The 230,686-nt window shown below is 36.9% G+C and carries 207 protein-coding genes, 2 tRNA genes and 1 pseudogene (2 of these 210 cut by a window edge); 107 read left to right on the top strand and 103 right to left on the bottom strand.

Features of this window, described 5'->3' with window-relative positions; all coding sequences use genetic code 11:
• The 5 genes from rpoD to dnaG form a co-directional block, all read left to right on the top strand.
• Window positions 1–1,643: the 3' portion of an RNA polymerase sigma factor RpoD gene (gene rpoD, locus ACA100_RS08960; RefSeq protein ID WP_481077368.1), read on the top strand. Its footprint begins 241 nt before the window's first position; the window shows 1,643 of its 1,884 coding nt (coding positions 242–1,884); its start codon lies beyond the left edge, outside the window; it ends in the stop codon at window positions 1,641–1,643.
• 66 nt (window positions 1,644–1,709) lie between these two features.
• Window positions 1,710–2,687: a tRNA dihydrouridine(20/20a) synthase DusA gene (gene dusA, locus ACA100_RS08955; protein ID WP_481077367.1), complete on the top strand. Its 978-nt coding sequence runs from the start codon at window positions 1,710–1,712 to the stop codon at window positions 2,685–2,687.
• A 62-nt stretch (window positions 2,688–2,749) separates the two neighbouring features.
• Window positions 2,750–4,276, top strand: coding sequence for a YdgA family protein (locus ACA100_RS08950; protein ID WP_481077366.1), 1,527 nt, complete (start codon window positions 2,750–2,752; stop codon window positions 4,274–4,276).
• A gap of 103 nt (window positions 4,277–4,379) precedes the next feature.
• Complete coding sequence (locus ACA100_RS08945) at window positions 4,380–4,826, top strand: GatB/YqeY domain-containing protein (RefSeq protein ID WP_481077365.1); 447 nt, start codon at window positions 4,380–4,382, stop codon at window positions 4,824–4,826.
• Window positions 4,827–4,830: 4 nt separating this feature from the next.
• Window positions 4,831–6,570 carry a DNA primase gene (gene dnaG, locus ACA100_RS08940; protein WP_481077364.1) on the top strand — a complete coding sequence of 580 codons (1,740 nt, stop codon included), beginning with the start codon at window positions 4,831–4,833 and terminating at the stop codon, window positions 6,568–6,570.
• 34 nt (window positions 6,571–6,604) lie between these two features.
• Here dnaG and ACA100_RS08935 read toward each other — a convergent pair whose 3' ends face one another.
• Window positions 6,605–7,210, bottom strand: coding sequence for a DUF2726 domain-containing protein (locus ACA100_RS08935; RefSeq protein WP_481077363.1), 606 nt, complete (start codon window positions 7,208–7,210; stop codon window positions 6,605–6,607).
• Window positions 7,211–7,425: 215 nt separating this feature from the next.
• On the opposite strand from ACA100_RS08935, the gene ACA100_RS08930 reads away from it, so the two are divergent.
• The 7 genes from ACA100_RS08930 to ACA100_RS08900 all read left to right on the top strand — a co-directional run bounded on the left by ACA100_RS08930 (window position 7,426) and on the right by ACA100_RS08900 (window position 11,919).
• Window positions 7,426–7,749, top strand: coding sequence for a hypothetical protein (locus ACA100_RS08930; protein ID WP_481077362.1), 324 nt, complete (start codon window positions 7,426–7,428; stop codon window positions 7,747–7,749).
• A gap of 2 nt (window positions 7,750–7,751) precedes the next feature.
• The gene (locus ACA100_RS08925; RefSeq protein ID WP_481077361.1) at window positions 7,752–9,179 is read left to right on the top strand and encodes a phage/plasmid replication domain-containing protein; all 1,428 of its coding nucleotides are present in this window, start codon (window positions 7,752–7,754) and stop codon (window positions 9,177–9,179) included.
• Window positions 9,179–9,358, top strand: a complete 180-nt coding sequence (locus ACA100_RS08920; RefSeq protein WP_481077360.1) for a hypothetical protein — start codon at window positions 9,179–9,181, stop codon at window positions 9,356–9,358. Before ACA100_RS08925 ends, ACA100_RS08920 begins: the two co-directional genes overlap by 1 nt.
• A 12-nt stretch (window positions 9,359–9,370) precedes the next feature.
• Complete coding sequence (locus ACA100_RS08915) at window positions 9,371–9,508, top strand: major capsid protein (RefSeq protein ID WP_481077359.1); 138 nt, start codon at window positions 9,371–9,373, stop codon at window positions 9,506–9,508.
• Between the two features lie 70 nt (window positions 9,509–9,578).
• Window positions 9,579–10,661 (top strand): virulence factor TspB C-terminal domain-related protein, encoded by a 1,083-nt coding sequence (locus tag ACA100_RS08910; RefSeq protein ID WP_481077358.1) that lies wholly within the window; start codon window positions 9,579–9,581, stop codon window positions 10,659–10,661.
• The gene (locus ACA100_RS08905; protein WP_481077357.1) at window positions 10,661–10,942 is read left to right on the top strand and encodes a DUF2523 domain-containing protein; all 282 of its coding nucleotides are present in this window, start codon (window positions 10,661–10,663) and stop codon (window positions 10,940–10,942) included. Before ACA100_RS08910 ends, ACA100_RS08905 begins: the two co-directional genes overlap by 1 nt.
• Window positions 10,939–11,919 carry a zonular occludens toxin domain-containing protein gene (locus ACA100_RS08900; protein WP_481077356.1) on the top strand — a complete coding sequence of 327 codons (981 nt, stop codon included), beginning with the start codon at window positions 10,939–10,941 and terminating at the stop codon, window positions 11,917–11,919. The genes ACA100_RS08905 and ACA100_RS08900 overlap by 4 nt, the downstream gene beginning before the upstream one ends.
• A gap of 188 nt (window positions 11,920–12,107) precedes the next feature.
• Here the strand turns inward: ACA100_RS08900 and ACA100_RS08895 are convergent, their stop codons facing one another.
• The 5 genes from ACA100_RS08895 to ACA100_RS08875 form a co-directional block, all read right to left on the bottom strand.
• On the bottom strand, window positions 12,108–12,386 hold the full coding sequence (locus ACA100_RS08895) for a hypothetical protein (RefSeq protein WP_481077354.1): 279 nt from the start codon (window positions 12,384–12,386) through the stop codon (window positions 12,108–12,110).
• A 32-nt stretch (window positions 12,387–12,418) separates the two neighbouring features.
• The gene (locus ACA100_RS08890; protein ID WP_481077353.1) at window positions 12,419–12,652 is read right to left on the bottom strand and encodes a hypothetical protein; all 234 of its coding nucleotides are present in this window, start codon (window positions 12,650–12,652) and stop codon (window positions 12,419–12,421) included.
• Between the two features lie 656 nt (window positions 12,653–13,308).
• Window positions 13,309–13,581 (bottom strand): hypothetical protein, encoded by a 273-nt coding sequence (locus ACA100_RS08885; protein ID WP_481077352.1) that lies wholly within the window; start codon window positions 13,579–13,581, stop codon window positions 13,309–13,311.
• Between the two features lie 112 nt (window positions 13,582–13,693).
• On the bottom strand, window positions 13,694–13,945 hold the full coding sequence (locus tag ACA100_RS08880; protein WP_481077351.1) for a hypothetical protein: 252 nt from the start codon (window positions 13,943–13,945) through the stop codon (window positions 13,694–13,696).
• Window positions 13,946–13,973: 28 nt separating this feature from the next.
• Window positions 13,974–14,168, bottom strand: coding sequence for a hypothetical protein (locus ACA100_RS08875; RefSeq protein WP_481077350.1), 195 nt, complete (start codon window positions 14,166–14,168; stop codon window positions 13,974–13,976).
• Window positions 14,169–14,579: 411 nt separating this feature from the next.
• On the opposite strand from ACA100_RS08875, the gene ACA100_RS08870 reads away from it, so the two are divergent.
• The 4 genes from ACA100_RS08870 to ACA100_RS08855 all read left to right on the top strand — a co-directional run bounded on the left by ACA100_RS08870 (window position 14,580) and on the right by ACA100_RS08855 (window position 22,061).
• The gene (locus ACA100_RS08870; protein ID WP_481077349.1) at window positions 14,580–19,808 is read left to right on the top strand and encodes a RecQ family ATP-dependent DNA helicase; all 5,229 of its coding nucleotides are present in this window, start codon (window positions 14,580–14,582) and stop codon (window positions 19,806–19,808) included.
• 22 nt (window positions 19,809–19,830) lie between these two features.
• Window positions 19,831–20,676: a PhzF family phenazine biosynthesis protein gene (locus tag ACA100_RS08865; protein WP_481077348.1), complete on the top strand. Its 846-nt coding sequence runs from the start codon at window positions 19,831–19,833 to the stop codon at window positions 20,674–20,676.
• Between the two features lie 154 nt (window positions 20,677–20,830).
• A complete protein-coding gene (locus ACA100_RS08860) occupies window positions 20,831–21,091 on the top strand; it encodes a hypothetical protein (protein ID WP_481077347.1) in 261 nt (86 codons plus the stop codon).
• A gap of 52 nt (window positions 21,092–21,143) precedes the next feature.
• On the top strand, window positions 21,144–22,061 hold the full coding sequence (locus ACA100_RS08855) for a serine hydrolase domain-containing protein (protein WP_481077346.1): 918 nt from the start codon (window positions 21,144–21,146) through the stop codon (window positions 22,059–22,061).
• A 176-nt stretch (window positions 22,062–22,237) separates the two neighbouring features.
• On the opposite strand, the gene ilvD is transcribed toward ACA100_RS08855, so the two are convergent.
• On the bottom strand, window positions 22,238–24,088 hold the full coding sequence (gene ilvD / locus ACA100_RS08850; RefSeq protein WP_481077345.1) for a dihydroxy-acid dehydratase: 1,851 nt from the start codon (window positions 24,086–24,088) through the stop codon (window positions 22,238–22,240).
• 504 nt (window positions 24,089–24,592) lie between these two features.
• Here ilvD and ACA100_RS08845 point away from each other — a divergent pair.
• Both ACA100_RS08845 and ACA100_RS08840 read left to right on the top strand, forming a co-directional pair.
• Window positions 24,593–24,949, top strand: coding sequence for a DUF485 domain-containing protein (locus ACA100_RS08845; protein WP_481077344.1), 357 nt, complete (start codon window positions 24,593–24,595; stop codon window positions 24,947–24,949).
• The gene (locus tag ACA100_RS08840) at window positions 24,939–26,651 is read left to right on the top strand and encodes a cation acetate symporter (protein ID WP_481077343.1); all 1,713 of its coding nucleotides are present in this window, start codon (window positions 24,939–24,941) and stop codon (window positions 26,649–26,651) included. The genes ACA100_RS08845 and ACA100_RS08840 overlap by 11 nt, the downstream gene beginning before the upstream one ends.
• Before the next feature lie 212 nt (window positions 26,652–26,863).
• Here ACA100_RS08840 and ACA100_RS08835 read toward each other — a convergent pair whose 3' ends face one another.
• From ACA100_RS08835 to ACA100_RS08805, 7 genes are all read right to left on the bottom strand, one after another.
• A complete protein-coding gene (locus ACA100_RS08835) occupies window positions 26,864–27,706 on the bottom strand; it encodes a 23S rRNA (adenine(2030)-N(6))-methyltransferase RlmJ (RefSeq protein ID WP_481077342.1) in 843 nt (280 codons plus the stop codon).
• Window positions 27,707–27,709: 3 nt separating this feature from the next.
• A complete protein-coding gene (locus ACA100_RS08830; protein ID WP_481077341.1) occupies window positions 27,710–28,597 on the bottom strand; it encodes a DMT family transporter in 888 nt (295 codons plus the stop codon).
• Window position 28,598: 1 nt separating this feature from the next.
• A complete protein-coding gene (era, locus tag ACA100_RS08825; RefSeq protein ID WP_481077340.1) occupies window positions 28,599–29,495 on the bottom strand; it encodes a GTPase Era in 897 nt (298 codons plus the stop codon).
• On the bottom strand, window positions 29,492–30,166 hold the full coding sequence (gene rnc, locus ACA100_RS08820) for a ribonuclease III (RefSeq protein WP_481077339.1): 675 nt from the start codon (window positions 30,164–30,166) through the stop codon (window positions 29,492–29,494). The genes era and rnc overlap by 4 nt, the downstream gene beginning before the upstream one ends.
• 2 nt (window positions 30,167–30,168) lie before the next feature.
• Window positions 30,169–30,975 carry a signal peptidase I gene (gene lepB / locus ACA100_RS08815; protein ID WP_481077338.1) on the bottom strand — a complete coding sequence of 269 codons (807 nt, stop codon included), beginning with the start codon at window positions 30,973–30,975 and terminating at the stop codon, window positions 30,169–30,171.
• A gap of 13 nt (window positions 30,976–30,988) precedes the next feature.
• On the bottom strand, window positions 30,989–32,782 hold the full coding sequence (lepA, locus tag ACA100_RS08810; RefSeq protein ID WP_481077337.1) for a translation elongation factor 4: 1,794 nt from the start codon (window positions 32,780–32,782) through the stop codon (window positions 30,989–30,991).
• 82 nt (window positions 32,783–32,864) lie between these two features.
• Complete coding sequence (locus tag ACA100_RS08805) at window positions 32,865–34,208, bottom strand: hypothetical protein (RefSeq protein WP_481077336.1); 1,344 nt, start codon at window positions 34,206–34,208, stop codon at window positions 32,865–32,867.
• 274 nt (window positions 34,209–34,482) lie between these two features.
• Between ACA100_RS08805 and ACA100_RS08800 the strand changes: the two genes are divergently transcribed.
• Window positions 34,483–35,898, top strand: coding sequence for a sodium:proton antiporter (locus ACA100_RS08800; protein WP_481077335.1), 1,416 nt, complete (start codon window positions 34,483–34,485; stop codon window positions 35,896–35,898).
• Window positions 35,899–35,910: 12 nt separating this feature from the next.
• Here the strand turns inward: ACA100_RS08800 and ACA100_RS08795 are convergent, their stop codons facing one another.
• On the bottom strand, window positions 35,911–36,261 hold the full coding sequence (locus ACA100_RS08795; RefSeq protein ID WP_481077334.1) for a YraN family protein: 351 nt from the start codon (window positions 36,259–36,261) through the stop codon (window positions 35,911–35,913).
• A gap of 53 nt (window positions 36,262–36,314) precedes the next feature.
• Between ACA100_RS08795 and rsmI the strand changes: the two genes are divergently transcribed.
• The 5 genes from rsmI to ACA100_RS08770 are packed head-to-tail and all read left to right on the top strand — an operon-like array spanning window position 36,315 to window position 40,746.
• Window positions 36,315–37,157 (top strand): 16S rRNA (cytidine(1402)-2'-O)-methyltransferase, encoded by an 843-nt coding sequence (rsmI, locus tag ACA100_RS08790; protein WP_481077333.1) that lies wholly within the window; start codon window positions 36,315–36,317, stop codon window positions 37,155–37,157.
• A gap of 31 nt (window positions 37,158–37,188) precedes the next feature.
• On the top strand, window positions 37,189–38,439 hold the full coding sequence (locus ACA100_RS08785) for an MFS transporter (RefSeq protein ID WP_481077332.1): 1,251 nt from the start codon (window positions 37,189–37,191) through the stop codon (window positions 38,437–38,439).
• Complete coding sequence (locus ACA100_RS08780) at window positions 38,439–39,179, top strand: beta/alpha barrel domain-containing protein (protein ID WP_481077331.1); 741 nt, start codon at window positions 38,439–38,441, stop codon at window positions 39,177–39,179. Before ACA100_RS08785 ends, ACA100_RS08780 begins: the two co-directional genes overlap by 1 nt.
• A gap of 15 nt (window positions 39,180–39,194) precedes the next feature.
• Window positions 39,195–39,971: an inositol monophosphatase family protein gene (locus tag ACA100_RS08775; protein ID WP_481077330.1), complete on the top strand. Its 777-nt coding sequence runs from the start codon at window positions 39,195–39,197 to the stop codon at window positions 39,969–39,971.
• Window position 39,972: 1 nt separating this feature from the next.
• Window positions 39,973–40,746 carry a phosphodiester glycosidase family protein gene (locus ACA100_RS08770; protein WP_481077329.1) on the top strand — a complete coding sequence of 258 codons (774 nt, stop codon included), beginning with the start codon at window positions 39,973–39,975 and terminating at the stop codon, window positions 40,744–40,746.
• On the opposite strand, the gene ACA100_RS08765 is transcribed toward ACA100_RS08770, so the two are convergent.
• Both ACA100_RS08765 and ACA100_RS08760 read right to left on the bottom strand, forming a co-directional pair.
• Complete coding sequence (locus ACA100_RS08765) at window positions 40,727–42,052, bottom strand: ATP-binding protein (protein WP_481077328.1); 1,326 nt, start codon at window positions 42,050–42,052, stop codon at window positions 40,727–40,729. The genes ACA100_RS08770 and ACA100_RS08765 overlap by 20 nt on opposite strands.
• A gap of 6 nt (window positions 42,053–42,058) precedes the next feature.
• Window positions 42,059–42,745, bottom strand: a complete 687-nt coding sequence (locus ACA100_RS08760; RefSeq protein ID WP_481077327.1) for a response regulator — start codon at window positions 42,743–42,745, stop codon at window positions 42,059–42,061.
• 158 nt (window positions 42,746–42,903) lie between these two features.
• Between ACA100_RS08760 and ACA100_RS08755 the strand changes: the two genes are divergently transcribed.
• Window positions 42,904–43,386 (top strand): Spy/CpxP family protein refolding chaperone, encoded by a 483-nt coding sequence (locus ACA100_RS08755; protein ID WP_481077326.1) that lies wholly within the window; start codon window positions 42,904–42,906, stop codon window positions 43,384–43,386.
• Window positions 43,387–43,463: 77 nt separating this feature from the next.
• On the opposite strand, the gene ACA100_RS08750 is transcribed toward ACA100_RS08755, so the two are convergent.
• The gene (locus ACA100_RS08750) at window positions 43,464–44,672 is read right to left on the bottom strand and encodes a pyridoxal-phosphate-dependent aminotransferase family protein (RefSeq protein WP_481077325.1); all 1,209 of its coding nucleotides are present in this window, start codon (window positions 44,670–44,672) and stop codon (window positions 43,464–43,466) included.
• Between the two features lie 456 nt (window positions 44,673–45,128).
• Between ACA100_RS08750 and ACA100_RS08745 the strand changes: the two genes are divergently transcribed.
• The 4 genes from ACA100_RS08745 (at window position 45,129) to ACA100_RS08730 (ending at window position 48,290) form a co-directional block, all read left to right on the top strand.
• Entirely contained in the window at window positions 45,129–46,019 is an 891-nt protein-coding gene (locus ACA100_RS08745; RefSeq protein ID WP_481077324.1) for a glutamate/aspartate ABC transporter substrate-binding protein, read from the top strand.
• 81 nt (window positions 46,020–46,100) lie between these two features.
• Window positions 46,101–46,835: an amino acid ABC transporter permease gene (locus ACA100_RS08740; RefSeq protein ID WP_481077323.1), complete on the top strand. Its 735-nt coding sequence runs from the start codon at window positions 46,101–46,103 to the stop codon at window positions 46,833–46,835.
• Between the two features lies 1 nt (window position 46,836).
• On the top strand, window positions 46,837–47,562 hold the full coding sequence (locus tag ACA100_RS08735; RefSeq protein WP_481077322.1) for an ABC transporter permease subunit: 726 nt from the start codon (window positions 46,837–46,839) through the stop codon (window positions 47,560–47,562).
• Window positions 47,559–48,290, top strand: a complete 732-nt coding sequence (locus ACA100_RS08730; RefSeq protein WP_481077321.1) for an amino acid ABC transporter ATP-binding protein — start codon at window positions 47,559–47,561, stop codon at window positions 48,288–48,290. Before ACA100_RS08735 ends, ACA100_RS08730 begins: the two co-directional genes overlap by 4 nt.
• A gap of 73 nt (window positions 48,291–48,363) precedes the next feature.
• Here ACA100_RS08730 and ACA100_RS08725 read toward each other — a convergent pair whose 3' ends face one another.
• The 9 genes from ACA100_RS08725 to fur all read right to left on the bottom strand — a co-directional run bounded on the left by ACA100_RS08725 (window position 48,364) and on the right by fur (window position 58,621).
• Window positions 48,364–48,822, bottom strand: coding sequence for a GNAT family N-acetyltransferase (locus ACA100_RS08725; protein WP_481077320.1), 459 nt, complete (start codon window positions 48,820–48,822; stop codon window positions 48,364–48,366).
• Window positions 48,823–48,825: 3 nt separating this feature from the next.
• The gene (locus ACA100_RS08720; protein WP_481077319.1) at window positions 48,826–49,104 is read right to left on the bottom strand and encodes an STAS domain-containing protein; all 279 of its coding nucleotides are present in this window, start codon (window positions 49,102–49,104) and stop codon (window positions 48,826–48,828) included.
• A gap of 9 nt (window positions 49,105–49,113) precedes the next feature.
• Window positions 49,114–49,719: an MlaC/ttg2D family ABC transporter substrate-binding protein gene (locus ACA100_RS08715; protein WP_481077318.1), complete on the bottom strand. Its 606-nt coding sequence runs from the start codon at window positions 49,717–49,719 to the stop codon at window positions 49,114–49,116.
• Between the two features lie 35 nt (window positions 49,720–49,754).
• Complete coding sequence (gene murB / locus ACA100_RS08710; protein WP_481077317.1) at window positions 49,755–50,756, bottom strand: UDP-N-acetylmuramate dehydrogenase; 1,002 nt, start codon at window positions 50,754–50,756, stop codon at window positions 49,755–49,757.
• Between the two features lie 18 nt (window positions 50,757–50,774).
• Window positions 50,775–51,986, bottom strand: a complete 1,212-nt coding sequence (locus ACA100_RS08705; protein ID WP_481077316.1) for an SEL1-like repeat protein — start codon at window positions 51,984–51,986, stop codon at window positions 50,775–50,777.
• A gap of 1 nt (window position 51,987) precedes the next feature.
• Window positions 51,988–53,898: a SurA N-terminal domain-containing protein gene (locus tag ACA100_RS08700; RefSeq protein WP_481077315.1), complete on the bottom strand. Its 1,911-nt coding sequence runs from the start codon at window positions 53,896–53,898 to the stop codon at window positions 51,988–51,990.
• A gap of 86 nt (window positions 53,899–53,984) precedes the next feature.
• Window positions 53,985–56,600 (bottom strand): DUF349 domain-containing protein, encoded by a 2,616-nt coding sequence (locus ACA100_RS08695; RefSeq protein ID WP_481077314.1) that lies wholly within the window; start codon window positions 56,598–56,600, stop codon window positions 53,985–53,987.
• 1 nt (window position 56,601) lies between these two features.
• Window positions 56,602–58,203, bottom strand: a complete 1,602-nt coding sequence (locus ACA100_RS08690) for an ArnT family glycosyltransferase (protein WP_481077313.1) — start codon at window positions 58,201–58,203, stop codon at window positions 56,602–56,604.
• Between the two features lie 7 nt (window positions 58,204–58,210).
• Complete coding sequence (gene fur / locus ACA100_RS08685) at window positions 58,211–58,621, bottom strand: ferric iron uptake transcriptional regulator (protein ID WP_481077312.1); 411 nt, start codon at window positions 58,619–58,621, stop codon at window positions 58,211–58,213.
• Window positions 58,622–58,797: 176 nt separating this feature from the next.
• Here fur and ACA100_RS08680 point away from each other — a divergent pair, with 176 nt between their 5' ends.
• From ACA100_RS08680 to cobB, 8 genes are all read left to right on the top strand, one after another.
• Window positions 58,798–59,847, top strand: coding sequence for a class 1 fructose-bisphosphatase (locus tag ACA100_RS08680; protein ID WP_481077311.1), 1,050 nt, complete (start codon window positions 58,798–58,800; stop codon window positions 59,845–59,847).
• Window positions 59,848–59,954: 107 nt separating this feature from the next.
• Window positions 59,955–60,521: an elongation factor P gene (gene efp, locus ACA100_RS08675; protein ID WP_481077310.1), complete on the top strand. Its 567-nt coding sequence runs from the start codon at window positions 59,955–59,957 to the stop codon at window positions 60,519–60,521.
• A gap of 40 nt (window positions 60,522–60,561) precedes the next feature.
• A complete protein-coding gene (gene petA, locus ACA100_RS08670) occupies window positions 60,562–61,152 on the top strand; it encodes a ubiquinol-cytochrome c reductase iron-sulfur subunit (protein ID WP_481077309.1) in 591 nt (196 codons plus the stop codon).
• The gene (locus ACA100_RS08665; protein WP_481077308.1) at window positions 61,152–62,426 is read left to right on the top strand and encodes a cytochrome b; all 1,275 of its coding nucleotides are present in this window, start codon (window positions 61,152–61,154) and stop codon (window positions 62,424–62,426) included. Before petA ends, ACA100_RS08665 begins: the two co-directional genes overlap by 1 nt.
• Entirely contained in the window at window positions 62,423–63,256 is an 834-nt protein-coding gene (locus tag ACA100_RS08660; protein ID WP_481077307.1) for a cytochrome c1, read from the top strand. The genes ACA100_RS08665 and ACA100_RS08660 overlap by 4 nt, the downstream gene beginning before the upstream one ends.
• Before the next feature lie 73 nt (window positions 63,257–63,329).
• Window positions 63,330–63,926: a glutathione S-transferase N-terminal domain-containing protein gene (locus ACA100_RS08655; protein WP_481077306.1), complete on the top strand. Its 597-nt coding sequence runs from the start codon at window positions 63,330–63,332 to the stop codon at window positions 63,924–63,926.
• A gap of 3 nt (window positions 63,927–63,929) precedes the next feature.
• Complete coding sequence (locus ACA100_RS08650) at window positions 63,930–64,415, top strand: ClpXP protease specificity-enhancing factor (RefSeq protein WP_481077305.1); 486 nt, start codon at window positions 63,930–63,932, stop codon at window positions 64,413–64,415.
• Window positions 64,416–64,439: 24 nt separating this feature from the next.
• Window positions 64,440–65,156, top strand: a complete 717-nt coding sequence (gene cobB, locus ACA100_RS08645) for a Sir2 family NAD+-dependent deacetylase (RefSeq protein ID WP_481077304.1) — start codon at window positions 64,440–64,442, stop codon at window positions 65,154–65,156.
• A gap of 108 nt (window positions 65,157–65,264) precedes the next feature.
• Here the strand turns inward: cobB and ppa are convergent, their stop codons facing one another.
• A complete protein-coding gene (gene ppa / locus ACA100_RS08640; RefSeq protein ID WP_481077303.1) occupies window positions 65,265–65,801 on the bottom strand; it encodes an inorganic diphosphatase in 537 nt (178 codons plus the stop codon).
• A gap of 87 nt (window positions 65,802–65,888) precedes the next feature.
• Between ppa and ACA100_RS08635 the strand changes: the two genes are divergently transcribed.
• The 7 genes from ACA100_RS08635 (at window position 65,889) to epsC (ending at window position 70,645) form a co-directional block, all read left to right on the top strand.
• Window positions 65,889–66,515, top strand: a complete 627-nt coding sequence (locus tag ACA100_RS08635) for a thiamine diphosphokinase (protein WP_481077302.1) — start codon at window positions 65,889–65,891, stop codon at window positions 66,513–66,515.
• Between the two features lie 67 nt (window positions 66,516–66,582).
• Window positions 66,583–67,323, top strand: coding sequence for a molybdate ABC transporter substrate-binding protein (gene modA / locus ACA100_RS08630; RefSeq protein WP_481077301.1), 741 nt, complete (start codon window positions 66,583–66,585; stop codon window positions 67,321–67,323).
• Window positions 67,323–67,991 (top strand): molybdate ABC transporter permease subunit, encoded by a 669-nt coding sequence (gene modB, locus ACA100_RS08625; protein ID WP_481077300.1) that lies wholly within the window; start codon window positions 67,323–67,325, stop codon window positions 67,989–67,991. Before modA ends, modB begins: the two co-directional genes overlap by 1 nt.
• A 1-nt stretch (window position 67,992) precedes the next feature.
• A complete protein-coding gene (locus tag ACA100_RS08620; RefSeq protein ID WP_481077299.1) occupies window positions 67,993–68,664 on the top strand; it encodes an ATP-binding cassette domain-containing protein in 672 nt (223 codons plus the stop codon).
• A 64-nt stretch (window positions 68,665–68,728) separates the two neighbouring features.
• On the top strand, window positions 68,729–69,115 hold the full coding sequence (gene crcB, locus ACA100_RS08615) for a fluoride efflux transporter CrcB (protein WP_481077298.1): 387 nt from the start codon (window positions 68,729–68,731) through the stop codon (window positions 69,113–69,115).
• A gap of 20 nt (window positions 69,116–69,135) precedes the next feature.
• Window positions 69,136–69,900 carry an RNA methyltransferase gene (locus ACA100_RS08610; protein WP_481077297.1) on the top strand — a complete coding sequence of 255 codons (765 nt, stop codon included), beginning with the start codon at window positions 69,136–69,138 and terminating at the stop codon, window positions 69,898–69,900.
• On the top strand, window positions 69,893–70,645 hold the full coding sequence (gene epsC, locus ACA100_RS08605; protein ID WP_481077296.1) for a serine O-acetyltransferase EpsC: 753 nt from the start codon (window positions 69,893–69,895) through the stop codon (window positions 70,643–70,645). Before ACA100_RS08610 ends, epsC begins: the two co-directional genes overlap by 8 nt.
• A gap of 94 nt (window positions 70,646–70,739) precedes the next feature.
• Here the strand turns inward: epsC and ACA100_RS08600 are convergent, their stop codons facing one another.
• Complete coding sequence (locus ACA100_RS08600; RefSeq protein WP_481077295.1) at window positions 70,740–71,351, bottom strand: ZapG family protein; 612 nt, start codon at window positions 71,349–71,351, stop codon at window positions 70,740–70,742.
• 206 nt (window positions 71,352–71,557) lie between these two features.
• On the opposite strand from ACA100_RS08600, the gene trkA reads away from it, so the two are divergent.
• The gene (trkA, locus tag ACA100_RS08595) at window positions 71,558–72,946 is read left to right on the top strand and encodes a Trk system potassium transporter TrkA (RefSeq protein WP_481077294.1); all 1,389 of its coding nucleotides are present in this window, start codon (window positions 71,558–71,560) and stop codon (window positions 72,944–72,946) included.
• Window positions 72,947–72,967: 21 nt separating this feature from the next.
• A complete protein-coding gene (locus tag ACA100_RS08590) occupies window positions 72,968–74,176 on the top strand; it encodes an argininosuccinate synthase (protein WP_481077293.1) in 1,209 nt (402 codons plus the stop codon).
• Window positions 74,177–74,279: 103 nt separating this feature from the next.
• Here the strand turns inward: ACA100_RS08590 and ACA100_RS08585 are convergent, their stop codons facing one another.
• From ACA100_RS08585 to tgt, 5 genes are all read right to left on the bottom strand, one after another.
• Window positions 74,280–74,999 (bottom strand): hypothetical protein, encoded by a 720-nt coding sequence (locus ACA100_RS08585; protein ID WP_481077292.1) that lies wholly within the window; start codon window positions 74,997–74,999, stop codon window positions 74,280–74,282.
• A gap of 132 nt (window positions 75,000–75,131) precedes the next feature.
• Window positions 75,132–75,401: a hypothetical protein gene (locus ACA100_RS08580; RefSeq protein ID WP_481077291.1), complete on the bottom strand. Its 270-nt coding sequence runs from the start codon at window positions 75,399–75,401 to the stop codon at window positions 75,132–75,134.
• Window positions 75,402–75,930: 529 nt separating this feature from the next.
• Window positions 75,931–76,989, bottom strand: coding sequence for an LPS export ABC transporter permease LptG (lptG, locus tag ACA100_RS08575; RefSeq protein ID WP_481077290.1), 1,059 nt, complete (start codon window positions 76,987–76,989; stop codon window positions 75,931–75,933).
• Complete coding sequence (gene lptF / locus ACA100_RS08570; RefSeq protein WP_481077289.1) at window positions 76,989–78,053, bottom strand: LPS export ABC transporter permease LptF; 1,065 nt, start codon at window positions 78,051–78,053, stop codon at window positions 76,989–76,991. The genes lptG and lptF overlap by 1 nt, the downstream gene beginning before the upstream one ends.
• Before the next feature lie 3 nt (window positions 78,054–78,056).
• Window positions 78,057–79,166, bottom strand: a complete 1,110-nt coding sequence (gene tgt / locus ACA100_RS08565) for a tRNA guanosine(34) transglycosylase Tgt (RefSeq protein WP_481077288.1) — start codon at window positions 79,164–79,166, stop codon at window positions 78,057–78,059.
• Between the two features lie 113 nt (window positions 79,167–79,279).
• Between tgt and ACA100_RS08560 the strand changes: the two genes are divergently transcribed.
• Window positions 79,280–79,717: a DNA polymerase III subunit chi gene (locus ACA100_RS08560; protein ID WP_481077287.1), complete on the top strand. Its 438-nt coding sequence runs from the start codon at window positions 79,280–79,282 to the stop codon at window positions 79,715–79,717.
• 142 nt (window positions 79,718–79,859) lie between these two features.
• Here the strand turns inward: ACA100_RS08560 and ACA100_RS08555 are convergent, their stop codons facing one another.
• The 3 genes from ACA100_RS08555 to ACA100_RS08545 all read right to left on the bottom strand — a co-directional run bounded on the left by ACA100_RS08555 (window position 79,860) and on the right by ACA100_RS08545 (window position 83,927).
• Window positions 79,860–81,248, bottom strand: coding sequence for an NAD-dependent succinate-semialdehyde dehydrogenase (locus tag ACA100_RS08555; protein WP_481077286.1), 1,389 nt, complete (start codon window positions 81,246–81,248; stop codon window positions 79,860–79,862).
• A gap of 17 nt (window positions 81,249–81,265) precedes the next feature.
• A complete protein-coding gene (gene gabT / locus ACA100_RS08550) occupies window positions 81,266–82,558 on the bottom strand; it encodes a 4-aminobutyrate--2-oxoglutarate transaminase (protein WP_481077285.1) in 1,293 nt (430 codons plus the stop codon).
• Window positions 82,559–82,622: 64 nt separating this feature from the next.
• On the bottom strand, window positions 82,623–83,927 hold the full coding sequence (locus tag ACA100_RS08545; protein WP_481079122.1) for an aromatic amino acid transport family protein: 1,305 nt from the start codon (window positions 83,925–83,927) through the stop codon (window positions 82,623–82,625).
• 293 nt (window positions 83,928–84,220) lie between these two features.
• Here ACA100_RS08545 and ACA100_RS08540 point away from each other — a divergent pair, with 293 nt between their 5' ends.
• From ACA100_RS08540 to msrB, 3 genes are all read left to right on the top strand, one after another.
• Window positions 84,221–85,687, top strand: a complete 1,467-nt coding sequence (locus ACA100_RS08540) for a PucR family transcriptional regulator ligand-binding domain-containing protein (RefSeq protein ID WP_481077284.1) — start codon at window positions 84,221–84,223, stop codon at window positions 85,685–85,687.
• 81 nt (window positions 85,688–85,768) lie between these two features.
• The gene (locus ACA100_RS08535; protein ID WP_481077283.1) at window positions 85,769–86,146 is read left to right on the top strand and encodes a SirB2 family protein; all 378 of its coding nucleotides are present in this window, start codon (window positions 85,769–85,771) and stop codon (window positions 86,144–86,146) included.
• 14 nt (window positions 86,147–86,160) lie between these two features.
• Window positions 86,161–86,592, top strand: coding sequence for a peptide-methionine (R)-S-oxide reductase MsrB (gene msrB / locus ACA100_RS08530; protein WP_481077282.1), 432 nt, complete (start codon window positions 86,161–86,163; stop codon window positions 86,590–86,592).
• 420 nt (window positions 86,593–87,012) lie between these two features.
• On the opposite strand, the gene ACA100_RS08525 is transcribed toward msrB, so the two are convergent.
• From ACA100_RS08525 to ACA100_RS08510, 4 genes are read right to left on the bottom strand one after another with little or no spacing between them, the layout of a single operon-like run.
• The gene (locus ACA100_RS08525) at window positions 87,013–88,908 is read right to left on the bottom strand and encodes a M48 family metalloprotease (RefSeq protein ID WP_481077281.1); all 1,896 of its coding nucleotides are present in this window, start codon (window positions 88,906–88,908) and stop codon (window positions 87,013–87,015) included.
• A 47-nt stretch (window positions 88,909–88,955) separates the two neighbouring features.
• Window positions 88,956–89,666 carry a hypothetical protein gene (locus ACA100_RS08520; RefSeq protein ID WP_481077280.1) on the bottom strand — a complete coding sequence of 237 codons (711 nt, stop codon included), beginning with the start codon at window positions 89,664–89,666 and terminating at the stop codon, window positions 88,956–88,958.
• 2 nt (window positions 89,667–89,668) lie between these two features.
• The gene (locus ACA100_RS08515; protein ID WP_481077279.1) at window positions 89,669–90,877 is read right to left on the bottom strand and encodes a 3-deoxy-D-manno-octulosonic acid transferase; all 1,209 of its coding nucleotides are present in this window, start codon (window positions 90,875–90,877) and stop codon (window positions 89,669–89,671) included.
• Window positions 90,878–90,937: 60 nt separating this feature from the next.
• Window positions 90,938–91,702 (bottom strand): outer membrane protein assembly factor BamD, encoded by a 765-nt coding sequence (locus ACA100_RS08510; RefSeq protein ID WP_481077278.1) that lies wholly within the window; start codon window positions 91,700–91,702, stop codon window positions 90,938–90,940.
• 99 nt (window positions 91,703–91,801) lie between these two features.
• Between ACA100_RS08510 and rluD the strand changes: the two genes are divergently transcribed.
• The 6 genes from rluD (at window position 91,802) to ACA100_RS08480 (ending at window position 98,287) form a co-directional block, all read left to right on the top strand.
• Entirely contained in the window at window positions 91,802–92,734 is a 933-nt protein-coding gene (gene rluD / locus ACA100_RS08505; RefSeq protein ID WP_481077277.1) for a 23S rRNA pseudouridine(1911/1915/1917) synthase RluD, read from the top strand.
• A 2-nt stretch (window positions 92,735–92,736) separates the two neighbouring features.
• A complete protein-coding gene (gene pgeF / locus ACA100_RS08500) occupies window positions 92,737–93,504 on the top strand; it encodes a peptidoglycan editing factor PgeF (protein WP_481077276.1) in 768 nt (255 codons plus the stop codon).
• Between the two features lie 186 nt (window positions 93,505–93,690).
• Window positions 93,691–95,049 (top strand): tRNA (N6-isopentenyl adenosine(37)-C2)-methylthiotransferase MiaB, encoded by a 1,359-nt coding sequence (gene miaB, locus ACA100_RS08495; protein ID WP_481077275.1) that lies wholly within the window; start codon window positions 93,691–93,693, stop codon window positions 95,047–95,049.
• Between the two features lie 30 nt (window positions 95,050–95,079).
• The gene (locus ACA100_RS08490) at window positions 95,080–96,573 is read left to right on the top strand and encodes a leucyl aminopeptidase (protein WP_481077274.1); all 1,494 of its coding nucleotides are present in this window, start codon (window positions 95,080–95,082) and stop codon (window positions 96,571–96,573) included.
• Window positions 96,574–96,679: 106 nt separating this feature from the next.
• Window positions 96,680–97,675: a type I glyceraldehyde-3-phosphate dehydrogenase gene (gap, locus tag ACA100_RS08485; protein ID WP_481077273.1), complete on the top strand. Its 996-nt coding sequence runs from the start codon at window positions 96,680–96,682 to the stop codon at window positions 97,673–97,675.
• A gap of 192 nt (window positions 97,676–97,867) precedes the next feature.
• Window positions 97,868–98,287, top strand: a complete 420-nt coding sequence (locus ACA100_RS08480; RefSeq protein WP_481077272.1) for a universal stress protein — start codon at window positions 97,868–97,870, stop codon at window positions 98,285–98,287.
• Between the two features lie 54 nt (window positions 98,288–98,341).
• On the opposite strand, the gene ACA100_RS08475 is transcribed toward ACA100_RS08480, so the two are convergent.
• The 3 genes from ACA100_RS08475 to prfA form a co-directional block, all read right to left on the bottom strand.
• Entirely contained in the window at window positions 98,342–99,277 is a 936-nt protein-coding gene (locus ACA100_RS08475; protein WP_481077271.1) for a sigma-70 family RNA polymerase sigma factor, read from the bottom strand.
• Window positions 99,278–99,777: 500 nt separating this feature from the next.
• Entirely contained in the window at window positions 99,778–101,625 is a 1,848-nt protein-coding gene (locus tag ACA100_RS08470) for a bifunctional 2',3'-cyclic-nucleotide 2'-phosphodiesterase/3'-nucleotidase (RefSeq protein ID WP_481077270.1), read from the bottom strand.
• A gap of 75 nt (window positions 101,626–101,700) precedes the next feature.
• Window positions 101,701–102,789 carry a peptide chain release factor 1 gene (gene prfA / locus ACA100_RS08465; protein ID WP_481077269.1) on the bottom strand — a complete coding sequence of 363 codons (1,089 nt, stop codon included), beginning with the start codon at window positions 102,787–102,789 and terminating at the stop codon, window positions 101,701–101,703.
• Window positions 102,790–102,876: 87 nt separating this feature from the next.
• Here prfA and ACA100_RS08460 point away from each other — a divergent pair, with 87 nt between their 5' ends.
• The 3 genes from ACA100_RS08460 to ACA100_RS08450 are packed head-to-tail and all read left to right on the top strand — an operon-like array spanning window position 102,877 to window position 104,799.
• On the top strand, window positions 102,877–103,185 hold the full coding sequence (locus ACA100_RS08460) for an FtsB family cell division protein (protein ID WP_481077268.1): 309 nt from the start codon (window positions 102,877–102,879) through the stop codon (window positions 103,183–103,185).
• Window positions 103,169–104,170, top strand: coding sequence for a YeiH family protein (locus ACA100_RS08455; RefSeq protein WP_481077267.1), 1,002 nt, complete (start codon window positions 103,169–103,171; stop codon window positions 104,168–104,170). Before ACA100_RS08460 ends, ACA100_RS08455 begins: the two co-directional genes overlap by 17 nt.
• 17 nt (window positions 104,171–104,187) lie before the next feature.
• Window positions 104,188–104,799 (top strand): YiiX family permuted papain-like enzyme, encoded by a 612-nt coding sequence (locus ACA100_RS08450; protein WP_481077266.1) that lies wholly within the window; start codon window positions 104,188–104,190, stop codon window positions 104,797–104,799.
• A gap of 36 nt (window positions 104,800–104,835) precedes the next feature.
• Here the strand turns inward: ACA100_RS08450 and ACA100_RS08445 are convergent, their stop codons facing one another.
• The 4 genes from ACA100_RS08445 to ACA100_RS08430 form a co-directional block, all read right to left on the bottom strand.
• Window positions 104,836–105,066 (bottom strand): hypothetical protein, encoded by a 231-nt coding sequence (locus ACA100_RS08445; protein ID WP_481077265.1) that lies wholly within the window; start codon window positions 105,064–105,066, stop codon window positions 104,836–104,838.
• Window positions 105,067–105,087: 21 nt separating this feature from the next.
• Window positions 105,088–105,327 (bottom strand): hypothetical protein, encoded by a 240-nt coding sequence (locus tag ACA100_RS08440; RefSeq protein WP_481077264.1) that lies wholly within the window; start codon window positions 105,325–105,327, stop codon window positions 105,088–105,090.
• Between the two features lie 451 nt (window positions 105,328–105,778).
• Complete coding sequence (locus ACA100_RS08435; protein WP_481077263.1) at window positions 105,779–106,501, bottom strand: UTRA domain-containing protein; 723 nt, start codon at window positions 106,499–106,501, stop codon at window positions 105,779–105,781.
• A gap of 146 nt (window positions 106,502–106,647) precedes the next feature.
• Window positions 106,648–108,675, bottom strand: coding sequence for a urocanate hydratase (locus tag ACA100_RS08430; RefSeq protein WP_481077262.1), 2,028 nt, complete (start codon window positions 108,673–108,675; stop codon window positions 106,648–106,650).
• Window positions 108,676–109,070: 395 nt separating this feature from the next.
• Between ACA100_RS08430 and hutI the strand changes: the two genes are divergently transcribed.
• From hutI to ACA100_RS08405, 5 genes are all read left to right on the top strand, one after another.
• Window positions 109,071–110,303 carry an imidazolonepropionase gene (gene hutI, locus ACA100_RS08425; RefSeq protein WP_481077261.1) on the top strand — a complete coding sequence of 411 codons (1,233 nt, stop codon included), beginning with the start codon at window positions 109,071–109,073 and terminating at the stop codon, window positions 110,301–110,303.
• A gap of 31 nt (window positions 110,304–110,334) precedes the next feature.
• Window positions 110,335–111,297 carry a formimidoylglutamase gene (gene hutG / locus ACA100_RS08420; protein WP_481077260.1) on the top strand — a complete coding sequence of 321 codons (963 nt, stop codon included), beginning with the start codon at window positions 110,335–110,337 and terminating at the stop codon, window positions 111,295–111,297.
• Window positions 111,298–111,337: 40 nt separating this feature from the next.
• Window positions 111,338–112,876 carry a histidine ammonia-lyase gene (hutH, locus tag ACA100_RS08415; protein WP_481077259.1) on the top strand — a complete coding sequence of 513 codons (1,539 nt, stop codon included), beginning with the start codon at window positions 111,338–111,340 and terminating at the stop codon, window positions 112,874–112,876.
• Between the two features lie 131 nt (window positions 112,877–113,007).
• Window positions 113,008–113,589, top strand: coding sequence for a HutD/Ves family protein (locus ACA100_RS08410; RefSeq protein ID WP_481077258.1), 582 nt, complete (start codon window positions 113,008–113,010; stop codon window positions 113,587–113,589).
• Window positions 113,589–114,164, top strand: a complete 576-nt coding sequence (locus tag ACA100_RS08405) for a YceI family protein (protein ID WP_481077257.1) — start codon at window positions 113,589–113,591, stop codon at window positions 114,162–114,164. The genes ACA100_RS08410 and ACA100_RS08405 overlap by 1 nt, the downstream gene beginning before the upstream one ends.
• 44 nt (window positions 114,165–114,208) lie before the next feature.
• On the opposite strand, the gene truA is transcribed toward ACA100_RS08405, so the two are convergent.
• From truA to ACA100_RS08380, 5 genes are read right to left on the bottom strand one after another with little or no spacing between them, the layout of a single operon-like run.
• Window positions 114,209–114,988: a tRNA pseudouridine(38-40) synthase TruA gene (gene truA / locus ACA100_RS08400; protein WP_481077256.1), complete on the bottom strand. Its 780-nt coding sequence runs from the start codon at window positions 114,986–114,988 to the stop codon at window positions 114,209–114,211.
• Window positions 114,988–115,827 (bottom strand): MurR/RpiR family transcriptional regulator, encoded by an 840-nt coding sequence (locus tag ACA100_RS08395; RefSeq protein WP_481077255.1) that lies wholly within the window; start codon window positions 115,825–115,827, stop codon window positions 114,988–114,990. Before ACA100_RS08395 ends, truA begins: the two co-directional genes overlap by 1 nt.
• Window positions 115,824–116,801 (bottom strand): glucokinase, encoded by a 978-nt coding sequence (locus ACA100_RS08390; RefSeq protein WP_481077254.1) that lies wholly within the window; start codon window positions 116,799–116,801, stop codon window positions 115,824–115,826. Before ACA100_RS08390 ends, ACA100_RS08395 begins: the two co-directional genes overlap by 4 nt.
• Window positions 116,794–117,405: a ribosome biogenesis GTP-binding protein YihA/YsxC gene (yihA, locus tag ACA100_RS08385; protein WP_481077253.1), complete on the bottom strand. Its 612-nt coding sequence runs from the start codon at window positions 117,403–117,405 to the stop codon at window positions 116,794–116,796. The genes ACA100_RS08390 and yihA overlap by 8 nt, the downstream gene beginning before the upstream one ends.
• Window positions 117,398–117,793 (bottom strand): hypothetical protein, encoded by a 396-nt coding sequence (locus tag ACA100_RS08380; protein ID WP_481077252.1) that lies wholly within the window; start codon window positions 117,791–117,793, stop codon window positions 117,398–117,400. The genes yihA and ACA100_RS08380 overlap by 8 nt, the downstream gene beginning before the upstream one ends.
• 248 nt (window positions 117,794–118,041) lie before the next feature.
• On the opposite strand from ACA100_RS08380, the gene ACA100_RS08375 reads away from it, so the two are divergent.
• On the top strand, window positions 118,042–120,174 hold the full coding sequence (locus ACA100_RS08375) for a BCCT family transporter (protein ID WP_481077251.1): 2,133 nt from the start codon (window positions 118,042–118,044) through the stop codon (window positions 120,172–120,174).
• A 61-nt stretch (window positions 120,175–120,235) separates the two neighbouring features.
• On the opposite strand, the gene ACA100_RS08370 is transcribed toward ACA100_RS08375, so the two are convergent.
• The 8 genes from ACA100_RS08370 to ACA100_RS08335 form a co-directional block, all read right to left on the bottom strand.
• Window positions 120,236–121,162 carry a hypothetical protein gene (locus tag ACA100_RS08370; RefSeq protein WP_481077250.1) on the bottom strand — a complete coding sequence of 309 codons (927 nt, stop codon included), beginning with the start codon at window positions 121,160–121,162 and terminating at the stop codon, window positions 120,236–120,238.
• A 249-nt stretch (window positions 121,163–121,411) separates the two neighbouring features.
• Window positions 121,412–126,766 carry a DNA repair ATPase gene (locus ACA100_RS08365; protein WP_481077249.1) on the bottom strand — a complete coding sequence of 1,785 codons (5,355 nt, stop codon included), beginning with the start codon at window positions 126,764–126,766 and terminating at the stop codon, window positions 121,412–121,414.
• Between the two features lie 84 nt (window positions 126,767–126,850).
• Complete coding sequence (locus ACA100_RS08360) at window positions 126,851–128,911, bottom strand: hypothetical protein (protein ID WP_481077248.1); 2,061 nt, start codon at window positions 128,909–128,911, stop codon at window positions 126,851–126,853.
• Window positions 128,912–129,021: 110 nt separating this feature from the next.
• Window positions 129,022–129,663 carry a hypothetical protein gene (locus ACA100_RS08355; protein WP_481077247.1) on the bottom strand — a complete coding sequence of 214 codons (642 nt, stop codon included), beginning with the start codon at window positions 129,661–129,663 and terminating at the stop codon, window positions 129,022–129,024.
• Window positions 129,664–129,860: 197 nt separating this feature from the next.
• A complete protein-coding gene (locus tag ACA100_RS08350; protein WP_481077246.1) occupies window positions 129,861–130,322 on the bottom strand; it encodes a RidA family protein in 462 nt (153 codons plus the stop codon).
• 126 nt (window positions 130,323–130,448) lie between these two features.
• Entirely contained in the window at window positions 130,449–131,906 is a 1,458-nt protein-coding gene (locus ACA100_RS08345; protein WP_481077245.1) for a hypothetical protein, read from the bottom strand.
• 23 nt (window positions 131,907–131,929) lie between these two features.
• Window positions 131,930–133,819 carry a Na/Pi cotransporter family protein gene (locus ACA100_RS08340; protein WP_481077244.1) on the bottom strand — a complete coding sequence of 630 codons (1,890 nt, stop codon included), beginning with the start codon at window positions 133,817–133,819 and terminating at the stop codon, window positions 131,930–131,932.
• Between the two features lie 101 nt (window positions 133,820–133,920).
• On the bottom strand, window positions 133,921–135,078 hold the full coding sequence (locus ACA100_RS08335; protein WP_481077243.1) for a hypothetical protein: 1,158 nt from the start codon (window positions 135,076–135,078) through the stop codon (window positions 133,921–133,923).
• Between the two features lie 123 nt (window positions 135,079–135,201).
• Between ACA100_RS08335 and yccS the strand changes: the two genes are divergently transcribed.
• Window positions 135,202–137,328, top strand: coding sequence for a YccS family putative transporter (yccS, locus tag ACA100_RS08330; RefSeq protein ID WP_481077242.1), 2,127 nt, complete (start codon window positions 135,202–135,204; stop codon window positions 137,326–137,328).
• 30 nt (window positions 137,329–137,358) lie between these two features.
• Window positions 137,359–138,252: a tetratricopeptide repeat protein gene (locus tag ACA100_RS08325; RefSeq protein WP_481077241.1), complete on the top strand. Its 894-nt coding sequence runs from the start codon at window positions 137,359–137,361 to the stop codon at window positions 138,250–138,252.
• Window positions 138,253–138,254: 2 nt separating this feature from the next.
• Here ACA100_RS08325 and ACA100_RS08320 read toward each other — a convergent pair whose 3' ends face one another.
• Window positions 138,255–139,130, bottom strand: coding sequence for a LysR substrate-binding domain-containing protein (locus tag ACA100_RS08320; RefSeq protein WP_481077240.1), 876 nt, complete (start codon window positions 139,128–139,130; stop codon window positions 138,255–138,257).
• 162 nt (window positions 139,131–139,292) lie between these two features.
• On the opposite strand from ACA100_RS08320, the gene ACA100_RS08315 reads away from it, so the two are divergent.
• Window positions 139,293–141,293 carry a BCCT family transporter gene (locus ACA100_RS08315; RefSeq protein WP_481077239.1) on the top strand — a complete coding sequence of 667 codons (2,001 nt, stop codon included), beginning with the start codon at window positions 139,293–139,295 and terminating at the stop codon, window positions 141,291–141,293.
• 58 nt (window positions 141,294–141,351) lie between these two features.
• Here the strand turns inward: ACA100_RS08315 and ACA100_RS08310 are convergent, their stop codons facing one another.
• Window positions 141,352–144,936: an autotransporter outer membrane beta-barrel domain-containing protein gene (locus ACA100_RS08310; protein WP_481077238.1), complete on the bottom strand. Its 3,585-nt coding sequence runs from the start codon at window positions 144,934–144,936 to the stop codon at window positions 141,352–141,354.
• A gap of 432 nt (window positions 144,937–145,368) precedes the next feature.
• Between ACA100_RS08310 and ACA100_RS08305 the strand changes: the two genes are divergently transcribed.
• Window positions 145,369–146,316 carry a hypothetical protein gene (locus tag ACA100_RS08305; RefSeq protein ID WP_481077237.1) on the top strand — a complete coding sequence of 316 codons (948 nt, stop codon included), beginning with the start codon at window positions 145,369–145,371 and terminating at the stop codon, window positions 146,314–146,316.
• A gap of 67 nt (window positions 146,317–146,383) precedes the next feature.
• On the opposite strand, the gene fumC is transcribed toward ACA100_RS08305, so the two are convergent.
• On the bottom strand, window positions 146,384–147,778 hold the full coding sequence (gene fumC / locus ACA100_RS08300) for a class II fumarate hydratase (protein ID WP_481077236.1): 1,395 nt from the start codon (window positions 147,776–147,778) through the stop codon (window positions 146,384–146,386).
• A 197-nt stretch (window positions 147,779–147,975) separates the two neighbouring features.
• On the opposite strand from fumC, the gene ACA100_RS08295 reads away from it, so the two are divergent.
• The gene (locus ACA100_RS08295; protein ID WP_481077235.1) at window positions 147,976–151,377 is read left to right on the top strand and encodes an FAD-dependent oxidoreductase; all 3,402 of its coding nucleotides are present in this window, start codon (window positions 147,976–147,978) and stop codon (window positions 151,375–151,377) included.
• A 169-nt stretch (window positions 151,378–151,546) separates the two neighbouring features.
• On the opposite strand, the gene ACA100_RS08290 is transcribed toward ACA100_RS08295, so the two are convergent.
• The 3 genes from ACA100_RS08290 to ACA100_RS08280 all read right to left on the bottom strand — a co-directional run bounded on the left by ACA100_RS08290 (window position 151,547) and on the right by ACA100_RS08280 (window position 154,182).
• Entirely contained in the window at window positions 151,547–152,032 is a 486-nt protein-coding gene (locus tag ACA100_RS08290) for a YajQ family cyclic di-GMP-binding protein (protein ID WP_481077234.1), read from the bottom strand.
• A gap of 136 nt (window positions 152,033–152,168) precedes the next feature.
• Window positions 152,169–152,393 (bottom strand): HP1242/YdcH family protein, encoded by a 225-nt coding sequence (locus tag ACA100_RS08285; RefSeq protein WP_481077233.1) that lies wholly within the window; start codon window positions 152,391–152,393, stop codon window positions 152,169–152,171.
• Window positions 152,394–152,553: 160 nt separating this feature from the next.
• Window positions 152,554–154,182, bottom strand: coding sequence for a Na/Pi cotransporter family protein (locus tag ACA100_RS08280; protein WP_481077232.1), 1,629 nt, complete (start codon window positions 154,180–154,182; stop codon window positions 152,554–152,556).
• Between the two features lie 333 nt (window positions 154,183–154,515).
• Between ACA100_RS08280 and ACA100_RS08275 the strand changes: the two genes are divergently transcribed.
• From ACA100_RS08275 to ACA100_RS08255, 5 genes are all read left to right on the top strand, one after another.
• Window positions 154,516–155,010, top strand: coding sequence for a DUF8051 family protein (locus ACA100_RS08275; RefSeq protein WP_481077231.1), 495 nt, complete (start codon window positions 154,516–154,518; stop codon window positions 155,008–155,010).
• 13 nt (window positions 155,011–155,023) lie between these two features.
• On the top strand, window positions 155,024–155,719 hold the full coding sequence (locus tag ACA100_RS08270) for an ion channel (protein ID WP_481077230.1): 696 nt from the start codon (window positions 155,024–155,026) through the stop codon (window positions 155,717–155,719).
• Window positions 155,720–155,811: 92 nt separating this feature from the next.
• On the top strand, window positions 155,812–156,351 hold the full coding sequence (hslV, locus tag ACA100_RS08265; protein WP_481077229.1) for an ATP-dependent protease subunit HslV: 540 nt from the start codon (window positions 155,812–155,814) through the stop codon (window positions 156,349–156,351).
• Between the two features lie 9 nt (window positions 156,352–156,360).
• Entirely contained in the window at window positions 156,361–157,704 is a 1,344-nt protein-coding gene (gene hslU / locus ACA100_RS08260) for an ATP-dependent protease ATPase subunit HslU (protein ID WP_481077228.1), read from the top strand.
• 85 nt (window positions 157,705–157,789) lie between these two features.
• Window positions 157,790–159,150, top strand: a protein-coding gene (locus tag ACA100_RS08255; protein WP_481076906.1) for an IS3 family transposase whose coding sequence is annotated in 2 segments (ribosomal slippage) — window positions 157,790–158,270 and window positions 158,270–159,150 — 1,362 coding nt in all. Because the reading frame shifts where the segments join, the coding sequence is not laid out codon by codon here.
• 50 nt (window positions 159,151–159,200) lie between these two features.
• Here ACA100_RS08255 and ACA100_RS08250 read toward each other — a convergent pair.
• From ACA100_RS08250 to ACA100_RS08230, 5 genes are all read right to left on the bottom strand, one after another.
• Complete coding sequence (locus ACA100_RS08250) at window positions 159,201–160,802, bottom strand: DUF2326 domain-containing protein (RefSeq protein ID WP_481077227.1); 1,602 nt, start codon at window positions 160,800–160,802, stop codon at window positions 159,201–159,203.
• A complete protein-coding gene (locus ACA100_RS08245; protein WP_481077226.1) occupies window positions 160,795–161,016 on the bottom strand; it encodes an ABC-three component system middle component 7 in 222 nt (73 codons plus the stop codon). Before ACA100_RS08245 ends, ACA100_RS08250 begins: the two co-directional genes overlap by 8 nt.
• Entirely contained in the window at window positions 161,000–161,776 is a 777-nt protein-coding gene (locus ACA100_RS08240; RefSeq protein WP_481077225.1) for an ABC-three component system protein, read from the bottom strand. Before ACA100_RS08240 ends, ACA100_RS08245 begins: the two co-directional genes overlap by 17 nt.
• A 130-nt stretch (window positions 161,777–161,906) precedes the next feature.
• Window positions 161,907–163,430, bottom strand: a complete 1,524-nt coding sequence (locus ACA100_RS08235; RefSeq protein ID WP_481077224.1) for a cation:proton antiporter — start codon at window positions 163,428–163,430, stop codon at window positions 161,907–161,909.
• Window positions 163,431–163,547: 117 nt separating this feature from the next.
• Window positions 163,548–164,735 carry an MFS transporter gene (locus ACA100_RS08230; protein WP_481077223.1) on the bottom strand — a complete coding sequence of 396 codons (1,188 nt, stop codon included), beginning with the start codon at window positions 164,733–164,735 and terminating at the stop codon, window positions 163,548–163,550.
• A gap of 114 nt (window positions 164,736–164,849) precedes the next feature.
• Here ACA100_RS08230 and ACA100_RS08225 point away from each other — a divergent pair, with 114 nt between their 5' ends.
• Window positions 164,850–165,446, top strand: coding sequence for a TetR/AcrR family transcriptional regulator (locus ACA100_RS08225; RefSeq protein ID WP_481077222.1), 597 nt, complete (start codon window positions 164,850–164,852; stop codon window positions 165,444–165,446).
• Here the strand turns inward: ACA100_RS08225 and ACA100_RS08220 are convergent.
• The 5 genes from ACA100_RS08220 to ACA100_RS08200 form a co-directional block, all read right to left on the bottom strand.
• The gene (locus tag ACA100_RS08220; RefSeq protein WP_481077221.1) at window positions 165,436–166,113 is read right to left on the bottom strand and encodes an SMI1/KNR4 family protein; all 678 of its coding nucleotides are present in this window, start codon (window positions 166,111–166,113) and stop codon (window positions 165,436–165,438) included. The two genes, ACA100_RS08225 and ACA100_RS08220, sit on opposite strands and share 11 nt — an antisense overlap.
• Window positions 166,114–166,193: 80 nt before the next feature.
• Entirely contained in the window at window positions 166,194–167,354 is a 1,161-nt protein-coding gene (locus tag ACA100_RS08215; RefSeq protein ID WP_481077220.1) for an AAA family ATPase, read from the bottom strand.
• Window positions 167,336–168,220 carry an RNA ligase family protein gene (locus ACA100_RS08210; RefSeq protein ID WP_481077219.1) on the bottom strand — a complete coding sequence of 295 codons (885 nt, stop codon included), beginning with the start codon at window positions 168,218–168,220 and terminating at the stop codon, window positions 167,336–167,338. Before ACA100_RS08210 ends, ACA100_RS08215 begins: the two co-directional genes overlap by 19 nt.
• A 248-nt stretch (window positions 168,221–168,468) precedes the next feature.
• Window positions 168,469–169,233: a hypothetical protein gene (locus tag ACA100_RS08205; protein ID WP_481077218.1), complete on the bottom strand. Its 765-nt coding sequence runs from the start codon at window positions 169,231–169,233 to the stop codon at window positions 168,469–168,471.
• Window positions 169,226–170,764: a DUF3419 family protein gene (locus ACA100_RS08200; protein ID WP_481077217.1), complete on the bottom strand. Its 1,539-nt coding sequence runs from the start codon at window positions 170,762–170,764 to the stop codon at window positions 169,226–169,228. Before ACA100_RS08200 ends, ACA100_RS08205 begins: the two co-directional genes overlap by 8 nt.
• A 397-nt stretch (window positions 170,765–171,161) precedes the next feature.
• Between ACA100_RS08200 and ACA100_RS08195 the strand changes: the two genes are divergently transcribed.
• Complete coding sequence (locus tag ACA100_RS08195) at window positions 171,162–171,824, top strand: hypothetical protein (RefSeq protein WP_481077216.1); 663 nt, start codon at window positions 171,162–171,164, stop codon at window positions 171,822–171,824.
• A 58-nt stretch (window positions 171,825–171,882) separates the two neighbouring features.
• On the opposite strand, the gene hemB is transcribed toward ACA100_RS08195, so the two are convergent.
• From hemB to ACA100_RS08160, 7 genes are all read right to left on the bottom strand, one after another.
• On the bottom strand, window positions 171,883–172,887 hold the full coding sequence (gene hemB / locus ACA100_RS08190) for a porphobilinogen synthase (RefSeq protein ID WP_481077215.1): 1,005 nt from the start codon (window positions 172,885–172,887) through the stop codon (window positions 171,883–171,885).
• Window positions 172,888–172,896: 9 nt separating this feature from the next.
• Complete coding sequence (gene aroC / locus ACA100_RS08185) at window positions 172,897–173,964, bottom strand: chorismate synthase (protein ID WP_481077214.1); 1,068 nt, start codon at window positions 173,962–173,964, stop codon at window positions 172,897–172,899.
• Between the two features lie 25 nt (window positions 173,965–173,989).
• Window positions 173,990–174,424, bottom strand: a complete 435-nt coding sequence (locus ACA100_RS08180; protein ID WP_481077213.1) for a carboxymuconolactone decarboxylase family protein — start codon at window positions 174,422–174,424, stop codon at window positions 173,990–173,992.
• Between the two features lie 2 nt (window positions 174,425–174,426).
• On the bottom strand, window positions 174,427–175,707 hold the full coding sequence (locus tag ACA100_RS08175; protein WP_481077212.1) for a dicarboxylate/amino acid:cation symporter: 1,281 nt from the start codon (window positions 175,705–175,707) through the stop codon (window positions 174,427–174,429).
• Between the two features lie 96 nt (window positions 175,708–175,803).
• Window positions 175,804–177,039, bottom strand: a complete 1,236-nt coding sequence (locus tag ACA100_RS08170; RefSeq protein WP_481077211.1) for an aspartate kinase — start codon at window positions 177,037–177,039, stop codon at window positions 175,804–175,806.
• 111 nt (window positions 177,040–177,150) lie between these two features.
• On the bottom strand, window positions 177,151–177,873 hold the full coding sequence (locus ACA100_RS08165) for an SDR family NAD(P)-dependent oxidoreductase (RefSeq protein WP_481077210.1): 723 nt from the start codon (window positions 177,871–177,873) through the stop codon (window positions 177,151–177,153).
• 77 nt (window positions 177,874–177,950) lie between these two features.
• Complete coding sequence (locus ACA100_RS08160; protein ID WP_481077209.1) at window positions 177,951–178,172, bottom strand: hypothetical protein; 222 nt, start codon at window positions 178,170–178,172, stop codon at window positions 177,951–177,953.
• A gap of 149 nt (window positions 178,173–178,321) precedes the next feature.
• Here ACA100_RS08160 and ACA100_RS08155 point away from each other — a divergent pair, with 149 nt between their 5' ends.
• The 5 genes from ACA100_RS08155 (at window position 178,322) to ACA100_RS08135 (ending at window position 182,012) form a co-directional block, all read left to right on the top strand.
• Window positions 178,322–178,750 (top strand): NUDIX hydrolase, encoded by a 429-nt coding sequence (locus tag ACA100_RS08155; protein WP_481077208.1) that lies wholly within the window; start codon window positions 178,322–178,324, stop codon window positions 178,748–178,750.
• 78 nt (window positions 178,751–178,828) lie between these two features.
• A complete protein-coding gene (gene erpA, locus ACA100_RS08150) occupies window positions 178,829–179,164 on the top strand; it encodes an iron-sulfur cluster insertion protein ErpA (protein WP_481077207.1) in 336 nt (111 codons plus the stop codon).
• A 37-nt stretch (window positions 179,165–179,201) separates the two neighbouring features.
• Window positions 179,202–179,606 carry an NfeD family protein gene (locus ACA100_RS08145; RefSeq protein WP_481077206.1) on the top strand — a complete coding sequence of 135 codons (405 nt, stop codon included), beginning with the start codon at window positions 179,202–179,204 and terminating at the stop codon, window positions 179,604–179,606.
• A gap of 14 nt (window positions 179,607–179,620) precedes the next feature.
• Entirely contained in the window at window positions 179,621–180,673 is a 1,053-nt protein-coding gene (locus ACA100_RS08140) for a DUF2868 domain-containing protein (RefSeq protein ID WP_481077205.1), read from the top strand.
• Window positions 180,660–182,012, top strand: coding sequence for a GTPase/DUF3482 domain-containing protein (locus ACA100_RS08135; protein WP_481077204.1), 1,353 nt, complete (start codon window positions 180,660–180,662; stop codon window positions 182,010–182,012). The genes ACA100_RS08140 and ACA100_RS08135 overlap by 14 nt, the downstream gene beginning before the upstream one ends.
• 63 nt (window positions 182,013–182,075) lie before the next feature.
• On the opposite strand, the gene ACA100_RS08130 is transcribed toward ACA100_RS08135, so the two are convergent.
• Entirely contained in the window at window positions 182,076–184,205 is a 2,130-nt protein-coding gene (locus ACA100_RS08130) for a carboxy terminal-processing peptidase (RefSeq protein ID WP_481077203.1), read from the bottom strand.
• A gap of 32 nt (window positions 184,206–184,237) precedes the next feature.
• Window positions 184,238–185,308 (bottom strand): 3-phosphoserine/phosphohydroxythreonine transaminase, encoded by a 1,071-nt coding sequence (serC, locus tag ACA100_RS08125; protein ID WP_481077202.1) that lies wholly within the window; start codon window positions 185,306–185,308, stop codon window positions 184,238–184,240.
• 169 nt (window positions 185,309–185,477) lie between these two features.
• Between serC and clpP the strand changes: the two genes are divergently transcribed.
• From clpP to pgsA, 12 genes are all read left to right on the top strand, one after another.
• Window positions 185,478–186,086: an ATP-dependent Clp endopeptidase proteolytic subunit ClpP gene (clpP, locus tag ACA100_RS08120; RefSeq protein WP_481077201.1), complete on the top strand. Its 609-nt coding sequence runs from the start codon at window positions 185,478–185,480 to the stop codon at window positions 186,084–186,086.
• A 15-nt stretch (window positions 186,087–186,101) separates the two neighbouring features.
• On the top strand, window positions 186,102–187,391 hold the full coding sequence (gene clpX, locus ACA100_RS08115) for an ATP-dependent Clp protease ATP-binding subunit ClpX (protein ID WP_481077200.1): 1,290 nt from the start codon (window positions 186,102–186,104) through the stop codon (window positions 187,389–187,391).
• A 2-nt stretch (window positions 187,392–187,393) separates the two neighbouring features.
• The gene (gene rnt / locus ACA100_RS08110) at window positions 187,394–188,041 is read left to right on the top strand and encodes a ribonuclease T (RefSeq protein WP_481077199.1); all 648 of its coding nucleotides are present in this window, start codon (window positions 187,394–187,396) and stop codon (window positions 188,039–188,041) included.
• An 11-nt stretch (window positions 188,042–188,052) separates the two neighbouring features.
• Window positions 188,053–189,615, top strand: a complete 1,563-nt coding sequence (gshA, locus tag ACA100_RS08105; protein WP_481077198.1) for a glutamate--cysteine ligase — start codon at window positions 188,053–188,055, stop codon at window positions 189,613–189,615.
• 12 nt (window positions 189,616–189,627) lie between these two features.
• Window positions 189,628–190,620 (top strand): TerC family protein, encoded by a 993-nt coding sequence (locus tag ACA100_RS08100; protein WP_481077197.1) that lies wholly within the window; start codon window positions 189,628–189,630, stop codon window positions 190,618–190,620.
• 73 nt (window positions 190,621–190,693) lie between these two features.
• Window positions 190,694–192,001 (top strand): NCS2 family permease, encoded by a 1,308-nt coding sequence (locus ACA100_RS08095; RefSeq protein WP_481077196.1) that lies wholly within the window; start codon window positions 190,694–190,696, stop codon window positions 191,999–192,001.
• 145 nt (window positions 192,002–192,146) lie between these two features.
• Window positions 192,147–193,166: an efflux RND transporter periplasmic adaptor subunit gene (locus ACA100_RS08090; RefSeq protein ID WP_481077195.1), complete on the top strand. Its 1,020-nt coding sequence runs from the start codon at window positions 192,147–192,149 to the stop codon at window positions 193,164–193,166.
• Between the two features lie 15 nt (window positions 193,167–193,181).
• Window positions 193,182–196,241 carry an efflux RND transporter permease subunit gene (locus ACA100_RS08085; protein WP_481077194.1) on the top strand — a complete coding sequence of 1,020 codons (3,060 nt, stop codon included), beginning with the start codon at window positions 193,182–193,184 and terminating at the stop codon, window positions 196,239–196,241.
• A 147-nt stretch (window positions 196,242–196,388) separates the two neighbouring features.
• Window positions 196,389–198,038 carry a glutamine--tRNA ligase/YqeY domain fusion protein gene (locus ACA100_RS08080; RefSeq protein ID WP_481077193.1) on the top strand — a complete coding sequence of 550 codons (1,650 nt, stop codon included), beginning with the start codon at window positions 196,389–196,391 and terminating at the stop codon, window positions 198,036–198,038.
• 3 nt (window positions 198,039–198,041) lie between these two features.
• Window positions 198,042–198,770 (top strand): ABC transporter permease, encoded by a 729-nt coding sequence (locus tag ACA100_RS08075; protein WP_481077192.1) that lies wholly within the window; start codon window positions 198,042–198,044, stop codon window positions 198,768–198,770.
• Window positions 198,763–199,461 carry an ABC transporter permease gene (locus ACA100_RS08070; RefSeq protein WP_481077191.1) on the top strand — a complete coding sequence of 233 codons (699 nt, stop codon included), beginning with the start codon at window positions 198,763–198,765 and terminating at the stop codon, window positions 199,459–199,461. The genes ACA100_RS08075 and ACA100_RS08070 overlap by 8 nt, the downstream gene beginning before the upstream one ends.
• Window positions 199,462–199,531: 70 nt before the next feature.
• Window positions 199,532–200,113: a CDP-diacylglycerol--glycerol-3-phosphate 3-phosphatidyltransferase gene (gene pgsA / locus ACA100_RS08065; RefSeq protein WP_481077190.1), complete on the top strand. Its 582-nt coding sequence runs from the start codon at window positions 199,532–199,534 to the stop codon at window positions 200,111–200,113.
• A 23-nt stretch (window positions 200,114–200,136) separates the two neighbouring features.
• Here pgsA and ACA100_RS08060 read toward each other — a convergent pair whose 3' ends face one another.
• Together ACA100_RS08060 and ACA100_RS08055 are read right to left on the bottom strand one after the other, a co-directional pair.
• Complete coding sequence (locus tag ACA100_RS08060; RefSeq protein WP_481077189.1) at window positions 200,137–201,645, bottom strand: cysteine desulfurase family protein; 1,509 nt, start codon at window positions 201,643–201,645, stop codon at window positions 200,137–200,139.
• A gap of 2 nt (window positions 201,646–201,647) precedes the next feature.
• Window positions 201,648–202,403 carry a HesA/MoeB/ThiF family protein gene (locus ACA100_RS08055; RefSeq protein WP_481077188.1) on the bottom strand — a complete coding sequence of 252 codons (756 nt, stop codon included), beginning with the start codon at window positions 202,401–202,403 and terminating at the stop codon, window positions 201,648–201,650.
• Window positions 202,404–202,569: 166 nt separating this feature from the next.
• Here ACA100_RS08055 and ttcA point away from each other — a divergent pair, with 166 nt between their 5' ends.
• The 7 genes from ttcA (at window position 202,570) to ACA100_RS08020 (ending at window position 207,322) form a co-directional block, all read left to right on the top strand.
• The gene (gene ttcA / locus ACA100_RS08050; RefSeq protein ID WP_481079121.1) at window positions 202,570–203,403 is read left to right on the top strand and encodes a tRNA 2-thiocytidine(32) synthetase TtcA; all 834 of its coding nucleotides are present in this window, start codon (window positions 202,570–202,572) and stop codon (window positions 203,401–203,403) included.
• 43 nt (window positions 203,404–203,446) lie between these two features.
• On the top strand, window positions 203,447–204,412 hold the full coding sequence (locus ACA100_RS08045) for an NAD(P)H-quinone oxidoreductase (protein ID WP_481077187.1): 966 nt from the start codon (window positions 203,447–203,449) through the stop codon (window positions 204,410–204,412).
• Window positions 204,413–204,484: 72 nt separating this feature from the next.
• Window positions 204,485–204,561 (top strand) — tRNA-Val (locus tag ACA100_RS08040).
• Window positions 204,562–204,568: 7 nt separating this feature from the next.
• Window positions 204,569–204,645: transfer RNA gene (locus ACA100_RS08035), tRNA-Ile, on the top strand.
• Window positions 204,646–204,787: 142 nt separating this feature from the next.
• Window positions 204,788–205,471: a TIGR04211 family SH3 domain-containing protein gene (locus ACA100_RS08030; protein ID WP_481077186.1), complete on the top strand. Its 684-nt coding sequence runs from the start codon at window positions 204,788–204,790 to the stop codon at window positions 205,469–205,471.
• Window positions 205,472–205,495: 24 nt separating this feature from the next.
• The gene (gene speG / locus ACA100_RS08025; protein ID WP_481077185.1) at window positions 205,496–206,026 is read left to right on the top strand and encodes a spermidine N1-acetyltransferase; all 531 of its coding nucleotides are present in this window, start codon (window positions 205,496–205,498) and stop codon (window positions 206,024–206,026) included.
• Window positions 206,027–206,029: 3 nt separating this feature from the next.
• Complete coding sequence (locus ACA100_RS08020; RefSeq protein ID WP_481077184.1) at window positions 206,030–207,322, top strand: AmpG family muropeptide MFS transporter; 1,293 nt, start codon at window positions 206,030–206,032, stop codon at window positions 207,320–207,322.
• A 22-nt stretch (window positions 207,323–207,344) separates the two neighbouring features.
• Here the strand turns inward: ACA100_RS08020 and ACA100_RS08015 are convergent, their stop codons facing one another.
• Window positions 207,345–208,283 (bottom strand): tetratricopeptide repeat protein, encoded by a 939-nt coding sequence (locus ACA100_RS08015; RefSeq protein WP_481077183.1) that lies wholly within the window; start codon window positions 208,281–208,283, stop codon window positions 207,345–207,347.
• Window positions 208,284–208,373: 90 nt separating this feature from the next.
• A complete protein-coding gene (gene leuS / locus ACA100_RS08010) occupies window positions 208,374–210,956 on the bottom strand; it encodes a leucine--tRNA ligase (RefSeq protein WP_481077182.1) in 2,583 nt (860 codons plus the stop codon).
• Between the two features lie 271 nt (window positions 210,957–211,227).
• Between leuS and ACA100_RS08005 the strand changes: the two genes are divergently transcribed.
• Window positions 211,228–211,812 (top strand): HugZ family pyridoxamine 5'-phosphate oxidase, encoded by a 585-nt coding sequence (locus ACA100_RS08005; RefSeq protein WP_481077181.1) that lies wholly within the window; start codon window positions 211,228–211,230, stop codon window positions 211,810–211,812.
• A gap of 185 nt (window positions 211,813–211,997) precedes the next feature.
• A complete protein-coding gene (gene hutX, locus ACA100_RS08000; RefSeq protein ID WP_481077180.1) occupies window positions 211,998–212,510 on the top strand; it encodes a heme utilization cystosolic carrier protein HutX in 513 nt (170 codons plus the stop codon).
• A gap of 89 nt (window positions 212,511–212,599) precedes the next feature.
• On the opposite strand, the gene ACA100_RS07995 is transcribed toward hutX, so the two are convergent.
• The 4 genes and pseudogenes from ACA100_RS07995 to ACA100_RS07980 all read right to left on the bottom strand — a co-directional run bounded on the left by ACA100_RS07995 (window position 212,600) and on the right by ACA100_RS07980 (window position 216,349).
• Window positions 212,600–214,120 (bottom strand): spermine/spermidine synthase domain-containing protein, encoded by a 1,521-nt coding sequence (locus ACA100_RS07995; protein WP_481077179.1) that lies wholly within the window; start codon window positions 214,118–214,120, stop codon window positions 212,600–212,602.
• On the bottom strand, window positions 214,114–214,734 hold the full coding sequence (locus ACA100_RS07990) for a fused MFS/spermidine synthase (RefSeq protein WP_481077178.1): 621 nt from the start codon (window positions 214,732–214,734) through the stop codon (window positions 214,114–214,116). The genes ACA100_RS07995 and ACA100_RS07990 overlap by 7 nt, the downstream gene beginning before the upstream one ends.
• 206 nt (window positions 214,735–214,940) lie before the next feature.
• A pseudogene (locus ACA100_RS07985) lies at window positions 214,941–215,667 on the bottom strand (cobyric acid synthase); the annotation flags it as partial.
• A 1-nt stretch (window position 215,668) separates the two neighbouring features.
• Window positions 215,669–216,349, bottom strand: coding sequence for an HAD family hydrolase (locus tag ACA100_RS07980; protein WP_481077177.1), 681 nt, complete (start codon window positions 216,347–216,349; stop codon window positions 215,669–215,671).
• A 170-nt stretch (window positions 216,350–216,519) separates the two neighbouring features.
• Between ACA100_RS07980 and ACA100_RS07975 the strand changes: the two genes are divergently transcribed.
• Window positions 216,520–217,242 carry a pirin family protein gene (locus tag ACA100_RS07975; protein ID WP_481077176.1) on the top strand — a complete coding sequence of 241 codons (723 nt, stop codon included), beginning with the start codon at window positions 216,520–216,522 and terminating at the stop codon, window positions 217,240–217,242.
• Here ACA100_RS07975 and tsaA read toward each other — a convergent pair.
• From tsaA to ACA100_RS07940, 7 genes are all read right to left on the bottom strand, one after another.
• A complete protein-coding gene (gene tsaA, locus ACA100_RS07970) occupies window positions 217,219–217,893 on the bottom strand; it encodes a tRNA (N6-threonylcarbamoyladenosine(37)-N6)-methyltransferase TrmO (RefSeq protein ID WP_481077175.1) in 675 nt (224 codons plus the stop codon). The genes ACA100_RS07975 and tsaA overlap by 24 nt on opposite strands.
• The gene (gene ligA / locus ACA100_RS07965) at window positions 217,893–219,911 is read right to left on the bottom strand and encodes an NAD-dependent DNA ligase LigA (RefSeq protein ID WP_481077174.1); all 2,019 of its coding nucleotides are present in this window, start codon (window positions 219,909–219,911) and stop codon (window positions 217,893–217,895) included. Before ligA ends, tsaA begins: the two co-directional genes overlap by 1 nt.
• Before the next feature lie 96 nt (window positions 219,912–220,007).
• A complete protein-coding gene (locus tag ACA100_RS07960) occupies window positions 220,008–220,880 on the bottom strand; it encodes a cell division protein ZipA C-terminal FtsZ-binding domain-containing protein (RefSeq protein ID WP_481077173.1) in 873 nt (290 codons plus the stop codon).
• A gap of 91 nt (window positions 220,881–220,971) precedes the next feature.
• A complete protein-coding gene (locus ACA100_RS07955) occupies window positions 220,972–221,886 on the bottom strand; it encodes an RDD family protein (RefSeq protein ID WP_481077172.1) in 915 nt (304 codons plus the stop codon).
• A gap of 15 nt (window positions 221,887–221,901) precedes the next feature.
• The gene (locus ACA100_RS07950; protein ID WP_481077171.1) at window positions 221,902–222,534 is read right to left on the bottom strand and encodes a UbiX family flavin prenyltransferase; all 633 of its coding nucleotides are present in this window, start codon (window positions 222,532–222,534) and stop codon (window positions 221,902–221,904) included.
• Window positions 222,527–223,375 (bottom strand): Hsp33 family molecular chaperone HslO, encoded by an 849-nt coding sequence (gene hslO, locus ACA100_RS07945; RefSeq protein ID WP_481077170.1) that lies wholly within the window; start codon window positions 223,373–223,375, stop codon window positions 222,527–222,529. The genes ACA100_RS07950 and hslO overlap by 8 nt, the downstream gene beginning before the upstream one ends.
• A gap of 40 nt (window positions 223,376–223,415) precedes the next feature.
• On the bottom strand, window positions 223,416–224,981 hold the full coding sequence (locus tag ACA100_RS07940; protein ID WP_481077169.1) for a TerC family protein: 1,566 nt from the start codon (window positions 224,979–224,981) through the stop codon (window positions 223,416–223,418).
• A 116-nt stretch (window positions 224,982–225,097) separates the two neighbouring features.
• Between ACA100_RS07940 and mutS the strand changes: the two genes are divergently transcribed.
• From mutS to ACA100_RS07925, 3 genes are all read left to right on the top strand, one after another.
• A complete protein-coding gene (gene mutS / locus ACA100_RS07935; RefSeq protein ID WP_481077168.1) occupies window positions 225,098–227,668 on the top strand; it encodes a DNA mismatch repair protein MutS in 2,571 nt (856 codons plus the stop codon).
• Window positions 227,669–227,821: 153 nt separating this feature from the next.
• Window positions 227,822–228,997 carry a M20 aminoacylase family protein gene (locus ACA100_RS07930; protein WP_481077167.1) on the top strand — a complete coding sequence of 392 codons (1,176 nt, stop codon included), beginning with the start codon at window positions 227,822–227,824 and terminating at the stop codon, window positions 228,995–228,997.
• 88 nt (window positions 228,998–229,085) lie between these two features.
• Complete coding sequence (locus ACA100_RS07925) at window positions 229,086–229,337, top strand: glutaredoxin family protein (RefSeq protein ID WP_481077166.1); 252 nt, start codon at window positions 229,086–229,088, stop codon at window positions 229,335–229,337.
• Here the strand turns inward: ACA100_RS07925 and ACA100_RS07920 are convergent.
• Window positions 229,315–229,980 carry a 2'-5' RNA ligase family protein gene (locus tag ACA100_RS07920; protein ID WP_481077165.1) on the bottom strand — a complete coding sequence of 222 codons (666 nt, stop codon included), beginning with the start codon at window positions 229,978–229,980 and terminating at the stop codon, window positions 229,315–229,317. The two genes, ACA100_RS07925 and ACA100_RS07920, sit on opposite strands and share 23 nt — an antisense overlap.
• Window positions 229,981–230,686, bottom strand: the 3' portion of a protein-coding gene (locus ACA100_RS07915; RefSeq protein ID WP_481077164.1) for an MATE family efflux transporter. It continues 656 nt past the right edge of the window; 706 of the gene's 1,362 nt are visible here — the last part of the coding sequence; the start codon falls outside the window, past its right edge; its stop codon occupies window positions 229,981–229,983.

Here is a 230,686-nt window from a genome sequence, read left to right as displayed (position 1 = left end):
CTGATGATGATGCTGTAGATGAAGCGGCAGCAGTATTGGCTAACATTGATAGCAGCGAAATTGGTCGTACAACGGATCCAGTTCGTATGTATATGCGCGAAATGGGTACAGTGGATCTTTTATCACGCGATGAAGAAAAGTCTATTGCGATCCGTATCGAAGAAGGTTTAAACAGCGCTCTTTTACATTTAGCAAATTTCTATCCTGCAGTGGATTTATTAATTCAACGCTATGAAGAAACTTTAGGCACAGAACAGCGCTTAGCAGATATCGCGACTGGTTTTGTTGATGCTAGTTACTATTCTGAAATCGTTGAAGATAAAGACGATGAAGAATTAGAAATTGTTGATGATGAAGCGCCTGCTGATGACATCGAAGAAGATGAAGAGTCAGAAGGTGGCAGCGGTGCAGCCGCAGAAACAGGTCCAAATAAGGAATTATTCGCTGAAAAAATCGCTGAATTAAAGGCCATCATTGCTGAAATCGATGCTTTGCGTGCTAACAAGCGTAAAAAGAATGCTGAAGCTTTAATTGTAGAAGCTCAAGAGCGTTTAAAATCTAAGTTCATCGAATTTAGATTGGCACCAAAAATGCAAGAAGATATGGTGACTTTGTTGAAAGATACGATTGATCAAATTCGTCCGCTTGAGCGCAAAGCGATGAAAATTTGTATCGCAATCAGTAAAATGCCACGAGAAGATTTCATTAGAGGCTTCCCTGGTAATGAAACGAATAAGGAATGGTTTGAAGAAGTTTCTTCTGGTAAAGCTAAATATGCTAAAGCGTTAGCTGAAAATAAAGAAGAAATGTTCAAAATTCAAGATGCATTATTGCAAATTGAGAAAGCACAAGGCTTATCAATTTATGCAATCAAAGATATCAACCGTGAAATCTCCATCAATGAAGCGAAAGCGAAACGTGCTAAGCGTGAAATGATCGAAGCAAACTTACGTTTGGTAATCTCTATTGCGAAAAAATATACGAACCGTGGTTTGCAATTCTTAGATTTGATTCAAGAAGGTAACATTGGTTTGATGAAAGCCGTTGATAAATTTGAATATCGTCGTGGTTTCAAATTTTCTACCTATGCAACATGGTGGATTCGTCAAGCAATCACTCGTTCAATTGCGGATCAGGCACGTACAATCCGTATTCCTGTACATATGATTGAAACAATCAATAAATTGAATCGTATTTCTCGTCAAATGTTACAAGATATGGGACGTGAAGCAACGCCAGAAGAGTTAGCAGAAGCAATGGGCTTGCCTGAAGATCGTATCCGTAAAGTATTGAAGATCGCTAAAGAGCCGATTTCCATGGAAACCCCTGTAGGTGATGATGAAGATTCACACTTGGGTGATTTCATTGAAGATACTGGCATGGTTTCACCATTGGAAGCAGCAACAAGTGTTGGTTTAAGTGAAGCAACGCGTGAAGTATTGGAAAGCTTAACACCGCGTGAAGCTAAAGTATTGCGTATGCGTTTTGGTATCGATATGAATACAGATCATACTTTAGAAGAAGTTGGTAAACAATTTGATGTAACGCGTGAGCGTATTCGTCAGATCGAAGCAAAAGCATTGCGTAAATTGCGTCATCCAAACCGTTCTGAAAGCTTGCGTAGCTTCATGGATAACGAATAATTTTTATTTAAACCTTTATATAATAAAACCTCTTAATTAATTTAAGAGGTTTTAGTTTTTTATAGTATGAAAGAATATCATCGTTTTAGCGTAGCACCCATGTTGAATTGGACAGATCGCCACTGTCGTTATTTCTATCGTTTGATGACAAAGCAAAGCTTGTTATATACAGAAATGGTGACAACAGGCGCAATTTTACATGGTGATGAGAAGCATCATCTTTTTTTTAAGCCTGAAGAAAATCCTGTTGCGTTGCAATTAGGCGGATCTGATCCGTCGGATTTAAAGGCTTGTGCAAAAATTGCAGAAGATTATGGTTATACAGAAATCAATTTAAATTGTGGCTGTCCGTCTGATCGTGTTCAAAAAGGTCGATTTGGTGCTTGTCTAATGACAGAACCAGAATTAGTTGCGGAGTGTTTTGATGCAATGCAATCAGCAGTTTCTATCCCTGTCACGATTAAAAACCGTATTGGTATTGATCATCAGGATGATTATGAATTTTCTCATCATTTCATTGAAACCATCAGTAAAGCTGGTTGTGATACTTTTATTGTTCATGCTCGTAAAGCTTGGCTGTCTGGCTTATCACCCAAAGAAAATAGGGAAGTTCCACCATTAAATTATGAGCGTGTGTATGAACTAAAGAATAATTTCCCTCATTTGAATATTCTTTTAAACGGTGGCATTCAATCACCTGAAGAAGGTTTGGAAGTTGAACAGAATTTGGATGGCGTCATGTTGGGGCGCGCCGTTTATAATTCACCATTCATTTTGAATGATGTAGATCATCTCTATTTCAATGCGGATTCATCGGAGAAGTCCGCCTTTGATATTCTCACAGAACTGAAACCTTATGTGGAAGAAGAGTTAGCAAATGGCGTTCGTCTTCATCATATTGGCCGACATATTTTAGGCATATTTAATGGTATTCCTAAAAGTCGTCAATGGCGCCGTCATTTGAGCGAAAATATGTTTAAAGACGATGCAGGCTTTAATATTTTTGAAGATGCCGTAAAAAAAAGTTTCGATCGAATTCTTTAATCGTTGTTTAATATGCTACAATATGACGCAATTTTAACCGGGGAATTAACAGAGGAAAGTATATGAAAAAAACCATCTTAGCCGTTGTTTTACCATTAGTTATTTACGGATGTTCTGACAACAATGATGTACCAGTTGCAGAAAAATTCACAAGCTTTGAAAAAAGCTATTTAGCAGCAACAAACACAGTTGTTAACCAATCTTCAAATCTTAGCATGGGCACAATGACGTATGAAGCGCAATTGAACCAAGCCAATGATAAAGTTACATTAAAAGATACATTCAATTACACTGAAAACCAAAACAGCGTATTAATGCAATACAACATTACATCTGATGCGACTGTTGATCTTGCTAAATATAATGCTAAAGATGGTATCGCTAAAATTGTTGGTACAACTAACGGTAACGTTGTTGTGGAAATCCCTCAATCAGGTGATAAAGTTGTATTAGAAAATTTATTAGCAAATGCTAAGTACGAAGGCGAATTGAATGAGAAAAATAAAGCATTCGGTTATACAGCTAAAGTAGAAAATAACACAGTACCTGTATTAGTTTCTGATACTAAAGTTGCAGAGTTAACATTGACAGATTTAAACAGCAATGTTGCAATCAACTTCAATGATGATTACAGCGCGGTCAAATCTTTCAAATCTGGCTTTGAAGGTAAAGGCTTAAACTTAAAAGTTGTTGGCCCAATGGCTGAAGAAGTTCAAGCATCTGCTGATATTTCTAAATTAGTATCTTCATCGGAATATGTTGCAAGCCCATTGAAATATAGCTCAGTTGGTACAGTTGATAAGTTTGATATTAAATTCGATGCAGGTCGTGAATCTGGCAACGTAAAAATTTCAAGTCTTGAAGCAAAAACTTCATTAAAAGAAAGCAATGGTTTAATCTCTGCAAACGTTGGTTACAATGTTGGCGGAATCAGCGTTGTAAAAGATCAGTTGGCTGCAATTGATTTTGGTTCATTATTAGTATCAACAGACATCAAAGGCATTAAAGATATCAAAAACTGGAAAGAATTAATTGAAAAAGCGAATGCATTATCAACTCAAGATCCATCTGATATTGATAAAGCAGAAGCAGTTAATTTCTTGAAAGAAATCGCATCTATCTTAACGAAAGATACTCGTTTAGAATCTGTTGTTGAAAACAAATTAACCATTGGTGATGCTGTTAAATTAGATGTAACTTTCCAACCAAGTGAAGCATTAGTTTCTGCTTTACAGGCTGGCCCAGAAGCTGCTGAAAAAGAATTCAAAGGAAAAAGTCCAGTTGAATTAATCGACGCTTTCATCACTGAATTTAAATTCAAAGGTACTGTAACTGAAGGTTACTTAATTTCTCAATACGAAAAAATCTTAACTTTAGATGGCAAAGATGCATCCAAAGCAAAAGAAGAAGTTAAAGGCGGCATTCAAATGGTGATGATGTTGGTTGCAATGCAAACAGCTCCTTTGGGTGTTTCTCCTGTTCAATTTGAAGAAGGTACATTGTTTATCGATGTAGCATTCAAAGATGGCAAATGGAACATCAATGGTACAACATTAACAACTGCTGAAATTTTTGCTGCATTTCAGTAAATAGCATAACCTTTATGCAAAAGCCCTAAGTTTTTTAGGGCTTTTTTTATGAGAATTAATCTGAATCGTTCTATAATATGTGATTTGAAAAAGGAGTTGAACCATGAGCTTAAAAGAAACAATTTTAGAAGATATTAAAAACGCAATGCGTGAAAAGAATAAAGAGAAGCTTGCAACACTCCGTTTAATCAGCGCAGAAATTAAGCAAGTTGAAGTTGATCAACGCATCGAAATGGATGATGCAGCTGTGACAGCTGTATTGGTTCGCATGGTAAAACAGCGTAAAGAATCTATTGAGCAATTCTTGAAAGCAGAACGTACAGATTTAGTGGCACAAGAAGAAGCTGAATTAACAGTGATCATGCCATATTTGCCAGAGCAAATGAAACCTGAAGATATTGAAGCTGCAATCAGTCAAGCGATTGAATCAACGGGTGCAGTTGCAATGAAAGATATGGGTAAAGTGATGGGCGTGTTAAAGCCACAATTAGAAGGTAAAGCTGATATGGGCGAAGTCAGCAAATTATTGAAAGCGGCATTGAATAAGTAGTGCAATGAGTAAAGGTTTTATCCCCAATCATTTTATCGATGAAGTTTTAGGTCGCGTTGACATCATTGAAATCATTAATCAGCGTGTACCTTTGAAAAAAATGGGCAATAGCTTTAAAGCTTGTTGTCCTTTTCATCAAGAGAAAACCCCATCATTTATGGTCAACCAAAGCAAACAGTTATATCACTGCTTTGGTTGTGGGGCAAAAGGTAATGTCATTACTTTCTTAATGGAATACGAAAAGCTAGAGTTCGTAGAAACCATTGAGTTTTTAGCGCATCATGAAGGAATGGTGATTCCTTATGAGCGCAAAAGTAATGTTTCACCTGAAGCTGAACGGAAAACTCAAACAACCTTAACCGCTTTGAATGAAGCCAATCTCTTTTTTCAAAGAGAATTGAAAAAGCCAGATCATCAAAAAGCACGGGATTATCTCCAAAAGCGAGATTTAACGGCTGAAGATATCGAACGCTTCAATATTGGTTTTGCGCCAGATAGTTGGAATGCATTATTGACGACTTTAAAAAGCAAGGGCGCCAATGAGAAAATGCTCGAAGATGCGGGCTTAATCATACCTGCACAAAATAAGCCTAATCATTATTATGATCGATTCCGTGATCGCGTGATGTTTCCCATTCGCAATCGAAAAGGTGAAACTATTGCATTTGGCGGCAGAATTATTGGTGATGGTGAGCCTAAATATTTGAACTCGCCTGAAACATCGGTATTTCATAAAGGTAAAGAGCTTTATGGATTATATGAGTTGCGCCGTGATGTTCGCAATTACAATGAGATTTTAGTGGTTGAAGGTTATATGGATGTTGTGATGATGTCACATTTTGGTATTCAAAATGTTGTGGCAACATTAGGTACCGCAATGTCCAATACACAAGTTTCTAATCTTTTCCGTTATACACATTCCATTGTATTTTGTTTCGATGGTGACAATGCAGGACAAAGTGCTGCATACAAAGCTATGGAAAATGCTCTGCCAGTATTGCATTCTGAAAAAGAGATCAGATTCCTATTTTTACCTGATAATCATGATCCTGATAGTTATTTAAAAGCACATGGCAGGGAAGCATTCAATCAGCTAGTACAAAATGCATTACCATTATCCGAATATTTATTTAATCATTTTGAAAATAAATATCCTTTAGAAACAATCGAAGGTCGTTCGCAATTGTTATCTGATATGGGCTCTTTGATTAATTCAATGCCAGACATTCCGTTACGTGATTTGCTACGCGCTGAATTGGGCAAAAAGACAAATGTTTCGAGAAATATTCTCAATAAGCATGTAGAACAAGGACGTAGAGCTAATTCTCGTACACCGCAAAGCAACCAAAACCAAGGTAAAAACTTAGTTGAACGTGGTATTGTATTATTACTGAATAATTTACAATTGGTCCAAACTATTCATAATTATGAGTTTTTATTGGATAGTGAAGAAAAAGGCGCCAAAGTATTATATCAATTGATTACAACCATTTTGGATCATCCTGAGATTAAAACAACAGCACAATTATTGGGAAAATTCCAAGATAAACCATGGATTCAATATGTTGAATCATTAAGTATTTTGGATCATATGTTGGAAGAATCTTTGCATCAAACTGAATTTGAAGATGCTTTAAAACGGTTGGCACAAAGATCTGATCCACGTAAACAGGTCTTGGCCAAATTTGCAAAAGGCTTGGCATTAACCAGTGAAGAACTTAAGCTATTGAATAGCAAGAGTTAAGTATCTATTTAACTCTTCAAAGCTCAAGATTATGTTAAATTTTAAAAGTTGGTTCAACACGCTGATTTTTATTAGAATTTCTTGTTTTCTTTGGCTTTTGATTGGATAATAAAGGAATAATGACTGTATGAATATGTTCCTGGATATTATCCAAATTATGTTCAAAAATGGCATGATAAACTAAGCCTGCATATTCAACAGCTTGTTGCTTAATTTCATCACGTTCTTGATAGTTGCCTCGGAAATGTCCACCGCCGTGATATTCAATGGCAGCAATTGGCATATAATCAGAATTCACAATACAAAAATCTAGACGTTTTTGATTGATACGATTGAAAGAACTGCGATCAGAGTTTCTGAGAATTTCACCTAAACTGACTTGAGCAAAAACTTTGTATTGATTATTAGACTGAATCTGAATATTTTCAACTAGGGCTTCATAAACTTTAACTTCTTGCTTGTTAAGCAAACGGACAGCTTCAAAGTTAGTATTATTGAAAAGCTGGTGGCTTTTAAATTTATTACTCAAAAATATTTTGAGTAATGTAATACTGATGACAAATACAAAGACTAACACAATATATGGAAGAACTGGTTTGAAACCAGCAAAGATACTACTGATGATTAATTCTGAATTCATTTTGTTTCTACTAATAAGCCAATTTAAAGATAAGAATAGTATAGCATTTACTTGTGTAAAACTATTACCTTTGATTTCCACTTCTATATACTATGTATCTCAGTGATACCAATGTATTTGAGTTATTAACAGGTGTTTAATTTATTATAAATATGTTGCTTTGATCATGTTTATTTAACCTAGTCAAGTTTTGTTTAACTTGATGAGGTTTAAATATGAAAGCATTAGTTTTAGGCGTCGAACCAATTTGGGGTTTAAAAAAAGATAATTCCCCGTATCATTTTGCCAGTGTTTATTTAGCTAAAAGTAAAGAAGAAACTGTTACTGAGAAATTTAGTAGTTTTCAGTTCGGCACTTGTGTCGAAACTGTTTCTATTTTCTTTCAAAACAGACCTGAATTAGATGCATTCATCTCTTCAGTTAATGGCCATGAATTTCCTGCAACTTGTGAACTTTTAGAGGAAACTTTTCTACAGAGAGGTAGACCAGGGATTCGATTCGTTGGTTTAAAAGTTTTACCTAAAAAAGAGGCAGCGTAATCATGGCTTGCCCTGTTTCCAAGTTCGATCCAGTTGATAATTCAAAGTTCTCACTTTCATTAGTTGAGAATACTTTGAATGTCGACTGGTTGACTATTTATCAGGATCATCATGATAAAACAGGGCAGTTACGCAAAATTAATAATGGCATGTTATTAAATCTTGAAGATTTAGACTCATTTTCTGAAGATTTCAGTGATGATGAAAAAAATATTACAGAGCAAACACATTGGCATGATGGTACTGAGTATAAAGAGCTTTGGCGTTCTTATAAAAAATACCTTGTTGAAGGTTCACATTCAACTCGCTTAATGTTGTTTTGTGATGGTACTCGAGTTTTCTTGTCAGGAAACATCGGTCGTTTTGGTCGTAAAGATAATCTTTTTAATTTGTCATTTGCTGACACAATTAAAAAAGCCAATAAGATTCTTTCTAAGTTTGGTTTACCGCCGTTTACGTTCGGCAAAACAAATTGCTATCCATCTTTGAGAGATGGTCAAATCATTCGTTCTCGCTTATACGGAGCTGTAATTACACGTTGTGACGTCAATGTGAATTTTTCAACAGGTTCTCCTGAGAATGCCCAATATTTAGTTGACTATTTACAGACTCGCTCAGTATCTCATGTGAGTAAGTCTGTAAGTGGTCGTACGTCTGTCCAGTGGGGCAAGAAAGGTGGAAGACTGTTTACAAAAGCTTATGTTAAGCACGAAGAGTTGATGTCACATTGTAAAAAGAAAGATAGGGAATCCTTAGAAAAATCATTTGCTTATCAATATGCCAAAACTAATGGCGTTGTTCGTATTGAAACTGAAATAGATAGAAAAACTTTGGCGGATTCCGGATTAAGAGATTTGGAGCAAGTTACTATGACTAAATTAGCGAGATATGCAAAAGAGAAGATTGACCAGTTATTAGATTTTCCAGTTGAAAATGTTGAGTATTTCGACCCTTTACAAGTTTTTTCCGAGAAAAAACATATAAAAACCATAAGTATGTGGAAAGCTGGTTTGGATTTACAGGATCGTAGAATTATGTCTAAAACTACATTCTATCGACATCGCAATGAGATTTTAGAAATTAGTGGCATTGATATAGCTGAGCGTTTTATTGAAGGTGTTTCTATTGAAGCACGTTCATTAGTGAGTCGTTTTGATATCAAGCCTTTGACTTGTCCAGATGATTATGATTTGCATGTCAATTTGGATACTTTACCCGAGATGAATGTGATCAATTTACTTGAGCATCTTCCGACGCGTAAAGATATCACTGAAGCGACTCTTTCAGTTGTTCCAACTAAGGAATTCCTTCAGACAAATTTAGCAGAGCCAAATTATAAAATTATCGAAGAACGAAAGGCTGAAGAGAAACGACTATATGAAATGAGAAAACTTTATGAAATTCATAAAGAGAACAAAAGGATTAATTGATGACTTATGTATGTACACAAGTCGTTGAAGGGATTTGTCGTTCTTGGGAAGAGAACACAAATATTCTGAATGGATTGTCAGAAGGCATGGGTTCGGAAATTGGTTGGCAATTATTTCTTATGACGTTATCCGCTTGGATACTCAAAGAAATAGCCAAATTTATTTTAAATCGTAGGTAGGAGTTTTTTGTTATGAGTGAAGGTATTGTTACTTCGGTGAAAACCGCAATTGAAGCTGGTTCCGCAGATATTCAGACGATCGGTGGTTACATTATTGTAATGGCAGCAGGTGTGATGGTCATTAAATGGATTAAAGCACAGTTTTTCTAATATTTGCCGTTGTTTGGGGGACTTCGTGTCCCTTTTTTTTTAGGAAATTTATAATGAATATGGAATTTATATGGTTAATTTATATCGGTTTTGTATTGCCATTCTTTTTGCTTCCTTGAGCTCTGCTGTTGCTTTAGAAAATTGTCGTGTTGAATTAGTACCTGATAAGAATATTGATTTTATTGAGTATTTTACGATTCATGGTGCTGGTAATACTCATAAATCTTGTTCACAATATCCTGATACTTATTGTTTTGTTGTTGCAGAGGTTATTGACAAAGGTTCTTATGCTAGAGTTGGATTAATTCAGGGTTGGAAATCAACAATTGAAGCAGGTGTTGTTACTCATTGGCGTGATGTTTATTATCCTGTTGTTGAAAAAGAAATCTGTATTGATCCAAAGCCGGATTTGACAGATTGGAATAATTGCAAGTCAGGCAAAGATCATGGTTTCTCTTGGATCACTATCGGTGATGTTACTGGTGAAGGTGAATCACGTTATAAGCAAGAATTTTGGGCATGTGATGATCCTGATATTTGGCTTACTTATAATCATCCCCCTGAAGAGAAGCCGACTGAACCTACAGACCCTACCGACCCGACTGATCCAACGGATCCAAAACCAACTGATCCTGAAGATGGTGGCGAAGGTGGAGAAGGTGGAGATACGGGTTCGGGCAATGGTGAAGATGGTGGATCTGAAGGTGGTAGTGACAATGGATCAAATAATGGAGGTTCAGAGAACGGCAATGGTTTGACACAAGGTCAAGTTGAAGAAGCTGTCAAGGGTGCATTGGATTCTAAAGGCCAAGAAGTTGAAGGTAAATTAAATAAGTGGTGGCTCGGTAAACAGTCAGAGATGGAGAAGGAAGGCCTCGCGCTTGGTTTGGCCGCGGATGGGATGTTAGATAATGCTTTTGCTGGCATGGTTGTTGAAAAAGACATTAACGATTTTGAGCGTGAATATCGTTTTGAATTACCTGCTTCTAAGCAGTGTCCAGCACCGATTCCTATCAAGATTGATTTTCTAGGAATTGATATTCAATTTGAGTTCACATTGATATGTGAATTTTTAGAAATGATGGGCTTATTGGTGTTGGCATCTGCTTATATCACAGCAATTTATATCATGATTGGTTTAAGGAGAAGCTAATGCCTCAATTTTTGACAGGACTTGGTGTCTGGATTTTATCAAGCGTTATCGCTCGTTTGATTGCAGCTTCTGGGTTAGGTTTTTTTACATATACTCAAGTTGATAAATATATTGAAAAATTGATGAATTATATGACTCAGTATCTGACTGAGTTACCTTTGGTTTTTTTACAGTTGATGAGATTGGCAGAAGTTGATTCAGCTATTTCTATAATATTTTCAGCAATGCTTACAAGTATTGCGATTAAAGTTGGTATGGTGTTTTTGGGAGTTAAATCATGATTATTTTATATTCAGCAGTGCCAGGTTCAGGCAAGAGCTTGTCAGCAGTTGAACTCATTGTTAAATATGTTAAAGAAAAACGTCAGGTATATACGAATATACCTTTGACCGTTGATGATGAAACAGGTCATTTTAATATTGATTCAACTGGTGAGTATGTGCACGTGATACCAGAACATAATGATTGGCAGCAATTACCAATCGGCTGTGTTGTGATATATGACGAAGCACAAAAGATTTTCCCTGCAACAGCTAAACCAGGTCAAGTGACAGATGATAGATTAACTGGCTTGGAAACACATAGACATCATGGCTATGATCTGATTTTCTTAACGCAAGATGCTACATTCCTACATCATCATATTCGTAAGTTAGTCGGTAAGCATGTGCATTTGTATCGTGGTGAAGGAGCGACAATTGTTTCACGTTATACATGGTCACATTATTGTGATAATCCCAATGATAGACGTGAACAGGAAAGGGCATCAATGGAAGTATGGCCATTTCCAAAGAAACTTTACAAGTACTATAAATCATCACAAATTCATACACATAAGTTTAAAATACCTAAGAAAATTGCAATAGGTGTTATATGCGTATTGTCTGTATTTGGCTACCTGACTAACGGAATGATCAAGAATGGAGGTCTTGCATCTTTTGCAGATAAGGAAGAAATCATCGTCCCCCCCGAAGCCGATACGCCGTTGCACCCTGTGCAGGCGTCGGCGGGGGGATTCACACCACCACCCACTAATTATTTAGCTGATGGATTAACAGAACGCGTTTATGCATTTTCAGCAGTTGAGGAAGCAGTGCCAGTCAGCGGTTGTGTAAACTACAAGAATAAATGTATGTGTTTTAGTGAAACAGGAAACACACTTGAGCTTGAGAATAAAATGTGTCGTGATGCGATGAAGTCACCTTTGCCGAGATCGATCAATATCAGTCGATCAAGTGGATCTTCACGCAGAACATAAATAAAGCCCCTTAATTGGGGCTTAAATTTATTCTCGTAACATCATAAGATTTATGAGCATGATCATGATCAACTGTATCAGAGGGAATCCAAGGACTACAAATAAAAAAACTAATTCTTCAACGGTCATGTTTCCATCTCCATATTAGATATGCGATGATTATTAGGTTGACTGCAAGAGTGAATTTTTCATTGACTGTCATCATCAACCTCGATTGGATTTAATGGCAAGAAATCTTCAAATTCCATTCCTGTCTTTTGCATTTCATGATCGTATTGATTAAAACACTCAAGTGAACTGAAGTGTTCGTTATTATCCTCATTCACTATGTAATATTGATTACAGAAAGTGCATTTTTTTTCATGAAGATATTCACATAAACGGCAGCAATATCTATCAGGATATTTTGCAGTTGAATTGTAAGGTGAATAATGTTCATTGCATTTTTCACAAACGAAATCACACATTATTCACCATCCTTGATTTTATCCAGTTCATGCTAATTTCCTAATAATTTAAAGTGTTCAATATCTACTTTAATTCTGTAACTTATGCTATTGTTTAGATATTCAAATTGTTTGTCATTAATCATTTCAAAAGCTCTTAATGTTTGCATTCTTCCAAATGCTTCTCCCATGCTTAAGTATTTATTTATATCTGAATCATAATATTTAATAGCTGTTGTAATATGCTCATTAATCATTTCAATGCTTGATTCTATCTTGTTTTCCATCTTAGCCCCCAGTGCCGTTGTGTTTAAAAACTTATTCTGTTGAAGATTTTGAGCGAGCCTAGCAACATTAGTATTTTTAGTGTGTAAATATACCGCTGTTTAACTGGTTCTTATTCCGTCGTTAGTTTCTCGCTTCGCCTGCTAATCTGGTAAACAAACCGACAACAAAAAAACAATGGCGAAATAAAAAAAATTTTTGCACTTTATTTATTTGGACACAGACATAACAAGTCATACATTTTGTTGATCTTGTCGGCTGGCATCTAAATAAAAAAATTTATTTTATTGAGGGCGTAGCCTTTACCGTTGTTTTTATTGGGGGCGTAGTTTGTTCAGATTAATAGCAGAGAAGAGAAGAAACAGACGTAATAAGAAACAAATAACAGTGATTTGTACACGTTAAGAAAATACGAAAACAACAGGGCACTTATTGAGAGCGATAGCGTTCACTAGGTTTTAGGGAAAGAGATACCGCCAGACTTGGACGAGATCCATTTTATAGCGTCCGACTAGGTAATTTTTACAGATGCAGATCGCATAAATCGGAACACTTGGACTATTTACAGATCAATGTCGCATTAAAATTTAGTATTAAAATTAGCTCGGTAGGTAGCTCGGTTTGCGCAGCAAATTCCCCCAAAGATGGCCTATATATATTATCTACGTTGAGATCTTTCTTTGAAAGTTAGTCTGTTGTCATTACTTGCTTCATAGTTAATGATTTCTTTGATCACTTTATCTTTATCAGATTCGTTGCGAATCGTGACTATGATTTCTTTGGGTTTTCTTAATAGAGCCCGATCTTCTTGTCTTTCTCTCTCATATCTGTTTGCTTCTTTTACGCATATGACTATTAGCCAGATTATAAATGCTATTGTAGTCATTAATAATAATAGTGCTATTAGTCCAATTTGTGTAAACAAGCTCATTTTTGTTTCCTTCTGTGCGTCTGATTCGATGTCGTTAGGACGGTTTTAGTAATACCGTCCTTTTTTCCCATTTTGAAACTGAAACACAATTCTAGCACGTAAAAAAAGCCTGTTAAGGCTTCTTCGGTGTATATTTTTTTGCAGGTGGCTTGGCACTTTCTTTTAGTTCTTGGAATTTTTGGTCAATTTTGTTTTGCAGATCATTTTTTATAATAAAAAGCTCGATTTTTAACTGTAAATCTCGTGATAAATTTTTGATTTTTCTATTTTTTATTTCACTTAGATAACAGTAAGTTATATTTAATTGATATGCAACAGCAAATTGTTCTAGCTCAGATAAATATATAAGGTCTTTGATTTTCATTTTGTAACTCAAAAAGGGAATTATACCTTTATTTTTTAAAGAGCTGGTTTTCTTTGTATTCTTCAATATCTCGAATTGTAATCGTATCAATATATTTATTGATCAGTATATGTATGAGATCACTTTCTTTGACATCTTCTTTGTATTTCACAATTAAGTCGATTCTTTTTTGCATAATCATTTCTTGTTCTTCATCTCTAATTCTATGTGTCTTTGCCATCATTGATTTCCTTGCTTTCTATATGTGATTTTAGATTTTATCATTTTAGATTTATTTGAATATCATTTGTGATTATGATATAAATTCTTATCTAATCATTTATGATTTTTAAATAGATGATGATATGTTTTGACTAGGTTAAATTTTTATAACACTGATTTCCACTTCTATATATTATGTTAAATAATAAAAATACAACATGAATTAGAGATATAAACTTAGATAAATTTAATTGAAATATACCCTAGAACTCATAATCATACGCAAATTATAATTCTACGAGCGTAGGATTCACTATCGTTTATAGTAAAAAATTAACTCTTTTATAAAAAGAGCGCTAAATTGCTAATCATTGAGTATTTATATGTATAATTAAATTATTATCAAAAGTATTCAATAAATGTATTATAGATCATGATTCCATTAAGCTTAAATAATCTCTTATTTTTAGATTTAGAGATTAACCCTAAAAACCAACAGATATTCAAAGTTGGTGCTTTGCTCATTAATAATTTTGCACAACCTGATGTGACTCAGGAAGACTTTGAGCTAGATACGCGTTCCAAAGATACTTTAACATCTGCACTGAATAAAATTTCAGAAATGGCAAAAAATGCCAATTGCTTAATTGGTCATAATATACTCAATCATGACTTACCAATATTACGAGAGTTTGATGCCACTTTAAATATATTTAATTTACCAATCATTGATACCCTACAACTCTCACCACTTGCCTTCCCTAAAAATCCTTATCATCGATTATTGAAAGATTATAAATTAATTCGTAGTGAGCTCAATTCACCTTTGCAAGATTGTAAAGCGACATATACATTATTCAATGAACAGCTCGCAGCATTTCAAGAGTTTTCAATTCATCATATGGATGAACTTTGCTGTTATCAAACAATATTGGCACATGAAAATCCAACATATGCTGAAATTTTATCAAAAATCACACACAAACCTAATTTAGCAATTGCTGATTTTAACCGTATTTTACCTGAAGTACTTTTGAACCATAATTCTAATATTGATATTACTCATAAAGTCTGCATGACTGAGCTCAATAAATTGATTGAGCATAATGTTCTATTTGAACCAGAGATTGCCTTTCCATTTTTATATACATTGGCTTGGCTACGCGTTTCTGGTGATAATTCCGTGCTAGCACCATGGGTTCGTTATCAATTTCCTGAAACATCTGAACTTATTCAAATGTTGAGGGAAAAAAATTGTGGTGAAGATCATTGTAGTTATTGTTCTAATATTCATAATCCACGTAAAGAGTTACAACGATACTTTGGTTTTAATGATTTTCGTTATGAAAACATTGAAAAAAATGAAAGTATTCAAAGAGATATTGTAGAAATTGGCATGAGGGATGAAAATATTTTTGCCATATTGCCAACTGGCGGTGGAAAATCCTTATGTTATCAACTCCCTGCCCTCAATCGTTTTTTTAGAAATGGTAGCTTGACCATTATTGTATCCCCATTACAAGCATTAATGAAAGATCAAGTGGATGGTTTAATTTCTAAACATATTCATAATGTTGCTGCACTGAATGGTTTATTGAGTTTACCAGAACGCGCTGATGTGCTTGAAAAAATTCAAATGGGCGACATCGGTTTATTATTTGTTTCTCCTGAACAATTTCGCAGCCCTAGATTTAAAAGTGCTATTGAACATCGACAAATTGGGGCTTGGATTTATGATGAGGCACACTGTTTATCTAAATGGGGAAATGATTTTAGACCAGATTATTTATATGTAGCAAAATGTATTAAAGATTTTTCAGAAACTCAACCTTTACCTGCTATTGGCTGTTTCACTGCAACAGCTAAAAAGGAAGTAATTGAGGATATTAAGCAACATTTTAAAGATCTATTAGATGTTGAATTTACAGATAAAATTAGTTTGAAAGAGCGAGAAAATCTATCTTTTGAGGTTATTTCATGTGACAAGCATGAAAAAATGAGCATGATTTCACAACTGCTTTCAACACATATTAATGAGAAAGATGGCGCTATTATTTTTGTCTCTAGACGAAAATCAGCAGAAGAAATTGCATTACAATTACAAGCACAAAACTGGAATTGCAAACACTTTCATGCAGGGCTGCATGCAAATGAAAAAAAAGATATTCAAAATGCTTTCATTGCTGGCGATGTTCAAATCATTGTTTCAACCAATGCCTTTGGCATGGGCGTTGATAAAGATAATGTTCGTTTAGTCATTCATTCGGATATTCCAGGATCTTTAGAAAATTATTTACAAGAAGCTGGCCGTGCTGGCCGTGATCAGAGTAATGCAAAATGCGTTTTACTGTATGAACCTAATGATTTAGAAACACAATTTCGTTTATCCGAATTTTCCAAATTAACACAAGGTGATATCAACGCTATTTATAAAAAAGTTCATACAGAACAAAAAAAACGTAAGAATGCTGATTTGATCATTACTCCAAAAGAAATTTTAAAAGATGCATTGGTAGAAACGATCGATATAGATGATGAAAATGCTAGAACTAAAGTGATTACTGCTCTTGCATGGTTAGAACGAGGCAACTACTTAGAAAGAAAAGATAATATTGTTCGTATCTTCCCTGCACATCTTAAAATGAATCTACCTGATGCTGTAGAAACTATTAAAAATGCAGAATTAGGCCAAAGAAAAACTCAAGAGTTCACTGCGATTGTTGAACATATTGCAAGAACACCACCTGATAAAATCATAGAAACTGATGTATTAGCCGAACTCGTTGCTGGTAATATAGATGACGTTAACTATATTCTACAGGAACTTCAAACCTTAAAAATATTAACTAATGATACTTTACTCACAGCATATATTCGCCATGGCATTGAAGATACGACACAAAAAAGATTAGAGCTAAGTTTATGGTGTGAAAATGCCATCTTTGAATTATTAGATGAATCTGCGCCTGATATTCAATCTGGTGAATGGAGCTCTTTAGATCTATCAATATTGTGTCATCAACTTAATCAATCTTTAGATGGACATGAACTCCAAACATCATTAAGAAATTACCTTGTGAAGGGTAAGATTATGCCAATGTATGTTGGTAGGATCCTCAAAACTTTAACTGAAGATAAACCTCTGAATGCTGATACCAATCTGCGTGGGCATCATAAAGTTATTGAGATTAAAAATGATCGTCGCAAGGACTTTCTCTCAATTAAAGTTAATGGGCATTATTCTTGGCAAAAAATACGAGATAATGGAGAAAATAGAAGAATTATCGCAAAAAAAATTGTGAACCACTTACTCGCCAAAGTGCAAAGTACAGGCAAAGATATTCTCATAGAAACAACTTTTGAAGCCCTTCAAAATGATATTTTCAGTGACATAATACTTTCTGAGCAATATCAAACGATTGACCAACAACATGAAATCCTATCCAATACTTTGTTATATCTACATCATTTACAAATGTTAGCACTGAATCATGGCATGACGGTGATGAGGAATGCTCTCACTATTTCCGTAGATATTGCTAGAATAAACAGATATTTAGTTAAAGACTATGAATTATTAAAAACACACTATAAAGAACGGCGTTTACAAATTCATGTTATGGGTGAATATGCTGAAATGGGCATAACTAAACTTAATGAAGCAATGAACTATGTATTGGATTATTTTTCATTGAATGAGCCATTATTCATTAAGAAATATTTTAAAGGTCGCGAAAATATTCTTGCGCTAGCGACCAGTGAAGATTCATGGAAAAAAATTATTGAAGATTTAAATGATATTCAACGCAGTATTGTAGAAAGTGAAGATGAAAATAGATTGATATTAGCTGGTCCTGGCTCAGGCAAAACTCGTGTCATTGTCCATAGAATCGCTTATTTATTGCGTGTACAGCGTGTGCCTGCCCATGCCATCATTGCCCTTGCCTATAATAGATCTGCTGCCAACGAAATTCGTAAACGTTTATATGATTTGGTGGGCAAAGAATCTTATGGCGTTACCGTCATGACTTATCATGGCATTGCTATGCGATTGACTGGAACAACTTACCAGAGTGATCTATTAAATCCTTCTGACAATGAAGTTCAAGCTCATTTCAAAACCATGCTGCAAGATGCTATAAAAATGTTGCATGGTGATGAATCAAATACCAATATATATGATGAAGAAGATGATTCACGCGCTAAACTTTTACGAGGCTATCGATATATATTAGTGGATGAATATCAAGACATCGATGAAGATCAATATAATCTAATCAGTGCATTAGCAGGCAGACATTCAGATGATGAAGATGGAAAATTAACGATTCTTGCTGTGGGTGATGATGACCAAAATATTTATACATTCCGTGGTAGTAGTAATCAATATATTGATCGATTCACTGAAGATTATCAGGCTAAAATTGATTATTTAGTCGAAAATTACCGATCGACTAAAGCGATCATTCAAGCTGCAAATAATGTGATTGAGTGTAATCCTAATCGATTAAAATCAAAACATCCAATTACAATTGATAGAACTCGGCAGAGCGACAGTTTTTATGGTGATTGGGATACATTGGATTCAAAACGCCAAGGAAAAATTATAGTTCGTATTCTTAAATATAAAGATTATAGAATACAAGCATTTGTAGTATTGAATGAGATTAAACGATTAGCAAAAATTGACTCAAGCATTATCAATAGTTGTGCAATTTTAGCTCGATCTGAATCAGCATTAAAATGTTTTTCTGGCGGTTTAACTGAATTAAATATCCCACATTATTATGAGCATGACAAATCAAGCCATTTTTCTACGGCATCTCACCGTTATTTCTTACAATGTATTGAAGAAATTAGATTAATGCCAACTTGTAATCATATTAAAGAAATATCATCGCATATTCATTGGGAAGATTATCCTGAACGTTGGCAGCTGTATTTTCAATCAGCTTTTGAGCAACTGATATTAACATTTGATGATTTAAACTTTGATGTGAACAGTATCATTCATTGGCTATATGACTATGCTTATGAGCTTCCGATTTCAATTAAAAAAGGAATCTTTTTGGGCACAATGCATTCAGCTAAAGGCTTAGAGTTCGATCATGTATTTATTCTAGATTATTTAGATACACATTATGAAAAAGACAACGAAGAAGAGCGTCGATTATATTATGTCGGTATGACTCGTGCGAAAAAAACACTCATGCTTTGTAGTTTTGGTGAAAAACACAGCATCATTCAATCCATTCAAGATACAAAAGATAGCATCATTGACGCAATAGAGATCAATAATGATTCTATGAATCAGCAATATATTTTGTTATCACCTAAAGATATTTATATGGATTATTTAGGCAGACAAAATTCTGAAACATTACAACGAGCTTCTTTGAACTTAACGGAAGGTTCTCATTTGGCAGTAGAGAAATCTCACGACGGCAGGCTAATTTTTAGAAACCCACAAAATCATGAGATTGTTGCCATGAGCTCAAAGAGTTTTAAATATAATAATGTGAATTTATATAACTTGGTAGAATGTTACGTTCACAGTATTAGCCGTAGAACTCAGAAAATGATTAAAGATGACTCTTTTAAAAATAGTTGTCAATGTGATGAATGGGAAGTTATTCAACCAATGTTAGTTATCAATGTTTAACGATTTTACTTTAAAGGCAGCCATGGAAATATCAGTTTATATTGTCAGAGCATTCAGCAAAAATAATCAAGGTGGGAATACTGCTGGCGTAGTTTTGATGGACAATCCTCTAACTACAATGCAAAAATTAGCAATTGCCAAAACATTGGGATATTCAGAAACTGCCTTTATTGCTAAATCTACCATCGCTGATTATAAATTTGAATATTTCACACCAGAGGCAGAAGTTGATTTATGTGGTCATGCTACTGTTGGTGCATTTTTAATCATGAATCAATTGAATTTGTTAACAAAAAATCATTATACAATTGATACTAAAAGTGGTGTTCTTGAAGTCAATCTCGAAAATGACACAGTTTTTATGCAACAAACTCAGCCTGAATTTTCGGATATTCTTCCTATTTCTGCACTTAACAACTGCTTCAATACTGCCAATATTGATATCAACTTCCCTGTTCAAATAGTTTCTACAGGTTTAAAAGATATTTTAATTCCCATTCAAAATATCGAAAAATTACATAATTTACAGCCAAATTTTGATCATATTAAGAAAATTAGTGAAAAATATAATGTGATTGGCATGCATCTATTTGCATCTGACAATGATCGAATTGTATGTAGAAATTTTGCTCCGCTGTACGATATTAACGAAGAAGCGGCAACAGGTACTTCCAATGGCGCATTGGCTTGTTATCTCCATCAAAAACATAACATCCAAAAAGATCTTTATGTCTTTGAACAAGGTTACTCATTAGATTCACCTTCAGAAATCCTCGTTAAATTAACAACGAATAGTGATAACGAAATTGAAAAAGTCTATGTTGGCGGTAAAGGCTATTATTGTGAAACTAAGGTTTTGGATTTATAGAATATCAATTTCTATTCTAATAATTAGAACACAATTCTGAATTTACTCTGGGTTAGCTAGGTATTATCACCTTTCATATTTTGTTAGACTCATTTAAGTGTAATATTTTGCACTGAATATAATCACTACATTATTAAAATATGGAGGGAGTTTTATGCAACAATCTTCACAAAAGCTCAAAAAAGCTTTTTTGTCTTTAACTGTTTCGCTAGCTTTAATCACAACACCAACACTTGCTCATGATGTTGTTAATCCACACAAAGATGAACCCATCGGCACAGCGCGCCAAGTGTATGATGGCGCGCTCACACCAGATTTACAGGTGAATACTTTTCGGAATATAGATCGTTTATTTGCTACTGCCAAAGTCGCTCACGATCCTGATATTACCACATGCTCAAGAGAAGCTTGGTAATGTAAAATTTCAATCTCGTGGCAAAAACTATGATCTTTATGATTATCTTTCTGTGAATAGAATTAGCGGACTCATTATCATTAAAGATGGTGAAGTTGTTCTCGAAGATTATGAATTAGGCAACACTGAAAATACACGATGGATGTCGATGTCTGTTGTTAAATCAATAACTGCAACATTGATTGGCATGGCCATTCATGATGGTTATATCAAAAACATTGATGATCCGATCGTCAATTATTTACCAGAGTTAAAAGATAGTAGCTATGACGGCGTCACTGTTCGTCAGATTCTGCAAATGACTTCTGGCGTTGCATGGAATGAAACTTATACGGATCCCACTTCTGATCGTCGTCAGTTATTAGAAATTCAATTAGAACAAAAACCAGGAGAAACTCTGATGTTGATGGCCAGCCTTCCCCGCGCTGGTGAGCCTGGCACAATTTGGAATTACAGCACAGGTGAAACGCAAGTTGCAGGTGCTTTAGTCAAAGCTGCTGTTGGTAAACCCGTTAGCGAATATCTCTCTGAAAAAATCTGGACAAAAGCTGGTATGGAATCTGATGCGACTTGGTGGCTAGAATCTCCAGAAGGTTTAGAAGTTGGCGGCAGTGGTTTATCAGCAACTCTTCGTGATTATGCACGTTTTGGTTTGTTCTTATTGAATGAAGGCGTGATAGATGGTCAAGAAACTTTGCCGAAAGGCTGGATGAAAGATGCAAGCTCACCGCACATTATTAATGGGGAACAAATTGATTATGGCTATATGTTCTGGCCTGTTGTCAATTCTGATTATGCTAGCAATGAAGGTGCTTATGAAGCCATTGGAATTTTTGGTCAACATGTTTATGTGAATCCAAAAGAAAATCTTGTGATTGCTGTTTTAGGCGCTCAACCAAAGCCTGAAAGCGTCATCCCAATTGAGGATACTGATTTCTTTGGTGCTGTTGCTGATCAGTTAAAGAAATAGACTTCAATTTCTAATATTTAATGAATAGATTGCCCTGCTTTTGTAGGGCTTTTTATTGGAATACGTTGAAGTTTTTATTTATATTCAAGCGGCATTGACCGACGGTCAGTCGTTTTATAGCTTATTAAAAAGCCCATCTATATTTTATAGATAGGCTCAAATAACTTTAGTAACTTTTACTTAATCTGTTTCAAACGATTCACATCACGAACTGCACCAAATGCAGCTGATGTTGCTAATGCACCATAAACTTGCAATGCTGCCGATACTTTACGGGAACGTTCTTCTTTCGGTACAAAGCCAAATTTAGCTTGTTCCACTAAACGTGCATCAATAATTTCTTGAGATAAATTCAAATGAATTGAACGGTTAGGAATATCAATAATGATCTCATCACCTGTTTCTACAATCGCAATCACACCGCCTTCAGCAGCTTCTGGTGAAGCATGACCAATGGATAAACCTGATGTACCACCTGAAAAACGGCCATCTGTTAATAATGCACAGGCTTTACCCAAACCTTTTGATTTCAAATAAGATGTTGGATACAACATTTCTTGCATGCCAGGCCCGCCTTTTGGCCCTTCATAACGAATAATCACAACTTCATTAGCCTGCACTTCATTATTCAAAATTCCTTTAACTGCTGAATCTTGACTTTCATAAACACGTGCTTTGCCTGTAAACTTCAGGATAGAATCATCCACCCCTGCAGTTTTTACGATACAACCATCTTTCGCAATATTGCCATATAACACAGCAATCCCACCATCTTGGCTATAGGCAAACTCACCACTGCGAATACAACCGTTTTGACGATCATCATCCAATGAATCAAAGTAACGATCTTGGCTGAATGCTTCTGTAGTTCTGACACCGCCTGGTGCAGACTTAAAGAAATGATGAACATTTTCATCATTCGTTTGTGTAATATCCCATTTCGCAATTGCTTCAGATAAATCTTTCGCATGAACTGTATGACAATCTGTATGCAATAAATTCATACGCGCCAATTCACCCAAAATACCAATGATACCGCCTGCACGGTGTACATCTTCCATGTGATATTTGCTTGTAGAAGGTGATACTTTAGATAAATGCGGTACTTTACGCGATAAACGATCAATGTCTTGCATAGAGAAATCTACACCAGCTTCATGTGCAGCTGCTAATAAATGCAACACTGTATTGCTTGATCCACCCATTGCAATATCTAGCATCATTGCATTCTCAAATGCTTTGAATGATGCAATATTGCGTGGTAAAACATTTTCATTATTATTTTCATAATAATCACGCGTATTTTTCACAATCTGGCGCGCTGCTTCTAAGAATAAACCTTCTCGATTTTTATGCGTTGCCAACATTGAACCATTGCCAGGTAAAGATAAGCCCAATGCTTCTGTTAAGCAGTTCATGGAGTTTGCTGTAAACATACCTGAACATGAACCACATGTTGGGCAAGCATTTTCTTCGATGGCTTGTACTTTATCATCCGCTTCACGATCATCGGCTGCCATAACCATAGCATCCACAAGATCCAAGCGTAAATTTTCACTGTTCCAAACAAGTTTGCCTGATTCCATTGGCCCGCCTGAAACAAATATCGTAGGAATGTTTAAACGCATTGAAGCCATCAACATTCCCGGTGTGATTTTGTCACAGTTTGAAATACAGATCATTGCATCCGCACAATGAGCATTCACCATATATTCTACAGAATCTGCAATTAAATCTCGGCTTGGTAATGAATACAACATGCCATCATGGCCCATTGCAATACCATCATCCACCGCGATTGTATTAAATTCTTTTGCAACACCACCTGCTTTTTCAATTTCACGAGCAACCATTTGCCCTAGATCTTTTAAATGAACATGTCCTGGAACAAACTGAGTAAATGAGTTGACCACAGCAATGATTGGTTTTTTAAAATCTTCATTAGTCATTCCTGTTGCACGCCACAAAGCACGTGCTCCCGCCATATTTCGACCTTGCGTCGAAGTATGTGAACGATATTTTGGCATATTCTGTCCCTGTTAAACTTTTTCAAATTCTATTTAAATTAATTCACCAATAATGTCCGATCAATATGAGGTGGTATGATCATTTTTCCTTGCCTTTTGGGCAAAACATTACACTTCTAATTATATAGCACGCTTAGAGCGCTAAAAGCAACTATATTGCAATAACCATTATTTTGGCTGTTTAATATTTTAAATTTCTAAATATTTATTCAATTTTTTTGTTCAAAAAATCAATTTTTATTAAAAATATTTTAATCTTGGAATTAACAAAACTTTATAATGTAATGATTTGAAATTATTAGCAATATTACCTATAAAGCTTCATTTTTTATGTGGTTTTTAGATTTTTATTTTTAGTCAAAAATCAGTTTTCATTTGCAAATTCTACAGAAATTTGTATCTTCTTACGTGAGGAGGCGTTTTAGATATTAAAAAAAACACGCTCAAAAAGCGTTAACGATTTAATTTAATAAATAAAAGATAGATTAAAACTTTGGAGGATTTATGGCAGAACCCATAAAAATTGATGATTCAAAACTTCTGTACGATGAAACGATAGTTAATCGTATTTACAATGATTCAAGATTTAAAGCGTTAGTGGCTGAAAAACAGAGATTCAGTCTTATTTTATTGGCACTAACTTTAGGCCTTTATATATTAATCATTGTTGCTTCTGCATTTGCACCTAGCATCGTTGGCATACCAATGGCAGAAAAGATGGTCACAACTTGGGGCATTCCCGCAGGTGTTTTCTTAATCATTTGGACAATTTTAGTGACCTGCTATTATGTTCATAAAACAAACACTTACTTTGATCCAAAAACGATTAGAGTTTTAAAGGAGATCGGCAATGAGAAATAATCTTTTAAGACAATTCTTATGCCTGATCGCATTTGGATTATTTGGTATCGCTGTTGCCCAGACGACACAAACAGGTGGCAAAAACTGGACAGCAATCATAATGTTCTTTGTATTCGTATTGGCAACCATTGCGATCACATTCTGGGCATCGAATAAAACAAAATCTGCATCTGATTTCTATACAGCTGGCGGTGGTATTTCTGGTTTCCAAAATGGTTTAGCAATCGCAGGTGATTATTTGTCATCAGCATCATTCTTAGGCTTATCAGCGTTGGTATTTGCTTCTGGCTTCGATGGCTTGATTTACGCTTTTGGTTTCTTCATTGGCTGGCCAGTCATTTTGTTATTGATGGCAGAAAGATTCCGTAACTTGGGCCGCTTTACATTTGCGGACGTAACAGCATTCAGATTACAACAGACACCAATTCGTATTTTAGCCGTATTCTCAACTTTGACGATCGTATTATTATATTTGATCGCACAAATGGTGGGCGCAGGTAAATTAATCGAATTATTGTTCGGCTTGAACTATAACATTGCTGTATTCATTGTTGGCGTGTTAATGATGGTTTACGTGTTATTAGGCGGTATGTTAGCAACCACTTGGGTTCAAATGATCAAAGCCGTATTGATTTTGATTGGTGCAACATTCATGTCTATTGTTGTGCTTTATTGGGTTGGCTTTAACTTAGAAACATTATTCGTGAAAGCAACTGAAACTCATCCAAAAGGCATTGAAATCATGGCGCCAGGTTTGAAATATCCAAACCCAATTGACACAATTTCTTTAGGCATTGGTTTAATGTTTGGTACAGCAGGTTTGCCACATATTTTGATGCGTTTCTTTACAGTTAAAGATGCAAAAGAAGCACGTAAATCAGCATTGTATGCAACAGGTTTCATCGGTTACTTCTATTTATTGATGTTCATCATCGGTTTTGGTGCGATCGTTTACATTATGAATCAACCTGATTACACAACAGCTGAAGGTGCAATCGTCGGCGGTGCAAATATGGTTGCAATTCATTTATCTCACGCAATCGGCGGTAATATCTTCTTAGGCTTCATGTCAGCAGTAACATTTGCGACATTGGTTGCAGTTGTTGCAGGTTTAACATTATCGGGCGCATCTGCAATTAGCCATGACTTATATGCAAATGTGATCAAAAAAGGTAAGCCAGAGATGAAAACTGAATTATTAGTGTCGCGTTTCACAACAGCTGCTTTAGGTGTGATCGCAATCTTATTAGGTTTATTGTTTGAACAGCAAAACGTTGCATTCTTAGTAGGCTTAGCATTCTCAATTGCAGCTTCAGCTAACTTCCCATTGTTATTCTTGTCTATGTATTGGAAAGGTTTAACAACAAAAGGCGCAGTTGTTGGTGGTGCAGCTGGTTTAATCACAGCAGTTACTATGATCTTATTAGGACCAGAAGTTTGGATCAATGTATTGGGTCACGATAGTGCAATTTTCCCTTACAATAATCCTGCCCTATTCTCTATTCCAACAGCATTTATCGTAACATTCATTGTATCTTCAATGGATAAATCGAAATCAGCAGATGAAGAGAAATCTAAATTCATCAGCCAGTATGTTCGTTCTCATGTTGGTGGTGAAGGTATTTCAGCGGCAGTTCAGCAATATCGTCAAGTTAACCATCCTGAATTCCTAGAAGAGCAAGCAAAGCAACATTCTCATTGATTAACTGATTGATAAATAAAAATAATGAACCCAGCTAGATATTTTAGCTGGGTTTTTTAATAAAAAATATTGAAAAGTTTTGTAAGTATAGTAAAATAATTCTAGTTTCAACATTCAATGAAACTGTTTTATACGATTACTCTCCCCCCTCAAAAAAGCCCTGATCATGTCCATGTCAGGGCTTTTTACTATATGAAGATATTTAATTGATGTTACTTGGCTGAACTTTCTAAAGTATAGTTAGCACCTTCACCTTGGCCTAATGTTTCCACCAAAACGGGCATCAGTTTTTCTAGTTCTTTTTCCAATGTATAAGGCGGATTTAAAATGAATAAACCACTACCATACATACCAAATTCATCTTTTTGACCTTCATATACAGACAGTGTCACATTTAAAAAGTTATCACTCTTAAATACTCGGCCCAATTTATTAGGTAAATTTAAACTTTCATCTCTGGGCAACAATGGATACCACACGATATAACAACCCGTCGCAAAACGCTTCTGAGCCTCTTCTAATGTCCTAATAACAGTTTTATAATCACTTTTATCTTCGTAAGGTGGATCCATTAAAATCACAGCTCTACGAGTAGATGGTGGCAACAAGCTAATTAAACCTTGAAAGCCATCGCTTTTCTGAATTTGATATTTAACACCTTGCCCTTTGAAATTATTGATTAAGTGTTCACTATCAGCAGGATGTAATTCAAATAATTTCACGCGATCAACAGAACGTACCAACTTTTGTGCTATCACAGGCGAACCTGGATAAAGTTTTTTATCCATCTGGAATTGCACTAAAAATTCTAAAAAGTTAAACAATTCCTTAGGTAAATTTTTCTGCTTTTGCAGTAAACCAATCCCTTCATGATATTCTCCTGTTTTCTCAGAAAATTCGGAATTAATATCATATAAACCTGCACCAGAATGCGTATCAATATACCAATAAGGTTTATCTTTTTCATTGTAATAGTTCAAGATAGAAAAAAGGACGTAATGTTTCAATACGTCCGCATGATTTCCTGCATGAAATCCGTGTCGATAACTTAGCATAAATTATTTTTGAGACTCAAAATAAGTAATATATAACAGCGCTGTAATCATAATGATAGCGCCAATCCAAAATTGTGTACCAACAGCCCAGCCAAAGAAAATAAAGCCCAATAAGGTATTTAATGGCAGTTTAAGATAATCAAATGGTTGAACATAGATCGCATCCGCTGCTTGGTAAGCCTTAACTAAAGTGAAGTGTGCGATCATTGTTAAAAAGCCTAATGCCAACAAATAACCTAATAACGATAATGTTAAATTGAATCCCAAACCTTGTATACCATGGGAAAAATTCCCTGTCATCGCCAACAATAAATTAATGGGAAACATTAACAAATATAAATAAAACAATAATGTTAACGGATGATCTTTATCCGTTAAATATTTAATCAATAGTGAATAAATGGCCCAAAACAGTGCCGCTGCCAATGGTAAAAATGCCACATAATTCATTGCTTGATAACTTGGACTGAGAATTAACAATGCACCAATGAAACCAACAAGTGTCACAACGATTCTTGTGACTGTCGCTTTCTCTTTCAAAAATAAAAAAGCACCTAAGCTCGCAAATAATGGCGAAGTCATTAATAATGCAACGCCTTCACCAATGGGAAATTGCAGACTCAATGCCTTAACCCATAATTGCACACCAATAATGGCGGCTAAAATGCGTAATAAATGAATCCAAAAACGATGTGTTGTCGCAACGCGTTTTAATCCTGCCTGAATAAAAACAGGAATTAAGAATACAAAAGCAAAGCTGTATTGAAAAAATGCAGTCCATTCTGAACTTATCGGATATTGTTGACTAATATAGGGTGTCACTACATTGATCGCAGCAAATGCAACACCCGTTGCGATCATCCATAAAGCACCTTGGACTGATTTTTGCATTTTACAAATCTGTTCCCATATAGCCTAAAGCATTCAACGAACGTTCATCATCAGACCAACCTTGACGTACTTTGACAAAAGCTTTTAAAAACACTTTCTTATCGTACAGTTTTTCTAAATCTTGACGTGCTTGCGTACTTGCTTCTTTGAGAGTGGTACCATTTTTACCAATCACAATCCCTTTTTGCGTTTCACGCTCTACCCAAACCACTGCATTGATACGAATCAATTCAACTTCTTCTTCAAAGCTTTCAATTTCCACAGTCAAAGCATAAGGTAGTTCTTGATTCAAACGACGCGTTAATTTTTCACGTAACACTTCACTTGCTAAAAAGGAACTGGAAGCTGTTGTAATTTCATCTTCGCTGAATAAAAAATCTTGTTCTGGTAAATAATGTGTTAATGCTTTTACCACTAATTTCATCTGTTTATCATCTAAAGCAGAAATTGGCAAACATTCAGCAAATTGATGTTTACTCATCATTTCAGATAAAAATGGAAATAATTCTTCTTTATTTTTAATATGATCCACTTTATTAACGATTAAAATCACTGGTTTTTCAATGTATTTTAATCGTTTTAATGCCAATTCATCATCTGGTGTAAATTTTAATGCTTCTACCATGAATAAAATAACATCTGCCATTTCTAATGAGCTGGTTGCTGTTTTATTCAGATGACGATTTAAAGCAGAATGTTCAGCTTTGTGTAATCCTGGAGTATCAATAAAGATCGCTTGACAATAATGATCAGTATAAATACCAGTAATTGCATGACGCGTTGTTTGTGGTTTACTCGATGTAATACTAATTTTTTGTCCAATCAAACGGTTCATCAATGTTGATTTTCCAACATTAGGGCGACCGATGATGGAAACGTAACCAGCGTGTTGATTCATAATAATTTTTCAAGCATTAGTTGTGCAGCATTTTGTTCTGCACGCTTCTTGCTTGTTCCTTCTGCAATAGTTGTTGTTGATTGAGCATGACATGCTACTTTAAATGTCTGGGCATGATCCTGACCTTCAATAGCAACAACTTCATACTCTGGAATGTTTTGATTGATTGCTTGTAAATGTTCCTGCAAACGGCTCTTTGGATCTTTAACCGATTCCGTAACATATTTAAATGAAGATTCGTGGATTGCATGTAACTCAGCATCATATAATTTTAAGACAACTTTTTGTGCAGCCTCAAAACCACTATCGATAAAAACAGCAGCGATGATCGCTTCAACTGTATCAGCTAAAATGCCAGCACGCTTTGCGCCGTCATTTTTGCGCTCGCCATAACTAATTACCAAATGTTTAGGTAATTCTAGTACCTTGGCAATTTTATGCAGCGTACTTTCCTTCACTAAGTGCGCGCGAATATTCGATAATTCACCCTCTTTAGCATCAGGAAATCGCTCATATAACGCATAAGCAATAATAAAATTTAAACAGCCATCACCTAAAAACTCTAAACGCTCATTGTGAGACCGAGAAACAGATCTATGCACCAAAGCCTGTTTTAATAAGGCGGCATCATTAAAACGATAATCTAATTTTTTTTGTAATTGATCCAACATAATTACTTAAGTATTGTGAAAATATGGTCACAATCTTTCAATTGCGTCACACATTTATAGTTCATCCATATAAAATTGGCTTTACCAACGAGTTGATCGTCAGCAACAAACCCCCAAAAACGACTATCAGCGCTGTTATCACGATTGTCACCAAATGCCAAATATTGACCCTCAGGCACTTTGAATGGGAATTGTTGTTTCAATCCCATACCATGATCAGCTGTTGTATTGTAAGGTGCAACTTGTATGCCATGCTCAACAATACCATCTTTTGATGGTAAATATTCTGTATAGAGCATTTCTGAGGTTGGCTCTAAAGCGGCACTGATATATTCATATTGCACAGGTTCACCATTGATCGTTAAAGCTTTATTCTTATAATCAACAACATCACCTGGAACAGCAACAATTCGTTTAATATAATTAATGCGCGGATCTACAGGATATTTAAACACAGCAATATCACCACGATTAACACCTTCACCCTCTTCACTAAAAATACGCTTATTTGTGATTGGATAACGTAAACCAAAAGACCAACGATTCGCGACAATCATATCACCCGCATATAATGTTGGCTGCATTGAACCACTCGGAATAATGAATGGTTCAGCAATGAATGAACGCAAAACTGTTAAAACTAAAACAACTGGAAATAAAAATGCAGACCAATCCACCAATGCTGGTAATTTAGCATCTTTAGCTCTATGTTTTTTAAAATAGAACTTATCAATCAGTAAAATAATCCCAGTAATCGGAACAGAGATAACGATTGCAATTGCCAAATAATGTGTGAATTGGGAGAACATTATAATTCCTTATTTATTTACTACCAGTATGTAAAACTGCCAAAAATGCTGATTGTGGAATTTCAACATTACCAACATTCTTCATACGTTTTTTACCAGCTTTTTGTTTTTCTAATAATTTACGTTTACGGCTAACATCACCACCATAACATTTCGCCAATACATCTTTACGCATTGCTTTAACTGTACTTCTTGCGATGATATTCGCGCCAATAGCGGCCTGAATTGCAATATCAAACATTTGTCGTGGAATTAATTCTCTCATCTTTTCAACCAATTCTCGACCACGATAAACAGAGTTATCTTTATGCACAATCAAGGCCAAAGCATCCACCATTTCGCCATTGATTAAAATATCTACCTTAACCAAGTTCGCAGGCTCATAACGCACAAACTCATAGTCAAATGATGCATAACCACGAGAAATTGATTTCAAACGATCAAAAAAGTCCAAAACCACTTCACTCATCGGCAATTCAAATTGTAATTGTACTTGAGAACCTGCATATACCAAATTCTTTTGAACACCACGTTTTTCAACGCACAATGTAATAATATTACCTAAATACTCTTGTGGCGTTAAAATATTGGCACGAATGATAGGCTCACGCAATTCTTTGATTTTATTAGGAGGAGGTAAATCATTGGGGTTATCAATCATCACCACTTCACCATCAGTTTTTTCTAATTCATAAATAACTGTTGGTGCTGTTGTGATTAAATCCAAATCATATTCACGCTCTAAACGCTCTTGGATGATTTCCATATGTAGCATCCCAAGGAAACCACAACGGAAACCAAAACCCAATGCTTGAGATGATTCAGGTTCAAAATTTAATGAGGCATCGTTCAAACGCAATTTTTGCAATGCTTCACGCAAGTTCTCATAATCAGTGGACTCTACAGGGAATAAACCAGAGAAAACGCGTGATTGAACCGTTTGGAAGCCAGGAACAGGTTCATTCGCAGGATTGTTTTCAAGCGTTAATGTATCACCCACTGGAACGCCATCAATGTCCTTAATACCTGCAATGACAAACCCCACTTGCCCTGCTGATAATTCTGCTTTGTCAACACGTTTTGGTGTAAACACACCCACATGGCTTACTTGATAGACGCGCTTACTGCTCATCACTTGCATTTTATCGCGTGGACGTAAAACACCATCAAAAATACGCACTAAAGAGATCACACCAACATAAGGGTCAAACCATGAATCAATGATCAATGCTTTTAATGGTGCATTAGGATCTCCTTTGGGTGCGGGTACTTTTGTGACTAATTCTTCTAATACATCATCAACGCCCATGCCTGTTTTTGCAGAACATGTCACTGCATCCATTGCTTCAATACCAATGATATCTTCAATTTCAGCAGCTACCTTCATTGGATCAGCCGCTGGTAAATCTATTTTATTCAATACAGGGACAACTTCTAAGCCGTGATCAATCGCCGTATAACAGTTAGCAACAGATTGCGCTTCAACACCTTGGGCGGCATCTACAACCAAAAGCGCCCCTTCACAAGCATACAACGAACGAGAAACTTCATAAGAGAAGTCAACGTGTCCTGGTGTATCAATGAAGTTCAAATGATAAACCTCTCCATTCTTCGCTTTATAATCCAAAGATACAGATTGCGCTTTAATGGTAATGCCACGCTCTCTTTCAATATCCATAGAGTCTAAAACTTGAGCCGCCATTTCTCGTTCGCTCAATCCATCGCAAATTTGAATAAAACGATCGGCAATCGTGGATTTACCATGATCAATGTGGGCAATAATGGAAAAGTTTCTAATGTTCTTCATGCAGTAAATTTCTATCAAATAAAGAGGAGAGAACTCTATATGATTTCTCTCCTGAATTCAAATTATGGACCATAATTATAGATTAATTACGTAGACTTTGTTTAGTTTTCTTCAAATAGTCTTTATAGACTGTTTCAAATTCATCAGGTAAAGGTTTTAATAGACCTAAATATTCATACAGTTCAATTTGATATAATTTATGTTCTGCACGGTGTTCTTTAGAGCTATATGGATATGCTGCACTATAAAAAAGTAAAAATAACGCAACAATAAAACCCGCCAAACTTTTAATATTTGGAATATCTGAAGGTGCGCCAAACTGATTATTGCCTTCAACACCTGGTAATGCAAACAATAATACAGCACCACCAAACACCACAACATAAACAATCCATTTAATGATCGAGTCAATTTTCTGTAAAAGATGCGTTTGAGATGCTTCCGTTAAATATGCATTCAAAACTTTTTGCATCGAAAAAAAGTTATGACTCATAGAGTTGTTTTGTAAAAACTGTTTAGCAAAATCCACCTTAGCATCATTCAAAGCATAATATTCATTAATAAAGAAACTCAGCATCAATGTTCCTAATATAACAATTACAAATATCATGGCGCCCACAGTAAGATTATCAATATCACAGAATCTTTGACTCACAATCATAATCAAAAACATAAAAGCCAAAAATACTGCAATAAAAGAAGGAATAAAACCAACATTCCCCATATAACTTTGTAGATACAATGGCACAACATTTAGACATGTCATTAAAATAGCCATTGCTAAGGTAATTCTATATAAAAATCTCAATCGCCCAATACGAACACCGCTATGAAATAAAGGAGGAATCGCGCTTTGAATGCGGTCATCAATTTCTATATGCGCTTCACTGCGTTTCGTGATTTTCTTTAATTTCTCAACACGGTTCTCTTCAACAGAATCCGCATCATCGTCATTTTTCATTAAAGTAAATTCTTGCGCTTCTAAAAATTGTTTACGAATATCCACCTGCCCTCTACGTTGTTCTACAACCGCAGGCTTTTCATCTTCAATTAAATCCAATGTTAAAGCTATGTCTGAGTCATTACGAGAAACTAAAGTTGCAGTTTCATTCTGAGTGGTTGTGGTTGATGACGATGTTGTTGGTTGAGCAGAAATATCACTAAAATCCGCCAAATCGCCCATATCAAAGTCTAAATCAATATCTGTTTCAACGCCTGCTTCTTCTAATGCCGCTTTATACTCCACAGCATCTTCATTACTCAATCCTGTGATCAAAACAATTTCTTTGCCATTATTAGCAGACGAAAAAAATCTTTGATGAGCTTCCTCTATAGATTCATCAAACAATTCAGATAAATTCTCGAGAATTTCATTTTGATTAACATCCGAGTTAAACTTTCCTCGAAAAACTATTTTATATTTCATCGTAAGCCTTTAAAACAACCAATCAATACATACATAAATGTCTACAAACAATCTCATAAGTATAAACCACTAATATTAAAAATATATTACAAAAAGCGATTATTTTGTGACCAATATCCATTTGAGAATATATTTCAAATAATATTTGATTTTTTTGATAGAATACCAATGAGTTACCGTAATCCTAATTAATTCAGAATCTTATCCACTAAGATCCCATCGGTATCCACATAACTCTAACTTCATATTTCGTACATCATTTTTAGAGGGTGTAATGCGCATTTTTTTAATTGGTCTCTTATTTATACAAAGTTTATTTCAAGTATCTCTTGCCGCTTCAATATCAATAGATGGCACAAATCTATCACTATTATACACAATTCCTTTTGCGGGTTTAATCGCTTCTATCGCATTTTTACCATTATTTACACCCAATCTTTGGTTGAAACATTATGGTAAAATCACATTTGCTTGGGGATTAGCATTTTTCATACCTTTGTTCATCGGTTTTAGTTTTCCCATCAGTATATCGATACTTACAGATACTATATTATCTGAATATATTCCTTTCATTTTATTACTATTAACACTATATGTTGTTTCGGGCGGGATACAAATATCAGGCACATTCGCGCCCAGTCCAGCTTTAAACGTCACAATTTTACTAATAGGAACCCTGTTGGCTTCTGTTATGGGCACAACGGGCGCATCAATGCTATTAATTCGCCCCATCCTACAGGCCAACCAAAACCGTCAATACAAAGTCCATGTCGTGATCTTCTTCATATTCTTAGTCGCCAATATTGGTGGAGGATTAACACCTTTAGGCGATCCTCCTTTATTTTTAGGCTTCTTAGAAGGCGTTAGCTTCTTATGGACATTACAAAACATGTTTCTACCTGTCACAATCACATCTTCTTTCTTGCTTATGATGTTTTATCTAATCGACAGTAAACTTTTTCAAAAAGAAAATATCCCAGCACAACCTTTACGAGTTAATCACATCACTATTCAAGGAAAATTCAACTTTATCTTAATAGGTTTAATTTTAGCAGGCATCATAATGTCTGGATTTTGGAATCCTAATGTTTATTTCAAAATACATAATACAAATGTTGCACTAGAAAATTTATTTCGTGATCTTATCTTTCTAATCATCATTTTTATATCATTAAAATTCACCCCAAAACAGCTGAGAGAAGCTAATCAATTCAGATGGAGCCCTATTTTAGAAGTTGCAAAACTCTTTTTAGGCATATTTTTTACAATTACGCCCGTTGTTCTCATCCTACAATCCGCAGAACATCCTGCCACACAATTTCTCATGAGTTTCTCTCATGACAGTGATGGCAATCCTATTAATGTGATTTACTTTTGGATTACAGCAACATTATCAGCATTTCTAGATAATGCCCCAACTTATTTAGTCTTCTTCAAAATGGCTGTGGGTGATCATCCAGATGGCACACAATACTTAATGCACAGCATTCCGACAACATTACTCACAATCTCTATGGCAACAGTATTCACAGGGCCATTGACTTACATCGCCAACGCACCAAACTTTATGATTAAAAGTATCGCGGAACAACAAGGCGTTAAAATGCCAACATTCTTTGGTTATGCATTCATAGCAATTGGTACGTTATTGCCTGTTTATATTCTATTAAATGTGATTTTCTTAATGTAATCAGCATATAAACTAAAAAGCATTATCAACCCATGTGATTTTAGGCGGTGTTACAGATGTATCAATACCAATGACATCAATTCGTGCACCGCCTTGATGATTAGTTTGTTGCAAATATCGTTCAGCTGTCCTTCTCACTTTACATTGTTTTTGAAAAGTGATGCTTTCTAAAGGATCACCATGCAATTGAGTATTACGCACACGGACTTCCACAAAGATAATCGTCTCTTTGTCTCGCATAATGATATCAATCTCCCCCATCTTACAAAGATAGTTTTTCATCACAAACTGCAAGCCTTGTGCTTCTAAGTACTCCCTTGCCAATGTTTCACCCCATGTGCCTATCAATTGCGGTTCGCTCATTGCATGATTTCCTGTATAATCCTAAACCTTAACTTTATGAATCAGAGAGCTCTATGTCAACTTGTTACGTTGTAGCGACCCCCATTGGTAACATTGAGGATTGGTCTCCTCGCGCTATTGAAACCTTAAAAACTGTCGATTTAATCTTTGCTGAAGATACAAGACACTCTGCAAAATTAATGCAATTATTCAATATCACAACACCAATGCGCTCACTTCATGACCATAATGAGATCGATCGTATTGATGAAATCTCCAACCTATTGAATAATGGACAATCCATTGCCATTATTTCAGATGCAGGCACACCGTTAATTTCAGACCCTGGCTTTAAAGTCGTAAGAGCTCTACGCGAACAAGAACAAATAATCATTCCCATTCCTGGTGTCAGCGCGTTAATTACAGCACTTTCTGTTTCTGGCATCGCAACAGATCGATTCAGCTTTGAAGGATTTCTACCCGCTAAATCTTCTGGTAGAAAAAGCAAAATGGATGCTTTAAGAAAAGATCCTCGCACCCTGATTTTTTATGAATCTAGCCATAGAATCATTGAAATGCTAAAAGATGCTATTTCTGTATTTAGTGCAGATCGTTATGCTTTCATTGGCAGAGAAATGACAAAACATTATGAAAGCTATCTATCCAATACATTAGAAGAACTTTTAACCTACTATCAAACTCATAGCGATGAACAACGTGGCGAATATGTTGTTGTAATCGAAGGCTGCCCTGCAACAACAACCGAACCAACTGATGGTATCGATCTTCAAGAATTATTAGAAATTTTATTGGCTGAATTACCTTTAAAACAAGCGGTCAGCATTGCAATGAAAATCACCAAACTATCTAAAAACCATATCTATCAAACTGCACTGACTATACAAAATAACGTATAATTAATGAATATTAAGGAATTGAGAGTTAATAATGTTGGAATCATCAGTCAATACCAGTTCTAAATTCACTGTCGAAGAAAAAGGATTGGCAGCAAGATTAGCAGGTTTATTTTCCATTAGAATGCTTGGCATATTCATCATATTGCCTATATTAGCCACGTATAGCCATAGCTTGGAAGGTTCAACACCAACATTGACTGGCTTAGTTTTTGCAAGTTATGCCATCACACAGATTTTATTACAACCTATCTTCGGCATCGTTTCTGATAAAATTGGACGTAAACCCGCTTTAATTACAGGACTTGGACTATTCACCATTGGCAGCATTATTTTAATCTTTGCATCCAATATTCACATTGCAATTTTAGGTAGAATCATTCAAGGTTCTGGCGCTGTTTCTGCGGTTGTTCTCGCATTGGCCACAGATTTAACACGAGAGCAAATTCGCTCTAAAGTCATGGCCTTTATTGGAGTAAGCATTGGTTTAACCTTCGGTGTTGCCATCTCGATTGCGCCTGTCATTTATTATCTCGCAAAAGGTTACGGAATTTTTGGTTTATGTGCAGTGTTAGGTGTTTGCGCCATTTACATTGTCATTCGATATATCCCGAATCTTCCTGCCCCAACTAAACACAATGATCATAAAGAAAACTTGAAAGAACTCACTCAGATCGCATTTAAAGAAAATAATGTTGTGCGCTTATACTTTGGTGCATTCATGCTCCATTTATTACTCACTATGACATTTGCAACATTACCATTGCTGTTTAAACAATTGGAAATCTCTACAATATCATCCGCTTTCTATTACACTGCAACCTTTTTTGTTTCCATCATTGTGATGTTTATTTTTGTTGGATTAGCAGAAAGATTCTATAAACATCGCATTTTATTCTTATTCGCTATAATCCTGTTAGCAATATCGTATTTATTTATGCTCATTTCTGGCGATGGAAGCCGCTGGCTGATCATTACAAGTCTTGCGCTATTTTTCTTCGGTTTTAATATAATGGAAGCTTCTCAGCCATCGTTAATGTCAAGATTTGCAGATCAAAATTACCGCGGCACCATTATGGGCGTATTTTCTTCATCACAATTTTTAGGTGCATCCATCGGCGGTATGCTCGGTTCAATCATTGGCGGCTATTTAGGCGTTCAATATGTGTTCTATTTAACATTTATCCTCACAACAATATGGTTCATCATTGCATGGCCAATGGCGAATCCTGTCAAACCTGATAGAGATATTCAAACTCAAGAAACAGACGAAGTTAATCAATAATGGAAGCATTAAAATTTAAAGTTGCACAAAAAATGGTTGGGCTCATCGATCTCTCCTATCTATATTTAAACCTAGATGGCAATAAAGTTTTGTCAGAAGTCAATACATTAGGTAAAATAGCCTCCATTACAACCTTTGCTCAACACATTAATCCGATTAAGGAGATTTTAGGAGAGAATTGCCCCAAAATTTCTACAATCATTAATTACCCAAACGGGGATTTTAACACTTACAATGCAACACAAGAGATGAAAAATGCCATTGCCGCGGGTACAGATGAAATAGATCTTGTTTTTCCGTATCAAGCATTAGTCAATCGCCAAGCAGGTTTATGTTTACAGTTTCTCACTAACATGAAAGAAGCAGCAGGCGATTATCCCTTAAAACTGACCATAGAAGCAGGCATATTACAAGATGCCAAATGGATCAGAAAAGCTTCAGAATTAGCTGCACGCAGTGAAATGAACTTTATTAAAACTACTTCAGGACGCAATCGTCAGCACATTACATTAACCATGGTACAAACAATATTGAATGTTATACAGGATATGAATCCCAATATTGGCATACACATACAAACCACCAATAATAGCTTCTCCGAAGCTTCACAATATCTGGAAGAAGTCATCAATAGATTTGGCACATCTTGGGTTGACGCTTCACATTTTCGTTTAAGTGGCCCAAATTTAGAAAGCTCTGTTTTAGAGATTTTGAATGAAAACCACGATATTTTATCTTAATAGTTTGAGAATCTTATGAATCCACAATTAACCATTGCACAAAAAAGCGTATCAAAAGTTAGCCGTTTAATTAACCAAATTTTTGAGCAAACTGCAAAATTAAGCCAAGCACAACGTGAAGAAACTGAGCGTTTTACTATTTTTTATAAGCAAATTGAATCTGAAATTGCTAAAGAAATTTTATATGCTTATCCTGACAATACTGTTGAAACTCGTTGCGATGGTATTCATGGCAAACCTAACAATAGAAATTATTGGTATGTTAGCGGTATCGTTGGTAAAGAAAACTTTTTAGGTGGCAACTCAGATTTCGCTGTTTCTGTTGCGTATATGGTGGATGACAAATTAATGGCAGCCTACATTTATATGCCTGTATCACAAAAAGAATATATGGCTGTTAAAAATGAAGGTGCAACCGTGAATGATATTCGCATGCGCTTACCAAAACACAGCGGTAAATTATCTGATGCATTATTAGTCACCAATGATAAATCTTTAACTAAAGAATATGCATTGATGACATCACATTTACATCATCTATCTTTAGGTGTTCGCGTGACAGGCAATACAGCATTGGCAATTTGTGATATGGCTGAAGGCAAAGCTTCTGCTGCATGGTCAACAGAATTCAATGCTTGTGATCATTTAGCAGCTGTTTTAATTGCCTTGGAAAGCGGTGCATTGGCAGCAGATTTCCGCGGTAATGAGGTTGATTTAAGCTCAGAAAATGCAGCATTTGCATCACCAAAACTATTAAAACCGTTATTACAATCCATTCATCAATCTAGATAATATGCGCCATTGGAAATCTCAACATATCTTCATTGCATTGGGCTTTATTTCAATACAAAGCCCGACTTTTGCACTCAATATCACTGAGCAAAAGTATCACAATGTTGATTTTGCAACTGTTGAGATTTCTGAAGATGATGGCTTGCAACTTTTTTGGAAACAACCCAATCAAGAGCAAGCCTATCGTTCTTTTAATGGTTTAATCAAAACGCTCTCAAAACAAAATAAAAAACTTATATTTGCGATTAATTCAGGAATATTCGGACAAGATCAATCGCCCCTTGGCTGGCATGTTGAGGATGGCATTCGCCTACAAGCATTGAACCAAGTCACGCGAAAAGATGCTAAGGGCAATTTTTCTCTCATTCCTAATGGTGTATTTTTCATAGATCAAACAGGTCGACATCATGTTTTAGAAACTGAAGCTTTTCTCAAAGATCAAAAAAAATACAATGCGACTTATGCGACGCAATCTGGCCCGATGTTAATTGTAGATGGTAAACTTCATCCTAAATTTTTTGCATCATCGGACAGCTTAAAATACCGCAGCGGTGTTTGCGTTAAAGATCGTCAAACCTATTTTGTCGTCACTCAAAACCCTATCAACTTCTACTATTTTGCAAAGTTTTTCCAAAATGAACTGAATTGCAATAATGCTCTTTATCTAGATGGCACATTATCACAACTCTATTATCAAGGAAAAATTTATGGCGCACCGTTTTGGAATGTGCGCCCTTATGTTGGCATTTGGGCAATTACAGCGCCTTTACAATAGGCAATGTTAAAATAATAATCAAACCAGATTCTTGACCATTTTCAGCTTTAATCGTGCCATGATGACTTTTAATCATATGACCTGCGATTGCCAAACCTAATCCTGCACCATGCGAATCTTCCACCTCTGTATTTTCGGAGCGATAAAAAGCTTCAAATAATCGTTCTAAATCCTCTGGCTTAACGCCTGGACCATCATCAGAGATCTTAATGCAAAGCTCATTTTGATTAACCTGAAAATCCACTTCTATTTGACTTCGCGTATAATGGATCGCATTTCGTAAAATATTTTCTATACCACTTCTAAAATTTTCAACATTCAATGACAACTGAACATCTGGAATATTTTGATACACCAAAGCTTTTCCATTTGCCTCTGCTTCAAATGTTGCTTCTGCCAATAGCTCAATCAAAGCTTCTTGCAAACCAGTCAACTCATATTTACTGCGGCTTAGAATAAGCTCCCTCGACAATGACAGCATCGATTGAATTCTATCTTCTATTAAAATCAAATTTTGCTCAATACGATCGATATCTGGCTCTAAGCTAGCATCTGTTTTACGACGCAGCATGCCATTCGTCAAACGAATTCTCGTCAATGGTGTTCTCAATTCATGCGACATATTACCAAAAAGACGATTTTTCTCTGCCTCAGCTTCTTGTAATGCAGTCACCATTTTATTAAAACTTTGCCCAAGATAGCCAAACTCCAAAGTTCCTTGCTCCAGCTTCGGGTCCACAACCCAATCTCCCGCGGCAACTCGATCAGATGCCTTTTTTAACCGCATAATTGGACGATACAACGAATAAGTTAGCAAAAATATAAAAGGTAAACTCGCAAACATCATCAGTAATATCAGCAATGATGGTGAATTAAACATTTTGCTCACATAATATGATTGTGGCAACTTCGGGAAAAGCAGATAAAATTGATAACGTACACCTTCCACTTCAAATGGTCCCATAATCATCTGCGTATTAATCGCTTGTTGGTAAGGCTCATCCTCATCAACGACTGCTGTGATAAATTCACGATAATCCTGATTATCCACGCTGCTAATCGAATATGCCAAATATTCAGGATCATTGGTTTTCGGGATGGCAATGAATCGCCCTTGATTACCATGCTTCATTCTCAATAAACGTTGCAAACGATGCTGAACTTTCTCTTTTTCTATCTCTGGCACTTGCCTAATTCGACGTTGATCCAACGTCGGGATAATAATCGCAATCGACACGACAGCAATGCAATAAATCAAAAACACTAAAAAGATTCGTACACTTAACAAAGAGAAAAATTTTCGCATAATCATTTACTCGATAAACATGTAACCCAAACCATGTATTGTTTTAAACCATGGCATACCATTTTCACGATCAGGAATTTTTTTACGCAAATTACTCACATGCATATCTATCACTCGATCAAATGCCTGATGACGTTTACCTAAAATTTCTCGACTCAATTCATCACGACTGATAGCTTTGCCTCTATTTTTCACCATATATAACAACAAAGAAAATTCTGTATAAGTTAGATCTATTGGCTCACCTGAAAATGTTGCTTGAAATTGAGTCTGATTCAATTCCAATTGATCCACTTTAATGACTTTTGTATCTTGTGGAATGTCTTCCGCATGTGCGCGACGCAACAATGCACGAATGCGCGCAATCAACTCCCTATCATCAAATGGCTTACCAATATAATCATCAGCACCTAATTCAAGACCAAGAACGCGATCAATGCTATCACCTTTAGCGGAAAGCATTAATACTGGCAATAAAGGCTTAGTTTGACGGATTTCTCGTAATGTATCCCAGCCATTTTTTTTGGGCATCATAACATCTAATACAAGTACATCTGGCGTTGTATGCTTCATATATTCAATGCACTCTTCCCCATTATTACAAACATCTACTTTAAAGCCTTCAAAAGTTAACAACTCTGAAATTAAAGATTGTAATTGTAAGTCATCATCAACTATTAGAATATGTTCCATCGTTATCTCCTTAATTTGCTAGTATTATAGCTTCAATTGATAAGTTTATATAAAGATTTACGCGTGTTTACAATAGAAGGAAGCTCTTTTACATCTAGAGATTTACTATACACTCAATCCACAAAAACATCGTTCAACAACTAAAGAAAGGAACTATCATGAACAATAAAATTGCATTAACAGTTATCGCATTAATGTCTTTGTCTGGTGCAGCAATGGCACAAATGAACCAAAATGGTCAAGGACAACGCCAAAATATGATGAATAACGGCTACAATAATACATGCCAAGAACTTCAATTAACAGATGAGCAAGTCGCACAAATGCAATCATTACGTGACAATATGAGAGCTGAAAAGCAAGCTGCACGTGAAGCTCGCCGTGCTGAAATGAACAAGTTCTATAACAACCCAACATTCAATGCAGATGAAGCTAAACAACTAGCGCAAAAACACAGAGATGAACGCGCTGTACGCAAGATGAAACATAGATATGATATGAACCAAATTTTAACACCTGAGCAGCGCGAACAACATGCAAATATGATGCAACAACATAGAAATGGCAAACATATGAAAGGTCAAAAAGGCAACAATTGCATGAATGGCTATAAACACAATCGCCAACAGATGGATTGGTAAAATATCCACTCACAAAGAAACCCGCAAATAATGCGGGTTTTTCCATTGCTGAATATTTATAACTTTAAGTTATATGGCTAATTTTTATAAACTTTTAGCGCAGCTTGCACAGCCATTCCTGGCTTAATCTCCGCACCAAAGAACAATAACACAGCCTCAAATGCACCTAAAACATGTAAAACATTCTCTTTACGACTGCTAAAGCCCATATTACCAATTCGCCAAACTTTACCAGCTAACGGGCCAAAAGAACCTGCTATTTCTACACCAAACTCATCCAATAACATAGTGCGCACTGCATCACAGTTAACCCCATTTGGCACAACAATTGACGTTACCGTCGCCATTTTATGCTCAGGATTACCATAAATCTTAAGCCCCATCGCCTCAATCCCTGCTACAATCGCCGCATTATTCACAGCATGACGATGCCATACATTTTCCATCCCTTCATTAATCAATAAGCGCAAACCTTCATGCAAACCATAAATCATAGAAGTTGCTTCTGTATGATGATTAATTCGCTCTTTACCCCAATATCTCTGTAATTGGCTTAGATCAAGATAATTACTTGATACATGATTATCATTGCGAATATCTTTCCCCAAACCTTGCTCTTTTTGATAACGCGCTGTCAAAACTTTTTCAACACGATCATTGTAAGTCACCAGCGCTAAACCTGATGGTACACTCACACATTTTTGCGTGCCTGCAATTGCAATATCAACACACCAATCATCAATCGCCAAAGGAATGCCGCCATAAGTTGCCACAACATCCACAACAAAAAATATATCTTTTGCACGACAAAACGCACCAACTTGATCAATAGATTGCATTTGCCCATTAGCCGTTTCGCCATGAACCAACGCTACGATTTTAGGCTGATGCTCTTGGATCGCCGCTATAATTTCAGATTGCTCAAAGGGTTCATACCAATCTTTCTCCAAATAAATCACATTGGCCTTGGCTCGTTCTGCAATTTCCCCTAATAGATAACTGAATCGCCCATAGCAAGGAATTAAAATTTTATCGCCTGCTTCAATCAAACCAATCAAAGCTGCTTCCAATCCTGCTCGAGATGTTCCATCTACAGCAAAAGCCTGTTCATTCTGAGTTTGAAATGGCACTTTAATCATTTCTTTAACATCATCCATGATCTTTAAAAAGTATGGATCAAACTGCCCAATAGTTGGTGTTGCTAACTTGCGCAAAACAGATGGATGAGCTTCAACAGGACCTGGTGTCATAATGGTACGAATTGGCGTATAAAACTCTGAAATCATAATTTCCCTCCACTCAAATGAATTTATATCACTCTAGTTTTATCATATTCATTCACTCAATAGCGCAAGAGATTAGCTAAATATTCTTAAAAAGACCGCGGAATTATTTGAAATAATTGAACTAACATGCCAAAACACAAAAATGTAGCTTGTAAACCATAAAAAACAGCAATTAAGCAGTTGTTTTTAAATAAACAATCTATAAATCACGTAAAAATCTTTAAATTTTATCAAAAAAATATATTTTATGACCATAAGATACTCAATGAAAAATATAACTTATTAATATAAAACAATTTATAAAAATAAGTAAACTACATAATAAAAACATATTTTGATTGCAATCAAAAACTATTTGTAATATAAAAAATAGGAGCTTAGAAATATCAGTACTGTACAAAATATTTTATAAGTTAGAACTCATCCAATAAAAAATACCAAAGGAAAGGAAAAGTTATGAAAAAGCAGTTATTAGGTTTAGCAGTTGCATCCACATGTTTAATGGGCGTTAGCTTTGCACAAGAGTTAACTGGTGTGTTAAAAAAAATCAATGACACAGGAACAATTTCTGTTGGTCACCGCGAATCTTCTATCCCTTTCTCATACTATGATAACAATCAAAATGTCATCGGTTATTCTCACGATATCAGTATGAAAATCGTTGAAAACATCGAGAAAAAATTAGGAAAAAAACTCAATGTGAAGCTTTCTCCAATCACTTCTCAAAATCGTATTCCATTAGTCGATAACGGTACAATCGATATCGAATGCGGCTCTACAACACACAACACAAGCCGCGCAAAAGAAGCGGGATTCTCTAATTCGATCTTCATCATCAACATTAAATTAGTGACGGATAAAGATTCTGGTGTCAAAGATTTCTCTGATTTAAAAGATAAAGTTGTCATTACAACAGCAGGCACAACATCTGAGCGCATTTTGAATGAAATGAATCAAAAAGATAACATGAACATGAAAATTCAATCTTTGAAAGATCATGGTGATGCATTCATGATGTTATCAGGCGGTCGCGGTGCTGCATTCGTCATGGATGATTCCCTATTATATGGTGAACGCGCAAAATCTCGCGATCCACAAAAATGGTTAGTCACAGGTACATCACAAGGCAAAGAAGCATATGCTTGTATGTTTAAGAAAGATGATGCTGGCATTAAAGAAATCGCCGATGTCACAATTGCAGAAATGTCTAAATCTGGTGAATTAGAAGCAATCTACAATAAATGGTTCACTCAGCCAATTCCACCACGCGGCGTTAACCTAGACTTCCCAGTTTCTGAAGAGATGATTGAGTTATTCAAAGCACCGAATGATAAAGCATTCCAGTAATACTCTTTAAAAAAATAATAATAGTAGTAATTCGTCTTAAAGTCACCGCACTTATGCGGTGGCTTCTTTGTGGGGTTCAAAATGTTTGGCTTAGATTTTAGCTTTCTATTCCAGCCAGCGGTTGGAACGGAAACATATTTTGACTGGATACTTGAAGGTCTAAAATGGACAGTGATCACATCATCACTGAGTTGGGTTCTCGCTCTATTTTGCGGAACGATCGTCGGCATATTAAGAACATTGCCGAATAAATTTCTTAATTTTATTGGTGCTGCGTATGTTGAATCGTTACGCAATGTGCCAATCATTGTACAGCTCTTTTTTTGGTTTTATGTTTGGCCTGAACTTTTACCAAAAGATTTAGGTAAATGGATCAAAGATCTCGATCCACATGTTCAAATTTTAACGGCAGGAATTCTATGTTTAGGACTTTTCACATCTGCTCGTATTGCCGAACAAGTTCGCTCGGGCATCCAATCCTTAGCAGGTGGACAAAAAAATGCTGCTCTAGCAATGGGCTTCACATTAACTCAATCCTATCGTTATGTGTTAATGCCACAAGCTTTCCGTATAGTAATCCCACCTTTAACCTCAGAGTTATTGAACATATTTAAAAACTCTGCCGTTTTACAAACAATTGGATTAATGGAGTTATCGCGCCAAGCAGCGCAAATCAATGATTACACAGCGAAAGCTTATGAATCATTCATCGTGATTACCGTGATCTTCATCGCCATCAATGTTCTTTTAATGTGGGGAATGCGCTTCATCGAAGTCAAAACACGAATTCCTGGCTTAATTTCAGGAGGGCATTAATATGGGTGAATATACTTTCTTCTCAGTATTAGCAGATACATATCCTCTAATCTTCAGAGGATTATGGGTAACATTACAAGTGACAGGTGTTGCCGTCGTTGCTGGTATTATTTGGGGAACAATATTGGCGGTCATGCGCTTATTCATGCCAAAACCTTTTGCATGGTTTGCCGCCCTTTATGTTAATACATTTCGTTCTATTCCATTAATCATGGTTTTGATGTGGTTCTATCTCATCATTGGTCCAAACTTACAAGAATGGATCGAAGGGATGCGAGATCACATTAATCCAACATTATTAAAATATTTAGGACTAGATGGCGATATTGAATATCGGTTATTACTTGCAATGATCGCTTTCTCATTGTTTGAAGCAGCTTACTATTCTGAAATCATTCGTGCTGGTATTTCTAGCGTTAAAAGTGGACAAAATTCAGCAGCATTAGCCTTAGGCATGACAAAATTTCAATCTTTACGTTATGTAATATTGCCACAAGCATTTCGCAACATGATCCCATTATTACTCACACAAGGCATTATCTTATTCCAAGATACATCACTTGTTTATATTATCAGTTTGACAGATTTCTTCCGTGCAACAGATATCATCGGCTATAACAATGACTATAAAACAGAGTTCATCCTATTTGCAGGCTTCGTTTATTTTGTCATCTGTTTCACTGTCTCTTCTGGCGTACGTTATATTCAATCAAGGAACAAAATATGATTCATTTTCAAAATGTCGGTAAATACTACGGTAACTTTAAAGTCCTCAATGATTGCACAGCAGATGTGGCTGAGAAAGAAGTTGTAGTCGTTTGCGGTCCTTCTGGCTCTGGCAAATCTACACTCATTAAATGTGTGAATGCACTTGAACCCATTCAAGAAGGTAAAATTATTGTTAATGGTACAGATGTCACAAGTCCAAGCACTAACCTATCGCAATTACGCGCACATGTTGGCATGGTTTTCCAACACTTTGAGCTGTTCCCGCACATGAGCATTGAAAAAAATCTCATCATTGCACAAACAAAAGTACTAAAGCGCCACCCTGATGAAGCATATCAAAAAGCAATGAACCTTTTGGATCGAGTTGGCTTATCGGCGCATGCACACAAACATCCAAGTCAATTATCAGGCGGACAACAACAACGTGTAGCTATTGCTCGCGCTTTAGCAATGGATCCTGTTGTCATGCTATTTGACGAACCAACATCAGCATTGGATCCTGAAATGATCCACGAAGTTTTAGATGTTATGGTGGAACTAGCACAAGAAGGCATGACAATGATGTGTGTTACGCATGAAATGGGCTTTGCTCGCAGAGTTGCAGATCGCATCATTTTTATGGATCAAGGAGAAATTATTGATAATGTTACTAAAGATGAATTTTTCAATGGTGAACCAAGTGATCGTGCAAAAGATTTCTTGAAGAATATTTTTCAATTCGATTAACAAAACCGCAAAATAATTGCAGCAAAAAAAAGGGAATTTTCTAATTCCCTTTTTTAATGTCTATAAAAATTGATCATTCGGCAACCGCACAAACCAAATTGATGGAATCATCCAAAGATGTGAAACCATTTTTACGATAGAAATCCTCAGCAGGGAAATTTTTCTCTGTGTCTAGAAAAACATGTGGAATATTGATGGTAAATAACTCTTTTTTAATCTGCCTTAAAAAAAACGACCCAAAACCCTTACCTTGATGATCACAGGATACATAAAATGAATCCATATGATATTGTTCACCACCATACCAAGGACGAATAAACCCGACAGAAATACCCAATAATTCATCAGTATTTGAATCCAATAATGCATAACCTAAAAATGTATTCATGGATTGTAAACGCTGAAAATATAACTCAATCTCAGATTTTATTAATGTATCATTCCATGGTGCTTGCGAAAAAACAGAAATATATAAATCCACAGCATTTTTAGTATCTGTAGATTTAAAATCTCTCACCAATAATTGATGCATTACTTAAAACCAATCTTCAACATGATATAACGACAATAATTTTTTTAGCTGTTCTGGCAGAGCTTGTAAGACTAGATCAGGATAATCTCGTTTATAGCTAATCAATAATGCAACCAACGCACTATCACAACTAGATACAGCATCCAAAGATAATAATACAGGCGGTTGTTTCTTAAATAGTACTCGAATGTCTTTATCATTTGCAGGAATCGTAAATTTATTAAATTCACCATTTAAATGATAAATTCCTTGCTCATCCAATACAACACAACCTGTATTCATGATTATTCCTTATTTATTCTTCTGAGCCAATGCATTGATCATGCCATCAATGCCTTTTGCATTCACTAATTCACGAATTTCACCACGATAGCTCGTTACAATGCTTACACCTTCAATAGATACATCATAAACTAACCATTTACCGCCTGATTTAATCATTGAGTAATTAACCGCCACAGGTTTATGACTAGAAGATGTAATCTCTGATTTCACAGTCACTTCATTTTTTGTTTTAGCATTTGGTGGCAATGGAAATACATTCACTTTATCATCTGTATATTCTAGTAATGCATTACCATAAGCATTGATCAATAACTTTTTGAACTCAACCATAAAACGAGTTCTTTGCTCTGCCGTTGCATCTCTCCAAGAACGGCCCATGACCCATTGTGACATCGTATTGAAATCAAAATATGGTACAGCTGTTTTTTCAATAAAACTGTAGAGTTTTTTAGGATCTTTCTTCAAAACGGCTTCTTCTTTTTTCAAAGCATTAATGAGTTGTGTTGAAGCCTTTTCAATTGTCTGCTCAGGCGTATCAGCTGCATGACTAATTGAAAACAATGAAAATACACTCACCAATATAATAGATTTAAATATACTCAAAAGTTTCATACTTATTATTCCCTATTAATTAATACCCGACGCAATTATAAAATAATTACTTCAGGTTCTAAACAAATTTTAAATTGCTCTTCAACAGCTTTCATTACCGCCAAACTATGCTGATACAACATTTCTCCTGTGGCACCGCCTAAGTTCACTAAAATCAATGCCTGCTTTTCATACATCCCAACATTATTGCGATAGGCACCTTTAAAACCCAACATATCAATTAACTGTCCAGCGGGCAATTTTACATGATCATCATCATAATAGTATGAATTCAGATCTGGATATTGAGCCAATAACGTTTCAAAATGAGACTGTGTTACAACTGGGTTCTTAAAAAAGCTGCCAGCACTCCCGATCTCACCAACTTCGGGCAATTTAGATTGCCTTACTGCAATAACCGCCTGATAAATATCTTTGGGGGATGGATCCGAAATGTTGTGTTTGGTTAAGTGATCCTTCAACGCAGGATAAAATCTCTCATATTCTACTGGTGTTTTTGATAAGCGAAATTTCACACTAATCACTAATCTATCTTTCAATTCCGCTTTAAAAGCGCTATCACGATAAGCAAAATGGCACTCTTGACGAGCATAATATTCAAATGATTGCGTCTGGAGATTATAAACACAAACCTCTTCGATATAATCTTTAGCTTCCACACCATATGCACCAATATTTTGCACAGGAGTTGCACCGACAGTACCAGGAATATATGCCAAGCACTCTAAACCAAACCAGCCTACACCAATTGCATACGTTACAAAATCATGCCAATTTTCACCAGCATGTGCACACACCAAAACTGAATTTTGATCTTCTTCAAGAAGCTCAATGCCCTTTAAACAATTATGCAGTATCGTACCTTCATAATCTTGAGTAAACAGTACATTGCTCCCACCACCTAAATAAAAAATAGGCTGAGACAATCCTGATAACTCCATTAATTGCCCAGTATTTTCTAGGCAATAATAATTATGAGCATGAGCTGTAACACCCAAAGTATTTAAATTCACTAAATTAAAATTATGCTGGATCATTATTTAATATCTTACTATTTATTTTGCTAAACGATTTAAAGCATTTTTAGCTTCAGAAATATTAGAATTTGCAGCTCTTTCATACCATGCTTTTGCATCATCCAAATTACGCACAGACTCATATTCCTCAAAAATACGACCCAAATTATATTCAGCATAACCATCATTTTGCTTTGCAGCTTCAGCATACCAGAAAATAGCACGCTCTAAATCTTGATCAACGCCCATTCCTCTTTCGAATGCACGCGCAATAGAGCTTTGAGCAACAGGATCACCTGCTTCCGCAGCCACACGATAAAACTCATAGGCTTGAACATTATCTTTATCAACACCAAAACCATTGGCATAAATTAAACCTAATGCAATATTGGCTTTCATAAAATGATTACTCGAGGCTTTTTTATACCAAAATCTTGCCGTTTCATAATCTTGTTTTGCACCTAATCCAGCCTCATACATATAACCTAATTTATACTGAGCTGAAGCAATATCTTCATTTGCCGCACGCTGAAACAACAACAATGCATCGCTAATCTTTTTAGGATCATCACTGGATTGAAGATAAAAATCCCCCAAAGGCTCATAAGCAAGTACAAAGTTTTCAGATGCAGCCTTCCGATAATATTCAACAGCTTTTTGCTCATCCACCGAAACACCTAAGCCTTTAGCATAAATATGTGCCAGCCCATAATCTGCAATAGGATTATTAGCATAACTAGCAGCTTGCATAAACCAATCTAAGGCTTCTTTTAAATGATCCGCATCCATATTGTCATTATCTAAATAATGATTAAAGACATAAATATTGGCATCTTCCGAACCGCTGAGTGCAGCTTTCTGATACAGAGCCAAAGCTTTGTCTAAATCTTTAGGTACATGAATACCATTTTCATACAATTGAGCCAAAATATAGCTTGCACGAGAATTTTCACGAGCTGATAACTCATTCAATACCAACAAACCATTATTGAATTGCTCTGAATCATTGGAGGCGAGTAATAATTCTGCTTCTTCTAAAACTTCAGAATCCTTTAACTGACCAAAATTTGGCAAAACATCGTTCAAGGATTTAGTACTCAAAGTTTCTGGAGAAGTTTCAATTATCTGAATAGAGGACGCGCTGATCCTTCTCATCTGATCAGCGCGACCACCATCACTTAAATTTGTGGCATAGATAAAGAAAGCAATCACCCCTCCAAATGCCACAACGAATATTATGTTATTTCTCATTTTACTCTGCTAAGAATGGCACTTGATAAGTCTCAATTTTACTTTGATCATATAAGCCTTGAATGAATAAAATTGTTTCAGCTTGTGCCATATCTGATTTTAATCGTTCTTTTAATTGCATTTGCTCTTCAGAACTATATTCAGACAATGAACCTGGCGTTACATCATTCACCATAATTGCAAACAACATACCATTAATTGCAAAACTACTTAACTGAGCTGGCTCACTTTTTTGTACTTCAAAACCTTTAATTAATGGTTCAATCATTTGAGGATTTTCTTGCGCAATATTCATAATCGTACGAATAGATACATCATCAAAATTTGTCACATCAACAGTTTGCTCCGCAGCTAATACAGCTAAAGTTTTATCACCGCCTTTTAGCTCCTCATTCATCGCCACAATCACTGATTCAGCCTTTTTCAACATTTCCATAGCAGTCAATGTTTCTTGGATTTCTGCTTTTGCCTCATCTAATGTCAATGGTCTTTCATCTTCATACGCTTCTACACGAACAATACGAATATCTTGTTGATCTGTATGATATGCTTCAGAATTTTTACCACCCAATAATACTAATTCTTGATTAACCACTTGATACGTCTTGCTATCACTTAACTCACCACTCTTATTTGTTAAGCTCAACCAATCTGTTTTCACAGGCTCAATATTAAATTCTTGTGCGATCAAATCTAAACTATCTGAATTTTTTTCAGCAACTTCTTGGAATTTCTGAATATGATCGGCCGTCAAAGCTTCTTTTTTCTCTTTGATTAAAGTAGCTTTAACATCGGCGATCATTGCATCATCTGAAATATCACTACCATCATTGACAGTTAATAAATGGATTAAATGCACAGCATTTTCACTCATCACAGGTTTTGCATATTGCTCATCTTTTGCCAATGCAAACAGCGCCTCATCTACAGGCTGCATATTATCTGATTTTTTCACAACACCTGTTTCGTAGAATAAACCATCAGATAACGCTGTCACTTTCGCTTTAGCATCATCATAAGTTAAAGCACCTTCCACTAACTCATTATAAATCTGATTCAATGTTGCAACTGCCGCATCTCTTTCTGCATCTGTGCTAAATTGAATGATCAATTGATCAGAAGAACGAGTTTCGTTATCCTTATTCTTTTCTTTCAAAGCAATCACGCTTGCTGTGACTTCTTCATCAGATACTTCTACATTATCAGTACTAATTTCTGGCAATGTCACATAAGCAATTTTCACACGAGGATCCGCGAGATATTTATCTTTATTTTGCTCATAATATGTTGTGATCATTTCATCAGTAACAGCCACATCATTAGAAAAACGCTCTAACGGCAACGTAACAATCGATAAGTCACGTTTCTCACGATCCACTTTAGCAAAATCTTCTAAGTTTGCTTCTGTCACAATCACCGAATTGCCAATCGCAGAAACTAGCAATTGCAAAGTTAGTTGTTGACGAAAGTTCTCTTCCCACTGAGCAGATGTTAAACCTTGTTGTTGTAGATATACTTTATATAGATTTTGATCAAATTCGCCATTTGCACCTTGCAAAAATGTCAGAGATTTAATTGCGTTTCTAATCTCTTCATCTGATGCAACAATGCCCATTTTTGCCGTTGCTTGTGCAACAACCATTTCTTGAATCATGCTATTTAGGACTTGCTCCTTCACAGCTTTTGCCTGAACACCTTCAGGTAAAACACCACCATTATTTTGCAAATAATTGGTATAAGCATTAGATAAAGCGCCAGTAGATATCTTTTCACCATTCACTTTCGCAACTGTTGAATCACTCATGCTATTAAAAAAGCCTGATCCGCCAAAGCCAAAGAAAGAGATGATAATCCCCAAAAATAAAAACTTAGCAAATTTACTCGTCGCTCTCTCGCGAATATACTGCATCATAATTGTTGTTTTCCTAAAATATAATCAATTGATCATTCAAATCTTGGCAATTCTACCAAACCTCGAAGCTTAAATAAAACTCAATATTATTTGAATCGTTGATAAAGCGAATCTGGCACAATTCCTACGACATTTTCCAACCAAGTTACATCAATTTCTTTGAGTTGCTGTGTTTTATCATGATTCTTACGATTATCATTCATGGCTTGTTCTAAAATCTGCACTTGCAACGCCAATCTTAAATCTTGATCTTCTTCTGGTGAAGATTGATCTAAGAGGATTTCACGCATTAGCACCAACTTTTTAGCCAACTCTTCAGATTCTGATAACTGTTCTTGCAAGTATTGTTGAGCACTTTCTTGTCCCACCTGAATTTGCTCCAAACATTTCAAGCGTTTTTTTAAAGCACCGTTTGCAACGTCATACAGCTGCGCTGATATTTCAATAGATTCATGCTGATGAATACAGCTTTCTAGTTGGCCAATTGCCATAGATGCATCTAATAACTCTTGACGCGCCGCTTGCATTTTCTCTAACTCAATAACATGTAAAGATTTTTGAATCTTTTGCAAAAGATTTTTAAAATCATTTTCAAACTTAGCATAATCTCGCTTTGCAACAACACCAATATCACGCCAACGATCTTCGATTGCTTTTAACGCCAACTCTACTAAATGAATTTGACTATTATGATTCACCGAATCTTTCAATGCCTTTAATTCATTTAACAAACTACGTTTCTGCTGTGCATTTTCAGATCTTTCTCCCTCTTCAGCCGAAACATATTCTTCACGCAGCGCAAAAATCTGATCATTCACAACACGCAATTGCTTCCATAACAAATTCTCATCATGCCTTTTTGATCGAACTGTAGGATTAAAATGACGATTAAACTCTTTAGCTTTATCCACTGCTTCTTTAATGTCACCGTTTTCCAATAGCTGCTGCAACAACGCAATTTCATCCTCACGGCGTTTCCTCTCTTGCTTACGTTCATTTTGCATCGCTGTATCCAACGGCTTCAAAATTTGGCGCATAGATTTTTCTAATTTATATTTATCTTTTGCTAAAAAGAGTGGCGCACCATAACTTAAAGTACCATCCGTAGAATATTGATCCAAATAACGATTCCACTCTTGCAAGAATTTTTGACGAGTTTCTATTAAACTCTCCCAATTCGGCTGCTGCCAATTAATCTGCGCAACAAATTCTGCCAATGTATCCAATAACTCTTGAGCTTCTGCCAAATAAACAGCACGCGCTGTATTATCATGATTACGAACATCCACCAATCGTTGATGCGCGGATTTACAAGCACTTTCAAAACGCTGATATAAACGATGTGGAACATGAGCAATACCTTTTTTAGAAGTATTCCAATCTTCACGCAATGCTTTAAGTTTAATGCTCACTAATTCAATAGAAGATTCATCGGATAATTGCTCTGCTTTATCACATAACAATTCTAGGCTTTGATAGATCCCCCAACGAGCTGTATCCAACTGATCATACAATGGCTGAGCCACTTGTTTTAAAACACGATTAAAATGCACCGAATCTTTACTATTGCCCAATGCTTTTAACAGGGATGATAACTCATCATTAAGTTGTTCAGCTGCCTGCAAATGACCTTCGTCCATTAACTGCTCTAATTTTTTCAAATTATGCTTAAACTCATTACGATCAAATTCAGCAGTTTTTCTTGGATTTAACTTCTCAGTTTTTTCAGGTAAAACTTTATCCACTTGTATTTTTGATGCTTGCTCTAGCTTTAACTGCTGCTGAATTTTCGTAATTTTTGCATCAATTTGAGCCATTAATCCTTGAATCTGTGATTTTTCCTTTAAAGAAAAAACTACATCTTCGTATAAGCTCTTCAAATTAACTAAAACTTCACCCAAATTTTCAAATTCATCATTTTGAATACCAATTTCAATAGCATTCAACTCAGACAAACGAGCCTGTCTTTGTGCGTTGTAGGCATTATGACGTGCCAAATAAATATCCTTGTATTCTAAATGCTCATCACCCAACTGATGCTCATTCCACTCTTTCTCAATTTCGCTGAAAACATTCAAAGGCACCAATTGCTCACTCTCTGCGATTGCTTGATAACGATTAAGCAATGTTGTTTTTAATTGAACTAAACGCTCTGCTTCTTCATGTTTGCGTAGAGCATCTTTTAAATGTGCCAAAACTTTTTTATCAGTAATGTTTGATTTCTTAATCAATGAATTCAACAATTCTAGATCATCCACTAACAATAATTCATCTACTGAAAATATATAATTAGCATCCACCAACTTTGGTAAATCTTTTTTTAAGTTAATTTTTGGAAACAGTAACTGCTTAAGCTTGGAATCTTCACAAACCATTAATAAATCAGCCATTGGGAAATCACGACGAACCGTTGTCCCCATGAAATTATTAATGGCGTATTCAACCTGATCTTCTTTTAGAAATTGCAGCGAGATTTGTCTTAAAATTACTTTTTTACCATGATCACAAGGCTCCTGAAGTAAAATCGCATATAACAGATTCAAATCTGGAATCTGTTGAAATGCAGCAATTCTAACGTCTATTTCTGGATCCGTTTGCGCCATTTTCACGATCATATCTTTATCTAATTCTTGGCTATTGATCGCTTCTATTCTTATTTTGGGATTGCGGTGCTGCCATTTAGGCTTAAAGAAACCAAACATATTACTTTCTCACTTTTTGAGTTACTGAACCTATATTTTCTAAGTCACTGACTGCAAAGATTGCCAAATATCGATTCCTAAAAGGCTGATGATATTCAGCAAGCTTACTCGTTAGCGGTGTCATATTATCTAAATATACGATGATCCTACCACTTGGATACAAAGTTTTAAATCGAGAGAAATCAATTTCATCATCAATAATGATCAATGGATCCTCTAATCTACCTAAAAAGTGATATTGCCCCATATATCTTCCACTATTGGCAACTGCATAACCTTTGTTTTGATACCAACCAATTCGCTCTGAAGCTGGTAAAACATCATAGAAATCACGCGCATTCCTGATGACACCAAAATTGAATGCAAGCGTCAATGCAACACTCATTAATGCTAATGTAATCAGCCTTGTCTCTTTCGCAAAGACTAATAGCATTCCACTAAACACTAATAAACCTAATCCCCAAATGGGCGAAATAGTGGCAAGCCATTCAATGGCATTATTATCAGAAATCCAACCATGCACAAATGACAATAGAATTAATAACAAGCCTAAAAGTGCAATCACAATCGCAACCAAAATGACATCTTTCGGACGATTCGTAATTGGCAAATAAATGCGCGCAATTAAAAGACAAAAAGCAGGATAAATAGGAATCAAAGGCACTATAGAAGTTTTCATAGTGATCAATACAACAATCAAAGATGAACACAGCCAAGCCGCACAAAATCTAAAAGATTGCTCTCGTTTATCAACGTAAGAAAAATTTTTATATAATGGCAGCCAAAAAACCCACGGAAACAAAATCACAATCAAAGATAAAAATGTCATCCCAAATGGTATGGGATCATTAATTTGTGAAATTAATCTTGGTAGCCCCATAATGGTTGTTAATGATAATGGCAGATCATCATATTGATGCTTCACCCAATAACCCCAACACCAAAAAATTAAAAATGCAATTAATAGTGCAATCAAAGCATACGCATACATTCGCCAATATGATTTCATCCAAAATGGAAAAGTCAATAAGACTGGCAGCGCATAAATAAGAAATGAAATCCCTGTAACAAAGAACCCCAAAAGCAATGCAAAAGAGACGGCAAACCACCAATATGCATTGTATTTCCAAGCTCTAATTAAAAAATTAATGTATAACAGGAGAAAAAATGCAACATACACCTGTTCAATATGTGCAGTAGAAAATACAGCCCACATCAAACTACCAATCAATATCAGCGGGGCATTTGCTCTAACCTTTGGCAGTTCTGGCCATAATTGTTTGGCAGCCAAAGCAGTTAAAAAAAGTGTACTGATACTAAAAATAGCCGCTAAAAAACGAATCGAAAATTCACTAACGCCAAATATCTTCCAAACTAATATTTCGAGCCAATGAACTAAGGGATAGGATTCATCCACTAAATTACCATTCAATGTGGGTATCCAAAAATTTTGAGAAACCCACATTTCCCACGTAATACTTGCAGTCCCTAACTCATGATAAGGCAATAATGGTCGACAAAACCACGCCGTAATCACAAGCGCCAACCAGATACCAATCCAGTGAAACGCTTGTTTACGAGTTATTTTTGGTGTTTGCAACATACGTTACTTACTGGCATCTCTTACAAATACCGTAGAGTGTCACTTTTGCTTCTTGGAATTTATAACCAAAGCTTTTAGCAATCTCTTCGCTCTTAATCTTAAAATCTTCTTTTTGGAATTCATCCACATAACCACAACGCACACACACAATGTGACTATGTTGATCACCATTATCCAGTTCAAAAACTGATTGACCACCATCAAAAAAGTGGCGCTGTACTAAACCCGCTTGTTCAAATTGAGTTAAAACTCGATAAACAGTCGCTAAGCCAACCTCTTCACCTGAGTCATTCAATCTTTGATAAATTTCTTCAGCACTTAAGTGATCTTCTGTAGAAGCTGTCACTAAAATGTTTAAAATTTTAAGTCTGGGAAGAGTCACTTTTAACCCTGCATTTTTTAATTCTTCCGAACCCATTTAATCCGCCTATATAAAAGTAATCAACAACGATCAATTATAACACTAAAATACAGAAATATTCCCTTTCTGCGCATCTTTTAAAGATACCATATCTTAAAGCAAAGCATTTAGACTTTTATTTATGTGTGAAACCGAGTACTATGTGCGCATTTTTATAACTTGGAGCACATATAATGCAACTAGGCACTCCGCTGTCTCAGTACTTAATCGAGGAACAACGTCTTTATCCTGAAGCCACTGGCTCATTCACTTTATTGATGAATGATATTGCATTAGCGTGCAAAACCATATCTGCCGCTGTAAGAAAAGGTGCATTGGTTGACGTTTTAGGTAATGCTGAAAGTGATAACTGCCAAGGCGAGCAGCAAAAGAAATTAGACATCATTGCTAACGACCTGTTCATAAAAAACAATATTTGGCGTGGCCACATTGCCGCGATGGCCAGTGAAGAAATGGAAGAAATTTATCCAATTCCTGAAGGTCAACCTAAGGGCAAATATTTATTAGTATTTGATCCATTAGATGGCTCAAGTAACATCGATGTTGACGGCCCAATTGGCACAATTTTCTCTATCATGCGTTCTGATAAAGAAAATCCAACAGAAGAAGATTTTCTACAAGAAGGCACACAACAAGTTTGTGCAGGTTATTGTTTATATGGCCCAGCAACAATGATCGTTATCTCAATCGGCCATGGCGTTCATGCTTTTACATTAGATCCAGATATCGGTGAGTTTGTATTAACTCATAAAGATATCCAAATCCCTGAAGAGTCTGCGGAGTACTCTATCAACCATGCAAACCGTTTGGGCTGGGAAAAACCCATGCTTCAATATGTTGAAGATCGTGAATCAGGTAAAAATGGTCCAAAAGAAAAACGCTATACAATGCGCTGGGTAGGCGCCATGGTTATGGACGTTCACCGTATTTTAATGCGTGGCGGTATGTTTGCTTATCCTATAGATGAAGGCATTCGTGCAAAAGGTGGTCGTTTACGCCTAATGTATGAAGCAAACCCTATTTCTTTCCTAGTTGAACAAGCTGGTGGTATCGCAACAACTGGTTATGACAGAATCTTAGATATTAAACCTTCTGGCTTACATCAAAGAGTCCCTGTTATCATCGGATCAAAAAGCGAAGTCACAGATATTTTGAACTACCACAAAACATACGCACAAGAGAATTCAATAAACTTTACTCATAAATGCAAACTATTCTCATAGTTTATTTTTAATAAACAGAGAGTTAACTTTTATCATGATTTTATGAGTATTTTTATCGTATAATGTGAAAGTTTTTTATAAACAATTTGAAATGAGAATAGGTATCTATGGCAACTTATAGTACAAATGAATTTAAAAGCGGCTTAAAAATCATGATCGACAATGATCCATGTAGCATTGTTGAAAATGAGATGGTTAAACCAGGTAAAGGCCAAGCTTTTAACCGTGTTCGTTATAAAAATCTTAAAACAGGTCGCGTTATTGAAAAAACTTTCAAATCAGGCGACACCGTTGAAGCTGCTGATGTTATCGATGTAGATATGGAATATCTATATAACGATGGCGAATTTTGGCACTTCATGAACCAAACAACTTTTGACCAAGTCGGCGCATCAGAATCAGCTGTAAGTGATGTTAAAAAATGGTTAAAAGAACAAGATGTTTGCGTTATTACTCTTTGGAACGGCGTACCGATCTCTGTCACTCCACCAAACTTTGTAGAATTAAAAGTTGTTGAAACAGATCCAGGCCTAAAAGGTGATACAGCAGGCACAGGTGGCAAACCAGCAACTTTGGAAACTGGTGCTGTCATTCGCGTACCTCTTTTCCTTCAAATTGATGAAGTTGTGAAAGTTGACACCCGTACAGGCGAATACGTCTCTCGCGTGAAATAATTGTTTTAGGGATATTAAAATATACATATCGGAGAATGTGATGAGTGATAACAACAATGTCGATCTCAAAAGACGACGTGTTCTGACGTTAGCGACGTCAGCAGTAGGCGGTGCAGGGGCAATGTTCCTAGCCTACCCTTTCATTGCTTCTTGGATGCCTAGCGAAAAAGCTAAAAACGCTGGTGCACCTGTAGAAGTAGATTTATCAAAACTTAAACCAGGCGAATTATTGCGTGTTGAATGGCAAGGTAAACCTGTTTGGATTTTGAGCAGAACTCCTGAGATGCTGTCTCTTTTAGAAAAAGTACCAGCAACAGATTTAGCTGATCCTGACTCTAAAATGGATCAACAGCCAAGTTATGCAACAAATGCATGGCGTTCTGAGAAGAAAGAAATCTTAGTATTAGTTGGTATTTGTACACACTTAGGCTGCTCACCAACTTATCGTCCAAATGTTGTACCCGCTGAAAACTGGATGGGTGGATTCTTCTGTCCGTGCCATGGTTCTAAGTTCGATTTAGCAGGTCGCGTTTACAAAAACGTACCAGCTCCTACTAACCTAATCGTTCCAAGCTACCAATTCTTAGAAGGCAATCGTCTAATTATCGGTCAAGATAAGGAGAGCGCATAATGGCATTTCAAGAAAATAGTTCTCAAAAAGGCATTGTTGGCTGGATCGACAATCGCTTACCTGTTGTTGAAGCAACTCGTAAACACATGACACAATACTATGCACCTAAAAACTTCAACTTCTTGTATGTTTTTGGTGTTTTATCTATGGTGGTATTGGTTAACCAAATCATCACAGGTATTTGGTTAGTAATGCACTATGTGCCAGATGCAACATTAAGCGAAACAGGCATGCCTATTGCTTTTGCATCTGTTGAAACTGCAATCATGCGTGACGTTGATTGGATGTGGCTCATACGATATATGCATGAAGTTGGTGCATCCATGTTCTTCGTTGTCGTTTATATCCACATGTTCCGTGGTTTAATGTACGGCTCATACCGTAAACCTCGTGAATTAGTATGGATCTTCGGCATGCTGATCTATCTATTATTGATGGCTGAAGCATTCATTGGCTATGTTTTACCATATGGTCAAATGTCTTTCTGGGGCGCACAAGTAATCATTTCATTGTTTGGTGCAATCCCTTACGTTGGTGATACTTTATTAGAATTCATCCGTGGTGACTTTGTTATCTCTGCTGCAACTGTGTCTCGTTTCTTTGCATTGCACGTTATTGCATTGCCATTGGTATTGGTATTCCTAGTAATTGGCCATATTTTGGCACTTCACCATGTTGGTTCAAACAACCCAGACGGTATCGAAATCAAAGATCATTTAGATGAAAATGGTAAACCATTAGATGGCATCCCATTCCATCCTTACTATTCTGTACATGATACTTTTGCAGTTGGTATTTTCTTAATCATCTTTGCATTGATCGTATTCTATGCACCAGAAATGGGTGGTTTCTTCTTAGAAAAACCAAACTTTGAACCAGCAAACCCATTGGCAACACCAGCACATATTGCGCCAGTATGGTATTTCACTCCTTTCTACTCTGTTTTACGTGCAATCCCATCATGGTTTGGTACACAAATTTGGGGTGTGATTGGTATGGGTGGTGCTATTGCTGTATTGTTCTTATTACCTTGGTTGGATCGTAGCCCAGTTAAATCTATCCGTTACAAAGGACCATTAACAAAAATCTTACTCGTATTATTTGTTATCTCTTTCTTAGTATTAGGATATTTGGGTGTTCTTCCAGCGACAGAAGGCAGAACTTTAGTTGCAAGACTCTGTACTGTTTACTACTTTGCATTCTTCTTATTGATGCCAATTTGGAGCAAATTAGATAAAACTAAACCAGTGCCAACAAGGGTGACAATGAAATGAAAAAATTAAAACTTTTATTAATTACGCTTTCATTAATGTCGGCTACAGTTGCAAATGCAAATGACTCTTTGCCTCCTGTAAATATCGATGTTAATGACAAAGCATCATTACAAAATGGTGCTGAATTATACATGCAATATTGCCACAGCTGTCACTCGTTGGAATTCCAACGTTATAACGTGACTGGCCGCGACATCGGCATGACTGATGATTCTGTTAAAGAAAATTTAATTAAAACTGGTAGCTTTTCTACTCGTGATAATGAATATGAATCTGCCAAAGTTGGCGATTTAATGAAATCATCAATGCATCGTAACGATTCAAATCTATGGTTTGGTAAAGCACCACCTGATTTATCAACCATTACTCGTGCTAGAGATGGCAACCCTAATGCGGGGCTTTATGACCGTAAAGATGGTGCTGACTATATTTACTACTATTTGAATTCATTTTACTTAGATAATGACCGCCCTGTTGGCGTGAATAACATCGCTTTCCCAAGCGTTGGTATGCCGCACGTTTTAGTTGAACTTCAAGGCGAGTATAAACCTGTATATGAAGATCGTTTACCTGCTGGCTGTACAGCAGCTGATGATTCAGCATGTAAAATGGAAACTGTAGTTGTAGGTACAGAATTGGTTAAACCAGGTAAAATGACTCCTGAAGAATACCAAGCTGCAACACGCGACATCGTTAACTTCTTATCTTATGTGGCTGAACCTGCTCAGATTAAAAGAGCTAAATATGGCCCATGGGTAATCTTATTCTTGGTGGTATTCACAGCATGTGCTTACTTCATGAATAGAGAATACTGGAAAGATGTTAAATAGTATGTAATTCGGGGAATGGGCTATCTATAGGTAGCCCATTCTTTTCATTTTGTTTGTCGAGTAAGGAAATAAAATGTCTACACGTCGTTCAGGTTTTACACTCTACCAAGAAAATGCTTCATTAGATGCAGATCGCATTGCTATTACATTATTAGAAAAAAATATTTTAAGCGATGCTGTTTATGTTGATATCACAAACCCGCCAGAAGAACTGCTAGATATCAATCAACAATTAATCCTGCCAACCTTAGAAACAAAAGAAGTTACCCTCTATTATTCTAGTATCATCTTAGAATTTCTAGATGAACGCTTCCCTCACCCACCTTTATTGCCACATGATCCAATCAATCGTGGAAAATTTAGACTAATTTTAAAACGCATTATCCATGAATGGTACCCGCTTTTAGAAAAAGTGATCAAAAAAGGCGAAGCCGATAAAAAATCCAGTAAAGCCATTAATGATCTTCTTTTGCGCTATGATCCATTATTTGAAGGTAACATCTATTTTCAAGGCAATGAATTCAGCATGATCGATGCATCATTAGCACCATTTTTCTGGTACCTTAAACTTTATCAAATTGATGTACCCGAAAAAGCAACTGCAACTAAAGAATACAGTACTAATATCTTGAACAGAGAGAGCGTTCAACATTACTACAAGAAAGGATAAATTATGATGACTTCAAATAAGCCATACATCATTCGTGCATTTTATGAGTGGATTTTAGACAACAATGTCACACCATACATTGCGATTGATGCTACCTTGCCTTATGTTGAAGTACCTGAACAATATATCTCTGAAGGCAAAATTATTTTAAATCTTTTGCCTTCAGCCATTCATAATTTAACGATTGGTAATGAATGGATATCATTTTCAACACGTTTTAGCGGCGTTTCAGTGGATATTAATGTTCCAATCGGATCAGTCATCGCTATTTATGCTCGCGAAAATGGCCATGGCATTGAGTTCCCACCAGAACCACTGACAGAAGACCCTTTTATCAAAGAAGAGGATGTTAAAAGCACCAAAAAAGAGACATCACCATTGTCTGTCGTGAGCAAGGAAGATAAAGCTGAACCTAAAAAATCTTCTGCAAAAAAATCAACAACTAAAAAAAACAATACTAAGAAACCTAGTTTAACCATTGTTGAGTAATTACTTTCATAATTGGAAGTTATTATGCCAGCTCTGCCCCGTGTTGTTATCTTAACTGGTGCAGGTATTTCTGCCGAATCAGGCATCCGTACATTTAGGGCTACCGATGGATTATGGGAAGAACATCGCATTGAAGATGTTGCAACACTAGAAGGTTTTCTAGCCAATCCTGAATTAGTTCAACGATTTTACAATGAACGCAGGCAATATCTTAAGCATCCCAATGTGAAACCAAATCCTGCCCATTTCACATTAGTGGAATTAGAAAAAGCTTTGGGTAAAAATTTTTTACTTGTCACACAAAATGTGGATGATCTTCATGAACGCGCTGGCAACCAAAATTTAATTCACATGCATGGTGAGCTTTTAAAAGTTCGCTGTATAACCACAGATCAAATCTACGACTGGCATGATGATATTACAGAAAATTCACTATGTGAATGTTGTCAAACTGCAACACTTCGCCCACATATTGTTTGGTTTGGTGAAATACCATTAGAAATGGACTATATTTATAATCAATTAGCACATGCTGATTACTTTATCTCAATCGGCACATCAGGTAATGTTTATCCTGCCGCAGGTTTTATGAGCTATGCAAAATCCCATGGTGCACACACTGTAGAACTTAATTTAGAGCAAACTTTAGGCACATCACAATTTGATGAATCTCATCAGGGTTTAGCCAGCAAAATTGTGCCTGAATATATTGAACTGTTTTTACAAAATCTCAGATCATAAAAAAGCTGCATAATGCAGCTTTTAATATTCATAATTAGATCATTACACTCAATACAACATTTTGCCCCGCAGGCAAAATATGAAGTGAACTCAGTGTAACTAAATTAATTACTTCTTGTTATTGAACATTTCTAATGATTTAACGATCTCTTTTTCAGCATCTTCACGAGTACCAAAACCATCTAATTTAACCCATTTGCCTTTTTCCAAACCTTTGTAGTTTTGGAAGAAGAATTCGATTTGCTTAACCAATAATTCTGGTAAATCTTCGATTGATTGAATATTGTCATACATTGGGCATAATTTTGATACAGGTACAGCGATCAATTTCGCATCGCCGCCTGATTCATCTGTCATGTTCAACATACCTAAAGGACGAGCACGCACAACACAACCGTGAATCAATGGAAATGGCGTTACAACTAAAACATCCAACGCATCGCCATCATCACACAATGTTTGCGGAATATAACCATAGTTTGCTGGGTAACGCATATTTGTACCCACAAAACGATCAACCCATACTAAATCATCTTCGATTTCGTATTTAACAGGATCAGATTCCGCAGGAATCTCGATAATACAGTTGAAATCCTCTGTAATTTTGCTTAAATCTTTAGCAGCTGGGATTGAATCAAAGCTCATATATAACCTCTATTTTATGATGAAAAATCAGAAACGCGTTATTATACATTTTTATATCCCCAACTTCCATGAAACAAAAGGTACAAAATGTTCTCTCGTTTAGTTTTATTACTACCAGGCACTGTCAATTATGCAAAGTTTGAGCATTTCTTTCAAAAGAATGACTATATCATTGCCGTAGATGGCGGCATTGAGCACAGTGAACCATTGAACATCACACCTCATTTGTGGGTGGGCGATTTTGACTCCTGTCAATCAGAAAACAAAATGCAGTTTGCCCACATTCCAACGGAAGTATTCCCCACAGATAAAGATCTACTGGATACAGAGATCGCATTGAATAAAACTAAAGATCTCAACATTCATAACTGCGTGATGATTGGTGGAATGGGCGGAAGATTGGATCACCAATTGAGTTTATTCATGCTGTTAATCAATCATCCTGAATTACATTTCATTCATACAGATGGCGACACAGAACTCTATTCTCTAAACAATAGGATAGAACGCTCTATTGAAGCGAATTTTTACAAGCACGTTAGCATTATTCCTATTACAGAACTGGAAAATGTCACCATTAGTAATGTAAAGTGGCCATTGAAAAATGTATTACTGAAACCAGGTAGAGGCTTTTCCATCAGTAACGAACCGATAGAACAGTATATTCACTATTCCCAAGAAAAGGGACTCGGCTGGCTAATTCTCACCAACTAGTTCAATTGTCTTTCGATATATAAAAGTGTATATTACGCATTTATCCAATCTTTAAAGTGGAGTTCGTATGAAAAAACAATTGATCGTAACAACCCTGCTTGCATCTTTATTTGCAACAGCCAACGCAGAAGAAATTATGGTTTCAGCAGCTGCAAGCTTAACAGATGCTTTTAGCACCATCGCTAAAAACTATGAAAAAGCCTATCCTGAAGATCAAGTGTTACTAAATTTTGCAGGCTCAGGCGCATTATTACAACAAATGGAAAATGGTGCGCCCGTAGATGTATTTGCTTCAGCCGATCAAACAACAATGGATAAAGCTGTCGAAAAAGGCTTAATCAAAGACGGTACTCGCAAAACTTTTGTCAAAAATACTCTTGTCATTGTTGTGGGTAAAGACAGTCAATTATCACTACAATCACTGGATGATTTGAAACATGCTGATGTTCGCCAGATTGCGCTAGCCAATCCTGCAAGTGTTCCTGTTGGTCGTTATACAAAAGGTGTTTTAGAAGCTGCAAATTTATGGATAGATTTATCCCCCAAGTTCATTGAAACAGAAAGCGTTCGCCAATCATTAGCATATGTTGCACAAGGTGAAACTGATACAGGTTTTGTTTATGGTACAGATGCCGCCATTCTCAAAGACGAAGTTAAAGTCGCATTGACCGTACCAACACAAAAAGAAATTTCTTATCCAATTGCTTTAACTAAAGAAAGCAAAGACGGCAGCTCACGCTTTTATGAATTCATTTTCACACCAGAAAGCCAACAAGTTCTCGAAAATTACGGATTTACAAAACCTTAATGCTCGATTCAATTTACCCGATTTTAGTACTAACACTTAAAGTTGCTGGCTTAGCAACTTTGATTGGCTCTGTACTCGGTATTTTAATCGGGTTCTTCTTAGCCCGAACCAATTTTTGGGGCAAAAATTTATTAGATACAATCTTAACGCTGCCAATGGTATTACCGCCGACTGTTTTAGGTTATTACCTATTAACTTTAATTGGGCAAAAAAGTTGGTTTGGCCAATGGTTGGATGCAACTTTTGGCATTCGTTTAATTTTTACATGGCAAGCTGCAGTTATTGCAGCAACAATTGTGGCATTTCCACTCATATTAAAACCTGCTCGTGCGGCATTTGAAGATGTTAACCGAGAATATGAACAAGCTGCAAGCATGTTAGGCATTTCTCGCACTGCAATTTTCTTTCGTGTCACATTGCCGTTGGCATGGCGCGGAATCTTATCAGGAATTTTATTAGCATTTGCACGCGCATTGGGTGAATTTGGCGCAACATTAATGGTGGCAGGTGCAACACAAAAAACTCAAACTTTGTCTATTGCCATTTATCGTGCTTACAATTCATTTGACTATAAAACAGCCAATTATTTAGTTCTGTTAACATCTCTTGTCTGTATTGCCATTTTGATGGCCGCAACATTTTTGAATCCGCGTAAACCGAGGGCATAGAATGAACATTGATTTTTCCATTCATAAAACTCTCACGGCTTATAAACGCTCTTTTACATTAGATGTTGCTTATCAAACAAAAGCTGATCGTTTGGTCATTTTGGGTGCTTCTGGCTCTGGAAAAAGCGTTTTACTCAAAACAATTGCAGGATTAATCACGCCAGATTCAGGCAAGATTATTTTACAAAATCGTTGTTTATTTGATTCCACAAATAAAATTAATCTTAAACCACAGCAAAGATCTTTAGCATACTTATTCCAAAGTTATGCCCTATTTCCACATCTAAATGTAGCGCAAAATATTAGCTTTGCCTTGCATCATTCAATTTTCAATGGAAGAAAGCATGCCGTTGATGAAAAAGTACAGTATTGGCTGGAGCTTTTTAAGCTGGAAGGCATACAATTTCAATATCCTGATGAAATTTCTGGCGGACAAAAACAGCGAGTCGCCCTTGCCCGTGCTTTAATTGTGAATCCTAAAGCAATCCTGTTGGATGAGCCATTTTCTGCATTGGATACGAATCTTCGCGCAATCATGCGCAAAGAGCTTGCTGAAGTGCAAGAAAAGCTCAAAATCCCCATGATATTAATCACCCATGATCCTGAAGATGCCAAAGTTTTTGGCGATGCTATTATTGAAATTGACCATGGCCAAATTTTAAAAACTTCTTAACGACTCTTTTCATCCTAGTGAATAACTCATACAATGAAGGCTTAATTCATATTTTGAGTAGAGAATGAATCATTACTTAGCGTTTTTAATGGTGGGATTAGGTGGCGGCTTAGGTGCAATGAGTCGACATTTCACCGCGCTAATTATCAATCGCTATTGGCAACAATCTTTTCCTTTGGCAACTTTTTCCATCAATATTTTAGGATCATTTCTCATTGGATTTTTTGCTGCATGGTTATTGCCTAAAATTGGGCAAGATACTTTTTTGAAGTATCTATTGATCACTGGATTTTGCGGTGGTTATACAACTTTTTCAACATTCTCTATTGAAAATTTGCAATTAATCCAAGAAGGCAAATTTTTTACGCTGTTTTTTTACATGAGCAGTAGTATCATTTTAGGCATTGCCTTTGCAATGTGCGGCGTATTCGTTGGTCGCACTATCTCTTAAATTTTAGCTTTAAAGTTCACATGAAAAAACCATTTCCAGAATCGTTATTGAACCAAATCCGCATCGTTATGGTGCGTACTTCTCACTCAGGCAATATTGGCGCAGCAGCTCGTGCTATGCGCGTAATGGGCTTATACAATCTTGTATTGGTTGAGCCTAAACAATTTCCTAGCCAAGAAGCAATCTCTTTAGCAAGCGGCGCGGTCGATGTCTTAGAGAGCGCGATCGTTGTACCAACATTAGAAGAAGCACTGAAGGATTGCCAAATTGCCTATGCAACCACTGCTCGTCCTCGTTATATCTCATCTAAGCTTCACACTGTTGAGGAAGCAGCAACAGAAGCCCTTCAAGGCATTAAAAATGAAGGACAAAAAATTGCTTTTGTATTTGGCACAGAACGCACAGGTTTAACCAATGAAGAGATTGATCTTTGCCAACGAATGATGACTATCCCAAGTGAAAACAGCTACAATTCGCTAAATATCAGCGCTGCAATTCAAGTGGTGAGCTATGAGCTTCATAAAGCGCATAAACAAGCATTAGAATTGCCTTTAATTCAAGCCACAGAAACAACTGATGAATTAGCAACTGGCGAAATGCGCGAGGGCTTCTACGAACAATTACAGGACATTCTATTCCAAACAGAATTTTTAGATCCTAGCGAACCTAAAAACATCATGAAAAAGATTCGTCATTTATTCCAAAAACGTGATTTAACAGCACAAGAGATTCATTTATTGCGCGGGATTTTAACGTCTTTGAATAGGAAGATTAACAATGATTAAGTACATCAAAGAAGACATTCAAACCATCCACGCAAAAGACCCTGCTGCACGCAATACATTAGAAGTACTAGTGGCTTATCCAGGCTTATGGGCTTTATGGGGACATAGAATTTCCCATTATCTATGGAATCACCGCTTAAAATTAATTGCGCGCTGGCTATCTACTGTCACCAGATTTTTAACAGGCATCGAAATTCATCCAGGTGCTAAAATTGGTCGCAGATTCTTCATTGATCATGGCATGGGCGTTGTCATTGGTGAAACTACAGAAATTGGCGATGATTGCACGTTATATCACGGTGTAACATTGGGCGGCACAAGTTTACATGAAGGTAAACGCCATCCTACTTTAGGTAACAATGTCATCATTGGCGCAGGCGCTAAAATCTTGGGGCCAATCACTTTGGGAGATAATGCAAAAGTGGGATCCAATTCAGTTGCCACTAAAGACATTCCTGAAAACTCTACTGCTGTTGGTATTCCTGCTCGTGTGATCAAAAAAGATACCATTACTGCGGAAATTTCTAATAAATTATTTACAGCTTATGGTGTTGAAAATGATACGCCAGATCCTGCAGCAACTGCAATTAATCTGCTATTGGATCACATCCAAAGTTTAGATGACAGTTTAAAGAATATTTGCAAAGAACTGGAAGAACAAAACATTCAAATTTGTACAAAAGTACCTAACTTGCCACAAAAAGAGTTAAAAGATTTTGAAGCCTTCAATCCAACTGAAAAATAATATTTCTTATTAAATGCACATAACAAAAAAGGTTAGAAAACTTCTAACCTTTTTTTAAATTTTTTTATTGAAGCTAATTTCAGCTTAAAATTATTTACTTCTTATCTTTATCTGATGCTAACTCATCGATAACTTTCTCAACATCTTCTTTAGCTTCTTCTTTAACATCTTCTGCTTTATCAGTAGCTTTTTCTGTTAAATCTTTCGCATCTTCTTTGATATCTTCAATCTTTTCAGCAACATCTTCTTTAATTTCTTGTGCAGTTTCTTTAGCTTCTTCAACTTTATCAGCCACTTTTTCTGCAACATATTCTGCCTTGTCTACAACTGCTTCTTTAACATCAGCAGCAACTTTAGATGCTTTCTCTACAACTTCATCTTTAGCATCTTCAGCTTTATGTGCAAGTTCGCCAAATTGCGTATCAGCATCTATGACTAAAACTTTAAATTTTTCTTTTAAAGTAGACATCTCATTTTTGCTCATGTGCTGATAAAGATCTTTTAAATCTGTACCAATTTTATGCAACATATTTTCACTTTCAGCGAAATGCTCTGTCTGCTGCTTCAGTTTTTCTTTCACTTCGTCCAACTCGCTGTTTAACTTAGCCACAACATCAGAGTTAGAATTACCCAAACGGCCAACAATCAAACCGATCACAATCCCTGCAACACCGCCCAAAATAAATGCGATTAAATATTCACCCATATTATAAACTCCCTAACTATAGTTGATAGATCATTAAACCATAAATACGATCTTTAATTATACTATTCATAAACATTTAAAATTAATTATTTTCGCCCATTACGAAAACTTATTGATTTTAAAAATACAAAAACCAATTATTGGTTGAAAACTCTAGCCTAACTCCATACAATGATCTGCTTTCTTTTTAAAATTGTGTCTTTTATATGAAAATCCTAATTTTAGGCGCAGGACAAGTTGGCTCTAACGCCGCAAATATTCTCTCGCAAGAGTCAGAACATGATGTGACAATTGTTGACTCAGATGCCGCTGTTTTAGCGAATCTCCAAGATCGCTATGATATTAGAACCGTTGTCGGCAATGCTTCTCTTCCTCATATATTAGATGAAGCAGGCGCAAAGGAGACGGACATAATCATTGCTGTGACATCCAGCGATGAAGTTAATATGATCGCCTGTCAATTAGCACACACTTTATTCAATGTTAGATTAAAAATTGCACGCATCCGCTCTCAATCCTATATTGAATATGCTGATATTTTTGGCCATGAATTAGAAAAAGCATTCAATATTGATGTCATTATTAGCCCTGAAATTTTAGTCAAAGAGCGCTTAAAAAATATTATTAACTTACCAGGCGCACAACAAGTATTAAGATTTGATCGCGGACGCGTATTAATTGTCGCAGCAGAAGCTGAAGAAGGTGGTCGATTAGTTGGCTCCCCTATTAAAACCTTACCAGAGCATTTACCCAATATCGATGTTCGCATCGTAGCTGTATTTAGAGGTGATGAAGCCCTAGAATTAAGCGGTGAAACTATCATTTTGGAAGGTGATGAAGTTTATTACCTATGTCACCAAAAACACGCCAAACTAGTGATGGCAGAAATCCGACCATCCACCAAAATTGCGAAAAAAGTGATGATTGCAGGTGGCGGAAACATTGGCTATCGTTTAGCAAGTGCATTAGAAGAAGATCTACGCGTTAAAGTCATTGAAGTTGATAAAAACAATGCTGCTCGCTTAACTTCTCATCTCAAACATGCCTTAATTTTAAATGGTGATTGCACAGACGAATCATTACTTTATGAAGAAAATATTGATCAAGTTGATGTTTATTGTGCTGTCACAGAAGATGAACAAACTAATATTTTATCCAGCATGCTTGCAAAGCGCTTAGGTGCAAAGCGTGTAATCACCTTAATTAACCGAAGTGCATTTGTTGATTTAGTGGAAAATGAATCCAACATCGATATCGCTTTTTCTCCACAACAAGTAACCTTGGGCGTATTATTAACCTACATCCGTAAAGGTGATGTGGTTCAGCTCTACTCATTAGGCACAGGTGATTTAGAAGCTTTTGAAATTATTGCACATGGTACACCTGAAACATCAAAGATTATTGGGAAAGTTGTAGATGACATCGACTGGCCTGAAGGTATAACTTTAGCTGGGATCATTCGCAGACAACAAGTCATCGTATCCCACAGAACATCAGTGATAGAAGAAAATGACCACATGATCTTCTTCATTTCAAATAAGCAAAGCATTCCTGATTTGGAATTCCTTTGCCAAATCAAAGGTAATAATGATTAACATGTCAGTAGGAGTTTATTAATGAGTAAAGTGAACAAAGTTGTTCTAGCCTATTCTGGTGGCTTAGATACATCTGTCATCCTAAAATGGTTGCAAGATGAATATCAATGTGAAGTTGTAACATTCACAGCTGATTTAGGCCAAGGCGAAGAAGTAGAGCCAGCACGTGCTAAAGCACAGGCAATGGGCGTTAAAGAGATTTACATTGATGATTTACGTGAAGAGTTTGCACGTGATTTCATTTTCCCAATGTTCCGCGCAAATACAATCTATGAAGGCGAGTACTTATTAGGTACTTCTATCGCTCGTCCATTGATTGCAAAGCGTTTAGTGGAAATTGCCAACGAAACCAATGCAGATGCAATCTCTCATGGCGCAACTGGTAAAGGTAATGACCAAGTTCGTTTTGAATTAGGCGCATACGCATTAAAACCAGATGTTAAAGTCATTGCACCTTGGCGTGAATGGGATTTAATGTCTCGTGAAAAGTTGTTGAACTATGCTGAAAAGAACAATATCGCTATTGATCGTGGTGGTAAAAAATCTCCATATTCAATGGATGCAAACTTGTTACACATCTCTTATGAAGGTTTAGTATTGGAAGATCCATGGACTGAACCAGAAGCTGACATGTGGCGCTGGACTGTTTCTCCTGAAGAAGCACCTAACGAACCAACATACATCGAATTAACATTTGAAAAAGGTGACGTTGTTGCAATCGATGGCGTTGCAAAATCACCAGCAACAGTGATGGAAGAGTTGAATAAAATCGCTGGAGCAAATGGTATTGGTCGTGTTGATATCGTTGAAAACCGTTATGTTGGTATGAAAGCACGTGGTTGCTACGAAACACCAGCGGGTACAGTAATCTTGAAAGCTCACCGTGCAATCGAATCGATCACTTTAGATCGTGAAGCTGCTCACTTGAAAGATGAAATGATGCCTCGTTATGCATCATTGATCTATAATGGTTACTGGTGGAGCCCAGAGCGTGAAATGTTACAAGCTGCAATCGACAAATCACAAGAGCACGTTTCAGGCGTTGTGCGCTTAAAATTATACAAAGGCAATGTCATCGTTGTTGGCCGTAAATCTGATGAATCATTGTTTGATGAAAGCATCGCAACATTTGAAGATGATGCTGGTGCATATGATCAAAAAGATGCAAGCGGCTTCATTAAATTGAACGCATTGCGTTTACGCACTGCCGCTAAGCGTAAAGCAAAATAATTGCTGATGAGTTAGATTTAAAAGAACCTGCTTCGGCAGGTTTTTTATTGATACTATTTCACACTCAATCTAAACTTATTAAAAAAAAATTCTGTTTATTTCTTTAACCTATTGAATTTGTAAATAAAGAACTAGCTATCTGAGTATCAAACAAAAAATCAAAACTAAACACAAAAGGATATAAAAAGGCTTGATACCAAGTAAAATCAATTGTAGTACTAATCATTTCAGGAACAATAAATAATCTAAAAACAATTATATAAATACTAAGAACAATAATTAAACGAATTAAAGTCCAAATGATTTTTGTTAAAGTTCTATTAAAAGACCCCCTTGTGATTGTATATGCAACTTCACTAGCACTTTGCCCAAACCAATCATTCATTAATTTTGAAAAGAATGATAACTCTTTAATTTTATTGTTGGCTTCTCTGTATACCTCATTGTATATTTTGTCATAAATATATTGTTTAATATTTCCTTTGTAATGAAAGATAAACAATAAAAATTCAGGAATCTTTTTTATTGCTTGCCATGCCCCATATAGGACTGAAGAGAAATAAATAGAACAAACAGTAAATATTACAGTATCTTTGTTTGCAAATAATGGCAGGACATATACACCCAAAAGTAGCAGGGCTGCATTAATGATCACATTTGTCAACTGAACCAGTTCTAATGATATAAAAACTTTATTTATTTCCAATACAGACTTATTTATTCCTTCATGAATCGACTCTGTAACTTTACCTTCTACTATTCGTTTTACAGTTAATTTTCCAATAAAAATGCCTCCAGAAATTATAAGAGGGATTTGCAACATTCAACCATTCCTTTTTTAACAATTATAACGATATGATAATTTTTATTAATTAATATATAATTTCATAAGCAAATATTATGAGTGCAGTATTATATGAAAACTTACAGCATTTTCAATATAAAATAACCCTAGTTATCTATTCTTAAATAGATCTTCACTCGTAAATATATCATTCATTCTCTCATCTATAATTGCCTCAACTAATTTAGATCCAATTTTTACAGTTGGTATATTTTCCATGCAATCCTCTATTATATTACCCACCAAAGCTAGTTCTTTATCAGTATACTTTGTTAAATGTATATTAACTTCTGAATGAACATCAAAATTGAATGAAGGCTCAATATCTCCATTAATAACCTTTTCTAATTGCTCTAAGGCCATCTTGTCATCATCATTCATATAGTATTCCTTTATTTACTTAGTTGAAATACAAAATTATACAAGAAGGCTTCCTATAGTGGTCAACTAATTTCAGACCTCATTATAATAGAGGTGTTTGCTAATAATATTTCTCGTTGATTCTGTGATAATCCATCATGGCACTGATGAGACATAAGCTGATTGTAATAGCCATGAATTGAACTTTAAATAGATAATGATAAGCAATCTGATTTTGCCACCCATTCTATTTTAAACTATTGAAGAATCTTTCCATTAGCTCATTATCCCAACAATTACTGCAACGACTTAGACTTTGCTTATATTATAGCACCACAGAAATTCATAAATATTTCACTGGCATAATGACTGTCTGAAAGTTTTAAGATGATAATTTATGAGTTTACGGTGAGAGTACACTGTACTCTTATTAACTTTAAATATGCTACATAGATCTGCCAAAGCATAACTCGATAAGCTCTGAATTAAAAATGATTTTTCCACACATCCGATATTATAAAGCTATGTACAAAAGAAATTTTGAGTAGAATTATTTGGATGCCACAAACTTAAATAATATAAAGGCTATCACTAATGCCACAATGATCGGCAAAATTGCACCAGCAATGGGTGGATAGCCGAAAATCAATATTGTATGACTTAGAATTCTTGTCGCGAGATAAATGATCAAACCAATCATAATACCTAAGAAAATCCGCATCCCTAAATTACCTTGGCGGTTTTGTGAGAAGATCAATGGTGCAACAATGACAAGCATTACAAAATTCATTAATGGGCTAAAAACTTTCGTCCAAAATGCCAAACGATATTCTGCACTATCTAAGCCATTATCATCCATATAACGAATGAAGCGCCATAAATTTTTAATGGATAAGTTTTCAGGTTTCGCAATCAAGGCATCTAAAATCTTTTGATCAATTAAATTGGGAAATGTCACATGTTCTTGAGATGACCGAGCAATTTCCCCTTCATTAAATGTCATCGTTGTCACATCTGACATCACCCAATCACGGCGATTTAAACTTGCCTCTGGTGCTTGAATGATATTTTTAATCGTTTGCCCTTCTATATCAAACATCGTGATATTTTTTAAATCACCATCATGAATCGCAGATACATTTAAAATTTCCGCATTAGATATTGCCCAAAAGCCATCCTGAACAACACCTTTATTGTTCTGCTTATTTTGATAAGATTCTGCTTTAACAGAACTTTCTGGAATCACACTTTCACTCAGAAAAATTGAAAATATACTCATGATAATGACAGTGAAAATGGCGCCACGCAATATTCTGAATTTACTCAAACTAGCTGCGCGCATTACTGTTAATTCATTAGTAGATGCTAGCTGACCCAATCCAATCAAAATACCCAATAATAATCCCATTGGGATCATGCGATTTAAACGCACAGGCAAATCATATAAAAGATACAACAGAACATCAGAAACTTGGTAATTCTCTGGCCCAACATCTCCAAGTTCATTTAAAAATGTAAAAAATGTCTCAATGATCGATAGCAATACCAAACTGCCAATCACAGTGATAAAAGTTGTCCATAAAATATAGCGATCTATTTTTATCATCATTACATCCGCTTACTGAATCGATATGCAATCACAGCTGCGCCTGCCAACATTACAACATGCACCCACCATAATCCTAACCATGATGGCAACATTCCTTTTCGCATCCATGTTTGAGCTAGATTCAATAAGTTAAAATAGATCACATAAATAAAGATTGCCGCCAATAAATTACCAAATCGCCCTTGTCTTGGCCCAGAATGAGCCAATGCAGGAATCATCACAACCAAAACTAATATGCTAATCGCTGACGAAAAGCGTCGCTCAAACTCACGCTGATATAATACATTTCCTAAATTACTAGTAATTTCACTTGTTGAAAATGCAGCCATTTTAGGTATGACATTTTCTCCGCTACCATCTAATCTTAAAATAATCTCTTCATATTCTAAAATATCTATCGAGCCATCTTTGGCAAATGTATAACGCTTACCATCATTCAAAACCAAAAATCGTGCGCCTGACTGAGGCTCAATCTCTTGCCGACCTGTTTTAGCCAACGTAATGGCATATTCACCAGCATTGCCTAAAGTTTTAATGAAGACATCTTTGATTTGTTGCTGATCATCAGAAATTTCACGCGTATAAACGATATTTTTCCCACGCGATAATTCTTTAAAAGTCCCTGCTTTCACTATTGTTAATTGCGCTTCTTCTCGTGCTTGTTGCTGTATATCATGGAAGCGAAGCGAAAAATGCGGAATCAAGAAAAAATTCAACAAAAGTAAAATTGCCGCCAATGGCATAGCAAGTTGAAATAACAGTCGATACAAGGTAGATAACGGCATACCTAAAGCAAACATCGCCGTCATTTCTGAATCTTTATATAATCGCCCAAATGCTACGATCGATGCTAAAAGAAAACTCAACGGCACCAGTTCTGCCACAAAACGCAAAACCTGTATGCCAATCATTGATAAAATAACATTTGGAGAAATTCCGCCACTCATCACTTCATTAAGCATCAACGCTAAACGCTGCACCAATAAAATGGCCAAAAGTACAACTAATGTTGCACTGAATGTGAACAGTATCTCCTTTGAGATATAGTGGCGGATAATGCGCATCTATTATTCCTTAGACAAGGTTTGACGATCGCTATAGAACTTGCGTTTAAATTCTTGGAATTTGCCTGCATCTAAACTATCACGAACTTCTTGCATCAATTGTAAGTAGTAATGAATATTATGGATACTGTTTAAATGTGCGCCCAAAAGCTCTTTTGTTTTATCCAAATGACGCAAATAACTGCGTGAGAAATTCTGACATGTATAACATGTACAGCTTGGGTCCACTGGACTGGTATCAAATTTGTATTTTTCATTACGAATACGAACATCACCAAAACGCGTAAACAAATGGCCATTGCGAGCATTACGCGTTGGCATTACACAGTCAAACATATCAATACCGCGTGCTACGCCTTCCACCAAATCTTCAGGCTTACCAACGCCCATTAAATAACGTGGTTTATCTGCACGCATTTGTGGTGTTAAATGCTCCAAAATACGATGACGCTCTTCCATTGGCTCACCAACGGCCAAACCGCCTACTGCATAACCATGGAAATCAATATCTAACAATGCGTCAACTGAACGTGTTCTTAATTCTTCATGCATCCCGCCTTGAATGATTCCAAACAATGCATTCGGATTACCTTCAAAAGCATCTTTGGAACGTTTTGCCCAGCGCATGGACATTTCCATCGATTTACGTGCCGTTTCATAATCCGCAGGATAGGGTGTACATTCATCGAATGCCATGACAATATCAGAACCTAAACGACGTTGGATTTCCATGGATGTTTCAGGATCTAAAAAACATTTACGACCATCAAATGGCGATCTAAATGTGACACCTTCTTCTGTGATTTTACGAAGCTCTGCCAATGAAAACACTTGGAAACCGCCTGAATCCGTTAAAATCGGTTTATCCCATTTCATGAAGTCATGTAAATCACCATGCGCATTAATCACATCCAATCCTGGGCGCAACCATAAATGGAATGTATTACCCAAAATGATTTGAGCATTGGCTTCTAATAAATTCTTCGGCGTTAAGCCTTTAACAGTAGCAATTGTACCTACTGGCATAAAGATTGGCGTTTCAACAACGCCTCTTTCAAATGTCAATCGACCACGGCGAGCATTGCCATCTGTCGATAATAATGAAAATTCCATGAATTCTAATGTCCTAATCTACAATAGGAATAAATATAAACCGACGATTTTAACCTTTAATCCTGATTTTTTCAGAAAAACTTCATACAATGCTTTTATTTTGTGAATGAATTATGCCAAACGTATCTTTTTATGTATTAGAAAGCAGCAATATCAATGAGTTTTATAAAACAGTCGTACAATTAACAATCAAAGCCCATGAAGCAGAAAATCAAGTGCTGATTCACAGCAATCATCCTCAAATTTTACAACCGATTGATGACTATTTATGGTCATTTTCTGAAACAAGTTTCATTCCACATGTTTTAGTGAGCAGCGATGATGAAGTGGATGATATTGACCCTATCATTTTAGCTAGCTTTGAGCCAAGTTCGCCTCAAAAAGACTTATTGATTCAATTGGCTGATCAAGTGCCTGAACATTTTAATGATTATAATCGTATTATTGAGATTCTTTACAACGAGCCAGAATATTTAGCCAAAGGACGAGAGCGCTTCAAGTTTTATCGCAAACATGGCATAGAGCCTAAAACAATTAAGCTCGCTAGATAAAATCAATCATCATAAATATCACAGAACATGATCCTTTATTCCCATTCCTCTGCCTTCAATTATGCTCAACGCTTTAACATAAAAAAAGCACTATACATCAGCTGTGCATAGTGCTTCTAATATTATATTTTACAAGTATGACCTATAGATTACCGATGGATAAATACTTAGTTTCTAAATAAGGTTCAATCCCTTCAATACCACCTTCACGACCCAAGCCGCTCTCTTTAAATCCACCAAATGGCACTTGAGCAGCACTTGGTAAACCATCATTCCAACCAATAATGCCGAAATCCAAGTTATCTTGCAGATAGATACCTTGCTTGTAATTATTCGTGAAATAGTAAGCTGCTAAGCCAAATGGCGTACCATTTGCGATTTCCAAAGCTTCATCGATGGATTCAAAGCTAATAATCGGGGCAACAGGGCCAAATGTTTCATCGGACATAATATCCATATCCAATGTCACATCGCCCAATACTGTTGGTTCAACAAAGAAAGTATTTTTCTCTGTATCCACAATCACATTGCCACCTGCCAACACTGAAGCGCCTTTAGATTTTGCATCTTCAATTTGTGCTGCAACTTTATCAAAGCCTTTTTGATTGATTAAAGGACCAATATCAGTACTTTCATCCATACCATTGCCAACTTTCAAGGCCTTTGCTGCTGCTGCAAATTTTTCACTGAACTCAGCCAATACATTTTTATGAACAATAAAACGATTAGCACATACGCAAGTTTGGCCCGCATTACGAAACTTAGAAGCAATCGCTTGCCCGATCACAAAATCAATGTCCGCATCTTCACAGATAATGAATGGCGCATGTCCACCCAACTCCATAGAAACATGCTTAACTGTATTTGAACTTTCACTGATCAAGCGTTTACCAACAGGCGTTGAGCCTGTGAAAGTAATTTTGCGCACATATTTACTTTCTGTAAATATAGGCCCAACTTTAGCACCTTCACCAATCACACATTGCACAACATCTTTTGGAATCCCTGCTTCATGTGCTAATTCCACTAAACGAATCATCGTCAATGGTGTATCCTCAGCTGGTTTAACGATGAAAGTACAACCCGCTGCCAATGCTGGCCCTGCTTTACGCGTCATCATTGCAGCTGGAAAATTCCATGGCGTAATTGCCGCTACTAAACCAACGCCTTGACGAGTTACAACAATACGTTTGCTTGTTGAACCTGCTGGAATCGTGCGACCATAAATGCGTTTAGCTTCTTCTGCATACCAAGTTAAATAACTCACAGCATAAGCAACTTCACCCAACGATTCTTTGTACGGCTTGCCATTTTCTTCCGTCATGATTTTTGCAATGGATTCTTTATGCTGAATGATTAAATCCGCCCATTTTGAAATCAAAGCAGAACGCTCATAAGCAGAAGTATTGCGCCAAGCAGCTAATGCATCATGACCTGCCTTTAACTTTGCAACAATTTCATCCTGAGTGTCCATTGGCAAAGTTGCCAATAGATCACCTGTTGCAGGATTATAAACTTTCAATTCATTCATTGAACTATGATCCTTTCTTAGTTTTTGCTTGCTTCTACGAAGCCAGCTTCTAAAATCGCCAAACCTTTCGCCAATTCTTCGTCACTGATTGTTAATGGAGATAAGAAGCGAATAACATTATAATTTAAGCCCGCTGACAACAATAATAAGCCATTATCATTTGCATATTTAGTAATGATGGCTGTACGTTTTGCATCTGGTAAACCAGTTGCAGGATCTGTTAATTCAGCTGCCACCATCGCACCTAAACGGCGAATATCACCAATATAAGTATGCGTTTTTTGTAGATCAACCAAGAATGCTTCTAATTTTGCACCCAAGATTTCAGATTTTTCATTCAGTTTTTCTTCTTCAACAATATCCATTACAGCCAATGCAGCAGCACAAGCCAATGGATTACCTGCAAATGTTCCACCCAACTGACCTGCTGTTGGTTCATTAACGATCTCCGCACGACCCACAACAGCACTTAACGGCATACCTGCTGCAAGTGATTTAGATGTTGTCATCAAATCAGGCACGATACCGAAATGTTCCATTGCAAATAATTTACCTGTACGACTGAAACCTGCTTGGATTTCATCCGCCACAAACACAATGTCATTTGCTTGACAGAAATTATAAACATGCTCAACAAAGCGTTTTGGAGGAACAATAAATCCACCTTCACCTTGAACAGGCTCCATCACCACACAAGCAACCATACTTGGGCAAGTTGTACCTCTAAAGAATTCATCAAAAGCTGCAATCACACCATCAATATATTGATCTTCGCTCATGCCTTGTGGACGTTCATAAGTGAACGGGAATGGTGCTTGGAAAACATCTGAATTGAATGGACCAAAGCCTTCTTTATAAGGCTTAACTTTACTTGTCATGCCCATTGTTAAATTTGTACGACCATGGAATGCACGGTTAAATACAACAACGCCCGATTTACCTGTAAAACGACGCGCAATTTTCACAGCGTTTTCTACAGCTTCAGCACCTGAATTTAATAAGATTGCTTTCTTTTCATGATCACCTGCTGTAATTTCACATAATCTTTTACAGACCTGAATATAGCCTTCATACATCACAACATTGAAACCAGGATGTGTGAAATGTTCCAATTGCGCCTTAACTGCTTCAATTACTTTCGGATGGCTGTGACCCACGTTCATGACACCGATTGCCCCTGCAAAATCGATATATTCCCTACCATCTTCCATCACAACTGTTGCATTTTTTGCTGTCACAGCAACATTCAAATTGCCAGTGCTAACACCACGAGCAACGTATTTTTCACGCAATGCTTGTAAATTACTCACGATAAATCTCCTACAAATAAAATATAAATGAACTTAAAAATGGTTGAATGATTAGTAGATAAAGTTATTTAGGAACAAACACATTCAAGCTGATCAACATCTCTTCTACAGATGTCGGTAACAAATCAATGTTATATAGCAAATCACACACAGCATAGAGCGCGGCAAAGCTATACAGTAAAACAATAATGGTTTGAACAATTGGGCTAGTGATCATGCGATTACACTGCCATTCTGGCGTAATATCACCGTATTTACGCGCATTTCTTAACATTAAAATCGGAAGAATTGCCAAGATCACTCCGCCTACAGCACCTGCGAATTCAAGCGCACGACCAAATGAAACCATCTCTTTATATGCCAAGAAGAAAGGCGGAAGAGAAATAATTGCTAAAACTATCAAACGTCTTAACTTATTTGTTTCTGGACCTAATTTGAATTGGTCAAAAATATTCGTGAAATAGCTACCGCCTAATCCCCAATAAGATGTCAGCATTGCACACAAGGCGAATAAGTTAGCTGATAATGCAGCCCATGAACCTAAATATTTTCCCCAAGTAATTGTGGCAATTTCATCCACATCATTAATGCCAGCCAATGAGATCACAGATAATGCAACTGTTGACAACAAAACAAAGGTACATAGCATTCCTATGATAATTGCTTTTGGCAATTCTTTAGGTTTATGCGCTAAACCACGTGCAATTTCTGGCACAATGTACTGCGCTGAATAGGCGAATACGACTAAATAGATGATAGGAATCATGTAAGACCATTGGCCTTCCATTAAGTTCTCAATTTTAGTATTCACATTAAAAACAGTTGCAAGGGATAAAATAATGATCAACGCAACCATCGCCATGCTGATGTATTTACCGCCTTTCCCAATAGCTTTTAACCCCACATATAAAATTCCGATGGCTGGTACCGCAAAAATCAAACTACCAAACTGATTCGGAATGCCAAACAATTGATTAATTAATCGGCCACTGCCTGCCATATATGCAATGAGCGCCCCTGTAGTATTCGCAAAAATTGAGATAAAAATTAACCATGAGCCGATCTTGCCAACATATTTACGAGCAAGACCACTTAATTGAAAATGTGATTTTGTGCGTAAAGACGATTCTGCCACATAAAGCATCGTGATCGTTGTGATAATACCAATCACAATTAACCATAAAAATAGTGGCAAAAATCCTGAATTTCTAGAAGCATATGGAATGGCCAAAACACCCGCACCGATGTTTGTACCCACGATCATCGCAACACCTTCAAGCAGTGTTAATTTTTTTGTGACCAATGTTGCTGTTACTTCGTTACTCTCTCGCTCTGTTGATTTTGCACGCGCAAAATCATTAGAAGGCATAGCTAAACCTTCAGTACTGCCTAAACTCATGTTCCTCTCCTTGGTTCCTTTTACGCGAGCTTCTTTTAGTATTATTGTCCTACTTGTAGTAGATATGAAGTCTCACTTGATTTTTGCAATGATTAATTTCAAACAACTTACAACAACTTCTGATTCAACCTCCTCATTAAATTTCACAAAATGACTGATTGATTCAATAGTAGATGGTTCTCTTATTCATAACAATTAGATAAAAATAATGAAATTTATGATAAATTCATACGATCGTATGAAACAATCACAAAAGGTCATTTATGCAGCTAACTGTTAGAAATCTATTGACTATGCCTGAACTGAAAATAAAATTAATCAGTGAAAACAATGTAATAGATAAACATATTGTATGGGCTCATACATCAGAATTAGAAAATCCCAGCGAATGGGTTCAGGCTAATTATCTGATTATGACAACAGGATTAGGCATTCCCAAAACAGCTGATAAACAAAAAGCCTACATACAAAGAATCATTGATGCTGATTTAGCAGGACTGATGATTTCCGATAATATGAGTGCCCCGAAAGATTTAAGCACATTAATTGAAGTCGCCAATGAGAACCAATTTCCTGTACTATCTATTGATTACCATACGCCCTTCATTGAAATTGCGCGAATTGTTCACGAAGCTAATAAAGACAATAAGGATCTGATCAATCAACAATTAAGCAGATTATTGTACGAACATACTAAAGAACTCATTAAAGAACATAATGTTAAAGATTTATTGAATAGAATTCATAATTTATTGAACATGCCAATTTATCTGATTAATATTGATAATCCCACAGAGGCTCTATTTAATTGCGAAGCAACACCACCAGAAATTCAAGGGCGCCTACTAGATTTTGACTTTAACGCCACAGAGATTCAAAAAATCTATCAGAAATCTGCCGTAACATTGCACACAGTGCCATTAAAAGCACAAGGTTTTACATTAATCATTGCTGATAACAATATCAGCAGAGATTTACTACAAAATCTCGCGTTGATCTTTAGTTTATACATCGAGAGCAAAAAAGAGTATTTCTATCAAAATATTACACAAAGTGGTGAATTCTTAGAAGATATTCTCAATGATAATGTCAGCGATGCTTATATCGAAAAAAAATTACCCAGTTTTCACCTGAATATTCAACAGAGCATTTTATTGATTGCAGAGCCACAAGAAAACATTAACTATAAAAAGATACTTTTCAAATACGGCATTAATGGTTTGGTTTCATTCAAAAAAGACAAAATCATATTATTGGCTGAAGAAGATCATCTACCTAAATTGCAACAATTATTCCCATTGGTGGGCATCAGCGATGTCATTAAAAAAACACAACGCATCCAAGATGCTTTTCAAGAAGCTTCATTGGCTTATAAAAACTGCTCTGCCGAATTTTCAGTGCAACATTATTCACAACAGAACTATTCTCACCAAACACTGCCCAAAAGCATTGAAGAAGCACAACGCATATTCGACTTCAATCTTGGCGCGCTATATTCCCATGATCAAAATAAAAATACGCGCTATATTCACACACTCAAAGCTTTCTTAGAAAATGATCGAGCTTGGGAAAAAACAGCTAAGATTCTACACATTCATAAACAAACATTAGTATATCGAGTGCAAAAAATTCAAGAAATGACACAGCGCCAACTCAATTCTACCGCAGATATCGTCGAACTTTGGATAGCATTAAAAGCAGGGGAAATTTTAGGCATCATTGAAGAATAAAATAGGCAATCACCCCCATATTGTTAAAAATGTACTAATATTGATTCGTCATCTTCTAATTTACTTTCTTTTGAGGCTAACATGTCTGCTTTTTACACTGCGATGAAACATTCTCATCTATTATTTGTTGTCATCACACTGTTATTATTAAACTTCAGATTCTTCTGGAAACAAATTACACCTGAAAAATCATTACATAAAATATTTCGTATTGTTCCCCACATCAACGATACCTTACTTCTAATTACAGGCGCGATGATGGCTTATACAGTTAAATATATTCCTTTTGTGAATGCTAACTGGCTAGGTTTAAAGCTAATCTTATTACTGGTATATATTGGCTTTGGCTTTATGGCAATCAAATCACCTGCTCGCTCACCTAAAGCTTTCATCGGTTACGGTTTAGCGATGTTTTCTGTGGGTGCAATGATTTATTTAGCCATCTCAAAACCATTTTAATCACTGAGTAAATTATGACTATTGACAAAAAACATCTCAAAGAAACTTTGACGGACATGCAGTATCATGTCACACAAGAAAATGGTACAGAACGACCATTCACAAGTGAATATAATGATTTCTATGAAGATGGCATTTATGTTGATATTGTGAGCGGCGAAGCGCTTTACTCATCCAAAGACAAATTTGATGCAGGTTGTGGCTGGCCATCATTCAGTCGGGCTCTAGCTGATTTAGTTATGATCAAAGATCATAGCCATGGCATGATCAGAACAGAAATTAGAAGCCCAAATGCCGACTCTCATTTAGGACACATCTTTCCTGATGGACCAATAGAAATGGGAGGTTTACGCCATTGTGTTAATGGTGCTGCATTGCGATTCATACCTCTTTCCGAAATGGAAAAATTAGGCTATAATCGCTGGCTGTTCTTATTTCAAGAATAAAAAAAAGCTAATGATCCTTTCAAATCATTAGCGAGTCAACGTTAAGTAATAATTATAATACGTTACTTCTTAATTAGGCCTTAAGAAGTAACAGTTCCTATAGTAATGGGTCAAGCCCTATATGTCTAAATAATATAATTAATCACTGAATAGTAACTTATCCATTAATAAAAAATAACCTATTGATTATCAATATAATCATATGATACACCCTAAATTCATCATTTAATATTTTGATAATGAGACTTTTTTATAATATAAATTTTTATAATAATGATTTCACATATAGAAAATGCATCAAATCCACTAAATTTATATCAATTAGTTACATATATTTAACTTATTAAAATGATAATCTTGTGCAATTAAAGAAAACTATTAAATAAAAATGCAATTCAAAAAATCTATTACGATAGTACGCTAATACAAAAAGTTAAATGCTCTTTGTAAAATGAATAGAATGCATTGCCCTTCTGAATTTAATTTAGGTAATTTACCAAGCTGTAAAAAAACCTCTTCCAATCGTGATTGCGCACCTATAGACAAACCTCTCATCAAAGGCAATGTTTCATCAAATACTGTTTGCCAGCACAAATCACCATTGTAAGGAATATCGATATTTAAAAAATCAACAATATCATTGTAGCAACGCATTGCGGATTCAGGCTTCTGGGCAAATACAATCGTTGTTGTCATACTTAAAAGTTGGGCAATTGGCACCGCAAGCATCGCGATCGTATCATTCTGTTCTGAATACTCAACAGCTTCTGATCGACCAATTTTAGCAATATGTACGCGAACAATTAAAATCATACAATACTCTGACAAAGAGATTTTGTTATCCATATCGATTAATGTCTTACAAATATTCTCTATATCTTGAATTTGGAATTTCGCTAGATGATCCATTTTAGGCAATTCAGCAGTTAAAACTTGTAACCGCTGCAAATCAGTCATTTTTTCTAATCGATCAGACTCATTTAAAACATATTTAAACAACTGAGGCGACAACTTAGAACGCAAGAAATCCAATTGCTCTCTACGAGTTTTAGAATCATGTGGCGTAACAAATGCAGCGTAGCATTTTGCCAACTTAGTAAAAATTAGTTGACTACTGCGATCCAAACCCAATTCAATTACAATATTGTGACTCACATTATTTTGTCGACTAGATGCATAATCATGCAAAGCCATCACTAAAACTTCATCCGATTTCTCCGAGCTATCCACAAATTTTTGATCCAATAATTTAACCGTACCGCCACTCGGCCATCTATATGTAGGTTGAATTTTTCGTATTCTCTTTAAAATTGGAGGATGCGTGTCAAAAATACTGGTTTTTTCATGATAATTTTGTATATAAAAATGCGAAAACTCCTGATGTGTTGCATCCATAGACGTTGTATTGTATTGCTCTTCATCACCTTCTAATAATGCAATCTTTTCCAAAACTTGCACAATATAACGACCACGAACAAAACGTACAGATTCAGCATCAGCTAAATACTCTCTTTGTCTTGAAATTATGGCTTTGACGATCCTGGCAAAAATTGCGCCAATCGCCCCCACAAACATAATCAAAAGACTCAAAACAATGACAGGCATTGTGATGAATATAATAAAAACTGGGAATAGACTGTTCCCTTCACCAAATTCCCTAGAGCCTGCGCCAATCGTTCTCATTGAATAACCTAAACAAAAACGATTAATCGTATCAAAGTCACCTAAAAAATGGCGAGTAAAAAAGCTAAACATCGTATAGCCATACAAATAAATGCTTTGTAAACCATATAACCAACCAATTAATTTAAAATTCAGAATCGGGTCTTTATGCAATATATGACTAATTTCATGCCCAACTAATGCTTGCAACTCCGAACGAGTTAAGCGGCTAATTGAACCTTCCGTCACCGCAATCGCAGTATCTTTTCTGCCTGTTGCAATCGCAAAGGCATTAATGTCATAGGAAGGTAAAATGAATAAACGTGGCAGAGGAATTCCCGCAGCAATCGACATTTCTGTCACCACTTGCATGTATCGAGCCACAATTGGATTTTGGTTAAATTGATTGATCTCAATTGCCCCTAATTTTTGCATAACATAATCCACGCCCGCACGCATTTCCACAAACTTCGTCCAAACCATGATCAACATAAATACATTGCATATGACAATCCAAATCCATGCATCGATTGGCGTCGCCCAAGCCAATACAAATCCCATAGCTACGGATGTAATTGAATACACCAATAAGAATGCAGATACAAATAAGAAACTATTAATCAGATATGAACGTCTATTTTCCCAGTTTTTCATTTTATTCTTTTCCTAATACAAAAAACTCAACGACAACTTTTAGTGTTCTATGATTCAATTGATGGCGTAATATATTCCCCTAATTCACTAATCAACTCTTTCTTTTCTTGTTTAGTAAAAAATGTACTCAATTTTCCTTGAGGATTGACTAAAAAATAAGGGCGGCTGCCAAAATTAAAAAGCGTCAAACCATTACGATTTCTAAATTTAAAACGCTCTGCAAAAGATAAATTTGTTGTTCTATCAGGATCAATGGCCACAATGTTATATAATTGCACCAAAGAAAAAGATAACTCAAAAGGACCAATTAAAACAATCTTCAATCTTTCTTTAAATAATGATTGCAAGGTAGCGATCACTTCCCCAAGATCATCCAATTCATTTTCAAATTCCAATAAATCTATGAACAAACTATGCTGACCAAGCAAATCACTTGAAGCAGACAAACCAGTTTCTGATTGCCATTCAATATAAGGAATGGACTCATTGAGACACAAAATCTTATTACCTTCAAAAATTGTGCCATTCTGATCTAAAGATAAATATGCATTTAAATTTTCCAGATGAACTTTAAGAGATTCAGCAGATAATTTTTTAAGCTGATGATAACAATCTTTGACTCGCCAACTTTCAGGATCAGAAACACGCACAAATAATGGTGTTCTAAAAACCAATTTCTCCAAAGCAATGCGTTCAAAATATAATTTAGCCAAAGGCGGAATATAGAATTGCTTTAAATCTTGCATTAAAACTTTCACATTCACCTCCTTTCTAGACAAGCGCGAAGCTCTGCCATCACATAACTTAAAGATTTTTGATTCTGCATCACACATTCATGAGCATTATTACCCATTTCATCACGCAATCTTTTATCTTCAATGAGTGTAATCACATTACTGGATAATTGATTAGGATTTAATACCATAACAGCATTATGTTGTGTGAACTGATTCACCATATCTTGTATATTATCAATGTATGGACCTGTTGTAATCGCTTTACTCAAAAAAGCAGGCTCTAAAATATTATGCCCACCAATTGGCACAAAACTCCCACCAACGGTGATTAAATCAGCTGCACCGTAAAGATACAGCAACTCACCAATGCTATCCAACAACCAAACATCATGTTTTTCCAATGAAAAATCATCAAATGTAGTATCGCTACGCTTTTGATAACAGTAGCCATAATCTTTAATCAGACTTTCAACGACAGTAAAACGCTCTGGATGGCGAGGCGCGATTGCCAATTTCACATGAGGATATTTTTGATGAATCTCTCTAAATGCCTCAATGATGATTTTTTCTTCGCTTTCATGGCTACTCGCCAAGCACCACAATAGATAATTACGTTTACCTTTGATTAATTTCTGAGTTTTGCAATTAAAATCTTCTGGCAATACAGTGATGTACTTCAAATTCCCCATCACAGAAACATTCTGTGCGCCGATAGATAAAAATCGTTTTTTATCCTCTTCAGTTTGCGCCATAACATTCACATGACCCAGCAATTGACGAATCGTTTTAGGAATTTTTGCATATCCCTTTTGAGAACGATCAGACAAACACGCGCTAATAATAAATGTTTCAATACCCAGTTTTTGACAAGAATCTAAAAGGTTCGGCCAAATTTCAGTTTCCATAATCATTAAAATTTTAGGATCAATTTTTTTGAGAAATTTGCGTGTAAAAAAGCCAATATCATGTGGCAAAAAAGCAATAGAAACCGTATCACCAAAACTTCTTTCGATTTGCGCTCGTCCTGTTAATGTCGTTGTTGTTATCAGAATCTTAAGCTCAGGTAATTGTTTTTGAATTTCAAAAACTAATGGCGCCATAGCACGCACTTCACCTAAAGAAACCGCGTGTAAAATAATATCGTGCGGACGAGCCATTTTGGTAAAACCTAAACGCTCCCAGCCATAACGAAAACCATGACCTGATTTTTTATCTTTAAAATAACGAAACAACAAAACCCATGGCAGTATGATCCACCACAGGCTTTTATAGATAAACAATAACATAGTGTTTTACAACGCAGCTAAACCTTCATAATTAGGATAGTTCAATTGCAAAATGCGTAAACGATCATTTGCCATATCTTCTAAATTTAAAGCGCGATATGCTTTAACTTGAATTGCCAATGCTTCTTGCACGGCTGGTGCACCATCATAATTATCAATCACATATTGTGCACGGTTTGCCGCACCTACATATGCTTTACGATCCATATAGAAATTTGCAATATGAATTTCAGACATTGCTAAAATATTTCTTAAGTATGTCACACGCTTTGCAGCATCTTCAGCATAAATACTGTTTGGATATTTATCCAAAATCACCAAGAAAGCTTCTAATGATTCTGTTAACTGCTTCTGATCCACTTTACTGTGATCTGGCGGTAAGAATTTATCAATGATAGAACGAGCTTTATCGAAATTCACTAATCCTTTGATATACCAAGCATATGCTGTATTTGGCTGATTAGGATATAACTTAATAAACTCATTAGCTTCTTGAAGTGCTTCTTTATGATCACGATTCAAGTAATATGCATACATTTTATTCATTTTCGCTTGTTCTGCATAACTACCTTGAGGAAAACGTGCTTCTATTACGTCAAATCTCTCAATCGACTCTTTATAACTACCACCTTCTAAGCTGTTTTTACCTTCTTGTAAAAGATCACTACCCGACATCATACGATAACGATCTTCTTTTTTAGTAGCTGAACATCCAACAATCAACAACATTGCGGATAAAAGTACGCTACAATGCACAACAGTTTTATTCATATCTCAAATCCATGTGATTTAGTGATTTAACAGAAATTTTAACCCGCTATTATACTCAAAATTATGCAAGCTACAGAAACTTTTTCATTGATTATCCCCATGACTTCCGCTGGCAGTCGCTTAGATGTTGTTTTAAGTGAACTATTGCCAAGCTTTTCACGCAGTAAAATCCAAGATGCCATCAAAAATGGTGAGGCAACTCTTAACGGTAAAATACCTAAAATTAGAGATAAAGTATATGGTGGCGAACAGATCGTTATCACTTTAATTCTAGAACAGGATTACTTAAATGATGCCAAAGCAGAAGACATTCCACTAGATATTATCTATGAAGATGATGATATTTTAGTCATCAATAAACCTGCGGGTTTAGTTGTTCACCCTGCTGCTGGCAATCATGATGGCACATTATTGAATGCATTATTGCATCATCATAAACATGCACATTTATTGCCTCGCGCGGGGATTGTTCACCGTTTAGATAAAGATACAACTGGTTTAATGGTGGTTTCTAAAAATTTAGATGCTTATTATCACTTAGTCGAACAATTAAGCGATCATTCAATGGGCAGAACTTATCATGCCATTGCAAGCGGTGACATGATCTCTGGCCAAACCATCGATGTGCCCATTGGTCGTCACAAAACTGATCGTAAAAAAATGAGCGCACAAGCCATCGGTAAGCCTGCAATCACTCATTATAGAATTTTGGATCATTATCGTGGTCATACATTGATTGAATGCCAATTAGAAACAGGCCGTACACATCAAATTCGTGTACATATGAATTTTATTCATCATCCTCTATTTGGTGATAGCACTTATGGATGGCGCTTAAAACTCCCCTCTAAAATGGCTCCTGAACTGGCGGAAGAACTCCGTCAATTTAAGCGTCAAGCATTGCACGCCAAAAAATTAGAGTTGACTCACCCTAAAACTGAGAAGAGAATGGTCTTCGAATGTGATTACCCAGAAGATTTTGAAAATCTCATCAAAATCTTTAAAGAAGACCAAAAACAAATAGAGGATTAATCATGGCTATTGTCAACATTGATGGCTTATCAGTTGTTCAACCCAATTGGTTAGCACCTAAAAACATCAAAGCTTTTACCACAACACGATTGGGTGGTAAAAGCACTGAACCATTTGACTCTTTTAATCTAGGCTTAAATGTTGACACAGACAGAGAAGCCACAATCAGCAATCGTGAACAATTGGTTCAAGCATTAAAACTGCCTGAACCACCAAGATGGGTTTCACAAACTCATAGCACGATTGTTCATGATGCAAGTAAAATAGAGGCAATATGTGAGGCAGATGCAACCTTTACGACAGAATCTAATCAAGTGTGCGCTGTACTAACCGCAGATTGCTTACCTATTTTACTCACCAATCAACAAGGTTCTTTTGTCGCAGCCATTCATGCTGGCTGGCGAGGTTTATTGAATGGTATTTTAGAAAATACTTTAAAGTCATCACCATTAGTGGATGAGACAACTATCGCTTGGCTAGCACCTGCCATTTCACAGAAAGCTTTTGAAGTTGGCCCTGAAGTTAAAGAGGCATTTTTGGACAGTGATCCAAATTATGCCGAGCATTTTATCCCAAGTCAGCGTGAACATCATTTCTTTGCGGATTTATACGGCATTGCACGTAAGAAGCTTGAAAAATTTGGTTTAGCAAAACATCAGATTTCAGGTGGAGATTATTGCACATACAGTGATACTGAACATTTTTACTCTTATCGCAGAGATGGTAAAGACTCAGGTCGCCAAGCAACTTTGATTTGGATGGAAGGATAATTTTATAAAATTCATATGCCAATACAGATTACGCTAAACGCATGCATCAATATGATTGGGTGACTGTATAAAAACTCAACACCTGTTTTATTCTTTGAATGTCGTAATTATTTCTTTCAGAATTTTTTCTGAAAACCGTGTAGAATTCACGTTATTTAACTCACAAGTTTTTATTATTTGAATTTTATGACAACCACCGAATTATCCCCTTCTAAGACTTTCTACATCCAAACGCAAGGCTGCCAAATGAATGAGTACGACTCAAATAAAATGGCAGATAGCTTAAAAGTATTTTGCAAATTGGATAAAACTGATGACGTTCAAAAAGCTGACGTGATCATTTTAAACACATGTTCCATTCGTGAAAAAGCGCAAGAGAAAGTATTCTCTGAATTAGGCCGTTGGCGCGAATTGAAAGCTGCAAATCCAAACATTGTGATTTGTGTTGGTGGCTGTGTTGCAAGTCAAGAAGGTGAATTGATCCGTAAACGCGCACCTTATGTAGACATTGTGTTTGGACCACAAACATTACACCGATTACCAAAAATGTTGAATGATGTTTGGAAAGGTAACGGCGCACAAGTGGATGTTACATTCCCTGAAATTGAAAAATTCGACCATTTGCCAGAGCCTCGTGCAGAAGGCCCTTCTGCATTTGTATCCATTATGGAAGGTTGCAACAAATACTGCTCTTTCTGTATCGTGCCTTATACACGCGGCGAAGAAATTTCTCGTCCTGTATTAGATGTTATTGGTGAAATTTCTGTATTGGCAGAACAAGGTGTAAAAGAGATCAATCTTTTAGGTCAAAATGTCAACGATTATCAAGGTGAAATGCCTGATGAATCCATTTGTGATCTTGCATTGTTAATCGAATACGTTGCTAAAGTTGAAGGCATCGAACGTATTCGCTTCACGACATCTCATCCCATTGCTTTCTCTGATCGTTTGATCGAAGTTTATGGTCGCGTGCCAGAATTAGTGTCTCATCTACACTTGCCGATTCAATCGGGTTCAGACAAGATATTGATGGCCATGAAACGCAATCACACTGCTCTTGAGTACAAATCAAAAATCCGTAAATTACAAAAAGTCCGTCCAGATATCTCGCTATCTACAGACATCATCGTGGGCTTCCCTGGTGAAACAGCTGAAGATTTTGAAAGAACCATGGATTTGGTCAAAGAGTTGAATTATGACATGTCATTCAGCTTCATCTACTCTCCTCGCCCTGGAACACCTGCATCTTCTTTACCTGATGATGTTTCAATGGAAGAGAAAAAAGAACGTTTAGCACGTTTACAAGCTCAAATCACTTCGCAAGTGAATGCAATTTCTGAAGGCATGGTTGGCACAACTCAACGCATTTTAGTGAATCGTCCTTCTAGAAATGATCCAAAGATTTTGGCAGGTCGCACAGAAAATAATCGCGTTGTTAATTTTGAAGGACCAGAAGAACTCATTGGCCAATTCTGTAATGTTGTGATCACAGAAGCTTTGCCGAACTCTTTACGTGGCCGCCTAGTTTTAGAACCATCTAAATAACCCATTGATAAAAATATAGGAAGGATATTCATGAAAATTCAACCCGTTTCATATCAATTAAGTAGTGAAGAAATTCAGTCAATAGAAACTGATATTTTAGTTGTTAACTGCTATGAAGAAGAGCTTTCACCTGATGCAAAAGCCTTAGATGTCGCAATGAATGGTGAATTACAAGCATTACTAGATTCTGGTGAAATCACTGGAAAAACAGGTTCAATTTTCCCTATTTTCAAACCTGCAAACCTAAAAGCACGTTATCTATTAATGATTGGCTTTGGCGCACGAGAAAAAGCATCCATCGAAACATTAAGCAAAGCTGTTGAAGCTGCAACTCAATGGGCTAAAAAAACGCCTGCAACGAATATTACATTCTCAATTTTAAGCAACTGCGGTAGAAAAACTTATTCTATTCCAAAAATCATTGAAACCATCAGTCATGCAACCTATACATTCAATGATTATAAGAGCACAAAAGATGAACAGCATGCGCAAACTTACAACATCAATGTCTCTACAGTGACTGAAGAAGTTCAAAGTGCTTTTGCATATGGCTTGGCATTGGAAAAAGGCGTGGATCTCGCAAAAGATTTAGGCAATACACCTGCTAATCATTTAACACCAACAGATTTGTCTGATGTTGCAGACAACTTGGCACGTAAATATGATGATCTTCATTGCAAGATTTTAAATGATAGCGATATTAAACGCTTAGGCATGGGAGCGATTACTGCTGTTTCTCAAGGCAGTATTGAAGCGCCTAACTTTATCGTTTTAGAATATCATGGCGCTGATGATCGTGAAGCTGCACCCATTGTTTTAGTTGGTAAAGGCGTTACTTTTGACTCAGGTGGTATTTCATTAAAACCAGGCGCAGGCATGGATGAAATGAAGTATGACATGTGCGGTGCTGCAACAGTTTTAGGCACAATGCAATCTATTGCTGAATTAGAATTATCCATCAATGTCGTTGCATTGATCCCAGCTGTTGAGAATATGCCATCAGGCTCTGCTATTAAACCTGGTGATGTTGTGACATCAATGTCAGGTAAAACGATTGAAATCTTGAACACAGATGCTGAAGGCCGCTTGATTTTATGTGATGCATTAACTTATGCAGAACAGTATGAGCCAAAAGCCGTCATCAATGTTGCGACATTAACGGGTGCAATCATTGTTGCGTTGGGCCATATCCCAACAGGTTTATTTGCTAACAATCAAGCATTAGCTGATCAAATCATCGAAAGCAGTCAAGCAACTTCTGACCGAGTATGGCAGCTACCAATTTGGGATGATTATCAATCACAACTAGATAGCCCATTTGCGGACATTGCTAATATTGGTGGTGGTCGAGCTGGTGGATCTATCACAGCTGCATGTTTCTTATCACGCTTTACTGAAAAATATGCGTGGGCTCATTTAGACATCGCAGGTACAGCATGGAATTCAACAGGTGCAAATAAAGGTGCAACAGGCCGACCTGTTGGCTTATTACTTGATTACATTTATAAACAAAGTAAAGCGTAATTATCTGATAAATTATTAATATTACTCAATTTAATGTTTTTGTGGCTATAGTACTATAGCCACTCAATTTAGTGTCAATGCCCATTTAATAATCAAGGAGAAAATAATGGCTATTCGTGTTGGAATTAATGGATTTGGACGTATTGGTCGTTTTGTTATGCGTTTAGCACTTGAGCGCAATGATATTGAAGTTGTTGGTATTAACGACTTAATCGATGTTGATTACATGGCATACATGTTGAAATATGACTCAACTCATGGCCGTTTCAAAGGTACAGTTGAAGTTAAAGACGGTCAATTGATCGTTAATGGTAAAGCTATTCGTACAACAGCTGAAAGAGATCCTGCAAACTTGAACTGGGGCGACATCAATGTTGACGTTGTTGTAGAAGGCACAGGTATTTTCTTAACAGATGAAACTGCACGTAAACACATCACAGCTGGTGCTAAAAAAGTTGTCTTAACTGGCCCTTCTAAAGATGCAACACCAATGTTCGTTATGGGTGTTAACCATGAAACTTACGCAGGCCAAGATATCGTTTCTAATGCATCTTGTACAACAAACTGTTTAGCACCAATTGCTAAAGTGTTAAACGACAACTGGGGCATCACTGAAGGTTTGATGACAACAGTTCATGCAACAACAGCAACACAAAAAACTGTAGATGCACCATCTTCTAAAGATTGGCGCGGTGGTCGTGGTGCGGCTCAAAACATCATCCCATCATCAACAGGTGCAGCTAAAGCTGTGGGTAAAGTCATTCCTGAGTTGAATGGCAAATTAACAGGCATGTCTTTCCGTGTACCTACACCAGATGTTTCAGTGGTTGACTTAACAGTTAACTTAGCAAAACCAGCGACTTACGCTGAAATTTGCGAAAAGATGAAAGCAGAATCAGAAGGTGCTTTAAAAGGCATTTTAGGCTACACAGAAGATGCTGTAGTTTCTACAGATTTCTTAGGTGAAACATGCACTTCAGTTTTTGATGCGAAAGCAGGTATCGCTTTAACAGATAAATTCGTTAAAGTCGTTGCTTGGTACGATAATGAAATCGGCTACTCAGCTAAAGTATTAGATTTAGTGGCACATATTTCTAAATAATTACGTTACTTAATTAATATTATTAATATTCAAAAGCTCCATTATGGAGCTTTTTTTGTTATAAAAATGTAAGTAAAATGTAATGAAATGAGAAAGAGTCGATCAAGCTATATTATCAAGGCATTTTTAATGGTAATATCCTATACTGATAGGCATTTAATGAAACACATCTATTTACAAAAAGGAGATCACATGTATAAAAAAATCCTATTAGCTGTTGATGGTTCTGAAAATTCACTTCGTGCAACAGAGGAAGCTGCAAAATTAGCAAAAACGGAATCTGATTCTATTGTTGATATTTTATATGTCAATGTTCCACCTAAAACAGCTCGTGAAATTTTATTGGAACCTTCTAAAGAAGAGCAAGACAAGGCACGTCAAGCACGTATTTCACCTGTTGAAAAAATTCTCAATGACGCAGGCGTTAAAAACAAAGTTTCAATCGTTACGGGCGAAGCATCACCAACGATCATTCAACACGCAAAAACAACAGAAGCTGAGATTATCGTCATTGGCAGCCGTGGTTTAAATGCTGTACAAAAATTTGTATTGGGCGGCGTTAGTAATGAAGTTGTTCAAAAAGCAACCGTGCCTGTATTATTAGTTAAGTAATCATTTTTACTACTACAATAACAAAAGCCCCTTTTCACAGGGGCTTATGATTATCTAGCAAACTTCATATTGAGCCACGAGATATTCTCTAATCTCTTTTAATGCTTTCATTTGAACACGGCGAACTTTCTCACTCGTCATATTTAATAACTGCCCTACTTCTGCATATGTTTTAGCCATATCATCACGTAGACCAAATCGTTCAACAATGACATCTCTCGCATCTTTATCTAAAATACGTAAACCTTGCTCCAAAGTATTCAAGAGAGAATCTTCTTCCATCATACCTAAAGCATCATCCGTTCTATTTTCACTGGACAATGTATCTAACAATGAACCTTGATCATCGTTCACTTCCATATCTAACGATAAAATCATTTCATTCTCGATCAATAAAGACTCTACTTCATCAATCGTTTTATCACAAGCTTCTGCAATTTCTGCATATGTCGGCTCTCTATTTAATGTTGCCGCTAACTCTCTTTGGACTTTCAACACTCGATTAATTGCTTTATGCAAATGTATTGGTAAACGCACCGCTCTACCTGTATTCATGATGTCACGTTCAATGGCATGACGAATCCACCAAACAGCATATGTTGAAAATCGATAATTCATATCAGGATCAAATTTTTCAACTGCTTGCATCAAGCCTAAATTCCCCTCAGCAATCAAGTCAGCTAAAGAGACATCTCTATTACTGTAACGCTTCGCTACAGCAATGACTAATCGCAAGTTACTTTCAATCATCTTTTGGCGTGCTTTTTCATCGCCCTGCTGAACCAAATGAGCAAGCTCTTTCTCTTCATCCGCTGTTAATAACTCATTATTGGATAATTCGCTAAAATACATACTTAAAGAATCAGACATATCTATATTGCTGTTTTTATCATAATTGGTCATGATATTAGAAAATTCTTCATTAGATTCATTGAAATGATCATGAGGAATCTCGTTATCAAATTCACTATGTAAACCCTGCTTACTCATTGGTAACCCTTTTAATATTTATATTCATTCACTTTCTCTGCGGGGCTCATAGTATAATCAATGACATATTAGAGAAAATAAAAAACACTTATCATGATGATTTATAATTTTTATAATATACTGATTATCATTAAAATATACTTAATTCTCTACATTATAAATATTAATAATAATTTCTTTTCACAAATAAACTTTTTGACTACATTTAAATATATCTTTAAATGAAAACAATGCATTGAATAACTGATTAAATGGTAATAACCACAAAATGTAAATAAAAGAAAATTTACATTAGAATAATTCTTATAATATGAGAATTTTTATTAACTTTTTTAAGCAATCACCATAAAACGCAATATGTACAATATTTGTACACTAATTTGGTCAAATTTTTCAGCAGAGATATAAATTTGGGTTCAAAGATTCTACCAATATTTCAAAAACACATTTTGAGATAGATCAAATATTTTTAACCTTAATGTAAGGTTAGTACATTATTTTTAAATTGGTGATCGAATTTTATACAGTGCAAATTTTTGTTCATCATACTGATTGGTAAATTCAATGCTAGTAGCACAATCAATAATATAGCGCTGATCTTTTAAATTTGGTGACGTTTCATAAATCACATTATTGGCTTTCCCCATTACTAAAGACCAATTCTGCTCAGCAACAACATTAATTACATCATGTTCTTTCACCATATTTTGTAAGTATAGTTCAATAATCGCAGGAATTTCATCGGCAGATAAAATCATGACTTTATTTTCTCCGCTACCTGGGAATTTCCCCGAATAAGCGCGATATTGATTCGTGGCCAAAATAAACTCAGCATCATCTGCAATGGGCTGACCTTGATAAGTTACATCAGAAATGCGCTCACTCTCTGGATTCACCAAGACACAATCACCATTGTAACGGCGAGGATGACGAGCATCCACGATATATCGCAATCCACCTTTAATCACATCGCGATTATAACCACGATGGCTTCGCCAATTAATGAGATATTGCTCATCATCATTTTCGTGAATCTGATAATAGATACTGTTGGCACATTCGAGCCATTCTTTCAGCTCTCTGCCTGTCACTTTAATCAAAGCCAATTGATTATTAAAAGGATAGAGATCCGCAACATTTTTGAAAGTGAATACGCCCTGCTCAATCCACGTGAAATCATAAGGCGCATTCTTTCGCCCGCCCACTTTAAAAGCAGGCACAGCGCTCAATAAAGGTAGATCAGAATATTCAGATTGATCCAATTCTTGCAATAACTGCTTGGCATACCAAAGCTGCGCATCTGCGACCAATTGCGTACAAGCATCATCTTGAATTAAAGACAGAGAACTTGAAAACAGCGTATGATTTTGCCCAATTGGTGCATTCATTCGCTCTTTAGTGAGCTCATGCGCAGGTTCTATGAGTTGAAACAATGGTGATTGAAATTGCTCACGTTGTTGATTCTCTATCAGCGATGCTGAACTCTGAATAATTTTCCATTGTTGATCACAATATTCTAGGTCAAAATCTATCACACCCAAATATTGCCCAAATGAACCCGCCATTACAATCGGCAGATCAAAATAGTGTTTATGATCTGGAAAAACACTATGCGCATGCCCTGCAACAATGGCATCTATACCCTCAACTTCTGCTAAAAACTGAATGACATTTTCAGCACCTAATTCATAAGGCCGAGTTGCAAAACCTGAATGTGCCAACACAATGATTAAATCAGCACCTTCTGAACGCATTTTAGGAATATAAAACTCGATCGTTTTGATAATATCGTTCACATACAGTTCTGCATTATTTTCTGCATAATCTGCAAAAACTTTATGATTCCACATCGTTACTTGTGGCGGTAAAGCACCAATCACACCAATTTTTATAGCATTAACTTCACCTGAAGCCAGTGTGATTGCTTTATCTAAAATCACATAAGGCTGAACCCAAGATTGGTTATGATCATCCACAATATTGGCATTCACAATAGGATATTGAATATCGCCTATCATCTTTTCTAAAAATTCTATGCCAAAATCAAACTCGTGATTACCCAATGTTCCCACATCATATTTCAGCTCATTCATAATGCGAACAATGGGATGCATATTTTCTAAAGAGTAATCACGCAGATAATTGCCAATGGGATTACCTTGCAGAAAATCACCATTATCCATCAATAATGTATTAGGATGCTTTGTACGAATATCTTGAATCACATCAGCCAAACCAATTAAACCAAAATCCGCCAAAACATCATCACGATAGTAATCATAATGCGTGACATGTGCATGAAGATCTGTCGTTGCTAAAACTTTTAATTGGGCATGCTGTTTATTCAAAATATCCTCATTCATCAATAATAATTTTATTACTTACTGTATAACAAAACCGCCCGAAGGCGGTTTCAAAACTACTTATGATTGCTCACTTAATGTCGCCAACATATCTGCTTGGTGCTCTTGGATCAATGGTTCGATCACTTGATCCAAATCGCCGCCTGTCACATCTTCCAACTTATACAATGTTAAGTTAATGCGATGATCTGTGATACGACCTTGCGGATAGTTATAAGTACGGATGCGCTCAGAACGATCACCTGAACCAACTAAACTACGGCGGCTATCGCTCATTGCTTTCTGCTCTTTCTCGCGTTCAGCTTCCAACAAACGTGATGCCAATAAGCTCATCGCACGTGCACGGTTTTTATGCTGTGAACGCTCATCTTGACATTCAACAACTGTGCCTGTTGGAATATGAGTAATACGAATTGCAGAGTCAGTTTTATTAACGTGCTGACCACCTGCGCCTGACGCACGGAAAGTATCCACTTTCAAATCCGCAGGGTTAATATTCACAACTTCAGTTTCAGGTACTTCTGGCAAAATCGCAACTGTTGCAGCTGATGTATGAACACGGCCTTGAGATTCTGTTTCTGGTACACGTTGAACACGATGCGCACCTGATTCAAACTTCAAGCGAGAATAAGCACCATGACCAATCACACGCGCAATGATTTCTTTAAAACCACCATGTTCACCACGATTCTCAGAAATAATTTCAACCTGCCAACGACGCTCTTCAGCATAACGTGCATACATATTGAATAAATCACCAGCAAAGATCGCTGCTTCATCACCGCCTGTACCTGCACGAACTTCTAAGAAGATATTACTATCATCATTAGGATCTTTAGGTAATAACAAAATCTGCAAATTCTTTTCTAATTCTTCTTGGCGCGTTTGTAATAATGGCAACTCTTCTCTGGCCATTTCTTTCAACTCTGCATCGCCACTGTCTAGCATTTCTTTTGCTTCAGTTAAGTTAAATTCATTCGTTTTCCATGCTGTGAATTCATCCACAACAGGTGATAATTGTGCGTATTCTTGAGAAAGCTCGCGAAATTTATTTTGATTGCTGATAACATCAGGCTCAGATAGTAAAACGCCGACTTCTTGATGGCGCTCAATCAACTGATCTAATTTAAGGATGATCGATGGATTCATAAAGTTCTACTATATTATTCTAGAAATAGATAAAATGGTTATTATCGCAAAATATTCGCACTTCGTGTACCCGATAGGACAAAATTTATGAAATGGCTACATGCTTTCTTAGCTTTTATGGCTGGAATAGTTTTTTACTTCAGTTATCACTTATGGTTTGATGAAGAACAAGGCGTTCATGCCATTAGTAATTTAGAGCAGAAAATTACAGATCTTGAAGCACATAACAAAAAGTTAGAAGAGCGTAATAACTCACTAGAAGTCACAATTTCTAGCCTAAAAAATGATGCTAACTCACAAGAAGAATTAGCACGATATAAATTAGGTTTTATCCAAGAAGATGAAACCTTCTATCAAATTCTCCCAGAGGAAGAAGAGAATGCAAATGAAAAATAAGCCAATATTCATCGGCATAGCAACCTGTTTTTTGATTGGCATTGTGGCGCTCTTTTTAGGTAGAAGCTTCCCATTAATTGGCGGTGCAGTTTTTGGTATTAGTATTGGCATTGCTTTAAATGCACTATTTTCCAAACAATCCGAAGCCATCAGCATTGGCACCAGTTTTACTGGCAAAAAATTCTTACATTACGCGATCATTTTATTGGGCTTTGAAATGAGCATATCTGATGTTGTCAGCGTTGGCTTAAGCTCGTTATGGATCATGTTATTCACACTATTGGCAACCTTCATCACAGCTTACATTGTAGCAAAGTCTTTAAAAATAGATTTTGTGACAGGTACATTGATCGGCGTTGGCACAAGCATTTGTGGCGGTTCAGCCATCGCAGCAACGGCGCCTGTTGTCAATGCTAATAATCAACAAATATCTTATGCCATTGCCACAATATTTTTATTCAACATCATCGCTGTTTTTATCTTCCCTGCTTTAGGTCATATGCTAAACATGAGCAATGAAGCTTTTGGTATTTGGGCTGGCACTGCGATTAACGATACTTCTTCTGTATTGGCTGCTGCTTATTCTTATAGCGATGAATCAGGGGCTTTAGCAACGATTGTTAAACTTACGCGCACATTAATGATCATCCCAATCACATTTGGTTTATCGCTTTACATGGTCAAAGCACAAACTGAAAATACTGACTATAAATTCAAGATTACTAAAGCTGTGCCTTATTTCATTACTGGCTTTGTCATCACATCCATCATCAACTCTTTAGGCATTATTCCAATCAATATTACAAGCGTCTTAGCTTCATTTGGTAAATTTCTCATCATCGTTGCGATGGTTGGCATTGGTTTAAATACTGATTTAGTCAAACTACTTAAAAATGGTATTAAGCCCATCATCATGGGTTTAATCTGCTGGACTGTATTATCAATCGTTGCTTTAATTGTGATGTATTTTATGGGCTATATTTAATCATAAAGGAAAATATCATGCGCCGTTATCTATACACAATTGCTCTTTTGATCATTGCTATCCTTATAACAATTACTGATGCAGAATCTCTGCAAGATGGTGATATTATTTTCCAAACTTCTCAATCATCACAAAGCCAAGCCATACAACTTGTAACGAAATCCAAATATTCGCATATGGGGATTATCTTTCATAAAAAAGGTCAGCCTTATGTTTTTGAAGCTATTCAACCAGTTAAACCAACGCCTTTAAGAGAATGGATTAATCGTGGCGAAAAAGGGCATTATGTTGTTAAGCGCTTAAAAAATTCAAAAGAAGTGCTCACACCACACAATAAATTGAAAATGCAGAAAATTGCCCAAGGTTTTCTAGGCAAGCCTTATGATCTGACTTTTGAATGGAATGATCAAAAAATGTATTGCTCTGAAATCGTCTGGAAAATCTATCAACGCGCAACAGGCATTGAGATTGGTACATTAGAACGTTTAGGAGATTTTGATTTATCTCATCCCATCGTGCAACAAAAAATCAAAGAGCGTTATGGCAACAATATTCCCATGAATGAAACAGTGATTAGCCCTCAATCAATGTTTGAGAGCCCATTGTTGGAAACTGTGATTCAGGAATAAATTAAACAAATTTTATGCACACACAAAAACTATTTATTATTTATCTGCTCTAGAAATAAAGCTAATATCGTTAAAATTATTAACCATCAATAATCCAACATCAGAAGTATTAATTAATATTCCTTCATTATACATACCCCAATCTTCTTTAGAGAACCCTTCTCCATATTGCTGCTCATCAAAAATACAAACAATTACACCTTTCAGTTCATCTACACTAACTAAATCCTCTAGTTTCATGATAACATTAGTACCAATGTATTTCATTTAGTTCCCTCAAATAACAAATTAATTATCGATTAGGTCTTTTTTATTCTCACTTAAAATTTCAATAAATAAATCTAAAGGCACTTTTGGTGCATCTTTTTTATTCAAATAAAAAATATCAGAATAAAATTCTATATCGATATTCTTACTGCCACGTTCTTTATCAAGGCGACAAATCATTTGGTCTTCAAAAGCTATTTCTATAAACAAATTTTCAGAATCCACTCTACTCACAAAATCTATTCTAAATTTATCTTTCATCGATCATCTCCTTAAACTCAATTTCTTTTAGAGGCTAAAATCATATTTAAAATATCCTTTTTTAATCATTTATAATTATTTTGCTAGAGCTTGATGAATAGTTTTCTTATCAGTGCTATCAGTATGATTTGTTTTATTTTTATCATTCTAAAACTAAAATTCATTATTGCCGCTTATTCTTTTGAAAAATAAAAAATATACCGTATATGCTAATAAGGGAATACTACCGTAATCTAATAATAAAGGTAACCACCAATAGAAACTGAATGGCTCACTGAACAAAATCAAGCCTATTGAAACTACCACCACCAAAACTTGGAATAATAGACGAATGTTTCTTATGAACAAAGCATAATAGAGAATCAGCCAATTGATAATTATAAGAAATACGCCTATTAATACCAAACATATATTCCTAATCACAATAAATCCTGCCATATAATATAAAGAACTAACTCGAAAAATCCGTACTCACAAAGTATTTATAGCGCATGCCAGGTGCTAAAAACTGCGCAACACTAATAATATTATTGCGATCCCATGTTCTTCTTGTAATGTATAGACATGGTTCACCTGCGGGGATTTCTAATAAATCTGCATTAATTTCTGTGGCAGCCACAGCTTCAATCGTTTGTTCCATTCGACTTAAGCCATGTTTCTCTAACAAATAGCCACTTGGCGTTGTTTGTAAAAAATCCTGTTCAATGAAATTTGGCACAAAAATTGGATTCACATAACGCTTTTCAAGGATCAAAGGGTGCTCATTTTCATAATGTACCAAATGACAAAAATGCACGCTAGAACCTGTAAAAATCCCTAAACCCAACGCAACATTTTCATCCGCACTCACAACTTCCTGCGCCAAAACTTTAATAGAATGTTGATTACCACGCTTAGTGACTTCTAATGCAATATCCGTCACATTCGTTGCAGAAGCAGCAGCCTTTTCTGCTGTCACGAATGTTCCTTTACCTGGAATGCGCGTTAATACATTTTGCGATGTTAAATCTGTGATGGCACGATTCACCGTCATTCGGCTCACGTCAAACATTGCGGACAATTCTAATTCTGTTGGAATCTGTCCGCCTTGTTTAAATAAACCTGAGGTAATTCCGCTTAAGATGTAATTTTTTATATTTTTATATTTAGGAATTGCCATGGTGACTTTTTGCATAATTTCTCTTTAGCCAAATTAAGTTAATCAGTGATTTCCCTATTATTGCATACAACATAAAAGAAAGGTGCTAGATTTCAGTTTATCACCAAAACCTAGCACCTTTTTGTTTAGCTTATCTTGAGCCGATTTGCTATAAAAACTAATTATTTCTTAGTTTTCTCTGCAACAACACATTTAACCAATTCATCTGAAGGAATGTATGGCAATGTAATATGCCCTTTACCTGCGTAGTTTTTATTGTATTCTACGCTCGTTGCAATCGAATTAGGATTTCTCGCCCAGCTTCTTCTTGCAACGCCGCCCATAACATCCCACATCATTGCTGATTCAATGATTTTAGCAGCACGATCAGAACCGTCCAATACCATACCAAAACCACCATTAATGGATTTACCGATACCAACGCCGCCGCCATTATGCAATGCCACCAAACTCATGCCGCGTGCAGCATTACCCGCAAAACACTGAGTTGCCATATCAGCCATCACATTACTACCATCTTTAATGTTAGAAGTTTCGCGGAATGGTGAATCTGTACCAGAAACATCGTGATGATCACGCCCTAACATTACAGGGCCAATTTCACCATTTTTAACCATTTCATTGAAGCGCAATGCGATCTTTGTACGACCTTCAGCATCTTGATACAAGATTCTCGCTTGTGTACCCACAACCATTTTGTTCTTTTCCGCATCACGAATCCAGATCCAGTTATCACGATCTTGCCCGCGGCGATTAGGATCAATACAATCCATTGCAGCTTGGTCAGTTTTACGCAAATCTTCAGGATTGCCTGATAAACAAACCCAACGGAATGGACCATAACCGTAGTCAAACAATTCAGGGCCTAAGATATCTTCAACGTATGATGGATAGATAAAGCCATCTTTCTCATCGTAACCATTTTTAGACACTTCTGTCACGCCCGCATCATAAACTGATTTCAAGAAAGCATTACCATAATCAAAGAAATAAGAACCTTTTTCAGATAATTTCTGAATCATATCAAAGTGCTTACGCAATGAAGCATCCACTAAACTGATAAACTTCTCACGATCATTTGCCAACATTGCCGTTCTTTCTTCAAAAGAAACGCCTTGTGGACAATAACCACCATCATAAACGTTGTGGCAAGATGTTTGGTCAGATAATAAAGGAATGTGAATATTGTTTTCCACCGCATATTCCAATAGATCCACAATGTTACCGTGATAAGCGATAGAAATTGTCTCTTGTTTCTCTAAATATTCTTGTGCTGTATCAAATACTTCTTTTAAGTTGGAGCTTGCTAAAGAAACCCAACCTTGGTCCAAACGCGTTTGAATGCGTGAAAAATCCACTTCTGCAACGATACCAACACCATTTGCAATTTCGATTGCTTTGGGTTGAGCGCCACTCATGCCGCCCAAGCCACTTGTTACGAACAATACGCCTTTCAAATCCTGATCATCTTTCAAGCCCAATTTCAGACGGCCCGCGTTCAAAATTGTATTAAATGTACCATGCACAATCCCTTGTGGGCCGATGTACATCCAACCACCCGCTGTCATTTGACCATAGTTTGCAACACCCATTTGTTCAGCAATTTCCCAATCTTTTGGATTGTCAAACATACCGATCATCAATGAGTTTGTGATGATTACGCGCGGCGCATCTGGTTTAGATGGGAATAACCCCAAAGGATGACCTGATTGCACAACCAATGTTTGATCCTGCGTCATCACTTCCAGATATTTTTTAATGAGGCGATATTGCAACCAGTTTTGGCAAACTTGGCCAGTTTCACCATAAGTCACCAATTCGTATGGATACAAGCTGATTTCAAAGTCTAAATTGTTATCCATCATCACTTGCATGGATTTACCTTCAACACAAGCGCCTTTATATTCTTCTATGCCTTTACCATAAATACGGCCTTCAGGACGGAAACGATAAGCATAAATACGACCATAAGATACCAATTCTTCCATGAATTCAGGTGCTAATGTTTCATGCAACTCTTCTGGTACATAACGCAAAGCATTTTTCAAAGCCACTTCTGCTTGTGCTTGTGTTAGACGAAATCCACGATTGGGTGCACGGCGATACTGCGGATCAAATTCAGGATAATCAGGTAAAGTATTATCTAATTTAATTTCCATTGCTTGGGATACATCATAATTTGTTGTCATTTTATCCTCCTAAAGATTTCAATCAATTTCCATTTCATATTGTCTATACAAATATAAAGAAAAAATTCAGTTTGTCTAATAATAAAATTAGTTTAAATATTATTTTGCTTCAAAATCAATATAAACAATTGATATAAATAGAAATATTTTTTATCAAAAATAACATTTTTCTTACACAATTTTAGTTAAATATGTCTAATCCAATATTGATACTGCACCTTAAACTTATGGATACTCAATATCACCAATCAATATAAAATATTGATAATAAAATAAATTTATCTATAACAATATAAAATCCTTGATATATATCAGCATTAGTGATCTAATCATTTCAGTTAATCAATAAATGTCTATACATAAATATTGTAGTCGAAAATTCTTTATAAAGGTGAATGGATATGGAACTCCCAAACAACTGTACTATTTGGACCAATGGTCGCTTAATGACAATGGATGCAAACATTGATCAAGAATATGGTTTATTGGATCAACATGACATCATCACGCAAGATGATCAAATCATCGCGATATTACCATCAGCAACCTATACAAAACCTGCTGATGCAATAACTATTGATTTAGCAAACCGTTTAGTTACACCAGGTTTCATTGATTGCCACACTCATTTAGTATTTGGTGGCAATCGCGCAAAAGAATGGGAAATGCGTTTAAATGGCGTGCCTTATATAGAGATCGCAAAACAAGGTGGCGGCATCAATTCAACGGTTCGCAATACTCGCGAATTACCCGAGCAAGCTTTGTATGATCTTGCCTTCCCTCGTATGTTATCCCTTGCCAATGAAGGCGTAACCACCATTGAATCTAAATCAGGCTATGGTTTAGATCTAGACAATGAACGCAAGCAATTAAAGGTTTCACAAAATCTTGCTAAAAATTATCCCATTGAAATTGCATCCACACTGTTATCAGCACACGCTGTACCGCCTGAATATAAAGATAAAGCGGATGAATATATTGATCTTATTTGTGAAACAATCATGCCAACATTATGGCAAGAAGGTTTATATGAAGCTGTGGATGTATTTTGTGAATCTGTTGGCTTCTCTTTAGAACAAACTAAAAAAGTATTCGATCGCGCCAAAGCGTTGGGCATTCCTGTAAAAGGTCATATGGAGCAAATGTCTAACTTGGGCGGCAGTGAATTGATTGCGAAATATAATGGCTTATCCGTGGACCACATTGAGTTCCTAGATGAGGCTGCAATTAAAGCCATTTCTCAATCTGGCACAGTGGCAACATTACTGCCTTTAGCTTTCTATTTCTTACGCGAAACACAAAAACCACCCATCGATTTATTAAGACAATATAAAGTACCGATGGCAATTTCTACTGATTTCAACCCAGGCACAAGTCCATTCACATCTTTGAGATTTGCAATGAATGCCGCCTCTGTACAATTTGGCTTAACGCCATTAGAAGTGATGGAAGGCGTAACAAAAAACGCAGCTCAAGCATTAGGTCGCAAAGATACACACGGACAATTAAAACAAAACTTTGTGGCCAACTTTGCCATTTGGAATGTAAAAAACCCAGTCGAAATCTTTTATGAATTAGGCCACAATCCTTTAGTTCATCGTGTTTTCCACGGCAAAATCACAGAATAATAACGCATAATATTTGGAGGAGAAATATATCATGCAGTTTTGGGAACAAACACCAAACAATATTTGGCAAGGGCGCGATGATTCAGCGGAAAGCCCGAGCGCTAAAAGAATCTTTCAAACCGTTCAACAGGCATCTGTTTTTGCACCTGAAAAATATCCTAATCACATCGCATTACTGGGATTCATGTGTGATAAAGGCGTTGAATTGAATAAAGGTCGCGTAGGCGCTGCAACTGCACCCAATATCATTCGTCAAGGCATGGCAAACTTTGCTGATCATGAAGCATCTAAACCTTTAGTGGATTTAGGCAACATAATATTCCAAGGTGATTCTTTACCCGCTGTACAAACTGCATTAGCCAAACATATCACCGCTTGCCATAAAAGCGGCCTACCAACGCTAGTTTTTGGTGGCGGCCATGAAACTGCTTATGCCCATGCCAAAGGTTTATATGATGCTTATCCCGATGCTCGCATTGGCATCATCAACTTTGATGCTCATTTAGATGTACGACAAGCTGACATTGCATCCTCTGGCACGCCATTCAAACAATTAGCAGAAGCATGTCAAAGCAGCAATCGCCCATTTAATTATTTATGCGTTGGTGCAAGCCTTGCATCCAATACAAAAGCATTACTGGAAACGGCTAAATCTCTGAATGTTAAAATCATTTGGGATATTGATTGCACAGAAGGTAATATTGCCAATCTCAACAATCAAGTGAATGCATTTTTAGAGGATGTAGATATTGTTTATCTCACCATTGATTTAGATGCCCTACCTTTCTCCGAGATGTTTGCTGTATCAGCACCTAGTTCATTAGGTGTTCATATGCGCATTTATCTCTCTTTAGCAGAAACAATCATCCAATCATCTAAATTAAAAGCCGCTGATCTTGTAGAGTACAATCCGAACTTGGATCGCGACATGTTATGTGCTAAAACTGCTGCTCGCATTGCGTGGCACATCTATAATCGTTGGGCAAACGCATAACAACCAAGCATCATCATGCATGATAGAAAACGAGGATCATATGACCACAATTAAAATTGATGGCAACCATCTAACATTAGACAATATCGTGGCTGTTGCTCGTGACAATGTAAAAATCGAGCTGACATCTGAATCTATTCAAAATATTGAAACCTCTCGCCGCTATGTCGATGAACTTGTAGAATCTGGCGAAATTGTTTATGGCATCACAACTGGTTTTGGTAATTTCAGCAACGTACACATTTCTAAAGATCAAGCTAAAGATTTACAACGCAACTTAATCATCAGCCATTCATGTGGCGTTGGCGATTATTTACCAACAGATGCAGTACGAGCAATGATGCTACTTCGCATCAATAATCTAGCTAAAGGCTTTTCAGGTATTCGCTTAAGCACAATCGAAACTTTGATGAACATGTTGAATAAAGGCGTTCATCCAAAGATCTTCGAAAAAGGTTCACTCGGTGCAAGCGGCGATTTAGTACCTTTAGCGCATATGGTTTTACCAATGATTGGTGAAGGCGAAGCCGAATACAAAGGTGAAACTCTATCTGGCAAAGAAGCCATGACAAAAGCTGGCATTCCTATCATTGAATTAACATCTAAAGAAGGCTTAGCTTTGATCAACGGCACACAAGCAATGACTGCTGTTGGTGCTTTGACGTGTTATGATGCCATTCAATTATTGAAAGCAAGTGATATCGCTGTGGCATTAACAATGGAAGCACTGAACGGCATTACTGATCCTTTCATCCCTGAATTACATGCACTTCGCCCGCATGAAGGACAAGGCACTTCAGCCAAAAATCTGCTCTCTTTACTCGCTAATAGCGAAAGAACAACACACCAAGGTGAGATTCGTGTGCAAGATGCTTATGTTTTGCGCTGCGCACCACAAATTCACGGTGCAAGTCATGATGCCATTGAATACGTTCGTAAAAAAGTAGACATCGAGATCAATTCAGTGACAGACAACCCCATCATCTTAGTGGATAAAAAAATGGGCATTTCTGGCGGACATTTCCATGGTCAACCCATGGCATTAGCCTTTGACTTCTTAGGCATTGCATTAGCTGAACTCGCAAATGTCAGTGAACGACGCATTGAACGTTTAGTTAACCCTGCTTTAAATAATGGCTTACCTGCCTTTTTAACCGAAAAAGGCGGATTGCATTCTGGCTTTATGATTGTTCAATATGCTGCTGCTTCCTTAGTTTCTGAAAACAAAGTCTTGGCACATCCTGCAAGTGTGGATTCTATTCCATCATCAGCGAATCAAGAAGATCATGTCAGCATGGGCACAATTGCTGCACGCAAAGCACAAAACATCTACAAAAATGCTAAAGCAGTCGTTGGAATGGAGTTAATGCTGGCAAGCCAAGCAGTAGATTTGAACAAGAAAGATGTCGGTAAAGCTTTGGGTACAGGCACACAAGCCGCTTACGATACGATCCGCTCACAAATTCCGACTTTGACGGAGGATCGTGTGATTTATCCTGACATCCACAAATCAGCTGAATTGTTAGAAAAAGATCTCGTTAAAAATGTAGAAACCGCTCTAGGTTTCACTTTAAGCTAACTCAATCTGATTCAATACAAGCGACTTTCATTGAAATGCCTAACAATTATGTTAGGCATTTTTATACACCATATTTATATGTCATATAATATGATTCATAGTTATTCTTTGATAGAGATTGGAGATGTCTCATGAAAAAAATTACTTTTAATGATTTAGCAGAAATGCCTTGGAAAAATGGACAAGGTAGCACGCGTCAAATCGCCATATATCCTGATAATGCTAATATTTCTGACTTTCAATGGCGCATCAGTGCTGCAACTGTCAATGACATTGGTCCATTTTCAAATTTTGATAATGTCACAAGAAGCTTAGCCCTTTTAACGGGTGAAAAAATCACATTAAATATCCAAGGGCAATCAGTAGATTTACATCGTGATGGACAACCGATTACATTCAGCGGCACGTTACCCACAGAAATGACAGCCTGCTCACAACCAGCATTAGATTTTGGCGTGATGACCAATAACAATTATGCCAAACACTCTTTGGTACATGCTGATTTCAATGATGGGCAAACCTATCAGCGTAAATCCCCGATTACATTAATTCTAGCACTCAAACCATGTCAGCTAGATAAAAATGAACTGAATACCTTTGATGCTGTTTTATTTTCAGAAGCTGATCCAAACTGCATCACCATTCAAACACAAACGAGAACAGCGCCTTTATTAATTGCTGAAATTTCTGAATTTTGTCCAACGGAGCCATAATGAAATCTATAATCATTCCCGCATTTGTCATACTCTCTTCTTTGACTTTTGCTTCAGCCAAAGAAATGACTTATACAATCGATCCATCTCATACAGCAACAGTATTCAGCTGGGATCACTTAGGTTATTCAACGCCAAGTGCTAATTTTAAAGGCATCAATGGTGAAATCACGTTGGATCAAGCTAACATGGCAGATGCTAAAGTTAACGTCGTGATCAATGCGGATAATATCAATTCAAACGATGATATTTTCGATGATAAATTAAAAAGCAGTGAATGGTTCGATACCGAAAAATTCCCAGAAATCACCTTTAAAAGCAATAAAATCATACCATTAGAGAATGATCAATACCAAGTGTACGGCATTTTAACCATTAAAGGCATTACGAAAGAGATCAGCCTGCAGGCAAAACTCAATCAAAAAGGTCTACATCCTATGGCAAATAAAGAAGCTGTGGGCTTTAATGCAACAACAAAATTCAATCGTTCTGACTTTAACATGGGAGCTTTTGTACCCGCTGTCAGTGATGAAATTACCGTTAACATCACAGTGGAAGCCATTGCAAAAGAATAATGCCCATATAAAATAATAGCGAATATTCTCATATTCGCTATAGTTTACTCACCGCGGACTTTTAACAAATCCCAATCATAATCTATATGATCTAAAAATAAACCAGATGCTGGCGCAGTAACTCCGCCCTGCTTTCGATCTAAACTCTCCAAAACCATTTTGGCATAAGTGATGGGCGCTTTACCACTGCCTACTTTTAATAATACACCGACAATGTTACGAACCATGTGATGTAAAAAAGCATTACCATGAACATTAATGTAAATATAATCGCCATCTTGATGAAGCTTGATAGAAAATATCTCGCGAATAGATGTTGGCGCTTGGCATTCACTCGACCGAAAAGCATTGAAATCATGCTCACCCACCAAATCATTGGCAGCTAACTGCATGGCTTGAACATCCAGAGGATAATTGATAAATGTCGTATAAAAACGATCCATCACAGAACGATAAGGCTTATTACAGATGACATATTGATAAAAACGACCTTTTGCGCTGTATCTAGCATGAAAATCTAAAGGCGCACGATAAACAGCATTCACGCCACAATCATCTGGTAAATTAGTATTAATGCCACGAATCCATGAATAATCTGTGCGTTCAGAAGTGGTTTTAAAATTCACAACCTGATTACGTGCATGTACACCAGCATCTGTTCTACCTGCACACATAAGATCAATGGTATGATTTGCCACTTTCTCAATGGCTTTCACTAAAACAGATTCTACAGAACGTACTGGCGGCACTTTTTGCGCCTGCCAGCCACGGAAATTTGTGCCATCATAAGCAATAGATAGCACGATATTTTCTTCTACTGTCATTATTGATCGCGTACTCGCTTAGATTCAATGATCGCTTTAGAACGGCTCATTTCTTCAATGAATGAAGAACCTCGTTTCAATGCCAAATTCACTAATAAAACGTCCACAATCGCCAGATCTGCCAAACGAGAGATCATTGGAATATACTCTTTAGTATCTTCTGTCGCGCCTGATTCTAAAACTACATCAGACAATTCACCCAATGGTGAATTTTTGCTAGTGAAAGAGATAACAGAAGCACCGCACTCTTTCGCAAATCTCACAGAATCCAAAATATCCTGACTTCGACCTGTATGAGAAACTGCAATCATTACATCTTTTTTATTCATTAAAGATGCAGCCAGTGAATGGACATGGTGATCACTGAATACAGAAACTGTAATCCCAACACGCAAAAGTTTTTGCTGAATATCCGTCGCAACGACGTTGGAAGCGCCATGACCAATACATAAAACTTTAGAAGACTTCAATAAAATCTTCACTGCTTGATCAATAGATTTAGGCGCTAAAGATTCTTTAGTACGAAGCAAAGCTGCAGAGGCTTGTGTAATGACCTTATTGATAATATCTTTCGTGTTATCAGATTCAGAAACATTACTATGAATGAATGGAACACCTGCATTCAATGATTCCGCTAATTCTTGTTTAAAAACATGATAGCCATCAAATCCTAATGCACGACAAAAACGAATCACCGTTGGCTCAGAAACACCTACTGTTTTTGCCAACATACCAATAGATAAAGAAGCTGCATCATTTGGGTGACTCATGATCCAGTCCGCGACTAATTTTTCTGATTTTCTTAGTTTGTCACGATGGCTCTTAATATGTGAAATCACTCTTTTCTATCCTCCATATAAGCAACTTTTCGAGTTAATCCAGTTAAGGCAGGATATGGATCTGTCACCACAAATGTTGGTATATTTTCGAGTAATCGTCCGACAGAAACACTGGCTTCAAAAGCCGATCTAAATTCTGACTGCGCAAAAAACTCTAAAAATCTAGGAATGATCCCACCAGCAAGGTAAACAGACTTAGCTCCCGTAATTAAAGTGTAGTTTTTAGCTACATTGCCAATCATAGCACAATATCGTGTAAAAAGTTGTACAGCAAATGCATCTTTTTTGTTGATTAAACGCTCAACTAGCTCAATTGCCGTTGGTTTTGACATCTCTTCATTTGATCGCATATATAAAAAATCGATCAATTGAGGAATCCCCTTTTTACCCGCAATGAAATCTTCGACGATGATCTCTGATTTATGCAATTTTTTTAAATAATCCCAAAACTCATAGATAAACTCATCTTCTAACATCATTGTTGAATGCCCACCTTCCGATGGAATGGACAACCAATCATGATGATGAATCACTAAACTTGTGCCAATGCCTGAACCCAATGATATTGCGATCTTAGGTGCCTTTTCCTGTAATTCACCCTGCCCAATCTGTAGTAAAGATGTATTTGGCAAATGTGGTAGCGCAAAGCCTAACATCTCTACATCATTAAAAAAATGCACTTGAGCAGGTAATAACCTTTCTTGAATATCTGTTAACTTAAATGCCCAATGATTATTCACAAATTGAATATCATTTAACTCTACAGGCGCTGCAATGGCGAGCAAGATTAAACTGGGCAAATCTATATTTTTCTCAGCACAATAACGCTGAATGATTTCATCTGGCCCATTAAATTCAGCAGATTTAAAAATTTCAACAGAGTGATAACTTGTTAAATCATCACATGACACAGAAGCAACACGACTATGTGTCGCACCTATATCTGCAATTAAAGCCCGTACTTCATTATTCACAAGGCAACCATTCATTCAATACTTTTAATGCTTCTTGCAAACCAATCGTATGATCCGTTGCTGAAAACAGTTGCACCGTTGCAGGCATTGCAAACTCTTTCAATGCTTCTTGTACTTTAAATAATGATGTTTTGGCTGGGCCGCGCTTTAATTTATCTGCTTTGGTTAAAAGAATATGCACGCGCAAGTCTTGTGATTCACACCAACGAAGCATCTGTTCATCCAGTACTGTCATCGGATGACGAACATCCATCATCATCACTAAACCCGTTAAATTTTTACGAGTTTCAAAATAACCTTGGATGACAGATTGCCAATGAGCACGAATACGCTCTGGCACTTTGGCATAACCATAGCCTGGCAAATCCACTAAATAATTTTTAGGGTCCACTTCAAAGTAGTTGATCAATTGTGTGCGACCAGGTGTTTTACTTGTGCGCGCCAATGTTGATTGAGATGTTAGCGCATTCAAAGCACTAGACTTTCCCGCATTGGATCGCCCTGCAAATGCAACCTCATGGCCATCTGTTTCTGGCAATTGGTTCAATTGATTTGCACTCGTTAAAAATTTTGTCGCATGAAAGCGTTGAATTAAATTACTCATCTTGTTCTTTCTGAGGTTCCTGACTACATTCTTCTGCAACAATCGCTAGTACAGACATGTATTTGTCGTTAATCGTTTGCATAAAATTAATCTCATCTATCGATAGAGATTCCATTTGATGCTCATAAGCTTTTTCAGCAATCGCGACAAAGCGCTCTGCATTATCATCGCCAAACATCACTACAATGTTACTAGCGATACAACGCGATTCAAACTCTGTCATTGCACCTTCTTTAATCTGTGCCTCTTGCGTTGACATCAATCGCGCAATGATACTTTGCTGTTTAAATGTAAAAGCTTGGTTCATTTTTTCCAGTGAGTTAAATGTCAGCTGCCCATAGGAAAATGATAGCGTTATTAAAGCTAAGAATAAAGTCATTCGTTTCATATTAATATTCTATGTCTATTAAGTTGATCAATATCGCGTGAATTAAGGAAGATTATCAAAAATTTTTGTCTTTTGGGATGATATACCATTTATGTTATAATGTTTCCTTTTTTTGGGATTATTCCCATACCAATAGCCGACAGGCATGATAAATGATTTCTGACGACTTTGCTCGTTTTTGTCATTCATCGTCAATCTTTTCTTGCCCTTGCGATGAGGGTATAACTTGAACAAATCAAGGATTTTTTATGTCAAATACAATAAGAACTCGAAGCAAGTTTCTTAATAGCCTGAACATTCCTGTGTTCGTAGGTGCCAACATATTCATAATAGCGCTTTTATGCATCACCATTTTCGTGCCTAATACCAAAGAGTTTTTCGGTGCGATTCAAACATGGATCGTAGATAATTTAAAATGGTACTACATACTTTCAGTTGCCATTGTATTAGGTGCCGCCATATTCATCACATTCAGCCGCTTTGGTGATATTCGCTTAGGACCTGATCATTCTCGCCCGACTTATAGTAATTTTAGTTGGTTCGCAATGCTCTTTTCTACAGGAATGGGCATCGGCTTAATGTTCTTCGGTGTCGCAGAACCTGTGATGCATTACATTGCACCGCCTGTTGGCGAACCTGAAACCATTAAAGCAGCCACTGAAGCAATGCGTTTGACATTCTTCCATTGGGGCTTACATGCTTGGGCTATTTATGCCATCGTTGGCTTAATCTTAGCGTATTTCTGCTTCCGTCATAAATTACCATTAGCTTTACGCTCTGCACTGTATCCACTCATTGGTGAACGTATTTACGGCAGAATTGGTGATGCGATTGATATTTTCGCTGTCATTGGTACAGCATTCGGTGTTGCGACATCTTTAGGTTTTGGTGTAGAACAGATCTATGCAGGTTTAGATTATTTAACTGGCTATGCATTATCTTCCTATGGTGAAAATCCTGATGCATTATTGTCAGTCAGTGGCATTAAAATCACAATCATTTTAATTGCAACAGCATGTGCAACATTATCTGTCAGCCTTGGCTTAGATAAAGGGATCAAAATCCTTTCAGAAACCAATCTCTACATGGCTTTGGCATTGATGTTATTAGTTTTATTCTTAGGCGGTAAAACTGTTGATCTCTTCCAAGCTTATATTCAAAACACTGGTAGCTATTTATCAGACTTAGTGAATAAAACATTCAACTTATATGCTTATGAACCAAAAGATCCTAAAGATTGGATCGGCGGTTGGACAATCCTATATTGGGGCTGGTGGTTATCATGGTCACCATTTGTAGGTATGTTCATTGCTCGTATTTCTCGTGGCCGCACAATCCGTACTTTCCTATTGGGCGTTTTATTGGTGCCAGCAGGCTTTACATTGTTATGGATGACTGTATTTGGTAACTCTGCAATCGATATGATCCGTAACGATGGCATGATCGAAATTGTTGATGCAATTAATACTGATAAATCGTTAGCATTATTCATCTTTTTAGAATCATTCCCTTGGGCTTCTGTATTATCAGGCTTAAGCATTGTAATGGTATTCATCTTCTTCATCACAAGTGCTGACTCAGGTGCAATTGTTATGGATATGCTCTCTTCCACTAAAACGCAAACACCATTATGGCAGCGTATTTATTGGGGCGTTATCACTGGCGTGATTGCCATCATATTAATGAGTGCAAATGGCTTGGAAGCACTACAAACTGCAACAATTGCTTCTGCCTTCCCATTCAGCATCATTCTTCTATTCTCACTTTATGGGCTGTTTAAAGCTTTACGCGTCGATTTTGGTAAGCGTGAAAGCAGAAACAACTCAAGCAATAACTTCCAATCAAGCTTTGTATCAGGCGGTTGGCAGAAACGTTTGCGCAGTTTAGTACTTTATCCTCGTCGTGATCATGTGATTCGATTCATTGATGGCGTTGTTCAACCTGCATTTGAAGAAATCGCCACAGAATTATCAAAACAAGGCATCACAGCAACCATCACTCGTAAAAGTGATGATGATATTTTGTTTGAAGTGGATCATGGTAAAAATGATAACTTTATGTATCAAATTAAAGCACGTCATTATTTGAAACCTAATTTCTCTTCTATTGATGTATCGGATGTTGATCCTGATCTACAAAAATATTTCCGCGCAGAAGTTCACTTAGATAACGGCGCTCAAGGCTATGATGTTATGGGCTATAGCAAAGAAAGTTTAAGCAATGATGTTGTGGATCAATACACGAATCATCTACAGTTTATTCATGATTTCCAGTTGGAGCATGACTATGATCTTGATACAAAAACTGTGACTAAAGACAATGACAATACAACAAGTGATGAAACAACTAATGGATCAGCAGAGGAACCAACCAAAGCTTAAACTATTAAATTTCACTTAAAACATAAGCCCAAATAGTTTTCCTATTTGGGCTTTTTTATGCTTACCAAGCAACTTGAATTTCGCCATCCAAATACATTAACATTGGATTTAATGTGGTTACCTGATTTGTTTGAATCTCAATAGGTGAGCCATTTTCAGCATTTTTAGCTACTAACTGAAATAAACGACCACCTGCATACAAACGTAAATCATAATCCTCAATTTTTGTATCTACCCAATATTGTGGTTTAAGATCTAAAAAATCTAATAAAAGTGAATTTTCCATCATCTTTGCATAATTATCTGTTGTTCTACCTTCAAATGCTGCTACATCACTCCAACCTGGTTGCATCATCTTTGTGAATGATGCAACATCACTTTTTTTCAAAGCATTGCGTAACTCATTATACTTTTCCCAAACTTTCTTTTTATTTTCAGGGGTATCCGTAAATGGTATTGCCTTTCGCCAACTTAAATTAGCTGGATGCTGAATTGTAAATCCCCGTTTCGCCATTAAACGTGGAGTATCAAATTTCCCTACCATTCTGTTAGGAATCGATTCTATCCCAGCTTTTTCTAAGATATTGCTCTGACCCAAATTAGCGGGATAATCAATAGATAATTTATTTTCATCATTATAAACAACTCTTAGAGACGCTATGGCAGTAATACCATCTTTACTAATTTCATTGATAATCACCTGACAGTATCCATCAGCTTGATCACCTAACTTAAAAACATCAGTAATATTATAGGCTTCAATTTCTATCTCATTTCTACCATTGTCCAATGCATGACCTGCAGTATAACCAGATGTAACACCAATAGGATTACGATAACTACCAAAAGTTGTATAAATTGGTACACCATTAATTCTAAAAGAACAATGCATATTATTGATAGAAAACTCAAACTTATAATTTTTAAGTTCATTTGCTATCGATGTTTGACTAATAAACATTGCCAGAAATACTAACCATTTTTTCATTATTTTTCCCAATCCATTAACAAAATACATCATAAGTTTTTTTAAACTGCCATATAAAATAGTTCAACTTCTCTTATCTCACGGAAAATATTATAAATATACCTAACTTAATTTATAACCAATTACACGGAGCATCCCATGAAATTGAAATCTTTATTTATGACAGGCGTTTTATCATCAGCAATGTTTGTATATTCTTAAATACATAATTAAAAGCCCAAATAATATCTATTTGGGCTTTGCTATTACTTATTCAGTCACAATTCTATTTTCTTTAATTAATCGTATTTCTCGGCGGCCGCCCAAAGCTTCAACACCTTTCACAAGGGCATCCAATCGGTGGACAATATATTGCGGATTATTCATCTGCATTGTATCTTTTAAGCTATTCACGCCTTTAACCAATTCACCCATTTGTTTCGCCGCATAACGATTCACATTGCGTAAGTCATCATTGTCTTTAAACTCATCGAGTTTCTCACTCAACTTCGCAATTTGTGCTGCAATGTGTAATGAAGCCTGAGCATTGGTTTTGCTATTGTTACTGGAAACCAAAGCACCTGATAACTTTGTCACTTCATCTGCGATTTTAAGGCTCGCGTTCGTTGCATCTTGCTGATCACCCATTAAGCGAATACTTTCTGTTAATGACACCAAATGATTCGCAAAATTGAGATCTTTCACGCTCATTGCCAATTCAGCTAATTGCGATACGATCTTCATGCCCGTATCTGTATCATCGCCGCCCATAGATTTATTGCGTGCGAAGTCTCGTTTGATCTGTGCCCAACGCTCTTTCTCTGCATCCGTTAAAGTGCCACGAATTTCATTAAGCTTTAACAAGTTCTCTTCCGCGCCTGATGTTAATAGTTGCGCTTCACCAATGTAGTGATCATTGATCACTTGGTTAATCTCTGCATCATTCATCACCGCAGAAATTTTCTCCACCATTTTATTCATGTTACGATAACTACCTTGCAACTTAAACGGTGGTTCTGTCCGATATTTATCAGATTGCGCAGCACTCACGATATATTGCTGATTCACTTTAAAGACCACTTCACGAATCTTCATTAGATGTTTCAATACAGTCGTAATTTCCGCAATTTCCGCGCCACTATAATCGTAGCTTAAAGCACTTGCATTCATGGGCTTGCCTTCAGCATGATCCATAAATTGATACAAATCTTTCAAATCACGCAGCGCCAAAGGCGATAGCACAGCATTAGATGTTAATGAGTTTTCAATGTAGCTTGAAATGAATGCATCTTGCATACCGCCTAAAACTTCACCTAAGTTATAAATATCTGCACGGTTGGCTAACATATCAGGGATTTTAAAAACTTCACCAGATTCTGTATAAGGGTTTCCCGCCATTACAACGCAGAATTTCTTCCCGCGCATATCATAAGTTTTAGTTTTACCATTCCAAACACCTTCAATTCTTCGCGTACCATCACATAATGATATAAATTTCTGTAAGAATTCAGGATTTGTATGCTGAATATCATCTACATACAGCATGACATTATTACCCATTTCAAAGGCTAAGTTAGCCTTCTCTAGCTCTTGTCTTGCGGTGGCATTCGGTGCTTGATCAGGATCTAATGACAAAACATCATGCCCTAAAGCTGGGCCATTCACCTTCATAAAGATCAAGCCCAAACGATTTGCCACATATTCCATTAATGTCGTTTTACCATAACCTGGCGGCGAAATCAGGAGCAACAAGCCCATTAAATCCGTACGACGATTATCGCCCACTGTGCCCATTTGTTTCGCTAAATTATCACCAATGATTGTGAAATATACATCGTTGATCAATTTATTGCGCACAAAAGAGCTCAAAGGTTTCGCTTTAAATTCATCTAAACGCAATTTTTCACGCTGCTCTACCAAAATTGCTTGGCGCATTTCCAAATAGATTCTAAACTCTGGCACAACATACAAACGATGACGGCGCAAGCGTTTGAAGAATTCATCGAGATTAATGGACATTTTACCTTGGGATATTCTCGAATGTTCACCCAATAAATCCGAGATCTCTATATCCAATTCGATCTCACTAAAACGCTGAACCACTTTACCTTCATTTCCCAACATGATCAGCATAATCGCTTCTGGAATGTAACGAATTTTCGTCATAAATTCAGTCAATGTACATAACCCCTTCAACCAGTTTTCTATCAACTGCCAACGCGCTGCAAAGCGGTTATTCAAAGCCTGTTGAGAATGAGTAAAATTATGCCACATATGTGAATCTTCTAGTTTTTTCTGTAATCCCAATGCCAACTCTCGGCCATAGCGGCTACAGTAAAACTCTTGTGGCGTTCTTGCCAATACATCGATCAGATACTCAGCAGCATGTTTAATATGAATGGGATCATGCTCGATAGGATGTTCGCCATAGAACATGGATAATGTCACCTCAACTTCTTCTTGAAGATCAACTAAACCATCTTTATGACCAAATAGTGTATAAATATCCATGCTTGTTTTAGCACGATCAATCCACGATGTTGGTACATCTTTATCTTGCTCTGTATTCCAATACAATAAGGCCAAACTTCTTGCAATCGCACTGAATCGTAATAGATCAGCCGTTTCATGTAATGGCACTAATTTTTGTAAAATCTGTACAGCATCGTGATCATGAATCCCTTTTTCATAACCATCACGATAACGGCTAGCGGCAAAATCTCGTACCAGCTTTGTTAAATTTTCAGGATTCGTAATCGCAGCATGTAAAATGCCTGTGGTTAAACCTTCTTCATTATTTCTTGCCGCAACAATCATACTATTGGCCAGATATTCACCGCGATAAACCGTTGGTGATTCTGATTCTAGCATCATATTCCAAAAAGGTTGATACTGCGCCAAGATCTCATTATTAATGCGTTCTTGATAATCTGTGCCCGTCAATTGCAAATAAAGATAATCTTCTCTTGGCAATATGGTTAAATCAGGCTCCTGTGTATTCACACTAAAGCGATGTTTACCCAAGCGAATAACATTACCGCCCGATTCAAAAATTTCTGATTTATCCCGCAACGATCGAACTGCTTGATCTTTAGCACTTTTGAAGCGTGATTCAATATCATCTGCTTTGACATTATCATGCAGATCTCTAAGTTTTTCGGTGATTTCACGAATTTTAACAGCCAAAGCATCCGTCACAAAAAACGCATTAAGCTCTGTTACATCATTGAATCGTGCTGTTCTTCTTGGAATGCTTTCCAAAATACGATTCGCCGCTGTTTGCAAAGATTGTGCTCTACGTTGGCGTTCTTCCAATAATTGCTGTTTGTGCCCTTCAAAGGTTTCTAAAACCTCATCCCGCTTGGCAACAATGTCTGCCAAAAACTCATCACTTTCGCTGAATTGATTCTCCAACTCTTCCAATTGCACCAATAAACGGGATAATTCATCATCACAGCGTTCTGGCGTAATCGCCAAATTCAATGCATTCGCAACACTTTGCCCAAAGAGTTTAAATTGCGCACCAAATTGCGCCACCATTTCTGTTGAGGATAAAGATTTGCGCTTTTGAATGATGCGCGCCTTCATCTGATTGAGCTTAGAATAAACCTCGGCGATTGATTCAACAATGGTCGTTTGCAATGTGACATCATCAAACTTCAATGTTGCCATTAATGTGGACAACATATCCAAATCGTTGGACATATCATCAGAATCTGTCAATAAAGCTTGTAATTGCGCCGTATTGACAGCTTGTTGCGTTGCCGCTTCAGCACTTTGGATTCTATTTAAGAAAGGTTGAAGTGAGCGCTCATCAGCTAAAAACTCTGCCGTTGCGCGAGAAATTTGCGCTTGGCGCTCCTTCATTTGCGCTTCCATCTCATCAATCTCTTTGAGATCAATGTAACGATAACCGCGTAATGTCACCAATCGGCCAAGTTGCATATTAATGGCATGCAATGCATCCACAAACTCATCGGTTTCTTGCCAACTATCTGCGTATAGCTGTGATAACAGTGTTTTCTGTACTGTCATCGCTTCTCGCATTGCAGTATCAGATTGCTTACGGATCGCTTCTACTTTTTCATATTCATCCAAAACCAATTCGCTGGTTTGGGAGATTGAACGTAAAATGCCCGCAAACGGAAAATTCTTTTCATCATTGAGCCAAAAATAACGATCAAATAATTGTTTCGTTGTTTCACTCAATAAACTGTAACGATCCGATGATACACTTTGATCACCAATTTCACGCACCACATGATATAGATCGGAAATCCCGCGCACTAACTCAGGATTGCCAATTCTACCAAGCAAACTATTACTATTCGGCTGCTTTGCTGAATATTCATCGCTGAAAAATGGTGTTTGCCAAATCTGCATAGGATGAACGCGCGTTGCTTCATTATTGGCAGATTCAAACACAACCATTCTGCCATCTTCAAACACCGCATAACCTTGGCCCAAAATTGGATTCGCCAATGTTCGCTCAATCATATTGTAATTAAAGAGCGCTAAACGGCCTTCTGCACCATCATAAAAAATATATAGAACATCTTCGCCATTTGGCGAACGACGAATGCGACGAAAACGCATGCCGTTCATATTGTGTTCGTACGTTTTAAAATCACCATTTTGTAGATAATAACCGCCTGGGAAAATAATCCCGTGATCTTCTGGCAATTGAATGCAAGCAAGGCCAATGGCATCAATGCGCTGTACTTTTTGCGTCATCGTATTGTAGACCAAATAACGCCACGCATCTTCTCGGTAAGGTAATATCTTCAATAAGATCAATGAGCCAACTTGAGCATATTCGATCTTACCATCATTGATGGATTGGTTCTTATCCATCACTTCTTCGCTATAAATCCCCAAACCATCATTCGTATTATTTTCACATTTAACGGTCAACTGCCCGCCAATGGTTTCCACAAATACGGTATCTAAAATATTGATATGAGGAAAACGCCCATTAACGATATTTTCTCTATCTGTTATAAGCCATTCAAAATCATAAGCAGGTGGCAAAGATATATCTCGCTCACCACGATTATCAATGTATTCAATCGTCTGTTTATCACTAGAAATCGACCAACGAAATACGCGAATATCACTTAATCGCTCACCCATTTGAAAGCTTGCTAACAGCTTGCCATCACGCTCCACCAATTGAAGCAGTTGCGCATTTTTGTAATAAGTATATAGCTCATTAAAATCCTGCACAAAACGCTCAATATTTAGGAAAGTATCTTCAATCGGTGCAGCTTCCACATCATATGCACCGTCATGCTCAACCAATCGATAGAGAGAAAAAACATCATCAATGTGCGTCTCTTTTTTCAAGCCCAAAAAGACGTTGTAACCAAACAGCAACCAATCACCAAAGCGCACAATATCACGTGCAATACAGTTGTTTTCCGTACGAATGCGAATTCGTCCGATCACTTCCATATCACTTTTACCAAACTCTTCTAAGCGCTGGGTATTTAACGAGTCAATATTTTGTTGAAGCTCTGTACCTAATGCATTTAATCTGCGACTTAATATCTCATAAGCGCCACCTTCTGCAACGGCACTGTCCAACACTTCTTGGTTTTGATCTTTCTGTTCAATTTCTGACATATTCACGACTTTATTCAAAATACATTCAATTAAACATAGCGAGAAACCTCGCTATGTTTTTCTAGATTTCAAAAAGATGGAAGATTATGGTTCCACTTGATCATCCTGATCTTTCTTACCTTGATAGCCTAAAAACTGCGTTGCCAATGCATTTAGATCAACATTTTTTAAAGGATTGCTATTATCCGTAGCTGTACCAGCATTTTGATTTGGATTAATGCGGCTTAAAACCGATTGCAATGCTGTTTGTAAAATTGGGCTTTGATTCACTGAACCTTCGATTGCTTTACCGACGCTAATTGCTTTAGAGAAGCTTTCAAAGAATTGATCATTACCGCCCACAATTTCCATCTTCGCATTGCTCAATGCAGCACCCAATACATCTGCTTGTTCACGTGCAATTTCTTGGTTAGCAGTGATTGAAGCCATCGCTTGCTCAAAGCCTTTTTCCAATGCCAAACGGAACTCTTCATGAGAACGAGAATCCTCTGTCATAGTACCCATTGCTTGGAACTTCTCAACCAAACCTTCAGCCTCTGCACGGAGTTTTTCACGAATAATGGATGCTTCCACCAAACCTTGTTTTTCAACTGCTGTTGCTTTCGCCTCCACAACTTTAGCTTCTGCCAAACCTTTATCTTGAATGGCTTTCGCTTCTGCGGCACCTTTTTCTTGAATACCTTTTGCTTCTGCGATGCGCATTTCACCTGCAACATGAGCCTGCACCAAGCCTTCTTTCTCTTCAGCTTCTGCTTTCGCTAGCATCACACGCGCTTCTGCCAAACCAATCGCTGCTTGTTCTGCTTCCATACCTTCAGCCAAACGTTTTTGTGCTTCTGCATCTTTCGTTGCAGCTTCCAAATTAGCTTGTGCAATCGTACTAATTTCAACAGCACGATGCTTCGCTGCTGTTTCATCTGCTTCAGCTTGTTTCACTTGTTTCACTAACTCTTCTTCAGCTTTCGCTTGTGCTGCTAAGATCATCGTTTGCTTTTCACGTTCCGCCGCAGATACTTCACGAACTTCTTTAATGCGTTCCTCTTCAATGGCAACAGTTTTTTCAACCGCGATTCGTTCACGAATCACATCTGCAATCACGCGCTTTTCTTCTTCGACAGCTTTATCTTTATCAATGGTTTGTAGCTCGATTTCACGTTGGCGTGCAACCACTTCCAATTCACGCGCTCTTGTGACACGCTCTTCTTCAATCGCAACAGCGCGCATACGATTTTGCTGCGCCACTTCCACTTCACGTTGGCGATTCTCTTCACGCACTTCAATCTCTTGTTGAGAAACGATGCGAGCTTGCTCTGCTTTTAGGCGCTCTTCCTCTTGAACCTTCAATGTTTCTGCCAATTCACGTGCGCGAATTGTTTCAATTTCACGTTTTTGACGCGCTTCTGCATCCGCTTGTTGGCGCTCTAATTCTAGTTTTGCTTCAAATGTTTCTGTATCTTTCTTCTTCAATGCCAATTCTAAATCACGTTCACGTTTATTCGTTTCATCTTTATGAACCGCTGTAATCGCCGTAATTTTATTGATACCTTCAGCATCAAAAATATTATTAGGATCTAAATGACCTATTGGTGTTTGCTCCAAATAGTCAATTGCCACATCTTCTAGCGCATAACCATTTAAATCTTTACCAATCACATCCACAATACGCTCACGGAAGTTCAAACGATCTTCAAACAGTTTTGCCAAATCAAACTGCTTACCCACAGTTTTCAATGCTTCTGAGAATTTTGCACTGAATAATTCGCTCACAGCATGATGATCTGATGCTCGATCCACACCAATGGATTTCGCCACTTTCAATACATCTTCTGTGGTTTCATTTACACGAATATAAAAGGCAACGGCAATATCCGCACGCAAATTATCTTTACAGATCAAACCTTCTTTACCACGACGATCTACTAACAACGTTAATAATGAGATCTTCATGAACTCTTTCTTATGAATCACAGGCAATACCAACTTACCAGTGAAGAATACTTTTGGCTTACTTGTGGTGTCATTCAGAATCAAAGCTGTACCTTGCGGAACTTTAACGTAAAAGGCTTTGATGATCGCAAATAGACCAAAGATAACGACCAGTGAAACACCGATCACCGACAAAACTAAAACAACACTTTCTGGCATATGACTTTCCTATAATCTAATCAATTTAAAAATAATGTGAGTCTTATTTGAATCTTATATTATTGATACTGCTAGTTTTAATGCTTTAAATTTTCTAAATCTATAATTTTTTATGAACCGAAAAATTTCTTTTTAGGAATCACCTCGTAATAATGACCTTTAGGATGATAACTGACGATGATGGCTTCGCTACCACGCGTTAATTCATTTTCATCATTGGAACATCGAATCTGTAAAATCATTCCTGCGCCACCATCATTATATGTGGCTTCACCTTTTTTGGTGTTCACAACGCTTGTGCGAACAATCACAACTTCACCTAAAATATCTTTATGCGTAACTGCTTTATTGAGTTTCGATAACCAATGATTAAACGGTCTCAATACAATGGATGTGACAAATAAACCAATCACACCACTGATAATAATATTGGCAAAACCCAAACCATAATACAAAAATGCCATCTCTTTAACTGGCATTTGAAATGATCGGAAAATGATATAACTGCTTAACCAAGCAAAAAGTGAAACAAAAGTCGCAACCACAGTAAAAGGAATTTCATGCAGTTTAAATTTTAATAAAACGCCGCCTAAAGCGCTTGAAGGACCTGCATCAGCATCTGCATCAATATCCAAACTATCTAATTGAAAAATATCAATAACGCCAATCAACCAGAAAAACACAAAGATCAGCAACAATGTCGTGTAAATCACAACAGGAAATGCAAATATTGTCTCTAAAAATAGCATCATAGTGCCACGATCCTTTTTTTATTTTTAACTATTTATACTCTCTATCCATCTTCTGGTAACGGAATATAGCACATTATAAAAATATTTTTTATGATTCGTATTTTTTATTCGCAATTATCTAATTTTTATCAAATAAAAAAACAGCGCTTTCGGGCGCTGTTTAGAATTTTGCATAATTACCTTAATTGAATAAGAAATTATTTAACTGCGATTACTTCGATTTCAACAAACCATTCTGGCAAGTACAAAGCTTTAACTTCGAAAGTTGAACGCGCTGGAGTGTTTGGTTGAGCTTCTGTACCAAAGAATTGGTTGTAACCTTTCATGAAACCTGCGAAATCCATTTTGCCAGTTTCAGGTGTTGCTACTAAATAAGCCTGCATTTTTACGATGTCAGACATTTCCAAACCTTTCGCTTTCAATTGAGCTTCGATGCCCTTAAGAACGCTAACAGTTTGTGCTTCAGTATTACCAAAAGTACCATCTTCCAATTTTGCTGGTACAACGCCACTTAAATAGTAAGTTTTAACATTGCTTGGCACTTCAACTACTGTTGAAATTGGGAAATTGTTTGGTGCAGGTGTACGCACGATATCATTTGCCATAGCGCCGCCCATAATGCTTGATGCACAAATTAATGCTGCTAATGTTTTTTTCATAAAACTTCCTTAAACTAATTGTGTTTGTGTATGAACTCAATCATCTTGCTCATACCTGTTTACTATAGCGCGAATTGATAATTTTCGTGCATTTCTGAATAAATTTCAGACGCAAATTATTCACATTTATTTTTCTTTCTCATTAAAATCCAGTGATTTCAATACTTCCAAGCGTTTGATTCCATTAACATCGATCACAATTTTCACCAACTCGGTTGCTAGATTACTGTTATCCATCCGAATGCGACGAATCATATAGACATGATAAATTTTTTCACCCAAAACTGGCGTTTCATCTTCATCCAAAAAAGGCAATTCTTCAAACGCAATATCGATGTATTTTAAGTAATCTGAAATATTAAAACGCGTGATATCTGCGATTGGAAAACGAGTTTTTTCAAACAAATTGGCGCGATTGATTAAATGCACTTCTTTTTTATAAAAGAGAATATCCTCTTCTCGCTGATTATTCATTAAAACTTCACTGTAAGTTTCTGCATGAAGTTCTTGAACTTCCTCTGGCAATTCATCATGAGACAAAAAACGGAATGATTCTTTACAAATGCCAATAGGTTTTTTTAAACCTTCACGATAGATCATCAATTTGCGATCAGGAATCCATTTCTGAAATATTCGATACAATTTATCTCGGCCAATCTCCTTAATGCGATCCTTAAACATATAGCCCACAACCATCGCAATGAATAGATTAATACTCAGCGCACCATATTTTCCTTGCCACATGAATGCAATCACAGTTGCAAAAATCATAGAAAATGCCGCAGCGATACTATAAATAGAATGCAATAAGATTGGCGCACCTTTTTTATGGCTAATGTCTAAAAAAAGATATCGACTAATATAACGCTTTAATGCACTCCAACGATACAAGACATCTTCATTACTTTCACCTGGCTTTGCAATACTTTCAGGATATTTCTCTTCCCTATAATTAATTTCATCGCGCCAAGCATTGCTGATGGCAACTCGACATGGCATTTGGCGCTCTGTGATTAACTTTCTCAAATAAAATGTCGTAATCCACGAAATATATTCATCACAATACTCAAAAGCTCTGGAAGTAATCTTGCCTTCGATTTCCGTGCAGAGTGGCGCTAAACCTCTATACATTTCGATAGTTTTTTCAATATCTTGCAAAAACTGCGTAACATTCTCATCATTTTTCTGATTGGGTGATTTTAGCAAAGCCTTCACAGCTAAACGCAAACTGCGCTTATATGTTAAAGCTATACGTTTCAATGCATTTTCGTATTCATCTAAATCAATTTTATCGCCCGATTCTAATAACTCTTGCAACTGTATGGATAATTTCTCTAATAACGCTTTTTTCTTATAAAAATGTTTTAATTTATGCGTTGCTGGACTCAAACGCACATAGTTTTTCAAAGATTTTTGAAACTCTTGTGTCGAATAAGATTGTGGATTCAATTGCAACGCTGTTGGTAAAAAGAAATAAGTTTCCACTTGATACTTAATTTCTTTCACCTTGGCATGATCAAAAGAGACTTTTTGTTTAATCTCAAACTGACGGTGGCCATGGATTTTCAATGATTCTTTAATCATGTGCACCTCTTTTTTTAATACTATTATGAGAGTTCTGCTTCTACGACAGGCTCTGCCTCTTTCTCGTGCTTTAATTGATCACTATTCACAAAAGGATAAGCTTGGCTTTCGATCGTAAATCGCAAAATACCGAATAGACTTTTAATGAGCTTGCGACAATAACTCAAATCATTCATCACAGAACTTGTGCTGAATGCATTCACTTCATCTTGACGGCTTGCCATAAATAACTCGCGGCGAAAAACTCTCTCGAATTGTTTGCTCTTTTCTAATAAGCCATCAATTTTCGCCAAAGCTTCTTCTCGCTTGGTAGGATCTGCTAAATCATCTTCTAAAGTACTGTATAACGCATAAAGTGAGCGCATGTTTGTATAAACAAAAAGTTTTAGATCCTGATAAAAGTCTCGCATGATACTATCATGAACCGTGAGATAACGATTAAAATTTTTCTGTAAATGTCGACTAGACTTCACTGCATCCACTAATGATAACGTCACCATTTGACAATTCAAAAGATACTCTTGGTAATAATCTGCATCGTCCGAATCCGAAAAATCTATTCGGCTCATATAAATCAAAATATCACCGTATAAACCTTTCACATATTTTTGATACAGAATATTCGCATCCACAGATGCTATTGTATGGCTTGCTAAAAAACTCTCTTCATCAAAACTTTCTTTTGCAATATCTTCTAAAGGAATGTTAAGCGATAAACAAAGCACTTCACCGCTCACTTCACCTAAATGACGAATCTCTTTAAAAACAGCCCCCATAGCAGCTGCTGGCATTGTGAGTGATTGAGGCAAAAGATATTTAGCTTGAATCGGCTTTTCATCTTCCACAGCTTCATAAATTGTTTCTGCGGTTTCAACGATTGCTGGGCCTTTCTCTTCATCAGGAATGATGCGTTTCAATAATTGAATAACAGGCGCTTGAATCCACCAAAACATCAATACACCAACGCCATTAAACAATGTATGAAAAAATGCCAGCTCCATCATATCATTGAGCTCAAAATATTCCCCCAGAAAACTACTCAATAATGTAATGGGAGAAATCAACGCTAAAATAACCAATGCTGCGGCAAAGTGAAAAATAATGTGGGCAACCGCAAGCCGTTTACCATCTCGGCTTCCGCCAATGAAACCAATAATGGCTGTCGAAATCGTACTACCTAACAAAGCGCCAACAGTCAAAATAAAAGAATCATTCAGTGTAATCTGCGAAAGATCTAATGCTGTTAGTATTAACATAATGGTTGCGTGGCTTGATTGTAAAACCATAGTTGCCAAAAAGCCGACAGCCATTAAAATGGCAAAACGCTGCCATCCTTCAATATTAGATTGTGCAAAATCAAAATTTGTTGTGAAGTCAGAAAAACCTGCTTTCATATGCGTAATGGCAAGAAAAATAAATGCTATACCAATCACGACTCTTCCCAAGGCTTTACTTTTATCGCCATTAAAAGAAGCTAAAACACCCAAAACTAACATCGGATAAGTGATCACAGCCAAACTCATACTTTGCCCAGCTAGCGCTAATAGCCAAATGCCACTACTTGAACCAATATAAGCGCCCAAAAGAATGGAAAAACCACCCGCTAACGTGATCAGAGATGCATTAATAAATGCGATCACCAATAGTGATACGATCGTTGTGGATTGCAAAATAACCGCAGCGCCGCCACCAAATGTAAAAGCTTTCCACGGCTTGGATGTACTTTTTGCCAATAGCTTTTCAAGCTTTCCGCCAGCCAATTGCTGTAAGCCATCTGTCATGCATTGCATGCCAAATAGGAAAAATGCCAAGCCAGAACACAATTCTATCCAGCTAGGATTACCTTGAAACGAATATATGAGAAGCGCTGCAACCAATAAAAATAGTGCATTGCGAATTTGATTTTTATCCATACTACTATTCTTAGAGTTATTGATGAGAGCTCCATATTGTAGCGGTAATCCATTGTATTAGGTAACTTTCTTTAAAAAATAAATTTCCCAATCGACCTTCACTATGAACCATTTAATTTATGAGTGATGTTCAAAAACTCTTTTCTAATTTCAGGGTTATCAAATGGTACAATTTCTGGCACTTGCATCGTGGAAAATGCTTGGAAATCACGCTGACTATCCTGCATTAAAGATAAAACATCCAAAGATACTTTCACCGTTGAATAAGTATTCATGGCAATAGCTTCTCGGGATTGCGCTTTTTTCAAAATCGCTTTAGAATTTTTTGCTTGATCCTGAAGATATTTCATATAACGATCAATCGCCTCTAATGCCAATTGATTGGCTTCAATATTTTTATCTAAAACTTTACGTTGTTCTTTATCTGCTGTGGCTTTTAAACGCTTCGCATCTGCCATACTTCTTTTCGCTTCCGCTTTATAAGATTCCAACTGCACCATATAAATTTCTTCTAATTTATAGATAAAGTTCTCCTGAATCTTCACAACCATACGATGCAAAATCGTCGCCATGCCGTAATAGCGTTTCACTGCCTCGAAATCCTGTGCATTGGTTTCCATTAAATGCTGTAACTGCTGAGAAACAGCCGTTGCACTATTGAATAACATAATTGCACGAATCGTATCTTCGCCTGTCACAGTCGTGTAGAGAAAATCCAACTGCTCAGGATCTAACTTCACACCAGCTTTTGCCAATTCATCACTCATGGCACTGCGTAATTCTAATAAGCTTTTTTCTAACTCAACTAAATTTTTCTCATGTGCTTCGATCAATTGATCAAAATCACCACGTGTTGATGCTGTCCAAGATTTTAAAGTATCCGTTGGCGTATATTTCATTAATGCACTAGATTCTTCCGAAACTGAAAATAAACGTTTTTCACGCAACTCACGTAAAGTTTTACGCTCTTCACCAATGCGCGTTTCCACTTTAAAGTAATTTTTACGCAAAGAAGATAGCTCAGGTAGCTCTAATCGCTCAATCAAATCTTCTAAATAATCATCAATATCAGCATTGGCAGACGTTTGATCTCGGCCAAACCATTGACTTTCTGGCAATGTAAAAGATTCACTTAAAGCACTTTCTGCTTTGTCCAAAATGGTTAAACCTTTGTGGTCTAACTGTGCAAAACTCGATTGTCCAATATACAACGATACAAACATTGCGATTGCACACAAATGAGAGCCATTTTTCTTCATCTTTTCACCAAACTTGATAACTTCGAGAGCCCACATTATACAATTAAAATACTTTTATAAAATTGTCATTAAAATTTAGTAAAATAGGCGCACACATAATATTGAGCACAGACTAAAATAGTTATGAATATTCAAATAGATCGCACAAGAAAGATTTTCTATCACAGTAATCTTTTATTCAGTATCCGTATCATCATTGCGCTCCTTGGCACAACTTTAATTCCTGTTTTGATGGGTGAAATTCGTGCCATCATTCCATTAACATTGGGCGTCATTGCTGCTGCGATTTCAGACATTGATGCAAGCCCGAAACAAAGATTAATTAACCTGAGTATTTTATTAGTGTGCTTTGCCATCGCTGCTATTTCTGTAGAATTACTCTTTCCTTATCCTTGGTTATTTTTAATCGGTTTGATTGTGTCAGGTTTCTGCTTCACCATCATTGGCGCATTGGGGCAGATGTTTTCCGTCATCTCTTTTGGCACGCTATTAATGGCAACTTACACAATGTTGGGCGTAGGTTTATTTAAAGATCCTTTAACATTATCAGCATTATTACTGCTTGGTACTTTATGGTACGGATTAATCGCTTGGATCGAATCTATGGTTCAACCAATCCGTACAACTCATGAATACTTGAATCATTCATTCAAAATGCTGAGCCAATTTTTAAATGCTAAAGCACAAATGTTTGATCCCGATGAAACCAATGGCTTTCAATTGCAAACAGCGGAATTAACCAATATTAATCAATCATTGATTCAATCACTCAATCAAAGTAAGCGCTCTTTATTTAATCGCCTGCGCGGTGATCAAGGACACAAACGCGTGCGCATCATGCTCAATTATTACTTTGTCGCCCAAGACATTCACGAGCGAGCAACCTCCTCTCACATCAGTTACCAGAAATTAAGTGATCAACTAAGAAATAGCGACATTCTCTTTCGCATTTCACGATTAATGTCACTACAAGCCAGTGCTTGCGAGAAGATTGCTTACAGCATTAAATATCGCAAACCTTATGAACATAATCCGCTCTTTGAGCGTTACTTCAAAACCTTGGAAGATGCGATACAAAAGGCAAACATTTCCCAATCCTTACGAATGTCGCTCCAAAACATCATGAAAAACTTGGAAGGAATTGATAAACAATTCAGACAGATCAATCAAGTGAATTATATTTCACAAGATGCCATCAACAATAACATCGTCGAAGATGAAGTTTCTAGCATCCATGATGCTTATAGCCGAATCAAAAAACATTTAACACTTAAATCTGCACTATTTAGACATTCTGTGCGCATCAGCCTCGTTTTTGCCATTGGTTATGCCATCATTCAATTGACTCACTTGCCACATGGTTACTGGATCATTATGACAAGTCTATTTGTCTGCCAGCCCAACTATGCAACCACACAAAAACGCGTATTAATTCGCTTCATAGGCACAGTTTCTGGCATTTTTCTCGGCGTATTTTTTGTCTATCTCTTTGATACTTTGGCAACACAGATTTTTGCCATCATCATCAGCGCATGGCTGTTTTTCTTATTCAGAAATTCTCGCCATGCATTTGCAACAGTATTCATCACACTGCTCGTATTTTTCAGCTTTAGTTTAACGGGCGAAAGCTCTTGGGATGTCGCATGGCCACGAATTTTCGCCACATTAATCGGCTCTGGCATTGCATTATTGGCCGTGAGTTTTTTATGGCCAGATTGGCATTACAGAACTTTGCCAAGCCTTGTTGAAACAGCCAATCACGACAATGCCAACTACCTTAAACAAACCCATAGACAATATCAAGCAACTCGCATTGACAATGTGGATTATCGCTATGCTCGCCGTGAAGCACATGAAAACTCAGCGGATCTTTCTGAATTGATCAGCATTATGTCCAATGAGCCGAAAGTTAATCATGCATTGATTGATCAAGCATTCAGATTCCTAACGCTGAATCACACATTGATCAGCTATATTTCTACATTAGGCGTACATCGTGCGACGAATCTTTCATCCGATATTTTGACCATCTTCAACAATATCGAGCACTTTATTTATGAAGCTTTGTATAGTAATGACATTGATGAACATAAAGCCAAAGAATATGTAAATGGCATACAAGAAACTTTAGATACATTCAATGAACATGATTATACAAACATTGATTATCAAGTGATCCAACAGTTACAATTGATGCTACAAATTCTGCCTGAGATTATTCAAACATCACAAGCTGTGATGAAAGCATAATCCATTATAAAAATGATAAGGAACGTAATCATGACAAAATATCTCAAACCTAAAGCATTAATGATTGCATTATGTGCATCATTATCTTTAAGCTTTGCCATTGCAGATGATACTAAAATGGAACCATCAGCCAATTTACTCAAGGCTTACACTTATCTCAGCGGCAACACAACAGAGTTAAGAGATCCTGCCGCTGCACGCTCTCAACTTGTTAAAGCTATAGAGCAAAACAGCAAGGATGCTGATGCGCGTTTACTATTATCCACGCTATATCAAATGGGCATTGGTGGTGAACGAGATTACAGCAAAAGTATCGAAGTGATCATGCCTTTAGTTGATCAGGGCAATCCTATTGCTCAATCAAATTTAGCCGCTGCCTATATACAAGGTTTGGGCGTACCACAAGATTTTCAAAAAGCATTCCATTGGGCAGAACAATCATATATAGGTGATCCTGACAATGTTTCTACTAATCAATACCTTGGTTATATCTACATGATCGGTTTAGGCACAAAGCAAGATTTTGAAAAATCGGCTTTCCATTATGAGAAATCAGCCAATGCAGGTTCTCGTTATGCACAAAGTGAATTGGCAGGCATGTATTCCTTAGGTATTGGTGTCAAACAAGATTATAAAACAGCATACGAATGGGCAACTAAAGCTGCCAAACAGGGCGATGCCAATGCTACTGAGATATTATTTTCCATGGATTCAGAAGGCTTAGGTACAGAGCTTAATCATGAAAAGGCCTTTAAAGCTACCGTTGGCATGGCCATTCAAGGTGATGCTGCCGCACAAGGTGCTTTAGCCATTCTCTATTGGTTTGGCATTGGTACAAACCCAGACATTAATGCTGCCATTCATTGGCAAAATGAGAGCTGTAGTAATGGCTTTCTATTAAGTTGCCCGCCAGAGCAGCAATAAAACTAAGCTTTAATCGCGCGACGAATTGCATTTGCCAAGCGCTTCGTCGCCTCATTCAAAGTATTTTCTGCTTGTAAATGCAATGCAATTTCTGTGAAAGGCAATTCGGGCAAACCATCTTCTTCGCCTAAAATTCTAACATTCGGGGTAATCATGGATGGTGTTAAAATAGTCACAGCTAAACCAGCTGTAACAGCGGCAGTTAATCCTGATAAGCTTGTACTTGTATAAGCGATGCGCCATGCAATATCCGCGGCATTAAGTGCTTCGATTGCTCTTTTTCTAAACACACATTGGGGATCACGAGAAATTGCCAATGGCAAAGGTGAACGATCTGCAATATCGTATGTTAAAGCCCCTGCCCACACTGTTCTTTCTTTGGATAAAACCTCTCCACCTGGTGTATTCGGTTGACGAGTTGTGACCGCAACATCTAGCTGCTGAGTATTAATCATCTCTAATAATTCCACACTTAAACCACAATATACTTGTAATTCCACATCTGGAAATTTGCGCTCAAACTCACCTAAAACTTTAGGCAAATAAACCAAATAATCGTCCGGAATGCCAAGACGCACGATACCTTTAATGCGCTCTTCATAGATATCTTGCCATGCCAAAGTGTTCAACTGAAGTAATCTTCTCGCATATAATAATACTCTTTCACCAACAACTGTTGGCTTAGGATCATGTTGGCGTTTTTCCAATAATGGATACCCCACTATATTCTCCAACCGTTTAATGTGCACACTCACTGTAGACTGTGCCAAATTCAACTGTTCTGATGCTGCTGTAAATCCTTTGCTATCAACAACCTGAACAAAAGTCTTTAGTAAAACAAGATCCAATGGCCGATTAAAATTTTTACTCTGTATCATGATTCGTAATAATGTTATTAAAAAATATCATTTTTATAATAATGCTTGTTCTTGCAAAATACTAGCCACTCAAAATTATGGCTCCATATCGCGTGCGATTCTAAAGCGCACTTCGAGCCTATCATTTCATTTACACAAGAAGGAACTATCTGTCATTCACTTATGAATAAACACAACACATCTAAAAAACATGTCATTGCAGGCATTAATCCGCCCGTATTTTATCCCTCCGCCATTTTGATCATTCTATTTGTCATTTTTACGATTGCGGCACCAGATCAAGCAAGTGCTTGGTTTGGTACTATGCAAAGCTGGATCATCGATACTTTTGGTTGGTTCTATTTATTAGCTATGGGATTATATTTACTACTAACTTTAATTTTAGCTTTTAGTCGATATGGTAAAACCAAATTAGGACCTGATCATAGCCAACCTGAATACAGCAATCTATCGTGGTTCGCAATGCTTTTTTCCGCTGGAATGGGAATCGGCTTGATTTTCTATGGTGTAGCAGAACCCGTTATGCACTTTGCTAATCCGCCTGTAGGAGAAGGTGGAACAGCTGCCGCAGCCCGTGAAGCAATGAAGTTAACATTCTTTCATTGGGGTGTACATGCGTGGGGCGTTTATGCCGTAGTTGCTTTAGCATTAGCCTATTTCAGCTTTAGACAAGGTTTGCCACTTCGCATCAGTTCAGCACTACATCCCATTATTGGAAATAAGATTTATGGCCCTATTGGCCATGCTGTTGATGTACTTGCTGTATTTGGCACCATGTTCGGTATTGCCACATCTCTTGGTTTAGGTGTTTTACAAATCAATTCAGGTTTAAATTATTTATTCGATATCCCCGCTGGTGTTATGACCCAACTCATTCTTGTTGCGATCATTACACTAATGGCAACCTTTTCTGTTATGGCAGGTATTAATAAAGGCATTCGTCGTCTATCAGAATGGAATCTTAAACTTGCGATCATCTTGTTAATTTTTGTGGCCATTGTCGGACCAACACTTTTCCTATTCAAAACATTAGGACAAAATATTGGTGTATATATCTCGTCTTTAGTTGAGATGACATTCAATAATTATGCTTATGTTAATAATGATCAAACCCAATCATTCTTGGGTGGCTGGACGCTCTTTTATTGGGCTTGGTTTATCGCCTGGTCTCCATTTGTTGGTATGTTTGTGGCAAGAATTTCACGTGGTCGTACCATTAAAGAATTTGTATTAGGTGTATTATTCGTACCTGTTGGCGTTACGATCATTTGGTTAACAGTATTTGGTGATACAGCACTACATGGTATTTTAAGTGGAACGATGCCTCAATTAGTTGATCAAGTTTTTACTGATACATCCACATCTCTCTTCCAGTTTTTAGATGGTTTACCATTAGCTAGCATTTCTTCCCTTTTAGCAACAGTATTGATTTTTACATTCTTTGTGACATCAGCAGATTCAGGTTCATTAGTCATCGATACTTTAACGGCAAAAGATGGCTACCGAACATCTGTGCAACAACGCATGTTTTGGTCTATTTCTGAAGGATTAGTGGCAGGAGCTTTAATCATCGCAGGCGGACAAAATGTTCTGTCAGCACTTCAGGCAGCATCATTAGCATCCGCTCTACCTTTTGCACCTGTATTATTATTAGTGGGATTTGGATTATTCAAAGCTTTACATTTAGAGCAAGTTAAACGCGATAGCGTGGAACACATTAATCGTGCAACACCTAGCAGTTTAGCGCGCATTCAAGAAGTGGGCTGGGAAAAACAACTGGAACAGTTAATTTCTATGCCTCAAAAGCGCGAAGCATTAGACTTTTTGAAAAATGATATTGTGTCTGCAATGAGAGAAGTTACTGAAGTTTTCAAGAAAAATGGATTATCTTCAACTTTGGAAGAGGCCGAAGATCATTGTTGTTTATATGTTGATCATGGCGATGAACGTAATTTCATGTATGGTTGTTGGGTGCGTGAGGTTTCAGTACCAACATTTATTGGTGAACAATCCGAGACACCTGATTCACAATATTATATTGAAGTTTACTTACAAGAAGGTTCTCAACAATACAATATCTGTGGTTATAGTCACACTCAATTGATCGCAGATATCATTGATCAATATGAAAAGCATTTACATTTTCTACAACGTGTTCGTTAAATAAAACAACACCCCAAAAGTTATGTCCAATTTTGGGGTAGTTCACTATCGAGTGATTTTACCAATTATAATTAAAACCAACTTGGAACTTAGTTTTCTTATACTTGTTACTGCCTTTTTCTAAACCAACATGCGCAAAAATACTAGATTCTTTGCTTAAGTTGCCTTTGAATCCTAATTTTAATTCACCCACATTTCGGCCAATGCGACTACTGACTTTAGAACCATTGACATGAACATCATTGTCCATTCCATTATGTAGCCAATTTAACTCAACAAAAGGTAATATGCCGTTATCTTCGGGATGATAACCGTAGAATCTTGCACCTAAACGCAGATCAAATCCTTTGCTCTTATTGTCACTAAAGCGCGTATTATTATGATCCGTAAAATCATCCATATTGATATAGTTATACGTGACTTGAGCATGTGGCTCTAAAATCCATTTAGTTTGAGTATTTTCACTCATAATGAAGCCATAGCCCACCTCTGCTGATACTGCAAAACCATAACCGTCATATTTTTTCTCTAAACCACGCTGTGTTTTACCTTTAAGCTTATTATGATAGGTAGCGTAATGTCCCCAGACATCCACATAAGGCCCTTGATCCGCCTGTGGCATCCAACTATAGTAAGCACCAATTTGGAAACCATCGACAGAACCTTCTGCTTTACTACCTGTTAAACGCGATATATTTTTGATGTCACTATTACCATAGCCTGCATAAACACCAGCAATATGACCTTTTTCATGATCTTGGTATAAATCTACACCCAATTGAATCAAGGTATTATCAATGCTCAGTTTTTGTGTATCATTCATATGATTGGTGCGTACTTCATTATATTGAATTCGCCCCCAAACTGTTTGATCTGGCACACGCACATTATCACGACGGTCCAATATATTCTGATTAAACATATGAGCCGCTGCATATTGATTACCTAATGCTGCGCCAACATTAGGATTGGGTAAATGAGTTTGTGGATCAAGAGGATATTTTAAATAATTACGCAAATAATAACCATCTGAATCACCTTGACCATTATCACTGAATAATAGGTATTCATAATGTCCATATGTCACAGCATGCGCTAAATCAAATGCTCCTGCATCTTGTGTACCTAATGTTTTGACTATTTGAATACCACTACCTACAGTTTTGACATCCTGACTGCCAGCAGCCATCGTGACATCTATTTTTGTAGATTCACTACCTTTTTGAAGATTATCCACCACCAACATATCACTGCGGCTATCTGCGCCACCTTTATTTAAAGTCGTCGCGACTTTTAATGTACCGCCATTGGTAATGAATGTACCATTACCGTTAGTACCTGCTGTATTACCGCCACTAATCACCATCACATTGCCAGACAATCCAGAACCCACTAAATTTAACTCGCCACTGTGATTAAACTCTTTAACATCTAATAACTGACCATGCTGAATACCTTCATTTGCACTGCTTAAAGCACCTACTGGCACATATTCACCTGTAGGATCATTATTCGCTAAGCCATTCACTGTCATTAACTCAATGGTGCCTCTGTTATTGATCATACCTTCATTAAAATAAGAGATCGCAACTTTTTTAGTATCAACAGTATAATCTGTTGAATTAATGGAATAAGTACTATCTGCTAACTGGCGAACCAAAAAACTACCATCGTTATCCAAATCCACCGCCCCAGAGGTTGGCTGGGTAGAAATAAAGCCTTGTATTGAGCCCATATTATTAATTTTAACTGAATCAACTGGTTCAATTTTAAAGACGCGGTCATTTGTAGCGCTGAGCGTTCCAGCATTATTAACAACAATCGTGCCATTTTTGACATTAATACCAGAATCCGCACCACCTTGTACTTTCGAGCCTGCAGATATATTGATTTCACTATTGCCAGGATTAATCACTTGAATACCACTCATTCCGCTAGCAGCATCAATCTGAGCACCATTGACCAAATTAATTTGGCTGTTTGCAGCATTGATGGATGTCAATGCGATACCAATGGAATTACCTGTTTTTCTGGGTAATCCTTCCACGGTAATGAGCCCTGATATATGATTAATGGTTGTAGCCTGATCATGATCATGTAACGAAACATAGATACCGTGATTATGAATATTCTCTTGATTATAATTTTTCGTACTAATATTACCGTAATTGGTGACAACATTATTTTTACCATAACTGAATAAACGAATGGCTTGATCCGAAGTCAATAGCTTACCTTTATTAAGAACATTCACATTACCTGTATGATGTTGCTCTATATAAATCCCCATCGCACCTTGACTATCTGCTGGTGTTATCCTGCCGCCTGTTGTGATAATTTTAGATGAATTTTCAATACCGATGCTACTTTGTCCCACGCCTTTATTAAAGGCGGAAATCCCATGTGAAAAACCGCCATTTGTTTCAATGACACCAGCTAAAGACTGAATTAATATCCCATTGTTATGAGTATTATTATGAACTCTAATCCCATCTGTTGAATGAGCCGTTGTATGAATGTCTCCAGTATTCATAACACGAACTCGACCTGTAAATGTAGAGTTCTGATCATAAATATTAATACCATGAGCTTTTTCTCCCATAGTAGAAATGCTGCCCAAGTTATTAATAACTACATCGCCGCTGCCGTAACTACTAGAGTAAATGCCTCTAGCATCATTGCCCGTTGTTGTGATATTCGCCATATTATTAATGACTGTATTACCCGCACCGCCTTGAATGGCATAAATGCCACTGGAATTATCATTAAAACCGCGAGTATGTAAATCACCATTATTCTGAATATAAATATTACCTGTAGAATTTACACCTGTATGAACAGCATAAATTGCAGATGATAAAGATGCTGAACCATTAACATCTACACCTGTCGTAATTTTAGTGCCTTTGTTAACAATTCTAATATCACCTGATGCTTGATCTGCTTGAGTGACCGCTATGCCAAGATTCCCCAATCCACTCTTTGCCTGCCCACTTTTTAAGGTATCAATTGTGCCACCATTAGTTTCTATATTAATATCTAAATTCGCATCACTATCCAGACTCTGCGCAATAATCCCATCACTATTACGACCATCTACATTAATCACCGAATCCATTAATTTAATATTAATATCGCCTGTTTTGGCCGAAATAATTGCCCTAATCCCACTTGAATTAACATTATTATTTAAGTCACCTAAATTACTTGTTTGAATGGTGCTATTGTCTTGAATGATCATAATGCCATCGCTACTTGCACCTGTATTATTAATTTCTGCCTTAATCCCAACTGACTCACTACCTTGTATAGAAATATCGCCACTATTTACAATATGTGCGCCTTTTGTACTAACGGCATAGATAGCATGAGATCCTAAACCACTAGTATTAATTGTATTGTCATTCGTAATGACTACTTTACTAAGATTTGCACCGTTATCATAAATACCATATAAACCATTTCCGTCTGTTGTAATGGCATTAGCTTGAGCAATAGCGCTCTGTAACAATCCAATAAAAGATACAATAACCACGGTTTTAATTGCTTTGGCCTTATTTTTTTTAGCACCTGCTGCTAATTCTGAAACCACCATCCAACAATTTTTTGAAGCACACCAAACGATTTTAAAAATATTATTCATGCTCACAACCTTATACTAAATTTTATAATCAGATATTGATTGTTTTTACTAATTGTAGCTATATAACATTAATGCTTATATTTAAAGTATAGATAATTTCATCCATAATTTTTTATTTATTCTCGCGTTATTTTTATACACACATTTCACTATTCAATTAAGGAAAATTGTGTTGTTATAGATGATTATATTTTCTAGCTTTATCGACATAAAGCTTATTATAATTAATTGATTTTATATTTAATAAAATCTTAAATATAATATTTATAAAATAATTTATAGCTTAATAGCCTTGTAGCCATTGGCAGAGGTTTAAGCCAAAGTAAAATTACGATTACTGTACTTTGACAAAACGCAGGATCTATTCATCAACTTAATGCTACTATTGAAAGCTCAAAATACGACAACGAATCATAAAACTAGGAATATAGAATGAAAATCATCATAGGGATTTTTAGCAGCTTGATTATCTCATTATTGGTTGGTGGATATTTATATTATAATCATATGAATAAAGATTCCGTAGCATATGGAACTTATTTTATATCTGATTATTCTTTCGATGTGCCTTCTTATTATGGGAATTCTCGCTCAGTAGAAAGCGAGCTAACAAATTATTTTTCAGAATTAAAAAATCATATTTTTTTCGATGTCACACCTACAGAAATCAAAATGATTAATCAAATCAACAAATCCATTATGCTGCCTACTAATGATCAACAGGTTTTTGTATTCGACCAAAGATTTAAGATCGAAAGAGACATACTCGGCAGAACTGTGCTTGCCTCTCGTAATGGTTTAATCACTCTATATCTCACACCAACAAAGAATGATACGGAGCACTTCAAACTGATAAAACAGAATATTAATCGAAATGTTCAATCATTAACTAACAATATAAAAACTATACAGCAAGCCTTTCATAATGAAAATCTCATCACTGAATACCAAGGCACTAACCACAATATTAATCAAAATATTACCATTAAAATACCCAATTCAGAGCAATATCAATTTTCTGAGTTGACAGAAAATTTTATTGGTAGCATTGCAGGCATGGATATTAACCAGCCTCAAGATGGCTCAAAGATTTTTTCCTTAGCAATAAAAGATGTAGATACAATCTATATCGCAGTGATTCCCAAATCTCAAGACTCATTCGATCTCGATCAATATCTACACAATCAAAATCTAGTATACAAAGAGAAAAATGGTGCAATTTTCTTTCACAATATGAATTTATCATACACAGCCATTTATACTTACTATGATGCACGTAATCAACAATATATTCTTGTTGAATATCAAAATGATAATATCCCAACGCTCAGCAATGTCTATTCCATCTTACGAACTATAAGTCCTAATCATAATGAATAAAATTCTTAAAAAAAGAAAAGCCATTCTCTCGAATGGCTTCTATTCCCTAAATGACTATCGAATAATATTAAATATTACCCACCATTTTGGTTGGGATTACCCATTCATCAAACTCAGCTTCTGTTAAATAGCCTAATTCTAAAGCTGATGCTTTCAATGTTAGGTTTTTCTGATAAGCATTCTTCGCGATTTTCGCTGCTTTGTCGTAACCAATGTGCGGATTCAATGCTGTTACTAGCATTAATGAGTTATTCAATAGATCATCAATGCGCTCTAAGTTTGGCTCAATGCCAATTGCACAATGCTCATTGAAGCTATTCATACCATCCGCCAACAAACGCACTGATTGCAAGAAATTATTGATGATCATCGGGCGAAATACGTTCAATTCAAAGTTACCATTCATGCCACCAATGTTCACAGCAACATCATTGCCCATCACTTGTGCACATGCCATTGTCAATGCTTCGCTTTGCGTTGGATTCACTTTACCTGGCATGATTGAGCTACCTGGCTCATTTTCAGGAATGCGGATTTCGCCAATGCCACAACGAGGGCCAGAAGCCAACCAACGAACATCGTTTGCGATCTTCATCAATGATGCAGCTAAACCTTTCAAAGTACCGTGCGTATAAACTAAAGCATCCGTTGTGCCCAGCGCTTCAAATTTATTGGGTGATGTAATGAAATCTTGCTTTGTAAATTCAGCAATCACACGCGCAACATTTTCAGAATATTTTGGTGGTGTATTTAAACCAGTACCAACTGCTGTACCACCCAATGCTAATTCTGATAAATGTGGCAATGAACCTTTGATATGGCGATGAGCATTTTTTAACATCTCAACCCAACCAGAGATTTCTTGACCCAATGTTAATGGCGTTGCATCTTGCAAATGCGTACGACCAATTTTCACGATCATTTTGAAATCATTAGATTTTTCATCCAACACTTTTGTTAAAGATTCTAATGCTGGTAATAAATGTGCTTGGATCGCAACCACAGCAGAAATGTGCATCGCTGTTGGGAATGTATCATTGGAGCTTTGTGATTTATTCACATCATCATTCGGATGAATCATGCGTGCTTCGCCACGTTCACCGCCTAATAATTCACTTGCACGGTTTGCAATCACTTCATTCAAATTCATGTTGGTTTGTGTGCCAGAACCAGTTTGCCAAATCGCCAATGGGAATTCTGTCGAGTGTTTACCTTCAATGATTTCATCACAAGCTTCCAAGATCACTTTCGTTTTCTTGTCATCTAACAAACCTGCTTCGTTATTCACAATCGCCGCTGAACGCTTAACAATCGCCATCGCTGTGATTAAATCTTTTGGCATTTTCTCTGTAGAGATTTTAAAATTTTCTAAGGAGCGTTGTGTTTGTGCGCCCCAAAGTTTTTCCGCAGGCACTTTAACATCACCCATTGTATCTTTTTCAATGCGAAACTCGTTTGACATCGTATCCTCCATGATTCAACCAATGTATTTTAAATGTAGCTCATTAAAGCCATTCAATTTATACCTATTTTATAAATAAGCAACCCACAGAATAAAATGATGATTTACATCGCAACATAAAATCAAAATATTCGTTACAATATCGCCCTATTTAATATTTGAAATATGAACGACCACTTTAGTGTAGGATGACTGAAATGACCAACTTTGACGAACTCTGGAAGCCTTTTGCGCTTTCATTTGATGCCCTTAAAACCAAAGAAGGCTTAGAGTCGCTTGACCAACTATTTTTAAATAGTTTATCACCCGAATTAAAAAATCAAATTGAAGCTTGGCGCCAACAAGAATTAACGCTCAGCGAAATCGAAACCTCAGAATTGCAGATCCAAATTGCTGAAGCACTGAACCTATTCATTGCCAATACATTACAAATTCAAAAAGAAACAGGATTCTACTTCACACAAGCAGAAGATGAAGCCACTGTGTTACGTTTCAAGGATCGCTTCATTCAGCGCGGAGCTAAACGCTACAAGCAAGAGATCACTGAAACTTTTGATGCATTGTCTGACAGTTTAATGGCAAAAAGTAACGCAACAGCTGAAACCTTTGAATTTGATTTAGCAAAATATGCATTGGCACAAGAAGTTGGCTCCGACGCAGAAAAAGAGATCTTTGAATGGGGTGCTTTAGCGCTCAATACAGAAGAAGGCCAAGCGGTAACTAAAGGTTGGGTTTCTTTCAAATTCCCAGAGCGCGTTGATCCAGCTAACCTAGTGAGCAATGAAGAAATTTCCTTTAAAGGTATTCCTGTCCGTAAAGGTGATGGCAAAGAGCGCCGCCGTGATGGTTTCCATTTAACAGATAATCGCATGTGTGATCATGACATCGCTGGCGAAGTGGATTACTGCAAATACTGCCACGATCACGAAGGTGATTTCTGTAGTAAAGGTTTCCCTGTTAAAAAAGCTCAACCTGAATTGGGCTTGAAGAAAGATACATTTGGTAATACTCAAACAGGCTGCCCTTTGGATGAAAAAATCTCTGAGATGATCACATTGCGTAAATCTGGTCATGTGATCGGTGCTTTAGCAATGATCATGATCGAGAATCCAATGGTACCTGCAACAGGCCATCGTATTTGTAATGACTGTATGAAGGCTTGTATCTATCAAAAAACTGAGCCTGTAAATATTCCACAAATCGAAACTAACGTATTAACAAGTGTTTTAGAATTGCCTTGGGGCATTGAGATTTATGACATTTTCACACGTTGGAATCCATTAAAACAATCAGCTTACTTACCAACAGATGGCAATAATCGTAAAGTATTAGTGTCAGGTTTGGGCCCTGCTGGTTTTACGATGACACATTATTTATCACAAGCAGGTTGCCATGTTGTGGCTGTAGATGGTTTAAAAATCGAACCATTGCCAGAAGCTATCATTAATGGCCCAGTTGAGCATTGGTCATCTTTGGAAGAAGATTTAGCCAACCGTATTTTATATGGCTTCGGTGGCGTTGCTGAATATGGTATTACAGTGCGTTGGGATAAAAACTTCCTGCGCTTAATCTATTTAGTATTGGCTCGTCGTAACAATGTACAAATCTTTGGCGGTGTTCGCTTAGGCGGCACATTGATGTTAGAAGATGCATTTGAATTAGGTTTTGATCACGTTTCAATGGCTGTTGGCGCAGGTTTACCTCGTGTATTGAACATTGAAAACTCATTGGCTCGCGGTATGCGCCAAGCTTCTGACTTTTTAATGGCAATGCAATTAACTGGTGCTGCTAAGCAAACTTCCCTATCGACATTACAGGTTCGCATGCCAGCAGTTGTGATCGGCGGCGGCTTAACAGCAGTGGATGCGGCAACAGAAATGCAAGCTTACTACATCACGCAAGTGGAGAAAGTTTTGCATCGTGTGGATACATTGGGTGAAGAAGCTGTTCGTGCTGCAATCTTTACACCAGAAGATCAAGACATTTTAGATGAATTCATTGCTCATGGCCGTGAAGTCAAAGCAGAACGTGAACGTGCAGCAGCTGCAGATGAGCAACCAAACTTCACACCTTTATTGCATAAATGGGGCGGTGTTTTATTGGCATATCGCCGTACAATGCAAGAATCACCCGCTTATACATTGAATCACGAAGAGATCACAAAAGCCTTTGAAGAAGGTATTTTCTACGGTGAATCTTTAAATCCTCAAGGCGTGAACTTAGATAAATATGGGCACATTGAAACCATTACTTTCACGAAAGATGGTGAAACAATCACAATTCCTGCACGCACAGTCTTAGTTGCCGCAGGTACTTCGCCTAATACAATTTATGCAACAGAACATGGTACGATCGAAGTTGAAGATAAACACCATTTCCAAGGCTTCGACTTATTAGGCAATAAAGTTGAATATGATCGTGAGAAAAATGTGAAAGATGATTTCGCACCATTCACATCATACGAGCATAAAGATCATCGCGTTTCATACATTGGTGATACGCACCCAACATTCAACGGCAACGTTGTAAAAGCCATCACAAGTGCAAAACGTACAGCAGATCAAGTGATTGAATCTATGAAAGCATTGCCTGCGAACCATTTATCGAATGATGAATTGAGCGCAACAATGACTGAAGGCTTAACAGTCACTGTTCAATCTGTGAATCGCGATAATCCTGCGGTTGCTGAAGTTTGGGTAAAAGCACCTTTCGTTGCGAAAAACTTCAAACCTGGCCAATTCTTCCGCTTACAAACGTATGAAGTGGATGGACAGATCATTGAAGATACGCGCATGCAGATTCCATTGTTTACGGCATCTGGTACAGGCTCTAAAGATGGTGCAATTCGTTTGATGGTATTCCAATGGGGCGTTGCACCACGTTTAATCTCTCGATTAAAACCAGGTGATCGTTTAGTATTGGCAGGCCCAACAGGCGCACCAACTGATATTCCAACGAATAAGAATATCCTAATCATGGCTGGCCGCTGGGGTACAGCAATCATGCTAGATTTAGCACCTGTATTGCGTGAAGCAGGTAACAAGATCACTTATATTGCAACGCTCGCTCAAGCTTCTGAAATGGATAAAATGGATGAGCTTGAAGCAAGTACAGATCAGATCATTTGGAGTGTACAAAAAGGCGATAAATTAGAAGCTCGTCGCCCACAGGATTCTTCAGTTGTGGCAACAGATATGATCGAATTACTTGAAAACTTAAACAATGATGGCGTTGTGGATTTATCGTCGATTGATCGTATGCTCGCTTTAGGTTCTACAGGTTTATTAAAAGGCTTGCAAAAAGAGTTGTCACCTGAAGGCCGTTTGGTTGACATCTTTAAACCTGATGTTCAAGTAATGGGAACCGTTGGTAGCCCAATGCAATGTATGATGAAGGGCGTTTGCGGCCAATGTCTACAATGGCAAATTGATCCTGTAACAAAACAACGCACCAAAGCTGTATTCACTTGTGCAGGTCAAGATCAAAATGTTAAGGAAATCGACTTAGATAACCTTACAGCGCGTACAAGCCAAAATAGATTATTAGATGTGATCAACGTTGCTTGGTTCAACCGAATCCTATCAAAGGCTGATCAATAATAAACTCGCTATATTTAACATTGCTCCCACAGGAGCAATGTGAATTGATGCTTGGTATTGATGACAGAATATATCTCGCCTTCGGGCGAGATTTTTATTGGGGTATATCACAATAAAAAAGGAGCTGAACGCTCCATTTTTAATTAATAATAGCTATTAAAGATTTAACTTAATCTCTAAAGTTATTAAATGCCAATGGCAAATCTTTAACTTTTTCTCTTAATATCGCCATCGCTTCTTGCAAATCATCACGCTTTTTACCGCTCACTCGAACGCTATCACCTTGGATTGCGGCTTGCACTTTCATTTTTTCATCTTTGATCACTTTTACGATCTTTTTAGCTTGATCTGTTTCAAGGCCAAATTTAATTGCGATGGATTGTTTGACGATCTTACCCGACTTTTCTGATTTTGCATTCAAATCTAAAAAGCGAATATCCACATTACGACGAGCCATTTTTGAAACCACAACATTCAGCACTTGTTCTAGCTGAAAATCACTGTCGCCATAAAGCACGATAGTTTTATCATTCAATTCACATTTGGCTTCAGTGCCTTTAAAATCAAAGCGCGTTTCAATCTCTTTGATTGATTGATCCATAGCATTGCGAACTTCAACCATATCTGGTTCCAGAACAATATCAAATGAAGGCATAATCAATTCCTTTTTTCTTAAAATTAAACGACCTTAGATGATATAGCAAAATCCCAAACCATGGCACAATCATTTCTATAATGTAAAAAGGGAGCTCAATAACTAGCTCCCTTTTGTATTCTATCTCTACTAACTATTAAACATTGGCCTTTTGATATGCCACACACATTGCGTGTAATTTATCTTTGAGTTGTAGTTTTTTCTTCTTCAAACCATCCAGCTCAATGTAGTCCATATGTTCTCTACCGCCTGTCACATCTGATATTTTATGATCCAAATTACTATGTTTCTCAAAAAGCTTGGCAAAATGCGCATTTTCAACTCTTAACTTAGAAATAATATCTCTATATTCTTGTAGCATAGAATCTCCTATCAATAGTGTGATACGAAACTCCACCATACCGAATTTATATTAAAATAGTATTTTGATATTTTTATGAGTGATCAAAATCAAATTTCACCCAATAAAAAAGCCTTAGCACCAATGATTTAGCGCTAAGGCTTGATACGATTTATACTACTTATAACTTACTTTTTTCAAACATCATTTCAGCAATGTTATGAGCATGATCACCAATTCTTTCTAAGTTAGATAATAGATCCGTATAAGTTAAACCTGCTTTCGCATTACATTCCAACTGGTTCAATCGATGAATGTGTTGCTTTCTTAAATAGCGCTCCATTTCATCAATTTCATCCTCCAATTCATAAACACGACGCGCTTTCGATAAATCACCTTTATCTAAGGCTTCTATCGACAATGCCACAGATTTAATGGTCAATTCAAACATCTCATAAACTTCATTGCGAGCAATATCACTCAATGTAATATTGCGCTCTAACATAAAGTTAATTTGTTCGATGATATTTTCTGAGTGATCACCAATTCGTTCAATATCACACACCAAATTCAACATCGCTTGTAACTCATTAGAATCTTGTGGCGTAATGGAATGAGGGAAAATCTTTACAAGATATTTCGTGATCTCTTCATCCAACAGATTAATATTTTTTTCCAAAATTTTTGCGAGTTCTGCATCATTAAGATTATTAGTTTTCAAATAAGACAAAGAAGCTTTCAAGCCATCCAAGCTTAAATTCCCCATATGAATGACCTCTTTTTTCGCTTGGCCGATTGCAATAGCTGGGGATTCTTCAATCAAAGTTTCGTCCAAATAGAGCGCAACTTTTTCTGCTTTCTTTTCATGCTCGGGCAACAATCTTGTCACTAAGTATGCCCACAAACCAATGAATGGTAATTGAATCAATGTATTTGTGATATTAAAAGTACCATGTGCAAATGCAATTTGCATTTTTGGTTCTAAATGTAAAAGCTCCGTTACCCAAATCATGAACTGAGTAAATGGCGCTAATAAAATCAAAAAGATCACAGTGCCCATAACATTAAACAATACATGCACAGCAGCCGCTCGTTTTGCGATCACACTTGCACCAATCGCCGCCAATACTGCGGTAATCGTTGTACCAATATTATCACCAAATAATACAGGCAATGCCGCGTCTAACGAGATTAAATTTTCTGCGTATAAACCTTGCAAAATACCGATGGTTGCACTGGATGATTGCACGATTAAAGTAAATACAGTACCCACAATCACACTTAAAATTGGGCTGTGGCTCATATCGAGAATCAATGAGGTAAATACAGGTAGATGTCTTAGTGGAGATAATCCACTGCTCATCAAATCTAAACCGATGAACAAACCACCAAAACCAAACAGCACTTGACCAAAATTTTGAATTTTTGCTGATCTAAAGAAGAATAACATCACTGAACCCATTAATAAGATTGGGTAAGCATACTCACCGATATCAATACCAATGATGAATGCTGTGATGGTTGTGCCGATGTTTGCACCCATAATAACGCCGATTGCTTGGCGTAATGTCATCAATCCTGCGCTCACTAAGCCGACTGTAATAACAGTTGTGCCCGAGCTTGATTGAATCAGAACCGTTACAAAAATACCCGCTAGGATGCCCATAAATGGGTTGGTCGTAAAACGATCTAAAATCGTACGCAAACGATTACCTGCTGATTTTTGTAAACCATCCCCCATAAATTTTATAGAGAAAAGAAATAAACCTAACCCACCTAAAAAATGGAAGAGTATCTGTTGCCAATCCATGCATTACCTCGAAATGAGTATGAAATACAATTTAAAAGTCCGCTATTCTAATATATTCTGAAGAATAATGGTTCATTATCCTCCATTTGATCATTTTATGATCTGCCATCGATCAAGATATCTTCGATATCATAACTCTCAGGATACTGATCAATTGTTGTGATTAATGTAGATATATTCGGGAATTTGGGCGATCAATCCATTTCATCATGACTCAATAATGCAATTTGATATTGATTGAATAGATCTGCTATAAAACTCATAATATTTTGCGCCCAAATAATATTCATTATCTGTATTATATAAATCATCCGAAAAACTTAGGAACATTCTATGATCGACTACATCATTCCAGCTCTCCTCATTGTTTCTGCGGTGAATTTAGCTTCAATGATTCCTGGCGGATTTGTTGAAATGAGAGATTTCAGTGCATATTCCAGCCTCGTATTAGGTCTATTCAATACATTTCTAACAATATTAGGATTAGGGAGCTTAATATTAGCATATTTATTTTTTACCAATTATTCAGGCTATCTCATCGCTATTTTGGTTGGCATGAGTTATATGATTGTCTATTTAATAGATCTTTTTAAAATTTTCCCAAAATCGCCTAAACCTATGTCAAAACTACTCATCCGTTTAGAATCATTAGGTACATTACTGGCTTTTATTCTCATTGCTGTTACGGCATATGCATGGATCAATATTGGTGATCAATCTCCTACACATTCTTCTATATCAATACTAACAATCATTTTAATATCTTTTACTGGCTTGATAATCATTGCTTTTTCAACCTATGCAGCCATCCATAAAAATAAAATTTAGTGAATAATGAATTATGAGCTTTCAATTAAACCCTAATCTAAAAAAATCATTACTAAAATTAATTTATGCTTCAACCATTATTGCATCATTAATTTTGATCGCAGACATCACACTGTTTGACATTCCCAATATCAATGGTGATCCTTTCGCTCGTAGCAATCAATTACAATTTTGGATCTGTATTTACTTCTTATTTGATTTCGTCATTTTATTCATGTTGGCGCAAAACAAAGTCAGCTATCTAAAACATTATGGCATACTGATTTTTGTCTCTATTCCTTATATCAATATCTTTGAATATTATGATTTAGCCATCTCTCACCAAAGCTTTTATCTATTAAAATTCTTACCCATTTTGCGTGGCACAATTGGCTTATTCTTACTTGCTAAGCTATTGATCAGCAATAAAATCACAGGATTATTTGTTTCCTATTTGGCACTATTTTTCTCCATTGCATATTTACAGACACTCATCTTCTTTGTGTTTGAAAATGGTATCAACCCTGATGTTAAAACCTATGGCGATGTGCTTTGGTGGGCTTCCATGACAGCCACAACATTAGGCTCTAACATTATTCCCATCACAACTGCTGGGAAAATCAGCACTGCAATTTTAGCCATTACAGGGATCACCATCTTCCCTATTTTCACAGTTTATGTCACAAGCATGGTGCAAAACCTCAACAACAAACATAAAACCACTGAATAGAAAATTGCCAAGCCAATATTGAATGCCTTGAAATCCTAAAATTCGTCCACATTTTAATTGGACGTAACTGAAACAATGAACAAGGAGTTCAAATGGAACAATATCGTGGCACCACGATCTGTGCTGTTAGACGTGGCAATGAAGTTGTCATCGGCGGCGATGGTCAAGTTTCTCTTGGCAATACTGTGATGAAAGGTAATGCGCGTAAAGTTCGCCGCTTATACAATGGTAAAGTGATCGCTGGCTTTGCAGGCGGCACAGCAGATGCATTCACACTGTTTGAACGCTTTGAAGCTAAATTAGAACAACACAATGGCCAATTGACACGCGCGGCTGTTGAATTGGCAAAAGATTGGCGTACTGATCGCCAATTGCGCCGCTTAGAAGCATTATTGATCGTTGCTGATCCTACAGCAATTCTTGTGATTTCAGGTAATGGCGATGTGATCGAGCCTGAACACAACATGGCAACCATCGGTTCTGGTGGCGCATTTGCACAAAGTGCAGCACTTGCCCTTTTAGACAATACCGAATTAGATGCAGAATCCATCGTGCGTAAAAGCTTAAATATTGCAGCAGATATCTGTATTTACACAAATCACAATCAAACGATTGAAAAATTAACGTTTTAGGAATTTATCATGAGTGAAATGACACCTAGAGAGATTGTCCAAGAATTGGATCGCTATATTGTTGGACAAAATGATGCAAAACGCGCTGTAGCGATTGCTTTGCGCAACCGCTGGAGACGTCAGCAAGTAACAGGTGATTTACGCAAAGAAATCACACCTAAAAACATCTTAATGATTGGACCAACAGGTGTTGGTAAAACTGAAATTGCTCGTCGCCTAGCAAGCTTGGCGAATGCACCATTCATTAAAGTTGAAGCAACAAAATTCACAGAAGTGGGCTATGTTGGCCGCGAAGTGGATTCCATCATTCGTGATTTAGTAGAAGCTGCCATTAAAAAAGCGCGTGAAGATGCCATCAAATTATCTCATCCAAAAGCTGAGGAAGCTGCCATCAACCGCATTTTAGATGTATTGATTCCGCGCCCGAAATCAGTAGGTTTTGATAATGAGCCTGATGCACCAAGCACAGATAACTCAACAACTCGTCAAAAATTCCGTGAAAAATTGGTTCGCGGTGAGTTGGATGACAAAGAGATCGAAATCGAATTAACACAAAAACATGCTTCTAGCATGAACATCATGACGCCGCCTGGCATGGAAGAGATGGCAGAACAATTGCAATCGCTATTCAGCCAAACAGGCAATGAACCAAAACATAAGCAAAAGTTGAAAATCAAAGATGCTTTAAAATTGGTTCAAGATGAAGAAGCACGCCGTTTAGTGAATGAAGAAGAAGTGAAGAAAGCTGCGATCGAAGCTGCGGAAAACACTGGCATCGTATTCATTGATGAAATTGATAAAGTTTGTCGCCGTGGTGAAAGCTCAGGTACAGACGTTTCTCGCGAAGGTGTTCAACGTGACTTATTGCCAATCATTGAAGGTAGCACAATTTCAACGAAATATGGTCCTGTAAAAACAGATCATATTTTATTCATCGCTTCAGGTGCTTTCCACTTGGCTCGCCCTTCTGATTTGATCCCTGAATTACAAGGCCGTTTGCCAATTCGTGTGGAATTGAGTGCATTGACTGCAAATGATTTTGAGCGCATTTTGAAAGAGCCATCATCAGCTTTGATCAAACAATACAAAGCATTGCTACAAACTGAAGAAGTTAACTTAGAATTCACAGATGGCGCAATTGCTGAAATCGCTAAGATTGCTTACAACGTGAATGAGAAAACTGAAAACATCGGTGCTCGCCGTTTACACACAATCTTGGAGCATTTGTTAGAGGAAATCTCTTTCACAGCATCTGATAAGAGCGGTGAAAATGTGACAATTGATGAAACAATGGTTAAAAACTCATTGGGCGAATTGTCTGACAATGAAGATTTGAGCAGATTTATCCTCTAATTCTCTGCTTTAAATAAACTCAATAAAAAACCTCGCAATGTGAACTGCACCCCAAAAGTTGGACACAACTTTGGGGTGTTTTTATATGGCGAAGTATTCTTTTGATTTCAAATTAAAAGTTGTTAAGTTTTATCAAAAAGGAAATGGATATAGCTCTACAGCTGATCATTTTAATATTGATCACTCCACCGTTAAAAAGTGGGTCAAAGCTTATCAGTATCATGGTCAATCAGGGATTCAGCCAAGAACAACAAAACGATTATATTCTGCTGAATTCAAATATTATGTATTGAAGTTTATGTCAGATCATTATTACTCTGCCCGCGAAGCGGCTTCATATTTTAATATTCCAGCATTTACTTCTATATTAGAATGGCAATCACTGTTTAAAGAAGGTGGTTTGAGTGCACTTGAACCACGTCAAAAAGGAAGACCTAAAAAGATGAGATTGCCCAAAAAACCTGATAATCGCACTGAACAAGAAAAGTTGATAGATCAACTTCAAGCTGAATTAGCCTATCTTCGTGCGGAGAATGATGTGTTAAAAAAGTTTCAGGAATTGGACGAGAAGGAAGAAGCGCTCAGGCGCAAACAATCATCGCAGAAGAACTCAAAGTAAAGCATTCATTGTCATCGTTACTGAAAATCATGAATCTAGCCAAAAGCACTTATTACTATCATAAGGCAGTATTGGCTAAGCCTGATTCAGATGAAAGCCTTAAAGCAAGGATAACAGCCCTTTTTCATGAGCATAAAGGTCGATATGGTTATCGTCGCATCACTGCGATATTACAAAAAGATTTCCCCATTAACCATAAAAAAGTTCAAAGAATCATGCGATTACTGAATCTTAAATCTTTAGTAAGACCGAAGAAATACCAATCTTATAAAGGAAAAGTTGGAAAAATAGCGAAGAATATTTTGAAGCGTAATTTTAAGGCTCAAAGGCCCAACCAAAAATGGGTAACAGATGTCACAGAGTTTAAAGTGAACGGTGAAAAGCTGTATTTATCTCCGATTTTAGATCTATATAATCAGGAAATTATTAGCTATGAAGTTGCTAAAAACTCCAAATATGAGTTGGTGGGTAAAATGCTGAATAAGGCATTGAAGCATTTAAAGTTACATAAGAAAGGACGCAAGAAACTGATTTTACATTCTGATCAAGGTTGGCAATATCAAATGAAACAGTACCAACAATCTTTAAAAGATCACAAAGTTAGACAAAGCATGTCACGCAAAGGCAATTGCTATGATAATGCTGTGATTGAGAACTTCTTTGGTGTTTTGAAATCAGAGCTATTTCATGTGAAAAAATTTGAATCTATCGATCAATTAGAGAAAGAGATTCATGAGTACATCGATTATTACAATAATGATCGAATTAAGCTCAAACTAAAAGGACTGAGTCCGATAGAATATCGAAATCAGTCCTTGTCTTTATAATTTATAAACTGTCCAAGTTTATGGGGTCAGTTCAATGCGAGGTTTTTTATTTAAATTAAAGGTTTTTTATTCCAAGAAACTTTAAATGCGAAGTTTTGAGCATCTAATTTTAAAAACATAGAGTCTTTAATAACTTCTTGAATTTTTAACTCATACTTCTTGATTTCATCAATTGATATAAAAATTTGTTTTTCAAAAGAGGAATATAACTTAATAACATTTTGTATTGAGTCATTCGCCATATTTTTTAATAGTAAACTATCATGTATCATACATGGTAAACATGTTTCCTCTAAAAAGGTTAAATCTAATGCTATAAGGTTTCCATAGTTTTTTCCCGTTCCGCTATCATCTCCGGCATCAAATTCATAATTTTTACTGCCTAGAGTAAATTTAGGCACAATTGGATTATCTAAATAGATTTCTGATATAAATCTAGCGAGACCATTATTTACTATACAATTAATCCTTTCATACGCGGAAACAAGGATATTATCAATTTCTTCCTTAATACCAGAAATATTAGACTTAATGCATTCTAATTTATTATAAAATTCATTTTCTTTCAAAATTTTATCTTTTTCTCTGACAATTTCTGTAAATTCTTTTAATAGGCTCTTAAGCTTATTATTTCCATCGATTTGATTGAATTGTTGATTTATATTTTCTAGCTCTGTTTCAACACGCTCTAATTCATTTACAAAAACTGCATTCTCTTCTTTAAGCTTTTCTTTCATTATCTTGATAATGCCATGATGAAAACTATCAATCTCTAACAATCGATCCATATTAATAGTCGGAAAAATTTCAATTAAATCTCTATAATCCTTTTGTAATTTACTTGGTAAATATCCCAAGCTTTGATTTGATCTAGATATAAATTTCTTCAAACGAAATTGTTGCTCAACTAAGTCATTTTTTGCGTTCATCAATTCAATATTTCGATTATTTAAGATTTTCTGAATATCAGCAACCCCTTCTTTCATTGATTCTTCAATATCTTGAGATAATTTTTCTAGTACATGCAACTTACTTTCATTCTTATTATATGTAGTTTTGTTAATTTTAAATACTGCGCCAGAGTTAAAAGTACCTTCGACAGCTTTTTTATCATTTTCTTTTAATTTTAAATCATTTTCTAGATTTTCAATAATATTATACGAATTAAATAATTTTAAAATTCTTTTACGGACCATTAGCCATGATTCAGCTGACACCGCATTTAATGGCTTATCAAGATTATAATTATTTCTTTGTGAAACTCTGAAAAATGGGCTAACACACTCTCTAAAAGATAAACTATATTGATCTAAGCCATACATTTTTCTTAAAAACTCACAATATTCTATTAAAGAAAAATCAACATCCTGATCAATAAAATGAATAATATTAGAATCATTAGTATTCAGCCTAAAAGAGTATACTTTATCAAATTCAAATTCTACTAAAAGCTCCAAATGCCCCACATTCTTAATAACATCACTGCACTTTTCTAAAAAATCTCCCCCACCAAAAACATAATCAATCAACATTAAAATAGATGATTTTCCAATAGAATTGTGGGCGTCATCTGCACCAACAACAGCATTTAAACCCTTCTTAAATTTTAATGGTGTATTAAGTATTTTGTCACAACTTATACTCTTAAGCATTGGTTATTATTCCTGTTTTCATATCTAAAATAATTTTTTCTGTTACAAATAATATCTCGAGTGCATCAATAAAATCAGTAATATCTAAAAATTTTGATTTATTGGCTTTGTACAAGTCTAGAACTGTAATTCCTTGCCCAATATTTTTCATTAAAAATATTGATTTATACACACTACTCTCAGATACAGGTATTAATTTATTTGGAAGTTGCATTTGAGAATACCTCACAATTTTGAATAAAAAATGCAACTAGTATTTCTGCCTTTGCAAAATCATTTAAAGAAGCGCTATGCATCAACCATTCACATATTTCTTTAAATATTATTTTTTGATTATTCTCTCGTTCAGATACCATAAAATAATACTGTCTAATTTGTAAAAATATCATCATCATGCTATTAGAGTGTTCTTTTTCTATATTTTTAAATGCATTCTGAACTGGAAGATAAAAATCTGTAATTAAAGAATTAACTTTAGATTTATATATGTTACCTAGAGAAGCATCTATTTTGCTATTAATATCTACGGCAGTATATGATAGTGTCAGATCTGAATCTATTTCATCTAGGTTAGACAAAGCTTCAACAACCTTTGAAATATCTTGATGTAATAATTGTCCATTCCATGATTTAATAAGATCATTTCTTATTAAAATATTTTTCTTGATTTCATACAGCTCTCTGTAGTCTTCTACATTTATATCCGTATCAAATATTTTATGGCAATCAAAACATAAAGGAATCATATTCTCAATGCTATCAATATCATCAGATAATTTTTTTTCATCGCTAAATATTTCTTTTTGATGATCAGTCGCATTTAGAGGATAAATGTGTGCAACTTCAAATAAAACTATCTGTTTATTATTATTTTTGCCCATCAAACGTTTACTACATTTAGGGCACTTACCAGCAACCTCTGTAAGTAAAGTCATTTTTTCATTATATGTAACATTTCTTCTTTTATTTGCCATTCTATTAATATTCCAATTAAATAATGTATTTAATTAATCTATCAATTTTACCTGATAAAAATAAATATGCACAAAAAACCACAAAAGCTATTGCTAACTTTTGTGGTTTATAAGAGTTTAATCAGATTTATTAGAAATTCTCTGAATTTTCCAATTGTTTCACTTTAGTATCCAATTGATCTTGGATCTCTTCCACTAACTCCTTATCATTTTCTTCTTCGGCGGCTTCTAATTTTGCTTCATCCACCAAACATTCAGGGTTATAAATAGAAATCACTTCTTGACCATTTTTATCTTCAGTCACAATGTATTGCATGCCGCTAAAATTCATTTTGTGGCACATTCTCTGATACCAGCCTGCAAAGCCTGTTTTTGCTTCATTTGGATTATGATAATAAGCATTCATCACGCCAGGCAATCCTAAACCACAAACTAAACCTGACAATAATACACATGTAAATGTATAACCAATCAAAATACTGCTGTATTGCGATAACTCAGGGATATTAGCAACGGCTAAAATCAATGCCAATGAAATACCGCCACGAACGCCGCCCCAAGATAAAATCGCTAAACTGCCGTGATAACTCTTTTTTCTCACTGATCTAAAAGGCACAAATGCTAAATAGTTCCCTGCAAAACGTGATAAGTGCAAGATAATGAATGCAACGATACCGCCTAACAATAGATCTGTATTGAAATCAATAATAAATAATTCCATACCAATCAATGTGAACAAGAATGAGTTAATGATGCCTTCGACTGTATGCCAAAAGTGATTGATTTCATCTATCTCTTGCTCTTTTAAAATATCTTGCCAACGATTACCTACAATCAAACCACCCACAACACAAGCAATCGGACCAGATGCATGTGCATACAAAGCCACAAGATAAGAACCTGTTGCTAAAAATGCCGTTGATAAAATCAACGATTCCATTTCATGCTTACCTTTTAAAAGCTTTAATACAAACAAACCAAAAATTACACCAATGATAACCGCGACAACAATCTCATACGCTAAAGTTGCGAAAAAATCTTCTACTGTAAACTGCCCACCTTTCACAATTGCCAAGATACTCATGAATAAAGCGATACACACAGCATCATTGAACAATGATTCACCTTCTAATTTCACCATTAAGTGATGCGGTGCTTTCACTGAGCTTAAAACACCTTTAATGCCGATCGGATCTGTCGCACCCAACGCAGAACCAAGCAATAATACCACCAACCAAGTGACTGGCTCACCTGTCACCATTTGATAACCATAAAGCCCAGAACCAAAGAAAACAGCACATAAAACTAATGCAAGACTAGCTAAAATCGCTATAGGCTTAAAATGAGTTCTCAAATCAGAGATACGAAACTTCAATGCTGACGATGTCAAAATAAAACAGATCACCCCATTGATTAAAAAATTGTAGAAATCAATGCTACGCACAGCAGCTTCTATTTCATGAATATTGATCTTAATGTAATCATTACTGCCAAATAAGCTCACCGTCCATTGTAATAAAAATACAAAAATCGCAGAAACAATTGGCACACCAATTGCTGCGGGTAAACCTAATACACGCTTATTAAATAGCGTTGTCGCGATGGAGAGTAGAAAAACTACTGTAAATATTTGTAAAAAAACAAAGCTTCCCATAATTATACTTAGTACCTATTGTTATAAATGCCGTAATTATAAGCGGTGAAGCTTTAAGTGCATAAATAATTTTTCAAATATCCGATATTTTTCTCGATTTATTTGCGTGATGTAAATTTATACAAAATTAACATCAACTTGTTTGTGTAATTTCTGAACAAATAATGCTGTTAATAATACAAACGTGCTTGATAATAACGCAACCATAAAGCCTGTATGCACATCATATTCATCAATCACAAAGCCTACGATTGCTGCACCCAAAGCGACACCAATGCCCAAACCTGATAACAACCAAGTTAAACCTTCTGTAAGCTGTTCATCTGGTACATTTTCTTCAATTAAGCTCATCGCTGTGATTAATGTTGGTGAGAAAAAGAAACCTGCAATAAATACTGTTACAGAAAGCGACGCAATATTCCACACCAATAACAGCGGCCAAGTTGATACTAAAGTGGCAATAGCAGTCATCATCAAACGCTTTACGAGCGATAATTTAAACTGCATCATACCAAAGAGCAATCCTGCAACACATGAACTCACAGCATAAAATGATAAGACTAAACTTGCGGATGCGGGAATATTCTGTGCTTTAGCAAAGGCAACGCTCGCCACATCAATCGTACCAACAATAATGCCTAAAAATACCATTAACAAAGTTAAAGTTTTCACCATCGTTAATCGAAAAACTGAACTCGAATAGATTTCTATAGGTTTGACCGCAGGCTCCGTTTGCTTTTGCATCACAAAAGCTGTGACACCAATTGCTAGAAATACCATTGCTAATAATGGGCCCGCTTGTGGAAATAAAGCAACGCATAATCCCACTGATAATGGTGGACCAACAATAAAACAGACTTCATCCAATACACTTTCAAATGCATATGCCGTTTGTAATTCTGGTCGGCCACGATAAATTTCCGTCCAACGCGCACGAACCATAGCTGACATGCTTGGTGTAAATCCCCCCAATATTGCAAAGACAAACAGCAACCACGAAGGCAATGACCAATAAGCAACTGCCAACAAACTCAAAATGCTCACAATAGCAATCAACGATGCATAAGGCAGAATATTACTCTGCCCTTTTCGATCAACGGCTCTTGAAATTCGTGGTGAAAGAATGGCACAGCTCAATGTAAATACCGCAGCAACACTGCCAGCTAAGGTATAACTTGCATCCATTTCAGAGAGCATTGTAATGATGCCGATTGCTGTCATAGAAACTGGTAATCTCGCCAATAATCCTGCTAAAACAAAGCCTTTAGCACCTGGCGTTTTCAATAAAGCGGCATAAGAAGCCATAAATAAATCCTCAAAATTGTTTACTTACATACGTGGCGTATGTTCAATCGGATTGTATTTGCATACGCCACGTATGTCAATTACAATGTTATAAATTTTTTAGATGGATTCGAGATGAAAAAAACCACAAATGTACGTACTCAACTGATGGAAGATACACAACATAAATTAATATCTGCGGCAAGAATTGCCTTTGCAGAACAAGGTTATGCCAATACTTCAATGGATGAGTTCACTGCAGCTGTAGGTTTAACGCGCGGAGCAATTTATCATCACTTTGGCAGTAAAAAAGGGCTATTTGCTGAGGTTGTTAAGCAGATCGATGCAGAAATTGATGCGCAATTACTTAATATTTCCAACAATGCAAAAGATCCGTGGGAAGGCTTATATCAACGGGGTAAAGCCTATTTAGAAATGGTTTTGGATCCTGAAATTCAGCAGATTTTATTGATTGATGCAAAATCTGTATTGGGCAGCGAGCTCTCCAAAATCCAAATGCAATGCATAGAATCTGTAGAGCAACTTTTAAAAAAAGGCATGGATAATAGCGATATTCAATTAACCAATGCTACAACTTTAGCGGTATTCATTAATGGCTCGCTGACAGAAGCAGCTTTTTGGATCGCCAATGATGAAAAGCCCCAAGCACGATTACCTGAGGCGATTGATTGTTGGACTGTATTAATGAATGGCTTAAAAATTAAAAACTGATTGCTTGATCCAAAAATTCAAAAGGAATCATAGATTGGATGATGGATTTAAACTCTTCTTTGCTGAGATAACCTACATATTCATTGTTTTCAAATGTTTGGATCTCGCGCGCTAAAATCTCTTTGAGTTTTTCAAATTGCTCTTCTAACAAATAAGGCTGATGCGCCAATAAAGATTGATGCAAAGCTTCTTTAATGGAAAACTTTTCATCTTCTAAATCAAAAAAGCTTAAATCTGTTAATGCTTCTAAAAAATGCCTGAAAATAAAGTCCACAAAGTTTTTCGCTAAATATGTATATTCATTATAATCATGTGGGAGATAAATCACGACAGGATCGATGCCATCGCTATCTTCTTTCGGATAAGCCATACAGTAATAATCGCCCGCGCCACTCATTGCAAAAGGAATGCATGTGAATTCTTCAGGGGAAAAATCATCATTCACCCATTCAGCAACTTCTGCAATACTGTTATCTTCGATTAATTCAAATTCATTGCTCAAAAATAATAGTGTTGGATGCTTTAAGCGCTCTCTATAATATGTGCCATACCACATGGAACCATATTTGCCTGTGTTCAATAAACCATCTTGGCATAATCTCAAATACACTTCTGGCAATTGTACGCCATAAATTGCTTCGACCGATTCCAGATGCTGAATATCCATTTTAAAATATAAACCTTATGTCTTTGATTAAATTAATGGCAGAGCATTATACGCCGATTAATATTAAAGTGTATTTTGAATTAATGTCCCCAATAAATCACTTCATTCGCTTCGATTCTTTTAGGCACTGACCATTTAAACAGCATCTTCAATAAGCGATCATTACTCAATGTGCTATCACGCTTTTGATTCCTTGAAAGAATCGTTTTTTCATCCGCTTCTAAATAGATAATTTTAACGCTCGCATTATAAGCATAGAGCAAATTCAAGGCTTTCTCTCGCATCTCTTTCGATAAATGCGTAGCATTCCATACAAATGGCTCTTTTTTACGAAGCCATACTTTCACTTGATCCTGCACATAATGTGTCACCATGCCTTCGTTTTCACCATGGCGCAATTTCAAATGTGCACGCGCATCATCATACGAAACCACAGGCAAACCTTTGCAATGCTTTTCCACCCAATGATTTTTCCCACTCGCAGGCAAGCCCGCCATCAGAATGACTTCGCTACCGCCTTCATTGAACAACGGGAAATCAGGCTGAACATTCGCACCACGAAAATAATGCACGCGCGTATGATCATCCACAAATTGCTTCGGTTGATGCAACAGATCATGCTCTTCACAAAACAAGCAAAATAGCTCTATTTCATCGAGCATTTGCGCTTTATGCTCATAATCCCTGCCCTGCATATCCGCTTTTGCCAATAAATATAAATACCACAAGGAAACATCCCAAGATAAACGATTGACCACAAAAATAGGATCTTCTCGCTGATCATCACTCAATATCCAAAATGGCAATTGATGCACTTCGATGAGATTGCAAATCGCCTCTCGGATTGCAAATGGCACTTGTAATCGCCATAAAATAATCCGAGCATCGAGCATGCCACGTTTAGAATGACCTGGTTGACGAATGCGCCCAGAATCAGTATCAATCACCGTTGTATCTGGTTTTGCAATGTCATGCAACAGCGCAGCCATGAACAAAATAAACTGTGCTTCTTCCGATTCCTCTTGAAAATTTTCATCATTCAATAAAGCATTCATCACTAATTCTGTGTGAATCCAAACATTGCCTTCACCATGAAAATAAGGATCTTGTGGGCAATCTTTCAATGCATATAAATCAGGGATAATTTCTGCAAAATTATCGAGATTAAATGCTGTATCAATCGCAGTTCTCACCGATTGATATAAATTTTTATAATTGCCTTTTACTGTGAGCAAGGACATAAAAGCTCCTCCATAGAAACAGTGTGTTGCCAAAACTCTGTGATGTGCGGAGCGAAAATATCCACATTGCTACGCAATTGATTCGGAATAAAATCCTGCAAAGCGTGATGCTGTTTGGCATCCATGATCGCTTGCACAAAGTCATGACGAACCCATTTAATGCGGTCAATCGTTTCTTTTGCCGTTTCCACTTTGAGATATAAACCTTCCATCAATAACGATGGATCACATTGCGATTGTGATCGCGCAAGATCAAAGCCTTCCCTTTTCACAATGCTTTCAAACACAGTTTGGCATTCTGCTGTTTTGGCTAAGGATTGCGTCACATTTTCCAATAAATCTTTTAAAGATTTCGGTGCAAAGCCAGCATATAACACAGGCACAGATAAAACTGGGCCATCTTTTAATAATAGTGCGCGTTCATAAGTGGATAAAAAGCATTGTTGCTTGCGATCCCAAATATCGAACTCACAGAAATAATGAGGCAAATGATCATAAAAAATTGAGTGCTTTTTATGTAACCATTCCCCAAATAAAATATAACGATCTTCCAATCGATCCAATAACCACAACTCGTGCGCAACTGCCCATTGTTTAAATAGATTAAACTGGCGCTCTCGTCCGCCACCTGTTAGATAATGCCCACGGGATTGCAAGCGCAATTCCCCTTGATTAGAGAAACTAATGGCAGCATTGCCACCATCGAGCTTTTCTTCCACAATGATCCATTGACCAATTAAGCTTCGATACGGCATTTGATCATGATCTGTGTCGCCATTTTGCAGGCGCGAGCTTTCTAAATGTTTTGTGCGTGGATATTTGATGAAATCTGATTGAAAATCGTCTGAATTATGATTGTGTCTCATATTTATTCTCCAATGATATGGAATAAAAAATGACAACAATTCACCTTCAAACGTAAAATTTGAATGTATCGATAGATATTAGATTTTTTACAATCAATTTGAATAAATTGGTGTCGGTATTATGCGTTGATTAAAGCCACGAGCATTGGTATCACCTTTTTAGTTGGTTCTTCTTGGTGAAGATACGTTGAATAAATAAGAGTGCGCATTATTCACATTTGGGAAACGGTTGTCAAATTTGGATAACCTTAAACCTCAAATGTTGATAAATCACCATTCAGCGTAAAATTGCAAGAGACAAAAATACCCTCAGAATTTGGCACATAATGATCGATTAATTTTGTGCTACCTAACATAATGATAGATCGATTGGATAATTGATCTTGACATGCATATTGAACATAATCACAACGATCATTAGCACCATTCATAACATGATATAAATCCAATGTCTGTCCATTCATCACAATATCTTTTTTACCATGATTATGTGCAATCACCACATCATCGTTAATATGTTCTTGTGTCAATTCATAGATATAATATGGCAATATCTTAAGCCTAAAACCTACCATTAACTGCCGTGCAACCTTATACAATCCATTGTGTTTTTCTGGCGACATATTCACAAAATAAAATGCAGATGAAATTGAGCGTAAATTTTCGTGCAATAACTGATAAATCAAGGCTGGAATCTGTTTAAACTGTGCGGTTGGTAAAATTTTGAGATCACAAATGTACCAAACTTTCTGCCCTTCTATTACTCGTAGAACACAACATACAGAGCCAACCATTGATCCCGATAATTCTACGACATAAAAATATGGCTGCCCTAATTGCTCAAAATATGAAAAATAATCATAATCTTGCGAGCCAAAACCATGTCGAATCAAAAATTCAGCTTCGCCTAAAGGATAAGTAAAAGCATATTCCATAGCTTGTAATCGCTTGGAATATTCTGCCCTCAAAGCTTGATCAGTAAGATCAAGCTTGATTAAAGAGACATTATTCATATTTATATCCTACAATCACTTCTTCATAAAAATAGCTACTATCTATTTCATTCTTTTCTGAAAAACCTGCATTTTTAACAATATTCTTTAAATCATAATCGCCCAATAATTTACGAATAATGAGTAATCCGCCAATATTCAGCCGTTGATAAGCTTTTGCCACCAATGCTTGCAATATTTCTGGCTCAACCCAATCACCGATATTGGATAGGTCTATCACATCTACGTGCTCATCATTTGCTGCCATTTGATCAAAAACATCAACATCGTTCACATAATGAATCAACGGTACAATGGATTTATTTTCCATCAATAAATGTGATGCTGTTTTATAGTTAAATGGCTCATTAGATAAAATATTGCGGATATTTTGCTCACCAAAAGAACCAGTTTCAAAAGTAGATAAAAACACTTGGCAGAAATGTTCTGCAAAATCTTTTTGCGTATATTTGACTGCATTATCTGTAAAAATAACGGATAAATTGTGGCGACTGAAAATATCCTTCACCGCAAAGTGTAATTTCTCTTTTAAAATCTTGCCTGTTTGTCTAAAAATTATCTGTTCTGATTGTGTAAAACGCTCTCGCAAATGCTTAAAAATTCGTTCAAACTTCCCTTGAGAAGATTCTGTTAATATCTTTGAATAGTCTGTTTTTCCTTGCAAATGCGCCAATTTATCTATCAACAATTGATATTGATGTGCATTCATATCAAGCGCCATGATATTCATCGCTTGCGGCAATTGTAAATATCTCAAAATATTTTCACCACCAGAACAGATAGTAAGAATGTTCAATATTTCACGATCTTCTAATTGAGCCAATGCGCGCAATGCCACATCACCATCTTCCCTCAAATAATAAAAAGCAATGGGATCTTGTGCGATTGCTTGCACTTCTTGTTCAGTGAAAACGACCATGCCATTCATCACAGCAATGAACTGCTTTTGTGCCTGAGAGAACAATTCAAATGTCTTTTCATAATCGGCTGAATCATCGTAATGTAAAGCAATTTCAAATAAATCTTTACCATGATCCCAATCTAATACAGCATGTTTGCTGTAATGCCCTTGCTCATTGTGCAATGATAATGTTTCAATATGTTCCGCTAATTTCTCGCTGATTGGTGCATATAAATACTCAATCGCCGCCAATTGGCACGCTAAAGCATGAACATTTTTTAGCTCAAACCAGCTTGTGATCCACTCTTCAATCCATGGATTATGGCTGAGGAGATAGTTTTCACCTGCAATGGCCGTTAAATATTGATGAAATGTATTGATATGAAAACAATTAGCATCGCCATTGCCGTGTTCTTCCCAAATATTTTCCGCGAGGCTTAAACGCACGGAAGGTTCCTCAATCATAGATGCTAAGTAACATAATGCACGCGGAAATGCTTTCACTGCAAAGTAAAAAGGAATCTGAGAGCGAGAAAATTCCTCCTGAGTTGAATCTCTCATAAACTGGGCATAATGATCAAAATGTTTGAAATTATTTAATGTTGTATCTATCGCTTTTTGGATCATCATTTTATTCTCCATTTTCAATTAAACATTGTTTACATTAAAACGATATTAATCTTTTAATTAAAATAAAACAATGATTATTTTAAATCAGAATATTAAAAAATCCCGATAAAATAAAATCTATACAACCTTATTGCCCCATGAAGCCTAGATTAGGCTATTTGATTATGATATTGCTGCCACTAGCATTGCATCACTTTTTTGTTGTTTTTTAGTGAGGATACATTGAATCCATAAATCCGCGTTATTCACATTTGGGGATGGGTTGTCAAATTTGGATATAGCTAATTGTAGTCTTTTTATAAATAACGCAGAATGTAGAAAGCTTAGTTTATATAAAAAATTAACTGAATAAATAATAAGTTAATCATAAAATATGAATATTCTCGGAGAAATAATAATGAATAAACTTTATAAGATAATCATCATAATACTATTGTTCATCCCAAATAATGCTAGCACTACACCTATAGGTGCAAAATTCCCTATATTTGACCTACGAATACCGAGAATGTTTTATCCTATTGGGGCGACAAGCACTATAAAAATTTATAATAGTCCTATGGATAATAAAGAGTGGATTGCAGAATCCTTAAATAGTAATCTATCAGTATTAGATTTTGAAAAATATACAGCAACTGTTGAATTTTATAACGCTAATGAAGCAACAGAACAACAAAAATCAATAGAAGATTTTGTAAAAATTTCTCCTAATCATCCAATATTCATTAAAGGAAACAAAATACCAAGTAGCAAAGAGTGCTATTCACCTTATCCAGTAAATGAATGTGATACCAATGAGTTTTTTAATATTATTGTAAAAGGTGAAGGTATTTATAAATTAACAATTAAATATGAAAGTGTAGCTTTCAGAATTCTAGGAGAACAAATAAAAGGAGAAGCAATTCCAGATGAGGATGCTACAGAAGAACAAACTTTGATGATTATTGCAAAGGATGGTGTATATGCGATCTTTGATTATCAAAATGGTCTTGAATCAAATATGGAATTGTTTAATTCAAAAATCATTTTGACGTATAAGCAATTATTAAACATAAAGTAGTTTTCATAAAAAAGCCCAATCAACATTGGGCTTCTTTGATTCTAATGTCTGAATAAAATTACTTACTCAAGCTATCAATTTCACCATCGCGTAACCATTCTGCGATCTGTTTTGTGTAATAGCTTACGATAATATCCGCGCCTGCGCGTTTAAAGCCGATCATTGTTTCTTTAACCACTGCTTTTTCATCCAATGCGCCAGCCAATGCTGCAAATTTAATCGCCGCATATTCACCGCCCACTTGATAAACAGCCACAGGCAAATTCGTTTGTTGACGTAAACGCGCAACCAAATCCAAATATGGTGTGCCTGGTTTAACCATCAAAATATCTGCGCCTTCTGCTTCATCCAATTCAGCTTCGATCATAGCTTGGCGACCATTTGCATAATCTGCTTGATAACCATTACGATTGCCTGATAATTCTGAGTTAACAGCTTCTCTGAATGGGCCATAAAACGCTGATGAGAATTTGATTGCGTGTGCCAAAATGCTCACATGTTCATAGCCTGCTTCATCCAATGCTTCACGAATCGCTGTGATTTGCCCATCCATCATTGCTGATGGTGCTAACATATCCGCGCCAGCCTTTGCAGCTGCAACCGCTTGTTTACCCAAATTCTCAATCGTTTCATCATTGTTCACATGGCCATGTTCACACAAAACGCCACAATGACCATGATCTGTATATTCACAGAAACAGATGTCAGGAATGATGATCATATCTGGCGCTGCTTTACGAATCGTTTTAATCATACGCGCCAACAAACCATCATCATTCCAAGTATCGCTACCGATAGAATCTTTATGATGAGAAATACCAAAAGGCATGATGTATTTAATGCCAAGCGCAGCAAGTTCTTTCACTTCTGCTTCTAGTTGTGACTCAGGATAACGATAAACGCCCGGTAATGTTTTCAACTGAATCGCTTCTTCTAATCCTTCCTCGATGAAAATCGGGTGAATTAAATCGTTCAATGAAAAAAAGTTCTCCTGTACCAATTGACGAATCGCCGTATTACGACGCAAACGACGAGGACGATACAAAGGATTAACGGTTGTCATGTTTTTCTCCTAAAATTTTTGATTTTGTGCACGATGACGAAGTGCATGATCCAACAATGTAATCGCCATCATTGCTTCTGCAATGGGCGTTGCACGAATGCCGACGCAAGGATCATGACGGCCTTTGGTTACTACCGTTACATCCTCGCCATGAATATTTACACTACGTCCTTCTAAACGCAAACTTGATGTTGGCTTCAATGCTATTTTAGCAATAATTGGCTGCCCTGAGGAGATGCCACCCAAAATTCCGCCTACATGATTGCTTAAAAAGCCGTTATCACTTGTAATTTCATCACGGAATTCTGTACCTAAAGCTTTAACACAATCAAAGCCATCACCGATTTCTACGCCTTTCACCGCGTTAATGCTCATGAGTGAATGTGCTAATTCTGCATCCAAGCGATCAAAGATTGGCTCACCGAATCCTGCGGGTACATTTTCAGCAATCACAGTCACTTCTGCACCCACTGAATCACCCGATTTACGAAGTGTATCCATGTAGTTTTCTAAATTTTCTACATCAGCTTCGCATGGCCAAAAGAAAGGATTCGTTTCAATCACTGATTGGTCAAATGCTGTTGGCTTGTTTGGACCCAATTGTGATAAATAGCCAAAAATTTTCACGCCAAATTGCTCTGCCAATACTTTCTTGGCAATTGCACCCGCTGCTACGCGCATCGCAGTTTCACGCGCGCTAGAACGACCGCCACCGCGATAATCACGAATGCCATATTTAGCATGATAAGTATAATCTGCATGCCCTGGTCTAAATTGATCAGCAATATTACCGTAATCTTTAGAGCGCTGATCTTCATTGCGAATCAATAAAGCAATTGCTGTACCTGTTGTTTTACCTTCAAAAACACCTGATAAAATCTCCACCAAATCTGCTTCACGGCGCTGAGTTGTATGGCGTGAAGTACCTGGTTTACGGCGATCCAAATCAAATTGTAAATCTTCCGCTGTTAATTCAATATTTGGCGGGCAACCATCAATGATGGCAACCAATCCTGGGCCATGGCTTTCGCCAGCCGTTGTAACGGTAAATAATCTACCAATGCTGTTTCCTGACATAATGACCTTCTAATCTAAAAAATTCTTATCTACGCATCGCGATGGCAATGCGGTTCATTGCGTTCATATTACTGATGATCATTGTCATATCACTGATCTGAACATCGCTATAAAATGCCTTCACTAATGCAAAATCTTCATCTGGCACATGGGTTTGGCTAATATTCGTCAAACTATCTGCCCAGTGTAATGCCACACGTTGTTCTTCGCTGAATTGACGACTACATTGCCATGCAGCAACTTCCTGAATGAATCTATCAGTCATTGACAATTTCTTCAATTCTTCTGAATGCGCATGCACACAATAGCTACAGCCATTGACCAAAGAAACACGCAACTCCAACAAAGCAATCATGACATGATCGATGTTTTCACTCTCTGCAACAGCTTGCTTCACTTGCACAAAGCCTGCAAATGCTTCTTTGGATAATGCCACATAATGTAAACGCTGTTCATTCATGATCATGCTCCTTTCTGTAATATCCAGTTTTTACCTTCCACCATTCGAGTGATCAACATAGCACATACATTGTTGCCTGTGGAGTTCAAAAGCGTCGCAGGGATATCGATAATAATACTAATCACTAAAATAATGCCAACATATTCAACAGGCACGCCAAATAAAGTACAAATCAATACCTCCGCTGTCATTCCGCCACTTGGAATTGCACCAATCACAATGCCCACTAAAAGTGCCACAACAACGATGGCTAAAAACATCATCGGTGTATCAAATGTAATGCCCACCAATGTTAATAAAAACATGATTTTAAAAACGCCGCCCATGACAGAACCATCTTTATGTGTGTTTGCACCCAATGGAATGACGGTTTCCGCAATGTCATTAGGTACATTCATCTGCTTAGTTGCGATTAAATTCACAGGAATACAAGCGGCGCTCGATGTGGTTGCAATTGCTGTTAATGCTGGCGTCAATGCTGTTGACCAAAATGCTTTTACGCCTAACTTCCCCGCTGCCAACCAAGCATACAAAGTATTTAAGCCAAAAAAAGCAATCACAGTGAGAATCAAATACAGCACTAATACTTGTGCGTAAGCCCCCACAATTCTCGGACCCAACTCACCAACAATGTCTGCAAAATAACAGCCCAAGCCAACTGGCGCGGCATACATGATGATTTTAACGAGCTTCAACACAACTTCCATGCCAGATTCTAATAAAGTCGCGATAGGTTTCGCTTTTTCACCCACTAATACAATCGCAATCCCTAGAAATAGAGAAAAAATGATCAAAGCTAATAGATTATTTCGTCTGAATAGATCTAAAAAATCACTCGCTGTCAAAGTTCTGACAAACATTTCACTCAAGCTCACAGGCTGAACATCCACGGCTTTGCCTGATAATGTCATTAATTCTTGTAAGTTAAAACCTTTAACAGGCTCATACCATAAAAAACCAAAATAGCTGATGACGGCAATGATCGCCGCAGTGCCGACAAATACAAATAACGCGCTCAATAATATTTTTCTTAATCGTGCAGTTTGATTCGTTTTTGTAATGGACGATGTAATGCTGAAAAATACAAGCGGCACAATAGTGACGAACATCATATTCAAGAATATTTGCCCGATCGGTTTAAAAGATGATGAACTTAATTGCCAATCTTGGCCAAATAACGCAAATGAAATACCTTCAGGCCCCAGCAGATAACCGATCATACCACCAATCACAATGCCGATGATAATGGTCAAAGATGAGAGATAATTTTTAAGAAATGTCATAAATTACATCTTATTTAGAGTGAGAAATAAAAACGGTAAAAAAAAGCACACTGACCAAAGTATAATGGAAAGTGTGCTCGATGTTTCATTTAAAATTTACTGTTCTACAATATGTAGATCAAACTCATCATGTAATACACGAACAGCCAATTCAGCATATTTGCTTTCAATGATCACAGATACTTTAATTTCTGATGTTGAAATCATCAAAATATTAATCTCTTCATTTGCCAAAGCATGGAACATTCTGCTTGCAACGCCGCTATTTGAACGCATGCCAACACCAACGATTGATAATTTAGCAATATCTGTACGGCCAAAGACTTGTCTTGCATTCATTGAGTTTGCAACATCTTGAGTGATCATCAATGCACGATCATAATCTGGTGCATTCACTGTGAAAGTGAAATCTGTTGTGCCATCTTCGCTAATATTTTGCACAATCAAGTCAACATCAATATTTTCTTTGCCGATCGCATCCAAAATATTAAACGCAATGCCTGGAGTATCAGGTACGCCTAAAACTGTAATTTGTGTTTCGTCACGGTTCAGCGCAATGCCAGTAATGATATCAGATTCCACGTAATGTTCCTTCTCTTCAAACGTAATTAATGTGCCTTCCCCTGGTTCTTCTAATAATGAAGATAATACACGCAGAGGAACGTTATATTTTCCTGCTAATTCTACTGAGCGAATTTGTAATACTTTTGACCCTAAGCTTGCCAATTCAAGCATCTCTTCAAAAGTGATCGTATCTAACTTTCTCGCTTTCTTTTCAATTCTTGGGTCTGTTGTATAAACGCCATCAACATCCGTATAAATTTGGCATTCATCTGCTTTAAATTGCGCGGCCAATGCAACGGCTGTTGTATCTGATCCACCACGGCCTAAAGTCGTGATATCACCTGCTGCTGTTACGCCTTGGAAACCAGCAACAACAACGACATAACCTTCATCCAAATCTTTGCGGATTCTATCTTCCACAATGCTTTCGATTCTTGCTTTCGTGTGTACGCTATTGGTCATAATCCCAGCTTGAGCACCTGTGTAAGACTTTGCCTTAATGCCCATTGCATTCAATGTCATACTCAATAAAGCAACTGTTACTTGTTCTCCCGTAGATAAGATAACATCCATCTCACGCTGATTAGGAAACTGGTCAATAGATTTAGCTAAATTGAGTAAGCGATCTGTTTCACCAGACATTGCTGATAAAACGATTATGAGATCATCCCCCTTGTCTTTGAATTTTTTGATTTTATTAGCAACGTTACGAATTCTTTCAAGGTTTGCGACCGATGACCCACCAAATTTTTGCACTAATAAACTCATAAAGATCTCTACTCTAAAATATATAATTTCACAAAATGATAAATAAACCCGCTGTGTAAAATACGCAACCTTAGCAAAATAGCAATTACAAAATACAAATTCAATGATTTTTTAATCACGAATGTCAGTAATTGCAAAATTACCCATTTTTTCTGAATGTAAATAGCTCAACAATGCAGCTGCTGTCGATTCTGGTGAGCTTAATTTGCCTGTATTTTTGTAATCAATGAATCGATCAACATTGGGGAAATATTCTTCTGAATGACTACGGATTGTGGATTGCATATCTGTATCAATAATGCCAGGAGCAATCGAAGTTGCTTTCACTGGATTTGCTTTAGTAGATTGCTCTTTCATAAGCACTTCTGTGAAACGATCAACCGCTGCTTTCGTTGCACAATAAACGCCCCAACCTTCGTAAGCATTACGTCCTGCGCCTGATGAAATGTTCATCACAAATTTTTGACCATCGAAATTATCTGTCAACTCAACAAATGCACTTGTTAAGGCAATCACAGCACCAACATTGAGCATCAAAGCTTGTGATAATTGGCTACCATTGATTTTACCGACAACGCCCATTGGTTCAACCGTGCCAGCATTATTGATCAAAGTGACAGATTTTGCTGTAACTAAGCGAGGATTCAACCAATCAGTTATCACTTTAACGCTTGCTGTTTCATCCGTTAAATCCACAGTGATTAAGTTTGGTAATGTTTTAGGATTGGTACGTGCTAAGCGTAACACTTCATTATTGCTATCTTGCTCTAATTGATTAGCTAAAGCTTCACCAATACCTTTGGATGCACCTGTGATGATGTATAACGCTGTCATAGTCATTCTCCCTAAAAAGAATGACTATAGCTAAGAATTTTAAGGTTTACAAATCGGTCAATTGATCCTGCAATGAATTATTTCTTCATGATCTCTTGGCATTCTTTGGAAAGCTCTTGCTTGCTGTCAGCAGCGGCTTGACATTGATTAACTTTATCGATGTATTCCTTGGTTTGCTCATTCATTTCAGCCTCTACAATGCTATTTTTAGTTATAAAAAACTGCATCCCAAAGCCAATGATCATAATCACGATGATTAAAATAATCGCAGGCAAAGCTTTTTTATTAATCTTTTTCATAATATTTCAACACTATTTATTATAAGAGATTTGAACATAGCGCTTAATCATACTACTGTCAATTGCTCATCGCTCATAATTCGTCCTTTAATTTCTTTGCTATTCTTCGTAACATTTATAGTCTTTTTCAAATTACATTGGATTTTATCATGGAACGCAAACCCAACTATTTTTACCTATCTGCTGCGATGATCATTGATGGTAATGATCGTTTATTACTGGTTCGTAAGCGTAATACAGTCAAATTCATGTTGCCAGGTGGAAAAATAGATCAAGGTGAAAGCGCCATTGAAGCATTAATCCGTGAATTACAGGAAGAGATTGATCTCAATATTCAAGAAAGTGATGCAACTTTCATTCAAGAATATGAAGCAGCTGCTGCTAATGAGCCTGATTACAGAATTCAATCACAATTATTTCAAGTGATACTACCTGCCAATACAATCATCGAGCCACAAGCAGAAATTGAAGAGATCGTTTGGTTAGAGCCTAATCACATTCCTGCCCTAAAATTTGCACCGTTAGTGGAAGAGAAAATCCTACCGTTGTGGCAAGATTTCTTAGATAAAAAAAGATAATCACAATCGTAAAATATATCTCCGTGTAATCAGCACCGTTTTCTCCTATAATAGTATTATTTGCACGGAGACTTAAAAATGTCAGATACAGGTATCAATTTCACAGATTCAGCAGCGTTGAAAGTTAAATCATTGATTGATGATGAAGCGAATCCAAACTTGATGTTGCGCGTGTACATTCAAGGTGGCGGCTGTTCTGGTTTCCAATATGGCTTCACATTTGCAGAGGAAGTTGAAGCAGGTGATGTTGAAGTTGAAAATCAAGGCGTAAAATTATTGGTAGATCCTTTGAGTTATCAATATCTTGTTGGCGCGGACATCGATTACGTTCAGAACTTACAAGGCGAGCAATTCGTGATTCGCAATCCAAACGCAACAACAACTTGTGGTTGTGGCAATTCATTCAGCGCTTAATTAACCATTAGTTCAGTCATTCGGAGATCATAAAAGTATGGCACTGTTAGTCAACTGGTTTACGCTCGGCATTATTTTAATCATTTTAGAAATGCTATTGCCAGGCATGTTTTTAATGTGGTTTGGCGTCAGTGCTTTAATCGTTGGTCTCATTACGCTTATATTTTCCATGAGTATGAATGCTGAACTCATTCTCTTTGCCATCACCTCTGTATTATCTGTCATTGCAGTCATTGTGATCATGCGTAGAGCATCCCCAACACGTGATTCTGATTTAATCGGGGCAACATTCACATTAGATTCAGCTGTAACCAATCATCAAGGTCAATTGAATATCGGTGATTCTGTTTGGCTCATCAAAGGACCTGATGCAGAGGCAGGCACTAACATTGCAATCACTGCCATCGAAAATAATACTTTAGTATTTAAAATTATCGAATAATGACTTTTAAATCCATGAATAACCAATCTTTACAGCCAATAATGCGCCACTGGCGCATTATCTTTTTCCTATGGATTATTTTAACCGCATTAAGCAGCGGTTTTGGGCTAAGCTCGATAGTAATATCGCCCTTGCATCCGCTCTATTTTGTATTGATTGCAATTTTACCTTCTACGCTGTTTTTGATCATATCTCTGATCACAGCCCACTCATTTTTCAGCCAACTCTTTATTGGATTGAAAAACCTCATTTTTAAAAATGATTCACCCTATCAACCCACTCAAGGCTTACCAGTACGTTATATTGTGCAGTTAATTTCCAATACAACGTGGATCACTATTTTACTCACAAGCCTTGTTGTACTATTTTTCAAATTCACATTTCAACACTTTGATTTTTATCTTGGCAATACTTTTACTGAAAGCCGAGACATTACAGAAATTATTATTCGCTATTTAAACTTTATCCCAGAAAAATTGGGCTTCATACAGTTTGATTACAAGCTCATAGAAGCAAGCTTTATAAAAGGCTCATTAGATGATGTCGCAAGATCAATGTGGGCGAAATGGATCATCATCATGATTCTATTTCATGGTTTATTACCAAGACTTTTAGTCTTAGCCTATTATGCTGTTCGCAGTGTATTATATTCACCGCCCAAAGCCATCATCAGCCAAACAGCCATTTTAGATAAAGCAGAAGAGAAACCTTTGGTCATTCGCGCGCCGAAAGTCGCATTCAAAGGCAGAGATTCGTATCAAGTCGCGGTTGATATTACCGACCAAATTCGTTTAAGTCCTGATGTTATTAAACTCAACGACATCGAATCATTCCAACAATTTGAACTGAAACATAAAGCAGAGCCCATTGATACGATAGAGATATTTTTAGATGGCAATTTAATGCCTGATCGCGGTTTATTAAGACGCGTGATCCGCCTATTAAACTTAGCAGAACATGCAACCATTCATGTTTTAACACAGGATGATTATCAAAAATCCATGTGGCAAAAACACTTATCATCCATTCTAGTGGAAGGCGAAAGCGCAAACTATGAAATCAAATAACATCACTGTTGCCATTGTCGGGCATACAAATACTGGTAAAACATCGCTAGTTAGAGCTTTAACACGCCAAAGAAATTTTGGTGATGTTAAAAATGCACCCGCCACAACAATTGATGTAACCAATATTTCACTACAATCGGCGGATTTCACTTTTAACTTTGTGGATACACCAGGCATTGAAGATGCCATGAGCATTTTGGAGTTAATGCCGAGCACTTCCCTACAAACTTCCAAATCCGATGAAAAGCAAGCTTTACTAAAGATCATGCAAGATCCTCACAATCAAGCAGATTTTGATCAAGAATTTAAAGTCCTGAATCAAATGCTCAAAAGTGATATTGCTTTTTATGTGATAGATGTGCGCCAACCTTTTTTGCCCCGTTATCATTATGAACTATTGCTCTTACTGAAAACGCACATTCCCATTCTACCCATTTTAAACTTCACACAAAATGCGACATATATTGATGATTGGAAACGTGAATTAAAAGCCAATGGATTGCATCATTATTTAGAGTTTGACACGATTATTCTACCAAGAAAACAGCGATTATATGAACAAATTGCCATTATGTTTCCTGAGCATTATCAAAACATTCAATCCTTTATTCAAGCACAAAGTGATTTAGATGATGAACGCATGCGACAAGCCTTCACACTATTGGCAAACTTCTATTTTGATTTAATGACATTGCGCGTCAAAGCCGATACTAAGCAAGTTGACACACAAAATATCAATGCACAAATCGCAACTGCGATCATGAAAATTGAAAAGAGATTCATCGATCAACTATTGGATCTTTATAATTTTAATCATGAAGATATTCAATACATCACCTTGCATACCGAAGCCAATGCCACAACTCAAGACATGTTCACTTTAGATGAATTTGGGCAATTCTCTTTGCAATTTGGCAAAGGTGCAGCCGCGGGTGCAACAATGATGGTGGGCGTTGATTTAATGAGCGGCATGACAACACTCGGCATTGCTTCCGCAACTGGCGCTGTAATTGGCGGTGTTTTCAGCTCATTATGGAATTATGGCGAGCGCATCGTGGATAAATGGCGTGATATTGAATACTTCTACATTGATCAGCCAACTGCTGTGAAGTTAATGCTGAATCTTTTATACATCATCGAGCGCTTGAATGATCGCTCTCATGCGGATTTAAATCCAATCATCATCAATGATGAAACTGAAAACTCAGCAGATATTACTAACTTCATGAAACAAACTGAGAACCTACGCGCTTATCCTGAATTGCACCAAAAAAGTGATTCTAAAAAGGATAAGCTCTTGCAAAAGGTTGTGAAAGAAATTCAATCTTCTTTTAGTTAAGTCTTAACTTTCTCACAAAAAAGCCTCGTTTCCGAGGCTATTTTTTGAATCTGAGTTTGTGAATTACTTCGCTTTTGGTTGTTTCAAAAGATTAATGTAATCGCTCATGATGTTCACACTTTCATCCAATAAAATATCTGGCGTTGTATCTTTCAACAATTTTGTGTGTGTGCCATCTTCATTTTTATACTGCTCTAATGTTAATGGCTCAAGATCATACATTGCACGGATCTCATTACTACTTTTGAACGAATCATCTTCTTGCTCTTTCAATTCCTTACGGCGCTCATCCAAATTCAATGACAAGGTTTTCACATCCCATAATTCTTGAATTTTATCTCGCTGCTTTTGGAAGATCTTCAATTTATCATCATTCTTCAAGCGCTCATCATGGGCCTTTTGCAATGGTTGAATGTACTCTTGCACTGATTCCATCACCACAAGATCTTTACTTGCAGGAATTTTATCCCAAGGTAAAACATATTTTTCCTTAGATTCACCAATATCCAATGGATTATAAATCTGTGGCAACACAACATCAGGCACAACGCCTTTCTCTTGCGTACTTTCACCATTGGCACGATAGAACATCGCAATCGTTACTTTACTCTGCCCAGGCTTTTCCGATTTTGCCAACCAACCTTCTAATGGCAATAATGATTGCACTGTACCTTTACCAAAAGTTGTACTGCCCACAATCAAACCACGACCTTGATCTTGAATACTGCCTGCAAAAATCTCACTGGCTGAGGCGCTTAAACGATCTGTAATCACCATTAATGGGCCATCATAAATCTTTTTCTCTTGTGTGCTATGTCGCGTATCAATCGAACCATTATAGTTTTTGACTTGTACGACGGTTTTCTTTGGCTCAATGAACAGCGCAGAAAGATTGATCACTTCCTCTAAAGCGCCGCCGCCATTACCACGAAGATCAATGATCAAACCTTCAATTTGATCTTTATCTTGCAGCTCTTTCACCAATTTTTTAATGTCGCGCGTTGTACTTCTAAATTCTTTCTCGCCGCCTTTATTACCTTCAAAATCACTGTAAAAAGTTGGCAATGTGATCACACCAATTTTTTGCGCTTGACCATCTTTTGTCACTGTCTTCACTTCAGATTTTGCGGCTTGCTGTTCAAGCTTCACTTGATCACGCACAATGCGAACGATTTTCTCAGGGCCTTTGCCTTTATTGCTCATCACTTGTAAACGAACAACTGTACCTTTTTTGCCACGAATTTTGTCCACTACGCGATCTAAACGCATACCAACAATGTCAAGAAATTCGCCATCATCACCTTGTGCAACACCCACTAATTGATCACCCAATACTAATTGATTGGTTTGATCCGCAGGTCCGCCTGGTACAACTTCCATGATAGAAATACCATCATCATCTTGACGCAAAACTGTACCAATACCTTGCAATGACAAACTCATATTGATGTTAAAGTTTTCCATTGTGCGATGAGATAAATAACCAGAATGTGGATCAAATGCTAATGCCACAGTATTCATGTAGATTTCAAAAATATCTTCTACATCCACTTGCATTAAACGCTCGTGACGCGTTGCATAGCGTTTTTTCAATTTAGCTTTCGCTTCATCCAATGTTAATTCATCATCAGAAACCAATAAATTCACTAACTCATTTTTAACGCGCTGATACCAAATTTCATCTAACTCTTGAACACTTTTTGCGTAAGGTTCATCTTTGCGATTAATTAAAAGTTCTTCTTTAGTCGTGAAATCAAAATCTCGTTCTAATAACTCATTAACCTTTGTATCTCGCTCATCCAATCTCTGAATCAGCTTATTATACATATCAAAAGGAAAGCTTAATTCCGCTTTCCTGAGATAATCATCAAACAAAAATTTATGCTGATCAAACTGATCAATATCTGATTGCAAAAAATATAATCGCTGAGGATCCAACGAATTTACATACAATGAATAAACACGCTCTGACAATTCATCATCCAACGGAATTTTGCCGTAATGAAATTGAGAAAGCGCAACAGCATTCGCAGAACTGATCCGCTCAAACCGTTTATTAGGCTTAATTTGTGGTAATTGTTTTTCCTGAGCTGTAGATGCAGGAATGGATTGTATTTCCGATGCATTAACATGACCAAAAAGTAAAACTGCAACAACCGACGCAATTACGCCCAATTTTTTTTGTTTAATCATAATTTTTTGTAACCTAATATTTATCAATCTGCTTATCCGTATTTTTTCTCGAAATCAGACATAAATTCACATAAAACTTTAACACCTTCAAGTGGCAATGCATTATAAATACTTGCACGCATACCACCAACAGCGCGATAGCCTTCCAAATTAATCAAGCCATGTTCTTTTGCCTGAGCTAAGAATATGGGATCTAATTCTGGATTTACAATAGTAAACGGAATATTCATACGAGAACGTGCGTTTTTTGTCACAGGGTTATGATAAAAATCACTCGCATCGATAATGTTATATAGCATTGCAGCCTTTTCATTATTGATTCTCTCTATTGCAGAAACACCGCCTTGATTCTCCAACCAAGTTAACACCAAATTAATCATATACATAGAAAATGTTGGTGGCGTATTGATCATAGATAAGTTTTTAGATTGAATTTCATAATTGAATACATCTGATGTTTTAGGATCAGCTTTACCCAATAAATCTTCACGCACAATCACCAATGTTACGCCAGATGGACCAATATTTTTTTGCGCACCCGCATAAATTAAACCAAAATTCGAGACATCAAATTCACGCGATAAAATATTTGAACTCATATCTGCAACAACTGGTGAAAATTCATTCTTAACCGCATAGTTAAATTCAACGCCACTGATTGTTTCATTATCACAATAATGCACAAAAGCACTGTCTTTAGAGAAACGTAACGCGCTTTCTTCTGGTAGTGTATCTTTGGTAGATGCGAGCACATTGATATCTGCATATTTTGCCATCGCTTTCATGGCTTTATTTGACCAATTGCCAGTTTCAATCATGTCGATGCTTGTTTTATTGCCCAATAGATTCAAAGGAATCATTGAAAACTGTGCATACGCACCGCCTTGCAAAAACAATATTTTATAATTTTCTGGAATGTTCAATAATGAACGCACTTTTTGCTCACTTTGAACCATAACTGCTTCAAAATCTTTACTTCTGTGGGAGATTTCCATTACAGAAGCACCTAAACCATTCCAATTCAATAATTCTGCCTGCGCTTGTCTTAATACAGCTTCAGGTAAAGTTGATGGGCCTGCACAAAAATTATAATTACGTTCCATATCCTATCCAGTGTCACAATATTCAACAACAAGCCTAACACTATACCGAAAATAATCTTAATAAATGTAATGATTCAAATAAATCTAACGGGGAATAATTGCCATAGGATTTTACAAAGGTTTCTGATAGAATTAGTGGCTTAATTTTAAATTGGTCATGAGGATTCTAATGTCTTTTAACAACGAGATTCATAACCTTAATCTTGTGCCTATGGTTGTCGAGCAAACAGCTCGTGGCGAACGCTCATTCGATATCTATTCACGTTTATTGAAAGATCGAGTGATCTTTTTGTGTGGCCCTGTCGATGATTACAGCGCAAACGTAATCGTAGCACAAATGCTCTTTTTAGAAGCAGAAAACCCTGATCGTGACATTCATTTATACATCAATTCCCCTGGTGGCTCTGTAACAGCTGGCATGGCGATCTATGACACAATGCAATTCATTAAACCAGATGTTTCAACAATGGTGATTGGTCAAGCTTGTAGCATGGGTGCATTTTTATTGGCAGCAGGTGCTGAAGGCAAGCGTTTATCATTACCTAATTCTCGCGTAATGATTCACCAACCATTGGGTGGCTATCAAGGTCAAGCAACAGACATCGAGATTCATACAAAAGAGATGCTGTACATTAAAGACCGCTTAAATAAGATTATGGCGCACCATACTAAGCAGCCATTGAAGAAAATCGTGAAAGATACAGATCGTGATAATTTTATGAGTGCAGAAGAAGCTCAAAAATATGGTCTTATCGACTCTGTTGTTTCTCACCGTTAATTAAAAGATCAAAATATGACAGACTCTCCGAAGAAAAAAGGAAAAGTATTGCGTTGCTCATTTTGTGACAAATCACAAGATGAAGTATTGAAATTAATTGCTGGTCCAAGTGTTTATATCTGCAATGAATGTATTCATTTGTGCGGCGAGCTCATCACAGAAGAATTTGCTGAAGAGTATCAAAAAAAACCATTACCAAAGCCCAAAGAACTTTATGAGGCTTTGAATGAATATGTTGTTGGCCAAGATTTAGCTAAAAAGACATTAAGTGTTGCTGTTTATAATCACTATAAACGCCTTGAATCTAAGACTGTGCGTAGCGATGTTGAATTAACTAAAAGTAACATTTTATTAATTGGCCCAACGGGCTCTGGTAAAACATTACTCGCAGAAACATTGGCAAAAATGCTCAATGTTCCATTTGCCATTGCAGATGCGACAACTTTAACAGAAGCAGGTTATGTGGGTGAAGATGTTGAAAATATCGTTCAACGTCTATTACAAAATGCAGACTTTGACGTAGAACGCGCTCAAACAGGTATTATCTACGTGGATGAGATTGATAAAATCACTCGCCGCAGCGATAATCCTTCCATTACTCGCGATGTTTCAGGCGAAGGTGTACAGCAAGCTTTATTGAAAATCATTGAAGGCACGGTTGCTGCCGTTTCGCCACAAGGTGGACGCAAACATCCTAATGCGGAATTAATCAATGTTGATACACGTAACATCCTATTCATTTGTGGCGGCGCATTCTCTGGCTTAGAAAAAATCATCAGCATGCGTCAAAATAAAGGCGGCATTGGCTTTACGGCAGCATTGAAAGAGTCAGAAGAAAAACGCAATTTATCTGAATTGTTTGCACAAGTGGAAGCAGAAGATTTAACTAAATATGGTTTAATCCCTGAGTTCATTGGCCGTTTACCTGTGATCGCAACATTAGAAGAGTTAGATGAAGAAGCATTGATCAATATTCTGACTCAACCTAAAAATGCCATCATCAAACAATTTGAGTATCTATTTGAAACTGATGATGTGGAATTAAGCTTCACAGAAGCAGGTTTAAAAGCGATTGCCGAGTTAGCAATTCAACGTAAATTGGGTGCACGAGGGCTACGCAGCATCATTGAATCTACATTATTAGATACAATGTTTGAAGTGCCATCCGAGGAAAATGTTGCTAAAGTGATCATTGATCGCCCACAGATTATAGAAAAAGCAGCACCATTACTCGAATATAAAACCAAAGAATCATCCGCATCAACTACTAAGCGTAAAACTAAACGCACAAAGGCCGCACAATAGTCATGAGTGATCAGTTAACGAACATCCCCCTAATGTCTCTTCGCTTTAGGGGCTTTCTACCCGTTGTTATTGATGTTGAGACTGGTGGTCTTAACCCAAAAAAAGATGCCTTGCTAGAAATAGCCGCTGTATTTTTGGACATTGATAAAGATGGAATGCTGACAACTAGCCATCACGTATCTGCAAATATTGAGCCTGCACCAAACTTGGGCATTAACCCTGAATCCATGAAGATCAATGGCATTAAACTTGACAACCCATTTCGCATGGCAATTTCTGAAAAAGAAGCAATGCAAAAGGTATTTGCAGCTGTCCGCGAAGAGGTTAGAAAACAAGGTTGTACACGTGCAATTTTAGTTGGACACAATGCACACTTTGATTTAGCATTTGTTAATGCAGCCATTGAAAGATGTGACATTAAACGCGCACCATTTCACCCTTTTTCTGTGTTGGATACAGCAAGTTTAAGCGCTTTGGCTTTCGGCCAAACGGTTTTGGCAAAATCCGCCATTGCAGCAGGCATGAAGTGGGATGCGGAAGGCGCGCATTCAGCATTATATGACACACAACAGACAGCAGAACTATTTTGTAAAATATTAAACATGTGGCAAACGCATGTTGGCTTTGATCTACAACAGCCAGTTCTTTAAAAGGATTGATTATGTTTAAACAGTTGATGAACTCTGTCGAGTCTAATCTCGAAGCTTTAGGCGAGGATGCCTGTTTAATCCGAAATGTTTCAATGGGATTAGAGAGAGAAGGTTTACGTGTTAACCAAAATGGCCGCTTGAGCCAAACACCGCATCCCAAAGTACTGGGATCTGCATTAACACATGCCAATATCACCACAGATTTTGCAGAAAATCTTTTAGAGTTCGTCACCAATGTTTATCATTCGCCTGAAGAGTTGTATCAAGCTTTAGACGAAATCCAAGCCTTTACATCTGAAAATCTTGGCGATGAGTTGATTTGGCCAGATTCTATGCCGCCACTGATTAACAACGTCGATGACATTCCGATTGCACAATATGGCACATCCAATGCCGCAAAAATGAAAACTCTGTACCGCACAGGCTTATCTCATCGTTACGGCAAAATGATGCAATCCATCGCGGGCATTCACTTTAATTTTTCGCTAAGTGATGAGTTTTTCCTTGCGCTACAAGCAGCCACAAATAACCAACAATCTCTTGCGGACTTTAAATCAGAACGCTATTTACATTTAATGCGTTCTGTTTCTCGCTTTGGCTTTTTAGTGCCTTATTTCTTTGGTGCATCGCCAATCATGCCAAAAAGCTTCTTGTCAGACAACAATCATCATCAATTTGAGAGATTTGATGATGAAACCGTCTATATCAAAGAGAGCACTTCCCTGCGTTTGTCTGACATTGGTTATAGCAATAATAAATGTAAATTCAGCGTATCGTTCAACTCACTGGAAGATTACATTGCTAACATTGAACACGCCATTTCAACGCCGTGCGACAAAGTCTCTCACATTCCGATTAAGAAAGATGGTGAATATCAACAAATCAATAACCATATTCTACAAATCGAAAATGAATATTATGCAAGCATTCGCCCGAAACAAGTTTTAAAATCTGGTGAAACTTTACTATCTGCATTAAAGCAGCGCGGCATAGGCTATGTAGAATTACGCTCTGTTGACATCATGCCAACAATCCCTACAGGCATTTCGATTGAAACCATTCGCTTCTTGCAGGCTTTCTTAACAACCTGCTTGCTTTCAGATGCCGATCCTTTATGTAAGGCTGAATACGAACAAAATCAGAAAAATCTTGCATTGATTGCAGCAAAAGGTAGAACAGCGGGGCTAACTTTAAATATACGCAATCAAGAACAATCCTTAACAGAATTATTGGATGCAATATTGGAGTGGGTTCTGCCAATCGCTAATATTCTCGGGCCTGAATATAGCGCAACAATTGCACCATTAAAATCGATGATTGTTGATAGCAATTTAACACCATCTGCTAAAATAATTAGTGAGCTGACAGCTTCATCTGTTCAATATAATGAGTACTGTATTGGCAAAGCACTTGAATACAAAAATCATTATCTCTCTGATTCAGTTTTATCAGAACAACAACGTGAAGCATTCAAAATGCTAGCTCAGCAAAGCATCACTCGTCAAAAAGACTTAGAGGCAGAACCTCAAGTGGATTTTGACGAATATTTGTCGAACTATTTTAAGTCCATCTAGGAAATTTTGTAAATGACACCTCTTCCTCCTATCGGTTCTCCGTTTTTATATACCGTTTTCACTATTGCCGTATTGATCATGATCGCTATCGATATGTTTGCCTTAAAACAAACAGGCGATCATAAAGTTAGCGTTAAAGAAGCATTAATGTGGACATTTGTTTGGGTCACAATTGCCTTATTATTTAATGTTTGGTTATATTGGTATTTGGCTCACGGCGATTTCCCAGAACTTAATTTGACTGCTGAAGCGCAACAAGCAATGGCGGTAGAAGCATCCATGGACTACTTAACAGGTTATGTCCTAGAGAAATCACTCTCCATTGATAATATTTTCGTATTCTTATTAATTTTCAGTTTCTTTAAGATCCCAGCTAAATTCCAACGCCGTGTATTGGTTTACGGAATATTTGCAGCGATCATACTTCGCGTGATCATGGTATTGATCGGTGCGACATTAATTGCTCAATTTGAATGGATTTTATATGTCTTTGGTGCATTCTTGGTTTACACAGGGATCACAATGTTTAAAAAGCATGATGAAGCGGAAGATCTAAACCAAAAATGGTTCATTCGTTTCATAAAAACTAAAATGAAATTCACAGATAAATTAGATGCTGAGCACTTTTTCACAGTGCAAAATGGCGTTCGTTATGGCACGCCATTATTATTGACGCTGATTGTCATCACAATCTCTGACATTATTTTTGCCGTTGACTCTGTGCCCGCAATTTTTGCAATCACAAAAGACCCATTCATCGTAATGACATCTAACGTATTTGCAATCTTAGGCTTACGTGCAATGTATTTCTTATTAGCAGATATGGCAGATCGCTTTGCCTTCTTGCAATATGGATTGGCAACAATTTTAGTATTCATTGGTTGTAAAATGTTACTACTTGCCTTTGACTACCACATCCCAACCATCATTTCTCTTTCAGTGGTATTAGTTGTGTTAGTAGGTTCAGTATTAGTATCCCTAGCATCCAAACCAAAAGCACAATAAAAAAACAAGCCTCACTACAAATGTAGATGAGGCTTTTTAAATTCAAAACTGTATTATTTCTAGGAGTTTTCCAATGTTAGAGCGATTATTTAAGCTGAAAGAACATAAAACCAATGTTCAAACAGAAGCTATAGGCGGTATGACGACATTCTTAGCAATGTCTTATATCATCTTTGTCAATCCGATTATTTTATCTAGTACTGGCATGGATAAAGGCTCGGTCTTTGTGGCAACATGTATTGCAGCTGCACTCGGCACATTCATCATGGCTTTCTTGGCAAACTATCCTATTGCTGTAGCACCTGGCATGGGTTTAAATGCTTTCTTCGCTTTCACAATCGTTGCAACAATGGGCTTCACATGGCAACAAGCTTTAGGCGGTGTATTTGTATCTGGCGTCATCTTTTTAATCTTAACCGCCACGGGACTGCGAACTTGGATCATTGAAGGCATTCCAAAATCTTTGCGAGCATCCATCGCTGCGGGCATTGGTTTATTCTTAGCATTCATCGGCTTACAAACTTCAGGCTTAGTGGTTGACAATCCTGCAACGCTAGTACAGCTCGGTTCATTGGCAAATGCCTCCACACTGTTTTGCGTATTAGGCTTCTTAATCATCGCGGTATTGGATGCATTGAAAGTTAAAGGCGCAATCTTAATTGGCATCTTAGCCGTTTCAGTACTAAGCATTTTAACTGGTAACACTGTATTCACTGGCGTTGTTTCTATGCCACCATCAATCGCACCAACATTTTTCCAGATTGATTTCAGCAAAGTATTGGAAGCTGGATTCTTACAAATTATCTTAACGTTAGTATTGGTGGAATTATTCGATGCAACTGGCGTATTAATCGGCGTTGCAAAACGCGCTCACATCTTGGATGACACATCTCCAGAAAATAAAAAACGTTTTTCTCGCGCACTATTTGCGGATAGCACATCAATCTTAGCAGGCAGTATGTTGGGTACAAGCTCTGTCACTGCTTATGTTGAAAGTGCATCAGGTGTACAAGCGGGCGGCCGCACAGGCTTAACAAGTGCAACAGTTGGCTTATTATTCTTAGCAGCTTTATTCTTCTCTCCACTGTTAACGGCTGTACCTGCTTATGCAACTGCTCCAGCATTGATCTACTTGGCTTGTATCATGTTGCGTGAATTAACAGAAGTTGAGTGGGATGACTTAACCAATGCAATTCCTGCTGCATTAATGGCTTTCACAATGGCTTTCACATACTCAATTGCCAATGGCTTTGCTTTCGCATTCATCAGCTACGTTGTATTGAAGGTATTTACAGGTAAATTCAAAGAGGTTCACCCTGCAACTTACATCATTGCGATCTTATTCTTGGTGAAATTCATTTTATCGAACATGGGCCATTGATCTTAAATTTACAGATTAATCTCTCAATCCCGCTAAATTTGGCGGGATTTTTTATATCCTTTACAATATCCTGACAAATACATGAAGCTTTTTTCAACTGATCCTTTACAATGACGAACATTAATCATGTATACATGGATCAACAATGCACAACTACAAAAAAAACTTGCTCATAACATTATTAACTTGCTTCACCCTATCCATAACGAATGCAAAAACAATTAATGTAGAAGTGTCTGATACACAAGAAATTCCCAAGCAAGAATATATCCATGCTGTTGGCACATTACTACCTTTTGAGCGAGTCATTCTTCGCCCAGAGTTATCAGGAAAAATCACATCGATTAACTTTAAAGAAGGTGCAATGGTGCAAAAAGGTGATGCACTCATTAATTTTGATGATCGCCTTGCCAATGCCAAGCTAAAAAATGCTCAAGCAAACCTCATCAATGCACAACAAAATCTTAAAAGACTAGAAGCTTCTCGTGGTAGCGCAAGCGCACAACAATTAGATGCGGCCAAAACTGCAAAACTACAAGCAGAAGCCGATCTTGAAATGGCACAGATTGAAGTGGATCACACAACTTTAACCGCACCATTTAAAGGAAAAATGGGATTAATCAATCAATATGCTGGTAGCTATGTACAAACAGGCAATGATCTGACAACCATTGTTAATACTGAAAAACTCAAATTGGAGTTCAGCTTACCTGAACGCTTGGCTCATACCGTAGAAATCGAGCAGCCTCTACAATTTTCCGTTGATAACTTCCCTAAAAAGAAATTTACAGGTGAAATCTATGCATTAAGCCCTGAAATTGAGCAAGAAGGCAGATCTTTAATTGTTCGCGCTTTATATGACAACCAAGATCAAGGCTTATTACCTGGCATGTTCACAAGAATTTCCCTAGAAATTCCATTGGGTTACAACGTGATCATTGTGCCTGAAGAAGCCATCTTTTCCTCTGAGGGCAAACAATATGTCTACCGTGTCGTAAAAGACAATGATCAATACATTGCAAAACTCACAGAAGTGATCTTAGGTGATCGGTCAAGCTATGCGGTAGAAATCATTCATGGCTTAAAAAACGGCGATCAAGTGGTGAAAGTTGGTCAAGCGCGTATAAATGATGGTTCTATTATCCATCCTATTGAACCTAAATAGCACTGGAGCATCATTATGAGAATTTCTGATATCTCCATCAAACGCCCCGTTTTTGCTATTGTTTTAAATATTCTGATCATTTTATTAGGACTTGTGGGCTTAACGCGCATGAGCATTCGCGAATATCCCAATATCGATCTACCTGTTATCAGTATTCGCACAACTTACAGCGGCGCAAGCCCTGAAATTATCGAAACACAAGTCACTAAAGCCATTGAAGATGCTGTCACAAGCATTGATGGCATTGATTATATGACTTCAATGTCTCGCCGCGGCATGTCTTTTGTCAACATTTCATTCCAACCTAATAAGAATATTGAAGAAGCTGCTAATGATGTGCGCGACAGAGTTTCTCGCGCTAAATATCGACTACCAGATGATGTAGATGAACCCATTATCAATAAAAGTGATTCCGATTCTGATCCAGTGATGATCCTGACGCTCACGAGCGATAAATTATCCTCCATCGACTTAACCAAAATAGTTGAAAATAATATCAAACCGCAAATTGAACTATTAGAAGGCATTTCAACGCTAGAAATTTGGGGCGGACGCGATCCTGTCATGCGTGTTTGGCTCGATCCAGAGAAAATGTCTGCCTTTGACATTGCCATCACAGATATTGAGGCAGCGCTTCGCGCACAAAACGTAGAAATCCCTGCAGGTAGCATCAAAAGTAATGCAAGAGAACTAGCGATTGTTGCCCAAACCGACCTTAATACAGTCGACGAGTTCAGTAATATTATCATTAAAACCACCAATCATGGTGGCACAGGCAATCAACACATTGTTCGCTTAGGTGATTTAGCCAATGTTGAACTTGGTGGAATAGAGGAAACATCACGCCCAAGAATGAACGGAAAACGCGGCGTTGGTGTAGCGGTGATTAAACAATCCATCGCCAATCCTCTGACCATTTCTTCAGCTGTGAGAGATGTTTTACCTTCATTACAAGAGACGTTACCACCAGATGTCCATTTAGAAATCAGTTCAGACAACTCTATTTTCATCAACAAATCTCTACAATCCGTCTATTCAACAATCGTAGAAGCACTAATCTTTGTTGGCATCATCATCTTCTTCTTTTTGCGAGATTGGCGCGCAACCATTGTACCGATGGTAACAGTCCCCATTGCATTAGTGGGCACACTATTTGCAATGTATTTACTCGGATATTCCATCAATACTTTAACCATGCTTGCCTTTGTATTGGCCATCGGCTTAGTGGTGGACGATGCCATTGTCATGTTAGAAAACATTCATAGGCACATCGAAGCAGGATTATCACCCATTCAAGCAGCTTTTGTCGGCTCAAAAGAGATTGGCCTTGCCATCATTGCCATGACAATTACATTAGCAGCTGTATTTCTACCGCTCACTTTCACTGAAGGCCGTATTGGTAAACTCTTCATAGAATTTGCTGTCACGCTTTCAATTGCGGTGATTATCTCAGGTTTTACGGCATTAACGCTTTCCCCCATGATGTGTTCTCGCCTATTAAAACACGATGAAAAAAAAGGCAAACTTTTCAATGCCATTGAAAATATGTTTACATCATTTACCAATGGTTATACAAAATTACTGCGCTGGGTTTTGCCAAAGCCTTTATTAATCATTGGCGGCATGATTTTAACACTGGGCGCCAGCTATTTTCTCTATTCACAATTACCACAAATGTTGGCACCAACGGAGGATCGCGGCTTTATCCGCATTACAGCCATCACGCCAGAAGGCGCAACCGTTGACTTTACAGATCGCTATTTTACAGAAGTGGAAGATCTATTATTAAATGAGTTACCAGATGCCACTGTTTTTGTAGTTTCTGGCGTTGCAGCTGGTGGCATCGGCAACATTACTCTACAAGATTGGGATCTTCGCGATGAATCGCAAATGTCCATCGTCCAAAAACTCAATCAAAAGCTACAGAATATCGCATTAGGATTACGTGTTTTCGCCAGTAACCCACAATCTTTAGGACAAGATAGCCGTGCTAAAGAAGTTGAAGTTGTCATTCGTTCGACAGCCTCATTTGAAGAGCTGGATAAAAATGTCACACAGATTATGGAAATATTAAACAATGATCCTAGGTTGGTCACACCAGACAATAATCTTCGTTTGAATACACCACAATTAGAAGTAGATGTGGATCGTGAGAAACTCGCACTTTTAGGCATTGATGTGAATGCTGTTGGCCGCGCTTTAGAAACAGCCTTAAGCGGACGAAATATTACACGTTTTAAAGAAGGTTCAGAACAATATGATGTATTGGTTCAAGTGGATCCCACCAATCGCAATGAACCAAGCAATCTCAAAAATATTTATGTGCGCTCTGACAAAAACCAAATGATACCACTGTCTAATTTTGTCACCATTCGTGAAACTGTTGCACCACAAAATCTCTATCACTTTAACAAATTAAGATCCGTCACGATTTCTGCCAATTTAGTGGCAGGCGTTTCTCAAGGTGAAGGGATTAATATTGTCGAAAATGCTATTCGCGATGTTATGCCAGATACAATGCTTGATTACACAGGCGGTGCACGTGAATTTAAGAGCTCAGGCAATGCTATGATTGCAATATTCCTATTGGCATTGCTATTCATCTATTTAGTAATGGCAGCACAATTTGAATCATGGATTGATCCTTTCATCATTTTGCTATCTGTACCTTTGGCAGCATTAGGCGCCCTGCTCGCTCTTTATTTAACAGGCAATAGCATGAATATTTATAGCCAAATTGGACTTGTCACTTTAGTTGGCTTAATCACTAAGCATGGGATTCTATTAGTGGAATTTGCTAATCAATTACAAGATGCAGGTAAAGATAAATTTACTGCAATCATTGAATCTGCAAGCTTGCGTTTACGACCAATTTTAATGACAACAGGCGCAATGGTTTTAGGCTCTATTCCATTAGCTTTAGCAACTGGTGCTGGCGCCGAATCACGCTCAACCATTGGCTGGGTAATTGTTGGTGGATTATGTTTGGGAACATTACTCACTGTATTCATCGTGCCTTCAATGTATCTATTGCTGAGCCGCCATAAAAAGCTCATTAATTTTAATCATGAATAAATAACATTATCTTTATCATACAAAATAGCCTCAAAACCGAGGCTATTTTTATGCTTTAAGCTTTCTTGATCTTAATCTCGTAAATGAAAACCAAACATGCTAGAATTCCACAGTTTATCGATAAGTTTTATCTACTAAAGGGAACTCATGTCAGAAGAAGTGATTCGTACCAACTTTATCCGTCAAATCATTGACAACGATTTAAGTACTGGTAAGTATAAAAGCCCATCTGAAGTCCATACTCGTTTTCCACCAGAACCGAATGGCTACCTTCACATTGGGCATGCAAAATCAATTTGTTTAAACTTTGGTATCGCTCAAGATTATCAGGGCCAATGTAACTTACGTTTTGATGATACGAATCCGTGCAAAGAAGAACAAGAGTTCGTTTCTGCCATAAAGGCTGATGTTGAGTGGTTGGGCTTTAAATGGACAGAAGAGTGCTATGCTTCTGATTATTTCCAGCGCTTTTATGATAAAGCTATCTTATTAATCAAAAAAGGTTTGGCATATGTAGATGATTCTTCTGCTGAAGAATTGCGTGCAATGCGCGGCACTTTAACTGAACCTGGTCAAAATTCACCTTACCGTGAACGCTCAATCGAAGAAAACTTAGATCTTTTAGAGCGCATGAAAAAAGGCGAATTCCCTGATGGCTCTAAGATTTTGCGTGCAAAAATTGATATGGCATCCCCAAATATGAATTTGCGTGATCCTGCTTTGTACCGTATCCGCCACGTTGAACATCACCAAACAGGTACAGATTGGTGCATTTATCCTATGTATGACTTTGCACATGCATTGGGCGATGCTTTTGAAGGCATTACACATTCAATTTGTACATTAGAATTTGAAGATCACCGCCCATTATATGATTGGTGTATTGATCATTGTGATATTGAGAAAAAACCTCATCAATATGAATTCTCGCGTTTAAGCTTGCAATACGCCATCACATCTAAACGCAAATTAACGCAATTAGTGACATCTGGCACAGTGAATGGCTGGGATGATCCTCGTATGCCAACAGTTTCTGGCTTACGTCGCCGTGGTTGCCCACCAGAAGCTATCCATTTATTCTGTGAGCGCATTGGTGTCACTAAATCAGAAAACTCCATCGAAATGGAGCAATTTGATCAATGTATGCGTGATATTTTGGATGAAAAAGCAGAGCGCCGCATGGCTGTTTTAGATCCAATTTTAGTGACATTGACAAACTTCAATGAGCACTTGGATTTACAACTACCAAACCATCCTAAGAATGAAGAGTTAGGCAAGCGCACAACGCCTTTCTCTCAGACTTTATACATTGATAAAGCCGACTTTGTATTATCGACTGAAGATAAAAAATTCAAGCGTTTAATCTTAGGTGATTATGTTCGTTTGCGTGGTGCTTACATTATCAAAGCAACAGATTACAAAGCAGATGCCGATGGCAATATCACAGAAGTCATCGCTGAAATCGTACCAGATACTTTAGGTAAAAATGCTGAAGGGATCAAAGCACGCGGCGTTATTCATTGGGTTTCTGCGAAAGATGCAGTGGACGCAAAAGTAAACTGCTATGAAAGATTATTCACAGTGCCACATCCTGATCGTGAAGATGGTGAAATTTTTGATTATGTGAATCCTGATTCATTGATCATCAAAAATGCAAAAGTGGAACCTGTATTGAGTGATGCACCCGCGGAAGTCGCCTATCAATTTGAGCGTGAAGGCTATTTTGCACGCGATCGTAAAGAAGATTCATTGGTTTTCAATCGAGTCGTAACATTAAAAGACAGCTTCGGAAAATAACCAATGTCATTTTTTAACGCAGTAACAGAGCAATTCCAATTGGTATTGCTCTATAAACAGATATTGTGGGAAGGTTTTATTCTCACAATAGAACTTGGGATCCTATCCCTAATTGTCGCAGTGATCCTAGGAATTTTGGCAGCACTAGGCTCATTTAGCCAATCTAAATTTATTCGTGGTACAGTCACCGCTTACACAACCATTATCCGTGGCATCCCTGATATTGTTTTGATCTTCTTGTTCTATTTCGGCATGCAGACACTATTAAACAAGATCACAGAATCCATGGGCCTTAGCCGAATCGATATCAGTCCATTTGTGGCAGGTGTTGCGACCATCGGCTTTATGTTCGGTGCATTTATGGCAGAGAGTTTCCGTGGTGCATTATTGTCTGTTCCGAAAGGCCAACGAGAATCAGCATTAGCATTAGGCATGTCTCCTGCGCGCGTATCATTCAAAATTGTGATCCCTCAAGCCATTCGCTTTGCTTTACCTGGATTAAACAACAACTGGCTAGTATTACTCAAGGCAACCGCGTTAATCTCCTTGATTGGTTTACCTGATTTTGTCTCCATTGCTTTAAAAGGCGGACAATCTGTCAGAGCACCTTTCACATTTTTAATTACTGTTGCAATTGGTTATCTTGTATTAACTTCCGTATCAATCGTTGTGGTTAAATGGTTAGAAAAACGTTTTTCTAAAGGCGTTGTCATGGGAGCATACTATGAATAGTCTATTTACAGATTATGCACCACTATTTGCCAACGGCGTTTGGGTGACATTGCAGCTAACTTTTATATCCTCTCTGATCGGTTTAATTTTCGCACTGCCTTTAGCATTTGCTGCCTTATCTAGAAATCCGTTGATTTCAACACCAGTTGCATCATTCAGCTATTTCTTTAGAGGCACGCCATTATTAATCCAGATCTATCTACTCTACTATGGTTTAGGGCAGTTTTCAGCCGAACTTCGTCAAATTCCTTGGCTATGGAACATCGTCAAACAACCTTACTGGTGTGCAATCATCGCATTCAGCATGAATACATGTGCTTATACGATCGAGATTTTTAAAGGATCATTTAAAAATACACCTAAAGGCGAAATTGAAGCCGCCATCGCAATGGGCATGAGTAAATGGCAAATTTTCTATCGTGTGATTTTTCCATCAGGCTTTAGACGTGCACTGCCAGCATATAGTAATGAAGTCATCTTTATGCTTCATGGCACAGCACAAGTATTTGTTATTGCTTTGACTAACTTAGATATTTTGGGTGCAGCAAATCGCATGAAGAATGTAACATTCTTACAATTTACACCTTATTTAATTGCTGCCTGTTTATATCTAGCCATCACATTCTTGTTGATTTTCATTTTCAAAAAATGTGAAAAACGTTGGCTTTCCTATCTACAACCTGCCAATTAAACGAACGTTGCTTTGACTTCCCGTCAAAAATAACGATAATGGTATAAGCAAACACAAAGGACTACAGGCAATGATGAATCTTCCAAATCTTCTCACTTTATTTCGAATCTTCATTATTCCTGTATTCGTATTAGTTGCACTGTTGGATATGAAATCCACTTTTTTTGGTATGCCATTACAAAATTTTTTAATGTGGCTATTGTTTGCATTAGCAGGTGTGACAGATTATTTTGATGGCTATTTAGCACGAAAACTCAATGTATCCTCACCATTTGGTGCATTTTTAGATCCTGTGGCAGATAAACTAATTGTTGCTGTTGCACTGATCATCATCGCGGTGGATACACCAGATTCTTTAATCATCACACTATGTACCATCATCATCATTTGCCGTGAAATCACAATTTCTGCATTACGCGAATGGATGGCATCTTTAGGCCGCAGAAACTCTGTAGCTGTTTCTTGGATTGGTAAATGGAAAACAACTTTCCAAATGGGTTCTATTGGCTGCTTATTATTTAAATCTGATTTTTTTGGTTTGCCAATCTTCTTAATTGGCGAAATAGGGTTAATCGTTGCATCCTTACTAACCCTATATTCCATGATGGATTATTTAATCCTAGCTTATAAAAGCGAGAAAAATCACCATTAAAAATTTTATGAAGGCGCTCATCATCACGCCTTCATTGCTTTTCCACAATCACGAATAAATTTTTCGATGATCATCACTAAACGCAATTCATTTTGTGGCACTGTCATTGTTTCACACACTTGTGCCATCCTAAAGTTTTGCCATGTATCGATAGATGCACTTCGCAAAATTTGAGCCGCTGCATTCATGAACCATAGAATATACGGTGTACCTTGTAGGCCGATCGACAGTTTATTCACATGATCATTATCAATTTCAACCTTGAAACTCAGCTCAACATCATCCCTTTGCAATATAAATGATTGAGTTTCCGTAAACGGTGAATTTTCTAATAATTTTAGATCAATATCACCTTGTGTATCTACTGATGGCAAAACCAATTCACTCTTTTCTGCACGAGCAATCTTTTGTAGTTGATCGATCGCTTGCGCTAGATCATGCACCGCCAAATTAAAATCGGACTCTAATAATTGACGCCCCAAACTAATTCTAACGCTTTCTCTCCCATGTTTATTGTTATAGCCTAATTCAGTTAATACATGAGATGGCAATGTTTCATCACTATTACAAGCTGAACCACGCGAGAAACATAAATATGGCACAGCAGCCATCAAAGTTTCACCATAAACATTCGGAACATGTAGATTAATAATCGCTGGTACAAATTGCACTTCCCCGCCATTTCTGGTCACGCCATATTGGGATAATTTCTCCATTAAATATGCCAAGCGCTGCTCATTTTGTGCTTGTTCTTTATCATAATGTGATGACAACAAACCTATTGCTGTCGCCAAACCCATAATTTGGTGATTCGCCAATGTTCCGACATGATTACCCAATTCAGTTTTTGCGCCATCTAAAACAGAAATCATTGGAATTCTTGGAAAATCTCGTTTATACAATACACCGATCCCTTTTGGGCCATAAATTTTATGTGCTGTGAAACTCGCTAAATCTACTAAAGATAGATCAATCTTAAAATGTGGCAAAGCCTGCGTTGCATCAACATGCAATAAAACTTTATGTTTGCGTGCAATTTTACTAATGGCAGGAATATCATAAATTTCCCCCGTTTCATTATTGACCCATAGCGTGGTAATGATAGCTGTTTCATCAGTAATGGCATTTTCAAACATCTCGGCAGTAATTCTCCCCTGCTCATTAGGCGATAAGAAAGTGACATCATAACCCTCTTGTATCAATGCTTGTGCGGTATTCAATGTTGCTTTATGTTCGGTTGTGATCGCAATCATATGTTTTTTGTTAGTTTGAGCACGCATAACACCTTTCAAAGCCACATTAATGGACTCCGTTGCACCACTTGTTAACGTCAAACAGCTTTGTTCAACCTCTAAAAATTCAGCCATTTTTTGCAAGGATTCATCTATTTGATTATGCGCACTATAACCTTGCATATGCTCACTACTGGCATTTCCCCAAAGAGTATTCAAACCCAACATCATAGAATCTATAACTTCCTTTGCTGGCGGCGTTGTGGCTGCATAATCTAAGTAAATAATTTTTTGATCCATTGCTACTTCACCTCTTTTCCATGACAAACAGTGCATTTTGGATTGCGAGCAAACTTAAACATCTGCCAGTCACCTGTTAATGCGTTGTAAATTCTCATTTGATTGATATTAATATTGAGCCCCAACATAATTTTCAGAGCCTCTTGAGCTTGCATTGCACCTATCATTTGCAAAACTGGCGAAAATACACCCATTAATGCGCAAGCACCATCACCACTGTGTGAGCCTTCAAACAAACAACGATAACAGCCACTTTTTTCATCCCTAAAGTCATAAACAACTAATTGCCCTTCAAAACGGATGGCAGAGCCTGAAATCAACGGAATTTTATAATGATGTGCCACAAAATTAGTCGCTAAACGAATAGCAAAATTATCCGTACAATCCAGAATCATATCAGCATTTTTGGCTAAATCTAATAATAATGCTTCATCTGCTTTATCAGCAATTGCATGAATTGCCACGTTAGGATTTAAATTATGCAAATGCTTTTTAAGTGTTTCAGCTTTATTCTCACCAATATCTTGAGTTTCAAAGTGTATTTGACGCTGTAAATTTGACAAATCAACTTCATCAAAATCCACTAATGTCATCTGACCAACACCTGCAGCCACCAATAATGGCGCTACTGCATTGCCTAAACCACCGCAACCAACCACTAAAACTCGAGATTGCTGAATTTTTTTTTGCCCTTCTAAATCAATCTCTGACAATAAAATGTGCCGAGAATATCGGAGCAACGCTTCATCATTTAACATTAGCATCACATGAGAATAATTAAACGCCCTATTATATACCCATCACCTTTTAATATTCGTTAAATATTTACCTATAAACATTCCTGAGAATTTATATGATGTTTGGAGATCAAAATGATAAAATGCCCGATTCCGCAGCTTTTAGTTCTTTGTTGTTTTTAGGTAGATCATGACACAATCAGTTACTCAGAAAAAATTAGAAAAACGTTTACGCCGCTTAGTTGGCACAGCCATTATGGATTATAAAATGATCGAAGATGGTGATCGCATCATGGTTTGCTTATCAGGCGGGAAAGATTCTTATGCCTTATTAGATCTTTTATTAAAACTAAAAGAGAAAGCGCCTGTAAACTTCGAAGTTTTCGCTGTGAATCTAGACCAAAAACAACCTGGGTTTCCCGAACATGTTTTGCCAAATTACTTAACAGAACTCGGTGTACCTTTTGAGATCATTACACAAGATACATATTCTGTTGTGAAAGAACTCATTCCAGAAGGCAAAACGACTTGCAGCTTATGCTCACGCTTGCGCCGCGGTATTTTATATAGCTATGCTAAAGAAAAAGGTTTCAACAAAATTGCTTTAGGCCATCATCGTGATGACATCGTAGAAACAATGTTTATGAACATGTTCTTTGGCTCAACACTAAAAGCAATGCCACCAAAATTACAAAGCGATGATGGTGATAATATTGTCATCCGCCCGCTTTCATATTGTTCAGAAAAAGATTTGATCAAATACGCAGAAATCCGTGAATTTCCAATCATTCCCTGCAATCTTTGTGGCTCACAAGATGGATTACAGCGTCAAACCACAAAGATGATGCTGCAAGAGTGGGAAGAAAAATATCCTGGTAGAATCGAAAATATTTTCAGATCCATCAAAAACATCAAACCATCACAATTGGCAGATACTGAACTATTTGATTTTGAAAAATTCACAATTAAATCAGAAGAGACTAAAACAGAAGATGATCGTCAAACAAATTGGTTAGCATAATTTATGCTATGCTGACTCCTGAAAAACAATCTCAGGAGGAATCATGAAAGCTGTCGTTATTACTGAATTTGGAGCGCCATCAGTTTTAAAAATTGAAGAACGCGATGTGCCAACGATTGGTAAAAATGAAGTACTCATCAAAGTCAAAGCTGCAGGTATCAATCGATTAGATGTCGCACAACGTAAGGGCAACTACCCAGTACCAGAAGGTGTAGTTGCGGACATCTTAGGCTTAGAAGTTGCGGGGACAATTGAGAAAATTGGTAGCCGAGTTACTGAATGGGAAGTGGGTGATGATGTTTTTGCACTCATTTCTGGTGGTGGCTATGCTGAATATGTCGCAGCGCCTGCTTCTATATGTATTCGCAAACCTGAACATTTATCCTTTGTAGAAGCAGCATCCTTACCCGAAACCGTTTATACCGTTTGGAGCAATGTATTTGATCGTTGTCGATTCCAATCAGGTGAAACATTTATGGTTCACGGTGGCACAAGTGGCATCGGCATCACAGCGATCCAATTGACAAAATTATTTGGTGCAAAAAAAATCTACACAACAGTTGGCAGTGATGATAAAAAAGCTTTTTGTGAGTCTTTAGGCGCAACTGTCATTAATTATAAAACGGATGACTTTTCAGAATACGCGAAAGATGTCGATGTCATTCTAGACATTATCGGCGGTGATTATTTTGGTAAAAACATCAACGCACTCAATACCGATGGTCGCCTCGTTTATATTAATGCAGCTAAGGGCTTTAAAGTCGAATGTAATCTGTTAAAAATTATGACTAAACGCTTAACATTAACAGGTAGCACTTTACGCTCACGTGAATTAACATTCAAAGAGCAGCTGACTGATACGCTCAAAGAAAAATTCATACCTTTAGTAAACAGCGGCGATTTCAAGCCTGTTATCCATGCAACATTTCCATTACATGAAGCAGATAAAGCTCATGAATTGATGGAATCCAGCACTCACATTGGTAAAATAATGCTCAAATTGGATTAATTGTGTAATTATCGCCTATAAAGCTTGCACCTTGAATAAGTAATCTATATAATCACACACCTATTTACTCATAGGCATATAGCTCAGTTGGTTAGAGCACCACCTTGACATGGTGGGGGTCGATGGTTCGAATCCATTTATGCCTACCAGATATTTGGGCCTTTAGCTCAGTTGGTTAGAGCTCTCGACTCATAATCGAGCGGTCGCTGGTTCGAGCCCAGCAAGGCCCACCAATGATTGCTAGGCAAAGAAAAAAGAGCGTTAATCGCTCTTTTTTTACATCTAAAACTCAATCACAACTCATAATTCCCACATGCATTCTGATACATTTATGTTTATAATAATCCCTTTGAAAGAAGCATATTAAGGAATAGAATGTCTTTTCGCACCCATATTGTTACACTGTTATCATTGACAGTTTTATGCTCTACAGTTTCTGCACAAAATGTTAAATATGTTACGGATCAATTACAAGCACCTGTACGTGCTTCTGCCAGCGAATCCAGTCGTATCATTAAAATGTTAACATCTGGTGAAAAAATAAAAATTCTCAATGAAGGTAAACAGCATTATGAAATTCAATATGGTGATAGCAACTCACGCGGATGGATTCATAAAAATTTTGTTATGAATGATCCTGCTGCACGTGAGTTTGTAGAGATGGCAAAACAAGAATACGCACCGCTTCAAGAAAAAATCACAATACTCAATAAAGATAATGCCGAAAAAGAAAATTTAATCATCAATCTACAAGAGAATCAAAAGAAATTAGAACAAGCGCTTCTCGTGCAAACCAATCGCGTCACTCACCTTGAGCAAATCAACAAAAATGTTATCGATATCGATAATGACAATCAATTATTAACTCAAGTCAATATGCAGCAAGAATTAGAATTAAAACAACTGAAAAGCGAAAATTTTACACTCAAAGAGAATAAAAGAAGCGATGAATGGCTAAAAGGTGCTAGCATTCTATTTGCAGGTATCGTTTTAGGTACATCGATCTTGCCTAGACTGCTTCGTTACCGCAATCAAAAGCGTAACTGGAGTCGATATTAATTTATAAAACAAGGAAAATATCACATGAGCACTATTAGTCTTCGACCACTTGAGAAAGAGGACCTTCGATTTGTGCACCATTTAGACAATAACGCATCCATCATGCGTTATTGGTTTGAAGAACCTTATGAGTCTTTTTTAGAACTCTCTGATCTCTACGACAAACACATTCATGATAAAAGTGAGCGCCGTTTTATCTTACAAAATACGGAAGATCAAGAACCTATTGGACTAGTTGAATTAGTAGAAATTGACTACACGCATCGCCGCGCTGAATTCCAAATCATCATTGCGCCTAGCCATCAAGGCAAAGGGCACGCAAGACCAGCAACCAAACTGGCCATGGATTATGCTTTCCATACATTGAATTTGTACAAATTGTATTTAGTTGTGGATGAAGCCAATGAAAAAGCCGTTCATATCTATACAAAATTAGGTTTTTCTGTTGAAGGCGTTTTACGCCATGAATTTTTCTCAGCAGGTGCATATCGCAATGCTATCCGCATGTGTATTTTTCAAAATGAATACATGAAGGCTTTTGAAGGACAACAATAATTTATGACTCAACTGTTGCAAAGTTTTAAACCTTATTTTTCATCCAAAATCTTAGCAGTAGGTTTTTTAAGCTTTGCTTCAGGTTTACCAATATTAATGACACTATCAACATTAACCTACTGGCTCTCTAAATATGGTGTTGATAAAAAAAGCATTGGCTTAATGAGTTTAGCGGGTTTACCTTATGTTTTTAAATTTCTATGGGCACCTTTTTTAGACGCTAAACGCCCTTTTATATTAAATAAATTAGGCAGACGAAAAAGCTGGATTGTGCTATTTCAAACATGTTTAACATTAATATTCTTTGCCTTGTCTACAGTGAATCCCACTGAACATATTGGTATCATATCTATACTCATTTTATTATTGGCGGCATCATCCGCCAGCCAAGATATCGTGATCGATGCTTATAGAATTGATACGCTTTCTAATGAAGAACAATCATATGGCTCAAGCCTATCACAAGTAACCTATCGCATGGCCATGTTAGTCATGGGAGCCGCTGTATTATTTGCATCCGATTATATCGCCTGGTCATCTATATTTTTACTGGTATCCGTACTCTTTGGCGCCATCACAGTGATTACTTTACTTTTCATCAAAGAAGAACAAAAAAATCTAGAACCCTCAAGCACGCAAACTTTATCAACTGCTTCAACGCTGGCTGACTACATTCTAATCCCCTTTAAAAATTTCATCGTTCGCCCACAAGCACTATTAATTTTAATTTTTATTTTACTATTCAAAATGCCCGATGCCATCGCAGGTGTTTTAATTCCTGCATTTTACGATGAGATGGGCTATACAGGCGCACAAATTGGCTTAATCAGCAAAGTTTACGGCTTAATCGCAACTTTATTAGGTGCATTCATCTCCGCAAATATTATTGCTCGCATGAGCTTATACAGCGCGCTAATTTGGTCATCCACATTAATGGGCTTAACCAACTTAGGCTATATCCTAGTTTTGCATTACCCAACAGCCTTATCTTTAACTTTAGCCATCTCACTAGAAAACTTCATTGGCGGATTCGCAAGTGCTGTATTCATCACATATTTGAGCCTATTATGTAACCGCTCCTATTCCGCCACACAATATGCAATGCTAAGTGCTATAGCTGCTTTCTCTTTACGCATATTTGGCTCATTCTCAGGTTTTGCTGTAGAAGATTACGGCTGGCAGAGTTTCTTTATATTCACCGCATTTTTATTTGTGCCTGCACTATTTGTTTTAACCATGATTAAAACAAGTATTTTGCAGCTGCAAGCCAGTAATACTGCCAAACAAAACCAATAAACAATTTCTCATTTAATCCATGTTATTGCTTAACTGAAAAAAGTTGGTATTGATGGTTTTTCTTATCGATGGCAGATTGTCGCTCTTTTTTAGGAATCAACTCTAAAATAGTTTCTGAATATTTTGTATCAACATTTGAAAACTCCTCAGCAATTGCCATCCAAATATATGCATCGACATCGCTCTGCTTCGTACCTTCACCTTTAAAATACATTTCACCCAAACGAAACATCGCATCCAAATAACCAGATTTAGCAGCTTTCATTATGTTATTAAAGGCCAATTCAGGATTTTTTTCGATAATGATTTTATCACCCTTAAAACCTTCCCTTTGCATAATTCCTACAGAGTAAAAAGCTGGTGAATAATCTTGCAAACTTGCCAAATATAAATAATCCGTCAATTTTGCTTGATCCGCCTTAACATATTCTCCTTTACTATAAATATCGATTAAAGCCATAATGGATGGTAAATGTCCTGACTGATTCACATAATCAATATTATCTTCAAACAATGCTATCGACTGATCAATATTTTGTTGACCTGACTCAGGCGATAAATACAAATATGCCAATGTATAACGAGCATCCTGACTACCTTCAGAAACAGCTCTCTTCAAATACATTTCAGATTTCGCAAAATCCTGCGCGAGAACCTCATTCCCACCTTGATCAAAATAACCTGCAAAATATAAATCACCCAATAAAGTCATTGCTGACACATAATTTTGATCTGCTGATTGTTGTAAATACTCTAACTGCTTTGAAATATTATTATTCTTTCCATAATAAATTGCAGCCATAAAGCTCGCTTCAGCATTAGTTGGATTTTCCTTCAATACAGCTTCTATACCACCAATATTACCATCGTCCAACATCTGCTTTAAATCGCCTGATTCCACAGCAAAAACCTGTACTGCCAATACACTAGAAATGATCAATGCTAAACTTATTTTTTTCATAATTCTCCGTTCTATCATCAATGCTTTCAATCAATATTACTATTACTTGATAAAAAATAGCCCTTAATTTTTAAGGGCTAATTCTACAACTTACTTAGCAACAATATTCACTAGCTTTTTCGGTACCACAATCACTTTCATGATCTGCATACCTTCAAAATGACGCTGCGCTGCTTCATTTGCCAATGCCATTGCTTCAATCTCTTCCTTAGAAGCGGAAGCTGCAATCACAAACTCACCACGCAATTTACCATTCACTTGGATCACATAGTTGATTTCATCGCGAACCAATACAGATTCATCCACAGTTGGGATTTCTGCTGTTTCGATCTTACCTTCAAATACATTATTCCAAATTTCATGCGTTACATGCGGAATGATTGGATATAGCAAACGCAACATGATGGAGAAGCCTTCGTTTCGCACAAATTTCGCTTCTTCGCTGTTATCCAAGTCACCCAATGCATTCAACATTTTCATACACGCTGAAATGACAGTATTGTATTGATAACGATCATAGTCGAATAATGCTTTCTTCAACTCTTCATGCACAACACGACGAACATCTTTAGACGCCTTGTGAGATGGCGCATATTCGACTTTTTCAGCCAATGAATCTTTAAATTCATAACCGAATGTCCATAAACGCTTCAAGAAACGCTGAGCACCTTCAACACCTGAAACCGACCACTCCAAAGATTGCTCTGGTGGCGCACTGAACATCATGAATAAACGCGCTGTATCTGCACCATATTCATTGATGATGAATTCTGGATCTACACCATTGTTCTTTGATTTACTCATCTTCTGAACGCCGCCATAAATCACAGGCTGACCATCTGCGTTTAAGATATAAGTTGTTTCACCATCTTTAACAACTGGTGTCACATCATCCAAGTTATACCAAGTATAACCCGTTGAAGCATGACGATAGAAGGATGGAGAAATTACCATACCTTGTGTTAACAACGCTTTGAATGGTTCTTTGGGCGCTTTAGCTGGATCACCCAATAAACCTTCATCACGCATCAATTTATGGAAGAAACGTGAATACAATAAGTGAAGGATTGCATGCTCAATACCGCCAATGTATTGATCCACTGGCAACCATTGTTCTGCACGTTCATCCAACATTGCCGTTTCGCAGTCATGCGATGCAAAACGCGCATAATACCAAGATGAATCCATGAATGTATCCATCGTATCTGTTTCACGGCGCGCAGGTTTACCACATTTTGGACAATCAGCCTTTAAAAACTCTTCGTTTTTATGCAAAGGATTACCTGAACCATCTGGAATCAAATCATTTGGCAATACTACTGGTAAATCCTTTTCTGGCACTGGCACATCACCACAACATTCACAATGAATGATTGGAATTGGGCAACCCCAATAACGCTGACGAGAAATCCCCCAATCACGCAAACGATACTGAGTTTTGATAAAACCTAAATCTTTAGCTTCTAAGAATTTAGCAATCGCTTGCGTTGCTTCTTCAAAGCCTAAACCATTGAATTCACCTGAATTAATCAATGAACCATGTTCAGCATAAGCTTCCTGCCATATTGTGTAGCTTTGATCTTCTGCATTATTTTCAATCACTGGTTTAATTGGTAAACCATATTTATTTGCAAACTCAAAGTCGCGCTCATCATGTGCTGGTACTGCCATTACAGCGCCTTCACCATAAGTGATGATCACATAGTTAGCCACCCAAACTGGCAATTGATCACCAGTGATTGGATGAGTAACAAATGCGCCTGTTGCCATCCCTTTTTTCTCTTGGGTTGCAATATCAGCTTCGTTTGTACCACCTTTTTTACACTCTTCAATGAATGCTTGTAATTCAGGATTATTGGCAGCAGCCTTTTGTGCAATTGCATGCTCTGGCGCAACTGCAACATAGCTTGCACCCATCAATGTATCTGGGCGAGTTGTAAATACATGCACTGTGCCATCTTCATAAGGGAAACCGATTTCCATCCCCTGTGATTTACCGATCCAGTTTTTCTGCATGATTTTAACTTGTAACGGCCATTCCGTTAAAGTTTCTAAATCTTCTAATAATTCATCAGCATAATCAGTAATACGGAAGTAATACATTGGAATTTCACGGCGCTCAACTTCTGCACCAGAACGCCAACCTTTACCGTCAATCACTTGCTCATTGGCAAGAACTGTCTGATCAATTGGATCCCAGTTCACAATACCGTTTTTACGGTAAATAATGCCTTTTTCATATAGTTTCGTGAAAAACCACTGCTCCCAACGATAATAATCAGGCTCACATGTTGCGATCTCACGATCCCAATCAAAACCAAAGCCCAAAAGCTTCAACTGGTTTTTCATATAAGACATGTTTTTTTGCGTCCATTGATAAGGTGAAACTTTATTATCAATCGCCGCATTTTCAGCTGGCATACCAAATGCATCCCAACCCATTGGCTGAAGAACGTTAAAGCCCTTCATCGTCATATAACGGCTCATTACATCGCCAATTGTATAGTTACGCACATGCCCCATGTGAAGTCGACCAGATGGATATGGGAACATAGATAGGCAGTAATAGTTCTGCTTACCTTCTACATGATCTGCAACTTTAAATGTTTTATTGTCTTCCCAATAAGACTGTGCTGTTTTCTCAACATCTTGGTGATGATACGCTGGTTTCATACGACATTATTCCAATCTATTCAATTAAACAAAGAAAAACACTCATTCTACCTTATTTTTTCGATACTTGTGCGTTTTCTCATAAACCTTTTGCATATTTTCTATCAAATTTATTTTCACGTAACATAATGATATTACTTATTTTTTCAAAATAAACACAAGTATTTATATGAGAATTATTACTATTTATAAATGATTACTATTAACATTTGATATTTTTATTGCTACAATTCAAAACACAAATCAAGATTAGCTGAAAACTGGAGCATCTATGACAACCGAGTCAAATGAATTTAATGTAGAAATCGTCGATAACAAAGGGGCTGATTTATACGCAGAATTAGAGCCTGAGTTACAACGTTTACATGAAGAGAATATCACGCTTCTCATGGCAACGGTTGATGATGAGCAGATCGCACATGCTAGTTATACACCATTTGCAGTAATGGATGGCGATTACTATATTTTCATCGCAGACATTGCTTATCACACACAACATGTGAAAAAGCGCCCTATTTTTGACATTATGATTGTGGATGATGAAAGCAAAACTCGTAATATCTATGCTCGTAAACGCGTAACTTATCAAGTAGAAGCTCGCGAAATAATGCGAGAAGAAGCTGATTTTGAAAAAGGTTTAAGTGCGCTGACAGCCCGCGCTGGTAAAACAGTGAACGTATTACGCGATATGGGCGACTTCCACCTATTTAGATTATCTCCCATTAAAGGCACATTGGTGACAGGATTTGGTAAAGCATTTAGATTGAATCCTAAAGACCAAACTAAAACAACACATTTAACAGGCATTGACGGTAAAGGTCATGGCAAAGGCCACGGCGTACCTAAACGAGCCTAACCAAACATATATGCAAGCGACGATCCAAAATGGTTTTAAAACTGCTATCGCTCCCTGAGTTTTAAAATTATTTTCATCCAAAAGCTCCCCCCTCGCTTAAGGATACTTAGTTTGATGATAACCTCTTTTAATCAACACTTACCCCCACGTCGCTTGCATATATTCTTAATGTTCCAAAGGAAATTATGTTAACTGAAACACAGAAAATCGACATTCAAGAACGCTTAGCTAAAAACCCAGGCATTCTTTTTGAAACATTGGCAGAATCTAATGATGCTAGCGAAGCGGAGATGATCGAATGTTTACCCAAAGAACTTTGGTCCAAAGCATCTGGTGAACTTTTCCAAGAGATCTTAACGCGCATTGCCACTTGGGGTAAAGTCATGACCATCATTCACACTGTGGATGCTGTTTTTGAATTCTCTGGCCCATTCCCAGCTGGTGAAGAAGGTCATGGCTTTTATAATCTAGATGCAACAAGCGGCTTCCAAGGCCATTTACGATACAAAAACTGTGGTGCGATTTATTTCATCACTCGCCCTTTCCGCGGCTCTGAAACTCGTAGCATTTTATTTGCTAATCACGATGGCGGCATCATATTCAAGATTTTCTTAGGCCGAGATGAAAACCGCACCATCTTCCCAGAACAAATTGAAAAATTCCAAGCATTAGCAACAGAATTTAAACAATCAGCATAATTATAATCCCTGCTTTACTAGTCCTAGACGTTGGGCTTCATCGACCTACATCATGAAGCCATTTTTTTGCCTAAAATTTTATAGATTATTTAATAATCAAATTCTTTACCATATTTATATTCATTAATCATATTTTTGTCAGTAATAATTTCTAATGGTCTATTAGATAATTCTTCAATATCATCTAAATTCAACATTTTCATTGACATGATACGATCAATAGCCAATTCCGCTGAGAGATCACCTTTAGTAAAGACAGGAATATCATTAAAATTTAGTTGATACAGATGCTCCCTTGCAGCTACCGTGCGATTGATTAAAAAATCATGATTAGATGCATATATAATCCCCCAATCACCCCAATACGTATATGGAAATACAGAATTTGTCGTTTTCATCACATCAAGAAATCCAGTGCTATTCAATGCAATAATTCCATCATCTGTCAATGAATTAGATAATAATTTCATCATTTCTTGTGATAAAATATTTGTTGCGCCTGAACGCCAATAAAAAGTTGTGTTCATAATAATTAAATCATACTTTTCATCTGGATTTCGTCGAATCCAACGACGACCATCATCAATATGAATAGTAATACGATGATCATACAAAACAGGGAAAATTTCAGGATATAACTCTATAGCATCTACATATCCAGGGTTTAATTCAATCGCATCAATTTTTTCTAATGTTGGAAAACTAGATAAAGCACGAAGCCAAGCACCACCACTTACACCAATCACTAAAGCTCTTTTGGGTTCTGGATGCAAAACATCTAATGCAATAACTCGACGCACAGCACTTTCATCCTGAATAAGCTCAACTTTCATCATACCATCATAAATATTTCCACCATAAATGATATCTCCTCCACTAGAAGAACGTATATCAATCACTCCATGCCTATTTTCTGCATGAAAAATTGTTTGTGAATTTTTATTCAACTTCCAATACGCAGGGTTATTAATTATATTATTATTTATAATAAAAAATATACTAGCAAGAATAATAACAAGTCCCATTATTTTTCCTATTCTACTAATAATCAACATAACTATTGCAAGTAACAATATAAAATAACCAATATAAATAAATGATTGATAAGTTGTAATATATGCCAATAAGAATACACCAAAAAAAATGGTACCCAGTGTTGCCCCTACGATATTACAACAATAAACTATTGAAACAGAAGATCCGATCTTTGCTGTATTATCCAATGAACTACCTAAATGATGAGCAATAGGAAAAATTACAGCCTTCAAACTAGATGTAGCTAAAATTAATAATATATATATAAAGACAGACTCACCATATATATCCACTCCTACATCCATTATATAGGGTATAAAAACATCTAGTACACCACCAAATAATAGAAGAATCCCTCCTAAAAATAAAATTCTACTCTGACTAGCTTGTAAACAAATATTTTTTCCAATCATTGCTCCTGTAGCAATTCCCAATAAATATATTGTCAATACAAATGAAAATGCTTGAGGAGTTCCACTCAGCTGATAACTCACCACTCTAAACCATAGCATCTCTTGCCCGAGGCTTACGAAACCAATGGAAAAAGATAAAAATAGTGCAAACATTCTTAACATTTGGTCTCTCCTCTAAATAACATAAATGTACCAATTGCAACAAAAAAATTGATTAACGCAGCTAGTACAATCACGATATCTAATGTGAAATAATGAAATAAAACAAAACCTGTTAAAAATGCACCCAATGTCGCACCAAATGTATTCACTGCATATAAATGCCCTGTGGAATGTCCAATATTATTCCACTGCCTGACAACGTAAGTAATTAAAATAGGTAAAGTTGCCCCCATTAATAATGCTGGGATTAATACTACAATGAAATTAACCAAAGCAATTACAAATAAATTGTATTGAATGAATAAATCACCTACTGTTAAAATCAACGTGTAACTCATCAAACCATACAAGCCTATGCCAATTTCACAGCCACAAAATAGCAATAAAGTTTTATTAGGATACTTATCAGATAGCAATCCGCCAATGATAGCACCAAACCCTAAACCCAACATAAATGCCGCAACAATAATTGTAGCAGACTCATAATTTGAGCCAAATGCGATATTTAAAACCCTTTGCCAAGAAACTTGGTACATTAAACCAGAACTACCTGACAAAAAAAACAAACCACTTAATGCAACTAACACAGTATTATTTTTTATTAACTTATCCATACATTCTCATATAACTTTATTATTAAATATTTAAACTGAGTATTCTGTAACTTATTTAATATCTATGCAAACAATATTCTCTGATAAAAACTGATAGATTTTATCCATATCCACATATTGCCTAATATGATCAGCCAAGCGATCATACTGTGCATTTTTATAGTCTAGATCATTCTCTTGCATTTGTAGCGATGCTTGTGATGCACTCAATGAGTCTTCTGCCACAATTTCAATGTCTTGATAATATGGAATCACGCCTAAAACTGGCACTTTGCATAAGTCTTCAATCATTTTCACGCCAGATTCAAAAAACTTCATATCTCCACGGAATTTATTAATAATGATTCCTTTAATATATGATCGCTCTTCTTCGGGGAGCAACATAATTGAGCCATATAAGCTCGCGAAGATTCCGCCACGCTCAATATCAGCAATCAAAATAATATTAGCTTTCGCATAGATTCCCATTGCAATATTCACCATATCTCGATCTTTCAAATTCAACTCTGAAATACTGCCAGCACCTTCCAAAACCATTGGTGAATACTGCGCTGCTAAACGATCATAAGCACGATGCGCTTCATCTCGCAGATGCAACCAGCCTTCCCCACGGAAATATTCATAAGCATTTTTAACACCCAATGATTGGCCTAATAACAACACATTACTTTGATGATCCGCCGTTGGCTTCAACATAATAGGATTCATATCCACAATTGGTGCAATACCTGCAGCTTCTGCTTGTGTCGATTGCGCAATCGCCATTTCTGCACCATCATCCAATATCACACTGAAATTCGACATATTTTGTGCTTTAAACGGCGCAGGCTGATAACCATCTTGCTTAAAAATACGACAAAAACCTGTTGTAATCACACTTTTGCCAACATCACTGCCTGTACCCACAAACATAATTGGTGCTAGTTTTTTCATATTATCCTCTTCTACTCATCAAATATGCCAAAGCTTCTTGCAAGTCATCCATTAAATATTGCACATCGCTTGCACTCAATGGCTGATAACCGAATGAAACACCGATCATATCGACATTTGCTAATCGTGCAGCTTCTCGATCATCCAGTGAATCACCAATCATCACAGCATTTTTTGCATCAACATTCAGTGTTTGTAATGCTTTTAACAATAGATCAGGCGCTGGTTTATGCACACCATCTTGCCCTGCCATGATCACATCAAAATATTCATAAACACCTAAAGATTTCAATAATGCATCAGTCAGTTCATTTTTCTTATTGGTGATTAAAGCAATCCAAATATTGCGCTTTTTCAATGCATTCAATAATTCTAATGCACCTTTGGATAAAATAGTTTGCTCACAAATATGCGCTAAATAATAAGCTTCGTATTCATCTGCTAAAGCTTGAGTTAATTCATCAGTAATGCGATCTAAGTTATTCGCTAAGCTTTCTTGCAATGTTCTCTCAGCTAATAACCAGACACCATCACCAATGTAATGCTGAACATTTTTATCATCAATGGCAGGTAAACCCAAGCTTTTTAACCCATATTGAATCGCCGCAATACGATCTGGCAATGTGTTCACCAATGTGCCGTCTAAATCTATCAATACAGCTTTAATTTTAGAATCTTTCATACTTTCTTCACTATTATCTTTTCAGCTCAAGTTTACAGATTTTCTAGTGAGCTTGCAGTGCTAGTTGTATCATTCCAATTTACAGAGTTCCATAATTGAAACAATAATTGACTATTTGATGATTTATAATAGATTTAACCTCTCAATTATTCCAAAAAGGAAACAATACTATGAACAACTACAAAATCTTACGCAGTGAAGATCGTGGCTATGCTTCTCATGGATGGTTAAAGAGCCATCATTCCTTTAGCTTTGCCAATTATCATAATCCTGAATGGGTTCATTTTGGTGCTTTGCGCGTCATCAATGATGATGTTGTGGTTGGCGGTCGCGGTTTTGGTTCTCATCCACACGATAATATGGAAATCATCTCCATTCCGTTATCAGGCGATTTAGCACATAAAGATAGCAATGGTAATGAAAAAGTCATCCAAAGTGGCGACATTCAAGTGATGAGCGCTGGCACAGGCATTGTTCACAGCGAATACAATGCTAATGCAGATACAGATGTAAATTTCTTACAAATTTGGGTCTTCCCAAATGAGAAAAATGTAGAGCCACGCTATCAACAAAAAACCATTAATTTTGATCAAAGCCATAATAATTTCCTCACATTATTATCACCTGATCGTCATGCTATCGATAGCGTTTGGATCCATCAAAATGCGTGGTTCTCATTGGCAACCATTGATGCAAATACAACTGTGCAATATCAAAAGCATGATGCAAACAATGGCACATACATTTTTGTTTTAGAAGGTGATACAACTGTACGTGATGAAAAACTCAATACAAAAGATGCAATCATGTTTGATGATTTGGCAGAGTTTACGGTTACCACACGCAACAATGCAGCCAAAGTCTTAATATTAGAAGTTCCGATGAATTTCTAAAATTTCAAAACCATGCTGATTGCGTTTGAAACGGATATTTAAATCCAAAATTGCAACACCGTAAACACGATCATAATCTTGATGATATGGCGGCAAAGGATTCTGAGCAATCACAGATTGAATCAGATCCTTTGCTTTTTCATTTAATAAATTAAATGCCATTTGTGCAGATTGATGAATACTTACAGCCATATTTTCAGGTGCTTCATTGGCAAATAGAGATTTCGCTTCTTCGATACTATCCGTAAAAGGAATATAGGGCTTAATGTCATAAATGGGCGTGCCATTCACAAGATCATGGCCTTCCACTGTGATCACCACATTCTCATAATCAACGGACACAATTTTCACCGCAGACAAACCTAAGCCATTCGGGCGATATGGGCTGCGAGTTGCTAATACACCCATTTTTTGGTTGCCACCTAAACGCTGCGGGCGAACTTTTGCATCGCCCTGCCATTCATTTTGATGAAAACCAAAAATCAGCCAAATATGGCTATAATTATCCAATCCATCCAAAAAATCCTTGGATTGATAAGGCGGAATTAATTTAATTTGAGCTTCTGCTGATGATACAAGCCTTGCTTGGCGAGGAATGCCAAATTTTTCAGGATAGCATCCCTCAATGATCGCAATCGGTTCAATGTTCATTACAATGGATATTTAGCTAAAAACTCTTCTTCATTCATCACTGTAATACCCAACTCTTCTGCTTTAGCTAATTTAGAACCTGCTTTTTCACCTGCCAATACAACTGTCGTATTTTTAGAAACAGAGCTAGCGACTTTTGCCCCCAGTTCAATCAAGCGATCTTTAATGCCATCACGAGAAAAATGTGCGAGTGAGCCTGTTGCCACCCAAGTTTCACCTGATAATGGTAAATCCCCCGCATTAGCAATTGGCTCTGGATATTGAATGGATAAAAAGTCTGTCAACCGCTGCAATAATTGCTGATTAGCTTCATTTTGGAAAAATTCCACTAAATGATTAGCCATTACAGGACCAATATCGTCGATCTTTTGAAAATTTTCTGCGGTTTCATTTTGTAATGCTTCTAACGACTCATAATTCTTCGCCAAAACTCTTGCTGTTGCTTCGCCCGTTTCACGAATTCCTAAAGAATAGAGAAATGCACTGAATTTTGGCTGTTTGCTACTTTCAATACTTGCCAAGATATTATCAGCGGACTTTTCACCCATTCTTGGCAATTCTAACAATTGAGTTTTTTGTAATTCATACAAATCGGATGGATCTTCCACCAAATCTTCATTCACAAAAATTTCCAACCATTTTTCGCCTAAACCTTCGATATCCATTGCTTTACGAGAAACAAAATGTTTTAGGCGCTCAATGCGCTGTGCTTTACAACTGAATCCACCAGTACAACGGGCAACTGCTTCACCTTCCACGCGCTCAATGGGCGAATCACACACAGGGCAAGTCGTTGGGAATAGAATTGAGCGAACATTTTCACCACGATGTTCTAACACGACACGAACCACTTGCGGAATCACATCACCTGCACGGCGAATCATCACTTCATCACCAATCATCACTTGCAAGCGATTAATTTCATCCGCATTATGCAAAGTCGCATTTGAAACCATCACACCTGCAACATTTACAGATTCTAAACGGGCAACTGGTGTGATTGAGCCTGTTCTACCCACTTGGAAATCTACATCCAATACAGTTGTACGCGCTTCCATGGCCAAAAATTTATGGGCAATCGCAAAACGTGGCGCACGAGACACAAAACCTAATTTATCTTGCAGTGCGTATTGATCCACTTTGTAAACCACACCATCAATCTCATAAGGTAGTTGATCGCGCTCTGACAAGATCTTCTCTTGATAAGCAATTAAATCATTCACATTTTTTGCACTCTGATTCAATGGACAAATTGGCAACCCAAATGTTTGCAAACCTTTGAGTGCTTCAGAATGCGCTTTAAATTCGTTAGGATTATTCTCAATGACACCAATCCCATAAGCATAAAAACTTAATTGGCGTTCTGCTGCAATTTTAGAATCCAGCTGGCGAATACTGCCCGCAGCTGCATTACGAGGATTAGCAAATGGCTTTTCATTTTTCTTTAAGCGCGCTAAATTTAACTTTTCAAACACCGATTTACGCATAAAAGCTTCACCGCGCACCTCCAAGCGCTTAGGAAAACTTCCTGTTAAAACCAAAGGAATACTTTGAATCGTTTTAACATTTTCTGTCACATCTTCACCTTGCACACCATCACCACGAGTTGCGGCGCGGACTAAACGTCCATTTTCATACAGAATACTGATGGCCAATCCATCCAATTTCGGCTCAGCCCAATACGTCAATTGTGTCAATTCATCTTGTGTTAATCTTTCGCGAATGCGTTCGGCAAATTTTTTAACATCTTCTTCATTAAAAGCATTATCTAACGATAACATTGGCATTTCATGCGTAATTTGATTAAATTCTTTCAAAATCATACCGCCCACTTTTTGAGTGGGTGAATTGGGCAAAATCAATTCAGGATATTCGGCTTCCAATGTTTTCAATTCTAAAAACAGCGCATCAAACTCTGAATCTGTTAACTCAATCTGATCTAACACATGGTAATTATAATTTTGTTGATTAATCTCCGCCACTAATTCTGCAATGCGAGCTTTCACTGAATCACTCATGTCTTTTCCCTAATTTAATAATCTTTAACCCATAAAAAATGTTCTTAAAAGCATTTTTAAGAACATTTTTCGTTATACTTTAATGATGTTGCTCTATTAGCGATGCGCTCGGTGCTTAGCCCAAGCTTGTTGTTCAATCTCGCTTGTATCTGCTAGCAATTGTTGAACATAATTTTGATCCACAGGGCGCTGATTTTCATCCAACAAAGTTCCGCCCATTTCTTGACCAAAATACGCAGCCGCTTTCAGCATATATTGCACAGTATTCATCTGTGCATCTGGCCCTGGAATTTGCGCAAAAAATAACAAACCAGGAATTTCTGCTGTTAAAATTTCAGGATCATTAAAACTACCTGGATGAATCATATGTGCAATGCTGTACATTGGTTCATCACCTAAATATGTTGTCACAATTTGTTGTAGAAAACCTTCGCCACCCACCATCAGTTTCAAGTCTGCACCAATTTCTAAAATTTCTTGACCCGAATAAGGCTGATCTTCTGGCGCTTTCAAAATTAATGCAACTGTACGAATAGGCGATGGTCTACCAAGATCATGGCTTTCACCTTGATTGTCATCTTCTTTTGCACCCAATAAAGATTCTTTCATCCGTGCAAAAAAACTTTTCTTTGTTGTTTCTGATACAGCAGATGCTTCTGGCAATACATTATCTTCATCAAAGAGATCATAATTATCGTTCTTTTTCTCTTCTTTGATTTCGACAGATTTTGCAGGCTTTTCCGTCACAGCAACAGACACCTTTTCTTCTTCATGATAATCATCACGATCATCATACTCTTCTTGATCTTTTGGTAACTCCTGTTGACTGAACTCAGAAAAACTGCCGTCAATATGCGGTTCTATCCGATCGCTTTCTTCTTCATCAATTTGTTTTTTAAGCACAAACCAATAGACAATACAGCCAATGATGATAATGAGTAAAATAATAGATCCTATTGATCCGATCATATTTGTGTCCTTATTCGCGTTTTTTATGTCTGATAAAGATAATAATCAAAGCCCTATCATACTAAAAAATTAACCTTTCAACTATTTAATCTTACTTTTTTGCTTGATCAATGCCCACAACTGTCGCGGTTAAACGATCAAACAACGTCTGGTTCAAACCACGTTTATCATAAGCACCCATGATAAAAATACCGATCAAAACAAATAATCCTATAATATTCAAAATGATAGACAGAATAAAAAAAGCAACGATGATGAATACCTGACGAAGTGCAGCTTGTCTAATCAGCATTTGTGGTGAAACCAAAGAATAGACTCTAATGCGAAATAATTTTTTACCCAAACTAGCCTGATATTTACTGTCCATCAACCCAAAATACAAAACTTGCACAGCAAAAACAAAAAACATGATCTGCATAATCACATTGGCAAACTCAGCATTACCCATATAACTATCTAAAATATTTCTCATATCATCTTGTGTTGCCGCATTATTAATTGCCAATGACAATTCATGAATTTGAGTAGTATTAATCAAACCTAATGGCGCCAAAATTAATTCCAATAGTAAATTGGCAATAATCATACAGATGATCAAATCCAATGCATAAGCCATGAATCGCTTACCCATTGGTGCAGGTTTTACATGTACAACAATTTTTTTTACAGGTTCTTCTTGAACATCTTTTAATGTTTGTTGAATTTTTTCAAAAGCTTCTTCTAACAGTTGCTCCGCCTCTTTTTCAACATTCTCAGCTTTTTTTGCCACAGAATTCAATGGTTGGATATGCACAATCAAACCCAAGCCACCTAAATAATCACGAATATATTCAGCTTCTTCTAAGGTTGCTTCTTTTTTAACAACTATTTTTTCACCTGAAAACCATGCAGTAAAAAAATCATCTTCTTTTTGATAAGCACCTGCAAGTGCTCTAACAGCCATTGCTTGTGAATGTCCTTCCTTCAATTCACCACAAAATAGTGCCTGATATTTCGTTTGTTCCACTGTGTATCCTTACAATTAACTTGGCTGAGAATCGCCCCATTTATCCATGAGGTTATGTTCTATATTCAACTGATCTAAAATTCTTGCCACCATAAAATCAATGATATCTTCAACAGTTTTTGGCATGTGATAAAAACCTGGATTTGCAGGCATTACAATCGCCCCTGCTTCCGTCAACGTTAACATATTTTTTAAATGTATGGCATTGAATGGCGTTTCTCGCAAAACTAAAATCAAAGGTTTGCGCTCTTTCATCATCACATCAGCAGCACGCTCAATCAAGTTATTGGATTGCCCTGTTGCCACAGCACTTAAAGAACCTGTTGTTGCGGGCACAATTACCATTGCTTTCGATGCATTCGAACCCGAAGCCATCGGCGCACTCCAATCTTCCACACCATAAACTTCCACTAAAGATGAATCATCACATTTCACCAAAGAGAGCAAACGTTCTTTTTGCACTTGTGGTTGATTACCCAACTGAACATCCATCTCCATCGCAAATACCAAAAGCGCAGCTTTACTGATGACAATATTTAATGGATAACCATAAGATAGTAATACTTCAATTAAACGCAAGCTATACTGGACGCCAGAAGCGCCCGTAATCGCAATAGAGATTCGCTCTTTCTCTTTAAATTTAGGCATGCTCGATCTCTTTTAAATCGTTCTCTGCAAAGTCATACGATTTACCACAGAATTCGCATGTCACACTCACTTTACCCTCTTCTGCAACGATCTCTTTCAATTCATCCATTGATAATTGCTTCAACATACCGATTGATCGTTCGCGTGAGCATTGGCAATGAAAATGTAGTGCTTCTTCATCAAATAAGCGAATGTCATCTTCAGAATATAAACGGTACAATAATGTTTGCGTATCTAATTCATTCAACTCCTCTGCTGTTACCGTATCTGCTAAATGGCAAACGCGATTATAGGCATCTTCATCTTCCATTTCACCAGGAATACGCTGCAATAATAAACCACCTAATGTAGATTCTGTATTGCGTAGAAATAAGGATGTTTTCAACTGCTCCGATGTTTCAAAATAACGCTCAATGGCCGCACTAATCGAATCATCAATCAACGGAATTACACCTTGATAACTGCTTTCAATTGAACGCGCATTTTCAATAGTGATCACAACTCGCCCACCTTCTGTCAACTCTTTGAAAGTTGCATTTTCAGGCAAATCATCCTGATAAGTTGCAGTTGCACGAAAACCACCATCGTGTGTGATCTGTACAACCAACATATTCAAAGCACCTGTTGCTTCTATCTGAAGCGTCATTTTGCCTTCAATTTTGATGATTGCACTCAACAATGCAGCTGTTGCAACCAATTCACCTAAATATTTTTTAACAACTTCAGGATATTCACGTCTTTCTAAGACTTCTTGCCATGAAGTTGTTAACTTGATGCGCTCACCGCGAATTGGAAGGTTATCAAATAGAAAACGTTGTAACATGTTTGCATCATTTTGCATGATCTCACCCTGAAGTTGCACTTGTAAAAAGGTAAGTATACTACATCATTTCCGTTTTCGGTTTAGTCACATGCACACTTAATATTCGACGATCATCCACTTCTGTGACAGTGAATAGATAACCTTTGAGTTCCAATGAATCGCCAACAGCAGGAACATTATCAAAGATGTCGACTAACAATCCGCCCAAAGAGCTGTAATCATCCTCTTCATCCACTAAACCACGAACACCTAAAGTTTGCTCCACTAAGTGAAGATCACATGAGCCAGCCATATTCCACTCATTTTCACCTAAAGTTTCGATGGATGCTGTTTCATCTTCATCAGGGAACTCACCAGCAATCGCTTCGATAATGTCTAACAATGTAATCACACCATGAATTGAACCAAAATCATCTGTTACAATCACCATATGCGCATTGGTATGACGGAAAATATCCATCATTTTCAATACAGTTGTGGAACGATGAGAGTAAATTGCTTGTTTAATAGTATTTTCACGATCAATTTCGCCCGTTGTCATTAAATCAGAAATGACATCTTTAGCACGCGCAACGCCAATCACTTCATCTAAGCTACCATCGCACACAGGGAAATAGTTATGAGGAATCTCTTTGACTTGCGCTAAAATTTCCTCTTTAGAATCATGAATATTGATCCATGAAATATCATTTCTTGGTGTCATAATCGAGCGAATCACACGATCACCCAATGTTAAAACGCCGCTCACCATATTGCGTTCATCTTTACCGAAAAGCTCTTCCAGCTCAGAATCAATCTGCTTATCTTCAGCCTCTTCTTCTTCAAGCTCCTCTGATTTGTCATTGGTGCCTAACATTTTTAATACTAAATTGGCTGCACGTTCACGACGAGAGTATTTACTCTCTTGCTTTAAGAGATTGCGATTAATGAGCTGATTAATGAGCTCAATGAATACAGAAAAACCAATCGCAGCATAAATATAGCCTTTTGGTACTTCTACGCCAAAACCTTCCATGATTAAGCTCAAACCAATCATCAATAGGAAGCTTAAACACAATACAACGATTGTTGGATGACGATTCACAAAATCAGTCAATGGACGCGCTGCAAATAACATTAACGCCATAGAAATTGTCACAGCTGTTACCATTACCCATAAATGTTTTGCGATACTTGTTGCTGTAATCACCGCATCAAATGAAAACACAGCATCTAATACAATGATTTGTAAAACGATCGGCCAGAACTTTGCATAGCCTTTAGATTTCCCTTCAACCAGCACACCGCCTTCGATGCGCTCATGCAATTCTTTCGTCGCTTTTTGTAACAAAAAGAATCCACCAAAAATCAGTATCAAATCTCGGACAGAAAATGCATGATTAAAAAAAGGATCTGTAAATATTGGATTGGTCAGAGTGATCATCCATGTCATCACCGAAAGTAAACCAATACGCATTAACAGAGCAAGCGTTAGCCCTGTTATTCTTGCCTGATTTCTTTGATGAGGAGGAAGTTTATTAGAAAGAATCGCTATGAAAATTAAGTTATCAATACCCAAAACGACTTCTAGAACGACTAAAATTATAAGCGAAACCCATATCGACGGGTCCAGCAGAACTTCCATATATTTCCTCGACAATGACAAATGAAGGGTATAATGTGCAACACTTTCTTTTTGAACGCAAATACTTTTACAATACTTCACATTTTTAATCCGTGATTTGGAGAGATCAAATTCGTATGACCAAAGCAGCACCAACCGCTCACACGCCTATGATGCAACAATATTTAAGCATCAAATCATCCTACCCAAACATGCTACTTTTTTACCGAATGGGGGATTTTTATGAACTGTTCTTTGAAGATGCTAAACGAGCTGCAAAACTTCTCGACATTACATTAACAGCGCGTGGACAATCAGCAGGTGAACCCATTCCAATGGCTGGCATTCCACATCATTCTTCTGAGAGTTATTTGGCAAAACTTGTGCGCGCTGGGGTTTCTGTTGCCATTTGCGAACAAGTGGGCGAAGTCCCTGCAAAAGGCCCTGTTAAACGTGAAGTCGTGCGTGTATTAACACCAGGCACATTAACAGATGAGTATTTATTAGACACAAAAAAAGATAATCAAGTAGCTGCGATCGCATTTGCCAATGATAAATGGCTATTGTCTTGGCTGGATTTATCGAGTGCGCGTTTTATGTTGACTGATCCCTTATCAGAATCAGAATTGCTTTCAGAGTTGATCCGATTACAACCCTCTGAACTCATTGCACCAGAAGAATTGGCCATTCCCGAATCCATTTCAAAAATGACAATTGTGCAAAAATATCCTGATTGGCATTTTGATTTAGCACGCAATACAGAAAAATTATTGAGCCATTTCAAATTAAACTCTTTACAAGGCGTTGGTTTAACGAATGATTCTTTACCAATCATGGCAGCTGGTGCCCTGCTCACTTATGCCAAAGAAACACAAAAAAGTGAACTTGAACACATTACAACTTTGCACATCGAACACATTGATGATGCATTAATTTTAGATACAACCACACGCAAAAACTTAGAAATCGAACGTACTTTAAGCGGCGGCAACGATCACACATTGAGAAGCTTAATTGACCATTGCCAAACACCAATGGGCTCTCGTTTATTATCTCGTTGGCTCAATCGTCCATTACGTGACCAACGAATATTGAATCAACGTTTAGATTTAACAGAAAGCGTAGAACATCACATCAGCACATTAAAACCTTTATTAAAACAAATTTCTGATATTGAACGCTTAACCACGCGAATCTCTCTGAAATCAGCTCGCCCACGGGATATGATTCAACTCAAAGAGAGCCTAAAGCAGATGCCCGCTTTGACAGCAATCATCCAGCAATCAGACACAATCCAAGTGATCAATCCTGATTGGTTGCAAGATCTCACAACACAACCTGAACTGGTTGATTTGCTTGAACGCGCCATCATAGATGAACCGCCTGTGTTAATTCGTGATGGCGGCGTGATTCGTCAAGGTTATAATGCTAAATTAGATGAGTTATTAGCACTCAATCATGAAGGTAAAAATTTCCTTCTACAATTGGAAGAAGATCAAAAGAAAGTCACTGGCATTGCGCAACTTAAAGTTGGTTATAATCGCGTACACGGTTATTACATTGAAGTGCCTACACAATTTGCGGATAAAATGCCCACAGAATATGTGCGCCGCCAAACGCTCAAAGGCGTTGAACGCTACATCACACCAGACTTAAAGCAATTTGAGAATAAAATTCTCCATGCAAAAGAAAACGCCTTAGCACTTGAAAAACAACTCTGGGATCAATTACTCAATCAACTCATTCCTCATGTGACAGCACTGCGTTTATTGAGTGATGCCATTGCGCATGTTGATATATTCACAAATTTTTGCGAGTTAAAAAACACATTGAATTGGCACCGCCCACAATTCAGTCAAAACATTGGCATTGAGATCACAAATGGTCGTCATCCCATTGTGGAATCCACGATTTCACATCCCTTCATTGCCAACAGCACATCATTAACACCCAATCAGCGCATGCAGATCGTAACTGGACCAAATATGGGCGGTAAATCTACTTACATGCGCCAAACGGCTTTGATCACCCTGCTCGCTTACATTGGTTCGTTTGTACCTGCTGATGCTGCCGTTTTAGGGCCTGTGGATCGTATATTTACACGAATTGGCGCACAAGATGACCTTTCATCAGGGCAATCCACATTCATGGTGGAAATGCTCGAAACTGCAACGATCCTCCATTATGCGACAGCGAAAAGTTTAGTCTTAATGGATGAAGTTGGGCGAGGCACATCAACTTTGGATGGATTATCACTCGCTTGGAGCGCAGCCGTTTACTTAACAACACAATTAAAAGCACTCACAATATTTGCAACACACTATTTTGAAATGACAGAACTTGAGAATCTCTACCCTGAAATAGTGAACTTGCATTTAGATGCGGTGGAACATAAAGATCAAATCATCTTTATGCACGCAGTAAAAAAAGGTGCTGCCTCCAAAAGTTATGGTTTACAAGTGGCGGCGCTTGCTGGCATTCCACCTAAAGTCATTGATATGGCAAAAGGTAAATTGAATGAGCTCGAGCATTCGTTTGCTGCTGCAACAACCCAACATACTCAGAGCGTGCCGCAAGCACAGACGCAATTATCTTTATTTGAAGAGTCCCTTCATCCCGTCATTGAGCAACTGAAAGAGATCAACATCAATGATCTCACGCCGAGAGATGCTCTGAATTTACTCTATGAGTTAAAAGATAAAATTTAATCTCAATATAATTTTCTGCTAAAGCCAAGGTTTTGAATCCTTGGCTTTTTTCATGAAATAGACATATTTAGCATATATGATTCATTTGAAAACAGCGCCTGAGCATGCTAGATTTTGAGCCAAACCATGAATGATTCACCAAGGAGAAATCGAATGATTAGCCACAAAGTTTTACTTGGCATTGCCGCATTTACCGATGAAATGATCGACATTCGCCATCAAATCCACCGCCACCCTGAATTAGGCTATGAAGAGTTTCAAACTAGCCAACTCGTTGCATCTTTATTGGAAAAGTGGGGTTACAAAGTAACGCGAGGGTTTGCAAAAACAGGCATTGTAGGGCAACTTAAAAATGGTGAAGGCCCAACCATTGGCTTACGCGCAGATATGGATGCACTGCCACTCACAGAAAACACAAATTTACCTTATGCCAGCGAGATTACAGGAAAAATGCATGCTTGTGGTCATGATGGCCATACAACAACGCTTTTAACAGCTGCACGTTATTTAGCTGAAAATAGAAACTTTCAAGGCACAATCAATGTGATTTTTCAGCCTGCTGAAGAAGGACATGCGGGTGCTGAAAAAATGATCCAAGACGGTTTATTTGAACAGTTCCCTTGCGATGCGATCTTTGGATTCCATAATTGGCCAGGTTTTGAAGCAGGCCACTTTGCTTTTCATTCTGGACCAAGCATGGCTTCTGCAGATACAGTTAAAGTGACAATTCACGGCAAAGGTGGACATGGCGCAATTCCTCATTTAAGCGTTGATCCTGTTGTTGTGGCATCTTCCATCATCATGGCTCTACAAACCATCGTTGCCCGTAATGTTAATCCTTTGGAAACCACTATTATTACAGCAGGTACAATTCATGCGGGCACAGTGAGCAACATCATTCCTGATGAAGCACATATGGAGCTTACGGTGCGTAACTTGAATCCTGAAATCCAAGATCTTGTAGAGCAAAGAATTAAAGATACGATCGAATTCCAAGCCAAAAGTTATGGTGCAACTGCAAAAGTTGAGTATATTCGTGTTTATCCTCTATTGGATAATTCCGTAAGAGAGACTGCATTCGCTGAAGCCGTGGGCCGTGAGTTTTTAGGTGATGATTACATCATTCAAAATTTCAAACCCATTACAGCCAGTGAAGATTTTGCATTGATGCTACAAAAAGCACCAGGTTGCTATGTTTTTGTCGGTAATGGCTTAGAAGGTACACATGGTTGTTCTTTGCACAATCCAAACTATGATTTCAATGATGAAATTTTACCTGTGGTTGCATCCTATTGGGTGAAATTGGTCGAAGCATATCTAAAACCGTAAGATCAACTGTCGCGAGCGACATTTTTTGTGGTATTGTAATCAAGCGACAAAAATCGCAGCTAAGTTTTAAATGTGAGGTCATAAAAGAATGATAGACAATACAACAACTTCACCAATTTTGCTGTATGGCACCAGCGATTGTCATTTATGTGAAGAAGCCATGGATATACTCAAAGAAAATGGGATTACTTATGAGTTTATCGACATCGCTCATGACAAAAATCTTGTCGAACAACTCGGCTGGTTCATTCCTGTCATAAAGTTCCAAGATACAATGATCAAAAGCCCGATTTCTTGGGATACAGTTTTACCTGAAATCAAAAAATCTCTGAACATCTAACCATAGATTGGTCAGATAAATTAATCATAAGCTCGTCTTGTAAAGCGCCACCTGATACTGTTGGCACATAAGAGACGAGCTTAATCACAGAGTGCTGTAAAACAATATCATCTTCAATAGCAAACTGCTGTAATGCGGATAATATCAGCCTTGTACACCATTGAGCATTGTATAAACCCACCGTAATGTGCGGAAAATAATCAATATTATCATCCATAGGATCTGCTTTACGCAATAAACCATTCAAGCGCCCTAAATCGCCTTGATGATCCAATACTTCAAAGCCTGGCGCGATGGCATAGCTGATCAATACATTACGAATCGTACAGTCAAGCACCGATAAATCCAACGATAAAATATTATCAACATCTTGCATTAATGATGCTGCATCATAATCATCAGCGTTATTTTTTTCAGGCATTAAAAAACCACACGGTGCTAATGTTATGTGTGGTTTTCGATAATAATGCGATATCAAATAAGGTGATAAATGTTGCTGTGCTTGACAATATCGCTGTAAAAACACCTCATCATCCAACTCAAGCACCCAAACGCCATATTTCGTACGACCTTTATGCCAATCATAAAAGTCTTCTTCCATTGGGCCAAATGTTTGGGAATACTTGAGAAGTTCAGAATACATTTATATCGTATGCTCTATATTTAAGCGCTTAGCTTCCCACTTGCGTGATTTCCAACGCCAAGCATTCACTAAGCCACGAATCCATTCATCGCATAAAAAGCCGATCCATATGCCTAACAATCCCATTTCCAATACAAAACCACAATAGTACCCTACAGGAATCGCAACGCCCCACATAAAGACTAACGCTGCATAGAATGGGAATTTTGCATCACCTGTTGCACGCAATGCATTCACCATCACAATATTTTGTGTTCGCCCAGGTTCTAACAATATAGAAATGGCAAAGAGTGACAGCAACAACTCTGTGATGACTTCATCATCGGTAAAACCATCCACCACGTAATCACGCATCAGATAAAAGATCACAACAATCAGAAATGTCACAATCATCCCAATCTTTAAGCTTTTGAAAGTACGCTTATAAGCGCCATCAAAATTCGATCCGCCCACTAAATGCCCGACTAAAATCTCATTACCAATGCTAATGGATAACGCAAATAGCATTAACATATAAGTTAATTGCAGATAAATATTATGTGCTGCCAATGCATCCTCGCCAAGCTTACCGACAAAAGCAAGCATTACTAGCATTTGTGCTGTCCACGATAAGTTTTCACCCGCAGATGGCAAGCCAATCTTTAAAATTTGCTTTAAAATCCCTTTATGAAACTGGAAGAACATCCGCCATTCCAAGGTAATTTTA

The organism is Wohlfahrtiimonas sp. XWW7 (assembly GCF_056716055.1).
The sequence above is the reverse complement of the archived record's forward strand: the minus strand, read 5'-3'. Positions and strand labels throughout refer to the sequence as shown.

Bases quoted from the DNA above. Each gene is read 5' to 3' on its own strand.
- dusA (WP_481077367.1), top strand. From the start codon at position 1,710: ATGAAAGAATATCATCGTTTTAGCGTAGCACCCATGTTGAATTGGACA.
- ACA100_RS08950 (WP_481077366.1), top strand. From the start codon at position 2,750: ATGAAAAAAACCATCTTAGCCGTTGTTTTACCATTAGTTATTTACGGA.
- ACA100_RS08945 (WP_481077365.1), top strand. From the start codon at position 4,380: ATGAGCTTAAAAGAAACAATTTTAGAAGATATTAAAAACGCAATGCGT.
- dnaG (WP_481077364.1), top strand. From the start codon at position 4,831: ATGAGTAAAGGTTTTATCCCCAATCATTTTATCGATGAAGTTTTAGGT.
- ACA100_RS08935 (WP_481077363.1), bottom strand. From the start codon at position 7,210: ATGAATTCAGAATTAATCATCAGTAGTATCTTTGCTGGTTTCAAACCA.
- ACA100_RS08930 (WP_481077362.1), top strand. From the start codon at position 7,426: ATGAAAGCATTAGTTTTAGGCGTCGAACCAATTTGGGGTTTAAAAAAA.
- ACA100_RS08925 (WP_481077361.1), top strand. From the start codon at position 7,752: ATGGCTTGCCCTGTTTCCAAGTTCGATCCAGTTGATAATTCAAAGTTC.
- ACA100_RS08920 (WP_481077360.1), top strand. From the start codon at position 9,179: ATGACTTATGTATGTACACAAGTCGTTGAAGGGATTTGTCGTTCTTGG.
- ACA100_RS08915 (WP_481077359.1), top strand. From the start codon at position 9,371: ATGAGTGAAGGTATTGTTACTTCGGTGAAAACCGCAATTGAAGCTGGT.
- ACA100_RS08910 (WP_481077358.1), top strand. From the start codon at position 9,579: ATGGTTAATTTATATCGGTTTTGTATTGCCATTCTTTTTGCTTCCTTG.
- ACA100_RS08905 (WP_481077357.1), top strand. From the start codon at position 10,661: ATGCCTCAATTTTTGACAGGACTTGGTGTCTGGATTTTATCAAGCGTT.
- ACA100_RS08900 (WP_481077356.1), top strand. From the start codon at position 10,939: ATGATTATTTTATATTCAGCAGTGCCAGGTTCAGGCAAGAGCTTGTCA.
- ACA100_RS08895 (WP_481077354.1), bottom strand. From the start codon at position 12,386: ATGTGTGATTTCGTTTGTGAAAAATGCAATGAACATTATTCACCTTAC.
- ACA100_RS08890 (WP_481077353.1), bottom strand. From the start codon at position 12,652: ATGGAAAACAAGATAGAATCAAGCATTGAAATGATTAATGAGCATATT.
- ACA100_RS08885 (WP_481077352.1), bottom strand. From the start codon at position 13,581: ATGAGCTTGTTTACACAAATTGGACTAATAGCACTATTATTATTAATG.
- ACA100_RS08880 (WP_481077351.1), bottom strand. From the start codon at position 13,945: ATGAAAATCAAAGACCTTATATATTTATCTGAGCTAGAACAATTTGCT.
- ACA100_RS08875 (WP_481077350.1), bottom strand. From the start codon at position 14,168: ATGATGGCAAAGACACATAGAATTAGAGATGAAGAACAAGAAATGATT.
- ACA100_RS08870 (WP_481077349.1), top strand. From the start codon at position 14,580: ATGATTCCATTAAGCTTAAATAATCTCTTATTTTTAGATTTAGAGATT.
- ACA100_RS08865 (WP_481077348.1), top strand. From the start codon at position 19,831: ATGGAAATATCAGTTTATATTGTCAGAGCATTCAGCAAAAATAATCAA.
- ACA100_RS08860 (WP_481077347.1), top strand. From the start codon at position 20,831: ATGCAACAATCTTCACAAAAGCTCAAAAAAGCTTTTTTGTCTTTAACT.
- ilvD (WP_481077345.1), bottom strand. From the start codon at position 24,088: ATGCCAAAATATCGTTCACATACTTCGACGCAAGGTCGAAATATGGCG.
- ACA100_RS08845 (WP_481077344.1), top strand. From the start codon at position 24,593: ATGGCAGAACCCATAAAAATTGATGATTCAAAACTTCTGTACGATGAA.
- ACA100_RS08840 (WP_481077343.1), top strand. From the start codon at position 24,939: ATGAGAAATAATCTTTTAAGACAATTCTTATGCCTGATCGCATTTGGA.
- ACA100_RS08835 (WP_481077342.1), bottom strand. From the start codon at position 27,706: ATGCTAAGTTATCGACACGGATTTCATGCAGGAAATCATGCGGACGTA.
- ACA100_RS08830 (WP_481077341.1), bottom strand. From the start codon at position 28,597: ATGCAAAAATCAGTCCAAGGTGCTTTATGGATGATCGCAACGGGTGTT.
- era (WP_481077340.1), bottom strand. From the start codon at position 29,495: ATGAATCAACACGCTGGTTACGTTTCCATCATCGGTCGCCCTAATGTT.
- rnc (WP_481077339.1), bottom strand. From the start codon at position 30,166: ATGTTGGATCAATTACAAAAAAAATTAGATTATCGTTTTAATGATGCC.
- lepB (WP_481077338.1), bottom strand. From the start codon at position 30,975: ATGTTCTCCCAATTCACACATTATTTGGCAATTGCAATCGTTATCTCT.
- lepA (WP_481077337.1), bottom strand. From the start codon at position 32,782: ATGAAGAACATTAGAAACTTTTCCATTATTGCCCACATTGATCATGGT.
- ACA100_RS08805 (WP_481077336.1), bottom strand. From the start codon at position 34,208: ATGAAATATAAAATAGTTTTTCGAGGAAAGTTTAACTCGGATGTTAAT.
- ACA100_RS08800 (WP_481077335.1), top strand. From the start codon at position 34,483: ATGCGCATTTTTTTAATTGGTCTCTTATTTATACAAAGTTTATTTCAA.
- ACA100_RS08795 (WP_481077334.1), bottom strand. From the start codon at position 36,261: ATGAGCGAACCGCAATTGATAGGCACATGGGGTGAAACATTGGCAAGG.
- rsmI (WP_481077333.1), top strand. From the start codon at position 36,315: ATGTCAACTTGTTACGTTGTAGCGACCCCCATTGGTAACATTGAGGAT.
- ACA100_RS08785 (WP_481077332.1), top strand. From the start codon at position 37,189: ATGTTGGAATCATCAGTCAATACCAGTTCTAAATTCACTGTCGAAGAA.
- ACA100_RS08780 (WP_481077331.1), top strand. From the start codon at position 38,439: ATGGAAGCATTAAAATTTAAAGTTGCACAAAAAATGGTTGGGCTCATC.
- ACA100_RS08775 (WP_481077330.1), top strand. From the start codon at position 39,195: ATGAATCCACAATTAACCATTGCACAAAAAAGCGTATCAAAAGTTAGC.
- ACA100_RS08770 (WP_481077329.1), top strand. From the start codon at position 39,973: ATGCGCCATTGGAAATCTCAACATATCTTCATTGCATTGGGCTTTATT.
- ACA100_RS08765 (WP_481077328.1), bottom strand. From the start codon at position 42,052: ATGCGAAAATTTTTCTCTTTGTTAAGTGTACGAATCTTTTTAGTGTTT.
- ACA100_RS08760 (WP_481077327.1), bottom strand. From the start codon at position 42,745: ATGGAACATATTCTAATAGTTGATGATGACTTACAATTACAATCTTTA.
- ACA100_RS08755 (WP_481077326.1), top strand. From the start codon at position 42,904: ATGAACAATAAAATTGCATTAACAGTTATCGCATTAATGTCTTTGTCT.
- ACA100_RS08750 (WP_481077325.1), bottom strand. From the start codon at position 44,672: ATGATTTCAGAGTTTTATACGCCAATTCGTACCATTATGACACCAGGT.
- ACA100_RS08745 (WP_481077324.1), top strand. From the start codon at position 45,129: ATGAAAAAGCAGTTATTAGGTTTAGCAGTTGCATCCACATGTTTAATG.
- ACA100_RS08740 (WP_481077323.1), top strand. From the start codon at position 46,101: ATGTTTGGCTTAGATTTTAGCTTTCTATTCCAGCCAGCGGTTGGAACG.
- ACA100_RS08735 (WP_481077322.1), top strand. From the start codon at position 46,837: ATGGGTGAATATACTTTCTTCTCAGTATTAGCAGATACATATCCTCTA.
- ACA100_RS08730 (WP_481077321.1), top strand. From the start codon at position 47,559: ATGATTCATTTTCAAAATGTCGGTAAATACTACGGTAACTTTAAAGTC.
- ACA100_RS08725 (WP_481077320.1), bottom strand. From the start codon at position 48,822: ATGCATCAATTATTGGTGAGAGATTTTAAATCTACAGATACTAAAAAT.
- ACA100_RS08720 (WP_481077319.1), bottom strand. From the start codon at position 49,104: ATGAATACAGGTTGTGTTGTATTGGATGAGCAAGGAATTTATCATTTA.
- ACA100_RS08715 (WP_481077318.1), bottom strand. From the start codon at position 49,719: ATGAAACTTTTGAGTATATTTAAATCTATTATATTGGTGAGTGTATTT.
- murB (WP_481077317.1), bottom strand. From the start codon at position 50,756: ATGATCCAGCATAATTTTAATTTAGTGAATTTAAATACTTTGGGTGTT.
- ACA100_RS08705 (WP_481077316.1), bottom strand. From the start codon at position 51,986: ATGAGAAATAACATAATATTCGTTGTGGCATTTGGAGGGGTGATTGCT.
- ACA100_RS08700 (WP_481077315.1), bottom strand. From the start codon at position 53,898: ATGATGCAGTATATTCGCGAGAGAGCGACGAGTAAATTTGCTAAGTTT.
- ACA100_RS08695 (WP_481077314.1), bottom strand. From the start codon at position 56,600: ATGTTTGGTTTCTTTAAGCCTAAATGGCAGCACCGCAATCCCAAAATA.
- ACA100_RS08690 (WP_481077313.1), bottom strand. From the start codon at position 58,203: ATGTTGCAAACACCAAAAATAACTCGTAAACAAGCGTTTCACTGGATT.
- fur (WP_481077312.1), bottom strand. From the start codon at position 58,621: ATGGGTTCGGAAGAATTAAAAAATGCAGGGTTAAAAGTGACTCTTCCC.
- ACA100_RS08680 (WP_481077311.1), top strand. From the start codon at position 58,798: ATGCAACTAGGCACTCCGCTGTCTCAGTACTTAATCGAGGAACAACGT.
- efp (WP_481077310.1), top strand. From the start codon at position 59,955: ATGGCAACTTATAGTACAAATGAATTTAAAAGCGGCTTAAAAATCATG.
- petA (WP_481077309.1), top strand. From the start codon at position 60,562: ATGAGTGATAACAACAATGTCGATCTCAAAAGACGACGTGTTCTGACG.
- ACA100_RS08665 (WP_481077308.1), top strand. From the start codon at position 61,152: ATGGCATTTCAAGAAAATAGTTCTCAAAAAGGCATTGTTGGCTGGATC.
- ACA100_RS08660 (WP_481077307.1), top strand. From the start codon at position 62,423: ATGAAAAAATTAAAACTTTTATTAATTACGCTTTCATTAATGTCGGCT.
- ACA100_RS08655 (WP_481077306.1), top strand. From the start codon at position 63,330: ATGTCTACACGTCGTTCAGGTTTTACACTCTACCAAGAAAATGCTTCA.
- ACA100_RS08650 (WP_481077305.1), top strand. From the start codon at position 63,930: ATGATGACTTCAAATAAGCCATACATCATTCGTGCATTTTATGAGTGG.
- cobB (WP_481077304.1), top strand. From the start codon at position 64,440: ATGCCAGCTCTGCCCCGTGTTGTTATCTTAACTGGTGCAGGTATTTCT.
- ppa (WP_481077303.1), bottom strand. From the start codon at position 65,801: ATGAGCTTTGATTCAATCCCAGCTGCTAAAGATTTAAGCAAAATTACA.
- ACA100_RS08635 (WP_481077302.1), top strand. From the start codon at position 65,889: ATGTTCTCTCGTTTAGTTTTATTACTACCAGGCACTGTCAATTATGCA.
- modA (WP_481077301.1), top strand. From the start codon at position 66,583: ATGAAAAAACAATTGATCGTAACAACCCTGCTTGCATCTTTATTTGCA.
- modB (WP_481077300.1), top strand. From the start codon at position 67,323: ATGCTCGATTCAATTTACCCGATTTTAGTACTAACACTTAAAGTTGCT.
- ACA100_RS08620 (WP_481077299.1), top strand. From the start codon at position 67,993: ATGAACATTGATTTTTCCATTCATAAAACTCTCACGGCTTATAAACGC.
- crcB (WP_481077298.1), top strand. From the start codon at position 68,729: ATGAATCATTACTTAGCGTTTTTAATGGTGGGATTAGGTGGCGGCTTA.
- ACA100_RS08610 (WP_481077297.1), top strand. From the start codon at position 69,136: ATGAAAAAACCATTTCCAGAATCGTTATTGAACCAAATCCGCATCGTT.
- epsC (WP_481077296.1), top strand. From the start codon at position 69,893: ATGATTAAGTACATCAAAGAAGACATTCAAACCATCCACGCAAAAGAC.
- ACA100_RS08600 (WP_481077295.1), bottom strand. From the start codon at position 71,351: ATGGGTGAATATTTAATCGCATTTATTTTGGGCGGTGTTGCAGGGATT.
- trkA (WP_481077294.1), top strand. From the start codon at position 71,558: ATGAAAATCCTAATTTTAGGCGCAGGACAAGTTGGCTCTAACGCCGCA.
- ACA100_RS08590 (WP_481077293.1), top strand. From the start codon at position 72,968: ATGAGTAAAGTGAACAAAGTTGTTCTAGCCTATTCTGGTGGCTTAGAT.
- ACA100_RS08585 (WP_481077292.1), bottom strand. From the start codon at position 74,999: ATGTTGCAAATCCCTCTTATAATTTCTGGAGGCATTTTTATTGGAAAA.
- ACA100_RS08580 (WP_481077291.1), bottom strand. From the start codon at position 75,401: ATGAATGATGATGACAAGATGGCCTTAGAGCAATTAGAAAAGGTTATT.
- lptG (WP_481077290.1), bottom strand. From the start codon at position 76,989: ATGATGATAAAAATAGATCGCTATATTTTATGGACAACTTTTATCACT.
- lptF (WP_481077289.1), bottom strand. From the start codon at position 78,053: ATGCGCATTATCCGCCACTATATCTCAAAGGAGATACTGTTCACATTC.
- tgt (WP_481077288.1), bottom strand. From the start codon at position 79,166: ATGGAATTTTCATTATTATCGACAGATGGCAATGCTCGCCGTGGTCGA.
- ACA100_RS08560 (WP_481077287.1), top strand. From the start codon at position 79,280: ATGCCAAACGTATCTTTTTATGTATTAGAAAGCAGCAATATCAATGAG.
- ACA100_RS08555 (WP_481077286.1), bottom strand. From the start codon at position 81,248: ATGAATGAATTGAAAGTTTATAATCCTGCAACAGGTGATCTATTGGCA.
- ACA100_RS08545 (WP_481079122.1), bottom strand. From the start codon at position 83,927: ATGCCTTCTAATGATTTTGCGCGTGCAAAATCAACAGAGCGAGAGAGT.
- ACA100_RS08540 (WP_481077284.1), top strand. From the start codon at position 84,221: ATGCAGCTAACTGTTAGAAATCTATTGACTATGCCTGAACTGAAAATA.
- ACA100_RS08535 (WP_481077283.1), top strand. From the start codon at position 85,769: ATGTCTGCTTTTTACACTGCGATGAAACATTCTCATCTATTATTTGTT.
- msrB (WP_481077282.1), top strand. From the start codon at position 86,161: ATGACTATTGACAAAAAACATCTCAAAGAAACTTTGACGGACATGCAG.
- ACA100_RS08525 (WP_481077281.1), bottom strand. From the start codon at position 88,908: ATGAAAAACTGGGAAAATAGACGTTCATATCTGATTAATAGTTTCTTA.
- ACA100_RS08510 (WP_481077278.1), bottom strand. From the start codon at position 91,702: ATGAATAAAACTGTTGTGCATTGTAGCGTACTTTTATCCGCAATGTTG.
- rluD (WP_481077277.1), top strand. From the start codon at position 91,802: ATGACTTCCGCTGGCAGTCGCTTAGATGTTGTTTTAAGTGAACTATTG.
- pgeF (WP_481077276.1), top strand. From the start codon at position 92,737: ATGGCTATTGTCAACATTGATGGCTTATCAGTTGTTCAACCCAATTGG.
- miaB (WP_481077275.1), top strand. From the start codon at position 93,691: ATGACAACCACCGAATTATCCCCTTCTAAGACTTTCTACATCCAAACG.
- ACA100_RS08490 (WP_481077274.1), top strand. From the start codon at position 95,080: ATGAAAATTCAACCCGTTTCATATCAATTAAGTAGTGAAGAAATTCAG.
- gap (WP_481077273.1), top strand. From the start codon at position 96,680: ATGGCTATTCGTGTTGGAATTAATGGATTTGGACGTATTGGTCGTTTT.
- ACA100_RS08480 (WP_481077272.1), top strand. From the start codon at position 97,868: ATGTATAAAAAAATCCTATTAGCTGTTGATGGTTCTGAAAATTCACTT.
- ACA100_RS08475 (WP_481077271.1), bottom strand. From the start codon at position 99,277: ATGAGTAAGCAGGGTTTACATAGTGAATTTGATAACGAGATTCCTCAT.
- prfA (WP_481077269.1), bottom strand. From the start codon at position 102,789: ATGAATCCATCGATCATCCTTAAATTAGATCAGTTGATTGAGCGCCAT.
- ACA100_RS08460 (WP_481077268.1), top strand. From the start codon at position 102,877: ATGAAATGGCTACATGCTTTCTTAGCTTTTATGGCTGGAATAGTTTTT.
- ACA100_RS08455 (WP_481077267.1), top strand. From the start codon at position 103,169: ATGCAAATGAAAAATAAGCCAATATTCATCGGCATAGCAACCTGTTTT.
- ACA100_RS08450 (WP_481077266.1), top strand. From the start codon at position 104,188: ATGCGCCGTTATCTATACACAATTGCTCTTTTGATCATTGCTATCCTT.
- ACA100_RS08445 (WP_481077265.1), bottom strand. From the start codon at position 105,066: ATGAAATACATTGGTACTAATGTTATCATGAAACTAGAGGATTTAGTT.
- ACA100_RS08440 (WP_481077264.1), bottom strand. From the start codon at position 105,327: ATGAAAGATAAATTTAGAATAGATTTTGTGAGTAGAGTGGATTCTGAA.
- ACA100_RS08435 (WP_481077263.1), bottom strand. From the start codon at position 106,501: ATGCAAAAAGTCACCATGGCAATTCCTAAATATAAAAATATAAAAAAT.
- ACA100_RS08430 (WP_481077262.1), bottom strand. From the start codon at position 108,675: ATGACAACAAATTATGATGTATCCCAAGCAATGGAAATTAAATTAGAT.
- hutI (WP_481077261.1), top strand. From the start codon at position 109,071: ATGGATATGGAACTCCCAAACAACTGTACTATTTGGACCAATGGTCGC.
- hutG (WP_481077260.1), top strand. From the start codon at position 110,335: ATGCAGTTTTGGGAACAAACACCAAACAATATTTGGCAAGGGCGCGAT.
- hutH (WP_481077259.1), top strand. From the start codon at position 111,338: ATGACCACAATTAAAATTGATGGCAACCATCTAACATTAGACAATATC.
- ACA100_RS08410 (WP_481077258.1), top strand. From the start codon at position 113,008: ATGAAAAAAATTACTTTTAATGATTTAGCAGAAATGCCTTGGAAAAAT.
- ACA100_RS08405 (WP_481077257.1), top strand. From the start codon at position 113,589: ATGAAATCTATAATCATTCCCGCATTTGTCATACTCTCTTCTTTGACT.
- truA (WP_481077256.1), bottom strand. From the start codon at position 114,988: ATGACAGTAGAAGAAAATATCGTGCTATCTATTGCTTATGATGGCACA.
- yihA (WP_481077253.1), bottom strand. From the start codon at position 117,405: ATGAGTAATTTAATTCAACGCTTTCATGCGACAAAATTTTTAACGAGT.
- ACA100_RS08380 (WP_481077252.1), bottom strand. From the start codon at position 117,793: ATGAAACGAATGACTTTATTCTTAGCTTTAATAACGCTATCATTTTCC.
- ACA100_RS08375 (WP_481077251.1), top strand. From the start codon at position 118,042: ATGTCAAATACAATAAGAACTCGAAGCAAGTTTCTTAATAGCCTGAAC.
- ACA100_RS08370 (WP_481077250.1), bottom strand. From the start codon at position 121,162: ATGAAAAAATGGTTAGTATTTCTGGCAATGTTTATTAGTCAAACATCG.
- ACA100_RS08365 (WP_481077249.1), bottom strand. From the start codon at position 126,766: ATGTCAGAAATTGAACAGAAAGATCAAAACCAAGAAGTGTTGGACAGT.
- ACA100_RS08360 (WP_481077248.1), bottom strand. From the start codon at position 128,911: ATGCCAGAAAGTGTTGTTTTAGTTTTGTCGGTGATCGGTGTTTCACTG.
- ACA100_RS08355 (WP_481077247.1), bottom strand. From the start codon at position 129,663: ATGATGCTATTTTTAGAGACAATATTTGCATTTCCTGTTGTGATTTAC.
- ACA100_RS08350 (WP_481077246.1), bottom strand. From the start codon at position 130,322: ATGAAAAAAACATTAGCAGCATTAATTTGTGCATCAAGCATTATGGGC.
- ACA100_RS08345 (WP_481077245.1), bottom strand. From the start codon at position 131,906: ATGATTAAAGAATCATTGAAAATCCATGGCCACCGTCAGTTTGAGATT.
- ACA100_RS08340 (WP_481077244.1), bottom strand. From the start codon at position 133,819: ATGGATAAAAATCAAATTCGCAATGCACTATTTTTATTGGTTGCAGCG.
- ACA100_RS08335 (WP_481077243.1), bottom strand. From the start codon at position 135,078: ATGAAGAAAAATGGCTCTCATTTGTGTGCAATCGCAATGTTTGTATCG.
- yccS (WP_481077242.1), top strand. From the start codon at position 135,202: ATGAATATTCAAATAGATCGCACAAGAAAGATTTTCTATCACAGTAAT.
- ACA100_RS08325 (WP_481077241.1), top strand. From the start codon at position 137,359: ATGACAAAATATCTCAAACCTAAAGCATTAATGATTGCATTATGTGCA.
- ACA100_RS08320 (WP_481077240.1), bottom strand. From the start codon at position 139,130: ATGATACAGAGTAAAAATTTTAATCGGCCATTGGATCTTGTTTTACTA.
- ACA100_RS08315 (WP_481077239.1), top strand. From the start codon at position 139,293: ATGAATAAACACAACACATCTAAAAAACATGTCATTGCAGGCATTAAT.
- ACA100_RS08310 (WP_481077238.1), bottom strand. From the start codon at position 144,936: ATGAATAATATTTTTAAAATCGTTTGGTGTGCTTCAAAAAATTGTTGG.
- ACA100_RS08305 (WP_481077237.1), top strand. From the start codon at position 145,369: ATGAAAATCATCATAGGGATTTTTAGCAGCTTGATTATCTCATTATTG.
- fumC (WP_481077236.1), bottom strand. From the start codon at position 147,778: ATGTCAAACGAGTTTCGCATTGAAAAAGATACAATGGGTGATGTTAAA.
- ACA100_RS08295 (WP_481077235.1), top strand. From the start codon at position 147,976: ATGACCAACTTTGACGAACTCTGGAAGCCTTTTGCGCTTTCATTTGAT.
- ACA100_RS08290 (WP_481077234.1), bottom strand. From the start codon at position 152,032: ATGCCTTCATTTGATATTGTTCTGGAACCAGATATGGTTGAAGTTCGC.
- ACA100_RS08285 (WP_481077233.1), bottom strand. From the start codon at position 152,393: ATGCTACAAGAATATAGAGATATTATTTCTAAGTTAAGAGTTGAAAAT.
- ACA100_RS08280 (WP_481077232.1), bottom strand. From the start codon at position 154,182: ATGGATTGGCAACAGATACTCTTCCATTTTTTAGGTGGGTTAGGTTTA.
- ACA100_RS08275 (WP_481077231.1), top strand. From the start codon at position 154,516: ATGATCGACTACATCATTCCAGCTCTCCTCATTGTTTCTGCGGTGAAT.
- ACA100_RS08270 (WP_481077230.1), top strand. From the start codon at position 155,024: ATGAGCTTTCAATTAAACCCTAATCTAAAAAAATCATTACTAAAATTA.
- hslV (WP_481077229.1), top strand. From the start codon at position 155,812: ATGGAACAATATCGTGGCACCACGATCTGTGCTGTTAGACGTGGCAAT.
- hslU (WP_481077228.1), top strand. From the start codon at position 156,361: ATGAGTGAAATGACACCTAGAGAGATTGTCCAAGAATTGGATCGCTAT.
- ACA100_RS08250 (WP_481077227.1), bottom strand. From the start codon at position 160,802: ATGCTTAAGAGTATAAGTTGTGACAAAATACTTAATACACCATTAAAA.
- ACA100_RS08245 (WP_481077226.1), bottom strand. From the start codon at position 161,016: ATGCAACTTCCAAATAAATTAATACCTGTATCTGAGAGTAGTGTGTAT.
- ACA100_RS08240 (WP_481077225.1), bottom strand. From the start codon at position 161,776: ATGGCAAATAAAAGAAGAAATGTTACATATAATGAAAAAATGACTTTA.
- ACA100_RS08235 (WP_481077224.1), bottom strand. From the start codon at position 163,430: ATGGGAAGCTTTGTTTTTTTACAAATATTTACAGTAGTTTTTCTACTC.
- ACA100_RS08230 (WP_481077223.1), bottom strand. From the start codon at position 164,735: ATGGCTTCTTATGCCGCTTTATTGAAAACGCCAGGTGCTAAAGGCTTT.
- ACA100_RS08225 (WP_481077222.1), top strand. From the start codon at position 164,850: ATGAAAAAAACCACAAATGTACGTACTCAACTGATGGAAGATACACAA.
- ACA100_RS08220 (WP_481077221.1), bottom strand. From the start codon at position 166,113: ATGGATATTCAGCATCTGGAATCGGTCGAAGCAATTTATGGCGTACAA.
- ACA100_RS08215 (WP_481077220.1), bottom strand. From the start codon at position 167,354: ATGTCCTTGCTCACAGTAAAAGGCAATTATAAAAATTTATATCAATCG.
- ACA100_RS08210 (WP_481077219.1), bottom strand. From the start codon at position 168,220: ATGAGACACAATCATAATTCAGACGATTTTCAATCAGATTTCATCAAA.
- ACA100_RS08205 (WP_481077218.1), bottom strand. From the start codon at position 169,233: ATGAATAATGTCTCTTTAATCAAGCTTGATCTTACTGATCAAGCTTTG.
- ACA100_RS08200 (WP_481077217.1), bottom strand. From the start codon at position 170,764: ATGATGATCCAAAAAGCGATAGATACAACATTAAATAATTTCAAACAT.
- ACA100_RS08195 (WP_481077216.1), top strand. From the start codon at position 171,162: ATGAATAAACTTTATAAGATAATCATCATAATACTATTGTTCATCCCA.
- hemB (WP_481077215.1), bottom strand. From the start codon at position 172,887: ATGACAACCGTTAATCCTTTGTATCGTCCTCGTCGTTTGCGTCGTAAT.
- aroC (WP_481077214.1), bottom strand. From the start codon at position 173,964: ATGTCAGGAAACAGCATTGGTAGATTATTTACCGTTACAACGGCTGGC.
- ACA100_RS08180 (WP_481077213.1), bottom strand. From the start codon at position 174,424: ATGAATGAACAGCGTTTACATTATGTGGCATTATCCAAAGAAGCATTT.
- ACA100_RS08175 (WP_481077212.1), bottom strand. From the start codon at position 175,707: ATGACATTTCTTAAAAATTATCTCTCATCTTTGACCATTATCATCGGC.
- ACA100_RS08170 (WP_481077211.1), bottom strand. From the start codon at position 177,039: ATGAGTTTATTAGTGCAAAAATTTGGTGGGTCATCGGTCGCAAACCTT.
- ACA100_RS08165 (WP_481077210.1), bottom strand. From the start codon at position 177,873: ATGACAGCGTTATACATCATCACAGGTGCATCCAAAGGTATTGGTGAA.
- ACA100_RS08160 (WP_481077209.1), bottom strand. From the start codon at position 178,172: ATGAAAAAGATTAATAAAAAAGCTTTGCCTGCGATTATTTTAATCATC.
- ACA100_RS08155 (WP_481077208.1), top strand. From the start codon at position 178,322: ATGGAACGCAAACCCAACTATTTTTACCTATCTGCTGCGATGATCATT.
- erpA (WP_481077207.1), top strand. From the start codon at position 178,829: ATGTCAGATACAGGTATCAATTTCACAGATTCAGCAGCGTTGAAAGTT.
- ACA100_RS08145 (WP_481077206.1), top strand. From the start codon at position 179,202: ATGGCACTGTTAGTCAACTGGTTTACGCTCGGCATTATTTTAATCATT.
- ACA100_RS08140 (WP_481077205.1), top strand. From the start codon at position 179,621: ATGAATAACCAATCTTTACAGCCAATAATGCGCCACTGGCGCATTATC.
- ACA100_RS08135 (WP_481077204.1), top strand. From the start codon at position 180,660: ATGAAATCAAATAACATCACTGTTGCCATTGTCGGGCATACAAATACT.
- ACA100_RS08130 (WP_481077203.1), bottom strand. From the start codon at position 184,205: ATGATTAAACAAAAAAAATTGGGCGTAATTGCGTCGGTTGTTGCAGTT.
- serC (WP_481077202.1), bottom strand. From the start codon at position 185,308: ATGGAACGTAATTATAATTTTTGTGCAGGCCCATCAACTTTACCTGAA.
- clpP (WP_481077201.1), top strand. From the start codon at position 185,478: ATGTCTTTTAACAACGAGATTCATAACCTTAATCTTGTGCCTATGGTT.
- clpX (WP_481077200.1), top strand. From the start codon at position 186,102: ATGACAGACTCTCCGAAGAAAAAAGGAAAAGTATTGCGTTGCTCATTT.
- rnt (WP_481077199.1), top strand. From the start codon at position 187,394: ATGAGTGATCAGTTAACGAACATCCCCCTAATGTCTCTTCGCTTTAGG.
- gshA (WP_481077198.1), top strand. From the start codon at position 188,053: ATGTTTAAACAGTTGATGAACTCTGTCGAGTCTAATCTCGAAGCTTTA.
- ACA100_RS08100 (WP_481077197.1), top strand. From the start codon at position 189,628: ATGACACCTCTTCCTCCTATCGGTTCTCCGTTTTTATATACCGTTTTC.
- ACA100_RS08095 (WP_481077196.1), top strand. From the start codon at position 190,694: ATGTTAGAGCGATTATTTAAGCTGAAAGAACATAAAACCAATGTTCAA.
- ACA100_RS08090 (WP_481077195.1), top strand. From the start codon at position 192,147: ATGCACAACTACAAAAAAAACTTGCTCATAACATTATTAACTTGCTTC.
- ACA100_RS08085 (WP_481077194.1), top strand. From the start codon at position 193,182: ATGAGAATTTCTGATATCTCCATCAAACGCCCCGTTTTTGCTATTGTT.
- ACA100_RS08080 (WP_481077193.1), top strand. From the start codon at position 196,389: ATGTCAGAAGAAGTGATTCGTACCAACTTTATCCGTCAAATCATTGAC.
- ACA100_RS08075 (WP_481077192.1), top strand. From the start codon at position 198,042: ATGTCATTTTTTAACGCAGTAACAGAGCAATTCCAATTGGTATTGCTC.
- ACA100_RS08070 (WP_481077191.1), top strand. From the start codon at position 198,763: ATGAATAGTCTATTTACAGATTATGCACCACTATTTGCCAACGGCGTT.
- pgsA (WP_481077190.1), top strand. From the start codon at position 199,532: ATGATGAATCTTCCAAATCTTCTCACTTTATTTCGAATCTTCATTATT.
- ACA100_RS08060 (WP_481077189.1), bottom strand. From the start codon at position 201,645: ATGGATCAAAAAATTATTTACTTAGATTATGCAGCCACAACGCCGCCA.
- ACA100_RS08055 (WP_481077188.1), bottom strand. From the start codon at position 202,403: ATGTTAAATGATGAAGCGTTGCTCCGATATTCTCGGCACATTTTATTG.
- ACA100_RS08045 (WP_481077187.1), top strand. From the start codon at position 203,447: ATGAAAGCTGTCGTTATTACTGAATTTGGAGCGCCATCAGTTTTAAAA.
- ACA100_RS08030 (WP_481077186.1), top strand. From the start codon at position 204,788: ATGTCTTTTCGCACCCATATTGTTACACTGTTATCATTGACAGTTTTA.
- speG (WP_481077185.1), top strand. From the start codon at position 205,496: ATGAGCACTATTAGTCTTCGACCACTTGAGAAAGAGGACCTTCGATTT.
- ACA100_RS08020 (WP_481077184.1), top strand. From the start codon at position 206,030: ATGACTCAACTGTTGCAAAGTTTTAAACCTTATTTTTCATCCAAAATC.
- ACA100_RS08015 (WP_481077183.1), bottom strand. From the start codon at position 208,283: ATGAAAAAAATAAGTTTAGCATTGATCATTTCTAGTGTATTGGCAGTA.
- leuS (WP_481077182.1), bottom strand. From the start codon at position 210,956: ATGAAACCAGCGTATCATCACCAAGATGTTGAGAAAACAGCACAGTCT.
- ACA100_RS08005 (WP_481077181.1), top strand. From the start codon at position 211,228: ATGACAACCGAGTCAAATGAATTTAATGTAGAAATCGTCGATAACAAA.
- hutX (WP_481077180.1), top strand. From the start codon at position 211,998: ATGTTAACTGAAACACAGAAAATCGACATTCAAGAACGCTTAGCTAAA.
- ACA100_RS07995 (WP_481077179.1), bottom strand. From the start codon at position 214,120: ATGTTAAGAATGTTTGCACTATTTTTATCTTTTTCCATTGGTTTCGTA.
- ACA100_RS07990 (WP_481077178.1), bottom strand. From the start codon at position 214,734: ATGGATAAGTTAATAAAAAATAATACTGTGTTAGTTGCATTAAGTGGT.
- ACA100_RS07980 (WP_481077177.1), bottom strand. From the start codon at position 216,349: ATGAAAGATTCTAAAATTAAAGCTGTATTGATAGATTTAGACGGCACA.
- ACA100_RS07975 (WP_481077176.1), top strand. From the start codon at position 216,520: ATGAACAACTACAAAATCTTACGCAGTGAAGATCGTGGCTATGCTTCT.
- tsaA (WP_481077175.1), bottom strand. From the start codon at position 217,893: ATGAACATTGAACCGATTGCGATCATTGAGGGATGCTATCCTGAAAAA.
- ligA (WP_481077174.1), bottom strand. From the start codon at position 219,911: ATGAGTGATTCAGTGAAAGCTCGCATTGCAGAATTAGTGGCGGAGATT.
- ACA100_RS07960 (WP_481077173.1), bottom strand. From the start codon at position 220,880: ATGATCGGATCAATAGGATCTATTATTTTACTCATTATCATCATTGGC.
- ACA100_RS07950 (WP_481077171.1), bottom strand. From the start codon at position 222,534: ATGCCTAAATTTAAAGAGAAAGAGCGAATCTCTATTGCGATTACGGGC.
- hslO (WP_481077170.1), bottom strand. From the start codon at position 223,375: ATGCAAAATGATGCAAACATGTTACAACGTTTTCTATTTGATAACCTT.
- ACA100_RS07940 (WP_481077169.1), bottom strand. From the start codon at position 224,981: ATGGAAGTTCTGCTGGACCCGTCGATATGGGTTTCGCTTATAATTTTA.
- mutS (WP_481077168.1), top strand. From the start codon at position 225,098: ATGACCAAAGCAGCACCAACCGCTCACACGCCTATGATGCAACAATAT.
- ACA100_RS07930 (WP_481077167.1), top strand. From the start codon at position 227,822: ATGATTAGCCACAAAGTTTTACTTGGCATTGCCGCATTTACCGATGAA.
- ACA100_RS07925 (WP_481077166.1), top strand. From the start codon at position 229,086: ATGATAGACAATACAACAACTTCACCAATTTTGCTGTATGGCACCAGC.
- ACA100_RS07920 (WP_481077165.1), bottom strand. From the start codon at position 229,980: ATGTATTCTGAACTTCTCAAGTATTCCCAAACATTTGGCCCAATGGAA.